Raw genomic sequence first — 230,686 nt, 5'->3', positions numbered from 1 at the left:
TGCGCGTAAAGCATCACCATGTAAGTTCTTCGCGACAATTTTCCCATTGGGATCGATAAGGACATTCTGCGGGATAGATTTTACCCCGTATAAGGTTCCGACATCATTTTGCCAACGTTTAAGATCCGAAACATGACGCCAGTGCAATTTATCTGCATGGATGGCTTTAATCCAAGAATTGCGATCCTTATCAAAGGATATACCCAATATTTCAAAGTTTTCACCTTTAAATTGTTGGTATGTTTTGACAAGATCCGGGCTTTCGACACGGCAATCGGGGCACCAAGATGCCCAAAAATCAAGAAGCACATATTTTCCTTTAAAGTCAGAAAGTTTTACAGGATTTCCAGTGGTGTCATTTTGCGTAAACGCTGGCGCTGTTTTTCCAATTTGAACCGTTTCCAAGGTATTTAAATAGTCTTGGAACTCTTTCCCTTCACTTGAATTCTTGACATTTTTACTCAACGTATTATAAAGCGCTTGAAGCTCGGCATAAACCGGGTCATATCCGCCAACTCTACGCAAATCAACTAATGTCGAAATAGAATCCGGAGCAGCCTTAACGCGGGCAATATACTCCTCTTTGGTAAGTTCCTTTTTTTGTGCAGAACCAATGAATGGCAGAATTAAAAAAAGTAGTGTGATGTATTTTATCATGTTATTATTCTTATATATATTTACAAATATAGGAAAATCCACTAATTTAGTAGATTAATAAAATGTCAAAAAATGAACTTTAACCTAACTTCTAAACTTCCACATGTCGGTACGACGATCTTTACCAAAATGACGATGCTTGCGAATGAGCAGCACGCTTTAAATCTGTCGCAAGGTTTTCCTGACTTTGAGACAGATCCGAAGTTGGTGGAATTGGTTTCTAAGGCAATGGAAACGGGACATAACCAATACGCGCCAATGATCGGAGCACAGACATTACGTGATACGATCTCCAAAAAATACCGGGAAGTTTATAACGTGGCGGTCGATGCAACGGCGGAGCTTACTGTGACATCAGGTGGTACCCCAGCAATTTTTACAGCTATTGCCGCAGTCGTTAGACCGCAAGATGAGGTTATTATTTTTGAACCGGCATACGATTGTTATGCGCCGACTATCGAATTGTTTGGCGGTAAAGTTGTTCCCGTGCGATTAATGGCACCTGATTTTCAGATTGACTGGGGTTACGTCGCTACGTTAATTAATTCCAGAACTCGTTTAATCATCATTAATAATCCGAATAATCCAACAGGCAAAGTGCTGGGTAAAGAAGAGTTAATTAAACTTGGGGACTTGTTGGCAGGTACCAACGCACTCTTATTGAGTGATGAAGTGTACGAGCATATCGTTTTCGATGGTGTCTCGCCCCAATCGGTATTGGAAATACCCTCCTTACGCGAGCGAAGTTTTGTTGTTGCTTCCTTTGGAAAGCTATTGCATACTACGGGTTGGAAGATAGGTTATTGCATTGCTCCGCCACAATTAACGCAGGAATTTAGAAAAGTGCATCAATTCAATGTATTTAGCGTAAATACACCCATGCAATTCGCTATCGCGGAATATTTGGAGGATATAAGCTATGTCAAAGGTCTATCGGAATTTTTTGAGCGAAAAAGAAACCTATTGAAAGACGGATTAAAGGGATCCCGGTTTAAGATTCTTCCCTGCGAGGGAACTTATTTCCTTAATATCGAGTACAGTGCTATCAGTCAGGAGAAGGAATTTGAATTTGCTTGCTCGTTAACCAGGGAGCACAAAATTGCAACCATCCCACTTTCAGCGTTCTATAAAGAAGCTACAAATCAACAAGTTTTGCGGGTTTGTTTTGCTAAAAAGGATGAAACGCTATTAAAAGCTGTCGAGATTCTGAATAAGGTATAGCTGTATTATTGAGGTAAAAGAATAGCTAAAAGGTTTTATTTAAAATATCGCTAAGAAAGAACCACTTTATTAAAATTTTACTTCAACTTGAGGTACTAATTTTATAAATTTGTAATTCACGTTTATCAACATACCCATAAAATGGCTAGATTAAATTTATTGGAAGAAACACGCTTCGAAAAAGTCCCTGTGAGCGTCTATCCAGATCAAAATTCAGCTTCGAAAAACGTTGCAAATCGTATTGCTGAAATTATTCGTGCAAAGCAAGAGAAAGGTGAGAAAGCTGTTCTGGGCCTTGCTACCGGTGCCACTCCGGTAAAAGTCTATCAAGAATTGATTCGTTTGCATAAAGAAGAAGGTTTAAGCTTTAAGAACGTGATTACCTTCAATCTTGACGAATACTACCCTATGCAACCTGATGCCGATCAGAGTTATGTGACCTTTATGAACAAAAACTTGTTCGATCACGTAGATATTGATGCGGCTAATGTAAATATTCCAGATGGTACCTTAGCTCCTGACCAAGTAAATGCATTCTGTGAGGCTTACGAACAGAAGATTACAGCAGCAGGAGGTTTAGATATTCAATTATTAGGTATTGGCCGTACCGGCCATATCGGTTTCAATGAGCCAGGTTCTGCACCTAACTCAGGTACACGTGTCGTAACGTTGGACGATTTGACTCGTCGCGATGCTTCCCGTGCTTTTGGTGGAAAAGAGAATGTACCAACAAAAGCGATTACCATGGGCGTAGGTACAATTTTCAAAGCGAGAGAAATTATTTTAATGGCTTGGACCGAGACAAAGGCCGAGATCATTAAAAAAGCAGTTGAAGGTGAAATCTCCGCAGAGATACCGGCAACTTATCTTCAGTTATCGGACAACGTTGAATTTATCCTTGATGAAGCGGCAGCTTCATTGTTGACACGTTTTGATCTTCCTTGGTTGGCAGAAGATGTTACCTGGACACCTTCGTTAATTAAAAAAGCAGTCGTTTGGTTGGCTTTAGAGATCAAAAAACCAATCCTGAAACTTACCGACGAGGATTATAATGCGCACGGGATGGCCAAGTTGGTTACAGAGACCGGTCCAGCATATAATATTAACATCCGTATATTTAACGAACTTCAACATACGATCACGGGATGGCCAGGAGGTAAACCCAATGTTGACGATTCTCAACGTCCTGAGCGTGCTAACCCAGCGAAGAAAAATGTAATTGTATTTTCTCCACATCCGGATGATGATGTCATCTCGATGGGCGGTACATTTATTCGCCTGGCAGATCAAGGACACAATGTCCATGTTGCTTACCAAACTTGTGGTAATACAGCAGTTTGGGATGATGATGTGGTACGTTATCTGGAGTTTGCTGAAGATCTTGCAAAACAAATTGGGGCAGAGGCAGAAGCTTCTCAGATCGGCCGCATTTATGATGAAGAAAGAGCAATTTTTGCAACAAAAAAACCAAATCAGATCGATACTGAACTTGTCCGTAAAATCAAAGCATTAATCCGTAAGGGTGAGGCGATCGCAGGAGCCCGTTTGGTTGGTTTGCCAGATGAGAATATCCATTTCCAGGATCTACCTTTCTATGATAGACAGAAGTTTTCAAAAAATGTATCTTTTGAAGATGATATTCAACAAACAATGGAATTGTTGCGCCACGTAAAACCACATCAGGTATTTGCTGCGGGTGACTTTGCAGATCCACATGGTACACACAAAGTATGTTTCGACATTCTGTTTGAAGCATTAAACAGATTGAGTAAAACGGATGAGTGGACCAAAGATTGTTGGTTATGGTTATACCGTGGAGCATGGCATGAATATCCTATCCACGAGATCCAAATGGCCGTTCCTTTATCGCCACAAGAAGTTTATCGCAAACGTTTAGCCATCTTCAAACACCAGTCTCAAAAAGATTTGCCTGTATTCCCTGGAGATGATCCACGTGAATTCTGGGTGCGTGCTGAAGATCGTACAAGCGAAACAGCAGCTTTATATGACCAATTAGGTTTGGCAAACTATGAAGCTATCGAAGCGTTCGTAAGATGGAAATTTGACTAAACTAATTGTCTAAATAAATAAAAAAGTCCTGAGCCTGAGTTGGTTCAGGACTTTTTTGTTTTTAATCATTCTAAATAGCTTATTTTTTATACCTTTGCGTTGTTATTTAGAATAATTAAAAATAATTACCCAAAATTATTAACATGGACAAACACTTACTAGCTCTTGCTTCTACATTTTTAATCGGAGGTGCAGTATATGGTCAAACTTCGGGAATCGTCAAAGGTAAAGTCGTCGATACACAAAATAATCCTTTAAGTTCAGTAACCGTTTCAATCGGAGATAAAAAAGTACGTACGGACCATAGAGGTCATTTTAGACTGCATGGCATCGACCAAAATACGGTGATTAAATTCACCTACATGGGCTACCAAACAACCGTTATCGATTATGTTTTTAGCACGAAAAGCCCTGAAGTGATTATTGATCCCATTACGCTAGTGAGCAATGAGCAGGCCATTGATGAGGTAGAAGTGTTTGGTGAACGTAACAAAAAGCCAAAAGGCTTGGAGATGATTACACGTATGCCATTAAAACCTTCGGATCAAATTCAGAGTATTTCTGTCATTTCCAATAAGGTAATTCAAGATCAGGGTATTCTTACTTTGACGGATGCTGTAAGAAATATTCCCGGTGTAACCTTGTTTGGTTCTTATGGGGGTGTTAAAGAATCTTTGTCAACCCGTGGGTTCAGAGGGGTACCTGTATTGAAGAATGGCGTGCGGATGGACTCCCAATTTCAGACTGCATCTGGAGTTGTTGATATGCAAGGTGTGGAGTCTATTCAAATGATTAAAGGGTCTGCTGCCGTTACACAGGGTGTTATTACCGATATTGGTAATGCCGGTGGTGTAATTAATGTGGTCACTAAAACCCCTAATTTCACGAATTCCGGTGAGGTGGGTGTTCGTGCAGGAAGTTGGGGACAATTCCGCCCAACCTTTGATTTCCAAACGGTACTGGATAAGAAACAGACTGTTGCTTTTCGAATGGATGGCGCGTATGAACGCAGTGATAGCTACCGTAAAAGTGTATTCTCTAACCGTGTTTATTTAAATCCATCGTTAGCTTGGAAACCAACGGATAAGACAACAATTACTTTGGAGGGTGATTATTTTAATGATAATCGCACGCCGGTTAATTCCGCTGTCAATTTAAATCCTTCACAGGGGGTGAATGCGCTATATGTTATCCCGAACAATAAGTTTTTGGGCTTCAATTCCGATAATAATAATACAGAGATGAAGAGCTTTATGGCGCAGATCAATCATGAACTGACTGATCGCTGGAGCATCCGAGCTTCTATTGCAACGTCATCTTATCAGGTTGATAACCAATCATCATCTTCCTCATTGATTAAAGATGATGCAAAACAATATAATACCTTCTCGCGCTCAATGAGTAAGAGCCTGCGCGATGACAAAAATAAAACTTTCCAGTTTGACTTGATCGGAAAAGATCTTTATACGGGTAAAGTAAAACATTTGGTTCAGGCAGGGGTGGACTATCGTATTGCTGATGCGACAACAACTTCTTTTGCCGGAAAATTAAGTCCACTGGAGAAAAATGTTCTTTTGAAAAAAGCCGATCAAAATAGCAATGTAATTGATATTATTGATATCCATGGTGATTGGGTGAATGATCTTTCGGAAGTGGTATACGTCGATTCGTTGGGTAACCAGCGGAAAGGAAAGCAAATTGCCTATACAGCAGGAACTTCTGTACGGAGTTATTATTCTTCTATAGGATTTATGGGGCAAGACGTTATTGAATTTAACAAATACATTAAGGCTGTATTAGGTTTACGTTATTCCGAAATTACAACAAAAGATTTTACATCAAACGGTAATAAAAGGGAGTCGGCTTGGAATCCAATGGCGGGAGTGATTGTTACGCCATTTGAGAATTTCAACGTATTTGGATCTTATACAAACTCAACGAATTTAAGAAATGCGGCAAATCCTTTAACAGATGGTACAGCGGCAGGTGCTTCTAAAACCGAACAATTTGAGGGTGGAATTAAATCCGATTGGCTGAATAATCGATTACGTTTCAATTTAACCTATTTCCATATTTATACCTCAAACTTGACGAATGCGGAGTATACACCAGGCACGAATGTCGCCACAGGATTATACTTTAAGGCCGGGGATTTGGTGCGCGACGGTATTGAGGCAGAGTTGAACGGCCGTGTATTGGAAAATTTGACTGTGATGTTGGGCTATGCGTATTTAGACGCTCGTTATAAAAATTCACCATCTTATATGGATGGATCGGCACCGATGAATGCGCCAAAACATACGGCAAATGCATGGATACAATATGTATTTAATCAAGGAGCTCTTCGGAACCTGAGCTTAAGTGCCGGAGTTTATTATGTTGGAGACCGACCTGTCAATGAATATAGCTTAACCCCAAATGGGCACGGCGAATATTATGGTACAGAACCTTTCAATATGCCAGCATATACCACATTAAATGCGCAGGTGGGATACAAATGGCGCAAATTTGATGCGAAAGTCTTCGTAAATAATATCACCAATGAGATCGGATTGAATTCATACTTCCGCGGTGGTTTTATTAATCAGATTGATCCAAGAAATGCTGCGGTTGCATTGAGTTATAAGTTTTAAAGATATAAGTCTATATAAACAGAAGGGCTGTCCAAAGAAGTTGGACAGCCCTATTTTTCTGCTATTTTCTTTTATCAGCTTAAGTATCCTTTCATCTAGTGGACGCTGGATCGACTGATGTTATTTTAGGCAGCTTTTTTTGGCGTTATCGACACCAATAGCGTTCACCATGATGAATCCCGATGAATTAATAGCTGATTACATCACCTGACCGTCCTTTGGCATCAAATACTTTAAATAAGTATTTTTTTCCGTTCTGGAAAGGTATCGGACCGTTAACCACTTTTGATTTCAATGTTGGCGTACTTCCATTATCGCTATAATAGACTTTGAAACCGGGATAATCGGTGTTGATAAGGAGTTGGCTGCCCTCTTTCTTGATCCCAATTTTTGGAAGTCGATAGGTATAGCCCCCATTTACCCTATCCAGTTTTCTCAATTCATCCTCACCTAATTTTTTGATAAAGGCGGTATACGATTTGCGATAAGTGGTCTCGTCAAAAGAATTTCCTTTTTCCCAGGTTTGTTCGGGCGCCCACGCGCGATCAGCAATCGCTATCAAACGTGGGAATATCATTTCCTCAAGACGTTGATCAGTGGATACCTTTTCTGCCCATAAAGCACCTTTAATACCAAGGAGATTTTTCTTCCCTTCGGCTGTAAGCTGTTCTTTATTGGTGTAAGCCTCTGGTTTAAGATCTTTTCCAGTATCATCCTTCCGTAGATTGATGAAGAAATTTTCAGGAGAGAACGAATAGGTTCTATTCAGATTAACCGTGCCTACCCAGCTGTGTCCTGGATCTGCAAAGTCACGGTCCCAAGACATATCGAGGTAGTTGTTTGCCGCACTCGTGTAAACAACTTTATAACCAGCATTTGCCAATCGATAAGCGAGGTCTTCCTGTCCTTGGCCAGGGAGATTGTTCCATACATTCAAATGGATGCCGGATTTTCCCAGATCGGCATTTACAACCATGCCTTTTCCTTTATTGCGCATACCCATTTCTTCCCATCCCGACATCGTCAATCCTTTTTCTTGAACAAGGGTATTAATTTTGGCAATATACAGTGGCCATACATCGAGTACATTGGCGATATTATTCTCCTTCATAAAGGCCAATACCTTGGGCGATTTCTCCCAAACACCACTTGGCGTCTCGTCGCCTCCCAGATCGATAATTTTCAACGGAACTCCAGCTTGATCATGTATTGCTTTGATTTCATCGATCACCTTGCTCAGGAAGTGATAGGTTGAAGGTAGGGCAGGGTTCATGACATTGTCATTCCAGTTTTGTGCAGAGTTGTAAACGGACTTGTCCTCAGCATCGTCCAGCAAGAACTCCTCTGCCTTCTGTTTATCGCCAAGTTTTGAATAATGCGCAAAACGCGCCCGCATTGCTTTAATCGCTGCACGCGCATGACCAGGAGTTTCTACTTCGGGTATGACATCGATATGTCTTGCCTGTGCATATTTTAAAATTTCAATATAGTCAGCAACACTGTAGAATTGATGCGATTTGGTGGTCGCTCCAGAACCATAAGCAGACTGTATCGCTTTTCCATCCTCAAAATTAGCCGAACGATTGGCTCCGATAGCCGTTAATTCAGGTAGCGAAGGAATTTCCAATCGCCAACCTTCGTCGTCAATGAAGTGGAAATGGAATTTGTTCAACTTGTAAGAAGCCATGAGATCCAATATTCTTAAAACCTCGGCTTTGCTATGGAAATTACGGGCAGCATCCAGCATAAATCCACGGTAGCCATAACGTGGACTATCTTCAATGTTACCGTATGGCAAAGCGATTGATTTTGTGGCTTTATTCCATTGATTGTGATTGATCAACGATTTTAAAGATTGTATGGCATAAAATGCACCGGCTTTATCGGAAGCTTCTATTCGTATACCTTTTGCACCAATCGTCAAGTGATAGGATTCTGGCTTTAAGTTATTTGCTTTGACAATCTCGATGCCACCCTGAGGGCTAGATGAAGCCGTTAGCTTAATCCCTGAATATGCTGAAAAAAAGTTTGTCAGAAAGTCCGATTCGCTCGCAAAATCCTTATCGACAAAAAGTTTTGTACCTGTCGATAGATTGAATTTCTCGTTAGTATTGATGCTGATATTACTTGGTAAAGGGATGACATGTTGTGCTGCTGTCCCCTCCACAAGCTTATTTTGGTCGTATTTATAAGCAAAGTAATCTGTTTTTTCAGCGTCCGACTGGGGAGCGATTTTAACAGCAGAATAATCCGAAATATTTGTTGCAAGCCCTGTCTTATTATTTTTTAGGTATAGACCAATTGGCCCATCCGTATAATTGACCAGTCCGGTTGTGATAAAATCAATGTGGATCGTATCTTGCGCATTTAATGAAAAGTTATTTTTCTTAAAGCTAACCTGAAAGAGATCTCCGTTTCGGTGGTCTATCGCAAAACGTTTGTCGACCTTATCGGGGTCGATAGATCGGATAAAATTAAACCAAAGGCTCCAGTCGTTGAGTTGAACAGCACTTTTTCCCTTGTTTTTTAAAATTAGGGTGGATACCGGATTTTTACGGATATTCTCTCCGTCTTTGACCTTCCAGGTGAGTTGCAGTTGATCTGCGATTGCACTCGATTTCTGAGCATAGGCTTCCTGGCTTAACAAAGCCAAGCCTAGTCCGGCATAGAGTAGCGGTTTTTTGATTTTTTTTAAATTAGTCATGTTGGTTACTTTTTCAATGACTTTAAATATAGCTATTTTAGAGGGTTTTATGATCTATTTCAAAAAAAATGAATAAAAAAAAGATAAAAATTTTGACAGATTTATAAATATTTCTATATTTGCACACCGAAACAGAAAACGGCCCGTTCGTCTAGGGGTTAGGACGCAAGATTTTCATTCTTGAAACAGGGGTTCGATTCCCCTACGGGCTACAGATCGAAAGATTAAAACTTAAAAAAGCTTGCAATTTATATTGCAAGCTTTTTTTGTCTTTGAGTATCTACAAAACCAATAGGAACTTTCAAGAAACGAAGTGGGCCACAGACAAAAGTTGTAGGGAATACAGGATTCGCTTAAAGCCTTAAGGCGGTTAATAACTCCAGGAATACTAATAAAATAAAAAAGAGCCTAAAAGAATTGAAAAAGGGAAATGACCGGGGCTCGTATGTACTCGAAAAAACAACCTTCATCAACGAAATCATAAATTTAACGAAAAAAAAATGACAACATTTCCTGTTATAGCATCTACTCTTTCTGCCAAACAATTAGGCGATTTTGTGATAAATAGATATGGCCTAGACGACAAATACCAATGTTCCTTATTCAGAACAGGAATGAATCACACGTATTTTCTTTCCAACACCGAAACGAAATACGTTTTGCGCGTTTATAGTCATAATTGGCGGTCAAAATCCGAAATTATTGAAGAACTTGAACTTTTGAAATCATTGAAGAAGAATAATTTAAGTGTTTCTTTTCCAATTGAAGATAAAGACGGAGGGTTCATTCAAGAAATAAATGCGCCTGAAGGAATCAGATACGTTGTACTTTTTTCCTTTGCTCAAGGGGAGAAAATTCGATTTATGGACATCGAAACGTGCTTTCGGATAGGTTCTCTAATGGCAAATATCCACAACCATACCGAAAACAAGAATATTAACCGTGTGACTTACAATAAGAAGTCTCTTATAGAATTACCTTATGCGTATTTAAAACAGTTCTTTTCAGACAAGTTGCCAGAAATGGAATTCATCAAGGAGTTTGGCAGAAATTTTCAAAATTCAGATTTTGATAATACAAAAACCGGAATTATACATATGGATATCTGGTATGATAATATGGCCGTTACAGACGAGCATGAGATTACCATTTTTGACTTTGACTTTTGTGGAAATGGATGGCAAATTTTAGACGTTGGATATTTCTGCAAACAGCTGTTTTTCATAGAATCAGATAAAGAGCAGTATGAATTAAAAATCCAAAGTTTCCTGCGTGGATACCAAAGTAATAGACCTTTATCTGAAAAAGAGCTCAGGCTAATACCAAAAGCTGGCGCTTCTATTTTTATTTTTTATCTTGGAGTACAGGTACAAAGATTTGATTGGTCCAACATATTTTTGACAGAAAATTATCTTAAAATGTTTGTCGGAAGAATTAAAGCTTGGATGGATTATTACACAAACAACGAAGTCACTGGGGTTATGTAGGCTATTACACGTATTTTGTCTTGTTGGTAATATAAATGTAACGTATTAATTTTACCTTTAATATTCCAAATAATATAATTTTATGAAGGCACATACGTACGAAACACAATCAACAATTACACCGCAGAAGGCACTGGACTTTTTGAAAGAAGGAAACCAGCGTTTTGTTAATAACCTGAAAGCTAACCGCGATCTACTCGAACAGGTGAACGCTACGCGTGAAGGGCAGTGGCCATTTGCGGTAGTGCTAAGCTGCATCGATAGCCGCACCTCAGCGGAGCTTATATTTGATCAGGGATTGGGTGATATCTTCAGTATCCGGATTGCCGGAAATTTTGTCAATCAAGATATTTTGGGTTCGATGGAGTTTGGTTGCAATGTGGCCGGTTCTAAGCTTGTTGTCGTTTTGGGGCATACCAAATGTGGGGCATTAAAAGGAGGATTGGATGCTGCGCAGATCGAAGGCATGGGAATGGACAACCTAAATCATTTGATTAATCATTTCGATCCGATCATCAATGAAGTGATCGAGCAGGGGGAAGAACGTTCTTCTAAAAATAGTGTACTGCTTGAAAAACTAAATCAACAGAATATTAAACATGCAATCCGTGACATTCGCAGACAGAGTTCAACGCTCCGTAAACTTGAGGAAGAGGGTAAAATTAAGATTGTCGGCGCGAACTATGACGTCGAGACCGGTAGCGTAAGTTGGTTGTAAGTTGTAGAAACTGACGCACATGTTTTTTCGGTTATAAAAGACTGAGGACCGTAGCTGACTTTAGGTAAGATGAGGTACAGACGCATCCTACGATTCGTTGATCTCGAGCAGAAATGGAATGTGCATCCGCTTGTAAAAATAGAAAAAGTAAGCGCGGACCTAACCTAAATGAAAGTTAGATCCGCGCTTGTTTTATTTAGGCTACTAGAGTTTAAAGCACGAAACATTTCCGGCGAAATCAGCCACATACATCAAATTTCCATCCACTGTGATGTCCGAAAATATAGGGGCACCCAAGTTGAATTTGGATAGGAGTTTACCCGCTTTATTAAGGACATAGACATAGCCATCTGAAGCACCAAACACTAACTTGTCTTTGACTTCAATAACTGCCGATTCAACTGTACCGACCGGCTTACGGTTATCAGGACTACTGTATGCAGAAGAATAGACCAGCGCTTCTCCAGTGGGAAAATGCCACTTCTCTTCCAAAGTCTGCAGATCATAGGCCTTGATTCCGTTGGTGGACGTTGGCATAACCAAAAGGTTGTCACCGATTTTTGGCGCAGTCATCACCTTAAAATCGTCGGTTTTAATGCTCTTTTGTATGATTTCTCCTGTTTTTAGATCAATCTTAAAGATGCCGTTGAGGCCAGTCGTGTAGATGTAATCATTTTGAGCGGTTACCCCACCAGTTCTAAAACGTAAACCATCTTCTTGACGCTTCCAAAGGAGTTTTCCGGTATGGATATCATAAGCACAGAGTGCATTCCAGTTGTATCCAGCTAAAAGAACCTGACCGACAATCGATAGCTCTGCCGGAGTAGCTTCTCCCCCTGAAGGTTCTACACCTTCCCATAACGGTTTACCCGTATGGATATCAATCGCAGACATGCGTTTTCCTAGTCCGGTATAATAAATGTCCTTGTCAAGAGCGGCACCAGAAACAAAGGTCGGGAGACTTGGAGCCGAAGGTTTCTTTGTCCAGAGGACTTTGCCTGTATTTGCATCAATGGCATAAACATTAGTTTCAACATCCGTAGCCAATAATATGCCGTCGCTGAAACGCAATCTATGCTTAATAGAATTTATCGTTGGCAGAGACCACAATACTTTCCCGCTACGTTTATCCAGGGCTTTGATCGCGTGATTGGTTCCTAAAGCATCATCCATTGTGGCCATAAAAAGTTTGTCGCCAACAACCAGTGGACTTGTTTTCCAGATATTTCCATTGACTGATGCGGACCACTGTAGTTTAATCTTATCATTTTCTGCTGGCGCAAGGTTAAACGTTTCTTTCTTTAAGGTCTGTTCACCATTCTCGTAGCGAACGGTGATAAGTGCATCGTATTGTCCCTTTTGATTTTGTTTTTTGAAAGGGACATTTGCTTGCCATGTCCAATCTCCGGCAGTTTTCAACGGAATCGAGCTTATGCGATTTCCGGTCTCATGCGCGTATACCGTGAGGTCTACACCCAGTATTTGTCGCTCACTATCATAGGCGTTGACCAGTATAGGCAGTGTTTGGTCTGCATTTAACGGCTGATTGCTCACGGGCCGTACCAACTGGACGTGGTCACGTAAGTTTGTGTAGATCGGCTTGATATTCTTGATTCCTTGTTTGTCAATATCGACGACAACAAACTGTGCGGCAGAATTATCGATACCACCTTTGTTGGGGGCATTGGAACAAACGACATAGACACCATTTTGTTTGAAGACAAAATTGTTGTGCCAGTGTCCATAGAACCAGGCCTTAAGGTTATATTGTTTTAAATCAATCTGTTCTTTTTCTCCTTTAAGTACAAAGTCAGGCCCGACAAAGAAGTCATGGTTTATAAAGATCAACGGCTTGGACTTATCCATGGCAGCTAGGTCTTTTTTGAGCCAGGCGATGATCTGATCAGCAGTGTAACTGGGTTTATAATCTCCATTTGGCATTGGCGTAACGACGAAGTGGGCCGGTCCAGCATCAAATGAGTAATAGGTCGGTCCAAAAAGATCTTCAAATAGCTTCTCACCATATTCACCTTTGACAAGGTCATGATTACCGACCGTATAATAAGTCGGTCTGCCCATGAGTTCACTGTTCACCTGTTTTGCATGAAAAAGCATGCCTGGTTCATAGCAGATATCCCCTGTATGCATGATCAGACTTGCACGCTGTTGTTTGGCGTAGTTTCTGACATTATCAATCCAAGGGCCGTATAGAGGTGTTTCTGTGTCGGTGATTTGGATAAACCGTAGAAAATCATTTTGTTGGACCACATCTTTAACTAAAGCGAAGTCCAAATTTTTGACATCCGCGCGCAAAGGGATGTAATGTGTTTTGGTAGCCTTGTAACCACTAGGTATAGTGACAGACAAAAAGCGGGCATTAGGATTATGGGGCAGCGTATACGTTCCGTCGCTATTGGTTTTTACCACGTCATAGCCATCGGATACTACTACTCCACCGATCAGCTTCTCGTTCTGTTCGAACAGGTTATTCGCATGCTGATCTTCAAAAACCCGACCGACGCGTTGCTGTGCAAAAAGGGCGGGAATTGGCAAAAGACAGCAGGCAAGTAATTGGAATAATTTCATGTTGTTTAAATAAAAAAGCTAGCTCCGGTTTCAGAGCTAGCAAAAAGTGAATAAGGTTATTAACTATTTATCCCATCCAAAGACTTGTTTTAGATTAGGATTCAATGTTATTTGTCCCAATGGGATTGGTTTGTAATAGTATTTTGGCGAGACAAATGACCGCTTATTTTTTTGGTCAACAGTCATCATAATATATCCCGAAGTACCATTGCTGAGGTAAAATGCGCCCCCATCGAGGTAATATTTTACGAGTTTGGTTTTTACAGCATCTGGTAACTGGTCGATTGGACCTGTTGCTTTCTCATTTTCAAGAATGGCAATATCCGGGTTTCCATCACCGGTAACGTCCATGGCACCTAATGCAGGTACGTAGATTCCATGCGGAGCAACGGCAAGTAGGTCGCCAGTTTTCCAACGGAGCACATCGTTGAAACGGAAACCTTCACAGGCAAGCTCTACACGGCGCTCACGACGGATCTCTAACAAGGCTCCTTTATTGGCCCCTTGAGCGTTCGGATAGCGTGCCGCAAGAACAGGATCTACCTGTGCATTGGCTGTTGCTAACTGTAACGCTGGTACACCGACGCGCCCACGTAAAACATTCACGGTTGCATCCAAATCAGCTTGTGTAAGCGTGCCCAATTCGGCTTTAGCTTCGGCATTGATAAGCAATACTTCGGCATAACGCATAATAGGAAGATCGGTGTAGTTTGCTACCCAACCACCGCGAAGAGCAGGATCTCTAGGGTAGAACTTAATCTGTAGATATCCGCCAAAACTAGGTTTTATTAAATAAGGCGTAGGATTATTCGGATCCGTTTTAAACCCGGCAGGCATGATGGTTTCAGCCAGGCGAGGATCCCTGTTCTGAAATATTTGCGTAAAGGTTTTCGTTTTGTAATCCGGAGTTGATGTAAAGGATTTCCCGTCAGCTGTTAGAAATTCTTCCATTAATTCTCCGCTTAACGCCCATTGCCAGTCCAATACGGTGTGTGAATTGTTTGCAATACCCAGTGAACGGTCATTCTTTTGGATAAAAATCGCTTCTGCATTCGACGATAGATTGTTGCTGCTGAACAATGTTCTAAAGTCAACTTCTTTGGCGCCGGTGTTATGAATTTTATATTTCCCAGAATTGATAACTTCTTGGGATGCTGAAACGGCTCTCTTTAGGAACTCATCTGCTGTAGCTTGTAAATTCAACTCCTCGTGGTATTTACGGAATGTTCCTTCGTGCAAGGCAATGCGAGCTAACAGTGTTAATGCAGCGCCTTGTGTTACACGTTCTTTGAAATTACCGGCCACTTTATCTTCTCTGATATTGGCTGCGGCAAATTCAAGATCCTCCATCATATGTTTAACAACAACCTCGCGCGAATCCTGGTCCTTGTACATCGCTTCGTCCTCAGCACCCAAAGCCGTGTCATACCAAGGAACATTGTTGTAATCGCGCACTAAATTAAAGTAGATGTAGGCACGAAAGAAACGGGCGATGCCAACATAATGGTCTATTTGTGCCTGATCGCCGGTTACAGTACCAAGGTGATCCATCATATAGTTGATGCGGCGTAAATTTTTCCATTCATCGGTCCAGCCAGATGCGTTGCCTTGTGTTAGCGTACCACGGAGCATATTGTTGGTTGAGCTGCTTCCTGTGAATCCACCAATATTATCTGAGAAGATGTCGTCATATGATGCGCCCATAAATCGATAAAAGCCATTGGTATAGGTTTTGAGATCTTCCGGCGTTTTAAAGAAATTTTGGTCTGTCACAGCAGTCTTGTTGCTACGATCCAAAAAGTCTTTATTACAGCTTATTGTCAGTAGTGACAAAGACAATGCTAGTGTAGTATAGTGAAATATTTTCATGAATATGCGTATTAAAACTTAACATTTAATCCAAATGCATAAGTGCGTTGGAAAGGATATACTCGTGTGCTTCCTAGAGCTTCTGGGTCTATGCTTACTTTAAGCCCTGAGCGTTCAAATAGATTCTCGCCACTTACATAGAAGCGCACGGCCTGTAATCCAATTCTTTTTGTAAAATTCTGCGAAAGGCTATAGCCGAAAGTGATGTTTTTTACCCTTAAATAAGCTGCATTCTGCAAGTAACGTGTATTCGGCATGCCGAGTTCTTCCCCCGTATCTTCTGCACTGTACGATTTTATCCGTGGAAAATACCCATCTCTATTGTCTGGAGTCCAATGGTCTAAGTTTTGCTTGGTCACATTCGTCCAGGGTTGTGCATAAATTCCCCAGAAATAGATTTGGCTGCCCGGTGGATACCAGTCTCTTTTTCCGACACCTTGAAGAAATACGCGTAGGTCAAAACCTTTCCATGACCCTGATAGGTCAAAGCTATATGGATATTGAACTTCCGAGTTGCCTAGAATCTTGAGGTCACCATGGTCAGCAAGCGTTTGTTTTCCTTTCGTGATCTTTCCGTCAGGCCCTCCATCTGGCCCTCCCGCGATATCCTTGAACTTAATGTCTCCAACGTAGAATTTATATTGTTGATCGTCCGTTCCCACGTCGGTTTGGTTCAGTTTAGCTAGCTCATCCTCATTTTGGAAGAAACCATCTGCTTGAAGGCCCCATATCTCACCGATGCGCTGTCCGGCATAATGTTGTCTGATATCGCCCGTTGGATTATCAAATTTGGTAATGGTAGCTTTGCTGTTTGCCAGTGTAAATGTAGCGTTGTAATGGAATGGCGATCCAGCCAGGTCGAACTTATCTTTCCAGCTAATGCGTAAATCCCAACCATTTGTCTTCATGTCGGCCGCATTGAAGTTCGGCGCGTCAGCTCCAAAAGCCCCGGGAAGCGTTCTTCCTGGGATTAACATCCCCTCGTTGGTACGTTTGTAAATATCAAATGTCGTACTCAGGCGGTTGTTGAGTACATTCAGGTCAATACCGCCGTTGATTGTTGAAATACGTTCCCAGGTTAAGGACTTGGCCACGACTAATGGTGGGTTAAGGGATATCGGACGATTACCTTCAATAACGCGAGGAATACCATTATCGACTGCCATAGATGGCAAATAAGGGTAACTTAGTGGATTCATAGCCTGGTCATAGACGGTTTGGTTACCCAATTGACCGTAAGAACCCCGAAGTTTTAAGAAGTTGATCGCAGATTTGAGCGGGCTAAAGAATTGCTCTTCAGAAAGTACCCATCCCGCTGATACCGACGGGAAAAATCCCCAGCGGTCACCCTTTGGAAAGCGCGAAGAACCGTCCAGACGGCCATTTGATTCAATAAGGTAACGCCCTTTATAATCATAGTTCAGGCGATAAAATACCCCTTGCAGTGCATAATCGTCGATACTATGGGTAACTGTTGTCGCTCCACTACCTAAACCGATGGATGGTATATCAGCCGAATAAAGACCATTTTTAAGCGCGTAATTCTTTTCGGTATTCCGATATTCTTGGTTATAACCGACTAGGGCGCTGACATGGTGGTCATTAAACTGTTGTGTATATTGTGTATACACGTTGATTACATCATATCGGGTGTTTTCCTGCTGTTTGTATGCGGAAGGTACAGTTCCACCAGCATATTGAGGCGTAGCATTCGGCCCCGTCTTGTACTGTACAGGACGATTATAACCATCGATTACACCAAAGGAACGACGGAAAGTAACATCTGCATTGGCTGTCCATATGTTTTTGATCAGATCTGCTTTGGCATTGAATGTCGTTTGGAACTCGTTGATGTTTTCTTTTCTTCGTCCTCCTTCTTGTAATAGTCCTAATAAACTAGCCCCTGATTGGGTCCAGCTACCGTCCGGATTTTTAGGAACATCCAAAGACGGGGTGCGGTTCACATTCCAGAAGAAATCTCCGCTCATAAAAACAGGCGCTTCATATTGTCGGCTTGTTAATATCGTATTATTTCCGAAGTTCAACCAAGGAGTGACTTGCATATCCATTTTATTGCGGACATTATAACGGTTAAGTTTGTCATTCCCATATTTTAGGGCACCGTCGAGCTTATAGTATTCACCAGAAAATAAGTAGCTTAATTTGTCCGTTCTTTTACCCAAGCTCAAGTTGAGCGTATTGGTTGGAGCCAATTTTTTATAGGCTTCCTTCATCCAGTCAGTTTGACCATAGTAAGCCCATTTCTCTGGGTTTGTAGGGTCTAGGATCGTGTTCGGTAAACTAGGGTCCTGCTGAAGCTTTTTCGCATATTCACGTACGGCATCCGGATACAAATCATACAGCGGGTAAGCTGCATCGTGTTTATATTGCATCACGGTAAGTGGATCTGTGACAATCTCAGGCAATTTACCTGTGGTGCGCCATTGCGTACTCATCCCCACGTTCACTTGAAGTTTTTCGGACTTGGCAGATTTGGTTGTTACAAGAACTACACCGAATGCGCCACGGGCGCCATAGATAGCAGCCGAGGCCGCATCTTTTAACACCGATACATTTTCAAAATCATTTGGATTGAGTCTTGCGAGCTCATCGCCAGTAACAGGAATGTTGTCTACTAATATAAGCGGCTCACCGCCATTGATTGAAGTAATACCCCGAATATTGAATTTTGCACTTTGCGAAGGGTTACCACTGGCGTTGGTGATGTTCAAGTTGGGAATCAATCCCTGCAAGGCAGCACCTAAATTGGTAACAGGTCGATTTTCAATTTCTTTGGCAGAAATCTGGTCAACAGCGCCCGTTAAATTGATTTTTCGTTGTGTACCATAACCCACGACCACCACCTCATCTAATTGTGAGGTGCTCGTTTGTAAAGTCACATTCAATGTGCGTTGATTTCCCACCTGTATACGCTCTGTTGTGTAGCCCATATACTGAAATGTCAGCACCGCTTTCTCGGGTATACGGAGCGAAAAATGTCCGTTGGCATCTGTTTTTGTAGATAATGCGGAATTTCCCTCCACAGATACCGTTACACCGGCAAGTGCTGATTGCGCATCGCGAACTGTACCTGTAATTTCGATATCTGTACGTTGTTTTTCGGAAATTACGATGGTGTTGTTGAGAATCTGAAAGCTTAGATTCTGTCCTTTCAGTGCTTTGGACAGCACTTGCGAAATGGAAGCGTGATTTGCGTCCACACTGATGGGCTGCAGATTATCCAGCAGTTTTTCATCATAAAAAAATCGTAAGTCGGTTTGCTTAGAAATTTCTTGTAAGACTTTCTCAACCTTTACCTTCTTTAAGGAGAGATTGACTGTTTGTGCAGTTCCCGAAGCATGTGCTCCCAAAGCAAGGGAAAGCAAAGAAAGAGTGCTTAACTTTATCATACATAAAGTTTTAAAGGCTGGAGGCACCCGGAATTCCCGTGTTTTCTCCTGCCTTTTCATTGGAGAAAAAAAATTCATAAATTAGAATGATTTTTGAGGTTTTAAATTTCTGTTGGTAATCAGTAAAATAAGCCTTGGATTTAACTGGGGATGCGTCAACATCCCCTTCTTTTGTTATTGCCAGGCGATAAGTCGAGGTTTATGCCATAGATAAATTTTTAAGGTAGATAATCAATTTCATTGTACTATTACTTTCCTTCCGTTAATGTCGAATTTTCGCCCTGTCGCTAAAGCCAGGATTTCTAAAACTTCCGAAAGCTTACTGTTTCTGCTAATGGAACCTCTGTACGTAGAAGGGGTATTGATGGCTTCGATATTTATAAATTCAACATTATACCATCGTGCAATTTGCTGCGTGATATCGTTGAAATTGTTGCCGTCGAAATAAAATTCTTCGCGCTGCCATGCGGTATTTTTTGCTAGATCACTTACTTTGACCTGAATATCATTTGCCAATGTTGTCGCTTGCTCACCGGGTTTAATAATGGTCTGCTTACCCTCTTTAAGGACTTTTACACTTCCCTCTACGAGTGAGGTGGACACTTCATTTTGATAAGCGTTGACATTGAATGTGGTTCCCAGGACCTCGATCGTTGTGCCATTGGCATGGATGCGGAAAGGTCGGCTGGCATCCTTCGCGACTTTAAAATAAGCTTCTCCCGTTAATGTAACTTGACGTTGATCTGCTTCAAAATGTGTCGGGTAAGAAAGCTGTGTGAGCGAATTGAGCCATACTTTTGTACCATCTTCTAAAATGACCATATAGGTACCGGCCTTTGGCACATCAACCCGGAAGTTTTTACCCGCTATTTCTGTCGTCGAATTATGCTGCTGAACAAATGGATCTGCCAGCTGCTGCTCTTTTCCTGTCGGTGTTATTAGTTTTGCATAATGCCCCCCTGGAAGGATATCATTGTGAAAAGTCTTATTGTGGGAACGCACCTCAGCCGCTAATGTAAGCGGTATCTCGGCTTTTGAAGATAATTTTTGATAGAACCAGAAGCTAAATCCCGAAATGGCGATAAGCATAGCAGCAACCATCCATTTGGATCGTATCCAGCTCAGTCGTTTGATAGGGGTTTGCTCATCAAATAGCCGGGCGTCTAATCTAGCATTGATGCGCGACGCTAGGTGGGGCGGAATTTCGTCCGCTGGCCGCTCTTCCTGAGATTGCTCTTTATCGGATTGATCCAATGTATAGAACCAACGGAGTACCTGTTGTTCTTCCGCAGCTGTACATTGGCCTTCCAAGTATTTTTTAAGCAAGGCTTTGGCTTGATCTGATGATTCTTGTTCCTTCATACAAACCTATAATCTCTTTATGCGAAGAGAAGTACCGAAGAAAAATCAAAAAAAATATAAGTTATTGTATTCCAGTTGATTTAAATGATGAGACTATTGGAAAAATGAGACTACATGAGAGAAGTTCATATAGCGTTGCCACTATTTAAATCGAAGCTTGAGCCAGCCTAGAGCCAATGATATATTGTTTTTCACGGTTTGTTCTGATAGAGCAAGCTCTGTAGCGATATCTTTAATAGACATGGATTCTTTTCTGCTAAGCGAGAAAGCAGACCGCATCGTTGAAGGCATCTTGTCAACTTCTTGCTCGATAAGTACAGCAAGTTCCTTTGCTAATAGTTCTTCTTCAGATGTCGTAGTTAAAGCTTGTGTTTGGAAGGTCTGGGTGAGGTTTTCTGCACGGGCAACTTTCCTTTGTTCATGAATAGTCCAGTCAATGATTTTGTATTTGGCTGTTTTAAAAAGATACGGATAAAGCGAATATTCAATGCTGATTTTGTGTCTATTGTTCCAAAGGGCAACAAATACCTCCTGCAGGATATCTTCACAGTCTTCAACACAGGAAACACGGCGTTGTATAAATCGAAAAAGTATAGCAGAATAGCGATTGACTAATTCCGAAAAAGCATGACGGTCATTGGCTTGTATCCCAACGAATAGCACGGTGTCATCTAACTGTTCCATAATTACCGCAATTTGTGTACTCCCTTAGTTTAATTAGGCCAAATTTATAATTGTGGTGTTAAGTTAGTATTAAAAACAAAACATTTGATAATGTTTTTTTAAATCAAACGATTGCGCAAGATGCTAGGTAACAAAAAATCTTGATCTACTTGCTGGGAATTTAAGTAGATCAAGATCTGAGAAAGTATTCAATATAATTAAAACCAATCGCTACAAGCGGGCATCTACTAATTTTCTGTCGAGTATGCCCTTGATATCAAAAACAACGGATGGGTTCTTTTTTAAATTATTGAGATCTAAATGTAAGAACTCTCTGTGTCCCACAGCTAGAATAACACTGTCATAATCTGCAGATTCGGGAAGATCCGATAATAGTTTTAAATTAAAATGTGATTTCACTTCATCTCTATTGACCCATGGATCATAAATGTCGACTTTTAGACCAAATTCTTGAAGATCCTGAATCATATCTATAACTTTACTATTTCTGATATCAGGACAGTTTTCTTTGAAGGTGATGCCCAATACTAACGCTTTTGCCCCTTCAAATTTGATGTTTTTCTGAATCATCAATTTCACCACTTTTGATGCGATGAAGGAGGCGATGTGATCATTCACCTCTCTTCCTGAGAGAATAACATGCGGGTGATAACCAAGCTGTGTTGCTTTTTGAGCGAGGTAGTAGGGGTCTACAGAAATACAATGACCGCCCACTAGCCCTGGTTTAAAACGTAGAAAATTATATTTTGTGCCCGCAGCATCTAACACATCCTGTGTATCTATTCCTACACGGTCGAAGATTAGCGCGAGCTCATTCATAAAGGAGATATTTACATCGCGCTGCGCATTTTCGATCACCTTGGCAGCTTCGGCAACTTTGATTGAGGGCGCCAAATGTGTCCCGGCTTCAATAATATTCTTATAAAGTCCATCTACCACCAATCCTGCCTCAGGTGTACTTCCAGAAGTCACTTTCATGACCTTTTGAAGTGAATTTACTTTATCGCCTGGATTAATACGTTCTGGTGAATAACCAACAAAAAAATCTTGGTTAAATTTTAATCCCGAGCAACTTTCCAAAACAGGTATACACTCTTCTTCAGTACAACCAGGATAGACGGTAGATTCATAGATCACCAGATCACCTACTGTTAAAAGTTCGCCAATCATTTTGGAAGCCTTCAACAAGGGTGACAAGTCTGGTGAATTATAACGGTCTATCGGAGTTGGAACAGTGACGATATACACATTTGCATCCGCAATATCAGCGGTAGAATTACTTGCATCATAACCTTTGCTTCGGTTAGACATATGGAATAATTCTCGCGCTCGTTTCAACTCCTTTTGATCCGTTTCTAAGGTGCGGTCCAGCCCCTGCTTAAGTTCTTCAATTCGTATTTTATTTATGTCAAATCCAATCACCGGAAAAAAATCGGAAAATGCTATTGCTAATGGTAATCCCACATACCCTTGACCAATGATGGCAATCTTTTTTACCTTAAAATCTCTCATATATAGCTGTAAATATACGTTCTTTGCGTTAATTTTAACCCCTTGTCAACCAACCTCTGCGTCCAGCTGTCGCTATAGCATACGGTGTAATCCAGAATAAGCTGAAAGCATAAAATATACTGTAACTATAAGCCCAGAAAGCTTCTTTGGCATCCGAGTTTTTGGAAGCAAAGAAATAGGCCTGGACGCTGGAAAATATTAAGATACCGACCAATGTTGAGCTTAAGAACATCAGTGGATAATGAAATACGGTCCATAGCATCAGCAACATCATCGGATAAGACAATAACACTTTTTTCCATTGCATAAGCAATAAGATACGTGCTCCCCATTTAGGTCCCTGACGGAAATTTTTAAAGGCAAATTGACTCATCGCAATGTTTTCACGCACGTTGCTTCGTTCCCAACGGATAAACATCTTGTACAGATTTTTGTAACGTACAGGTGTGTCGGTATAAACGTATGCGTTGGATTGAAATAAAACATGATACCCCTGTTTCAGGATCATATTGGTCATCGCGCGATCTTCACCGATATCAGACGGTTGTCCCATAAAAGTCTGGTTAATCCAATCTTCCAAACAGTTCATGACAGCCTCTTTACGATAGCCAGATAATGCTCCTGGTGTACACATTACCGTACCCAACATACTTTGTGCAGAACGTACAAACTCAAAGCTGAATACGAAGCTCACATTTAACATACGCGGTATAATCGCTTTTTTAGTATTCAATACACGCACATTACCCGCAACTGCCCCACATTCCTTGTTTGTTACAAATGGACTCGCCATATTACGTATGGTATCCTTTTTAACAATAGAGTCACTATCAACCGTGATGAAAATCTCTCCCGTACCTAACTTAAATCCACGGTACAAGGCATGTCTCTTACCCATATTCTTGGGCTGCTGATAAATTTCAACACGATCGCCCAATTCCATTTTGGCACGTTGTATCCAAGCAAAGGTATTATCTTTACTACCGTCGTCGATTGCAATAATCTGCAATTTCTTCTCCGGATAATCGCTGCTAGCCAAACTATGTAAGGTATCATAAACTAATTGTCCTTCGTTATAAGCTGGGACGATAATCGTACAAGTCGGTAGCTCATCGTCCGATACTGAAGCAATGGGTTTATATTTACGATGCAGTACAATCAAAAAAATCAAAAAGCTGATAGCAACAACAGCTAGAAATATTCCCAACGCAATTAAAAATGTTCCGCCGATGCTGTCTAAACGTTGGAAACGTAATGCATCAAAATCTGGTTGAAGCATGTATACGCCAAAAACTGACGCAAATAGTATAAAAAAAGTGGCTCCAAAAATACCATATTCTTTTGGACCAAAGTTGCTTTCCTCGTTTTTGCTCACTGTATGATCAGATCGCTTTTCTCCTGCATTTACATCATATACCGCAGGCTTCCATTGTTTGGCCATCTGCTTGGATACGATCGAGTTGTCTTTCATGTAATTCATAACCGTTCTATTTTAGATATACATTCTTTCGTTCAATGTTTAAAGAGATACCGCTGTCGGTATCTTTTGTAATGAAAATATTACGATTCCATAAACGCAAAAGACATGCCTTTATTTCATGCCAAAAATACGCAATCCCTTCTGATTGTAACGTTCTTGATACAAATAATAAGTAATTAATCTGTTGATTTGTAGTGTTTTGTGATTTTATTGTAACAGAATTATGCCAAAATATAACGACGATCGATTCAATAGACTTTTAAGGTTTTTTAACATTTGCATGCAGATTGTTAAAAGAAATTGACAGTTTTTGTGACAAACTGTGTAGGAAAGGGGGCAATGTGCAGGTTGAAGAAATTCAGCTTAAGCCAAATAAAAAAAGCAAAGGATAATACAAAAAAAAAGACGCCTCCAAAGTGGGACGTCTTCAATATCATCAAGTTTCGGAATAGTCTTTATCCACCAAATTCCATTAGATAATTTTTTAGAAAATCATTTAGATCACCGTCCAGGACAGCTTGTGTATTGGAGGTTTCGTAATTGGTCCGTAAATCTTTAATTAACTTGTAAGGATGGAGGACATAATTTCGAATTTGGGATCCCCATTCGATTTTCTTTTTGTTTCCTTCAATAGCAGCGGTAGCTTCCTGGCGTTTACGCATTTCAATCTCATATAACTGTGATTTCAATAAGCGCATCGCATTTTCTTTGTTTTGTAATTGCGATCTGGATTCCTGATTTTTAATAATAATGCCCGTAGGTTTGTGGTGTAATCGAACAGCTGTTTCCACTTTATTGACATTCTGACCTCCTGCACCACCTGAGCGGAAAGTATCCCATTCGATTTCTGAATCCTTAACATCAATCTCAATATTATCATCAATCAAAGGATAGACATAAACAGAAGCAAACGAGGTATGGCGTTTTGCATTGGAATCAAATGGAGAAATCCGAACGAGCCTGTGTACACCATTTTCGCCCTTCAGGTAGCCATAAGCAAAATCTCCGGATATCTGTAACGTTACACTCTTGATACCTGCAACATCACCTTCCTGCGAATCTTGTTCCGTCACCCTATACCCATTTTTCTCGCCCCACATAATATACATCCGCATCAGCATGGCTGCCCAGTCACAGCTTTCAGTTCCTCCGGCGCCAGCTGTAATCTGTAAGATTGCATCCAGTTGATCTTCTTCGGCACTGAGCATGTTTTTGAACTCGAGCTCCTCGACTTTCTCTAAAGCTACTCTATATTGATCGTCCACTTCCTTTTCACTCGCGTCGCCAGATTGGAAGAATTCATACATGACATAAGCGTCTTCAACCGCCGCTGCAACTTCGTCGAAGTGGTCTGTCCATACCTTTTGGTTTTTTATGGCCAAGAGTATTTTTTCTGCAGCTTTGGAATCATCCCAAAAGCTTGCTTCAAGCGTAATAGCTTGATCTCTTTCTATTTCTTCTTTGCGTGCATCGATGTCAAAGATGCCTCCTCAGGGAAGTAACACGATCCCTCAAGTCTTGAATTTGTTCTTTTGTCATATCCGCTAAAGTAGAAATTTTAATTAATAAATTCGCGCTTCTATCTTAATAACTTCGCGTCCTATAGATGGTCAAATAGAGATAATTTGACCTTTTTTTTTTAGTTTTGGTATTGTCAACAGAATAAACCTTCATTTAAGGATCTACACGATGTGTAACAATGAAATACGGAAGGCTCTTATTGATGTTTAAAACAACTAATTTCAGTAAAAACAGTATGTTCCCAAAAATTAATTTTACAAAGACTGAGGCCTATAAGAATCTAGCACAGCATTTTGGTTCTTTATCAGGTCTATCTAACAATAGCGAAAAAAATGATCTACGCACACTTTTCGCCGCAGATCCCGCACGTTTTGAGAAGTTCTCGATCGCTTTCGAAGATATACTTTTGGATTACTCCAAAAATCGGATCACTGCAGAGACAAAAGCGCTCTTGGTACAGCTGGCTAAAGAATGTGGTCTTGAAGAAGCGATAGCGGCTATGTTCTCTGGCGAGCGGATCAACGTGACCGAGAATAGACCGGTGTTACATACTGCTTTGAGAAACCAATCCGATCAACCCGTGTATGTGGATGGAAAGGACGTCATGCCTGATGTTAAACGAGTGTTGGCACACATGAGAACTTTCACCGAAGAGATTCTATCTGGTCAGTGGAAAGGATATACAGGAAAAGAAATTACCGATGTGGTTAATATCGGTATCGGAGGTTCAGATCTCGGTCCTGTAATGGTAACAGAAGCATTAAAGGCTTATAAGACACGTTTAAATGTCCATTTTGTTTCTAATGTAGACGGTACGCACATTGCTGAAACATTGAAAGCTGTGGATCCTGAAACAACGTTGTTTTTGATTGCATCAAAAACTTTCACAACACAGGAAACGATGGCCAATGCCCATACCGCTAAAGATTGGTTTCTGGCCAGTGGTGCCCTTCAGGAAGATGTCGCTAAGCATTTTGCTGCATTGAGCACCAATACAGAAGCAGTACGTGCCTTTGGAATAGATACCCAGAATATGTTTGAGTTTTGGGACTGGGTGGGCGGACGTTATTCCCTGTGGTCTGCAATAGGTCTTTCAATCAGTTTGGCAATAGGCTTCGATAATTTCGAGGAACTGTTGAAAGGTGCCTATGAAGCGGATGTTCATTTTAAGGAAACCTCCTTTGAATCCAATATTCCCGTGATATTGGCTTTGCTTGGTGTATGGTACAATAATTTTTTCCAAGCGGAAAGTCACGCAATTCTTCCTTACGATCAATACCTACACCGTTTTGCCGCTTATTTCCAACAAGGGGATATGGAAAGTAACGGTAAGTATATTGATCGCAATGGTCAACAGGTGGATTATCAGACTGGACCGATTATCTGGGGTGAACCTGGTACGAACGGGCAGCACGCCTTCTATCAGTTGATTCACCAGGGCACCAAGTTGATTCCTTGTGATTTCATTGCACCTGCCAATAGTCTTAATCCGATCGGAAACCACCACCAATTGCTGTTGTCTAACTTTTTTGCGCAGACTGAGGCTTTGATGAATGGCAAAACGGAGGCCGAAGTGGTTGCTGAATTTAAGAAAGCCGGAAAGTCGGACCAGGAAATTGAAGCACTGAAAGCCTATAAAGTTTTTGAAGGTAATCGCCCAACGAATTCCATCCTGTTCAAAAAAATGACGCCACGCACTTTAGGACGACTTATCGCATTGTATGAGCATAAGATTTTTGTCCAGGGTGTGATCTGGAATATTTATAGTTTTGATCAATGGGGTGTCGAGCTCGGTAAACAATTGGCCAATCAAATCCTCCCGGAATTAAGCGACGCCAATCCGGTTACAAGTCATGATTCTTCGACAAATGGATTGATCAATGCGTACAAAGCTTGGCGGGATTAAAATTGCTCTTTGTGATCTAAATTAGATCGGGGATGAAAAATAAGAAACGGGGCTGTTCAACTTTTGGACAGCCCCGCTTTTATTCAATTTTAGGGATATTCTACTACTTCTGATATCCGATTTTTACAGGTGTTGGCCAGATTTCTTGGGTATCTTCTATTTTAGACTTTTTTCTGCTGGATTCGAATGGCATTTAAAATAGCCAAAAGTGCTACCCCAACATCGGCGATAACGGCTTCCCAGAGCGTTGCAACACCACCGGCACCAAGAACCAATACAATGATTTTGATCCCCATTGCGAGAATGACGTTCTGCCAAACAATGCTTCGGGTAATTTTACCGATTTTGATCGCAGACAGGATCTTGTGGGGTTCATCGTTCTGGATCACCACATCAGCCGTTTCGATGGTTGCATCGGCTCCGAGTCCACCCATGGCAATGCCGACCTGCGCCAAAGCTACTACAGGTGCGTCATTTACGCCATCACCTGCAAAGGCAACACGGCGACCTTGATCGATCAGTTGTTGTACATGATTTACCTTATCTTCCGGAAGGAGGTCCCCATAAGCTTTGTCTAGCCCAAGTTCTTTGGCAACTTCATTTACTACCGCTGTTTTATCCCCAGATAGCATGACGGTATATAGACCTTGAGCACGCATGGTTTGGATCACTTCCTTGGCATCGGGCTTAATCCGGTCCGCCACAGTGATATAACCCGCATATTGATCTTCGATGGCAAGCAATACAATGGAGTAGGCCACTTGCCTTAGCTCTGCAGGATAGCTGATATTGAATTTGTCCAGTAACTTGCTGTTACCTGCGAGTGTACGTTTTCCGTTAACAGTGGCGAGGAGTCCGTGGCCTGCTATTTCCTGGGTTTTCTCAGCTTGCAATGCGGGCCTGCCGGGATGATAACTGGCGATCGCCTTTGCGATGGGATGTGTTGAATGTGCCTCGACAGCCTTAGCGTAACTCAGTAATTCCGTTGGATCTCCATGGACAGCAAAAACTTCCGTTATTTCAAATACACCCGCTGTAAGTGTACCCGTTTTATCCATGACAATGGTATCGACTGCGGTGATGGCATCGAGGAAGTTCCCGCCCTTAAATAGTATGCCATTTCGGGAGGCTAAACCTATACCACCAAAGTACCCCAAGGGAATCGAAACAACCAGGGCACAGGGACAGCTGATCACCAAGAAGACCAAACTCCGGTAGAACCATTCTTTAAAACTATAGTCCTGAACAAAAAACAGGGGTAAAATAAGAACCAAAAGCGCGAGGCCGAAAATAATAGGAACATATATTTTGGCAAATCTGGCAATAAACAATTGTGTTTTGGACTTCCGTGCGGTAGCATCCTGTACCATTTCGAGAATTTTGCTCAATTTGCTATCCTCAAATGTACTGGAAACCTCGATCTCAACAACCGTTTCCAGATTAATCATGCCTGCAAAAACAGCTTCGCCCTTATATTTTGTATCGGGTTTACTCTCTCCAGTCAATGCTGCGGTATTAAATGCAGCTTTCTCCGTTTTCAATTTACCATCCAGCGCCACTTTTTCTCCTGCTTTTACAAGGATAATTTCGCCAATTGTGACGGTTTTTGGATTTACCTGCTGCTGTTGCCCGTTGCGCAGCACCGTTACTTTATCGGGACGGATATCCAATAGCGATTTAATTGATTTCTTGGCGTTATCGACGGCAGTATCCTGAAACCACTCTCCGATTTGGTAGAATACCATTACCGCGACACCCTCTTCAAATTCTCCAATGGCGAAAGCACCCAAGGTTGCAACGGTCATTAAAAAAAATTCATTAAAAATATCACCACGGCTTGCCTTGCGAAATGCCATTTGAATAACGGGGATTCCCGCAAGAAGGTAGGCAACGCTATTTAAGGTCAAGCTGATGCCAAAGGGAAGGCTGATCTTAAACGCATATTTCAATAGGAGTAAAGTAAGTAAGATGACGAGAGCCATGACGAGCTTACGCTGGGTAATCCACCAAGGCTGTTCCTTTGTTGTAAGACCGTGCTCCGGTGTGGCATGGCTATGCTCGTGGTTGTGTTCGCACATATATCAGCGGTTCTTTATGAGAATTAAATTTAGCGAATTCTGCTGTAAAAAGCGAGGGAAATGGGGATAAACTCATCCATAAAGACGACTATTTTAAAGGAATCGGACCGGTAAAAAATATATTTCAACTGATAGGTTATATCAGTGGAGGAATGTGAAAAAGGGCTATCCAATTTTTTGGACAGCCCCTTATGCTATGTAATGAATGTATTCTTAATCTTTTGACATACTGCCAATAATCATTTCCAATATGGCAACGACAATGGCAAACAGCGCTGCGGTCCAAAATCCATGTACATCAAATTTGGAACCAAGTAGTGAATCGGTCAACAAGACCATTAATACGGTAATAATAAAGGAAACTAGACCAAGGGTAAGCCAATTCAATGGGAAAGTAAATAACCTTAAAATCGATCCCACAGTGGCGTTGACAAATCCAATGACAAGTCCCGTAACGATAGCCCAACCGAAACCAGCAACTTCAGCACCAGGAACAACCCAGCAAGCAATTGCGACTACCAGACCAGTAAGTAAAAGACTAATAATAAATTTCATAATATGTGCTAATTTATAAAGAGTAAATAAAGTAATAATATAATACTTATCGTACAAACCCGATGCCAAACTTTGTTTAGATCATCGCTTTTAAATCTTTGAAGTAGATGGATGGATGGATGGATGGACCGTTAACTGGTATTAGTAAGCGGGAGCTGTTTGATAAATAGCAATACTGGAATAAAAAATATATGCAAGCATAGTAAATATTTTGTATATTTATTCAGAAGCTATGCATGCTATAGCCGTATGGTCATCAACGATTATGCGTGTTATGTATGACGATTGCCGATGGTGGAAAAGAATTGAACGACGTACTTACGTCGTTTAAACAAGCGATCGGATCGCCAATAGCGGGGAAAATTGAAAGAATTAAGTTCATAAAATAATAGACCCATGAAGAAAATTATGATGTCATTCATAATGCTGCTTACTACAGTGGCATTATTTGCGCAGACCGATCCCATCATCGGAAAGTGGGAAAACCCAAGCGGCGAAGGTCGTGTTGAAATTTACAAGAAAGGCGATAAGTTTTTTGGAAAACTCTATTGGCTGAAATTTCCAAATAATGAAGCCGGTCAGCCTAAGAAAGATATAAAAAACCCAGATAAAGCATTGCAGGGCAGAAATGTGCAAGGACTCGAAATCTTGACCAATTTTGATAAAGATGGCAATACCTATGTTGACGGCAAGATCTACGATCCGAAATCGGGCAAAACGTATAGCTGCAAAATGACCTTAAAAGGAGATAAGCTTGATATCAGGGGCTATGTTGGTGTGAGCTTGCTTGGACGCACCGAGACATGGAAAAGAATTAATTAAGACAGAAAATGGCCACAAAATCAACATAATCCGCTTGCATGGATAGGTCAGATTCCATCCAAAAGGCAATTTATTTCTTGGAAGTAAATTGCCTTTTTGGTTTTGTGCTGGAATTACAGTATTTTCATCCCTACAAATTATAAATACCAGCTCTATGGCCGTAAAAATGTCTTATGTTGAAAATGTCAAGCTTGCACTACAGTCCATTGTAGGGAATAAGCTGCGGACATTTTTAACAGCACTGATCATTGCCATAGGGATGATGGCATTAATAGGAGTATTGACCTCGATCGATGCCATGAAAAACTCACTGACAGATTCCTTTTCATCCATGGGATCAAATTCCTTCAACATACGCAACCGGGGATTAAATGTCCGGATCGGTAATGAAGGGACTCGCTCAAAAGTCTTTGCTAATATTACCTATGCACAATCTGCAAGATTCAGACAGGATTTTCACTTTAATGCGCTGACATCGATCAGTGCCAATGTAAGCTGGAATACGACCGCAAAATATCAATCCAAAAAAACAAACCCCAATATCGGCCTGATCGGGACAGATGAAAATTATCTGCAGACATCAGGGTATGTTGTTAGCGAAGGCCGTAATTTTTCTACGCGGGAGGTTGAAACAGGTAGTGGCGTGATTATCATCGGTAGTGAAGTGAGTAAAATGCTATTCAACGAAATTATTGATCCAATAGGGCAGTTTATTACGGTTAACAATATCCGCTATTTGGTGATAGGAGTCTTAAAAAGTAAAGGTTCTTCTGCCGGGATGGGCGGGGATAGGGCCTGCTTTATTCCACTGATCAAGGCCCGGGCAGTGATGCAGGGTACCGAGCCCTCCTATGTGATAACTGTTTCTTCCAATGATCCCATGCGATTGGAAGCCGCAATCGGCGAAGCTACCATCGTCTTTAGAAATATCCGCGGATTGGCATCACGGCAGTCCAATGATTTCGAAATCACCAAATCAGATGCGGTTGCCCAGATGCTGATGCAAAATATGGCTATGGTTACTTTGGGAGCGGTCGTGATTGCTTTTATAACCCTTGTGGGAGCTTCAATCGGATTGATGAACATTATGCTAGTCTCGGTTACTGAACGTACCCGGGAGATCGGCATACGCAAGGCGATCGGTGCAACACCGAGTGTTATACGGAAACAATTTTTGATGGAAGCCATCGTGATCTGTATGATCGGAGGTGTGGCCGGAATCTTTATTGGTATCCTGATCGGTAATATCCTGGCGCTACAGCTCGGTACATCCTTTATTATACCTTGGGGAGCGATAATTTTAGGTTTCGCGGTATGTGGACTCGTCGGTATGTTATCGGGCTATTACCCGGCTTCAAAAGCATCTAAACTGGATCCAGTCGACGCGCTTCGTTACGAGTAATTCACATTGGCCCCCCTATCGCTCTATTTTTACGAAATTTTTGTAGATAAGACTTTTTTTATGCGATAGCCTAAATCGGCTAGCTTTCACTTCTATTTGCTTGCAAAATTGCGGCATTTTTCATCTAAAATGCGAGCGACCAAAGTCGATATAAGATTATACCAACTTCGGATTGCAAGTACAATGAGTCCACGTTGAGTCTACATTGAGTCCACCTTTTATAAGTGGAGTTACTATAGAGACAAGGTACATTCACCCTGCTTGCAGCCCGAAGATGTCTCGCGGTTGTCTCCCTGTTGGTCGCTATCAAAGCAAGAGGAAAAGTAGGGCGATTGAAAAAAGGAATTTTATGCAATCGGTTTAATGTTACCAAATCATTGATTTGGGGTGAATTCTCCGTGAATAGCCCTTTTCTCGAAAGGTAAAGCAACTTATTCCAATGAAAAAACTGTAATATTGTATAAAAAAAATAAAATCGAATTATGTACAATACATTACAACCAGTTTTAGAAAAGGAATTGGAAGCAATCAAAGAAGCGGGATTGTATAAGCAAGAGCGTGTAATCGTTACGCCTCAAGGAGCAGACATCAAAGTGAGTACAGGACAGGAAGTTGTCAATTTTTGTGCGAACAATTATTTGGGTCTGTCTTCGCACCCCAAAGTAATCGAAGCAGCTAAGAAAGCGATTGATACACATGGTTATGGAATGTCATCCGTACGTTTCATCTGTGGAACCCAAGATGTGCATAAAGAATTAGAAGCAAAAATTTCAAAGTTCCTCGGAACAGAAGATACTATTTTATATGCGGCAGCATTCGACGCGAATGGTGGTGTATTCGAACCCTTATTTGGTGCTGAAGATGCCATCATTTCTGACGAATTGAATCACGCCTCTATCATTGACGGTGTTCGTTTGTGTAAAGCACAACGTTTCCGTTATAAAAATGCAGATATGGCTGATTTGGAAGCACAATTGCAGGCTGCATCTGGTGCTAGACATAAAATCATTGTTACAGATGGCGCATTTTCGATGGATGGATCTGTAGCTCCATTGGATCAGATCTGTGATCTAGCAGACAAATACCAGGCGCTAGTGATGATCGATGAGTCGCACTGTACTGGATTTATCGGTGCAACGGGACGTGGTACACACGAGCTTTTCAATGTTATCGATCGTGTAGACATTATTACGGGCACTTTGGGCAAAGCCTTAGGCGGTGCTTCTGGTGGTTTCACTTCCGGTAAAAAAGAAATCATCGATTTGTTACGTCAGCGTTCACGTCCATACCTATTTTCTAATACCCTGGCACCAGCAATTGCAGGAGCTTCTGTAGCGGTTTTAGATATGCTGAGTGAGACAACTGCATTGCGCGATAAATTGGAGTCAAATACAACTTATTTCCGTGAAAAAATGACGGCTGCTGGATTTGATATCAAACCAGGTTTCCACCCAATCGTGCCTGTAATGCTTTATGACGCGAAATTAGCGCAAGAATTCGCATCCAAGATGTTGGACGAGGGAATTTATGTGATTGGTTTCTACTATCCTGTTGTACCTCAGGGAAAAGCCCGTATCCGTGTGCAGATTTCGGCAGGACACGAAGTTGCTCACCTGGATAAAGCAATCGCCGCCTTTACCAAAGTAGGTAAAGAATTAGGTGTAATTAAATAAAATACACATAGTTATAAATTTTATGGTGCAAAATGTTTATCTTTGCACCCTAAAATTTTATAAAAATATTCTTGCTCAATGCAAAACATTAGAAACATTGCGATCATCGCTCACGTCGACCACGGTAAAACTACGCTTGTAGACAAAATTTTATATTTTACCAATCAATTCAGAGAAAATGAAAATGCTGGTGAATTAATCCTAGACAATAATGATTTAGAGCGTGAGCGCGGGATCACTATTGTATCTAAGAACGTATCAGTAACATATAAAGGTGTTAAAATCAACATCATCGATACCCCAGGTCACGCCGATTTCGGTGGTGAAGTAGAGCGCGTATTGAAGATGGCTGATGGAGTAGTGCTATTGGTCGATGCTTTCGAAGGACCAATGCCTCAAACACGTTTCGTTACAGGTAAAGCTTTGGGATTAGGTATCAAACCTATCGTCGTTGTCAATAAAGTCGATAAAGAAAACTGTCGTCCTGAAGAAGTATACGAACATGTTTTTGACCTATTCTTCAACTTAGGTGCTACTGAAGAGCAATTGGACTTCCCAGTATTGTACGGTTCTTCAAAACAAGGATGGATGTCTACAGATTGGAAAAATCGTACTGAAGACTTCACGGACTTGTTGGAAGCCATCATCAAATATATCCCTGCACCAGAAGTATCTGAAGGTACTTTGCAAATGCAGGTAACATCATTGGATTATTCGACGTTCGTAGGACGTATCGCTATCGGTCGTGTTGCGCGTGGTACGATCAAGGAAAACCAACCGGTTTCTTTGGTGAAACGCGATGGAAAAGTTGTGAAATCACGTGTAAAAGAACTACAGGTATTTGAAGGCCTTGGCCGCATCAAAGTGCCTGAAGTAAGTGCCGGTGATATCTGTGCCGTCGTTGGTATCGAAGGTTTCGATATCGGTGATACCATTGCAGATTTTGAAAATCCAGAGCAATTGGAAGTTATCAGCATTGATGAACCAACAATGAACATGTTGTTTACCATCAATAACTCTCCTTTCTTCGGTAAAGAAGGTAAATTGGTAACATCACGTAACATCTACGATCGTTTACAAAAAGAGTTGGAGAAAAACTTAGCACTACGTGTCGTTCCTACAGAGTCTCCAGATGCTTGGTTGGTATACGGACGTGGTATCCTTCACTTGTCGGTATTGATCGAAACAATGCGTCGTGAAGGTTATGAATTGCAGGTAGGCCAGCCACAAGTTATCATCAAAGAAATTGATGGTCAAAAATGTGAGCCAATCGAAGAGCTTGTTGTTGACGTTCCTTCTGATGTGTCAGGAAAAGTAATTGAGTTGGTGACCCAACGTAAAGGTGAGTTGTTGATTATGGAAGCTAGAGGAGATATGCAACATCTTGAGTTCTCTATCCCTTCTCGCGGTATCATCGGTTTACGTAACAACGTGTTGACAGCAACAGCTGGTGAAGCTGTTATGGCACACCGTTTGAAAGGTTACGAGCCTTGGAAAGGTACAATTCCTGGTCGTTTGGCTGGTGTATTGATCTCTTTGGATACAGGTTCAACAACAGCATACTCCATCGATAAGTTACAAGACCGTGGTCGTTTCTTCGTAGATCCAGGTGTGGATGTATATGAAGGACAAATTTTAGGTGAACATATCCGTGACAATGATTTAACGATCAACGTTACCAAAGGAAAACAGTTGACAAATATGCGTGCTTCTGGTTCTGACGACAACGTACGTATTGCACCAGCAATCAAATTCTCCTTGGAAGAATGTATGGAGTATATTCAAGCTGACGAGTATATTGAGGTGACACCGCAATCAATGCGTCTGCGTAAAATCTATTTGACTGAAAACGAGCGTAAAGTAAACGCGAAGAAATTTCAATAGTCCATAGCGAAAAGCGATAATAAAAAAGCCTTCGAACATTGTTCGAAGGCTTTTTTATTTGCCTGTTATTTGTTTTCTGCGCCAAATAGCGCTTACAATTTTACTTTTTTGTTCTTACCTCTGCTGCACGGTACGTGTCACCGTCCGTTGTGTAGATTTTGAACTGCACATCATAAGCTTCCGGTACATAAATCACAATCGGCATTCTGCCATTGTAACGTACAGTCTCCGGTTGTGCCGAAACAAAAAGGTTTCTTTTTTCTTTGTCTGGACAAGCCATCATGGTGCTGGCAACATTGCCATTTGTTTTGAATACATAATAGTCATAACCCCAGCCTTGAAGATCCTTTTTCTCCAACGTGCCCGATAGGTTAAAGGAGTTACATCCATCTACTTCCATCCATTTACCTACCGAAAATTCTATTTTTTTGTTTTTATCGCTTTCTGAATAGGGAACTTCAATCACCATTTTCTTATATCCTTTTTCGGGGCTCGGAAAAATGCTTAAGTCTATTTTGTCGATAACCATTTGCGCTTTACTAATAGTTGTTGAGGATACTAATGCAATTACTAATAGCATCATTACTTGAAATACATTTTTTTTCATATCACTGTTATTTGATTTTTAAAGACATATTTGCTATTCATCTGTTTTGTGTTTTTCAATCAATAATATCAAATATGCCTTAATTAATTTGTTGTTTAAACGCTGTGTCTATAAAAAATGCTACATTTTGTAGAAGATTAACACCTATAGGACTATATTGTTTTCGAAAGGATTAATTGTAAATCGAAAAATAATTGTCTGGGAAACTAAATGAAATATCATGTTTTCCTTTATAACAGATTTTAATATTAGTGATTCGCCAGGATGAATCCTTTTGGTGAATTTTAGCCAAGTTTAGAACAGCAGCTCTTTTTTTGAAATTCAGGTGATAGAAAACCGAATTGCTTTTTAATTCGCAGGAATATAATCAGCCAAGAATACGTAACTTTGTGTGAGATAAGGATTATTATGAGTAAACAGGTGGAGCACACTCCAAAAGAATATATTCAGATAAAGGGTGCAAGAGTTAATAACTTAAAGAATATTGACGTTGATATCCCAAAAAATAAATTAGTTGTTATCACTGGAATGTCGGGCTCAGGAAAATCATCCTTAGCTTTTGATACGCTCTACGCCGAAGGACAACGACGTTATGTCGAGAGTCTTTCTTCGTACGCAAGACAGTTTATGGGACGGATGAATAAACCGGAGGTGGATTACATCAAAGGTATTGCTCCTGCGATTGCCATAGAACAACGCGTCATTACGTCCAACCCTCGTTCGACGGTGGGGACATCCACTGAGATCTATGATTATCTGAAATTGTTGTATGCCCGGATAGGCAAGACAATTTCTCCTGTATCAGGCCGCGAGGTGACCAAAGACAGTGTGAGTTCAGTGGTGGATTTTGCGTTGAATTTAGAAGAGGGGACAACGGTGACACTTCTTGCTCCGCTTATACCTTCCCATGGGCGTAAACTTAAGGAAGAACTGTCGCTCCTGTTACAGAAAGGTTTTGTGCGTGTCTTCTATGGTGATAGTATGCAGAAAATCGAAACTATTATCGATGATAAGTCCATCGCCAACAAAGACCTCCAGGATGGTGAAGTACTTATTGTCGTCGACCGGGTTCGCATTGAACAGGACGATGATACTGTCAATCGACTTTCTGACTCGGTCCAAACAGGTTTTTTCGAGGGTAAAGGCGAGCTCTATATGGAGGAAAATGGTCAGCGACATCATTTCTCCCATAAATTTGAACTTGATGGCATAACCTTTGAAGAACCTACACCAAATTTCTTCAGCTTCAATAACCCGTATGGTGCCTGTCGTCGATGTGAAGGTTATGGAAAGATCATTGGTATTGATCCCGATCTTGTTATTCCAGACAAGAGCCGATCGGTTTACGATGGCGCGATTGCACCCTGGCGAGGAGAGAAAATGGGCGAGTGGCTACAGAAACTTGTTAAAAGTTCACTGAAATTTGATTTCCCGATACATCGTGCATACATGGACCTGACGACCGCGCAGAAAGAGCTGCTGTGGACGGGAAATCAATATTTTGAAGGCCTTACCCAGTTCTTCGAAGAACTTGAAGCCCAAACCTATAAAATTCAATACCGTGTGATGTTATCGCGCTACCGTGGGAAGACAGATTGCCCGGATTGCCGCGGTACCCGATTGCGAAAAGATGCTACCTACGTGAAAGTAGGGGGCAAGTCTATCACCGATATCGTATTGATGCCACTTGAAGAAGCCTTGGAGTTTTTTAAAACTTTACCGCTGGTCGGTAATGAGTTGGTCATTGCCAAAAGACTTCTTGCTGAAATTAATAACAGGTTGCAATTTTTGTGCGATGTTGGATTAAGTTATCTGACGCTGAACCGGCTGTCGAATACCCTTTCAGGCGGTGAGTCGCAGCGGATCAACCTGGCTACTTCATTAGGGAGTTCGCTCGTAGGTTCTATCTATGTGTTGGACGAACCCAGTATCGGGCTCCATCCACGTGATACACAGCGCCTGATTTCTGTGCTGAAATCCCTCCGCGATGTTGGCAATACGGTTGTAGTGGTCGAGCATGAGCAGGAAATGATGGAAGCTGCCGATTACCTGATCGATATCGGACCGGAAGCGGGAATCAATGGCGGCGAGATGGTCTTTGCGGGTACATATCAGCAGATTCTGAAAGACCCAAAAAGTCTTACGGGTCAATACCTCAGCGGCAAAAGCCAGATTGAGGTACCCCAAAAACGCCGTCCATGGTCCAATAGTGTGACCATTAAAGGGGCACATGAGAATAACCTCAAAGGGATTGATGTACAATTCCCATTGAATACCTTTACTGTGGTAACGGGTGTTTCGGGATCAGGTAAGACTTCGTTGGTCAAACGTATCCTTTACCCAGCACTGCAGAAGTCGATCGGCAATTACTCCGGCGAGCAGACCGGCGTCTATGATGCGATTGAGGGGGATATTACCCAGGTTGAACAGGTTGAAATGGTCGATCAAAATCCAATCGGTCGTTCTTCGCGATCCAACCCTGTGACTTACGTGAAAGCCTGGGATGAAATCAGGGCCTTGTATGCCAATCAGGCGCCAGCCAAAGCTGCTGGATTGAAACCTGCTGCATTTTCATTTAATGTTGAAGGTGGACGTTGTGATGTTTGTCAGGGCGAAGGTGAAGTTAAAATTGAAATGCAATTTATGGCCGATATCGTTTTACCATGTGAGGCCTGCGGAGGGAAACGATTTAAACAATTTGTGCTTGATGTACATTACAAGAACAAGTCTGTCGCAGATGTTCTCGAGCTGAGTGTTGATGAAGCGATTGTATTCTTTGAAGACCAGCCTAAAATATTGGCTAAATTGCAGCCTTTACAGGACGTTGGATTAGGCTACGTTAAGCTCGGGCAATCGTCAAGTACATTGTCTGGCGGTGAAGCACAGCGGATTAAACTGGCCTCTTTCCTTATTAAGGGTAATAACAGCAAGAAAACACTTTTTATCTTTGATGAGCCAACAACAGGCTTACACTTTCAGGATATTAAAAAGTTATTGAAATCATTTGATGCACTGATTGCCCTAGGCAACAGTATATTGGTGATCGAGCACAATATGGATATGATCAAATCGGCAGATTGGGTGATCGATATTGGTCCTGAGGGTGGAAATAAAGGCGGAAAGCTAGTCTTTGCGGGTCTTCCGGAAGAACTTATCCATTGTAAAGATTCTTATACAGGTCAATTTTTAAAAGCACATTTAAAAGATTAAACCCTACTTTAGCGAAGTGAAGTAATCGATATCAGGAGACCTGGGCTGCCAATATGTTACGATTTATTGTTCCTTTTTTAAGGCCTGATGGAATACTTTACACTAAATAAAAAACTAATATTTTAATACTTAATACAATTATGATTAAAAGATTTTTTTTAAGTGTCGTCCTTGGAATAGCAGCGCTTTCGTCCATGGCGCAGCAACCGGAAAGACCAAAATTGGTTGTCGGCCTGATGGTGGACCAAATGCGTTGGGATTATTTATATCGTTTTGCGGATCGATATGGAAATGATGGTTTCAAACGACTTTTGAAAGAAGGATTTTCCTGTGAAAATACATTGATTAACTATATTCCGACATACACAGCCATTGGGCACAGTTCGGTATATACAGGCTCAGTTCCCTCCATACATGGTATTGCAGGTAATGACTGGATCGAAGAACAGACGGGTAAGAATATGTACTGTACGCAGGACGATAATGTTGTTGGTGTAGGGACTACCGCCAAGGAAGGGCAGCAGTCTCCACGTAATTTGCTTGCGTCGACTGTAACGGATCAATTGAAACTCGCTTCTAACTTTAAATCCAAAGTGATCGGTATCGCGATTAAAGACCGTGGTGGTATTCTGCCTGCGGGGCATTTCGCTGATGCAGCGTATTGGTTCGAAGCTAAATCAGGTGATTGGATCACCTCTAATTTCTACATGGATAAACTGCCAAAATGGGTGGTAGACTTCAACAAGAAAAAATTGGCTGAGAAATACCTGAAAGGCGACTGGAAGCCCATGTATGATATTAGTACCTATGCTGCCAACAGCATTGCAGATGATAATATTTACGAAGGTAAATACCCTGGCGAAGAAAAACCGACTTTGCCGCGCGCAACTTCTAAGCTAATGAAAGACGAAGGCTATGAGCTGATCAAAACCACACCAATGGGAAATCAGTTTACCTTGGACCTGGCAATGGAAGCAATCAAAAATGAGCAGATGGGAAATAATCCGACCAAAAATACCGACTTCCTTTGTGTGAGCCTTTCAGCAACAGACTACGTCGGACACCGCTATTCATTGACAGCAGTGGAGATTGAAGATATTTATCTTCAGCTTGATAAACAACTTGCCGATTTCTTCAACTACCTGGATAAGACCGTGGGTAAGGGAAACTATACCTTCTTCCTGACTGCAGATCATGGTGCTTCTTATAACTCTCGGTTCTTTATGGATATGAAAGGAAATGGTGGTTATTTCTATTCACGTCAGATTATCGCAGGACTTAACAAAACCCTTAAAGAGAAATTTGGGCAAGAGAAGCTTGTGAAAAGCATGATGAACTATCAGGTACATTTAAACAATCAATTGATTGATTCGTTGAATTTGGATCGCGATAAAATAAAAGAGACTATCATTCGTGAGCTTCGCCATACAGAAGGTGTCGCATATGTGGCTGATATGGAAAAAGGCGAAAGTCTGATGATTCCGGCGCCTATTCGCGAAAAAATGATCAATGGTTACAACTTTAAACGTAGTGGTGCAATTCAGATTGTTTGTGAACCACAATGGTATGACGGTACGCCGCGCTCGACCGGTACAACACATGGTACCTGGTCTGGCTATGATTCCCATATTCCGCTGGTATTTATGGGCTGGGGAATTAAACCAGGTGTATCTAATACAGAGGTGCATATTGTGGATATTGCACCGACAATCTCTTCGCTATTGCATATTACTGAGCCCAATGGTAGCATCGGCAAACCGATCACAGCGGTATTGGGTCAATAAGGAGACTGTTGGTACCTGCTAAATCTGGCAGGTTTTATTCTATTGAATAAAAAACGTAAATTTGCAATTCAACAGGGGGTAAACAAACTATGCTTTCCAAAAAAACAAAATATGCAATAAAAGCACTGATGGTGCTTGGTCGTAATTACGGTAATGAGCCTATGCAAATCGTGAAGATTGCGCAGGAGGAGAATATTCCAAAAAAATTCTTGGAACAAATTCTGCTTGAAATGCGAAATGCCGGAATTCTCTATAGCAAAAAAGGAGCTGGTGGCGGTTACAGCCTCAATAAGGCTCCTGAAGATGTTTTCTTATCCCAGGTGATGCGCCTGATCGATGGACCCATAGCCTTGCTACCCTGCGTGAGCTTAAACTTCTACCGCTCGTGTGAAGAGTGTACACAGGAGCATGCCTGTGGCATACGCGATACGTTTGTAGAGGTGAGAAATGCCATGTTGCAGATTTTAAACGATACAAGTATTGCCCATTTAATCAATAAGGAAAAAGAATTGAACCTGAATGTAGATTAAAGGAAATAAAATATATTTTTCTATTTATACTGGAGGCGTAACAAATAAGTTACGCCTCTTTTTGTGTGCGGTAAAATAATTGGTATAGAGTGTATTATCGTGTTTTATTTGAAGGAGTCAAGTCTATTTTATTAATTGCATAATTATTTAACATTATTTTACGAATTTTCCGTAGCAACATTTATATATTTACCCCGACAATATATAAACGAAAATTTATGAAACTAACCTATTCCCTAGTTTTGTTTCTTTTATTTTCTGTCCTGGGTTCCAAGTCCTATGCACAACATAAACTTGTGGGATCGGTGGCAGATATCAAAGATCTTGCAAAACTACATCAAGCTTCAATCGCGCTGCTCAGTCCCAAAGATTCGATTTTGGTTAAATTTGGCCGGACGAAGGAAAATGGAACATTCCAAATTGCTAATCTAGACACAGGTACCTATAAAATGGTGGTTTCCTATCCACAGTATGCTGACTTGGTAAAGGATATCCATGTGGCTGCCCAAGACTTAGATATCGGTATTGTAAAGCTATCCAAAGCAGCTCTACTGCTGGAAGAGGTTCAGGTAAATGGTAAAATTCCGGTGGTGATCAAAGGCGATACGATAGAATATGATGCAGGTAGTTTTAAAGTAGAGAAGGATGCTAAAGTGGAAGACCTGCTAAAGGTATTACCGGGTATTACAATGGATGGATCAGGCAAGATCATCGCGCAGGGGAAGGAAGTGAAAAAGGTGTTGCTTGATGGTGAAGAGTTTTTTGGCGATGACCCAACGCTGATTACCAAAAACATCCGGTCAGATATGGTCAGCAAAGTACAGGTCTATGAAAAGAAATCGGATCTTGCCGTACGTACCGGCGTGGATGACGGAGAACGTACACAGACAATTGATATCAAGCTCAAAGAAGATAAGAAAAAGGGAATGTTCGGTCAGGCTGTTGCGGGAGCTGGTACAGATCAATATTATGGCGGAAAAGTCATGCTCAATAAGTTTAAGGGCTCGCAGAAAATTGCTGCTTATGGTATTCTGGCCAATGATGGAATGGTCGGATTGGGGTTTGAAGATAGCCAAAAATATGGTGTGGGCGGAAGTAGCAATGTGCAGATGATGGAGGGCGGAGGCATTATGATTTCCTCTGGTGGTGATGGTTCTGATGGGGGATGGGACGGTAAATACTATGGCGGTGGCGTGCCTAAGGCTGTCAACATGGGAGCAAGCTATTCGGATAAGTCCAAAGATGATAAGCATAAGATCAATGTCAACTTCAAGCGGAATCAGATCAATGTCAACAATACAAGTATATACAACGCACAGAATAACCTTCCTGAACGCGCACAGGTAGATAATAATGTGACCACATCTGAAACAGAAACACAGGCAAATATTGCAAATCTACGGTATGACTATAAGCTTGATTCGCTTGCTGACCTTACTGTCACCATGGGCTTTACCAAATCTAGCCGCGACAATTTATCCAATTCCGAAGCAGATCAACGTAAATTGGATGGCACATTGATTACACGGACTTCATCCAGGACAGATTTAAATAACGATCAGGATCGATTTAATATAAATGCGATGCTTACACGTCGTTTCAAAAAGGACCGCCGCTCCATTACTTTCAATGTCAATGCGAATGCAGATCAAAATCGCAACAAAACACAGTATTTTTCGGAAAACTTCTTCCAAAGTTCCGGAGATACAACCTTGATCGATCAATATAAAAATGATAAGCTGGCGAACAATACCTACGGAGCTTCAGTAACCTATTCGGAGCCGCTTTCTAAAAGGCTGACCGCTGCAATAGGTTATGCATTCAATCAAAATAAATCGGAAACACTCAATCAGTCATTTGATAAAGATCCGGCTACAGGAAAATATACGGTATTGGACCAAAACCTGCTCAACGATTTTGATTTTAACAGTTTAAAAAATGGTGTCAACGCCTCCTTGAATTACAAGTCGAATACATTAACAGTAAATTTGAGCAATCGAGTTGATTTTGAGCAGGTCAAGAGAACCTATAACAACCTGAATACAATACTGCAGCGGAACCAGACATCTGTTGCTCCAAATCTTTCCATCAACTACAAAATCTCGAAAAGCAAAAATGTAAGCTTCCGCTACAGCGGCCGCACGAGCCAACCTTCGTTGACACAAATAGAGCCGTTGAAACAAAATTCCCAGCCACTCGTCGAGTATTTGGATAATCCAGATCTGAAAGCGGGCTTTGATAACTCCTATTCAGTTAATTTCAATAACTACAAGCAGTTAAAGGATCAGAGCATCTATTTTTATGTGAGTGCAGATCAAGGAAAGAAAAGTATCAACAATAGCGTGCGCTATGATCTAGATAAAGGTACGCAGCAAATTTCCTACGTCAATATTGATAAAGACAATTGGCGTATGTATGGTGGTGGTGGATACAGTTTTGTATTGAAGAAAAAATGGGGATTAAAAATGAATCTTGGCATGAATGCGCAGTATAACAGCCAATTTAGCTACTTATCCTCCTTCAATGAAGAGCCAAAGCTCAATAGAAATCAGACATGGAGTGTAGCACCAAGTATTGGTTTTAGCCGATATAAAGCAAATAAGATGGATTTTTACATCTCCATGAGTCCTGGTGCGGAGCAGATGAATTCCTATCTGCAGCCTGAGTTGAATCGGACGACTTTTAAATTCAGGACGTTCTCGGAGATTACCTATTATTTACCAAAAGACTTTAAAATTTCCCTGTCGACAAACCAGAATTATCAGGCCGCTACAAAAACGCTTGAATCCATTAATATCATTAATATGAATGGTTATGTTTCCAAGAAATTATTGAAAGATAAGTCCTTGGAGGTACAGGTATTTGTCAATGATATTTTGAACAAAAATAATGGAGTGTATCGTTATCAGAATGGAACTTCATTTATCCAGACCAGCAACGACGTATTGCGCCGGTATGGAATGCTAAAAGTAATCTACAATTTTACAACAATGAAAGGAGATGCCAAATGAGTAAGTATATCAAGTTGATGGTTTGGGTATTATTGCTGTGTGCGGGTACAGCCCACGCACAACATGCTTATTTTCCGAGCAGCGGAACGGTCACCTATGAACGGAAGTTCCATGTGCAGAATTTCTTAAAGCGTAATTATCTCAGCAAGCCCGATTTAGATACCTGGGATAAGCTGATGGTCGACAATGCCGTGAAAAATGGGCCTGCCGAGGTAGTGACCCACCATATTTTGAAGTTTTACGATAATGAAACCCTGTTTGAAACCGTGCAGGAGGATTATCCTGCGAATTATCGTAATGTGACTTACTATAATTCTATTCTTCCCGATTCAAAAACCTATATTAATTTCCAGAATCAGGAGTTTTTAAAGTTGCTCCCTTTTGGAGATGAGCAGTTGTTGCTCAAAGATTCTTTGCCTGCGGTTAAATGGAAATATACGGATGAATACCGAAATATTGCGGGATATGATTGTCGGAGAGCCAATGGAATTATTCAAGATTCGGTCTATGTAGTAGCCTTTTTTGCGGGACAAATACCAATCTCTGGTGGGCCTGAGCTTATCCATGGGCTCCCAGGTCTGGTAATGGGGATATCTATCCCGAGCATGAATGTCAATATGTTTGCCACAAAGGTGGAGATTACCAATACAGCATTTTCCAATGTGCTGACCAAAAAGAAAAAGGTGGTTGCGGAATCCAGAACGGAGATCATAAAGAAGCTGAAAGATACCGTCTATGACTATATGGATGAGAAGGCCTTTAAAAAACGACTGCAGAGTATACTCTTTTAGGGATTAATCTTATACCGTTCTTGTCCCGTCGAGATGAAAAAAAAGCCTGTTCATACGAACAGGCTTTTTGTATAAAAGAAATGCCGGTTTTATATTAACGTACCGTACTTCCTACTTTAATTGTTGTATCCGGTTTGACAAAATCCAATCGACCGTCAGCATCTTCTGCCATCAGGATCATTCCTTGTGACATAATTCCTTTGATTTCACGAGGTTCAAGGTTGACCAAAATAGATACCTGACGGCCTACGATTTCCTCAGGACTGAAGAACTCTGCGATACCCGAAACGACTGTGCGTGTATCTAAGCCGGTGTCTATCGTCAATTTTAACAATTTCTTGGTTTTGGCAACTTTTTCAGCGGCTGCAATAGTTCCAACGCGGATATCCATTTTAACAAAATCATCGAAGCTAATGTTTTCTTTCGCAGGAGCAACTTTTGTATTATCAGCTAGATTTTTTGCTTTTGCTTCAGCAAGTTTGTTTAGTTGGAAGTCGACTTGTTCATCGGTTATTTTGTCAAATAACAATTGTACTTCACCCAGTTGGTGTCCAGTTTTGATCAAAGCATCTGAACCTGCGTCGTTCCAGTTTCCTTGAGGGAAATTGAGCATTTCAAATAGTTTGATAGCTGTTTTTGGTAAAAACGGTTGCGCAAGAACGGCAAGATTGGCAACGATTTGAGCCGCTACATTTAGGATTGTTTTGACACGCTCCTCATCTGTTTTAATGATTTTCCATGGTTCCTCATCGGCAAGATATTTGTTGCCCAGACGCGCTACATTCATAAATTCTGCCAATGCCTCACGGAAGCGGAATTGCTCCAAAGACGATTTGATAGAAGTAGGGTATGCTTTTAGTTCATCCAGTACTGCTTGATCTACAGCTGTCAGTGGCGAGCCGTTCAATACTTTGCCATCGAAATATTTGTGAGAAAGTACCAAGACGCGGTTGACAAAGTTTCCAAAAATGGCAACCAGCTCATTGTTGATCCGAGCTTGGAAATCTTTCCAGGTAAACTCCGCATCTGAAGTTTCAGGTAAGATGGATGTCAATACATAACGCAATTCATCCTGTTTATCCGGGAATTCCTGTAGGTATTCATGTAACCAAACCGCATGGTTTCGAGAAGTGGACAGCTTATCGCCCTCCAGGTTCAGGAATTCGTTGGCTGGAATATTTTCTGGTAAAATATAGTCGCCGTGTGCATGAAGAATCGCCGGGAAAATAATGCAGTGGAAAACAATATTATCTTTTCCAATAAAGTGGATCAGCGTAGAATCGTCTGCTGGGTTTTCATGGGTTTTCCAATAGTCTTCCCAGTTTTTACCATGATCCAAAGCCCATTGTTTTGTTGCTGAGATATAACCGATAGGCGCATCTAACCAAACATAGAGTTTTTTACCCTCTGCTTCAGCCAAAGGTACATCAACGCCCCAATCCAGATCTCTTGTCATTGAACGCGGCTGTAAACCGGATTTAAGCCACGATTGACATTGACCAAAAACGTTGGACTTCAGGATATTTTTCTTTCCTTCGATTAGCCATTTTTCAAGCCAAGGCTGGTATTTGTCCAATGGAAGATACCAATGTTTTGTTTCTTTCAAAACCGGTGTCTTTCCGCTCAATGTTGAAATCGGGTTGATCAGATCTGTTGGGCTAAGTGATGTTCCACATTTCTCACATTGGTCACCATAGGCACCTTCGGATTTACAATTTGGACAAGTTCCCGTAATGTAGCGGTCAGCCAAAAACTGATGGTATTCCTCATCGTAATACTGCTCCGAAAATTTCTCGACAAATTCACCTTTGTTGTAAAGGTTCAAGAAGAAATCCTGCGATAACTGGTGATGTATGGGCTCCGATGTACGGTGATAGATATCGAAAGAGATACCAAACTCTTCAAAGCTTTCTTTGATTTGTTTGTTGTATTTGTCAATGATTTGCTGTGGGGTGATGCCCTCTTTTTTTGCACGGATGGTAATCGCCGCACCATGCTCATCTGAACCACATACATAGACTACATCTTTTTGATTTAGACGCAGATAACGGACAAAGATATCCCCTGGGATATAAGCTCCGGCAAGGTGTCCAATATGTAAAGGACCATTGGCATAAGGTAATGCCGATGTGATGGTATAACGTTTTTTATCTAGAATACTCAATGCTTGAAAGTATATTAAAGTGTGTACTTGTTTTCTTTGGCAAACTTAGATAAATTGCTGTTTATATGCAATATAAATGCATGTCATATCGAACAATTTATTCTTGAATTCTTGTTTTGGCTGATTTCTACGATTACGGCAACTTGATTAAAATACGCTGCTATTTAACCTCTTGTTATCGTAGAAATATTATTCAACATAGCGGTAGAAAACTTAGATAAATTTACGTTTATTTGTACATATAAGCACCATATATCAAGTATATTTCTAATCGGACTTTGCAATGTAGAGGTCCTTTTTTTCGAAAGTGTTTGATGTTATTGGCCAGAAAGATTCTTCAGTTCGCTTGCATAGCTGTTGGTGTCTTCGAAGCCATGAAGGTTTTGTTTGATCATTAGTGATAAAAAAATATGTCCAAAATTCCTGATTTTCTGAAAGAAGGCGATAAAGTCGCTATTGTTTGTCCTGCGAGTTTTATACGTGGATCTATTGATGTTGGCATAAAAACATTAGAGAGTTGGGGGCTGGAGGTTGTCATTGGGAAGACTGTTGGGGCATCGTTTCATCAGTTTGCCGGAGATGACAATTTACGCACCGCCGATCTGCAGTGGGCGCTGGATGACCCGTCGATTAAAGCTGTTTTTGCGGCGCGTGGAGGTTACGGCTGTGTTCGTATTGTCGACGAAATCGATTTTTCAAACTTTGAAAAAAATCCCAAGTGGTTGGTGGGTTTTAGTGATATAACCGTATTGCATAGCCATATCCAACGCAATTATAAAATTGCTACAATACATGGACAGATGCCCAAGTCTTTTGAAACGGGGACAACAGCTTCTTTGGAAACCTTGAAAAATGCATTGTTTGGCCATAATATGGACTTTGCCTACGAACAGACGTTTTTCCCCAATCGTGCGGGTACAGGCGAAGGCAAATTGATCGGTGGAAATTTAGCCATCTTGCTTTCGGTACTTGCTTCCGATTCGGATGTCAATTACAAGAATAAAATTTTATTTATAGAGGACGTAGGGGAAGCCTATTACTCCATCGACAGAATGCTATGGGCATTGAAGCGTGCTGGGAAACTCAAAAAATTGAATGGTCTCCTAGTAGGTGGCTTTTCTGCCATGAAAGACAATGATCCAGCTTTTGGGCAAAGTATAGCGGAAATTGTATGGGATAAAGTGAAAGAATATGATTTTCCGGTAGCATTTGGTTACCCCGCAGGGCATATTGATGACAATCACGCCCTCATGTTTGGGCGAAAAGTAACATTGGAGACGACAGAAAATTCTGTTCAGTTAACCTATTTGTAGGGATAACCGAACAGCATCTGGCTGCATCATTTATCTGCAGATTATCCCGAATGTACGGGGATGACCATCATAGCAGCCTGACTCTTCCAGGCCATTTTTTGCGCAATACTCGTATTGAAAATTCGGCTTAATAGACCCTTGTCCCGATGGAAAGTGACCATCATGTCGATATGGTTTTCGTTGATGTATTGGTTGATCCCTGAAGCAATGTCCGCATGGAGGATATAGCTATAGATGGGATGATAAGGAGCCAATAAGTCCTGCATGATCGTTATTTCGGCATTTACCGCTTTATTTGCAGGATCTTCTTTGGTCACATGGACGACATAGACCTCACTTTTACGTAATACTTCCGACGCATTCACCAGGAGACGGTTTAATTTTAGTTTGACTTCTTTGAGATTGGTGGCGATCAACATCTTTTTGGGTACCCTAAACTCTGCCCGTGCGGGGACAACCAGTAATGGCGTGTGACAATTTTCGATCAGCTTGAGGGTATTACTTCCAAGAAGCAGTTTCTTTAAGCCACTTTTACCTGCAGTTCCGACGATGACAAGGTCAATGTCCTCCTCAGCACAGGTCCGGTTTACACCATAGCTAAGTTCATATTCTTCAAGAACGGACTTCCAGGCAATACCCTCAGGGAAAAGCAACATTAGTTCCTGCTGCCAGGTATTAAGATCCTTTTGTTTTTCTTCCAGGATTTCCGAATTGCTTATGACAACAGGTTCGGTACCTACGGTGGGGATTACTTCGTATGTATGGTATAGGACAACCTTTTCAATACCCCAGAGTGGAGCTAATTGTGCGGCATAGCGGGCAGCAGCATAGGCATTGTCCGAAAAGTCTGTTAACAAGAGTAGGTTTTTCATCCTTATTAGTTATTTGTTTATCCGTAATCCGTGGCTAAGGATTTTTACGCTGTCTTAGACATTCCAAAGCATCATAATCGGGTCTATAGCTATTAAATTACGCATTAAGTATTATAAATGCAATAGCTTTATTTATAGGATGGGTGCTGGGAGACGTTCAATCTAAATAATTTCACTAATTTAGAGTGATTGGTAATTTAAGTTTTAATAATTTAACCGTTTTTTATGGCAATTTGGAATTCATTGGGTAAATATCGCGATACAGGACTGTTGATATTACGAGTCGGACTGGGAGTGATGATGATCATGCACGGTCTTCCTAAGTTACAGGGCGGCCCTGAGCTCTGGGCAGGGGTTGGTAAATCAATGGGTAATATCGGTATTCATTTTATGCCAACTTTTTGGGGCTTTATGGCTGCTGCGACCGAAACTGTTGGTGGTCTATTTTTACTGCTGGGACTCTTTTTCAGACCAGCGGCATTATTGCTCGCATTTACGATGGTCATTGCTGGATTAATGCATCTTTCTAAAGGAGATGGTATCTCTGGTGCTTCACATGCGATTGAGCTTTGCTTTGTGTTTTTAGGACTTATCCTTATTGGTCCGGGTAAACATTCGGTTGATAAGAAATAATAGAATCCCAAAGGAAAGACTTCCCGGGGGAAGAACTATACGACAAAAGCCGCAATTTAAGCTAGATTGCGGCTTTGTTATTTTTTCTCTTACGACCTATCCATCGGAATAACCAGTAAGTTGGCGGCGCCATTCCAGGCAATCTTTTTAGATATGCTTGTTTTGAATAGGCTCGCTAATAGGCCTTGCTTTTTATGAAATGACAGTATGAGGTCTATGTGTTTCTCTTTGGCATATTCTTCAATACCTAGTGTAATATCATCATGGCTGATATAGTCGTAAATCGGATGATATTTGTCTAAGCGCTCATGGAGATGCTTTAACTCCTGTGCCAAGTCGGCGGCCGAACCTTCTTTTTTAGCAACATTCAACACATACAATTGTGCATTGAAGGTATCTAAAACCTGATCTAAGTTGAATAAATCCAATTTTCGGTCTACCTCTTTCAGGTCGGTGGTGGCCAATACATTTTTGGGGACGGCCGGATTTACTTTATGGGAAACAATAAGCATGGGCTTATTGCAGATGTCCATCAGCGTAATGGCATTACTTCCGACCAGGATCTTTGCAAAACCTGTTTGTCCGGTGATACCCAATGCGACAAGGTCAATGTCGTGCGATTTGCACATGTCGTTGACTCCTATCGGCAAATCAACATCTTCCATCTGATGCGTTAGTTCCACTTGGGGTGGGAACAACAGTCTGATTTGGTCAAACCATGCTGTCAGTTCTTTCTCTTTGGTTTCTTTAACCTCATCATTGACAATGACAATAGGTTCGTTATTGACAATGGTAACACTATTGTAAGTATGGTAGACAATAACCTTTTGCGTTTTCCAGGCTTCTGTACACAGCGCAACTTGTTTTGCTGCCAGAAGAGCATTTTCTGAAAAGTCAGTTAACAGGAGGATACGTTTCATGATGTTCTTTTTTATACGTTTAACTTCTATAACCTGGTTGGTGCATTCTGTCCTGCCAAATCTTTAGCGTATGAGCTAAGGGAATCATTCGGACTTCAAGCAGTACCGGTATATTACTAAAACAATGAATGTAGCGATAAGTTACAAAGAAAACGTGAATTTAATGTTAAACTCTCCCTATTGTGATGAGGGTCATAAAACCTTCATGACTTCGTAAGGCACGAACGGCGATAAAAGCGAACTGAAGGTTCTTTCTGGCCAATAAGATCAGACACTTTCAGAAAAAAAAAGGCAACCGCAGTTACGGTTGCCTTTCATTTTCTAGCTTTTGAAACGTTGAAATTACAACGGTTTTTTTGTTCCAAAGTTGATGATATAATCGGTCATCACTTTGGCACTTTCATCTTTCACAAAATCAAGATCAATTTTCGGTTGGGATTTTCCTTCTTCCCACGCCGGTTTGCCCTGCAATTTCAACAAAGCGTTGATGCGGTCTCTATTTTTCTTGAGGTTGTCATCTTTCTCTTTCTTGAATTTGTTCAGCTCCAATGGAATTTTCACATCCTCATCTTTTTGAGCTTCTTCAATATCCTCTTTCAGATACTTATATTCCAATGAGTTTTTAATGCGTGCCTCGTGCATTGTTTCTAATTTCTTGTCAACGCCACTTAGGTCAGCTACTTTTTTGAAGTTGCTCGATTGGATTTGATCCCAAGGAAGTGCTGATTTTTCTGAGCTCTCGCCAAATTTCTCTGCAGAAAACTGAGAAGGGAATACGATATCCGGTGTAACCCCTTTATGTTGCGTACTGCTACCGTTTACACGATAGAATTTACCCAATGTGATATTGATTTGTCCATATTGAGGAGCACCTTCTGGGGTATCCGGATCTTTTTCACCGGAGGCCTTTAGGAGTAAACGGCTAGTCGGGCTGATGACGCGTGACATATCGATCGCCGACTGCACCGTTCCTTTACCATAACTTTGAGATCCTAAGATAATACCTCTTCCATAATCCTGGATAGCTCCGGCAAAGATTTCAGAAGCCGAAGCTGAGAAACGGTTGATCATGATGCCCAATGGACCATCCCAGGATACGCCCGCGTTTTTATCTTCTTCGACGTCGATGTTATTCTTTGTGTCTCTTACTTGTACAACAGGACCTTTATCGATAAATAAACCTGTTAAATCAATGGCTTCCGGTAAGGATCCACCACCATTGAATCGCAAGTCGATAACCACAGCATCTACTTTTTCTTGTTTCAACGTGTCTAAGATTAACCTAACGTCTCTGGTTGTGCTCTTATAGTTTGGATCGCGTCTTCTGTAAGCTTCAAAATCCATGTAGAACTTCGGAATATTGATGATACCCACTTTGTACATTTTTCCATCGGCACCTTTGACGTTCATGATCTCTTTCTTCGCAGATTCTTCTTCAACGACGATTTTCTCACGTACTAAAGATACAATGCGCGGATGAGAGTTCATGGGCTGACCAGCAGGTATAATTTTCAGGCGGACAATCGTTCCTTTTGGACCTTTGATTTTTGCTACAGCAGCATCAAGTCTCCAGCCAATAATATCTTCGAATTCACCATCTTTACCTTGGGCTACAGCAATAATCTTATCATTGACGTGAATGCTCTTGTCTTTGAATATCGGTCCACCCGGGATAATTTCGAAGATGCTTACGGCCTCATTGTCGACGACAAGTCTTGCTCCGATACCTTCAAACGTATTAGCCATTCCTTCATTGAAGGCCTGTGCAAAGGATGGGTTAAAATAAGATGTATGTGGATCAACAGCATCTGTCAATGCTTGCATGACCACCTGAAAAGCATCGTTGGCATTGGTTTTCTTTGCCTGCGAGATCAAATTAACATAGCGTTTTTTTAGCGTTTCCACCTGTTTGGTCCTCGCGCTATCAGTAGATTTACCACTCGCGGTTTCCAAGTTAAGCAGATCGTATTTTACACGCTTACGCCATTGGTCGTTGGCTTCATCTGCTGTTTTGAACCAGCCTAATTTTTCGCGGTTAGGTTGGTAATACTCATCCTTTGTATAATCCTGTTTCTTGTCGATTTCTGAAAGCGCATATTGCATTCTGTCCAGGTATCTCTTGGAATAGACATTAAAAATATGGAATGCGGCAGAAAGATCTCCATTTTTGATATCCTGCGCAAGATTGTTTCTGTACGCTTGAAATTCATCGATATCCGATTGAAGTAAGTAATTTTTTCCTTGATCCAAAGTTTTGATCAGATTATCGTATATGATACCCGATATCGAATCATTCATTTTGACCTTTTTGTAGCTCGCATTTTCCAATAATCCAGAGACTTCTTTAGCGATAATTTGATGTTGTGTGCTTGGTTTAAGCCCTCCATCATCAGGAAGCGCTACCCGTGGTTTTGAACCACAAGAAACAATGGATACAACAAAAAGTGCAAATATGAGTTTCCTAAACATATTTTCGACGGTTTTAATAATCATTCTTTTTAAAAAATATTCAGCTCCTATTGATGAGCGTGCTAAATTTAGTGAAATTCATAGCACATTACCGCAGAATCTAAAAATTTATTTGATTTATCCTTTAATATTTACAAAAAGCTTAAAATCTTTTTGTCGACGGCTCTTTCAACAGACCACTGGATGGGGTAGATTGTTTTAAATGTTTCAATTATACAGTTCATTTTTTAACTGCGTATAGGCCTTGTAGGTCTGATCAGCAGATGGATAATCTTTTAGCACAAGATACACCTCACCGAGTTTGTCCAATATCGCGAGTGAGAGCTGTTTGTTATTTTCATCCGAAGCCAGTTCAGCAGCCTGCACAAATTCTTTGATCGCTACCTTATAATTACCATCTTTTTGCTTGGATGAGGCCAACAGGTATTCAATCTCAGCGAGCTCGCTACTTAGTTTTTTGGCATTGGCCAAATCGCGGGCCTGTAGCAGAAACCACTGTGCCTCGGTAAATTTATTTTGCTTAAAATAAATCTCGGCAAGCATTTCCCAGGCAAAAATTTTCCCTTCATAGGCTTTGGCCTTATTGAATAGGGGGATTGCACTGCGGATAATATTATTTTCCGCCGCTTTATAATTTCCCTGACCGGCTCGAGCCATGGCAATTAACAGCCAGGCATTGGCTTGCTCCGCATAGCTTTTGCTCGTCATGGCATAGGTATGATAATTTTGTGCACTTTCTTCTGCACGGACAAAGTCGCCACGATACAACTGGAAATTACTGATGTTCATATTGATGGTGGCTATATCATCCTTGTTATCGGTACGATTTGCCAAAGAAAGTGCTTGATATAAAAACTTTGACGCATTGCTGCTATCGTTATTTTTAATTGAAAATAAGGCGGCTTCATTCGATAAGGCATAGCTTGAGATCCAATTTTGAGCGTTCTTTTGTGCCTCAATCGCGTCATTCCAGACATTCGCTGTAGCTGGCATCGGATTCATTAAATATTGAAAATGCCCCAGGTTATTGGTGCTCCGCAGTTGCAATAATAGTCGCTGTAGCAGGAGCTGTCTTGCGATTTCTTTGCTGAAAGACTTCTTGTCCGCATAGTTCTCTGCTAGTATTTCATTGGCCGTTTTTGGAGGCGGTAAAAAATAGACCTCAGGACCGATACCCTTAAAGGAAGCATCGTATTGTTTGATCGCGCCCGTATAATCTTTGGCGGCATCCTGTGCGATTACCTGACATGTTATATTCATGAATGCAGTCAAAGCGGTAAATATAGAAATCCAGTATTTTGTCATTCTCATAAAATATTACGTTATCATTAACGCCTACATAAATTTAGCTAAAGGGCATATTTGAGCAATCTACTCCTTGATTCGATAAACCTGTACGTTCGATTATGCTCTGCCAAAAGCAATTTACATATATAATAGAGCAAATATGACGAAAAATTGTGTGAAAAAATGTTAAAGTACTATCGGGCGGTGAATGCTGACCATTAGAATTATGCTGATGAAAGCTTGAGGCTTATCGCTTTACTGTACTCTTCGTCGAAGAGACTGGATGATTAAAGCTAAAATATTTAGTCGCTGTGCCGTTTAATTTTTAACTTTGTGTTATGGCGACACGAATTCCATTAGCAGAACGACTTAGACCGCGGCAATTGAGCGATTATGTGGGACAACAACATATTGTGGGCCCAGATGCAGTACTCTACCATGCGATCCAGCAAAAAAATATACCATCCATGATTCTGTGGGGCCCTCCGGGGGTCGGAAAAACAAGTTTGGCCTTGCTGATCGCAAGAGAACTCGACAGGCCGTTCTTTTCATTAAGTGCAATTCAGGCCGGGGTGAAAGATATTCGTGAAGTGATTGAAAAAGCTGAACGGCTGATGAATTTCAATCAAGATCAACCCATTTTGTTTATTGATGAGATTCACCGTTTTTCCAAGTCGCAGCAAGATTCACTTTTAGGGGCTGTTGAACGTGGGCTGGTGACACTTATTGGTGCAACAACAGAAAACCCCTCGTTTGAAGTTATCTCCGCATTGCTCTCGCGTTGCCAAGTCTATGTATTGGAACATCTTTCGGAAGAAGATCTTATTGGATTGATCCAAAAAGCATTACATGAAGACGAATATTTACAGAAACAGGCAATTGTTGTCGAAGAATATGAGGCCTTGTTGCGGCTGTCTGGTGGCGACGCACGTAAATTGTTAAATGTACTCGAGCTGGTTGTCAATGCGGCAGTATTGCACAAAGAGCCAATTACAAATGCCTTTGTCCTGAAACAGGTACAGCAAAATATGGCCATTTATGATAAAGCTGGTGAACAGCATTACGATATTATTTCGGCTTTTATTAAATCCATCCGTGGGTCTGATCCGAATGCCGCAGTCTATTGGCTTGCACGGATGATCGAAGGCGGGGAGGATCCGTCCTTTATTGCCCGGAGGTTGTTGATTTTGGCTTCTGAGGATATTGGCAATGCCAACCCCAATGCCCTGTTATTGGCAAACAATTGTTTTCAGGCAGTCAATGTTATTGGATGGCCCGAATCACGTATCATTCTGTCGCAAACGGTGATCTATCTGGCGACTTCGGTTAAAAGCAATGCTTCCTATGAAGCGATCAATAAGGCGCAGGCCTTGGTGAAACAAACCGGAGATCTGTCTGTACCGCTGCATATCCGTAATGCGCCGACCAAATTGATGAAGGACTTAAATTACGGTGCCGAATACAAATATGCACATGCCTATCCTGGGAATTTTGTTGTTCAGGAATTTCTGCCCAAAGAAATCAGCGGGGTCAAATTGTATGAACCCGGGCAAAATTCGCAGGAGGAAAAACTAAGACAAAGTTTACGGGACAAATGGAAGGAAAAATATAAGTATTAAATCAATATGTCATTAAGTATTAAATCAATATGTTTGAAAAAATAGGCTTGGCAGGTATTTTTTGATTTTGTTAAAACTATCTTATGCCTTTGCTTGTTCTCCTAACGTTTTTCAATAGGTAGTAAACACGCTGGCGCTCCCCATGGTCAGCGTGTTTTTTTTATTGCGGATCAACTTAAATTATTTATGTTTGTTTTACAAATGTTTCAACTATGAACTTAGAGCCTTTAAAACAAACAGGACGTTTGGCCACCATAGCACTGACTGGACTTTTTGTCTTTTCTTGCAAAAAGGATACCCCTAAACCTGAACCCGAGCCCGAACCAGTCGAGCGCACCGAAGCACAGTTGATTAAGGATGATATCTATAAGTATTATAAGCTATATTCACTTTGGGACAAATCCATCCCTGATTATACTAGTGATCCTTCTCAATTCACGGATAAATATGGTTCAGCAGATATGGTGCTCGATGCGCTGAAGAAGCTGACACCAGCACATGCGGCTTATCCAAACGGGGTCTTTGACCGATTTTCCTATATGCTGGGACTAGATGGTTATAATACCGGAACAACGGCTTCAGGCAGGCTTAAAATGGATACGAACGACGGGTATGGCATCTATGTTCAATTGGGGACAGAAGACGAAAAAACGGCACAGCCCATTATCTATTTTGTAGAAGGTGGATCACCGGCGCAAAAGGCGGGTTTTAAGCGTTCCGATTTTATTACGGCAGTCAACGGTGATTCCGATTATTCGATCGCCGTCACCTGTACGACGACAGGCTGTACGATTAATGATGCAAGTGCCCGGGATAAAATGATGAATAAACTGAACGCTGCCCTGGACGCTGGTACACTTAAGTTGCAAGTGAAACATCAGGACGGGACAACAACGACCAAAGATCTTACTTATGCCAATGGCTATACCATTGACCCGATTTATAAAGATTCCGTCTATACCTATAATGGAAACAACGTAGGCTATCTTGCCCTATCGTCTTTTGAAGAGATTGAAAATAATAACGTCAATCAACAAAAGATCGATGCCGCTTTTGAAAAATTCCAGACCCAGCAGATTAAAAGTTTAATTGTTGATTTACGCTACAATGGAGGGGGATATGTAGATGCGTCTGCTTATGTCGCCGATAAAATTGGTGGAGCCATTACCAAAGGAAAGCTGATGCTCACCTATGAGGTGAACGATTATATCAAAGCGACGCCGAGCATCAATAAGATGTTTCAGGATACAAAGTTTGAAGGCAAGAGCAATTTGAACTTGAGTAAAGTCTATTTTCTGGTGAGTGACCGCACAGCATCCGCAGCGGAAATGATTATTAATGTGCTCAAGCCCTATCTGCAGGTGCAGATCATCGCCTCTGGTACACGTACATACGGTAAACCTGTAGGTTTCTTTGAGCAGGTTGTCCAAAAGAAGGTGTCTTTCTGGCCAGTTTCCTTTCTTTTGAAGAATTCTGCGAATTTTTCAGACTATTGGGATGGCTTGGTTCCCGATAAAAGCAATATAACAGATTATGTATTTGTTGATGTGGGTGACAAGAAAGAAACGATGTTGGCGACAGCCTTGAACGATGCTGCACCGGGTATTACCACCAAAGCTTCTATCAATACCATAAGCCGGAAGGGGTATCGTACGCTTAACCAAGGCGAGGTCAATATACGGCCAGACCGCGGTATGATCAAGAAACGTTAGTTTCGCCTTGTGTTCGTACCTCGTTCGCACAGCGTTCGGGCGCGAACAAAGGCTGTACAGTCTTTGTACAGATCCTGACCAGATAATATCTGTTCGGGATCTGGTCAAGGTCTGTTGCATATTGGGTCAACATCTGTCCACGGTCGAAGCAAGTCCGAAGCAGGTACGAATCAGGTCCCTTTTATTCGTTCGAAAAAAGATAAGAATGGCATAGTTCTGCCGCGGCAGCATCCGGTAGGCATTTTAAGTAGCCGACAGGAACCTGAGCGATGATCTTTTCCAAAATGGTATTCATGTTGGAAAATAATTCCTTGTTCCACCGGATAGAAGTACAGCTGGGCAATACCGCGATAAAGCCTTTTAGGCCTTTCTGCCATTCAAATTCGTTCATTGGAGCCTGTTGTAAGCGAACGAATCCCTGCAAGGGCAGTTGTTCATTTTTATAACAAGGCGTCTTTCCGCTCCACGGTGTTCCATAAATTAATACGCCTTCATCGGTTATTCGAATGGCTGGATTATCGTCGTTGAGTAAAACGGTGTTTGGAATATGTTGTAACCAAAGTCGACTATGTGTGCTCTTACCGGTACCGCTCTTGCCTAAGAAAGCGACACCTCTGCCGTTGTGGTTCGCTACAGAAGCATGGATCATGATTGTATTGTGTAAAAGACTCGCCTGCCCAAAGATCATCATGGCCATCCAGGTAATAACACCGCCCTGTTCATCCGCTGAGCTTGTTGGGACATAAAGTGTTGAATGTTCAAAGTTGCGGTCGCTTTGGAGGTACCAAAGCCCGTTGCCCTGTTCGTTGCTGATTGTTGTGATGAACGTATCTTCTTTTTCATAAAAGCGAAATCGATCTCCCCATGCAATAGATTCGTCTGTCCGAAGTGTGCCCATATCCTCAGGTATTGGTGCTTTTGCTAAACTGACTGTGATGCTGATATCTGTTTTGTCGCTGGAGTCTAGCCATTGGAAGTCCCGAAACGAAGGAAGGAGCTGTGCTAGCGGATAATTTACGGGATGATTAAACTCCAGTATTAATTCCGCGATGCGGTAGCGTGTCTGGGATAGTTCGGATGATGTCGTCAAATTCATGTTAAATATTATTTCGTGGGTGGCCAATGCCCGTTTTTTCTTTTAAAAATTTGTTCGAAAATCAGGCTTAAGTATTTGCCGGTTCTTTTTATTTCATGGCTGTTGTCAGCTACTTCTTTTCATTTGTCTATTGTGCCGTTATGCGTCTTATTGATCCGCTATGTTGCTCGAATAATGCTTAGTCGAGATAAATACGTTGCTGGCATTTTTCGGCCAGGTGCAAATCATGAGTTACAAACAAGCAGATTTTGTGCTTTCCATGTTCCAATAGTCGTTGAATTAACGTATCCGATGTCGTCTTATCCAATGCGGAAGTAACCTCATCGAAGAGCCATATATCACCGTCGTGCATCAGTGCGCGGGCAATCGCAACGCGCTGCGCCTGCCCTTCCGATAGGCCGATGCCAGATTCACCGACGACGGTATCGATGCCGTCGGGTAGCTCAAATACAAATTCCGCACAAGCAAGCCAAAGCGCTTTTTGCATATCCATTGTTCCTTCGTCTTTGACATGAAGCAGTAAATTCTCACGAATGGTACCGCTGAATAGTGAATTTCCCTGCGGAATGTAAGCGAGATTGATTCGATGGCTGGCCGTTAACTCCCTTTCACCATCCTTATCTAACAGTGTAATCTGTCCTTTTTCAGCTTTTAGTAGTGCCAGCAGCAAACGGATCAAAGTTGTCTTTCCTTTTCCGCTGGGCCCGATGATAGCGGTGGGCTCACCAGCCTTTAAGGAAAGGTTTAAATTTTGTAACACCCATTTATCTTCATAGCGGAAGGAGAGATCATTGATCCGAAGCTCCTGAGTCTCATGGAGACGCTGTTGTGTTACCTGAGGTTCGATTTCTCCTGCCTGCAATTCCAATAGCCGATCTGCAGATACACGGAACCGCACAAAGCCGGGGATATAAGCAATCAGTGCGAGGATAGGCGATTGAATCCGTGCAACCAGTTGTAGGAAAGCGGTCATGGTACCAAATGAAATCTGACCGGATTGCAACCGATAGATCCCCCAGATAAAAGCAACTAAATAACCGGCGTTCATGGCCACTTTCATGGCGCCTTGCGTATAGGTGGAAAAGTTGAGCTGGCGTATTTTCAACAAAAGCAGTTGATGCTGGCTCGCTAAGAGCTTCTCTCTTCTCTTGGGGAAGATGCCCATTGCCCGAATGAGCAGCCGAAAACGTAGATTTTCCTGCAGCACTTTGGAAAAATTGCTTTCCTCCTCCTTGACTTCCTTGCTGAGCTTGCGCATCTTGCGGAAGTATAATTTTGAGAATACAAAAAGGGGCGAGATGGCCAGTATCATCAGCGCTAGCATCGGGTCCATGTACCAAAGGAAACCGACCGATGCCAATAGCTGGATTGTGGTCAATATAAAAGATAGGAATGTATTGGCGATGGTATTGGCGACTTCCTCACAGTCCGTCTGAATGCGGATCTGAATATCACCCGTATGCCAGTTCTTGACTAATTGCCATATGGAGAGCATCTGTGCGTCGAGCATCGTCCGTTGGAGCTGGAGTGTAAGCTTCAATTTGATCTGCTCCATCATGCGACCCGAATAGCCCTTGATTCCTACATTTAGAGCAATACTTCCAACGATACCAATCAGCAGCCATTTCAATGGCAGATCTCCGTGGGATGTGGCGGTATCAACAGCTTTTTTGGATAAAAACACAAAAGCGAGGGAAAGGCCAATGCATATCAGTTCCAGTATGAAATAGAGGAACAGTTTGCTTCGGTATCCCTGGGTGATTGACCAAGCCCAACGCAGGTGTTGCTTCAAGCTATTGTTGTTCATTTCATTTTTCCAACAAACCCTGTTTTTGAAAATCCTGAAGGAGGATTTCCGCATCAGATTTTGCCTGATCAATGTCTACTTCGTAGTTTTCGCAAAGCAAGTCGACAATGGTGTCACTTGTGAATTCTTTTCCTTTGAGCTGCTCCCATAGCCATGCTGCAGAGCTATTTAAGGTGTATACTGTCGATAGATCAACCATATCCTGGCTCGGGTCCACGATCAAATGATCTGAACCGATTGTTCTCAAAACTAAATCCGATCTTAATTTCATATAATATGTTTTTTATTGACATTAGGAGTACCAAGGTAATACAGTATGTTCAACCTGTCAAGATAAATGCTCCATCTGTAAATGTATCCATAAAGTAAAGCATATTCTTTCAATTATATAAACGAATTCGTATGCTTTTTTTGGTTCTTTTAAGCCAAAGTTAACGTTTTTTTTCTTGGCGCTTCAATTTTACAGCAATACGGCGCAGCAAACGGATATGGTACCAGCCGAGTCCGCGTAATCTTGGCCAGTGGCGATTGATGTCGACGGCCTCTCCTCCGGTTTGCGGGTAATGCATATAAGCAATAGCGATGATGTCTGTTGCTTCTACATATTCACGAAGTACAAGATTTCCATCTCCAGCCAATATATATAGATTATTTTTCTTGCCGACATAGCGATGAAAGACAAATTTATCCTTGTCTTTGGCGAGTACATTGCAGCCTAAGGCCAAGCGTTCACCCTGATAAGCCCGTAGAAGCACAGCATCTCCATCCTGTATAAATGGAAGCATACTGTTTCCTTTTATTCTGATGCGGACTTCCTTACCTTCAGCAAGGATACGTTGTACCTCGGCAAAATAGTCTTCATTTGAAATAACCCGTGCTTTGCTGTCGTTTGTGTTTTCAGGCATCAGTTAGGGATTGGTTTTAACAAAATAGGCAATTACTTGCTGCAAATAGGTGTCTTTTAATAATACCTTTTTATTTTCATCCAGGAGATAAATCGTTGGTGAAGCTTTGAGATCGTATAAGTTGAAAGACAATATTTTGCTCTCAGCATCAAAACCGTTGATCCATTGTTCGGACAGTTGTGATTGGTAGTTTTTCCACTTCGTGCGATCCCCCCAGGGGTCGATCGCGAGTACCTGCACCTGAAGTTGAGTAAAGAGTTGTACCAATTGAGGTGTATCACGGAGCTGATGGATGGTTTCTTTGCAATGTGAGCAATCCGGATCGTAGAAAATTAAGAAGGTATATTTAGCTTTGGTATCCGATAGTTTTTGTTTTTTGCCATTTGCCAATTCATATGTAAAGTCTTCGGCAGTTTTTCCCTCTTTATTTCGAAGCACCAATTTATATGTAGGTCTGTAGGCTTCTTTTTCAAGGTCTGAAAGCAAATCTGTTTTAATCAGATAACGTAATACCGATTCGTACACGATGTCATTCCGCATGGGCGAATTACCATCGTATAAATAATGTTCGTATTGTTTAATGAAATAATCAAAGCTTATCCGATTGGGTTTTGCTTTGTCCAACATCAGGTCAACTGCTTTATCCCTTGTGGATGAATCAGGATTTTGTGACAGTAGCTGAATAAAATCAGCAAGCTGTTGTTCGCCTTTTTCCGGGTTTTTAACTTGCGCAGTATCCTGCATATCAAATTTATCCCAAAAATGGAATAAAGTGCTATCAGCAGCACTTAAAGGTTTTTTGCCTTGTTGGGCAGTGTCGCTTTTTTGTTTTCCTTTCGAATTGTCCTTACAGGAATAACAAAACAGGGCTATTAGACATATGGATAGCCAAAGACTAAAGATTGGACTTTTCATTTAATTTATGCTTAACTTTACGAAGTTAATAAAACTTTCAGGATTCTACTTGAACGAATCTATTCCTATTCTGTAAGTTTTTATTGACGGTAAGAATAATAGGGAAGAATAGCTCGACGCTTTCGAAGGACTCATAATTTGTTAGTAGGCATAATAAAGGACGTGTACATATATAAATACTCATTTAGGAACTGGAAGTAGCGAATACCGATGTAATCACGTTATGAGATCAAGATAAAGCCTCCTGCCGATCAGGGTACAGGGTGTCAAAAAGATGAATAGTGGCCTCGTTGGGTAAATTTTTAAACCATTTAATTAAATAGTTTTACTAATTTTGCGGCAAAATGCCGACGTATCGAATGAAAAGAATAATATTATGGTTATGTATAGCAGGATTTGTGAGCACTGTACAGGCACAGACTAACCCTGCGAATATAAAAGTTGATAATCTTAGTGATGCTCAGATCGAGCAATATATGAAGCAGGCGGCATTAATGGGCTACGATGAAAGCCAACTGGATGGTTTTGCACGAGCACAGGGTGTATCTGCTGTTGAGGTTCAGAAGCTTAAAGAACGTGTGTCCAGAATTAAACGTAAGAAACAACAACCTGAGCAATCAAAAGGAGGGGCAGGTAACCCTGGAAATAACCGTAATAATGGACGTCAGGTGGACGGTTATTCCAATACAGATTCGTTACAGCGCAAGCAATTAAATAAACGTGATTCTATCGAAAATGAAGAAGGAAAGCTGAAAATATTCGGCTCCGATCTTTTTAGAAATAATGCGATTACCTTTGAGCCTAACTTACGAATGGCAACACCTAGTTCGTATATTATCGGTCCTGATGATGAAATCTTGTTAGATATTACAGGAGATAATGAAGCATCCTACAAACTTCCGGTAAGTCCGGATGGAACCATTAAAGTGGAATATGTGGGCCAGATCAATGTGGCCGGATTATCCATTGCAGCGGCAAAAAGTAAGATTGAGCAACGTTTGAGCGGGACTTATCCAGCGTTACGCTCAGGAAGAACCCAAGTGAGCGTCAACATCGGTAATATTCGCACCATTCGTGTGACTTTGACAGGGGCTGTTACTAAGCCGGGAACTTACAGCCTGCCTTCCTTGGCGACTGTATTCAATGCATTGTATGCCGCTGGCGGGCCGAATAAAAACGGAACTTATCGTAAAATTCAGGTGATCCGAGGTAATCGTGTAGTAAGCACGATTGATGTCTATGATTTCTTGGCGAATGGCATACAACAAGGAAATATCCGTCTGCAGGACCAAGATATTATTCATATTCCCGTTTATGGAGCCAGAGTGCAGTTCGAAGGCGAAGTTAAGCGTCCGGCAATTTTTGAAACGGTGCCTGGAGAATCGCTATCGGATATCTTGCGTTATGCTGGTGACTTTACCGAAAATGCCTATAGCGCCAAAGTTAAAGTTCTTCAAACAACAGGTCGGGAGCGTAGTGTACAAGATATCTATGCCGATCAGTTTGCAAACTACACTCCGAAAAGCGGCGATCAATATATCGTAGAACCCATATTGGAGCGTTTTGCGAATCGCGTCAGTGTATTAGGGGCGGTCTTCCGTCCTGGAATATTTGGTTTACAGCCCGGTATGACTCTAAAACAGGTGTTAGCAATGGCTGATGGTGTACGTGAAGATGCTTTCTTAGAACGAGGTATGATCAATCGCTTGAAAGCCGATAATACTTCTGAGTTGATCAATTTCAATGTACGTGATATCCTAGCCGGCACTGCGGCAGATATTCCCCTTAAAAGGGAGGATAAGATTGAGATTTCGTCTATTTTCGATTTAAGAGATGAATATAAATTTACTGTTCAGGGAGAGGTACGTTTTCCTGGGGATTTTCCCTTCGCGAGCAACGCCACTTTAGGCGATGTTATCCAAAAGGCTGGCGGGCTTACCGAAGCTGCAAAAAATGCACGTGTAGAAATTGCCCGTCGGATCCAGAACCTCGATGTTACTGACCATCGATCTTCGAAAACCATTTTGGTGGATATTAAAGATGGTGTGCTCACAGATCCCAATATGACGTTGCAACCCTACGATGTTATCTCCATATTAGGCGATGCAGGTTTCCGTACCCAACGTCAGGTCAAAATTGAAGGTGAGGTACTATATCCCGGTTTCTACACGATTGCACGTGAAGATGAACGTATTTCGGATATTATTAAACGTGCGGGTGGCCTTACGCCGTATGCGTATACCGAAGGAGCTTCCCTGAAACGTACCGGTATGTCTAAATTGAAAGCCGAAGAGAAAAAAGAGAAGGAGCGTTTGAAAAAAGAACTGGAAAAAGATAGCATCGATGAAAACGGCAATTCGAAAGATTCTAGCTTAGATAAAGATGCTGACAAGGATAATGACGGTTCCAAAGCAAAAAGTTCCGCTTTGGCGAAGGTTTCACAACAGGGGATGTCTGCTTCAGATATTGAGCCGAGTGACCTAGTAGGGATTGAATTGAATAAAATTTTGGAGAAGCCCTATGAAAAGGGAGACCTTTTGGTTCTAGACGGCGATATTATCAATGTGCCAAAGGAACTGGAGACTGTTAAAGTTGTGGGTGAAGTTTTGAATCCAAACAATGTGGTTTATGTCAAGGGCAAGAGCCTTAAATACTACGTAAACCAGGCCGGAGGATTTACCGACAATGCTTTAAAGAAACGTGTCTTTGTTCAATATGCAAATGGTGCTGTAAAGGGCAAAGATGGAGGTTACCCAGAAGTGAAGCCGGGAGCTGAAATTGTAGTTCCTAAGCGCGCTCCGAGAGAGCGTATGAGTGCGCAAGGCTGGGTAGGATTAGGAACTGGAATTGCTTCTTTAGCAGCTATTATCGTTAGTTTGCTAAGATAATTGTAAAAAATTGCGATCGTATACAAGAGCTATTTCACGCATTTCTTTAGCTCACTAAAATTTACGACAGAATATTAAATTTTGTTATATTCTAGTTATTGTGTTATTGATATGTTAGTAGGTTATGTTGAGGGGTATTAAGATTGGAAAAATATGGATTCATTTAAACTAATTAATTTACCTAAAATATTAGATAAACGAGGGAACCTTTCTTTTTTTGAGAACAGTAATCAAATTCCCTTTGAGATCAGGAGAACGTATTGGATCTATGATGTGCCCGGTGGTGAAACCCGAGGTAGTCATGCGTTTAAAGAGCAGCAAGAGTTTATTGTAGCCTTGTCAGGTAGTTTTGATGTTGTATTGAACGACGGGCAGGAGGAAAAAACGATCTCATTAAATAGATCATATTATGGACTATACATACCAAAGATGTATTGGCGAAAATTAGAAAACTTTTCTACCAATTCTTTGGCGCTCATTGTTTCAGATAAGACATTTGATGCCCAGGATTACATCAGAGATTTTGAAGAGTTTAAAAAGCTAAAAAATGATAGATAAAATTTCGGTTTTTGACTGTAGTATTATTGATTTAGATAAGATTAGTTTTGATGAAGGAAATTTAACTGTTGTTGAAAATGATTCGGATTTTCCATTTGCTGTTAAGCGGGTATTTTATTTATATGATATTGCCGGTGGAGAGAGCCGAGGGGCGCATGCGCACCGCGAGTGCCACCAATTTTTAATAGCAGCAAGTGGGAGCTTTGAGGTTCAGCTTGACGATGGAAAGTATAAAAGACAGGTTTTTTTGAATCGACCGAATATAGGATTACATATCCCTCCAGGTATTTGGGCTAGTGAAGTTAATTTTTCGTCCGGAGCGATATGTTTGGTGTTGGCATCACATACTTATGACGAAAATGATTACATACGCGCTTACAGCGAATATATAGAAGGACGTAAAAATGGTTAAGGGTAAAGTACTTTGTATTGCTGGTAAGAATAATATAGCAATAGAAATCTTGGATGAAGTAAAACGTAAGTGGCCGGATGTTGAAATATTAGCTTGTTGTAATAGCACAGACACTGGAGATAATGGTTTTCAGAGATCTTATAGATCTTACTGTGAATTGAATAAAGTCAAAATTGTTGAGCTAAATGAGATTTATGAGATTAAAGGACTCCTATTTTTGAGCCTTGAGTTTGATAAGTTGATCCGTCCGTCGAGATTTGCTTCTGATAAACTCTATAATATACATTTTTCGTTATTACCTGCATATAAAGGTATGTTTACCTCTGCTTTACCATTATTGCGCGGTGAGCAGTATAGTGGAGTAACTCTGCATAAGATTGATGCTGGTATCGATACGGGTGACATTATTGATCAGACACATGTTATGTTGGGGGAGGATATGACTGCCGAACAGTTATATTTAGCGTATATCAATTATGGAACTCAGCTTGTATCTAAAAATTTAGAGCATATAATTTACGATAGCGTTAAAAGTGAAAAACAAAAAACAGATGGTGCTTCATATTTCTCTAAAAAGTCAATTGATTATTCAAATTTGAAGATTGATCTTTTTAAAACTGCATTTGAGATTAAACGTCAGATACAGGCGTTTTACTTCCCTTTTTATCAATTGCCTGTTGTTCATGAATATAAAGTTTATAAAGCTGCAGTTTTGCAAAGTAGGAGTTTCGTAAAGTGTGGTACAATTCTGAATGATAGCGAATTTTATTTCGACATCGCAACAATCGATAATGATTTACGCTTATATAAAGATCAGCGTGAGGGATTGTTTGCATCGGCTCAAGAGGGTAATGTAGCTTTGTTGGAAAAATTTATATTAAATGGCTATGATATAGCGCAGCGAAGCAAGGAGGGATGGGATATTGCTATTATCTCGGCCTACAATGGAAAGTTTGAATATCTTGAGTATTTGTTAGATAAACTGCAGTGGAATATAAATACCAAAAATAATAATGGAACTACATTATTAATGTATTTGATGACATACTCCTCTAATCATGATTGTCTAGACTTTCTAGAGAAATTTATAAAATGCTATAAAACTGATTTATATGCTAAAGATTATTTTGATAACGACATAATGTTCTATGCTGAGAAGTATGGTAATCAGCGAATTGTAAATTTTTTTAAGTTAAATACATGATTAAATTTTTAGACTTACAGGGAATAAATCTACAATACCAATCTGAAATTGAAGCGACTCTTTTGAGGGTTTTTCGCAGTGGTTGGTATTTGTTAGGAAATGAAGTTAAAGCGTTTGAGAAGAATTTATCCGCATATATTGGAGCGCCGAATGCTATTGGTGTTGCAAATGGACTAGATGCATTGCGGTTAATATTTAGAGCATATATTGAATTAGGAATCATGCGGCCAGGCGATGAGGTCATTGTGCCGTCAAATACCTATATAGCATCTATATTGGCAATTTCGGACAATGGATTAGTTCCTGTGCTCTGTGAACCAAGCTTAGATTCTTATAACATTAATGTTGATAATATTGAAAAATTAATCACATCAAAGACCAAGGCAATTCTTATTGTACATTTATATGGAAGAGCTGTGTTTTCGGAAGAATTGGCTCTTTTGGCAAAAAAGTATGAGTTAAAAATTGTTGAAGATAATGCCCAGGCAATTGGCGCAGCATGGAAAGGAAGAAAAACAGGTGATTTGGGGGATGCTGCTGGCTTTAGCTTTTATCCTGGGAAGAATTTAGGTGCTTTGGGTGATGGAGGCGCTGTTACCTGTCAGGATGATTTGCTAGCAAATACAATTCGGGCTTTAGCCAATTACGGTTCTAATCAGAAGTACGTCAATATTTACCAAGGTTTAAATTCCAGATTAGATGAAATCCAGGCGGCTGTACTCGATGTTAAATTAAAATATTTAGATAAGGAAAACGAAATTAGAAGAGCTATTGCAGCGCGATATATTCGAGAGATAGATAACGATAAAATTATACTGCCTCAAATTCCTGATGATAAAACTGAGCATGTTTGGCATGTTTTTGTTGTCCGTTGTCTTGAACGCGATTCACTACAGCAATTTTTGATGGATAAAGGTGTTCAATCATTGATACATTATCCTATTCCTCCTCATAAACAAAGCGCGTATAAATCTTGGAACGATGATAGCTTTCCCTTAAGTGAGGAAATTCACAATCAAGTATTAAGTCTCCCTATCAGTCCAATTTTAACTGAGGACGAGGTTGGTGAGGTGATTCATATTGTCAACCAGTTTTAATGAAATTAATTAAGACAACCCTTTATTCGGGCTTTATTTCTTTTATTAGAATTATTTCGGGCTTTATATCAGTTAAAGTCGTTGCTTCAATCATTGGTCCTGCTGGTATTGCCGCTGTTGGAGCATTTTCAAACTTTTTAAGTATTATACTGACCTTTTCGAATGGGGCAATTAGTTCTGGGATTGTAAAATATACGGCTGAATTTGCTCATGATGAGGATAAAAAGAAACTGTTATTTTCGACAGCAACTCGTATTACTATTTTTTGTTCTTTATCTTGTGGTATTGTCGTTATAGCGCTTTCAACATATATTTCCAAAGTGCTATTTGGTAATGAATTATACTATGATGTCATTGTTCTACTCGGAATTTCATTACTGTTTTATTCTCTAAATTCAGTGCTGACATCCATATTAAACGGATTGGGTAAAATAGGCAATTACACGATTGTCAACACTGTGGGAGCTGTATTTGGATTGGCATTAACGATATTACTGGCAAAATTTTGGGGAGTTAAGGGAGCCTTATATGCGCTTATACTATCTCAGACTCTTGTATTTTTTACCTCGCTTTTACTATTATTAAAGGAGTATTGGTTAAAAAAAGAATATCTATTCGGGACTGTCAATAAAGAAATCAGTAAGAACTTATTTAAATTTTCAAGTATGGCAATAGTCACTGCGCTCACCATACCCGTTTCTCAGATTCTAGTTAGAAATTTTATCATTGGAAAGTTCGGTATTACTGATGCAGGTATTTGGCAGGGTATGATGCGTTTATCGGATGCCTATCTGACCTTTATTAATATGGCATTAGTCACGTATTATTTACCGAAATTATCGGCTATTTCTGATACCCATCTATTACGAAAAGAAATATTTAGGGGGTATAAATTGTTGGTGCCATTTACAGCAGTACTATGTTTAAGCGTCTATCTCATGCGTACTTTTATTATAGAACTATTGTTTACCAAGGATTTTTTGCCCATGGAACATTTGTTCAAATGGCAGATGCTGGGCGATTTTTTTAAGATATGTTCTTACGTATTGGCCTTCCTGATGGTTGCTAAAGCAAGAACTAAGTTTTATATTTTTACGGAGATTTTAATTTCAGTCTCTTATGTATTATTAAGTATGTTATTTACGCAGTGGTTTGGGTTGGAGGGAGCGGCTTTAGCATTTTGTGTAAATTATTTTGGATATCTCTGTTTAATGGTTATTTATTTTAGAAAGTTAGTGTTTCAAGGGAGGGAGATGACAACATGATTGATGATCGATTTAAAATAATTACTTTTTATTATCCAAGTAAAATAATTGGAGGAGCCGAACTGCTTTTCCTTAGATTGGCTATCAATTTAAGCCGGTCTGCTGAGATTGTAGTACAATATGTTGATTTTCCGGATGGTTTTGTGGCTAAAGAGATAGAAAACAATCAGTATAATATCAGCATTATACCTTTTGACTTCGACAGGAGGATTATGTTAGGAGAGGATAGTTTGCTAGTAGCGCCCTTATCATCTATATTTCAGGTCTCCCGTGTTTTCAATAAGAACGTGCATGTTATGTTGTGGTCTATTCATCCTATGGGGCTGAAGGATACAATAGATTCGTTACCATCTTATATTTCTTCCCTTCCCTATCATCGTTATGGCGTTGATTTGACCAAATTTATCGCTAAAAATGGTGTATTCTTCATGGATAGGCCCAATTTTAATATTCAGAAGGAGATCTTTGCGATTGGACAATCTCAAGTGGACTATTTGCCCATATTTTCATCTGTTCTGGGGCGCCATAAGCAATATGGTTCAAATGATTCTGGCGAGCTACGTTTAGGTTGGTTGGGCCGGCTTTGTATAGAAAAGGTTAATCCATTGGTGAATGTGATTGCTCATTGTAATGCATATTTACTGTCAAATCCGAAAGAAAACATTGTTTTCTCTATTATAGGAGACGGTGATAAAAGATTTATGATTGAGGATCTTGAACTTCATCCAAATCTTGAATTAAAATTTCTAGGAACTTTAAGCGGGGAGCGACTACACAACCTCATGATCGAGGATATCGATCTCATGTTTGCGATGGGTACATCTGCGTTGGAGGCTGGTTTGTTGCATATTGCGACAGTGTTAGTTGATTTATCGTTCAAAGACATGGCAGCAAATAACCGTTTTCGGTTTTTATATGAATCAGAAGGTTATTCGGTTGCAGATGAATATGATGAAGAAAACAATTATGCACATGAGTTGGATACTATCTTAGGTCGGGTAAAGAGCGGGGAGATTTCGCTAGATGCCGATAAGTGTTATGAATATTCATTATCTCATCATTCGGAAGAGAGTGCTGTTAAGAAATTTTGTGCTGTTACATCTAAAATAGAGCTCCAACTGTCAGCTGTGAATCAATCTCACTTTGGTAAATACAGACAGCTATTTTTCCTAAAATCTATTTATTTTAAACTAAGAAGATGGTTCGGAATTTAATAATTTTTGGCACTAGGCCAGAAGCCATAAAAATGGCTCCTCTTGTAAAGGCTTTTAAAAAGAAGGAGCACTATCAAACGAAAGTATGCGTTACTGCTCAGCATAGAGAGATGCTAGATCAAGTGTTATCGTTTTTTGATATCATACCAGATTATGATTTAAATCTAATGAGGCCTAATCAAAGTTTGTACAGTTTGACGGCCGCTATTATAGCAGATTTACAGGTTGTCATGGAAAGCTTTAAGCCAGATTTTGTCTATGTTCACGGCGATACGACAACTTCTATGGCGGCGAGTTTGGCCGCGTTTTATGCGGGAGCAACCGTTTGTCATGTGGAGGCAGGGTTACGGACATTCGATAAGTATTCCCCATTTCCCGAAGAATTGAACCGACAACTAACTAGTAAAATAGCGGATTTCCATTTCGCACCTACTTTAACCGCAAAGAACAATTTGGTAAAAGAAGGTATCGATGAGCATTCAATATATATAACAGGAAATACAGTTATTGATGCCTTATTGTATAGTGTCGAACGCGTAAAGGCATTAGATAATCAAGAAATAGCGTTTTTAAAGTCCATTATTGAAGATGACAAGAAAATAATTCTAGTTACGGGACACCGTCGGGAAAATCATGGACAAGGGTTTTTAAATATCTGTAATGCATTGAAGCGTATCGCAGAAGGCAATGATAATGTTCAGATAATTTATCCAGTTCATCTAAATCCGAACGTTCAAAAACCTGTTTATGAGTTATTGGATGGTATTGATAATATTAAATTAATTACACCGCTATCTTACCCTGCTTTTGTCTGGTTAATGAACAGATCCTATTTAATTATAACGGATTCTGGAGGAATACAGGAAGAGGCTCCTAGTTTAGGCAAACCCGTTCTCGTTTTGAGAGAGAGTACCGAAAGGCCAGAAGCTGTGGAGATAGGTACTGTACTTCTTGTTGGAACGGATCCAGAAAAAATTATTACCGAGACCAATGCATTACTTAATGACTACGGTTATTACCAGCGAATGAGTGCTTTGGAGAATCCTTATGGCGATGGGCTGTCTTCCGAAAAGATTGTTGCTATTATCGATGATTGCCGTAAATAAGATTTTTTCAATATTTGATTGATTCTGATTTCTGAATTTCTTTTAACTGGTTGATTTTTAGTTGTTTATTTTTTATTAAATGCGATTAAGGCAAATTCACAATACTTAAAAAAAATAATTTTTTTAAGTGTAGCATTTTAAATACTGATAACGTTTGTTAAATAGAACTTAATATTATTATATTTGCACAGCTTTATTTGACTTACTAATTATATTTTATGCATTATATTTTTACTATTGTTTTCCTCTTCATAGCTATAATTTTTTATCTAAAGATTGCCAATAAGTTTAATATAATTGATAAACCTAATGATCGGTCTTCACATAGCATGATTACTATTCGGGGTGCCGGCATAATTTTTTATGTCGCATCGGTTACATATTTCATTACCAGTGACTTTCAGTATCCCTGGTTCTTTTTGGGTCTGACGTTATTAACTTATATTTCATTTTTGGATGACATTCGGGGCGTGAATCCTCCGGCAAGGCTTAGTGTACATTTAGTGTCGGTGTTATTAATGGCATATGAGTTTGGTATATTTAATTTTCCGTGGTATTTTCTTGTCTTGTCGTTTGTTTTTATTGTCGGTGTTATTAATGCCTACAATTTTATGGACGGAATCAACGGCATGACGGCCTTTTGCACATTAATTATGGGTGGGCTTTTAGCGTATGTTAATACGAAAGTAAACTACATTGAGCAAGATTTCTTAATCTATACATTATTAGGTGTGGTCGTTTTTGGATTTTTTAACTTTCGGAAAAAGGCCGTATGTTTTGCAGGAGATGTGGGTCCAGCTGTACTTTCATTTATGTTAGTGTTTGCGTTGGGTAAATTGATCCTAAAAACAGGGGATTTTACGTATATCCTTTTTCTTGGTGTATATGGCATTGAAATTGGTTGGTCTGTGGCCCGTCGTGTTTATCAAGGATATCATATTTTCGAACCGCATCGTACGTTTTTGCTTCACATGTTAAGCAATGAAGTTGGTTACAGTAGCTTGCTGGTCTCTTTGGGCTATGGTCTTTTTCAGTTGATTCTTGGCGCTTCAGTAATCTATATTGTCCAATTTGGCGCTATGGCGCAATGGTCTTTTGCCATTATTACTCTTTCCGGTATGAGTGCATTCTATCTGCTATTGAAACAATATATTTTTAATCATTATTATATCAAAGGTGAGGAGCGTTATGCTATCCGATATCGTCGTATCCGTATGATGCGGGCTCGTCGAAATAAGAAGGCATATCTTGTTCCAGAAGTCAAAATGGTTAAGGAAACAAAAATTATTGAAATGCCTCACAAAGAGAATCGGGAGTCCTTATTGCATAGTGGAGCCGGATCGTAATTTGGGAGGTATCCCTATTATAGGGTTCTCATACCCGTGATTTAGCGAACAAGTTTGGGTAGAATAAAAAAAGTATTAATTTTACCGCAACTTTTAGGAGGAGCGATGATGCAATCAGGATTAAGTTTTACAGCAATAGATTTCGAGACGGCTACTGCCAATCAAAATTCCGCGTGTGCCATTGGGCTGGTCGTTGTTGAACAGGGGATTATTGTAGAAGAATTTTATTCGTTGATTCAACCGCCTCAAAACCAATATATGTGGCAGACCACTCGTGTGCATGGTATTAAACCTAAAGATACAGCTCAGGCTCCCACATTCAAAGAATTGTTTCCTCGCATCTATCCTCTCATCAATAATCGGATCATGGTGGCTCACAATGAATTATTTGATCGTGGCGTTCTTCGTAAAACAATGGGGTATTATAACTTACCCTATGATCATTTGGGACTGATGGAAAAATGGGAGTGTACATTTAAGATTTATCAAGGGAAAGGCTTTAAGCCCGCACGACTAAATGCCTGCTGTGAAGTCTTGGGCATTGAACTAAACCATCATGAGGCCCTTTCAGATGCTCGTGCTTGTGCGCAGCTGTATCTGCGGCATGAAGGCATCCCTTCTTTGGCATAATATTTTACTTAAATATTAAGAACTAAATAGGACCGTAGCTTGTTATATTTATAAATTTTATCTTTGATAGATGAATGTAATTTCTCTATTCTTTTAAATTCAATTTGATTATGATAAATTTACCTGCTAGAGGTATGCGTGTTGGTATCACATTTAGTGCATTTGATTTACTACACGCAGGACATATCAAGATGCTTGAGGATGCTAAACGACAGTGCGATTATTTGATTTGTGGGCTACAGACAGATCCGACACTGGACCGGCCAGAGAAAAATAAACCTACCCAGACTGTTGTTGAACGCTATATTCAGCTGAAAGGTTGTAAATATGTCGATCAGATTGTTCCTTATGCTACCGAGCAGGACCTGGAGGATATTCTTCGGTCTTTTAAAATTGACGTTCGTATAGTCGGGGATGAGTATCGTGAGAAAAGTTTTACCGGTAGGCTTTACTGTGAAGAGAAAGGGATTGAATTATATTTTAATAGCCGGGATCATCGTTTTTCCAGCTCTGGCTTACGGAAGATTGTTGCCGAAGCGAATTTAGAAGATATTGCAAACTCTCATCAGCTAATAAAAAATAGATAATTGGATGAAAATAGGAATCACATTTGGCGTTTTTGATTTATTGCATGCCGGACATATTATGATGTTAGAGGAGGCAAAGAGACACTGTGATTATTTGATTGTAGGACTTAATACAGATCCTTCGGAGGTTTTTCCCGAAAAAGCGAAGCCAACACAGACTATTGTCGAACGTTATATTCAACTGGAGGGTTGTCGTTATGTCGATGAAATCATACCCTACGAAACCGAGCAAGATCTGATTGATATGATAAAAGCTTTGCCTATTCATATACGTATAATTGGAGAAGAATATCGGGATACAGATTTTTCAGGTCGTTCCTATTGCGTGGAGGAAAATATAGATATTTATTATAACAAACGTACACATCGCTTTTCGAGTGCAGGGTTGCGTAAAGTTGTTGCCGATAAAGAGGCGGAGAAAAAGTAATTTTATATGAGCAATATTATACATGTCGTTTTGACTGGGGGGGTGGGTAGTCGCTTATGGCCACTTTCACGTAAGAGTTACCCCAAGCAATATCTTTCCTTATTTAAAGAAGGATCTCTTTTTGAAATGACGATCAAGCGCAATCAATCGTTGTGCGGACAAGTTATTGTTGTCGGAAATCGTGACAATCATAGTCTGAGCAGGGAGGTAATGGAGAACAATAAGATAGACTATATTGATATTGTCGAAGCGACACCCCGGAACACGGCTGCGGCGATCGCATTTGCTGCTTTTGCAGCTCAGCCCGATGATATATTGATTGTGACACCTTCTGATCATGTGATTGTTGGGGATGACGCTTATGCGGCAGCAATTAAGGCTGGTATAGAAAAGGCGAACAAGGGGTATATTGTTACATTTGGTATACATCCGACGCGCCCAGAGACGGGATACGGTTATATTGAACATAAAGATGATAAGGTATTGTCGTTCCGTGAGAAACCGAATCAGGATACGGCTGAAGATTTTATTGAACGCGGCAACTTCCTTTGGAATTCGGGTATGTTCTGTTTTCGAGCGGATACATTTTTGACTGAATTGCAGACGTTCGAGCCTAAGGTATATGCGACGGCTTTCAATGCATGGCAGCATCGTCGGGATGGGGAGCTGGATTTAACGTTGTCCAAAGAGATCCCTTCGATTTCGATCGATTATGCTGTAATGGAGCGATCAAAAAAAATTCGCGTCGTGGCCACAAGTTTCCAATGGTCGGATTTAGGCTCCTTTGAATCGATGTATGACTATTTAAAACAAACGGGGCATCCTGTGGATGAAAATGGGAATATGGTTATAGGTACAGACATCTATACTGCGTTTGTCGGCCTACGTGATAGCATCCTCGTACATACTAAAGATGCCATTTTGATCTTGCAGAAAGAGAAATCGCAAGACGTCAAAAAGATATATAATACCCTTGAACGTCATCAATCCAAATTGATTGACTAAAAAAATTATTCAGGGAGCGGGCTAATTTTGCGCTCCCTATTCATATTCCCTTAACCTAAAATCATCTTTTTGTTAATTTCTTTTTCAGAAGAACTATTTGTTAACAATAAAATAATGAATGCTATTTTGTTGATTAGTAGGTTTTTATGAAATGTCCCTTGTTTGTCCCTAATGAACATTGGGGTATAATAGGTTCTCCTTTCTATATTTGGATATGGTTGATAATATAGTATTAACCGATGTATAAAAGCCATTTTTAATTTAATCAATATTTTATGACATCCGCCATAGCCATATCCATTTTACTTGTATTCGCACTTTATTTTTTTATGCGGAAGAAACAGTTAGAGCAACGATTCAACCGTAGCGTAGAGATGACCGTTAACTATATGTTTCAGGATCGTCCTGGGCAATACAGTGGTGACCGAAATGTTCGAAGCGGTGTATTTGTCTTTAAGGCCGAAAGGAATGATGATAAATTAAAAAATATTGTAATCCGTAAAGTAAAGCCGCTGAACTCGGCTTTAGGCGTTAATCTTGAGCAGATTTTGGTTATTCCATTTGAACAAAAAGATACACCCAATTCAGCTGTTTCGGTCCGATTTAAAGTTGTCAAGCGTGGAGCGCGGGTTGAAGATCTAAAAGGGGGGCGGGTAAGTATTTCGGGGGTGATGAACTTTGAACAGAGTCGATCCGAACCTTTTAGCGCAACCTTGCCTATTACAGATTTATACCAGGGTGTGAGTGTTTAATGAAATTGAACTCTTTGTTTTTACGTATTATAGGTGGGCACTTTGTTAAAGAATGCCCACTTTTTAATTAAATAAACAATGTTCCACGTGGATTTATTAAGTTCAAAGGGCTATATATGTTTGTGTATAACCGAGTTTAGGACCTATATTTCTCAAATTAAGATATCTTCGATATTAAATAACAATTTCTTAATTTGCATTAATTACTTGTATTGAGTACTTTTGTTACTCGATTTGTGCTAAACCATGCTGGAATCTTTAATTACATCTAAAACGCGATTAAAGTTGCTGATCAAATTTTTTGTGTCGGCAAGTAATCAGTCTCATTTGCGGGGGTTGGCTGACGAATTTCAGGAGTCTACGAATGCTATTCGAAAAGAACTAAATCAATTGTCAGAAGCGGGTTATTTAGAAAAGAGTACAGACAAAAACAAAATCCTATACCGAGCCAATACCAAACATTCCTTATTTAAACCAATACAAAAATTAATTCATACCTATTTGGGTATCGATGAAATTGTAGATAATATACTACAGCAGGCTGGAGATATCCAGGAGGTTAGCTTGATTGGAGACCATGCCGCAGGGGTGGATTCAGGAAAGATCGATGTGTTAATTTTGGGCGAAAATTTAAATCAGGCATATTTATTGCTGTTAGCGGACAAAGTTGGGGAGAAGCTAAAAAGGGAAATAGGAATTTGCTTCAATAGTTTGGATAAAAAACGAAAGATAGTTCTATTTGAAAGTAGTGAAAAACAAAAGGATAACATGCTTTGATTTTAATAACGCAATTTGCAAAAGCTTAGTCTGTAATCTATCTATTAATATATGAAGAAGAATTTAATTGTATTCGGTACCAGGCCAGAAGCTATAAAAATGGCTCCATTGGTAAAAGAGTTTCAAAAGGACAAATCTTTTGAAACAAAAGTATGTGTTACCGCACAACATCGTGAAATGTTGGATCAGGTTTTGGAATTTTTTGATATTACGCCTGATTATGATTTGAACTTAATGAAACCAAATCAGGATCTCTATTCATTGACAGCGGATATTATCACTGAGATGAAAGCGGTTTTGGAAGATTTTAAACCCGACTATGTTTATGTGCATGGGGATACAACGACGACTATGGCGTCTAGTATCGCAGCTTTCTATGCTGGGGCGCAGGTTTGCCATGTTGAAGCTGGGCTTCGTACGCACAATAAGCGCTCGCCATTCCCTGAGGAAATCAACAGACAGGTTGCCGGACGTATATGCGATTTTCACTTTGCTCCTACGGAGGCGTCACGTCAAAACTTATTACGTGAAAATATTCAGGATGTGGATATTTTAGTCACTGGTAATACAGTTATTGATGCTTTATTTGAAAGCTCAAATCGTGTAAAGGATTTGGAAAATAATGAAATTAATCGGTTGAAAGAGTTGGTTGACCCTGCGAAGAAATTGATTTTAGTGACAGGACACAGACGTGAAAACCACGGGCAGGGTTTTATTAATATTTGTCAAGCTTTAAAGGAAATTGCATTATTAAATACCGATGTACAGATTATTTACCCCGTGCATTTGAATCCAAACGTGAAGAAGCCTGTGTATGAGATTTTATCTGAGGTGAATAATATTCATTTGATTGATCCTTTAGCATATCCAGCATTTGTATGGTTAATGAATGAGTCTTACTTGATTATTACGGATTCAGGTGGTGTACAAGAAGAAGCGCCAAGCCTTGGTAAACCTGTGTTAGTTATGCGCGACACAACAGAGCGACCAGAGGCAGTTGATGCAGGTACAGTTATTCTTGTTGGTACTGATACTGACAAGATTGTTAAAGAAGCACAAGACCTTTTGAGTAATGTTGATCGATATCAACAAATGAGCGGATTACATAATCCTTACGGTGATGGTAAGGCATGTGAAAGAATTGTTAACTTTATTAAAAACTTAAAATAATCATATCAATGCAAGCAAAAGTAGTAACCGTTGGTTTAGGATATATTGGACTGCCTACTTCAGCATTAATCGCAAATAGTGGCATCGCTGTGCATGGAGTAGATATCTCTCAACATGTTGTTGACACAATCAATGCGGGAAAAATTCATATCGTCGAGCCTGACCTTGACAAGGCCGTAGCAGAAGCGGTTAGTAGAGGGTTTTTAAAAGCTGGAACTAAACCTGTTGAAGCAGATACTTACTTAATTGTAGTACCAACCCCATTCAAAGGAGATCACCAGCCTGATATTTCTTATGTTCAGGCAGCTACAGAAGGTATTATTCCTTTGTTGAAAGAAGGAGATTTATATGTGATTGAATCAACTTCCCCAGTCGGAACTACGGAAAAGATGATGGCTTTAATTTTTTCAAAACGTCCTGAATTGGAAGGTAAAATTTCGCTTGCTTACTGTCCTGAACGTGTTCTTCCTGGAAACGTAATGTACGAATTGGTGCATAATGACCGTGTTATTGGCGGAGTAAATGAGGCTTCCACTCAAAAAGCATTGGCATTTTATGGTCAGTTTGTAAAAGGAGAGTTGCATCCAACCAACGCGCGTACTGCCGAGATGTGTAAATTGACTGAAAATGCATCACGAGATTCTCAAATTGCGTTTGCAAATGAGCTTTCTTTGATCTGTGACAAAGCTGATATTAATGTATGGGATCTGATTCGTTTAGCGAATAAACACCCTCGCGTCAATATTTTGCAGCCAGGATGTGGTGTTGGTGGGCATTGTATTGCTGTCGATCCTTATTTCTTAACTGCGGATTTCCCAATGGAATCACGAATGATTGCTCAGGCTAGAGAAACAAATAATTATAAGTCTTTCTGGTGTGCTGAGAAAGTGAAAACTGCGCGTTTAGAGTTTGAAATTAAAAATGGCCGCCAGCCTTCTATCGCAATTATGGGCTTGGCCTTTAAGCCAAATATTGATGATTTAAGAGAATCGCCTGCAATCCATATTGCAGAACGAGTTCTACAAGACTCGGGGGATGCAGATATGTATATTGTTGAACCCAATGTACATGAGCATAAGGTTTTTAAGTTAACAGATTTTAAGGAGGCTATTGATAAGGCTGACATCGTTGTGTTTTTAGTAGCACATAATGAATTTAAAGCTTTGAAAATTTCGAAAGAAAAAGTTGTACTTGATTTTTGTGGAGTTACAAAATAAAATAATGTCAGTAGTATCGCGGATAAATAACCTTTCTGATATCAATAAAACAATATTAAAGTCGGGTTTTTGGATTCTATTTGGTACCATCATCTCCAAAGTATTGTTATTAGCTGCATCAATTATCATGGTGAAATTTGTTAATAAGAATATTTATGGAGAGTTTGGTATTGTTAAGTCTACTATAAATATGTTTACTGTTTTCGCTGGTATGGGATTAGGATTAACAACCACTAAATTTATAGCGCAATATAAATCAAGTGATACTCAAAAAACAGCGAGAATTATAGGACTGTCAAACCTGTTTTCAATAACATTGTGTATCTTGATGGGGGCACTCTTTATTATTTTCTCTAAAGATTTAGCATTGCAAATTAATGCGCCACATCTCAAAGATAGTCTAAAGATCGGTGCTATAATATTAGTTTTTAGTGGTTTGAATGGAGTTCAAAATGGAATACTAGGAGGGTTTGAAAAATTTAAGATCATTTCAGTAAACTCAATTATTGCATCAATATTTTCAACGATTTTACAAGTTGTAGGGGCTATTTTCTGGGGGTTAAATGGAATTATTGTAGGGTTCGGAATAAACTTTTTAATACTCTTTTTATTGAATCAATTAAGTATATTGAAAATTGTTCAGAATGGGTATAGATACAAAATTTTTGATAAAAGAAATTTTGAAGAGCTACCTTTAATTTGGCGTTTTAGTGTTCCTGCTGTGTTGTCTGGGCTTATGGTGAGCCCAGTGGTGTGGGTTACTAACAACTTCTTGGTAAATTCTCCAGACGGATATCATGGTATGGCAGATTTTGATATCGCGAGTCAATGGCGTGCGACTGTTCTATTTATTCCAACGGCATTGTCGCAAATTGTCTTACCTATGCTTTCTTCTTCGAAAAAGCAGGACTTTAATATTATATTGAAGAAGAATTTATTATTGAATTTTGCTGTATCGTCTATTGTTGTTATAGGACTTAGTTTATTTTTGCCTATTTTAATTAAATTGTACGGAAATGGTTATGACACAGCTAGATATCCTATTTTTATTATGCTAATAACAACAATATTTATAGCAGTAAATAATATTGTAGGAAATGCAATTGCTAGCATGGACAAAATGTGGCTTGGCTTTTTTACAAATTTTGTTTGGGCGATAGTTCTAATTTCTGCTAGTTATTATTTGGTTTCTTATAAAGGCTTTGGAGCAATAGGATTATCATATGCGTATTTAATTTCATATGTTTCACATTCTATTGTTCAGTTTCTTATCTTTAAAATATATCTTTCCAGTAATTTGAAAGCAAATTAGGTTGTCATCTCGCGAATACGTAAACCTAATTATAAAATATTATTAAACATTTTTTTATTTAAACGCTAGTCAATTTAAGAAATTTCTAAATGTATGGCAAAGAAAGTACTTTTTATAGCACCAAGCTCATTTCCTGTTAATTCCCCCGAAGCGATAGTAAACATTAAATTGTTAGAATTGCTAAGTAATAATGGCTATGAAATAGATTTGATATCTAAAAAAATTAAATGGAGTAATTATCCATCAGATCAGTCTTTAGATGAGTTAAATGTAAAAGTCAGAAAAAATATCGTTGTTGAGGTTGATAATACTTTGAACTTAAGAACGCTATGGCAACATTTTTATGTGTATTTAGTTTTTGGGATTGTTTTTAAGGGTGCACACTGGGCTCTTGAAGTGTTAAAAAATAAGTCTTTTTTTGAAAATACAGAATATGAATATGTGATTACAAAAGACTCACCAAGCTTTCTATTAGGTTATTATTTGAAAAAGAAATATGGATTAAAATGGATTGCTACTTGGAATGATCCTTATCCTTCTGTTAAATATCCCTTTCCTTACGGACAAGGTTTGAATGGTAAGTTACCATTTTATAGTAATCGGATTATTAAATTAATGAAGCAGGCGGATAAGCATATTTTTCCTAATTTAAGGTTGAAGAACTATATGTTGAAGTATTTAAATGTTGACGAAGGGAAAACTTTGGTAATTCCGCATCTCGCTTCGGCAAAAACAAATGTTAAAAAATCTTCAAGTAATGATTTGAGATTTGTACATTCGGGCAATGTACGCTCTCCTAGAGACCCAAAACCAATTGTAAAAGCATTTCTCCAATTTGTATCAGAAGGAAGTTGTAGAGGTGATGTTCGTCTTGATTTTATTGGAGTATTCGATGACGAGCTCAAAAAAATGGTCCTAGAACTTGATCACAATAATCAAATCAATTTGTTAGCGCCTGTTGATTATAAGAAAAGCCTAGATATGCTAAGAGATTACGATGTTGCACTTATAATAGAAGCGCCATGTGAAGAAGGAATTTTTTTACCAACCAAAGTCGGTGATTATATGTCCAATAATACACCGATTTTTAGCATAAGCCCTTCAGTAGGTATTTTGAAAGACCTATACGATAAAAACTATGTTCAGTATTTCGCAGATGTTGGTAATTCTGATGAGATCTTTAACGAATTTAGTAAAATATATGATGATTTTAAAAAGGGAAAGTTGTTTAAAAGTAATTTCTTGGAGGAATATAATGGGGAGAATATTTTAAAATTATATAATTTATTGTAATAATGTTAATATATCTTGTAACATTCATTCTTTGTATCCTAATGGATTATTTACCCACAAGGCAATTTTTCTTGTTGAAACGGGTATTTCTAATATGGCTATATATATTTTTATGTTTTGGTTACACAGTAGGAACTGATTGGCGAAATTACGAAAATTTATATAATGATTCCTTTGACCAAGAATTACTTGATAGAAATTTTGAGCAAGCTTCATATTATCTTATATATATAGCAAGAAAAATTATTCCGGATTTCTGGTTATATTTAGGTTTAGTTAAGTGTATTTATCTTTATTCCATTCTAAAATTTATCAAAAGATTTACCGTAAATCAGTTTTTAAGTATAGCTGTATTATTGAATTATAACCTCTTGTTTATGTTGGTTGATAATCCTTTGAGGTTTATGCAAGGATCAATCATTTTGGTTTGGTGCACAGGATATCTTTTGGATAAGAAATACACGAAATTCTTGCTGTTTTCTCTATTATCTTTGCTATTTCATATTTCATTGGTAGTTCCGGTTCTCCTATCCTTGTTAGTCCTTTTTAAGGATAAAATTATTCATAAATCAAATGTAACTTTATCCTTTTGGTATCTGATAGCCTTTGTGTTCAGCTTCTTTCCGAATATTTTGAACGAATTTTCTGTTTTTTTTGCAAATCAATTTCCTGCATTAGCTTACAAATTGCTAAATGCGTACGCTGTTGAATCAAATGAAGGTGCATTTACGATAGGCTCCTTTGTAATGATTATATTGTTTTTCGTATTACTTTATCACAGAAAAACTATTTTAGCGAATAAAAATGGTGATATTCTTTTCTTCTATTCTTTATTTTATCTCTATCTATCTCGTGTACTTTTGATTTTTCCAACTGGCTTTAGGCTTAGTTTATATTTTGGGCTCTTTTTTGCAATTTGTTTAGTTGTTATTATAACATCAGGGAGTTTAAAAGTTAAATATGCATTATTTATTTTAATTGGGTTAACAATTTCTAAAACATTGTGGAGCAGTTTTCAATATCTTCCATATACAAACAGTATCTATTACATTTTGACTTCGGAACATTTACCGAGAAGTTATAGAGATAACTTAAACAAAGAAGAGTATTATAGGCGAACTGGAGAGCAAGTTAAAAGTAGGGCGGGGATTGATTAATAATTTTGAAATTTATATAAATATGATGAAGTGTTTAAAGAAGTTTGTTTTTTTAGTACTTTTCTTGCAGGTCTTTTTTTCTTTTGATGTCCTCTCTCAAACGAAAACACCAGTGTACATTGGAATGGCTGGATTGAATAATCTTCAAGAGAGATATATCCAGCAAAATAGTCTAAAAAAAATTTTTGTTTTTTATCAAAAAGATGTGTCAAAAAATGGTATGACTCTCGATAGTGATCTTTTTCAAAAGAATATTTTGAATAGAATTTCTTCAGGGCAAAAAGGAATAGCAATTATTGATTGGGAAGGATTGGCTTTCGATGCGTTAACAAGTTCTGATGAAAGAAAAGCAAGCGCAATTGTAAGCGAATTTATTAAGGCTCTCGAATTAGCGAAACAACTTCGGCCTAATTTACAATGGGGATTCTACGGCCTCCCAATCAGAACATTTAAAGGCGATAATAGGAACTGGAGAAACATTAATACTCGATTGGCGCCAATATTTAGAAGATCTGATATAATTGCACCATCGTTATATATGTATAATTCAAATCCTAAAGTATATAATCTTAATTCACCCCAAGCAGAGAAGGGAACTGGTGACTATCTTTATTTAAACCTCGATTATGCTTTGGAACTAGGAAGTACTTATAATAAAGACGTTTATCCATTTATATGGCACAAGAGAAATTCAGGAGATCGACAAGAAGCATTGTCACTTATTCCTATTGATACTTTTGGAACATATGTTAAAATGATTAATTCTCGTTCGGCTTTTGGTAAGAAGATTAAGGGAGTGATTTGGTGGGATAATGCAAAGTATTATTATTTAAATAGGAATAAATATCCCGTTGTATTGAAAGAATATTCCAATGTGAAAAATGTGGAGCAATATAATCTTGATATTTTTAAAAAATATTATAACGCAATAAAGTAAAAGATTAAAATGCTTGATTTTGTGTAAATATCATAATAGAGTAAAAATGAAAAAAAAAGTTTTAATAATTTATAATAAAGTCTGGTCTTACAGGGAAAGAATTTTTGAATTAATAAATGAGGAATTTGATTTAACGGTCGGATATTCTGATGAAAAATTCTTGGGGAAAGAGTATTCTTTCAAAACGATTTTTCTACCAGTAAAAAAAAGAGGACCTTTTGAATTTCATAAAGATAATTTAGCTGAACTTTCTTCAAAATACGATGTTGTGATTGGAATATCGAACCTACGATGGTTGAATTTGGCTTTGTTATGCTTGAAAAGAAACAGGAAATTTCGAATAGGTTATTGGGGGATAGGTGTCACTGCGTCGTATGAAAATGCTTTCGATTCAAAAAGTACTTGGGACAAATTCAGATTTTTTGTTTCAAAAAAATCCGACTTTACCATATTCTACAGTTCTTACCCACTCGATAGATATTTGAGAGCAGGAATATCTAAAGATAAACTATTTGTTGCACATAATACTACTCAGATTGAACATTCGTCAATGCCAGATAGTACCAATAAGAACGATTTTCTTTTTGTCGGAACACTGTATCCGCAAAAAGGTATTCAAGAGTTATTAAATGCCTATTATGAGCTGTACCTTAGTAGGAAAGATAGTCCGAAATTGTTGATAGTGGGAGATGGTCCAGAAAGAAAGAAAATCGAAGATTTTGTGAAGGAAAAACAATTAATTGATCGGATCGTTCTATTCGGAAGTATATATGATCCGAAAGAACTTTCTCAAATATTTAACCAATCTTTGGCATGTATCTCCCCAAATCAAGCTGGGCTTTCCGTTTTAAATGCTATGGGGAATGGAACTTCCTTTGTGACGCGTGAGGACGCAATTACAGGCGGAGAAATTTTCAATATCGAAGACAAACATAACGGCATTATATATAAACAGAACGAAAGTTTAACTGACGTAATGAAATGGATAATAGATCATAAACAGGAAGTTCAAAAAATGAACGAAAGAGCTTATGATCATTATATAAATAATAGGACTCCAGAAATGATGGCAGGGGAGATAAAAAAGGCAATTTATCAATCGTTAAAGTAAATAAGAAAATGAAATCGTTAGTTCGTGCGTTATATCGAAGGGTTAAAATGTTTTTTTTTAGGAACCTCTATGGACTAAAGGGTGTTCATAAAACTTTTTATATGGGGGGAAAGTCTACCTTAGCTAAGGATCTTATAGCGGATGAATATTCTTTTATTGGCCCTGGTTGTGTAATTTATTCGAAAGTAAAAATAGGCAAATATTCTATGTTGGCACCTGAAGTAAAAATCGTAGGTGGTGATCATTTCTATAAAAATCCCAAAAAGCCAATAATCTTCTCGGGAAGAGAGAAGGAGTTAGAAACAATAATTGGAGAAGACGTTTGGATTGGATATGGTGCTTTTATAAATAGAGGGGTGAAAATAGGAAATGGAGCAATTGTTGCTGCATACTCTGTTGTTACAAAAGATGTTGAGGCATATACAATAGTTGGTGGTGCACCAGCTAAGTTTATTAAAAATAGATTCAATGAACAGGAAATAGAACAGCATAAACAAATGTTACAAGAAACTTTGAAAATAACTATTAACGATTATACAAGATAATGCAACAAATAAAAAATAAGATACTTCTAATTACCGGAGGTACAGGTTCTTTTGGAACAGCTGTTTTAAATCGCTTTTTGGAAACGGACCATTTTAAGGAGATACGTATTTTTTCTCGCGATGAAAAAAAACAAGATGACATGCGCAATCTATATAGGAATGATAAGATCAAGTATTATATAGGGGATGTAAGAGAATATACTTCAGTTGAGCCTGCCACACGAGGTGTGGATTATATTTTCCATGCAGCGGCATTAAAGCAAGTTCCATCATGTGAGTTCTTCCCAATGCAAGCTGTTAAGACAAATGTGGAAGGTACCCAAAATGTGATTCGCGCAGCATCCTCCAATGGGGTGAAAAAAGTAATCTGCCTAAGTACAGATAAAGCGGCCTACCCAATTAATGCCATGGGTATCTCCAAGGCAATGATGGAGAAAGTAGCTGTAGCTGAGGCTCGTAATTTGACGGATACCGTTGTATGTTTAACACGCTACGGGAATGTAATGGCTTCTAGAGGTTCTGTAATTCCTTTATTCTTAAATCAGATCCAAAAGGGAGAGCCTATTACAATCACTGATCCAAATATGTCTCGTTTCTTCATGTCTCTTGAAGATGCCGTAGATTTAGTATTATTTGCATTTGAACATGCTAATCCTGGTGACTTATTCGTAAACAAAGCTCCTGCTGGCTCCATTGGTGATTTGGCAAAAGCTTTAATTGAATTGACGGGCAAAGAAGTGCCAATTAAAATTATCGGTACGCGTCATGGAGAAAAGCTTTACGAAACGCTTTGTACACGAGAAGAGATGTTGAAAGCAGAGGACATGGGGGATTTTTATCGTGTGCCAGCAGATAATCGTGACCTAAACTATGCAAAGTATTTCTCCGAAGGAGAGGAAGATGTATCCAAGATTGAAGATTATCACTCGCATAATACCGAGCAGCAAGGGGTTGAAGGCTTGAAAGCGCTTGTGTCAAAATTACCTTTGATTCGTAAGGAAGTGTTCGGTGAAGATGTAATGCAATATCCTTATTAGTTTTTATTATGATTAATTTTATTCAAGGAGGCATTGCTAAAGACCATCGGGGTCAGATTCGTTTTGTGAATGATTTCGATATGTCGTTGGTAAAACGTTTCTACATAATTAAAAATACTGATCTTGATTTGATTCGAGGTTGGCGCGCTCACCGAATGGAACAGCGTTGGTTTTATGTGCTATCGGGTAAGTTTTCGGTTGATGTTGTCAAAATAGATGACTGGAATCAAGCATCTACTGATCTTTCTGTGGAAAAAATTATACTCGAATCTGTAGAAAATCGTGTATTGCACTTATCGCCGGGTTATGGAACAGCCTTTCAGGCATTGGAACCAAATTCTGAATTATTGGTTTTTGCGGATTATGGTATTGAAAATGCTCAAAATGACGACTTTACATATCCATTGGAATATTTTATAAATAGAAAATAACTTGTTTTAATATGAAGATTGGGATAACAGGCCAGAATGGATTTGTAGGCCGCCATCTGTACAATACAATCGGACTGCACGATACAGAATTTGAGCGAATAGACTTTGACAAAAGTTTCTTTGAAAGCGACGCTGAACTGGATAAATTTGTAGCACAGTGTGACGTAATTGTCCATTTGGCAGCAATGAACAGACATGAAAGCGAGCAAGTCATCTATGAAACGAATGTTGGTTTGGTAAACAAACTGGTGGGATCATTAGAAAGAACAGGTTCAAAGGCTCATGTATTGATTTCATCTTCTACACAAGAAGAACGCGATAATCTTTATGGGCGTTCCAAACGAGAGGGGCGTGAGACATTAATGTCTTGGGCAGAAAAAAATGGGGCTAAATTGACAGGATTATTGATTCCAAATGTCTTTGGTTCTTTCGGTAAACCTTTTTATAACTCTTTTATAGCAACATTTTGCCATCAGCTCACACACGGAGAAACTCCTACCATCGCTACTGATGGTCAGGTGGGTTTGATCTATGTTCAAGAACTGGTCGATTTTATCGTTGAACAAATTCGAAAAGCAACGCACAACCCTTTGTGTATCGTTGAACCAACCTCAACAAAAAAGGTTTCGGAAGTGTTGGGAATTCTTGAAAATTATAGAAATTTGTATCTGTTAAAAGGAGAAATTCCTGTGTTGAATGATCGTTTCGAACTCAATTTATTTAATACATATCGGTCATTCATAGATCATCGTGCAATTTATCCGCGCAAATTCCAGTTACATACAGATCCGAGAGGTACATTCGTGGAAATAATTCGCATGGGTATAGGCGGGCAGTCGTCCTACTCAACCACTGTCCCTGGGATTACAAGAGGTAACCATTTCCATACGCGTAAAATAGAGCGTTTTGCTGTAATACAGGGAAAAGCGCGGATCCAATTACGTAAAATGGACAGTGATGAGGTGATGGACTTTTACCTGGATGGGACTGAACCTTCTTATGTAGATATGCCAATTTGGTACACACATAATATAACAAATATTGGTGATGAGGAACTGATTACCATGTTTTGGATTAATGAACCTTATGATCCAGCAGATCCGGATACCTATTTTTTAGAAGTATAATTAAATAAAAGCCTTTGAGCTAAATTAAATATGAAAAAACTAAAAGTAATGACGGTCGTTGGCACACGACCAGAGATTATTCGATTATCGAGAGTATTGGCAGCATTGGACGCTTCAGATGCGGTAGATCACATTATCGTACATACAGGACAAAACTATGATTACGAATTAAACCAGATCTTCTTTGAGGACTTGGGACTACGTAAACCGGACCATTTCTTGGAGGCTGCTGGAAAAACAGCGACAGAAACAGTCGGAAATATATTGATCAAAATAGATCCTTTGTTGGAAGAGTTACAGCCTGATGCATTTTTAGTATTGGGGGATACAAACTCTTGTCTATGTGCGATCCCAGCGAAAAAACGCCATATACCTATTTTTCACATGGAGGCGGGTAATCGTTGTTTTGATCAACGGGTGCCAGAAGAGACCAACCGTAAAATTGTTGATCACACGGCTGACGTTAATTTGACTTATTCGGATATTGCAAGGGAGTATTTATTGCGTGAAGGTTTGCCTGCCGACCGCATTATAAAAACAGGATCCCCAATGTACGAAGTGTTGAATCATTACTTGCCGGAGATTGAAGCATCGGATGTATTGTTAAAATTAGGCTTAGAGGAACGTAAATTTTTTGTTGTGTCTTCACATCGCGAAGAAAATATCAACAATGAGAAAAATTTTAGAGGCTTAATGGAGTCTTTGAATACAATCGCCGAACAATACGGTTACCCTGTGATTGTGTCAACCCATCCGCGTACACGTAATATGCTTGACAAGATGCAGATCGAAATGCGTCCTGAAATACAGTTCTTGAAACCGTTGGGATTTCATGATTACAACGCTTTGCAGATGCGCTCATATGCCGTATTATCGGATTCAGGAACAATTTCAGAGGAATCTTCCATCCTAAATTTCCGTGCATTAAATATCCGTCAAGCACATGAAAGACCTGAGGCAATGGAAGAAGCATCTGTGATGATGGTCGGATTATCTCCTGAACGTGTATTGCAAGGACTGACACAAGTTTTAAGACAAGAGGTGGGTGAGAAGCGTAACTTCCGTCAAGTGGCGGACTATTCAATGCCAAATGTGTCCGAAAAGATGGTTCGCATTATACTTTCCTATACCGATTACATTAGAAGAGTCGTTTGGTCTGAGCAGATTTAATCGGATGAAAAAGATTGTCGTAATATCGGAACTCTTTTATCCAAACAAGACATCGACTGCATTTATCATGACTGAGATTGCCCGGTATCTGGCCAAGAAGAATAAAGTAATGGCTATTTGTTCGGATATCGCATACGATGCAAATATTGAAGAACAGGACAATAGCTATCTTGGTGCGGTAGAGTTGGTAAAGGCAAAGGCTCCTAAAGTTGATAAAAATAAAACATTCAGTCGTTTGTGGGGAAGTCTATTTACGACTCTTTCCTTTGGAAAATTAGTTATTCAAAAAGTAAAGAAAGGGGATACGGTGTTTGCTGTTACAAACCCCTTTCTCCTTGTGTTAACGATGGCTTTAATCAGAATTTTTAAAAATTTTGATTATGTGCTTTTAGTGCATGATGTTTTTCCCGAAAATGCTGTTCCCGCTGGATTAACAAATCCGAACGGACTTGTTTATAAACTTTCAAAACGTATTTATGACTGGGCCTATTCCAAAGCTGATCGGTTAATTGTACTGGGGCGGGACATGAAGGAACTGGTTGATGCCAAGGTCAAAGGTGAAAAAGAAAGTGTGGTAGTGGAGAATTGGTTTGATGAAGATCTAACTTTTAACCATACGGCTGACAGAGATCAATACCTGGGCATTGATACGACCAATAAGATTGTTATTGGCTTTGCCGGAAATATTGGTCGGGTACAGAATCTTGAAGAATTTCTAGAAGTATTTTCTACCGTTAACACAGATAGAATAATTTTGGTATTGATTGGTGAAGGTGCTAAAAAAGAAGCTTTAGAACATATCATTCAGACCAAAAAACTTCAAAATGTACTGTTGCTTGGCAACAAACCTAGATCTGAGCAGTCTACTTTTTTGTCTTGTTTTGATATCGGATTAATTACGTTATCCCGTGGTATGTATGGGTTAGGGGTTCCGTCAAAAACATATAATTTATTGGCTTTTGGAAAACCAGTTCTGTATATCGGAGATCAGGGGTCTGAATTAGACCGTTTAGTCACTGAATCGTCTGTAGGCTGGTCATTTAACTGGGAAAAGCCTGACGAAATTCGTACGTTTTTAAGTACATTAGAAAATTTGGACGGAAGCTTTGGGCAGAATGCAAAGACATTAGCTCAAACACAATATAGTGCAGAAGTCATACTGTCCAAATTGGAAAGAAACATTTTAAATGAAAACTAGCATTTTAGGAGCCTCAGGGTTCATAGGTCAGCACCTATTGAAAAAAATAACCCAATCACATGCAGTCTCCTTGAGAGACGAAAGTTGGCGAGATCAATTGGTAGAGAGTGAGATCCTGGTTAATCTCATTGGTAAAGCCCATGATCATCAGGGAACTGCTACCGAAGCGGATTATTGGAATGCAAACGTGAAATTAACACAAGAAATTTATCATGCTTTTGTGGCATCTAACGCAAAACTACTTATTCATGTAAGCTCTTTGGCCGCATTAGAAGAGTTTGACTCGGATGTACCTTTGACTGAAAAAGAGCCATGTCGCCCCGTCTCTTGGTATGGAAAATCCAAAAGGGAAGCTGAGGAATGGCTTTTGGACCAGCAGCTACCGATAGGTAAGAAAGTTCTGATTATTCGGCCACCTATGGTTCATGGGGAGGGAGATAAAGGAAATTTAGGCTTGCTTTATAAGTTAATTTCTAAAGGTATTCCTTATCCACTATCTTCTTTTGATAACAGTAGATCATTTATTTCCATTGAAAATTTTTGTTTTTTCATCGAGAAGATGATCGTTGGAAACGAAGAAATGAAAGCAGGTATCTATCATGTTGCTGATGATGAGGCGCTTTCGACCAAAGAAATTATTCACATTATTCAGCGTGTTACTGGTCGAAAAACCATTAATCTTGCATTACCCAAAGCTTTAGTGCAATTTGTGGCTAGATTAGGCGATAGCATTCCTATTCCATTAAATACAAAACGTCTTAAGAAGCTGACAGGGAATTTATTGCTTAGCAATGCTAAAATAAAATCGGCTTTAGCGATTACTAATTTACCCTGCTCTGCTGCGGAAGGATTGGAAAAGACCATCCGCTCTTTTAATGTTAATATTAAACATCAGTAAAATATGAGTTATTTATTTGTCTTCATTCTGTTATTTATACTTGAGCTAATTTACTTTAGAATAGCAGATCGCTTTAATATTATCGATAAGCCAAATGAAAGATCTTCGCATTCTTCGATTACATTGCGGGGTGGGGGGATAATCTTTTATTTCGGATCATTGATCTATTTCGTGACATCGGGCTTTCAATATCCATGGTTTTTCTTGGGGTTAACCATGATGACCCTAATTTCTTTTTTGGATGATATTTTTACATTATCCAATAAAATCCGACTACTGATCCATTTTTCGTCCGTGTTACTGATGGCCTATCAACTGGAGTTATTCGGTATGCCCTGGTATTATTTGCTCATTGGCTTTATAGTCGTCGTCGGCGTGATAAACGCCTATAACTTTATGGACGGAATTAATGGTATTACTGCGTGTTATAGCTTGGCAGTCGGCGGATTACTGCTTTTGGCTAATTATAAGCTTCATTTTATTGCACAGGATCTACTTATCTATACATTATTGGGGGTTTTGGTGTTTACCTTCTTTAATTTTAGAGCTAAAGCCAAATGCTTTGCTGGTGATGTTGGGGCCGTAGCTATAGCATACACATTACTGTTTGGGTTGGGGACATTAATTCTCTCAACGGGAAATCTAATTTATATTTTATTTCTAGTCGTTTATGGGGTAGATGCAGTATGGACTATTGTGCGACGTTTATACCGCAAAGAAAATATTTTTGAAGCGCACCGCTCGCATTTATATCAATTTTTGGGCAATGAAGCTGGCGTAAATAAATTGTTGATCTCATTTTTATATGGCTTGGTTCAGTTCGGGATCGGTTTTTTTGTTATCCAATTAGCCAGCAAAGATTTGCCAACGCAGCTCTTATTTTCTTTCGCTATTGTATTGGGGCTAAGTCTTGTTTATTTGGTGCTCAAAACATATGTCATTAAGAAGTTCGTATCCCAGCAATCTTAATCTTTATCTTTCCCGACAAATCTAGAATAGGTTTGAACAATTGGGAAAAAGAAAGCCTCCTGTGGAGCATATTTGAAATAACGTTTAAAACTAGACCATAATCGATATGCTCCATCGGGCTGTGCGGAAAGCGCAGTAATTTTTCCATCCTCAAAGCGCGGATCATAAAATCCAAAATTGCCTGAAAACCAAATTTCATTCAACATCCATTCTGGGTCTAATTCTTTTGGGTAAGGAAATGGGAGAGCCGTTGATGGAAGACTTAGGTATTTAACCAATAGGGCATGGAGAACGTGTACCCAGTTCAGAACACCTGTATCCGAATATATTTTTTTTAAGGCTTCGGAGTCAATCTGGGATGTATAAGTATAATAAAGGCGTGCTGAATCACAAAGCTGGCGCAAACCTATGCCAAAAGCAAGAAGATGTTTTAAGATATGGATATTAACCTGAAATAGCTGTAACTCTGGAGCGAGCAATTTGATAGGTGTATCCATGACGGATAGCGTTTGATATTTATCTTTATATTTTTGTTTTAATCTGTTTAGATAAGAAGCCTTAAATGGATTTTGTATATCAAACAATTTTTTGTGATGCTCAATATGTACATTATCCCAATCGTAGTCTAAACTAAAACCTGCTAGATCTGTGTATATAATATTTTTTTCCTTTAAAAAATTTCTAGCATGTTCATAGCCTTTATCTTCAAAATACCAATCAATATCGCCGCTCATACGCCGTAGTGGATTTAAATAACAACTTGCTACACCTTGACCTTTTTGTAATATTGGTTGGAGACCTTTTGAACTAAAAAAATGATATTGATCAGCAATAACTGAATTCATCTGCTGGTTAAATCGTTCGATTTTGTCAACACGCACTGTCCATTTGAGGCGTAAGGAATAAGGTGGAAGCTGCTCTTCTTCTAGAAATGAGAAACTATCATAGATCACACCTTCTACGGTATGGTTTATCGCGTACTTATGCAACTGTAACCATTCTTGCTCAGATAGAGGATAGTCAAGTTTTAATTTCCCTTCTCCCCATAATCCAATACGTAATAACTGTAAAAAAATTTCTCTGAGTGGTTTTTCCATTAATTTGTCAATATATCCAAATATAGTAAATAATGAATTATACTATATAAACTACGCTGTTTTATCTTAAAGTGATGTTTGGCAAAAACTGATTAAGTAAGATAGTATGTTTAAGAAATGATTTTATTGGTAATTATTTGGTAACTAGTTTTTTGTAAAAATATCTATTGTGGATGAACGCAAAAAGTAAATTTAGGCATAAAACTTGCTAGGGAGAGAGCATTCTCAATAACGCCATATAAATATGGTATATTTAGAATATTGTGGAGAAAAAAATATATTTTTGTCTCAAATCAATGAAATCAATTTATAATTTAAAAAGCGCATGCGTTTAGTTTCGAAATATGGTTTATTATTAGGCCTTTTTATAATGGTGCTAATTATGTTTAGCTCCTGCGGCTCCCGGAAAAATATGGTTTATTTACAACCTGATTCAGTTCAAATTAACACTATTTATGAGCAATATGTGCCGAAAATTCAACCCAGTGATATTTTAACTGTTGTTGTTTCGGCGGCTGATCCGAAAGTAACGGCTCCATTTAATCCGCTAAGTACTATGGCTACGAGTAATTTGACTCAACAGGTTGATTTAGCTTTACGTCCGACTTATACGGTTGATGATAAAGGTGATATTGTTTTGCCTATGTTAGGAAGAGTTCATGTAGCAGGACTAACACGTATTGAAGCTATCGAAAAAATACGTGCTGATTTGGGGCAATATATTAAAGATCCGGGTGTAAATATTAATTTTAATAACTTTAGAGTCTCTGTTTTGGGGGAAGTGGCGAGGCCAGGATCTTTTATAATGCCAACCGAGCGTGTGACTGTTCTGGAGGCCCTAGGCATGGCGGGGGATCTAACAATTCGTGGGGTTCGTGAAAATGTGATGTTAATTCGAGAGATAAACGGGGTTAAAACCGTTCATAGATTGGATTTAACACAGCAAAATACATTGAATTCTCCATACTATTACTTAGCACAAAATGATGTTATCTATGTTGAACCAAACAAATCCCAAATTAATAATTCCAAATTAGGTAGCAATACGAATGTTATAATCTCGATTGCGGGCCTATTAATCACGGTAATTTCGGTACTGACTCGTTAAAATAATTCATGGAACAGAGAACGATACAAACAAAAGATAATCAAAACGAAGAAGATGTTAATTTAAGACAACTATTTGAACAATATATTTATTATTGGAAGTGGTTCGTCATTGCGATTGTTTTAGCCCTAGGCTTGGCTCTTCTATATTTGAGGTATGCGCAAAAAACCTATAATACAACAGCAAAAATTTTGTTGAAGGATGAAAAGAGTGCTTCTGCAGGAGAGCTTGCTGGTATTGCCGAGCTGACAAGTAGTTTAGGATTTGGGGGGACACGAGCAGCTTTTGTCACAGATCAAATTGAAGTTCTTTCTTCGAGAAGGCTAATGCGTAAAGTTGTTGACCAGCACCATCTTAATATCATTTATTCCGTTAGAGGTAAAATACGGGCATCTGAATTCTTAGAAAACGAAATGCCGTTTGTTTTACAACTTCAAGGTGAACAAGATAGTATATTGGCAAATTTACGTGTTGGTATGGCTGATGGGAGGCAATTAAAAGTAACCGACCCGAAATCTGGAAAAAAGCAATCGATAAATTTTGACACACTTTTTAAAATTGGAAACATTCATGGAATATTTCGTCGCAATATTTCGAGTAAATTAGATTTGAATTCAGATTATGAAATTACTATTATTCCGAAAAATAGAGCAGTCGATGCTAATTTAGCTGCACTGAACATTTCCCCAAGTAAAGAGATGCAATCGTACATCGTTAATTTTGCGATGACATCAACTATGAGGAAGAAAGCAGAGCTAATTATTAATACCTTGATTGATGTATATAATTCCGATTTGACAAATGATAAATCCAGAACCACGAAAGCCACATCAGATTTCATCAATAAACGTTTATTGATAATCTCCAAGGATTTATCAGGGGCAGACGAGGAAGCAGCTGAATTTAAATCTTCGAATGCTATGGTCGATATGGCTGCCGAGGCGGGTGTTTTCTTGAATACTGCATCTGATAATGATAAAAAAGTACTAGAGTATAGAACTCAGCTACAGCTAGTTGATCATATGAATGATTATTTGAAAAACCAAGCTGTGGGTAAGCTTTTGCCGTCAAATATAGGGCTGCAAGACGTTTCAATCGGTACTGCGATTACAGAATATAACAAATTAGTATTGGAACGTGATGATTTATTAAAATCAGCATCAGATCAAAATCCGGCTGTCGTAGCATTAAATGAAAATATCACTGAGAGCGATAAAAATATACGGCAATCGCTTAAGAACTATCAAAAAGTTACACAGTTAGCTTTAAATAGTATACAGCAAAAATCCAATGAAATTAAGAGTAGAATAAGTTCAATTCCAAGCCAAGAGCAGGGCTTCAAGAAAATTTCAAGACAACAGCAAATTGTTGAATCTCTCTACCTTTTATTGCTACAAAAACGTGAAGAAAGTGAAGTTAAGGCGGCGGCTACCCCTGATAATTTAAAAATTATTGATGCTGCGTATGGTAACGGAATTCCAGTTTCGCCTAGGAAACTTGTAGTTATACTTGGAGCATTGATTATTGGGTTTTTAATTCCATTTGCTATCTTATATTTGAAATTTTTATTGGATAATAAAATTCATTCTCGAAAAGATATTGAAGATATCGTTAAAGTGCCTGTTCTTGGGGAGATTCCTACAGCGGAGGATACTATTGTCCATTTAAATGATCGTTCTTCTCTTGCTGAAGCTTTTCGGATTTTGCGTACCAATATGAATTTTATGTTTGGCGTTGATAAAAAGGATGCCTCAAAGGTTGTGTTTGTTACATCAACAATATCTGGTGAAGGGAAGTCTTTTGTGACTACTAACCTGGCGCAAATTTTATCCATGTCTGGAAAAAGGGTCGTGCTAATAGGTGCGGATATAAGAAGTCCGAAAGTGTTAGATTATTTAGGCCTATCTCATCTTCAGCACACTAATGTGGGGATTACTCAATTCTTGATCAATCCAGATATGGATGTTGATAATATTATTATTAAGAAACCGGGGAACTATGATTTTGACGTGATTTATTCTGGATATATCGCACCCAATCCTGCTGAATTATTGATGAATGGTCATTTTGATGATGTGATTAAATATGCACGTGAACATTATGACTACATTCTAGTGGATACAGCCCCAGTTAGTTTAGTAACAGATACGCTATTAATTGCGCATAATGCTGATTTAACATTATATGTTTCCCGTGTAAACTATCTGGATAAACGTTTGTTGCAGGTGCCGCGCGAGTTGTACGTCGATGGTAAGTTGAAAAACTTAGCAGCGGTAGTAAATGATGTAGATTTTGCTCGTGGTTATGGTTATGGTTATGGCTACGGTTATGGTTATGGTGACAAAGGGAAAAAGAAAACAGGTTTTGCAAAAGTATGGCAAGACCTCAAAGATCGCTTAAATATAAAATAAAAGAGCTTTATAAAGTATTTTGGCCTTATTGTTGTAGAATCCCAAATCGATGAGTCGGTTTGGGATTCTTATTTTTATAATATTTATCAATGAAAGGCGTTTTGTTTTATAGACGTAATACTAATCAATTTCAATGAGCAAACTAAGGGTAACCCGAATAAAGGAACTCATGTGGACTGAACAAATAAGCTCTATTAATATATATATATCGATGAAAAAACAATTTTTATCTGCTGTAGTAGGACTATTCTTTTTAGCGACAGGATCTGTGTCAGCACAATTTTCTCGTCCCATTAGTGTTGGTGCCGGTGCCGGAACTTCATTTAATCTGACCGACTTGGGTAATGTGGAAGCCAAGTTTGCATTCTATGGCGAGGTGGATTACTTAGTTACGCCGTATATCTCAGTTGGATTACACGGTGAGAAGGGTACATTAGCGGGAAATGGTTACGAAAGTGATTTTAAAAATAGATATTTTGCAGGAAATGTCAATGGAAAAGTCCGATTGGGGCAGTTTCTTGATAATGCACATAATTATAGTTACTATACTTTAGAAGCGAGCACCTTTTCACGTATACTTTCTAATATTTATATTGGTGCCGGTGCTGGCTTAGTAAAAAATAGGATCTCAACACATTTATCTCCTGAATATCGTGAAGCAATTACAAATCAAGGGGGAGAGTTTTCGGATAAAGTTGGCCAAGTTCACTTTGTTCTCCCTTTAAATGTAGGCTTGGATATACCATTCGGTAGAACCTTGTATGGACCTCAATTTGCCATTAATGTAAACTATCAGCATACATTGACATTCAATGATAATCTTGATGGGATCATCAATAAAAATAATGATCAATACGGCCTTATTTCAGTGGGTGTAAAATATGGATTATTTAACCGTAAATAAGCAAAGCAAATTTTAATAAAACGAAATGATGAATATATTAAAAAGGTTCTATGGCAATCGCTTACTTGGGCTTCTTTCGCTGGCTATTTTAATTGGTTTTGCTGCCTGTAAGTCTAATTCTGCAATGTATAAAGCCCCAAAGGTAAATGCCTTTCGAGGCGGAAAATTACCCGCGCCCCCGGGGATGGTTTATATTCCCTCCGGCACTATTCTTTTTAAAGGTTCTTTAGATAGTGGCAATGTAGGGAAAAATGTGAGTGTTAGCGCCTTCTTTATTGATGAAGCCGAAGTCACTAATAAACAATACCGCGAATTTGTAAACTGGGTAGCTGATTCAGTTGCTGTAACGGATTATCTCAATGATGATCAATACTTCCTGGAGATTGCCGGCGAACAGGTAGGTCAAAAGCGCATCAATTGGGCCAAGGTGAAAAAGATATCGCCAATATGGAAAAGCAACGATCCAAGTATTCAGGAGCGCCTAGCGCCAATGCTTGAAATGCACGGCAACAGGCGTGCACTAAATCCCGAGGTAATTAAATATCGGTTCTCTTACCTACAGTCTAAAGGTAATGTAAAGAAGAAATATGTTACTGATACCGTTGCTGTAATGCCTGTGGAAGATATTTGGACAAAAGACTTTCCGAATGCTCAACTTGCATCTTTGGATGCCAATTACTTTACGCATCCTTCCTTTGATTATTATCCAGTAATCGGTGTTACCTGGAGACAAGCTAGGGCATTTACAGATTGGAGAGCAAATGAGATGGCGGCAACAATACTAAAAAATTCTTATCTGAATGGATATCAATTGAGTTTGAGCTTGCCTACCGAAGCGCAGTGGCAATATGCAGCTTCTGGGAAGTTGGATCCTCAGGATACTATAGCTGGTTCTAGAATGACCATCGATGGTACGGAGGGCAAAAAGAAACTGGCGGTTAATTTTAAACAAGGCGAAGGAACTTATTCACGTGATGGCGCTACGTTCACACTACCCGTAAAATCATATATGCCGAATGCTTTTGGTGTCTACAATATGGCTGGAAATGTTTCAGAATGGACTTTGGATGCTTATAGCCCTTCTGCCGTCGTATTTGTCAACGACTTGAATCCTGCGTTGCTGTATGATGCGGATGCGAAAGATGGTGACGCCTTGAAACGTAAAGTGGTACGTGGCGGATCCTGGAAAGACAATGGTGAACAATTGAATAGCGAGACGCGTAATTATTCGGTAGACTATGAACCGCATTCTTATATCGGTTTCCGCTGTGTCATGTCGGCTTTTGAAATGCCTACTGTACAGAGCAAAACACGTAAGTACTAACCCGCTGTTTTAAAACCCCAAAATCGATAATAATGAAAACAAATATAGTATTGATAGCTGCGATGACTTTTGGAGTTGGGTCATTGTTTGCTCAGCAAGAGACAACGATAGATACCGTCCCTAAAAATCAGAACATTTTAAATAATGTCAATTCGGGAGCCTCTGGAGAAGTCATTCAAGATACAATTCCGTTAACCGATGGATTTTATCAGGCCAATAATATGGAGGATGCTGTTCCCTTTGCTTATCCTGAAGTGAATAAGAAGAATATTCGTTTTTACAAACGTGTATGGCGTGATATTGATCTGAAAGATGAAAAGAATAACATACTTGCAATCCCGGGTAATTCCCTGATCGAAGTGGTCATGAAAGCCATTGAAAAAGGCAAACTTTCACTCTATAGTCCGGATGATGATTCTTTTAAAGGCCGACTGAGTGCCCAAGAGGGGATGGCCCGTTTCGCAGATAGTGTGCTTGTGCCAATTTTTGATGGTGAAGGCAATCAGATTGATTCCAAAATGGCCCTGAATGAATTTGACCCGGCACGTGTGACCAAATTTAGAATTAAGGAAGATATCTTCTTCGATAAGCAGCGGAGCCGATTGGAAACACGGATTATCGGTGTAGCTCCCTTAATGAATATTACAACTTCCGCAGAGCTTGCGGAATCTGTCGGTGCGACACCTGCATTCTGGTTATATTTCCCACAGTTGCGATATAGTCTTATCCAAGTGGATATTTCTGATCCGGATAAGGGGCTTTATGACATGACCATGGATGATTTTTTTGTACAAAACAAATTTGCCAGTACCATCGTTCGTGAATCTTCTCCTGGTATGTTGCAGAATCTAAAAGAAACTGAAACCGGTGGACAGCAATTGGACGGAAAAAAAGTGGAAGAGAAACTGGATGCTTACAAGAAGAAATTATGGAGTAATCCGAAAGGGGTAAAAGCCGAAGAACTGGAAGGGAATCAGTCCAGTGACAGTAAAACTTCACAGAGCCAAAACCAGCAAAAGGAAACGGAACAGAAATTGTAATAAAATATAATCTGTTTTGTACAAAGCGAGTTTTTCTATAAAATCGAAAAGCTCGCTTTTGTTTAATAATTCATTATTTAATAATGTAGAAATTATGAAACTGGTACCAATATTGCTAATGGTTGCAGACGCACGATAAAAATCACATTTGAATAGGAATGAACAATAGCATTGAGAATATACAAAAGCCCATTTTAGTAATCTTGGCCGCTGGTATGGCGAGCCGTTATGGGTCGGCTAAGCAAGTGGAAAGCTTTGGGCCATTTGGTGAAAAAATAATTGATTACTCGATTTATGACGCCATTCGGGCTGGATTCGGAAAGATCGTTTTTGTCATCCGGGAAGAATTCTTAGAAATCATGAAAACAAATGTGGGAGCCAAACTTCCTGAATCTGTCGAGGTTGCGTATGCCTACCAGAATTTCGACCTTAAAAAGTATGGTATTGATAGAGTTGTGGAACGCCAAAAACCTTGGGGTACCGGTCATGCCGTGATGAGTGCCGAGCATGAAGTGGATAGACCGTTTTGTGTGATTAATGCAGACGATTTCTATGGTTATGATGCTTTTCAAAAGATGGCTGATTTTCTAACCCAAAGAGCAGATGATCAGGAGATGGCGCTGGTCGGTTTTGAAGTTGGTAATACCCTTTCCGACTTTGGCTATGTCTCGCGCGGCGTATGTGAAGTGAATGGAACAAATCATTTGCAGAGTGTGACCGAAAGAACTAACATCTATCGTAAAGGCCATGATATTGTCTATGCGCAGGATGAAAAAGAAACTGTGCTGTCTGGGGATACTCGAGTTTCCATGAATTTCTGGGGATTTACACCCAAAATATTTGAGATTGCCCGTAGCTTGTTTCCTGATTTTGTAGAGAAAAATCATGAGAATCCCAAATCCGAATTTTTTATTCCTGATTTACCGGACTATATGGTCAAGCAAGGTATTGCCAATTTTTCGGTACTGCCTACCGATGCGAAATGGTTTGGTGTTACCTATAAAGAGGATAAGGAAGAGGTGCAGCACAGTATCCATCGATTAGTTGAAGAAGGTCATTATCCGAAACGATTATGGCCAGAAAAAAAGGTCGTGGATGAAAGTATTTATTTGGATTTTTAAAAATTACTATTTCTTTTAATATACGCCGTAAAAGTTCTCCAATATCACTGGGGAACTTTTACCGTATTTATACCAATTTATTTGGTAAATTTGCAGCAACTTAAACTATCGAAGGGAAATTTAATAGATTTTAGATGAGTAATTTATGGAGGGAAGGTTTGTCCATCAACAAGCCACGTTGGATCATTCTATTATTAGATATGATGATAGTTGTTGTCGCTTTCTTTGCCAGCTATGTGCTAATCTTTAAACACAGGGGCTCGATAGCGATTGATGCAATGCAACAGCAGGGCCTCCTGGTGTCTGTCCTATACCTGGTTTGGTTCTGTATACTAGGTACATTCAAAGGCGTAGTTCATAAGACAGGTATCCGCGAACTGCAACGTATTGTGATGGCTATTGTGCTGGCTTACTTTTCTACGGTACTAGTTTCAAAAATATTAGAATGGTTGCAGCCTGACTTTTTAAAAACAATATTTCCTTTTTCAGATACACAACTGCTTTTCCACGCCTTGATTGCGGGTTTCGGAATGACCTTTAGCCGTGTGCTTTACCGAGCGCTATATCATGAACTCATGTGGGGGAATAAAGACAACCGCATTCCGGTTATTTTATTTGGTGCAGGGAATATGGGTAATACTACCTTTCATTTTATTCATACCACATCGCGCAACAAATATCGGATTGTAGCCATTATGGATGATAATCCGCACCGTATCGGAAATCGAATCCAGGGTTTTAAGATTCATGATATCAGTGAACTCAATAAAGCATTTGTTCAACGGCATGGCAATGCGGCTGAGCTTATCGTTGCAATAGATAATAGGGCTCCCGAACGATTAAGCAGAATTTTTAAGTTGGCCGAGCCGATTCCTTTAATCGTTAAAATTATTCCAGATACGGCTCGTTTGATGGCCGGGGAGGTGGCGACCAGACAAATACGCAGTTTGCGCATAGAGGATCTACTGGGACGTAAAGCAATCGACCTGGATAATCCTGCTATTGCTGCAGAGATGAAGGGACAGATCGTATTAGTGACAGGGGGAGCTGGTTCTATTGGCGGTGAACTGGTGCGCCAGCTCGCGCATACGGATTTAAAGCAGCTTATTGTGGTAGACCAAGCAGAATCCTCCTTGTATGATATTCAACAGGAGTTGAGCTCCTCCGCAAATTTTGGTCGTTGTGTATTTATGGTGGGCAATGTCCGGGATGCCGTATTTATGGATACACTGTTTCAGTTCTACCGACCGACATACGTCTTTCATGCAGCAGCTTATAAACATGTGCCTTTGATGGAAGCCAATCCATACGAATCTATTCTAACGAATGTATGGGGGTCCTACAATGTCGCTTTGCTGGCCGATAAATATAATGTAGCTAAATTTGTTATGGTCTCCACGGACAAGGCAGTGAACCCGACCAATGTAATGGGGGCTACCAAACGTGTCGCGGAGATTGCTATATCTACGGTTAACATAAACTCCAAAACCAATTTTATCGTCACGCGTTTTGGCAATGTATTGGGCTCCAATGGTTCGGTAATTCCTCTTTTTGAAAAGCAGATGCTAAAAGGTGGTCCTTTAACGATTACCGATCCGAATATTACCCGTTATTTTATGACCATCCCTGAAGCCTGCCAATTGGTACAGGAAGCCGCAGTGATGGGTAAAGGCGGTGAAATATTTGTCTTCGATATGGGCGAACCCGTTAAGATTATGGATCTCGCCAAACAGATGATCCGCTTAAAAGGCTACAATTATCCCGAAGATATTGACATTAAAGTCGTAGGTCTCCGACCGGGTGAAAAGATATTTGAAGAGCTTCTGGCGAATGGGGAGAATACCGAAAAGACGTATCATGAGAAGATTATGATTGCAAAGGTCAACACCCCAGACTTAGCACTGCAAAAAGCGCGAATTGAGCAACTTTGTGCACTCGCCAAGACTGCTGATCCGAATGATGATAAAATGAAACTAGTGCAATTAGTTAAAGATATCGTACCGGAATTCCGCTCCCAAAATTCTGTTTTTATAGCATTGGACAAGTAAGTCTATTACAAAAAAAGCCAACCTGCGTGAGCAATCGCAGGCTGGCTTTTTTTATTGTCAATTTTAATATCCCGGATTCTGTGCCAGGCTGCTGTTACCTGCAATAGCTTGATTAGGTACTGGAAAACGATTCAGATGCGTGGATGTACTAGGATTATGATCCCACCACTTTTCTGTCGTGAAAGCTTTCCATCGGATCAGATCCGTACGTCGTCGACCTTCTCCTAAAAACTCAATACTCCATTCATCCAGAATACGGTATTTGTCCATATTGGCGCTAGTCACGGGATTGGGATCGGCAGCATTGACAAAGTTCCGTTTCCGGACAGTATTGAATAGTTCTGCTGCCTTTTCCTTATTTCCTAATCTATAATCACATTCGGCAAGCATATAGTAAATCTCCGCCAATCGGATAATCGGCATATCGGCTCCCCAGCGTAAAGTATTGTTGGCGAGATTCGGGATGGGTACCTTCACCAGGCGTATGCCTGTGTTTTCCTCGCCTTCGGACATTTTAGAAGGTAACTGGTCGATGGAACTGTATTTTTTTCCTGGCCCAACTTCTGAAAAGCGACCGACCTGATCGACAAAGTTCAGGGGCTTGTCCTTATATTCCTCACCGCCGAGAATAGCCTCGCCGCTCGGTGTTTTATGGGGACCAACAATAAACATGCCCTCATATTGGTCCGAGCCACGGTAAATGTAAGGTGCTTTGCGTAGATCGCCTTGGTCAAAGGTTTCAAAAGGTGAACCTAACTTGAAGTCTTCAGTATAAAGTGAGCCGTTGGGTTTCTTCGACGGCGTCAGGTGGGCTCCATTATTCCCGCCCATGTCCTGTGCAAAGAACTGTTTCGTGTTGTAATGATAGAAGTCGGCATAAAACCAATTATACTCCAGCATCTTGAATTCCGAAGGCATAGACCAAATAATCTCGGGCGATTCATTGTTTTTAAACCCATGGACTCCGTTCCATTTGGCATCTAGGGCATAATCGCCATAAACCTTATTGACAATATCCTGTGCCAATTTTTGGCTCTCAGCATACATCGCTTTACCGATATAGGCCTCTGCATTGAAGTAGAGCTGTGCCAGCATGGCTGCTGCCGCAGCTTTTCGGATCGCACCTTCTTCCTTGTCGCCGGTCTTCTTTGCCGGAAGATTTTCAATAGCAGCTTTGAGCAGCTTTTCGATATGCGCAAAAAGTTCCTGATCGCTATTGCGCGGTAGGGACTCTTGGTCTAGGGATTCGAAAATAGGCATACCGCCAAAATAATCTAATCCACGTAGATAAAAGTAGGCGATCAAAGCATCCAATTGAGCAAGATCTGCTGCTTTCCGCTCGTCGCTCAAGGCAAATTTGCCGTAGTCCAATTTGCTGAGGTCGCTCTTTGTATCCAGTGCGAGGGCAACCCCCATCAGGGTGCCGCGCCAGCTTCCCCAAATCCAATTGTCATCCGCCGTCCAACGGTGGTAATGATAGCGCTCATTCTCGCCACCATTATACCAGTGGCGTCCCTTGGTGGTAATGGCAAAATTGTCTGCCGTATATTCCTGTAGGCGCCAGCGGTCTTCGCCCATATACCATTTGGCATGGGTAAATGGTCTAAACAAGGCCGCCTTGATATCTTTCTCACTTTTGAAAAAGGTGTCCGGCGTGACCGAACTATAAAATTCCTGATCCAATTTGGTGCATCCTGATAGCAATAATGCTACGGATAATGTTGCTATGGAAATGTATTTTTTCATGTTTGTTCAGTTTAAAAATTTACTTGTAACCCCATCATAAAGGTCCTGGTCTTTGGATAGACATTGCGCTCCTCAAATCCCGGTTCGAGGCCATTGATATTGACTTCGGGATCCAGGCCACTATAATTTGTAAACACAAAAAGGTCGCGTGCAGTGGCATAGACACGCATTGATTTTAGTGGTTTGATCCAATTTTGGTTAAAACGATAACCGATGTTCAGCGCGTCAACCTTCAGAAAAGTGCCTTTTTCCAGCCAGTAATCGCTCAACTCTTTCTCTCCCTTGATATTTTTATGTTTGTCATAGGCCTCTTCCAATACATTCTGTCCTTTTACATTGGGGAGGCTATAGTACATATTGATCATATTGAATACATCGTGGCCTATCCAGCTACGCATATAGATACTTGCATCCCAGTTTTTATAGGTAAATTGGTTGTTCCAGGATAGTTGTAAGGTCGGGATCGCATTGCCTACAAAAGACTTGTCGCCAACGGTCTTGTTGCGGTCGCGCACATCAAAGGCATTTCCATCCTTGTCATAGAGTTTCCAATAGCCGTCATCTGTAAATCCGGCAAATTTCCAGAGGAAAAACTGGCCAATATCCTGCCCTGGGTACAACCTGACCGCCGAGCCTGGTGAACCGGGTGCCGGGAAGTCTTTCCGGTCGGTAAAGGTCTGACTGCCCCATAAGGTATTGAGCCTACTTTTGTTATGCGAGGCGACAATGCTGGTGGTATAACTGAAATGCTCATTATCTACGGCTTTAAAGTTCAGTTCAAATTCATATCCCGTATTTTGCATGCTACCCACATTCATAGTGGTTTTATCGTGGATCGCCGGCGGCTGGGATACGCTGATGTCGTAAATCAGATCGTCGATCTTGCGTTTGTAAATATCAAAGCGACCGTTTAAACGGTTGTTCAGTACGGTGAAATCTAAACCGAGGTTGTATTCTTTTTTGACCTCCCATTTGATATTTGGATTTTGATTGTGCATCACGCCATAAGTCCTAAACCATTTTCCATCCTGCAAAAACCAGGTGTCGGCGCTATACATCCGCGTGGCAACTTTTGCATCAAAACCTTCATTGCCCGTTTCTCCATAGCCTGCGCGTAATTTTAAGTCATTGATAAATTTGACATCCCGTAGGAAAGGTTCCTGGGAAACACGCCAGCCTGCAGAAAGTCCCGGAAAGAATCCCCATCTGTTTTTAGGCGCAAATTTGCTGGATCCTTCGTAACGTGCTGTTGCGGTCAGGATATAGCGGTCCAGATACGAGTAGTTGACACGCCCGAAAAAGGCGGCAAGCTTCACCCAAGGGTTTTTCCAGGAGCCAATGCCTGCACGTCCGTCAGGTAAATAAGTTCCTGTGCCCATATCGTTTTCGCCAATACCATCAACGGGGAAATTAGAGTTTTCGGCCGAAAATCCTTGTCCATTAAAATCCTGGTAACTATAACCTGCCACAGCATTCAAGGAATGTTCGGCCCAACGGTTTGTATAGTTTGCGGTCCATTCAAAGACGCGGTCATTGAACCGGCTATAATATTGCTTGGCAAATCCATCCACATTATTCTCCCGTGAAATGCGATGTTGTGCCGATCGGTAATAGTTGCCATGTTCGCTGTTGTTCTTTATCCCGATGGTTGCGCTTGTGGTCAGATGTTCCGTGAGGTTTAACTTTAAGGTTGCATTGGCCAAAAGGTATTTGAATTGCTTTTCATCGCTGCGCAGGCGGGCTTCAGCCACAGGATTCCAGGTATCATAACCACCTTCCAGTACATTATATCCACTGACATCATTGGCATCATAAGGCGTTTCTGTAGGATTCATCACCAGGGCCATATTAAAAATGTCATTGTTGTTGAAGATGTCACCATTGGAGCCATAGGCTTTCACCTGGTTGTAGCTTACATTGGTATTCAGCTCCGCAAAGCCATCGAAAAATTTGAAGGCACTATTGATCCGTCCACCGATTTCATCCCGCTTGGAGGTGATCGCCATTCCTTTGGCGTCGCGTTTGGTAAAGGTGGTATAGACATTGGCATTTTCGGAACCGCCACTGATGTTTGCGACCTGTCGATGGCTAAATGGATTATTGTTGGTAACCTCATCATACCAGTCGGTGCGATGTCCCAGATCTTCACCGAGGCCATATTCCAAAAATTTCTCTGCCGATAGGACCTTTGGCCGTTTTCGGATGGATTCTACAAAGTATTCGGAGGTAAAATTCACTTGTGCTTTTCCGACCTGCGGTCGTTTTGTGGTGATCAGGATCACACCGCCAGAGGCACGTGTTCCATAGATTGCGGCAGCAGAGGCGTCGCGCAGCACGTTAATGGATTCAATATCTTCCTTCGCTACGGAGTTGATATCGCCGCCAGGAACGCCGTCAATAACCACGAGGGGTCCCTGTGAGGCGTTTACTGAATTTACACCGCGCAATTGCAAGGAGATACCGGCATTAGGGTCGGTTCCATTGGTAGAGATGACACTGAGTCCTGGAACTTTTCCTTGAATTGCCAAAAGGGGAGAGACAGCACCTGCGACCATGTCTTTCTGTTTGATGCTCGAAACGGCACTGGTCAATTCTTTCTTGTCAAGGGAACCATAACCGACAACAACAGCCTCCTCGAGCTGCTGCGTGTCAGATACCAGTTGTACATTCAAACTGGAGCCACCCGTATACGTGATTTCCCTGGCGCTATAGCCGATCATTCGAACGACGAGGACAGCATTTCGCTCCACGTTGGTCAGTGTGAATGTACCAGTGGCGTCGGTGGAGGTGCTGCTATTGCTTCCCTTTACAGACACCGTGGCTCCGGCTAGGGGATTGCCTTGCTCGTCTTTTACACTGCCCTTGACTGTAGTTTGGGCCTGCTGCATATAGGGTGCATGGGGTAGGGCGTTAGCTGCTCCAGCAAAAAAACTGCTGCTGAATAGCAATAATTTAGTAGCCACTTTAAAACTGTTGATTTTAAAATTCATGTGCTAATGTTTATTAAAAAATATTGGTTGTTTACGATAAAAGGTATTGACAAGCTCTTTGTGGAATGGTCGATGTCAGCTGTCGGCTCCAGATCAAATGGATATGTTCAAATTCAAGATACTGCATATAATTGGTGTGATATGAACACTAAATGTACGGCATTAGCCTTATAGGCGGGATCACTTGAGACAATATGAGGATATTTTGAGACGATTTGTAAGGTCAGCTTTGGCTTGAAATAATGTCGGTATTTGGGAACAGATATTTACTCGAATTTTAAGCTTAGACTTATTCAGTGTAAGTCGAAACTTCTGAAACAAAAAAAGAGCTGATAAAATTTTTATCAGCTCTTTTTTTCGAATTTTTATATTACGTGCGCACGTTAATGGCAGGCCGCCGGCTCAGGGTAATCAGCTGTAGCCATTCCTTTGACCAATTGGCCACAATGGCGCATCGAGGCTGCGTAAGGATTTTCAATTGCCTTGTCGTAACTTAACCAATACCCTTTTTCCATCGGACAGTACTGTAGGTAAACGGCCTCATCTGTACATTTCATCGTTTCCATAATGGTAAATAGGGATTGTGTGACAGCAGAAAAAGATAGCTTCATCGACTTCATATCCTGTGCAGATTTTAGGCTGGCAGCATCGGTCTTCATGGTCTGGCTCACCTTCTTTAGGCGCATCATGTCATCGAGCTGTAGACCCTTCAACCGGAAGTTCTGAACTTCCTTTTCGAACTGAACCACATGTTCCTTACTGCCGACATAGTTTTCGTCCATGATGTCTTTTTTTACTTCCATATAGGTTTTAAACAACCGGTCGCGTTGTTGTTGGGCAACATCCTGCCCATGGCTTGATTGACATGAAATCATCATGAAACAGATCAAGCATATTGTATAAATTCCTTTTAAGTTATTTTTCATTAGTCTTTGTTTATTTGGTTTTGAATACGTTTAATTTCGAGCAGCATGAGATCTAAATGCTGTTTATTTAGGGAGTCTACCTGTTTTGTGGACAGTTGATTGATTGCTGGAACTAAAGCACTCAGGTAATTTCTGACATAGAGCTGTACATCGCTACGCTGTGCCTGTGAAATGATATCTGATCCTTGTGCAATTTTGGGATTGATGATCTGATTTACCTTTTCCAAGAAAAAGCGCTGTTGTCCACGTTTGAAAACATTTACGCGAGGGTCACCACCGGGCAGGGTCCATATCGTTCCCCCGATATCGTTTAGATATTCATCAAGTCTGTAGGGATTTTCATTCGTCAGGGATTTCATATAGACATTATAGAGCATTCCCGGGCTCATCAACATATTCAGCATCTGTTCCTGTTGATCGGTGATTTCCTTATTTGCATCTTTTCCGATCAGCTCCTGAATGTTCTTCGGATACAACCATAAGGGCGGCGTCAATACATGATCATTTACATACTGCATCGCAGCTTTGACCTTTTCCCTCGGAATAGCCGCATAGACAGTGCCTTGTTGACCCCGTACCTTTTTTGTGATCTCCTGACTACCGATATTTTTCAAGACATGGTAAAGATAACGGTCGAACTGTGCGCGCACCGCTTTATGCATATCTTTTAGATTACTATAATCATCTCCAGTTTCGGCAGTCCATGCTATCAAATTGGAAACGACTCTTTTCAGATTTTTGATACCATAGCTACTGGCCAACATCGAATCATCGCCGAGATCTTCCTTCTGACTGCGTGGATCCTCTTCGTTTCCTTCACCGCCAAACCACAACTTGGGATTCGCCGTCAGGCTGTCCGTCACTTGTTTCGATAGATAAACTCGTTCGTCTTCGTCATTTGAAAATTGTGGAAGATACTGATAGCCCCATTGAATGGCCCATTTATCGTAGCTGCCGATGCGCGGATATATTCCCGCTAGCCCCACTTGGTCTTCGGGCTGCGCTACATAATTGAAACGTGCATAGTCCATAATAGATACCGTATGGCCATTTTTTTCGACCCATTGCTTGTCGCGCAATTTCTCCACCGGAGTTTGGCTACTTGCTCCCATATTGTGACGAAGACCCAGGCTATGTCCCACTTCGTGCGACGAAACAAACCGTATTAATTGCCCCATCACCTCGTCATCCAACTGCATTTTTTGTGCAGCCTTGTTTAGCGGTCCCACTTGCACCATAAACCATTGCTGAACGAGTTTCATCACATTATGATACCAGCCCACATGTGCTTCGATAATCTCGCCGCTTCTGGGATCTGAAATACGGGGACCATAGGCATTCGCTTTTTCAGACGCAAAATAACGGATCACGGAGAAACGGGCATCCTCCAGGCTCATCGTGGTATCCTGCTCGGGCCATTCTTTGCCCACAATGGCATTTTTAAATCCAGCTTGTTCAAATGCCTTATTCCAGTCATTGATGCCCGCAATCAAATAGGGACGCCATTTTTTTGGCGTTGCTGGATCGATATAGTAGACAATCTGCTTTTGAGGCTCTACCAGCTCACCTTTTAAATAGCGTTTTACATCTTTCGCTTTGGGTTCAAGGCGATAGCGCTGTATAAAATTAAGCGTTTGGGACCGTTGATCTTTATCGGTGAAGAGGATATACTTGTTGGCAAAGTAGCCTACCCGGTCATCGTATATCCGTTTTTTCATCGGCTCTTTTGGCAACAGCACCATGGAAGTGTTGGTTGTAAAAGTTAAGGTTCCTGTCAACATAGCTGCAGGAGTACCTGATGTTGAGGAATATGTTTTTGTCGTTTTTACTTCCAGGTTGATCGGAAATACCTTCATATCCGTAATGAAAGACCGGTCGTCCGCCAACGATGAAAGCTTATTTTCGCTTTTTATCTTGCTGTCAAAGGAAAGTGCGGCGTTGTCTTTCCGAAAAAGATCGGTTACCTCGACCAAATAACTGTTGCCTCCGGCCTGTAGTCCTTTGATATCCAAAATAGCGACAATTGGGTCCTCCTGCGACTGCATTAACGCTGTACGAATGGCATCGTTTTCCGGAGCGTCCTGTTTATAAATTGCTGCTCGCAGCTGTATCCGGTCACCAAGGCCTTTTTCAAAGTAGAGTGTCTGCTCATTCAGCTTTTCTCCTCCGTACATCGGAAATCCCTGTGGGGCTGAAACCAAGCGGGTTACGGTGAGGAAATACCGGTTCAACAAACTGTCAGGGATCTCCAGATACCACTTCTTTTCCGACTCGATGACGTTGAAAACGCCTGAGCGAGCAATTTTTTGCTTATTTACAATTTTGTTATAAGCTTCATGGAGGTCATTTTTTGATTTTAGAGTATCTGTTTTAGCCGCTGTCTTATTCGGGGTCTGCTGTGCTTGAACCATAGCTCCAGACAAAAGAAAGGCGAGGGTACTAAAGATAATTTTGTTTTTCATGTGTTTGTTATAGCATCTATTAAAACGGTACAGCTTCGTCTGTATTTAACCGCAAGTTTGGGTTTAACTTCATGACATCCAATGGAAATGGAATAATGTACATTCTGGAGTTTGGTGCCAGTGTGTAGGTCTTTTGTTCGACAGTCTTATTGACAATCGGGAATACACGGACAAGTGTTTTCGCATATTCCTTTTCAAGATTCAAACGTTTCAGATCAAAGAAACGATGGAATCCGATAGGTAGCTCCCGACGGCGTTCGTTAATAACCAGATCCATGGTTTCCTTTCGCGTCGTTGGAACAGCTAGGGTCGCTTTTTCTCCTTCGATCCGGGTTTTACGCAAGGCATTCAACATGTTAATAGCCTTCGCAAACTGATCCTGACGTGCATAACATTCGGCCAACATCAGGTAGATCTCCGGTGTTTTCAGCCCCACAGTAGGAAAGAAAAAAGAAGTGTATTTCACGTTGTAGTAACTTGCTCCAGCGCCAATATCCAGAAAACTGGCATTTGAGGTCGTATAGAATAGACTAAAACGCTTGTCTTCCTTATCAAACATGCTCGTCAATTCTGGACTTAAGATATAGCTGTAACCAAAGTTCATTTCCGTGTAGCCGTTCACATACATATAGCTTAATACCTCGGGGTTGTTTTCGGCGATGATAGGAGTTTTGCTTGGCCCGCCTAACTTTTCATACTGCACCAGGTCAATGAGCTGCCCATTCAGCTGCATAGCTTTTTCTGCAGCGGCTTGTGCTTCTGTAATTTCTCTTTTGAAGAGATGTACCTTTGCCTTCAGGGCATATGCAAAAGCCAAGGAGGGATGATAGGGGTTGGTGGGTTTTTCCTGCAGATGAGGTATAGCGTCGTCTATATCTTTTTGGATAAAATCGTATACCTGCTGCACGGTTGATTTTGTTGGTTTGGCCTCCAGGTCATATTTATCCATGATACAGATACCCCCGTCCTGGGCTGCTGTACTGGCATCATAAGCTTTTGCATAGACATTGATCAGGTGGAAATAATCAAAGGCCCGAAACATCTTGGCTTCCGCCTTGGCGAGCGTCTTTAATTCATTGTCCCCTGTACTTTCATCAACCAAGGAAATAATCATATTCCACTGTGCAATGTATTTATAGCACTGATTGTAAAAGCTTGATGCGGAGAGTTGGCTTACCCGATCTTCCTGTTCCTGAAATAGAAAGTTGATGGTATTGATATTGGGCGTCAAACCAATGACATTGGATTCTTTGAGGTATTGGTCATCGACCAGATACTGAAAGTTGTTGATCGGATAGCCTCTATTTGGATAGGCGACCAAATCGTAATAATCTTGAGTTGTACGCACCAATTGTGAGCCTTTGGGTGTTATATCAAGGTATTTATCGCAGGCAGTAAAGACCACTAGAGTCGCACATGCTGCCATTAGGATTTTTATAGTCATCGTAGATTCGGGTTAAAAAGTGAGTGAAAGTCCCATCAGGAATGATTTGGCCAAGGGCAGATAGCGCGTTCCGCTATTGAGCGAATAGGATTCTGGATCGATATCATTGCCGGCGGCGCTCCAAGTCCATAAATTATTCATCTGCAGGGTTAGTTTAACGTTTTGCATCCCAGCTTTATGGGCCAATTGTTTGGGCAATTGATAACCTACGGCTATGTTCCGAAGCTTGATATAATCAGCCGACAGAATCTGCTGATCACTATAGCGCCATAAAGTGGATAAGGTTCCTGCGGAAGAACGTAGGTTGTCTGGATAATCGACCAGTAAACGGGGATAATCGTTATTGGCTCCTTCTGCCCATCGGTTCACCAAGCCGGCGTTTGTGAGTTCATCGCTTGCCAGATCGATGGCATCTTTACGTAATTTATGTCCGCCAGAGAAGACAAACATGGCCGAAAGATCGAATGCTTTAAAGCGTAAGCGCTGATTGATAGACCCTGTGTATTTTGGGAATAGCGTGCCCATGTCGACCAACGCATCGGGCGAATTGATCGTATTAATTTTTGTAGGGGTACCGTTTTCATTAAAAACAACATTGGATTCGCCGTTTTGATCCAAAAAGTAAGGGTAGCCGTTCACCATTCCGCCATAGCGATAAGCCAGGACAGCGTTGTAGCTTCTTCCTTGGAAGAAATAATTCGTAGGTGAGCCAACATAGGACTGTGCGGTCGCAGTTAAGCCGTTGACTTTCTCGACCTTGTTTTTATTAAAGGAAAATACCAGTTGGGTGCTTGCTGTTAAATCTTTCTTTTTGAGCCATACGCCATTGATGTTAAACTCAATTCCTTTGTTGCGTAATGCACCATTGTTGATCACGCGTGAATTGGCACCTACGGTTGGGTCAAGAACAGCACCGATCAACAAATCGGAGCTATAGCGATTATAGGCATCAATACTAGCGGACAGGCGGTTGTCGAAAATCGAAAAATCTACACCGAGGTTTGTCGTTGTTGTTTTTTCCCAGCGCAGCATGGGGTTTGGTAATGATTTTTGTTCCAGATATTGCAGGTAGGGGAAAAGTTTATCGGATTTCCAGGTAGCCGTACCATAGCTTGAACTTTCTTGGTCCACGTTACCGGTAATACCGTATGTTGCCCGTAGTTTGAGGGAATTCAACCAGTCTTTATTTTTCATAAATTCTTCGTTGCTGACATTCCAGCCTGCTCCGACAGACCATAACGGACGGTACTTAAACTTCGGATCTACCCCAAAGAGATCTGCCTGATCCACCCGTATGCTTCCCGTGAGGTTGTATTTGTTGCTGTAGGTATATCCGGCATTGGCGTAAAGCGAGGTGAAGCGGTGTAAGGTTTCCTTTTGTGCGACGCCATTCAGGTCGCTCAAGCGGACATTCCCCCCATAGATATAGCTGGTGATACCAGATTTACTCAATGTGGCCCAGTCGATGGTGGTGGAGGTCAATGTGACGGGATTGTACCCCACAAGTAATTGTTGGATAGGGCGCGGTACATGCGACTGACGCATCTCGAAGCCGGCCAGGGCGGTTAGCTGATGTTGGCCATATCGGCCAAAGGTATTATCATAATTAAATTGATTCCGGAAGGTATAGTTGTACCGTTTGGATTCGAATTGATAGTAGCGGCCTCCTGCTGGCAGGTTTTTCGTGTATACTCCTGTGGCATTATTGTAGCTTACCATCGCGTTTGAGGCAACACGCATCATGTAGCTATCTTCGTCGTAGAAACTTTCACGGGATGCTTGCCCCAATTCATAGGAAAACTGCGTTTGAAAAGAGAGGCCTTTGTAAATAGTGGCCCGCAACGATGTGAATGCGCGAAGATTTAAACTCTTGTTGCTCTCGATGCCTTCGCCTAAGGCTTCAAGGACATTAAAGGATGTACTTTTTAAATTTCCGTTGGCAGCGATCTGTTCTGCTGTCTCGCCGTTGATGGCCGATCCAGGCCCGATAGAACTTGAAAGATCCACGTAAGGCGCATATACTAGGTTGCCATTTTCATCTTTAATGCGTGTATAACGAGGCTGTAAGAACAGATCATTGTAAATGCCATCTGTTTCTTTATTTACTGAATATGTGCCGTTCAATCCGACTGTTGCATTCAACCATTTGGTTATATTAAAGGCCGATTTTAGATACAGGTTAAATTTCTCATTTTTTTCGTTGATAACCTGTCCTTTTCCTTTGTCGTAGTTGAAGGATACAAAGGTGTTGCTTTTGGACGAATTCTGGGAAATACTTGCATTATATCTTTGGCGTGTTTCATTTTGCCAAACATTATCAGTAAACTCCTCGATGTAATCGTTGTTCCGCCAGGTATTTATTGTTGCATCCCGTTCTTGCTGAGTAATTGTCCCGATGGACTCTTTACGAAATAGATCGTACAGCGGTGAATAGTATTTTAAGCTTCCACTACCCAACTTTCCATAGTAATTGAACAAAGATGCGGTATTCGCATAGCGCGAACGCTCTTTGTTGTAAACATCAATTTCGTAGTCGATCAGATCGGACGTACTGGCATAATGCATATTGGCGATATCCGGTTTCTGCGTAATGAATTGATCGACATTAAAGTTAACAGAAACGCCTTGCCCTTTTCCTTTTTTTGTGGTTACGACAATAACTCCATTGGCTGCCCTGGCTCCGTAAATCGATGCAGCTGTTGCGTCTTTCAGGACGGTCACAGACTCGACGTCATAGGGGTTGATATCGTTTAAGGTGAGCTCGGTGGGTAAGTCGTCAATGACGATGAGCGGATTGGTGGTCACGTCACTGGAATAGGTGCCGATTCCGCGAAGTACGGGATTGTCTGCAGCAGCGCGCGCGGGGTTTTTGATATAGGTCAACCCAGCTACTTGGCCTTCCAGGGCGGAAGCCAAATCGACATTAATCTGTTTGTTTAACTGGTCATTGTTGATCATGGAATAGGCTCCAGGACTACGTTCTTTGCTGATTCGTTGGTAACCTGTTATCATAATTTCGTTGAGCATAGATTCCTTTGCACTCAACATCACACGGACCGGTCTTGTTACTTGTTCAGGACTGAAACGCATGAGTTTTTCATTAAAAGAGACATGTCTAAACGACAATTGGATCTCCGGGCTGGTCACGTTTAGCTCAAAATCACCATCGCCCGAACTCATCGCCTGGCTATTGTCCTGCAGATTATGAATCGAAACACCGGCAATGGTATTGCCCAGACTGTCGATTACTTTTCCGCGTACGAGCTGACTATTGGTCGATACAGTTTTACGATAGAGAATAATCCGTTTATTCTCTAGGCGGTAGCTGAAAGGTTGATCCTTAAACAAAATGGATAAGGCATCTTCAACGCTTGATAGTTTGAGGTTAACGCTGATGGGGCGGGCCGATTTTAATAGGCTGCCGTCAAAGACAAATTCATAGCCGTAGCGGTCCGATAGGCTCGTAATCACCTCTTTGACATTGGCATTTTTAAAATTTAACTGTACCTGCTGGGCATGTAGTTCGTAGGGGTCAATCATGCTCATCAAGGCAATTCCAGCGACCAAACTCAGGTATTTCCGCAAAAATACCGGTCGCTTTTGGGTTAGGTAGGACATGGTAGATGAAGGTTAATGTACTATTTAGTTGTTATTTTTTATACGTAGTTTTTAATATGATTTTTTTATTGTTCAATTGAAAGTCTAGGCCGCTTGCTTCATTTAAAAGGTGTAGCATTTCCTGTAATGGGATATTTTTTCGGACCTTCATATAGATCGATTGATCCCTAGGCAACGCGATGGTATCGACATCGACGCCATACCATCTGGACAAATCAGATAAGATCACACGGAGCGACTGGTCCCGATAGTCAAAGTAGCCAACTGTCCAGGCGACGGCCTGCTTTGGAGTTAAATGTTCGATATGTATTCCTTTTTGATCAGTTACAGCTGTTTCCCCTGGACGAAGTATCATCCTCTCAGCTGTGCCCGATTTGCTTAAAGCGATCCGTCCGGACAGCAGGGATGTTGTAACAAGTCCGTCGCTTGCATAATTTCGTACGTTAAAGACCGTTCCCAGCACTTCAACTTTTGTGGTACCAGCAGTTACAGTAAAGGGCCTCTGCGCATCATGAGCAACCTCAAAGTATCCTTCTCCTTCTAAGAAAACCTCTCTTCTGGCTACATCAAAAGGAATCTGAAACCGTAGGGTAGATGCGGAATTCATGGTAATCTTGGTCCCATCTTCCAAAACGAGCCTAAAGTCCGAATTGGGGGTATAGATCGTTTGCAAGCTTGGATTTTTGCCTATCGCTATTACTTTTACAGTTTGACTGTCGATACGGGAAAATGCAATGTCTCCTATTTGCCATACAGAATCAGTCTTGGGTAAAATGGCGATTTCCTTTCCGGACTTATCTTTAACATATAACGTGGGTGCTGAAGGCGCAGTGACATCGGTAGGTTTTGGACCTTGTCCCAAATAAAACCACGTCGCCAATCCAGCGACAAGTAGGATGGAAGCGGCGGCCCACCATTGTTGTTGTCGTCTTAAACGAATAGATTTGTTCTTCGATTCGTTTAATTTATCTTCCAACCGTCCTTTAATTATTTCGATATGCGAAGCAAAGGATTGGTCGGTTTGATCCTCCTCAAAATCATTCGATGCCAGCGAAGAAAGAGCTTCCAGCTCCGCGTCGCTTGCTTGATCGAAATAGTGTAGCAACCTATCGAGATCAACGCGATGGATACTTCCATTTAAATAGCTCTTGTAAATATTTTCTATTTTTTTTGCCATAGCTATAAGTTAATACGCAACTTATTAGCAAAAACACTATCGTAATCTTGATTTTTTTAAAAAAAATAGAATGTAACAAGAATTAACAAAATCTCATCATAATGGTCCTGTACAAATTGGCGGATATGTTGATTGGATTTGACCATCGCGTTGCTTACCGTGGATACAGAAATATTCAATTTTTGGGCCACTTCTTCGTAGCTTTTCTGCTCTAATTTACATAAGACAAATATTTCTTTTCTACGCTCGCTTAAGGTATTGAGTGCTCTTTCTAATAATTCCGCTTGCTTTTCATGCATATCGCTTTCTGTTTCCATGAGGTAGAGCTGCTCGAAATGGTGGTATAAGTTTTCCTGCATCGCGGTTTCTTTCGCTAATTTTCTATACCAAGAAATAACATCATTTTTAGCTATGGTAAAAATCCACGATTTAAAGCTTCGGTTTGGATCGATGCTGGCTCTTTTTTGCCAGACTTTCAGGAATACATCTTGCACGATCTCTTCACTGACCTGCTTATCTTTAACCATTCGCAAAATAGTGGAAAATAAGGTATGGCTATACTCGTCATATAAAGCAAAAAAAGACTGTTCGTTTCCATTGGAGAGCGAAATCAATAGCTTATTTTCTGCAGTAGCATCCATTGTAGAATTTTCAAAAGGGCAGATAGTATGCTGGTTAAACAGCTAATCAGCGATCAAATTTACAAATTTCAACTTAATATTAAGGGCGATAGCTTTCATACAGGTATTTATATGCAGTTAGCGTTTTAAGATTAAAATGGTATACGATATGAATGCCTGTGTAGAGAATCCACCCCAAGCTTCTGATCAAGCACGAAGGGAGTTTGGGAATAAGGGGGAAGTTTTAATCCTTATACAGCTGACCATAGAGATCGATAACTTTTTTCTGAAGCTGGATTATTTCCTCTTCCCGTTCTTTCAGCTTTTGCTGAATTGAAGTTATTCCGTCAACATAATCATTTAACTGATCTGTTTCTGAAAAAGATAAAAGCTGCACCGCTGTCAAATTAAATAACTTGCCGATCTGGATTAATCTGGAGAGATTAAGATCGGTAATGCCGGTTTCTATTTTTGAAAATGCGGGAATGGAAATCCCCAGTTTGTTTGCCACATCTTGTTGGCTCCAACCTTTTTGGTGGCGAAGTAACCTGATTTTTTTTCCTACTTTATTCATTTTAAACTTTCTTAAAGGTTAAGATACGAAAAAAGGCCTGAAAGAATGGCATCATTTCTGTTGCATTAATTTTTTAGAGTTCTCCTATATTTATTCATTCACGATTGCTAAATTTCTTTCTGTATGCCTTTTGATGAGCTCTTTTTGCTGTCGGTTCTGGAACGGTCTCCTTTAGCTACGGCTATTTATGATAGTGAGGACCTCAATATTGCCTTTGCCAACAAAGCAATGCTGGATACATGGCATGCAAGCAGCTCAATTTTAGGACATACTTTGTGTGCCTGTTTTCCCAGCTTTGAAAAAGAGGGGTTTTCATCTATTTTGAAAAATGTGTGGAAGACAGGGATTACCTATCGTGCCAAGGATACTCCGGCAGATATCGTATCCGGGAGAAATATTATCAAACGGTACTTTGATTTCGAGTACAAAGCATTATTGGACGAAAGGGGGAATACTTATGCTATTTTACATTCCTCATGGGATGTGACGGAACGAAAACTTGCCTATGATAAAGCTGAAAGCCAAAAAGAGCAAATATCTTTTAATAGAAAGCTGGATCTATTGTCCAATACGCTTTCACATGATTTAAAAAACCCATTATCCATTCTGAAGATGGGAAATGATATGCTGCGTAAAAATATAAGTCTGCCTAAAGATGTTCAGCAAAAATGGTTCGACAATATGCAAGCTGCCATAGAGAACATTCAGTCTATTATCAACCAAACCCTGCAGCTAAATAAAATAAGAGCTGTCAATCCGGTCAGGGAATGTTTAGATATGGATAAAAAGATCGCGGAATGGATAGATGAGGTAAAGCTTCTTTATCCAGCATCACAGTTGGAGTTTAGATTGGGAAATCTCTACAAGCTTGAGGTAGACTGTAGTGTCGCTTATCAGATTTTTTTTAATCTGATTTCCAATGCTGTGAAATATGCTAAAGATACCGAGCAGGATTATCTTGCGATCTATAGTGAAAAGACAAGCAAAGGGATTGTATACTATTTGGAAGATAATGGGATCGGTATTCCAGATGTAGACTTAGATGTTGTATTTAAAGCCCATGAGCGCGCAAAAAATGCGCTTGCAGCACAAGGCTCAGGGATAGGACTCTCCTTAGTCAAAGAGTTGATGGAACGTCTGGACGGGAATGTTAATCTCTCCAGTAAGTTGGGTAAGGGAACGATTATTCGCTTGTTCTTTCCGAATAATTAGGTATTGTTTCGTTATTGTCCGTTAAAAGGCAGTTTGCTAATATAAATGATTGCTGTATCTGTGGAAGTTGGATAAGTACGCTCATTCCCTTTAACAGACCACTCAAAACGAGTTCCTTCAGCGCCAATATAAAGTCGGTTTTTCTTATCGTGGTAAATATAGTTCAGTTGTCGGCGGAAAGGAAAATCAAGCAGCTGTTCACCTTTATCAGTAACCCTTACTAATTTGTCGGGCTGCATTAACGGACGTCCATATTCTTTGTCGATGATTTCTTTGGGCTGAGGGACGATTTTGTAAGATTCGTTTTCACTGATCTTTGTTTCTTTTCGATTGACCTGTATTTTATCATAGACTTCATACCCATATTTGCCCTTTCTGCTCCAATTTTTACCCTGGTCCAACGAGAATAAAGTCGGACTTGTCGAATGGTCTTGGAAATTACTTAAAGCCATCAGTTCTCCCTGATACATACTGAAACTTGGTATGCCAAATCCAGCATCGTTGACCATTTGCCACGAAACTCCTTTATCCGTAGTCATATAAATCTTGTACATGGTAGCGACAACCAGGGTGTCGTCGATATTGCCGTAAATAGCCGATGTGCCTCTAAGCTGTCCTGGGATACTCAATTTTGTCCAGGCAGCATCTCTTGTTTCAATATCGATACGACCCTTTGGATTAGAAGGGTCGTCCTTTTGGCAAGAGCTGAACAACAGGTTTAGGGCGCAGACAAAAAGTAGGGATCGTAGAGTCATTTTAAATTGCATGTTTTTTGCGATTTGAGTAAACAAGCTGTGTGATTATTAAGCTTTATATAATTTTAAAGATAGTTATAATAACTGAAAGTTATTGTATGGTTCAAATTTTATTTCTCTAGCAGTTAGCATATTATATGGGGCCGCTCAAAAGTCTTCCAATCGGACATTTATCTAATTGGATGTAAGTAATAAATCTATTGTACTTATTCAAAAATTGGTTTATACCTATGGGAAGGGAAATTTCAATTATAAACCATTTTATTCGTTGTTGTCTAAGTGAATTGATTAACTTTATGGAAACCAATAGCCTAGTTATGAAGTTATCATTACTTTCTTTATTTACTTTCTTCGTATTATCATTTGCTACAGCGCAATCATCCGTTGAAAAATCGCTTAAAATCGTTCCAAATGACTGGATAAAGGAAAATCTGGCGCATGCTAAAGTGAAAAAAAATCTAGTGTCGTATAAAGACAATTTTTTCCAATTTGATACGGTACGTCTAATTGGATTTATCGAAAATTATAGTCCTGCATTGGGATTTACAAGTGGTATTATTTATAGCAGCAATGAGCTGACCCGTGAAGATTACCCGACTACCGTACAAGTTTATCCAGATGGCCGTTTTGAGGTCAGATTCTTGGCCACGAATCCGAAAACTAGTTACATTATTTTTAAAAATAACCAATTTAAATTTTATATCGAACCGGGACAGACGCTAGCCTTGCGATTAAGAGTTACAGCAGATCAAAATTTAGCTCTAATAGGTTTCGAAGGCCCCCTTGCTGCCGAGAATAAGCAATTCAGTGGCTTTGATTGGGAAAATAATCAACGAGCCTTTTATCAGGGCATGGAAAGGCGTTTGAAAGAGCAACCAATTTCAGCAATCAAAAAGGAGGTCTTAGCAACCTGGGATTCGGTGCAAAATGAAGTAAGCGGACGGTTAAAGAAATCAGATTTTTCACCAAAAATAAAAAATCTGGTCCATAAGCAAGTTGCGCTCATGTATGCGGTACAATTAATGGATCTGCAAATGTATCGAAAGAATTATCTAAGTAGCAATCCTACAAATGCCTACCTAAAAGAACCGCTGCCCGATGATTATTTTAATTTTATAGCTCGCTTAGACCTCAATGATCCAGCTATTTTGGTGCAAAATGAATTTTCGACCTTTATCAACCGATTCGAGTATTCGACGCTATTTAGCCTGGATGCCTATTACGGAGCCTTAAATAGTCAACGTAAAGGGAATCTATATTTGGTATTGGATTCGGCAAATCGAAAATCTAATCCTACGATCGCTAATACATTGGTTTCTGAGGTTGCGAAACTGCGTACCTTGCAGTTTGCATTAAATGGTGCGGCTGATACAGTTGGGATAACAAAAACTACAGAACAATTATTGGCCGTGTTAAAAAATAGAGATTTAAGGTATGAAGCGCTCCAACTGGCCGAACGTGTGAAGAAGTCCAAAAACGGCTATTTGCTACCCCATACAACTGCTGCAACTATTTTTAAGAGCATGACAGATAAATACCATGGTAAAGTCGTTGTTGTGGATTTTTGGGCGCAGTGGTGCGGTCCCTGCCGTTCCGGTATTGAATCATCGCAAGGGAAGCGCTTAAAACTGAAGGATAATCCGAATTTGGTGTTTGTTTTTGTGACGGACGTCGATGGAACTCCAGATATGGAGTTTTATAAAGATTATACTGTTAAAAATAGCATGTTTGAATCCTATCGGGTTTCTGCCGATGAATATAGGGCTTTACGCGAATTATTTAAATTTAACGGAATTCCGAGGTATGTACTGATGGATCCTGATGGTAGAATTAGAAGTGATAATTTTCAAATGCATAATCTGACAACTGAACTTCCAAAAAATTATCCACAGCTGTTTACGTATCAACAGATGCAAGGGATCAACTAATTTGGTCTACAATAATGACATTACTTTTTAAACTAAAATACTAATTTAATTAGTATTTTGCTTGGGTATTTCCTATCTTTGTCTTGTTACCCAGTTGATTGGCGGATCTTTTGGTCAAGGCCTTTTTGCGGGATGGCACTGAAAAATGGATTTTGGTGCACACGGAAATAGAGGGCGGCAATGATCCGGGATTTTCACATCGGATATTTCAGTACCATTATCGTCTATTGGACCGATATCGAGTTCCAGTAGAGACAATAGCTGTTTTTACGGGATAAAGAAATAAATAGTAAATTTGACAAGTACATTTATCAAGTGACAGGAGGCACAATTGAAATGGGAGTTATCGAAACAATAAAAAGACAGGAACGAGAAAAAGGGGTTCAGAAAGGTAAGATTGAAGGTAAGATTGAAATGCTTAGGGAGTTAGGTTTTACTATTGCTGAAATTTGCCAAAAGCTCAGTTTGGCCAAGCCTGAGGTTGAAAAGTATTTCAAAGGAGTATAAAAGCTGTAATTTTGAAATGGGAGTAATTGAAACAATAAAAAAGCAGGAACGGGAAAAAGGTCTTAAGACTGGCATTGAAAAAGGAAAGCGGGAAGAAGCTATTGCCATTGCAATGGAGTTCAAGAAAATGGGTTTACCTATTGCTGATATTGCTAAAGGAACCGGTCTTTCTATCGAAGAAATCGAAAAACTGTAATCAAATACTTTAAAGTTTATAGATATTTATTTTGAGCCATTTCCGAAAGGGAGTGGCTTTTTCAATGCTCTGATTTATATTGGGGTTTTTAAAATTCATTCCCTTCTAATGAAGACTCATTATCTTCTTGATTAGCTGTTGTTAAGTCGGATATCATGTGAAATCAATATTAGGATATAAAAATACGGTTAAAATATTGGAAAACAAGTTATTGTATCATTTGGTTGGGGGATGTCTCCGACATCTGTGTCGGGGACATCAGTGTTTTTTAGTGTAAGATGCTTATTGGCAGTTGATTAGTTGGAGCGTAGTAACACTTCTATTCTTTTCCTAATGTGTATTTCGGCCAGCTAAAATGATATAGGAACAGTTTGCTGAAATTGAAAAGTTAAAAATAACTTTTTTTGTTGTTTGAGTTTGCTTGAACTGCCAATTGGTCCATATCCGAGAATGATATTTTGTAGTTCATCTTTAATATCCTTTATTTATATCTACATCAAAGATTCGAATTTATATTCAAATTTGGGTTTGTTTCTATATGCCCCCTTCTAACGTAATCATTGGATGCTCACCTTTCCCGTAAGGGGAGATGGCTGGAAAGGATTTTAGAAACCTTTACTAGAGCATATAAGATATTGCTAAAAGCTCCAGGTTTCATCAATATTAGGATTAAACCGTCAAACAAAATGCTAATTTAATTAGTATTTTGTTTGACGGTTTCCTATCTTTGTACTGTTAACCAGTTGATAAATAATTATGAGTCCAAGAAGAAGGCGTGTAGACGATCCTTTATGGAAATCTATCTTAGAGCAAACATTTTCGCATTTTTTACGATTTATCTTTCCGGAAGCAGATGCTGTTTTTGATTTGAGTAGACCCTTTGATTATCTTGACAAAGAGTTTGAGCAATTATTTCCCCCGGAAAGCAATGGAAAGGGAGTCCGTTACGTGGACAAGCTTGTGAAGGTCTTTCTACGAGATGGGAGCGAGCAGTTTGTCCTCTGCCATGTAGAGATACAGAGCAACAAAGGCAGGGGCGATTTAGCTGAGCGCATGTTTCGTTATTTTTATAGAATATGGGACCGTTACAAGGTTCCAATTACAGCGATTGCGATCCTGGCAGATGAAAATAAAGGCTATCATCCTATGGTCTATAGCCAGCAATTTATGGGGACATCATTGCGCTATGATTTTAATAGCTATAAGATCTTGGATCAGGACGAGTTGATATTGCGTGCTAATGAGAATCCATTTTCTGTGATTGTCCTTACCGCACTTTTGGCGATAGTAAACAAGAAAGTGACCGATGAGGGACTGAAAGAAATAAAACATGATCTCTATGATGAGATGATGAAAAGAGAAATGGATAAGGGTACACGTCAAGGGCTCTATGATTTTTTAACTTATTACGTAAGTTTTGATAATGAGGAAGTTTTGAGTATATTTGAAGAAGAAATTAAAACAAAAATAGGAAGGAGCGATACTATGGGCACTCAAGAATATTTATTAGATAAAGCTGAAAAAAAAGGAATTCAGAAAGGTAAGATTGAAGGTAAAATTGAAGGTAAGCGCGAGGAAGCTATTGCCATTGCACTAGAGTTTAAGAAAATGGGTTTACCTATTGCTGATATTGCTAAAGGAACCGGTCTTTCTATCGAAGAAATCGAAAAGCTGTAATCAAATACTTTTAAAGTTTATAGATATTTATTTTAAGCCATTTCTGGAAGGGAGTGGCTTTTTTATTTTAAGGATGACCCAATATATTTTTTAACCCCATTTAGTTTAATATTGCTTTCAAATTTAGCTTTCCAAATCGCCATAATTTAAACATCAACTTGATTCTTTATGACTTTGTAAATTAAATCAGGATCTAGATCACATAGATCTGCCATCTTAAATATATGGGCAAAAGTAAATTTTTGGGGATTGCCTAATTTATCAAGGTATGAATTATATTGAAGGCCTAAAGCCTTGGCCATCTTAGTAGGCCCTTGTTTTTCTAATAACTTCATGGATTTTATGATGCCCGATTCAAATAAGGATTTTATTGCAAGGAAATCAGGATCAGTATTGTTAGATTTAGTTGAAGCATTCATTTTAAAAATATTTAGTTATTAAATGTTACTTTTTATTCATTAAATGAATCTTTTTATTTATTATTCGTAAATAATAATTTTGTTTTTTTAAATTTTGATTTTTATCTTTGATCTAGTATTCAAGATTAATAAGGTATTAAACTAAAGAGTCTCGACAGCAAATTCCGACAATTTGATTTAGAACGAGACGATAGGATAATGCCTATGATAGCTTTATTTGTACATTTGTACAGCTATAGCGTCATGGGCCCTATCGTAAACCGTTTCTAAAAGGCGTCGGAACCTTGCTGTACGGTGATAGGGCCTGCTATAGCCCTTTTCCCGAATAAGACTCACAATTATAAACGTGAGCATGAACCACAAAAAACAGACAACAAAAAATCTTATTACCGCTCCCGAGTAGCTCGGGTAGCTAAGTCAAATATAATTTGACCCTACACTGCTATGGATTGCATCACGCCAATATATAACCTTTGTGATTAACCATTCAAATGCGATCTAGCTCCTTAATTAAATTATTGTTTACCTGATCTAAGCAATCTTAGATTCCCGCAAAAAGCTGATTTCGGTTGGATAGGGAGAGCTATGCGCTATGGTCACAGCTAAAAACTAAACACATGAAAGCCATTTATGAAGATCTCCTGCATCTTGACAGGCCATTCTACGAGATCCATGAAGACAGTTACAATCCATTGGAATGTATCGAAAGCTTTTGGGGTAATTATCCGCTATCCACCATACGCGAGTACCTCTACGCATTTGATTTGAAATGTAAAACACTTGGGACAGCCTCCGAAAGCAAATTAGAAGCTGTACAGCAAACGCTCTTCTTAGCCGATATCCTGCGTGCTTTGATGGCGTATTTCCTGACGCATAGCCGTCATTTAGATACAAGCCAAGTAAAACTGTCAACATTGGAAGCCAATCTGGAGGAAATACAGTTGACCAAAAAAATCAACGATTTTTTTCAATCCATTAACCAACCAAAACCTTAAGATGATGAAAACAATACTATATAATTTACACAAGGCTTTTAAGAGCAAACGAGCATTAGCGATACTGCTGTGTTTGGTTTCTATGTTTAGTTTATCTGCTCAGACGCCCCGCAAGGACAGCGGGGCGGATGGGCTTCCTGTAGTAGAAGCTATCAATGTAGGCGATCGAGTTCCCGAAGATTTCTATACCCGACAGTATAAAGTTTTCACGAATGACAAGGCTATCACTACAGATCTAAAACATTTGAAAGGTAAGCTGGTCATCTTGGACTTCTGGGCCTCATGGTGCGGGATGTGTCTAACCCAAATGCCCAAAGGGGAGAAACTGAGCCAACATTATACAGATACGCTGGCTATGGTCCTTGTCAATACGAAACATCGCCGGGATGATCTCCAAAAAATTAAAAAGACCTACATCGAAACCTTATCTCGGATAGGAGGAAGCTCGCTCCCTACTGTGTATGATGATGAATACTTGATACGCTTGTTCCCTCATGCTTCAATTCCGAGATATGTATGGATCTCGCCACGTGGTACCGTGCTGGCAATTACAGGTCATACATTCGTAAATAAAGAACAGATTGATAATGTAATTGACTTGTTGAGGGGGCAAGGTAATTATGAATAGATGGTTAATTTACGCGCTGTTCATTACATTATGCTTCATGCAGATGGAATTAAGAGCGCAGCACAACTATACTGGAATAGTAGTAGATGAGTCAGCCCACCCAATTGCCGGCGCAAGCATTACGCTGTTAAAAACGAAAACGCAAACCAGGACAGATGGCGAAGGAAAGTTTCACGTTTCGGCGACTGATCTTAGTGAACGGCTATCTGTCAGCTACATGGGGTATGAAACGCGCGTACTGGCGCTTGCTGAATCTAAAAATAGGAACTTTTGGATCGTTCTTACCAAGAAAACAAATCAGCTTGAGGAGGTGATGGTCGAAACAGGCTATCAGCGCATTCCCAAAGATCGGGCTACAGGGGCTTTTGCACAGGTAGATGATAAGATCATAACGCAGAGACTGTCATCGGCCAACATTCTGGACCGCTTGGAGGGGAATTTTTCGGCCTTGCAGATGGATCGGCGCGATGGTACCAATCAGATCAATATCCGGGGTATCAATACGCTTTCCAGTGCGCTCATGGGACCACTAATTGTTGTCAATGATCTGCCTTTTGAGGGTGATATCAACGCGATTAATCCGAATGATGTGGAGAGCGTTACGCTACTTAAGGATGCTGCAGCGACATCGGTCTGGGGGGCACGGGCCGGAAATGGTGTTATCGTGATCAAACTCAAAAATCGCAATAAACAGGAGGGAACAGCGGTGGACTTTTCGTCTAATCTGACCATAACCGCAAAACCTGACCTGATGTATTTACCTAAAATGTCTTCGGCAGAGTTTATCGATGTGGAAAAAATGCTTTTTGATAAAGGATTTTACAATACCATATTAAACGGTACTAATTCGAATAGGGGTATTGTTTCTCCAGTTGTAGACGTCCTGTATGATCTTTCCAAAGGACTGGTCACACAAGAGGAGATGGATGCGCGTATCGAAAAATATAAGACACAGGATTATCGAAAAGACCTGCTCCGATACCTCTATCGCAATGGTGTCTTAAGCCAAAATAATATTGCACTGTCTGGTCGTGCTGAACAGAGTGGTTACCGGGTAGGGATCGGCTACGATAGAAATGCGCTCAGCAAAAGGGAAAGTAGTAATCAGCGGCTGGTGATCAATGGAACTTATCAGCTGAATTTCTGGAAACGCTTTAGGCTGGAGAGCAACCTGCTTTATTCCAATATGAAGAATAGTTATAATCCGGACCTCATTGATTATCCGATAGGTGTCGGCGGAGGTAGGACAAATCTATATCCTTACGCACAGTTGATGGATGATGCCGGAAATCCGCTGGCGATTCCATCACAATATAATTTTAGGTATATGGAGTCTGTAGCTACGCGCAATGAGGGACTGCTGGACTGGTTTTACCGGCCTTTGAATGAATTTGGTGTTTCCAAAGCCAATAACAATACCAATTATTGGAATGCAGGGCTTAAGCTGTCGGTCAAACTGTGGAATAGTCTGGAGATTACCGGCCAATATGGTTTTGAAGGGCAATTGGGGGCGAATCGGACCTTACGCGGACAGGAGTCTTTCTTTACGCGTGATCTGATCAACCGTTTTACGCAGATCGATAATGGGACGGTAAAACGCATTGTACCGCTGGGAGGGATACTGACCAATGGGAACAATAATTTCACCAGCCATAAGGGACGAGTGCAGCTCAATTTTGCGAAAAAATGGAGTAACCTGCATGAACTGAATTTCTTTGGGGGCTCTGAAGTGTCGGCACGTACGGAAGAAAGCAGCCAGTTTACAACCTATGGTTTTGATGAAGATCTGTACAATAGCCAACTGATAGATCCGATAAGTGCCTATCCGATCTATAATGGTCTGAGCGGATTGAGCCGTATTCCCTATACAAACGGGTTTGATAAAAGAATGCGTCGATATGTATCGCTATTTGGGAACGCTTCCTATACCCATCGGGGAAGGTATATCTTTTCGGTGAGCGGCCGGAAAGATGCCTCTAACTTGTTCGGCGTAAATGCCAACAACAAATGGAATCCACTGTGGTCGTCCGGCCTGGCATGGAAGCTGTCGGATGAAGCTTTCTTCCCGAAGAGTAAAATGGTTAATAGCTTGAAGCTGCGGTCTACATTAGGACATAGTGGTAATTCGGGTGGTATGACAACCAGTTTGCCTATTATCAGTTATATGTCGGGACTAAATACGGATGTCAGCACTTTTCCACGTGCCATCGTCTCCTTGCTGCCCAATCCATCGCTCCGTTGGGAAGATGTCCGCATGTTTAATGTAGCGTTGGACGCTACCTTGTTCAATAATCGGATTGTACTTTCCGCCGATGCATATTTTAAAAAGTCGACAGACCTTTTCGCCTCGGATCCCATCGACCCGACTTATGGTTTTAGTACCGTGCGAAGGAATGTGGCTATTGCTTCGGGGAGGGGTTTTGATATTGATCTCAATGCAAAAATATTGGATGGCAGCTTTAAATGGAATGCGAAGGTGCTGTTTACAATCAATAAGGATAAAGTGGACAAATATTATGGCGGTACCTGGCGTGCTTTGACTTTTACCTCTTATGCGGGGCAAAGTATTTCTCCAGTCGAAGGTAAGGCACTCTATCCTGTATTCTCTTACCGCTTTATGGGTCTTGATCCTGAAAATGGCGATCCGCAGGGATCGCTGCAAGGCGCTATCTCTAAGGATTATACTAAAATATTGGCAGACTCCATCCAAAATCTGGTGTACCACGGTCCTGGAATCCCGCCATATTACGGATCGTTCAACCAGACTTTCAGCTGGAAATCCTGGCTCTTGAGTGTCAATATCGCCTACAAGTTTGGCCACTTCTTCCAGAAGGAAACCATCCGGTACCTTGATCTTTTCAATGGTTGGCGCACCCATGGAGATTATGCCAAACGGTGGCAGCATCCGGGAGATGAATCGCAAACAACCGTTCCATCGATGACTTATCCGGCCAATTCAAACCGCGATGATTTCTATGCTTACTCGGAAGCCAATATTGGTAAGGGGGATATTATACGCTTACAGGATATTCGTTTGCAATATCAATGGCTGCTCATGCGTAAGTTTCCCGTACAGATTTATGCTTCGGCCAACAATGTAGCGCTGCTATGGAAAGCCAACAAATGGGGCATAGACCCCGATTTTAACAATATGCCTCCTGCTCGAAATTACAGCTTGGGGTTATCAATTCATTTTTAAAAGAAAGGAAGAAATTATGATGAAAAATATGATTTGGATAGGCATCTTCCTATGGAGCCTTTTCTGCCAGTCCTGTACTAAATTTTTGGACGAAAAGCCGCAGTTGTCTGCGGCTACTCCCGACAAGGAAGAGGACTTAAGAGCACTTTTGGACTTTGAGTCTCAGATCAATCTCTATTATCCAGGACTGATTGAATTGGGAACAGATGATTATTACCTGAACAATGATACCTACAGCAATATGCTGGCCAGTTTTCAGGAGGCTTATCGATGGGACAAGGAGATGATTACAACGGATGTCGCCTATTGGAGAGCATGTTATAATACCATTATGATCGCCAATATCGTGCTGGAGGGGGTGGATCGTCTGCAACCGATCAAAAATAAGGACATTGAGGGCGAAGCCCTATTTGTCCGGGGGCTGGCACACTTCTATGCGGCTCAGCTATATTGCCCGCTCTATGATAAGGCTGCGGATAGCCCTTTTGGGCTGCCGATACGGTTGACTTCTGATTTTAATGTGCCTGTTACACGTGCTACCGTACATGACACCTACAGACAGATTATTGATGATATCAAAGGGGCAATCCCATATTTGAGGGATCAGGCCGCTGAGATCAATAGACCGGGCAAACGAGCAGCGTATGCAGCATTGGCAAGAATATATCTGAGTATTGGAGACTATGAGCAAGCACGGTATTATGCCAATGAATGCCTGAGAATAAATGCAGATTTGATGGATTTTAATACCATCGATGCTAAGCTCAATTACCCCATCACGCCTAAAAACGTTGAGATGATCTACTATGGCTCGACTATTTCAGGAAGCGCTGCACTGAACAGTAGTCGGGCCAGAATACCTATGGCAGTATATAACCTATTTGATGCTAATGATCTCCGCAAACTCATTTATTTTAGATCCGTGAATGCAACAGAATATGCTTTCAAAGGTTATTACTCTGGACGTTCGGCTACTTATTTTGCGGGTTTTGCCAACGATGAGCTTTTTCTGATCCGGGCAGAATGCAATGCCCGTTTAGGAGCTACTGAGGCGGCCTTGGTCGATATCAATAAACTGTTGGAAAATCGGATCCGAAAGGGCTCATTTGCCGCATTGAAATTATCTGATCCGGAAGATTTATTGCGCTTGATCCTAAATGAGCGACGTAAGGAAATGTTATTTCGGGGTGTAAGGTGGTCGGATCTGAAGCGATTAAACCTCGAACCCAATCATGCCGTAAATTTAGTACGGGAGGTTATAACTAATGGAGAGACAAAACGATATGAGCTACCGGCTAACGATGCCCGTTACCTATATCCCATTCCCGCCGAAGTGATTAGTCAAAGTAATATTGAACAAAATCCGAGGTAAGAAACGGAAGCAGACTTCCGATGAGGGAAGCCTGCTTTTTTGTCTACTGGTTGGAGCGAAATGCTTGCACAGTAGTGTTGGTGTTAGAACTGGATACTGCATCTTCAATCTGATCCTCAACTGTCACGCCGGGTGATACTTGATGCGACATATCGGGCTGACCCGAACCGTTGTCTGGTGCTTTGATGGAACAGATCTCCTGGTCATCATCACCACACTCAAATTTAGGTGTCAACGCATAATTCGCTGGATTGGTTGGATCTGAATTGACCAGCTCATTATTGTACCAAGTCTGATCATCAAGTGATCTTGATACTGTTTTCTCAATTTTCACCTCTTCCTTTTCGGTGAAACTTTGGGCTCCATAAGCGAGACCCAATCCTAATACGGTTAATGCACCGGCGCGTAGCCAGCTGTTTCTTTTTGTAAGCATAAGCTTAAAGTTTAGTTTATAAAATGTTTATCAAAGTCAGCAATTTCGCTGGCTCCTGATACAAAGTTGCATGCAAAATAAGTCTGATATAGGCCTGTACCATAGGAGCTATTTTTGAGCATATTTTCCCGTCAGCAAGAAGTATTGGGCCTGCTGTACCGTGTGGCGCGAGATGCCGAGCAGATCTGCCTGCTCAATTTGAGTGGTCGCAGCTTTGATTTCGGGCAACAGCCTGGCAAAGTTGAGGTAGCGGTCAAAAGGTGAGTAGCCCAAGGTGGCCTGCCTAAGCAGAACCAGCTGCCTTTTCTTTTTATTGCCCAATACGTCAATCAATGTATCGATGGATTTTTCCTGTTCCTGAAACTGTCGTAGCACATGGTGTGGAATCGCAATAATAATTCCCGAACGGAGTGCCACTATATGCCCGCTGTGTAGATGATGTGTATAGAGGTGATTGGTCGTCATCAAAGCCATGTTTGGAATAGCCAGGCTCATAATCCTGCGCTTGCCGGTTTCAGTGCTCTCTTCGACCCGCGCCAGGAGGCCTTTCGCGACAAAATAGGTCATCTCCAAATGACGGTCAGCTGGACTGAGTTGCTCGCCTCGTTTGACTATCTTGACTTTGAGGTTGTCCTTTACCCACTGATAGTGAAAATGATCTATCGTGTGGTATTTCCCCCAAAAATCGAATAGTAGTTTGAATCCCGCCTTGGGATTATGCTTAATTGACATAATAACTTATTTTTTTGGTTTATCTGGCTTACTGTCAGTAATATATGTTGAACTAACAAAACTACGACGATTGAAAATCATTGACGAAACTACCCCTATAAAGCCTTTTGCCTCTAGAAAAACCCCTTTTGCCCCCGAAATTATCTGCAAAATGGAAAGTTTAGGAACCAAATGGTAGATGAAGGCGATGTCCTTTGACTCTCCAATTATTAGTTGAATTTTTACTCCCGATCGATCCACAGTCTTCAGTGCCTGAAGCCGTCAAGCTGTTGCGAGAACAGCCTATGGTTTATTTTTTACGAGATACAGCGTGGAAATAACAACACTATTGGCCCAATTTGGACTATACAATCCACATCCTCTGACCATCACTGACCTAATGTTAGGTATTGATGAAGAGGACGATGGAGGGAAATGCAACATCGTTTTCCCTTAAGAGCATGATGATAACTGAATATGCTGTGCCTTATCCTGAGGCATAGCATATTCCCAATATTAACCCTAAAATATTTTATATGCAATTTACTTGGAGAGCCGCAATGCAGGCTTATACCGAAAAGGACTGGCGGGACTTTGTTTTTTTCTCGGCCAATGTGCAGCATCTTTTGGGTATCTATCAGCTCGATATCCAGCAAAATCTACACCGTGCGGCGATCAATTTCTCAAGACGGCAGGCAGAAACGGATGCCACTAAATTTCAGTTCAAAGACGAAACCAATTTGATTTTACCTGAGCGTGCTCAATTTATCCTAAGTTTTCATTTTGGCTACTATCGGGCTGTTCCTGCCTTTCTGGTTCAGCGCGGCTATAAACTTTGTATTCCTGTGGCTAAAGATGTTATGTTGCAGCAGTCACAGCATTACGCAACTTTGCTCGGTGATCGTTGGCAAAAACAAGTTGTATTTCTGGAAGCCGAGGATCCTTATCTTTTCTTTAAGTTACGGCAGCAGATGGATCTTGGTTATCACATATTCTGCTACCTTGATGGCGGGGTAAGTGCCGCAAAAGATTTCCAGGCGCAAAAATTAAGCGAAATCCCTTTTCTAAATGGCAGCATTAAAATAAAGCATGGGATTCTACATATGGCTTTTTTGCTTCAAAAAAATATAACCGTTTTGATTGCCAAAATAAGGGCAGAAAATGAGCCCATTACAATTTGTGCATTGAGTCATTGGTATAAAAACTGGTTTCCAAGCGCGGGGCAGTTTGCGGACTATTTTAGCCGCATCATCTATCAGGATTTTGAAGAGATCCTATTGGAATATCCGGAGGCTTGGGAAGCCTGGTTTTACCTGCACAAAATCATGTCACCAAGCTCGGATGTAGCAACCTGGTCGGCAACTAATCGTATAATTTCATTTAGCATGAAAGAGAAACAGCTGCTGCTTGATAAGTTTACTTACCTGAGTTATCGCTTGCCTGGAACTATTTTTTGAAAAACTGATCTAGATACTTGTTTAAACATGATGTTATAATTATCTTTAGGTTATCAATATAAACCAATAATATGAATAGGTTCTTTAAAGGAAAGTGGTTGTTGCACTGCTGTTTCTGGATAGGATATAGTTTTTATTTTTTCGTGGTAAATGCACTGGGCAATTCCAGACTGAATCTGGGAGCTTCCTTCATCACCGTGTTTTATTGTGCGATTATCTTCTATGCGTTGTATCTGATCTTGAAGTATGTTTACGATCGGGGGCATATACTGGGAACTATAGTGTTGATGATAGGCTTTTATTTACTCTCCGCCCTGATCGTGTACTATGAATTATATGGAAGATTTGGACTGGAGATTATAAATAATAGGTATGTCATAAATAAACACGCTTTTAGCTGGGCGAAGTATATCCAGACCTTTCTCGTCATGCACAGTAATTATACGGTCATGGCGGTGGGCTATTATTACTATAAGAGTAAGCTTCGCGAATCAAATGATAAACTTGAAGCTGTAAATGCACGTCTCGCCGCAGAATCAACGATGAAATCCTTTCAATATACAACCTTATCTGCGCAGGTGCATCCGCATATGATGGCGAATATCTTTAGCCATTTAAAAAATAAGGTAGACCCTTATGATGTTGAATTGGGTATGCAGCTTTCGGAAATTTATCGCTTAATGAAATTCTATATGGAGGCTCATCACGTGGAGGGGGCAACCCATATTTTATTAGCGGATGAAGTGACAGCACTGAAGCAGTATCTGTCCATACAGGAGAAAGTCGAACCAAATCCTTTTTACATAAAACTTTCCTGCTCGGGTAACCTGATGCGATTTAGTATTGCACCAACAGTATTGCAGACGCTCGCTGGTAACTTATTTAAGCATGCGGACTTGTGGGATAAGGATCAGCCAGCCCGAATCGACATCCTTGTCGGCCATGCCGGTTATCGGATCACTGTTAGAAATAGAAAACGATGTGGTCCTCAAATCCTACCAAGTCACGATGTGGGACTTCGGAATGTACGAACACGCATGGATTACCTCTTTGGAACTGACTTTTCGATGGAAGAAAAGCAGGACGATGAGCATTATGAACTCACGTTATGCGTGCAGCGCTACAACTAATTAAAGGAACAAAAAATGACGGAAAATATGAATAGAATATGGATAGGAATCATCATTGATGACCAAAAGTCGCATATCGACCATCTGCTTGAGATGGTCGAAGAGATTGGCTATGTGCAGATTGCCAAAACATTTAGTGATCCACAGGAAGCCCGGATTTTTCTGCGTGCCAACAAAGTGGACTTTATGATCCTCGACGTGGAGCTTGGAAGGATTAACGCTTTCGATTTTTTAAGAACCTTGCCTAGCTCAAATCTAAAAACGATACTTTATACGGCACACCGCCAATACGAAGATCCTGGATATGATCTCGGTGTAGTTGATGTGCTGCTCAAAGACGTGTCTAAAAGTCGTTTCTATGCGGCACTGCGCCGAGTGGATGAAGCGCTCGCTAAATTGATCCCACTATCTGATCATGATTCACTGGAAAATTATACCTATTATTTTATGATCAAAGGGCCGGTGCGTTATCAGCGTACGGAGGTCCGTATGAAAGAACTCGTGTATGTCGAAAGTGCCAATGGCCAGGTTAAATTTCACATGATCGGGGGTAAAACACTTAGCTGCAGCAGTACCATGCGGGAAGTACTGGGGGGACTGCCGGTTAAGTGGTTTAAGCAATGCCATCAGAGTATTGTAATTAATATCAATTTTTTTTACAGCTATGGAGTCGGCGGTGTCTTGATGACCGAAGGGACGAAAAAAACACTTCCTGTAGGTGATAAGAAACTGTATGCAGACTTCTTTGGCTTCATTAACTCCAATATCCTTGGTGGATAAGCATATTTGTCATTATAAACAATTAAAAATATGAGAAAAGATTCGTTTAACAATATCGGCCGCAAGACAGATGCGCATCTCTTGCAGGCTTTACATATACTTTTTACAGAAATACAAATATTAAAAAGAGTAATTCAGGATAGCTTTCAGACAGCGGATACCACTGTCGAACTTCGTGATACAGCATTTGTCAAAGACACCATAGGCGTATCGGACCGTACGTTGCTGCGGTATCAAAACTTAGGCCTTATTCGGGTGTACCAGCGCGAAAAAGGAGGCAAAAAGTATTTTAAGCTTGATGACGTGCTCCGGCTCAAACGTTACTTAAATGGCTAGGCGCCTCGTACCTGCTTATGCCTTTATTCACTCCTTCCATAGCCTTTGTTCGCTGATATCCCTAGTCTGCACCTAGTTTAGACCTAGTGTTTACCTACTAAACTAGGTGGGAACTAGGGGCTCCGCCGGTAGCTGATAGGTTAACCTCAGACGCAGGTCATAAGCAGCCCTGTCGATGGTCTGTGCAGCGGCTTTGGCGATGGATACTGGCGGTCGTCGGACAATTAGTAGGCAACCTTCGGACAAGCGTCGGACAATCTGCTCTGTCCTGTATTTTTCTGTTTATGAATGCCTTATGTTTGTTCTGTCAAGCAAAAATACCGGTATAAAAATCTTGGCGATTTATTTTTTAATCCTTAAAATTTTTAAAAATGGGAACAATAGTAAACGGAGCAAACGGGGGCTTTAGTGGTAAGGCCGGCTCAGTGATCGGTGCCAGCTGGAAGAGCATCAACTACATCAGAGGACTCGCTAAAAAGAGCAACAAACCTTATACGGAGGCGCAGCTCATCGTGCAGGCAAGATTTAAGACACTGATGCGCTTTCTGCTGCCAATCAATAATTTTCTAAAAATCGGTTTTGGCCAGAAGAAGGCAGACCGTATCACGCCACTTAACTATGCTTTTCAGCTGAATCAGGAACTGGCTATTCAGGGTGTTTATCCTGCACTAAATTTGGATTATAGCAAGATCAGAATTGCCGATGGAATCTATGGCGGTGGTGGAACAGTAGAAGCGGGGTTCGATGCAGATGCCCTAACAGTGGTCTGGTCGACGGCTAATAATGATGTCTACGAAACAAAGGGTGACGATCTATTTTATTTAATCTGTTATCATCCGGTGAAAGATGAATTCATGACTTCGCCGACCGTGGCGAAAAGGCAAGACGGAGAGGTCACATTTGGGGTACCTGAGCATCTGCTGGGTGATGCTGTGCATATCTGGTATTTTATGTCCGATCGGACAAAGACCAAAATCAGTAGAAGCAGTTATCTCGGTGAAATAATGCTCGCATAAGCTGGATCAATTGCCAGGGGATCATTTGCCCCTGGCAGATTTTGGAAAGGAAATTTGAACGTTATCGTTAGTACAGTTTCAGATGAAAAAAAGAAAACAAAATAAGACAATTGGGATGCTGCTGACGCAGCAGAAGTTTTACCTGGCGAGCCAATATCTGCTGCCATTGGCATCAATTATTAAGGATGGGTTTGCGCAGCGTGTACAGCGCGAAAAGGCAAAGCAACTGTCTGCACGCAATCTAGCGATGGCGCATGCTGTAAAATATGCTGTCAAGGGTGAGTATCCTGAGCTATATGTTGATCCGGCTCTTATCATGCTATCCGATGGCCCCGTGCAGGACGTAAGCGTCGAAAATATTACGCTGGAAAATAATGCCTTGCGGCTGAGTTTTGACGGTGGTGAGATTACAGCCTTGAACCACGATGACGAGTTGCTATTAGTGGTTTATGATCCGATAGCCGGGGTTGCGATCCGTAATGAGACGCTAGTAAGGCGCTCGGAATCAGGATTAATGCTCCAACTTCCTGATTACATGCAAAATGTCGGTCTCGATGTCTTTATCTTGGTGCGCGACCGGAATCGAAACCGCTATTCGCGCAGTCAATATGTAGGTAAGGTATAACTCGTTTTTATCATTAAATTATATCTCTATGAACAGTTTAGAAATGAAAGGACCATGGTATGGTCTAACACAAAAACTGCCGATTGAGCCCAAGTATCTGCTCGGTATGGCAAGTATATTTCTGGTAATTATTTTCCTATTTGTTGGGAGTATATTACAATTTTTCGACCCGGCATCAGCTGCGCTCGATCTGGGGGTACTGTCCCTGCTTTATTTTGGGCTAATGGCCGGACTGGTCTTTATATGTTGCTGCATCTGGTTGCTGGAATACCTATGGAGACCCTTCAAATATTATAGACAGGATATTTATTACCATTTTAATCAATTGAACTCATGGCAACAATCTATTCTTTATTTCTCGGTATTCTTTCTATTGCTCTTTGCATTTCTACTGCTACTGGAAATGCTGTTTTAGAGGAAACGTATAGCAATGCTAGTGTACGAAACACCAATCTGCTTAGGCAGCAGATCTATGAAATTGCAGCAAATGAAATTGGGGTAAGGGAGATCGGAGGCGATAATAAGGGGCCAGAGATTTCTAAGTACCTGGTCTATGTAGGCTTAGATGATGGTTATGAATGGTGTGCCGCATTTGCCTGCTGGTGTTATGGGCAGGCTGGTCTTTCAATACCGCGCAGTGCCTGGAGTCCTGCGCTCTTTCCGAAAGCACGTCGTCGTCCACAAAGCCAAATCGATAACGGATATGTCAAGCAGGCTGATCTATTTGCGATCTATAGCAGCCAATTGAAACGGATTCGTCATGTCGGTCTGGTTAAAGCGCTGCATGGTCCATTATTGATCTCGGTAGAAGGCAATAGCCATGACCGGGTAGAATCGCGGCGGCGTCCACTTGCTACTATTTATGCTATCGCAGACTGGATCGATTGAGGAGGGCGAGTCATGAATAAATACACAATTTCAGTTGCTGGGAGCCCAGTGTTTTGTCTCTTGGTGATAAGCGTTGCTGTAGTCACCGGCTGTAGCGTCTTCCGGGGAAAAAAACAGCTGGAAGAGAAATCCACTAAGATCCATAATCAATATGAGCAGCAGAATTTGCAATTTCATCAGAAGCAGCAGGATAGTTTGTCTTCCTATTGGTATTTTAGTACGGATAGTGCATTCTGGTTTCACCCGGATAGTGGAATATGGGCTAAGCGCGGGAAAATTTTTACCCATCAATCGAACATAAAACGTGCCGAAGAGAATTGGCAGTTGCGGCAGGCAAACAGCGAGGCGGCAAGCGTTTCGGATTCGCGTGTGGAGTGGGAAAAGGAGTGGTTAACCTCCATTTCGATCTTCGTTGTACTGATGGGTATTTTGGTAGGGCTGAGCTATTTGGTTTGGAAAAGGATAAGAAAGTAGGCCTTCTATTTTTGACAAAAGCCCCTGTTTCTATGCAGGGGCTTTTGCTTGTTATGTAGTAGATGTAGGTCGGTTACATTAATTTGCCGTCAAAGCAACTGCATTGAGCTGTCTTGAGGTTCCATCAGGACCTACAGCAACGATATTGTCGAAGATCACACGTGTGCCCGGGACAATGCCATTAAGGGCTGAAGACATGGCTGAACTCAGCTGTCCTCCAGATGTCGATAATACGATGGCATCAGCTCGTGGCTTGGCAATGATCATCGTAAATTTGGTGACTCTAAAAGTAGCATCAAAGTCAAAGTTATCCAGTTTTGCAAAAAGAGCATTTTGTGCCTTAAGTGCAACGGTAGCCATTGATCCTCCTGTTTTACCCGCAAACTTGGCAATAGGGTCCGGAATACGTTTCACACGGAATTCTGTCGAACTCAAGGTTTGTGTTTTTCCTGGCGCGACCTCAGCCGAAACCGAAATATGTGCAGTACCCGGAGAACTTACTTTCACATTATACTTACCACCACCAGCACTGGAAATACTACCGCCACTCATGCTTACACGGATTTTATCGGTAGATGTACCGGGAGCTGATACCGATATCGGGTTGTTTACACCAATATACAGTACATTCATTTTGTCTGGTGATACCACTGCCGAAGGACGCGCAACCTGATAAGTCTGTACAGGGGTACGGTATTCTTTATACGATCCGTCTGTCTGTTTTACTTTGATCACACCTGTCCAGGTATAGATACCTTCACGACTGGTATTGACCGAATAAACACCTTTTCCATCCACCACCTGAAGCGATGATCCATTCACCGAAATGGCCGGTTCAGATTTGGAATCGGATGCCGTTAGAAATACCTCGGCTTTGTAAGGTTGACCTTGTACCAAGTAAGAAGTCGGAGCTACAGCAACTGCCGCAAATTTGTCCAGGTTCACGACAGCTTGATCCATTTTACCTAAAATAAGCTTAACCACATCAGACTCGGCGTTTTGTGCGTCGGTCTGTATTTTGGTCAAAATCGTCATGGCTGCGGTCAAAGGGGTACCACTGCCAAAATTGATCTCTTCCCAAGACTTTTTGCCATTGACAGCCTTCTCCGGATCTTTCGCCTCCAAAGAGAACGAAACCATTTTTTGTTCTTCAGGTGTCAGTAGGGCCAGTAGTTTGGTACGCGTGGTATTGATCTTGTCTTTTAAGAGAGTCCCCTTCTTCTCGTTGATCATCAGATTGGGGGAGATGTCCTCGTTTTCACGTTGAGCAAGATCGCCCTTTTCTTCATCGTAGCCACCACCTTGTTTAACGAACTCTTCTTTTAAGGAAGCGATATATTGATTGAGTTCCCCTATAATAGCCTGTGCTTTTTTAGCCTTGTCATAAATGGGCTTGGCACGTGCGGGCTCTTCCTTTAATTTGGTGTTTTCGAATGCGGTGAATAGCTGCTGAACGGCCGTGCTGACATTCGACTTGGATGTTTCGAGACTGTTGTTGATATTTTTGAATGCATCCAAGATGGAATCCGGTACATTGAGCGCCAATAAGGCGAGCAAGACCAGATAGAGGATGCCAATCATCCTTTGTCTTGGAGTTTCTCTTCCTAATGCCATTGTTTTTGATTTAAGTAATACAAGAATTAATTACACACGCGGTTGATTCATCGCGCTCAACATGTTGCCATAGATGGCATTCAAGGCATTGAGGTTTTTCGCAAGCTTGCCCACTTCATCTTTAAAGGCTTTCGAATCATCCAGCGATTCGTTGAAGTTCTGCATGGTAAAGCTCAGGTTCTCATAAAACTTGTTCATCGATTGTAAATGTGATGCCGAATCGCGTAACTCACGTTCATACATCGCATTTAATTGACTTAGATTGGTCGTCAGACTTTTTACCTGCTCGTGGTAGTTGGATGTATCACCTGAGGTGTTCGACATGGCGACTAGGTTTTGGGAAGCTTTTTCGAAAGCGAGACTCAGGTTGTCAAATTTGGAAGTTGCTGTTCTGAGCTTATTCGTAAATTCCTCTGTTGCTAATGAAACATCAGATAGTTTATTGATAGCTGATACCTTTTCACTGAAATCACGTAAGCCACGACCTAGATTTTCAATGCTTGCCGGTTCAATGTTGGCATCGGCGAACATTTTATCTAAAACTGCAGTTGCCGATGGCCCTGCCGGCTGGGCAACAACCGTTTTTCCTCTTTGTGGAAGCTCGCCATTAAAATTGTCATCCAATTCGGGATAAACGCGGGTCCAGTCCGGTTCTGGTGCAGGTGGATTGAAACCCATTAAAAAGAAAAGGAAGGCTTCTACACCTAAACCGATTCCGATCATATAGTTGGCTGTGGTGCCACCGATATGTAGAATCTTAAATAGTACCCCGATGATGACGATACTCGCTCCCCAGGATATGGCCACATTCAGCCATCTAGAATTGTCTTTTTTCTTGCTCATTGTTAATCTATTATGTTTTGGTTTAATTTTCTTGGAAAGCTTATGCGCTCATCTATATCCGTTTTAATAAACGGTCAATGTTGTTTCTATAGTATACATCTGATAAATCACATATTTAATTAGTTGTCTGCAATTGGCTCTGTAGACTCAAAAAACATACCAAAAGAGGTTTGCGTTTCCTGCAAATTCTAAAAAAACGGTAGTCCACAGCAGTCAAAATTCGTTCTTTCCAATCGATCTTTCTCAAAATAAAACAAACGTTAGGCCTTCTTAGCAGTTATACTTTAATACGATATAAGTCATAAACACAAATAAAGAACAATATGATGAACGAAACATTAATTCAACTTTCACAGACCTGGCCCGCTTGGCTCTGGAATATTGCATTAATCCTCTTTTCATTTTTAATAGGTTTTCTGATCAAACTGATTTTTATACCACTTTTGCGCAGACAGGCCATTCAGCAGGAGTCTTATAGTTTATTTCGTTCTTTTGTAAGACGTTTTAACCGTGTGCTAAGTATTTTTATACCATTGATTGTTTTCAATAGTCTGCTGCCCTTTGCCCAATTTAACGAACGGACACTCCGCGTGGTCAGCAAAACCAACGAGCTTTTGCTCGTCAGTTTCTTTGCGGTTGCGCTGATACAAGGGATCAAGGTTTTTGAAGATTATCTCTACCATCGTTTTGATATCAATAAGGAAAATAATCTGCGGGAACGCAAGATCAGGACACAAATTGTCTTTATTCGAAAAGTAGTGGTCACCCTCATCATCGTAATTTCTTTGGCGATTATCCTGTTAAGCTTTGACAGCATGCAAAAAATTGGCGCTGGCCTACTTACCGGTGTGGGAGTTGGCGGTATCATTATCGGTTTTGCTGCGCAGAAGTCTCTTGGAAATTTGCTTGCTGGTTTTCAGATCGCTTTTACGCAGCCCATTCGCATGGACGACGTCCTGGTGGTCGAAGGGGAATGGGGCCGTGTGGAGGAAATCAACTTGACCTACGTCGTCGTTAATATCTGGGACAAAAGGCGTTTAGTATTACCCATTACCTATTTTATTGAAAAACCATTTCAAAATTGGACACGCACAACTTCAGAGATCTTAGGAACTGTATTTATCTATACAGATTTTACCGTACCCGTAGGGCTACTACGTGAGAAACTGACGGCCTTACTCACCGGGCATCCGCTTTGGGATGGTAAAGTCAATGTGCTTCAGGTGACCGATTTTAAAGAACGTACCATGGAGATCCGGTGTCTAATGAGCTGCCGCAATTCAGGCCAGGCTTTTGATCTACGCTGTTTTATCCGTGAACAGATGATTGCCTATATCCACACAAATTTCCCGCATGCATTAGCCAGAACACGGGTAGATTATCAGGAGAGTACGCAAAAGGGGCTGTAATGGCTAAGTAGCGATCGAGAAATGATAATCTGTTGAAAAATAAGTGTAATTTATTTAAGTTTGTTTAAAATGTTAGCGTTAGCGATATGTTGATTTTCTACGTTGTATTCTCGGGAATATTAATTCTACTGAGTGTATTACCTTTCATCCAGAGCCAACATTGGATCTTTCGGGTCGCCGAATTTGTCAAGCTGCAGCTGCTGGTATTTCAGGTGCCCGCATTGGCGATGGGTTTTTATCTTGTGGGGGAAGACTCATGGATATGGTGGTTGCAGGTAGTACAGTTGGCGCTGATCGTATACCATGCCTATATATTGATACGCTACACCAAATTTTGGCGTCGTGAAAAATATGAAAAGGGCAAAGATGCATCGGATAGTATTAAAGTGATCTCCTGTAATGTGCTGCAATTCAATACGGCGTATAACCGCTTCATTGACCTGATTCAGAAAGAAAAGCCGCAAATTTTTTTGACCATGGAAAGCGATGCGGCATGGGAAAAAGCCTTACATGTGCTGGAAAGTGATTATCCTAATTTTGAGAAAGTAACCTTGGACAATACCTATGGTATGCATTTTTATACCAATCTCAAGATCAACAAATGTCAGGTGCATTATTTTGTGGCGGATGATATTCCGAGTATTGAAGCCGAACTGGAAACCGCCGATGGACATCGTTTTATCTTTTTTGCCGTACATCCACCACCGCCGAGTCCGACCGAGGAGGAAACTTCAAAAGAAAGAGATGGCGATCTGCTCAGTGTGGCCAAGCGGGTTCGGGATTATAAAATGCCCGTGGTTGTTACAGGGGATTTTAATAATGTCGCTTGGGCCAAATCTTCGCTCTTGTTCAAAAAAACCAGCAAATTGATCGATGCACGTATTGGTCGGGGTATTCTTTCCACCTTTCATGCCAATTATTGGTTTTTCAGAGTCCCTTTGGACCTGTTGTTTCATAGCCCGACCGTATTTATCGATAAATTGTTTATTTATCCTTCTGTTGGATCGGATCATTTTCCAATGGGCTGTACCTTTTTTATCGACCGCTACTCCGAAGAGCAGGCGGAGGATATTGAGCACCTGGAGGAAGGTGATATGACTGAAGTCAATGAAATGATTGCTGATGGAAAAGAGGAAGAAAGTGACAATCGGAATTAATAGGCAGGAGTCAGCTTTTGACTATTAAAATAAGGTGTCTTTTGTGTAAAAACTGTTCAATAGGGATTTGGATCAAGTGGTTATTAATCAGTAATTTTAATGTGTTTATATTTAAATAACTGTTCAATAATATCGACAGAAATATGTAAATTAACAGGCACTAATCATTTTCTCTAAATCTAAGAATGGATAAAGAATATCATAGTAAACAGGCGGATGAACAGCTGTTGTCCAAGACCATCGATTTTCTGCGTTTCCCACTAATTGTTGGCGTGGTATTTATCCATACCGATTTCTCTGATGTAGTTATTAAAGGCGTTAAAAGCATCAATTTGGCTAACTATCCCATTTTCACACACGTTTTTTTTCTATTCTCAAAGGTCATATTCGAGGTCTGCGTACCGCTCTTTTTTTTAATTTCTGGCTTTTTGTTCTTTTACAAAACGGAAAATTTTTCATTTAAAGTTTACGTGAAAAAATTAAAAGGACGTTTCCGTTCGTTGTTCATCCCTTATATCTTTTGGAATATTGTGGTGCTCCTCTTCTTTTTTCTCGCACAGACCTTTCTTTCGGGAAGCCTGATGTCGGGAAGAAATAAATTAGTAACAGATTATAGTTTGATGGATTGGATCTGGTCTTTTTGGGATACATCGCATATTAACCCGCATGTTGAAAAGACGCTTCCCGTCAATTCTCCATTTTGGTTTATACGTGATCTGATGGTGGTGGTGCTCACATCCCCCTTGCTTTATTTCCTCATTAAAAAGCTAAAAGTTTATGCCGTTATACTCTTAGGTATAGTCTGGGTCATCAACCCTTATTTTTACCAGCCGGGACTAAGCACCGTGTCGTTCTTTTTCTTTGCTGCGGGAGCCTATTTCAGTATCAATAAAAAGAATTTTGTTGGAATAATGAGACCATTACTGTATCAATCAGGAGTACTGTATCTGTTTTTGGTGATTGCCCAATTTCATTTCTTAGGTATCAACTGGTGGAGCTATCTGTATTGTGCTGGAATTATGGCGGGTCTTGTGTTCGCTGTGGCATTGTCCGCGCATTTTATTGAAAAAGAAAAATGGCGAATAGGTCCCTTTTGGACGAATGGTAGTTTTTTCGTTTTTGCGTATCATCGTTTACCCTTGGTATTCGTGATCAAATTCTTATTTACATTAGTGCGGCCACATTCCGATGTAGCCTTGGTATTTTTATATTTTGCTTGTCCTGCGGTTATTATAATATTCGGATTGCTAGGCTACAGCATCATGCGTTCCTTTTTGCCCAAATTTACAGCTATCATTTGTGGAGGACGATAATGGATTTTATGAAAAAATATAAGTGGATTATTGGTTTGTTGATATTGGTCTGTCTCTCACTGTTGGTGAGATATGGACTAAAATTCTACAACAAAAGCCTGCAGAAGCGAATTAAATCTGAGTTTGATTTTACAGACCTGATCAATTTGGGTTGCACTTCGGTCAAAAATCAGGGCGCCTCAAATACCTGCTGGTCCTATACGGGCAATTCTTTCCTGGAATCTGAAATGATTCGAATGGGCAAAAAACCAATTGAGATTTCACAGATATATACGGCACGCCAGGCCTATCTGGAGAAGGCCCGTACCTTTGTGCGGCTGCATGGCGGGCTGTCAATGAAAGAAGGTGGGCAGTTGCACGATGTATTGAATACCTACCGTAAATATGGTGCAATGCCCAGGTCGGCGTATTCGGGACTCCGCGGCAAGGCAACTTACAATGATTTTCGCGAACTGACGCCGGCTCTGAATACCATGCTTAAGGTATTGGTCAAAAACAAACGACTGACATCAAATTGGGAGCGGGCATATATCGCGACAATGGATGCCTACTTAGGGGAGTTGCCGGCTCAATTCAATTATGAAGGTAAGATGTATACCCCTCGCACATTTGCGGATCAGTTTATTGGGATAAATCCAGATGATTATGTGGGTTTAGCTTCGGTAACTGACCAATCCTATTACAAGCCATTTGTGTTATTGGTGCCCGACAACTGGTCCTTCGACCGGTTTTATAACGTACAGATGGAGGATCTGACCACTGTTATTGATCAGGCATTAGAAAAGGGTTTTACTGTGGCCTGGACAACCGATATCTCAGATCCTGGATTTTCCTGGAACTATGGTATTGCCTATGTTCCCGAAAAATCGATTGATCAGATGACGGCTAAGGAAAAGGATGCCATGTTCGTTAAACCTCAACGGGAAAAAAAGGTGTCGGCAGCGGAAAGGCAAGCAGCCTTTGACAATTGGGAAACAACCGATGACCATGCGATGCACATTGTTGGGCTTGCAAAAGATCAGCAGGGAAAGGAATATTATCGCGTTAAAAATTCTTGGGGGAAATCCAATGAATATCGTGGATATCTGTATGTGTCCAAAGAATTTGTCCGTTTTAAAACCCTGACATTAATTTTGCATAAAGCAGCGTTGAGCCCCGATTTTAGATTGAAGCTAGGCCTTTCCTGATTCCCAATTCTTTCCATATTTCAGACGGAAGTTTGTACTATGGAAAACACTAAACTTACTTCTCAATGCCTGCGTGCATGTTTATTTATAGGTGCAATAACTTCTTCGGTTGTCGCTCTCGCCCAAGAAAATAAATACCTGCCCGATAAAGTGCATCATGCCGAACCTTTATATAATGATCTTGTCCGGGATCTTGGTGCGCGTAAAGGGGAGAAGGAATTTAATATCGGCGCTGATATTAAAAGAACGCATTCGGCTGATGAATTTGGCTACCTTATGGAATATGAATTTGCACCTATAGATCGATTAGGACTGGAAGCGGAGACAGATTTTGCATATTCAAAAAGCCGCATGGCCAATGTGTCATCCAGTAATCAATTGGAAAGGTTGCGTCTATCGTCGCAGTATTCCTTTTATGTTTCTAAAAAAAATGCAACAACCTTGGCTGTTGGGTATACACAGATCTTTGATTTTGTGGATGGTGGTACCGTGTTTAATCCATTTTTTATAGCCGCCAAAAACTGGTATAGCAATTGGCATGCATTGATTTATACGGGGCCAGAATTCGCCTATCGTTATGGTTCATCGGGTATGGATATGACATGGCAGATGAATACCTCATTTCATTATACCATACCGCAGACAGATCACTTTATCGGTATTGAGGTCAATCAGGAAATTTCTTCGGATGGGATACAGACGACATTGCATCCCCAAATTAAGCTAGGACTGAGCAACAAAATAGCCGTTGGTATGGCTGTGGGCTTGCCAGTTAGTGGCAAAGAAAAAGTGCTTAGTGGCTTTTGGAGGCTGATCTATCAATTATAGGATATAAAGCATAGCCGTATATCTTTAGAACAGTTAGATCAGACGTGTTTACTCCTTTTGAATATGGAAATTCTTGTCCGCTTCTTTCTTTTCTGTTCCGTTTATTTTGGTGATAACATTAAGGGTTAAACTGGAATTTTGATTGAAGAGTTTGTTGGGAGGAGGGCAAATTATACAGCTAAAATATGCTCATAAGTCGTCAATAAAAATAAATGGGGCGAACGCCTTCGCCCCATTATATCCATTAATATTATCAAGTCGAACGCAAAAAAAATGACTTGACGAGCCAAAAGTAAAAAATTAATATGGAATTTTCTCGGTAAAAGAAGGCACAATTATGTAAAATTTGTTTAGGTGGAGATTACGCCACAAATATTGTTAAAGCAAATAGGGCGAAAAAGTAAGAGCCGTTCTATGGAGCGGCTCTTACTTTATTAAGTCGTTTAACTATTTAGTTACACGAAGGATGATTGTATAAATATTAGTTCGGATAAACTGGCATTGGTTCATAATCCGCTGCAGCGCTTTTTGCTGCCCATGTTGCATCACGTACACAACGGATATTCATTAATGGAGAGTTGATGACACTTACTGCTCCAAGAAGACCTGCACTTAAAATACTTGTCGTTCTGTAAGCTTTATAGTTTCCACCGGTAGTATGTCCTAATTGATATTTTACTCCAAGATTGATCACAGGTGATCCAATTAAGTTTTCACTGGTCCAAAATGCGTTATAGCTGCCGTAAGTATTTCCCAAATTAAGAGTGATCAAGTTATTTATTGCCCCTAATGTGTTCATATAACCATTGTAGTTGAAGCGCAATCTGTTTACTGATGAGGTAGCTGCCCCGTAGGCAGCGTTGTTTCCTGCTGTAGGTGTAAATTCTGAATAGGTAGTTGCCGCCGTTGAGTTCGGTACCCTAGCAGCTAATAAATCCTGAGCAGCAACTAAAAGATCGATTCCTGCGACGTTTGTTAATCCAAGATCACCCAATAATCCACCAAGTGAAGCCGGAGAAATAACATTGCCTAATTGAGCAGCAGTAGGTGTTTTCCAAAGGCCTGCTGGATAAACGAGTGCACAAGCATCTACAGCAGCATTTGCACTTGCCAATACGCGTGGAAGATGTGCTCCGAACGAGAAGTAGCTGTTAGGATCGTTTGTCTGTGGATTGGTGTGGTAAAAGCGGTATGGTGTAGGATCACCTGGTTTATAGTATAAATTTGATCTAGACCATTGCGCTAAACCAGTTCCTGAACCAAACGTTAATGCAGATTCCGTAATACCCACTAAGAAGCGATGGTTTTTGCCACGTACTGGAGTAATCGCTTTGTTTTGTGTAAGCGTCGTGGTGCCAAAATTCCGTTCAGTGCTATTATCAAGCTGAATTTTTAGATTCGTTACAGAAACGGATAAGTTTTGAGCGGTTTCATCTGCTGTATAATAGTAGGCAATTTTTCTGGCTGCATTGCCATCTAGATTAGTGAAATTTACCTCTGTTAGTGCCGGTGTGCCTCCAGTTGCCGCTACTGTCAGTGCGCCGGTTGCTAGATTAATGGTTGCTGCTTTTGCGCTTTGTCCGGTAACTGCTATAGTCGCCGAGTTTATCGGTGCAAACATACCTAACGTGTTAACTTCGATAGCAATACGTGCATACAGACGGTTAAAAGTAATGTTTAAGGGAGCTGTATTGCTGTTAATGGTGATGTCTGTTGCACCTGACGTTGCGTAAAGCACATCTTTGTTTTGTGGCAATACAAGATTATTCGATGCATCTCCATCTGGTATTGGATCTGTGTTGTTGTAAGATAAAGCTACCCATTTGTAAGATCCGTTAGGTACCTGAATTGGTGCTTCTGATCCAGGAGTAAATTGCACAGATTTTGTGAAGGTATAGGTACCGCCATTGTTTTTGTATAAATATAAGCGATATGTGGTCGTAGATCCTAGAGGTGTAGCAGCCTTTAATCCGCTTGATGCTCTTAATGCAGCTTGAGAAAATGCGGAAGCATCATTGGAAGGTACGTTGTTGTCTACTGCGACGATGGCATCGAAGCCATTGGATTGAACCAGTTCGATTGAATTGCTATTAGATTTGCCTGTAGATGTACTTGCTTTTTTGACCGTGCTTTCGCCGTCACTAATGCCAGCGATACGAACGACTAGTTGACTTTGATCGGATGGGACTTCCTGACCATTCTGATTTTTATCTTTGTTACAACTTGTCACCGCCAAGGTACCAAGTGCTAAGAATGCCGCAAGAGCAAACTTGCTTGCTAAATTGTTATTGGTTGTTTTCATAATTGAATTGTTTGACTAAGGTAATTGATTAAAAGCCGTCGGTGTTCCAACCAGAACCACCAGTTCCTTCTTCTTCATTAAGCGATGGTGAACTACCTGGTGATGCAGTTCCTGATCCAGCAGCAATTCCTTGCTCCAATTCAACTACGTGCTCCTTGATGGACGGAGCTACGTACATTTTTTTTGCGTTCTTATTCATGATAATATTATTTGGATAATCCACGCTGTTGTCAGCGTGGGGTTTAAATTTAATGGACAATTCTAAACCTTTGTTCATGTTAAAAATACAATCGTTACCAAACAGCTTTGTCTTTGCGTATAGACAAGTGATGCTGTTCTCACGAACGTATTTTAAATTTATTTGTCTGTTTGTGTGTTTCTAATTTAATTGTTAATACTATACTAATGTCGGTTAGCAATACTTTTCCGAATTGAATTGTAATATTACGACTTAATATCAACTTGTGCAAAAAAAAATTGTAAACTTTTTTTAATTCTAAATTGGTTTACCAATAAAAGTAATTTCTCATTTGTAAAATAATAGCCCTAATTTTTCTGAATCAATACGATTTATAGCAAAAATTGGCTCTTTTCGTAATTTTTTTGGTTTCTATATATGTTGTTTAACATAGCTTTAACAAGTGTGTTTATATTTTGTTTTAGCTGTTTTAAAATATTTTAAGGCTATTTGTTGTTTTATAATTAATATGTTTAAACAGATATGGTTTTTGCGTAGTGTTGGCTATTTATATGGTGGTATTCATTGGCGTATTTAAAATATTTATTGTTTTTGATATCTTGATAATCATTCTTCTGTTAATCATTTTGTTTCCTAAATATAACGATAATTCCGATTTATTTTATTGTTTTTCGGTAATTTAATGATTTTTTTATTGTTTTATGATTAAAAATTGTTGAAAAAATAAAAATTACAGGCGACTTCTTAATTTTTCATTTATTTCATATTAAGTAAATTGTATTGACAACTGTTTTAACCGAATGCGATACCATATTTGGTTTCGGTTAGTGAATAAAATGGGTTGATTTCTCCATTTTTGAAGTGGTACGGACATTTTGGTTCGGGGTTCAAATAAAAAAGACAATTCGTTGATTTGGTTAACAATTTAACTTTACTGGGCGGTTTCATCTGTTTTTGTTAGGTAATGACGTTTATGGTATTGTTTGTAACTACCTGTATTGCTTTGTTAACTAAAGGAAACAGTGTTCAAACATCAAGTTATGGGTATCTTGTTTTAAGCGATAACTCTTACCTTTTCTGAGCTAATTATAAGGGGATATCAATAGGTAATGTCATGGAATTGTCTCTGTAATTGCTTGTTTGTAGCGGCTTCGCTACAATAAAATAAACATCGGTTAAAATCTTATTTCAAAATCCAAATATTATCTACTTTCGTGCAACTTCTGAAAAAGGAGAGCCATATTGTTTGATTTTAATCAATTTGTTATCAGTAATATATGCTTTTTATAGTTGTGTTATTTAATTGAATGATTAAATCGAAGTTGATATATTTTAAAATATAAAAAAATGAAAATGAACAAAGAAAACTCTGCTATTTCAAATAGCAAATTGGTTTATGAGGCACCTCGCCTACATGCGCAGAAAGTTGAATTGGAATATGGTATTGCTGCTGCTTCGGTAGACCCTTCAGCAAGGCAGCAATGGGAAAGTACAGAGACACAATCCCATGAAGTGGGTAACGATTTTTGGGACTAGAATTTATTTTTCAATCGAATTAATTAGTTATGAAACTAAAAAATACTAAAACTTTATTATCGCTCATCATAGCGGTGACCATATTTATCTTTTCTTGTAAGAAAGAAAATAGTACAACGGAATTATCAACAGAAAATGCAATTGTCAACGTTAAAATGAATGGTATAGCTCCCGAAGTTGGTTCGAAATTGGCAAAAGCATCCATTGGTGGTTCCAGTGCTGCAACGGCTGCAGTACAGCAGGTCACAGTTCCATTTGGAGAAGACCTCGTTGTAAGAGCTACTTTGACTGAAGTGAAAGCTTCTCAAGGGACGGCACTACGTGCTTCTGCAGCTAAAGCTGCTACAACTTTAACAGGTGCTGGAGAAATTGTCGCTTTTAATGGTGACTATAAAATCTATATTTATAAAGATGGTAGTTCAACATTAGAAAAAACAGTTGATGGAAAAAGTGCGGTAGTTAATAAATTTGAGCTTGCACCTGGAAAATATAAATTTGTTGTGTCTGCTTATGGAAATCCTGCTGGAACTGGAGCCGATAAGGATCCATTAGCTGTTGAGATTTTTCAAACTGTAACTGCAGGCAACAACAATCTTGACGTCGTGCTTAAACATAAATTGACAGAGATTACAGTAAAATTTGATGCAGGTAGCGGGCGTAGGATTAATGCAATCAGCAATGGTACAGTTAAACCAAATTATAATTATACATTTGACGAAACGACTGGATTAGTAACATTTGGATCTGAACTTGCAGCAAAAGGCTTTACTTTCCCAACTCAGGCAGAAGGCCAAGTATGGACTAGCAGTCCGGTTATGATTGCTGTAGATAATTCAAATGGTACCGGTGAAGTTAAGTTGGCTAATGTAACGATCAATAATAAACCAGGAAATGTATCGCTGCCTGGATTGACTTTGAAAAAAGGTGTTCAGTATGTATTGGAATTGAATCTAGGAGCTAAGCAAGTTATTGAAATTGGTGGAAGTAACTGGGCAGTCGGAAATTTAACTTATGATGCTTCGACAGGAAAATATGGTTTTGCAGAAGCAAATAAAGGTATTGGAAATTACTTTTTCCCAAATTATGTTATTCCAAAAGTTGTGCCTGGTCCAGGGACTCCGAATGCATGGGAATATCAGACACCTACACGCGCTCGAAATGGTGCAGCAGGCGACCCATGTGCTCTTATCGACGGTAATGCTTGGAGGCTCCCAACGGAAGTTGAAATCTCAACTTTAATTCAGCGTACAAATGTAGGAGGGGCTGATGCTAATCCCCAACGCACGGATGCTGTTGCTAGATTTGTTGATACTTATGACAGTAGTGCTGCAGGAAAAATGGGGATGTTTTTTGGGATTTATAATCATCCTGGAAGTAACATTGGGCAATATTTGTTTATGTTATTTGGAGGAGAATATAATTATAACAACTCAATTGGGGGTGAAAACAATAAAGCTTACTATTTAATTTCAGCAACTAACGGTGGCTTCAAAAAATTTGAGATGGGGGGTACAAAAGGTTCTTATGGTTCAGATTGCACTATAAGTGGCATCACGGAAGGTACGGCAGTTCAGGTTCGCTGTGTAAAGAAATAAACTATATGTAGATATAGTTTATTAGAAAATAAATATAATGGAGGCGCATTCCCTAATTTGGGAATGCGTTTTTTGTGTTCAAGATTTATTTACTAAATTGCTCCCTGTCTAAGCATTATAAAATGTTATTTGGGTATTATTGCGGTAAATAATTATTATGGAATTTGGAGTTCATCGGGTTATTGGTGTAACGCAGGAGTATTCGGAAATTAAGGATGCAACAGCTAAAGAGAATTATGTCGTTCTTTTTGTGTCAAGTGGCGGCTGTAGCATGCAGATTAATAAACAGATCACCGATATTGAGGAATATAGTCTGGTTTTGATCCCGCGCGGGATACAAATCGAAGCCAACCCAAATGAACAGCGTGCCTTTTTAATTATCTATTTTTCGGAAAGTTTTTTTGCGCGTACGGAGGTCGATACGGCCTTCCTCCGAAACTTCAAGTCCTTTAATAAAAGCGAATATACTTATCGGACACTCAGTGTGCCCAAAGAATACGCGACCTACTATGAATTTGTCGGCATGCAATTGAAGCTGTCCAAGCAAAATTATAATCAGGCAATTTATCGGGACTTGGCACATAATATCGTGAAGCAGATCGTGCTTCTGGCTGCTATCTATGCAGAAGATCGTCAATCGGGCGAGCTGCTGGGGCAGCGGACAGATGTGGCCTTGGTAAGGAGTTTTCAGGATCTGGTTGAAAAACATGTAAAAAAGGAAAAACAGGTCGCTTTCTACGCGGATCAATTAAATATAGGAAGTAAAAAACTAACCAATCTCACCAAAGAGACCTTGGGTACCACACCTAAAGAACTTATCACCAAAGAATTACTTCGTGTCAGTAAGAAGCTTCTTGTGGAAACTTCACTCAGTATCAAACAAGTAGCTTGGGAATTGGGGTACACAGACGTGAATAACTTTAGTACCTTTTTTCTGAAAGAAACGGCCCTCACACCAACAGAATACCGTAAGCGCTGGCAGCAATAACCGTTCTGTATTAAAAATAATACATCTTTTCCTATTAAAAAGAATTGTTCTTATTCTTTCGTTTTTTTTATAAAAGGTATATTTATAGTAGAACAACGAAAGCGTATGAAATATCCACAAGTGAAAATTCATATTCTTTTGGCGTCAAAATTGCTAAAGATTCAATAAGAAATGAGGCTGTAAGACAGATTATCAGAATATCATGGATGGTTTATACGATTGTTGAAAGGATAAGATAGTAGGCTATGAAAAAGGGAATATTGTTTTTGGGATTGGTTCTTTTAGGAGGCACAGCCTTCGCACAGACAGGCATTCGATTGAATATTGAGCTCCACGATGTGCAGCATCTTGTTATTAATCCAGATCAATCGACCGTTACCTTGGCCTACCATACCTTAGCAGATTATCAAAATGGCGTTGAGTCTGTCCAAAAAGCACATCTTTCGGTATTTAGTACGTCAGGCTATGAAGTAAAGGTCAAAATGGCCAATCAAGACTTTATAAAACTCGGTCAGGCACAGACAGAAAAAATTCCAGCACCATTGATTCGTGTTAAAGCTACTGCCACGCATATAGGGCAAGCCGTAAATACAGCGAGTGGCGTCCTGTCTACCAATAAGGAAACGATCATTTCTTCAGATTCACCTACCCTCAATGGACTGTTCGATGTTACCTACACCGGTCCAGGAGCTGACGGCTTAATGCAATATGTAGAAAAAAATAATACGGTTACTTTTACAAACGATGTGCTGTATAGCATCGAAACAAGATAATATTCCCCTAAAGTCAATTCTTTTGTCATAGACACCTCGCGCTGTAGTGATCACGCTACAAGTTTTTGTAGCTGTACAGCTACAACATTTTACACACTCCCTTTTTTATACTTTTTGGGGTCAAATTCATACTTTTTGCCTCATTTCCTGCTGTACTTTTGTTTTGTCCAAAGAGGATAAATAATAACGAATAAGTCATATTAAATTATAAAAACTACAAAAATGAAAAAAATTATTTTCTTCGCAGCAGCGATCATCGGTTCAGTAACTGCAGTAAATGCACAATCACAAGCAAAAGTAAAAGTGAATGTTGAATTGAATCCTTTTCAATCGATCGAAATTGGTAGCGGTGCTGGGCAAGATGGCGCGCCGACTTCCGGTTATGATGACGAAGTAACCTTGAAATACGAAAAGGCAGCTGACTATACAAATGGGGTAAGTAAATCGATTACAAAACAATTGAAAGTGTCTTCGGTAGGTTCTGGTTACAAAGTAAAAGCAACCTTGTCTTCTAATGGTCAGTTCAATAAAGTAGCTGGAAATGGTGCGAACACATACGATGCTAAAAAATTAATTGAAATTCAAGTAGATGGTAAAACTGCTTCTACAGATGTAAACATGGAGTTTGGTCCTTTTGGAAGCACAAGTACAGCGGAATCCTCTGTATTGAACAAAGAATTGGATGTAAAATACATTGGTAAGCCACTTAATGAAGCAACTGTAAAAGAATTGTTGGGTAATGGTGGTAAAGATACAAAAGCAAAATATACCATCGATGTGGTATACACCATCGCAGCAAACTAGTAGGTCCTATACTACGCTATGAAAATCATATAGATGCAGGTATCGGAAGATACCTGCTTTTTTATGTATTTTTATGCCAAATTGTATTATTATGAAGAACCTGATTGCCTCATTTTTCTTGCTTTTTACAGCTACAATAGCTTTTGCTCAAACGGGATTGACAGTCGGTCCGCCCAGATTGTATTTTGTGGGCGATGCCGGTCAGGCGCAGACGCAATATGTAGATGTGACAAATCCGAGCAAAGATTATACACTCGAATTGGGAGTGTCTTTTGAAGATTGGTCTTATTCAGCCGTTGGTGATAATGAGCTGAGCCCAAAAGGGACACTGCCAACGAGCTGCGCAAACTGGCTGTCGGTATCGGAATCGTATTTCTCGCTGAAACCCGGTGAATCAAAACGATTGCAACTGAATATGCAGGTGCCTAAGGATGCAAAATTCACGGCCGAAGTACCCGTTCATACAGCAATGCTATTTGTAACGCAGTTGAACCCTAGGGCAAGAGAAAAAAAAGAAGGGGCTAATATCCGTTTGGCCGTACGTTCAGGTGTAAAGGTCTATCATCGTTTCAATGGAAGGGAAACGCCCGATCTTGAAATTACGAACCTGGTTTATAAAGATGTGGATTCTGTTGGGCAGTTTCTCGAGGTCAGTTACGATGTGACCGGAAATATCTGGCTGGAAGGAAGATTGCGTGCCGAGTTTTTAAATCAAGAAACAGGTGAAAAGGAAGTGGTGGACAACCTTAATTTTTACTGCTTGCCCGGAGATAAGCGTAAACAATATATTGCAATTCCCAAATCGTTGAAATCTGGGAATTACCTCGTTTCAGTATTGGCATTTTATGGCGATCAGGATGTGGTGAAGATCGCGGAATTGGAATTTAAACATGTGGCAAAGAACTAAAATAGGAATACTCTTGATTTGGGGCTTGTTTTCAGCCTTACCTCTTGTTGCGCAATTACGTTTTTCAGTATGGTCCGATAATTATTTCGAAGTGACATCATACTTAGGTAAAACGACGCCGGATCGATTCAATGTGTTTCAATTTGACCTGAATGGTCTCAACGTAAACGAGAAAAATTGGTCTCTCGCCGTGCGCCTACTAGCTCCAATACGGACCATTGCCGGTGGGAAGAACCGCAGTGGCAATACATTTCCTGTCGACAAGATTAGTCTGCGCTGGACCGGAGACAACAATGAAGTGAATTTTCGTCTCGATGGTATTGGCGCAAGCCGCACGCCGATTATTTTGCAAAATAGTAACGACGTGCTGCTGATTAACCGGGCGAAACAACCCATTAGCTCCAATGGAAACTATTACCAGCAATATCAACTCTATAGTGCGCTGACCATTGCTCAAGGCAAGTATCTGGATGATTATCTGAGTCCTGATCAATATACCTACCTGAAGTACCGCATTCCCTTGTTGTTTACGCTGTATAGTGAAAGCGGAAAAGTGCTGGGGACACAGGAGATTAATTATGAAATGCAGTTGCCGCCACGTCTGACGGACGGTGGGATGGTCGATATGGAGCCTGACTATAGCTTGGAGATTGCCGCGGATGCCGCTAATGCCACCTTGCAGTTTTCGACACAAAAAGATTATATGCAGGGAGTGAGTTCGTTGATTGCAAATGCAATCCGCGTGAACTCAATAACGGACTACGAGCTTCGTGTTAAGTCGGTCGATAGTGAGCTTGTGCGCAATGGTGGCGGAACACTTCCGCTATCGACACTGTCACTTCAATTAACTGCGGGAACGGGGATAAACAGAATAAGATCCAACCCCAAAGTAATTTTAACGACGCAAGAGCAAGTTGCTGTGTCAGCGGCTTCGGTGGATAAAAAGCAAGCGCAGACGTTCAATGTGGAGTATAAAGCGAATCTGACGGCTGATCAGGTGTCGGCTTCTAAATCTGGAAGCTATAGCGTGTCTCTCCTTTATTTATTGATTCCACAATAGTTCGATCCCATAGCGTGTTTAAATGCTCTTCTCATAAGATTAGGTTTACAGTCTTCGCGCTGTTATTGCTGCTGGTCAAGTTCGTTTGGGCACAGCAGGAAACGTCGGTGCAGCTCGTTTTGCCGGAGCACCTTCGTTTGGAAGCTGGTCTCAATAGTATTGATCTACAGCTGATCAACAACAGCAAACAGGATTTTACAGGCGAGCTCAAGTTGCTGTTGCCGCAGGGTTTGCGTGCCCTGGGTTCGGATCGATTAACATTTACGGTACCTGCTGGGAAAAAAAGATTTATTACCCAACGTCTACAAGTGCAGGCACCCGCTCAGCTTAGGGGAAAAACTGTTGGTGTTCAGCTGCGGGATACACAGGGGCATCTGGTCGACAACAAGACAATGGTTATTGATGTGCCACCCAAAAAGGCAGTGATCTTGCAGGATGTTTCGGAACAGCAGTATTTGAAACACGTGGGTGACTCTATCTTTATCCGGACACGGGTGATAAATAATGGTACAACGGACGAGCAGATTAAAATCCTGTTTTCCTCCCCCGATCGAATCGGAAATACCAAATTTAAGGAACAGAATCTTTTCCTTCCAGCCGGGCGTGATACGCTTTTCATACTCCGTTTTGCTGTGGAGAAATATATGTTAAACCGAGCGCAGTACACGGTTAATGTCACCGGTTTATACGAGAATGGCGATGTATTTGGGAATCTAGCGGTGCTCTTGTCCAATATTGCAGCCTATCGAAATTACCAGCAATTATTTGATAATCGGGGTAATTTGGCCGCATACTCACGTAATTTTTTTGATTTGCAGCTCGATAACCTGCTCGGTGAACAAAAATCCTTTTATTTACGGTCGGAGGGAGAATACCGCCTGGCCAATGGGCAGATTCGATACAGTGCTTATCTGACTAAAACTGGCGGAATGGACCGGCCCACACTGAGCAATACTTTTGCTAGCTTCCAGAAGGGGAACAATATCTACACGGTCGGAAATTTGCAGGAAAGTATGGAGGCTTCGGCCTTCGGAAGAGGCGTCAAATTTGATCATATCGATACGGCAAGGGCCGCCAATTTTACAGTAGGCCTGTTGCAGCGCGCTGTGGACTTGCTGGATTACAGCTCTTCCAGTGATCCCGGTTATACAGCTTTTGGAAAGGTGGTGTTGGGGGAAAATAAGCCTGAGCACCGACGTTACGAAGGTCAGCTTTTTTACGATCGCAATGGTTTAGATAGTACAACGAGCCTGCTATGGGCAAATTCTTTTGACTTTCTGAAACAAAAATATGCAGGTAACACCGTGCTGCGCGGTTTTGTCGCCGCTGGACTTCAAAGCCAAAACGGCCGACAAGTAGGACGGGATTCATCCATGCCTTCATGGGCATTGGGTATGCGAATGGACCAGCGTTTTGCCAAATGGAGTTTTAGCTCCGATAATTTTTATAGTTCTCCTTATTACACAGGTAACCGTCGGGGTTCTTTGCAGTTTGTCGAACGTTTAAATCGAAATTGGGGTAAGTTATCAGCGGCGCTAAGTTATACCTTTTACCGCTATAACCCAAGCTACCTGAATACACGTTTTCTCAATTACGCAAGCCAATCTTCCCGTTGGGATTTAAGTATGTATACCCCCTTGAGTTCATTTGTAACACTATCCGTATTGCCAAACTATAATCGGGAGGTTGGAACCTATATGCTTGCCACAGGCAGCCGTGAGCTGAAGTCAACCTCATGGCGTCTATTGTCAACGGTGAATGTGCGCTCGCGTAACCTGCAGCACAACTTGAATGTAACCACCGAGGCCGGGCTTGTATCAATGACTGATCAGGCTACAGGGCTTTTTGCAGTACGGACAGATTTAAATTACAACTACAAAAGTTTGGGACTTTCAGCTTCTTACCAGCAGGGCGCTTTTCAAATTTCAGATCTGGTGAGTGCACTATTAATAGGACGTTCGTTTGGAAACCGTTTTTCTTTAGGACCCCGTGTAAGTGGTACCCTATTGCAGGAGAGATTACAGTGGGTGGCCAATGCCCGGGCGAATCTGAGTAGCAGTTACGGGAATAGTTTTGGGGGGAACGCGAGCATAAATTACCGTGTGCTGAAAAATACCTTGCTTACCGGTCTTTTTCAATACAATTACAGTGTCATGAAAACCGGATATGACTATGATTTCAATAATTTACGTATTGGTGTTCGGCAAAACTTAAAAGGATCAAATCTTGATCGTCCAGCAATCAAGACAGGGAATGCGCGTTTTTTCTGTTTTCAGGATAAAAATTTTAATGGCATATTTGATAAAGGCGATATTCCGATGGTTGACCATAGCTTTACGATAAAAGGGATCCTTTTTGTAACAGATAAAGCGGGATACGCTTCCTTTAAAAAGCTACCGTATGGATCATACTTGTTTTTTTCGCCAAAGCAGGGACAGTATATGGCGGTTTCGAAAGAGATCGTGATAGAGCATTCAAATTTAGAAGTCCAGATTCCTCTTCAGCGTGGGGGGATGGTACAGGGAGCTGTTCGTGTAGAGTATACCCAAGGGCTCAGCTTGGAGACTGATCTGAATTTGGATATTTACAAAGTGTTGGCAAAAGACAGGAATGGAAAGGTTATCGAAATGCGTACCGATAAGGATGGACATGTTGAGTTTGGACTTCCAGAGGGCACCTATAGTTTCTATTTGGATAATGCGAGCTTCCCGGTAAATGTATTTACCGATCAAGAGGCACAATCGGGAACGGTGAAACTTAATGCAGACTTGGTCCTTGAGCCTTTTGTATTAAAAGTGAAGTCAAAAAAGGTCAATGTCAAACGCTTTGGACAATAAATTCCTATCCGGCGATATGCTGAGATTTGACATCGCTGATATGATCTAATAGAGACTGGTTCAAAATGGGGGATGTTTTCAGCATTTCTCGTACGGGATATTTTTCAGCAATATCCGTAAGTGCTTTGAGGTGTTTTTCATGGTGAAGGTCAGTGCCTACAAAATCATACATACCCGATTTCAGTAAAGTCATAGCAATTGCTTTTACATCAACTCCGTAATAACGGCTGATGGACAGCAGGTTCAGCTGTAGCAGGCAACCGGCATCTTTAATTTGCTTATACATGTTAAAATTACCATGATAATAATTATACCTTTCGGGATGTGCAAGAATGGGTTTGTAGTCTAATTTTTGGATATCACGGATCGTATGAAACAGCGCTTTCGACTCGGATAAATAGGACATCTCAATGAGTACATAGCCTCCAGGTATAACACAAAGCTCATTATCTCGAACAAGATCCGAAAGGCCATCGTCAATCATATGTTCAGCAGCGGTATAAATCTCCACCTTGCTGCCGATATTCTTAAGGCCACTTTCAAGACTAATCTGTGCTTCCTCGATACTTGATTTGGTATTGGGATGAACGCCAGCCATAATATGCGGTGTGCAGATAAATTTCTTCAATCCCAGGCGTTGCAATCCTTCAATATAAGCGAGCGAATTTTGTACCGAACTGCTGCCATCATCGATTCCCGGTAGCAGGTGATTGTGCATGTCGACTTCCAGAAATTCCAGCTGTGCCAAGGGTCTAATGGATGATTTTTTATTGGTACCAAACAAATTGCTAAAAAAGCCCATAATGATAGTTTTAAAAATGCTAAGTTAAATTGGGATACATACTATTTTGATGGTTATACAATATATGATCGTGCTGGCAATTAGTTTCTTTGTCGTATCCAGCGAAGAACTTTACAAACAATATGCCAGTTTTTTTGTTTATAAGGCTGAAAGCTACAATTGAGAAAACGCTTTTTGAAATGGAACAAGCTTCTAATTGCTTTTGTTTATGTTTTTTACAATTTAATTTGCGTTTGTAACAGTTTCGGTATAATACTTGCTTGTCCCCCCATGGTGGACAAATAACAAAGAATAGGTTTTGTTGTTGATATTTTAGGAGATTGTTTAATTGCTTGTTAAATTTTGAGTATCTTGGCGTTCTCTTTAAAATATTGTAAAAGCCATATATGTAGGGTTTAGACAAAAGCCTAAGACAGTATTATAAAAAATAAAAATAAAAAGGGAAATTTATGATGGGTTCTCTGGGAGATATAAAAAGGCGTCTTCGTAAGGACAATCCACGATGGGTTATTTTATTAATCGATATGTGGTTTGTGTTTGGAAGTTATGTGTTTTCAAACTACGTGGTCAATAACTTTAAAGGGGTATTCGATGTCGCTTTAATGTTGAAGAAACTTGTTGTGGTATTGCCGGTGTTTTTTATCACGTTTCTCTGCTATAACACCTATAAAGGTATTGTTAGGCAAACGGGAATTCGTGATACAATCAAAATATTTAAAACAGTAGCTTCAGCCTATCTTACGCTCATGTTATTGACCCTTTTGATCAAAGCTGTTTTTGATAAAGGGACCATAGCCGGAGATTACCTTCGCCTATCCTATGGGGTCCTGACCATGCAAGCCTGTATTCTATTGGTGATTATGGTCGGCGCGCGCGTCGTTTATCGTACAATTTATGAGTATCTCTTTTTACCGGCGCGAAAAGGCGAGAACGTGCTGATTTTTGGCGCTTCACGTCCAGGCTTGGTTTCGTATTCCTTATTAAAAGAGGATCAACGGATCAAATATCAGGTTGTCGCTTTTGTCGAAGATAAGATTTCGCGTATCGGTAAGCGCCTTGCGGGATTGAAAATTCGTGATATTACCGAAATATCAAAAGAATTTGTTGAAAAAAATCAGATTTCGCAGGTCATCATTGCTGTTGAAAATAATGACCCCGAGCGTTTGGAATATGTATCAGACTGGTTCCAAAATATTGGACTCGAATTGAAGATCATGCCTCCGGCACGAATCTTACTTAATTCTGGGGCCAAGCGTGAGATCAGGCCGTTAAAAATTGAAGATTTATTGGGACGTAAACCGATCAAATTGGATCATCCGGAAATTGAAGAAGAGATGCAAGGGAAGGTGATTTTGGTGACTGGTGCAGCCGGATCCATCGGTTCGGAATTGGCCCGTCAGATCGCCAGACGTTGCTATAAAACCTTGATTCTATTGGATCAAGCCGAGTCGGCGCTATATGATATCCAACAATCGATCAGGGCTACGCAGCCTGAGCAGATGCACTGCGTGGTAGGTGATGTGCGTAATTATGCCTTTATGCAAAAGATATTTGCGCAATACAAACCCGATTTGGTCTTTCATGCAGCGGCTTATAAACATGTGCCATTAATGGAGGCGAATCCCTACGAGTCTATTCAGACCAATGTATTGGGAAGCAAAAATGTGGCTGATCTTTGTATGCAATATGGCACTAAAAAGATGGTCATGGTATCGACGGATAAAGCTGTTAATCCAACGAATGTCATGGGGGCAACAAAACGCATGGCTGAGATCTATGTGAGTAGCTGCAGTGGTAAATCAACTACCAGTTTTATCATTACACGTTTTGGAAATGTATTGGGTTCAAACGGTTCGGTTATTCCACTCTTTGAGAAGCAAATGGCAGAGGGTGGCCCCCTTACCCTGACGCATCCTGAAATCACGCGTTTCTTTATGACCATACCCGAAGCTTGTCAATTGGTGCAAGAGGCTGGCGTGATGGGTAAGGGAGGAGAGATCTTTGTGTTTGATATGGGTAAGTCTGTTAAAATTATTGATCTGGCAAAACGCATGATCAAATTGAAAGGTTATCGTTACCCAGAAGATATTGATATTAAAATTGTTGGGCTGCGTCCTGGCGAGAAAATTTATGAGGAATTGTTGGCAAATAATGAGAATACAGTAAAGACACACCATCCAAAAATCATGATCGCGAAAGTAAACCACGATGAATTGTCGCTTAAAGCAGAGCGTATTAATGCAATCTGCCGACAGATTCTGGATGCGGATACACAGTTGCCAGATTTTATGGAGCTTGTTGCCGGAATGAAGCAGGTCGTTCCGGAGTTTAAATCCCAAAATTCGGAATACGAAGTTTTGGATACCGTCGTGGAGGAGAAAGAGATCGAATTGATTCATGAATCAACAGCGGAGGTACCAGTATATTCGTTGGTAAAGAATGTATTGTAAAGCTGATATAAGACAGGTAAGTTTTAGATAATAACACGATAAAGAAGTGAAAAGCCCTCTGAATAGAAGGCTTTTTTTGTTTATTCCATTTACTCATGGATTAAAACTTGTCAATTAACAAAAATCATCCTAATTTTAGCGAACTATTTGGTGAACTCATCATTCGCAGACCAATGGTCTAAACATTCGAGAATCATTATATGAATAAAACAATTTTAATTACTGGAGGAGCAGGCTTTATAGGTTCACACGTTGTCCGTGAGTTTGTGTTGAAATACCCTGAATATCAAATTATAAATTTGGATGCTTTGACCTATGCGGGTAATCTGGAAAATTTAAAAGATATAGAGCATCTGCCTAATTATACCTTTGTAAAGGCTGATATTATCGATCAGCAGGCTGTCTCGGCTATTTTCCAAGAGTATAATCCAGATGGTATTATCCATTTGGCGGCGGAGTCCCATGTCGATCGTTCTATTGTCGATCCGATGGCTTTTGTGATGACAAACGTCATTGGAACGGTGAATTTATTGAACGCGGCCCGAGAAATCTGGAAGGATAATCAGGACGGAAAACGTTTTCATCATGTGTCAACGGATGAAGTATTTGGCGCGCTCGGTGATACGGGCTTTTTTACGGAAGAAACAAAGTATGATCCGCATTCACCCTATTCAGCTTCCAAAGCGAGTTCAGATCATTTTGTGCGGGCTTATCATGATACCTACGGCTTGCCTATTGTTTTAACGAACTGCTCCAATAATTATGGCCCGAATCATTTCCCGGAGAAATTGATTCCCTTGTGCATTCATAATATTTTGAATCATAAATCACTTCCTGTTTATGGTGATGGAAAATATACCCGCGATTGGCTATATGTCATTGATCATGCTAAGGCGATCGATTTGGTTTTTCATGAAGGGAAAAATGGAGATTCTTATAATGTCGGTGGATTTAATGAGTGGCAAAATATAGACCTGATCAAGGAGCTGTGCAAACAAATGGATGAGAAACTGGGCCGTGCTGCAGGTACCTCAGCACAGTTGATTACCTTTGTGAAAGACAGACCAGGTCATGATTTGCGCTACGCCATTGATGCCACAAAGATTAATCAGGAATTGGGATGGAAACCTTCGGTAACTTTCGAAGAAGGTTTATCTCGGACGATAGACTGGTTCTTAGCTAATCAGGAGTGGTTGGATCACGTGACTTCTGGTGATTATCAAAAATATTACGACAACCAATACAAAGACGCATAAGAATGACGTATACGGAAACAAAATTGAAAGGCTGTTTTATACTTGAACCGACTGTTTTTGAGGATGAAAGGGGTTATTTTTTTGAATCATTTAATGAAACGAAATTAACCGCCATACTCGGTTATACACCACACTTTGTGCAGGACAATCAATCCAAATCACAGTTTGGTGTAGTGCGAGGTCTACACTTGCAGGGCGGTGAACATGCGCAGGCGAAATTGGTCCGTGTTGTGGAAGGTAAAGTATTGGATGTCGTTGTCGATGTGCGTCCAGGATCGCCCACATTTGGACAACATATTGGCGTAGAACTCACGGCTGAAAATAAAAAACAATTGTTTGTACCTAGAGGTTTTTTGCATGGCTTTTCTGTATTGTCCGAACATGCGGTCTTTTTCTATAAATGTGATAACAATTATCATAAAGAGTCGGAAGACGGTGTAAATCCATTGGATACGGAACTTTCGATAGACTGGCAAATTCCTGGCGAACGAATGATTCTCTCTCAAAAAGATCAGGAGGCACAATCCTTTGAAGGGTTACGTTTGAAACTAATACAATAGGGCATGCGCATTGTTATCACCGGAGCTTCGGGGCAACTTGGCTCAGAGCTAAAAGATCTTTTGCAGGATAATACCCAAAGGGAGTGTTATTTTTTGGATCGGAAACAATTACCATTGGATCAAATTCCCATCATACAGCAAATTTTGGCAATGTATGAGCCAGACCTTATTATCCACGCGGGAGCTTATACGGCTGTGGATAAGGCTGAGGAGGATCAGGTAACGGCTGATTTGGTCAATCACGTAGCTTGCGAAGAGATCGCACAATACTGCCATCTGCATGGTACACGCTTAATCGCTATTTCGACAGATTATGTTTTTGATGGGTCTTCTGCTTCTGCTTTAACAGAAACTGCCGAAACCGCCCCCATCAATGTATATGGACAAACAAAACTGGCCGGGGAACAGGCAATCCAAAAATGGTGCCCTGATGCAATTATCGTACGGACCTCTTGGGTATATTCCACTTACGGCAAAAATTTTGTTAAAACCATGTGTCGTTTAATGGATGAGCGTGATGTAGTAGGTGTCATTAACGATCAAATTGGAAGCCCGACCTATGCGAAGGATCTAGCCTCGGCAGTAGTAAAAATAGTAGATTCCTCCGAATGGGAAGGTGGTATCTATCATTATAGTAACGAAGGTGAAATTTCTTGGTACGACTTTGCTGTAGCGATACGTGATTTCCGTTCGTTCGATTGTCAGGTAAAGCCGATTCCGACAAGTGCATACCCTACACCTGCTCGCAGGCCAAAGTACTCGTTACTTGATAAATCGAAGATCAAGGCTGTTTTTGCAGTTGAGGTACCCCATTGGGAAATAAGTCTGGCTAAAATGCTGGACGAAGAATTTAAAAATTAAATGAAATCAAGGATTATTTGCTTTGCTCTTCATCCTTATTTTCAAATCTAAATACAGACTATGAAAGGAATTATATTGGCAGGAGGTTCAGGAACACGACTACATCCACTTACGCTGGCGGTAAGCAAACAATTGATGCCTGTATACGATAAGCCGATGATATATTATCCTCTGTCGACGTTGATGCTGGCCGGGATAAGGGAGATTTTGATTATATCGACGCCACAGGACCTTCCGAATTTTAGAAAATTATTAGGCGATGGTACACAATTAGGCTGTCGGTTTGAGTATAAGGAGCAACCTAGCCCCGATGGATTGGCGCAAGCTTTCTTATTGGGCGAGGAATTTATTGGTAACGATAAGGTGGCCCTTATTCTTGGAGACAATATTTTCTATGGATCGGGATTATCGAAGCTTTTACAGTCTTGTGCTGATCCCGACGGAGGTGTTGTTTTTGCCTATCCCGTTCAAGATCCTGAGCGTTATGGGGTAGTGGAATTTGACGCGGAGAAAAATGTTGTTTCTATTGAGGAAAAGCCTGAAGAACCCAAGTCAAATTATGCAGTTCCAGGTGTTTATTTTTACGATAACGACGTAGTTGCAATTGCTAAAAGTATAAAGCCTTCCGCAAGAGGTGAATTGGAAATTACCGATGTTAATAAAGAATACCTCCGTCAAGGCAAATTAAAAGTGGGCGTTTTCGATCGCGGAACGGCCTGGTTAGATACGGGAACTATACAATCGTTAATGCAAGCTGCACAATTTGTCCAAGTGATTGAGGAACGGCAAGGAATGAAAATAGGTGCTATAGAAGAGGTTGCGTACCGTATGGGGTATATCGATCGGCAACAACTGCTAAAAATAGCAGCACCACTGAGCAAATCGGGATATGGTGAGTATTTAAATCGTTTAGTGAAGTAATTTCTTATTTATAAGAAAATAGGGCAAATTTAAGTAACAATGCAACAAGAAGAACAAATTAAGGCGGTGTCGAAGGAGACTGTTTCGTTAAAGATGCTAGTATTTAAAATAAAGACTTGGATAACGTATCTCTTTTCCAAATGGTATGTTTTTTTAGGAGCTGTTCTTCTCGGTGGAGTTTTGGGCTTTTTCTATGCTAAGTCAAAATTACCCACGTTTACGGCAACCACCACATTTGTTTTGGAATCAACGAATTCTGGTAGTGGTTTATCACAGTATGCTGGCGTCGCTTCTATGATTGGGGTAGATCTCGGAGGTGCTAGTGAAGGAATCTTTCAGGGAGAAAATCTAATGGAATTCTACAAATCGCGGAAAATGCTGGAAGCTTCTCTACTAACACAATCAGTCAGCGACTCCTCAAAGCTATTAATTGACTATTATTTTGAAATGGATAGCAAAAAGGATGATCGTTCTAAAACTGTTAAATTAGATTTTAAGCGAAACTACCTCGGAAAGGAATTACGGATACGAGATAGTGTTATGCAGCGGGTTATCGAATCTTTGGCGAAAAATAATGTCAAAGTTGAAAAATTGGATAAGAAATTGTCTATTTTAAAAGTCGATGTGACTGCGGAGGATGAAGTGTTTGCAAAAGAATTTAATGAAGCATTAGTGAAAGAAGTCAACGATTTTTATATAAAAACCAAGACTAAAAAAACACTTGAAAATATTGCGATTCTTCAACGAAAAACGGATTCTGTTCGGGCGGTAATGAATGGAAATATAGCATCAGCGGCTATAATAGTAGATGCAACGCCTAATTTAAATCCCACGAGGCAGGCGCAAAGAGCTATTCCTACGCAACGGTCTCAATTTTCAGCGGAAACAAATAGGGCAATTTTATCTCAGTTGGTTCAGAATCTAGAACTGTCCAAAATGGCGCTACTGAAAGAAGCTCCACTAATTCTTCCTATTGATGAGCCGACGCTGCCGTTATTGAAGAAAAAATTCTCAGCAGTTAAAGGAGTTGTGATAGGAATTTTTATTACTTTTTTTATTGCCTTATTTTCTCTTAGTCTAAGGAAGATATACAAGGATATTTTGGAGGACTAAGCATTTGTCTTACTCCTATAATTCAACAAAAACACCCTTTTATCCGCTGTGGTTGCTATATGCTGAAAATCTTATTCGTTTCTAATGTAACATTTTTAGGTTGAGATATAGTTACATGGAGGAACCTTTAAGAAGGGAATTATTTATTTAAAGACGAATTAGATATGATTGTATTTATTGCAAAATATCCGAGTGATGATGAACGCAAAGAAGGAATGGCACAACGTGTATATGCCGTTGATAAATTCTTTGAACAAGACCAAAGAATTTATCTTAATGTTAGTTTTTTCCAAAATCGACATTTACAAAAATCTATTATATCAGATTTTTGTTCAATTTATAACTGTAATATTTTTCTGCATTTTTTTGAGATATCAAATCTCCTAAAACAGGCAAATGTTTTGTATATACATTCAATTATAAATTTTTTACGAATCTTTCTCGGCTTTTGGATAGTACCTAAAAAGTGTAATGTAGTTCTAGATGCACATGGTTTAGTACCTGAGGAGACAAGTTTTCAGGGAAAGAAGACTTTGGCCTTTTGTTATAATTTCACGGAAAGAATTCTTTTTAAACGCGTGGATACAGTCATTTGTGTCACACATGCGATGAGTAGATTTTATAAACGTAAATATCCAAATATCTCTCCCATCTATATACGATACAGTATATTGCCCGCTCATATTCGGGAAGGAAGTTACGTGCCAGATTTTGCAGAAAAAAGTGAGCAAATTAATATTGTATATTGTGGAAATCTTCAAAAATGGCAAAATGTTGATTTAATTTTAGCTATTATTAAAGCTTATCTAGCGAACGACAAGATTCAATTTTTCATATTGACAAATGAAGTGGCTAAATTCAATGAATTGCTGGAGGTCAGCCAAATACCATTAGGTAATATTGTTGTTAAAACGGTTGATCCTTATGAGTTGGAGGATTACTATAAAATGGCTCATTTTGGCATAATATTACGCGATGACATCGCATTAAATAGAGCTTCCTGTCCAACTAAAATAATCGAATATTTATATTATGGGATTACACCTGTTGTCAAACTTAAGGAGATCGGTGATTTTTGTGATATGGGATATGAGTTTGTAGATTATAATGATGATCTAGGCATAATATCAACTCGAAAATCAATGCAAAACCATCAAATTGTGATGAAGCTTATTCAAGAAAATGAGCAGGTCGATTTGAGAAAAATCATGTTATCGTGATCATGAAAAAAATATCAATTGTGTTGGCTACTTATAATGGAGCGAAATATGTGGCAGCTCAACTGGATTCAATTCTTTGCCAAACGGTTATGCCGCATGAGATCATCATAGTGGATGATTGCTCAAAAGATGATACTTGGGAGCTCTTGAACAGTTATAATTTTTTGAAAATCGAGGTTGTTTTATTAAAAAATCCAGAAAACTTAGGTGTTATTGAAACTTTCAAACGGGGGATTAGTTATGCTACAGGGGATTTTGTCGCGCTTTGTGATCAAGATGACATTTGGCTATCCAATAAGCTACAAACCCAATTAGATAGTTTTGAAATGCTGGATAGTGAACAGTTAATCAAACCAATTGTTGTATTATCGGACCTTCAGTTAATGGGAAGTGATGGTAAGGATCTCAATAGGACATTTTGGAAGGCGCACAATATGCAACCCTTGAAAACTGATTTCAGCAAATCATTAGTTTTTAATGAGGCTGTAGGCTGCAGTATGTTGTTAAATAGAAGTATGGTGTCTCTAATCGAAAAAATGCCTAGCGAAATCTTAATGCATGATCATTGGATATATATGATTGGTAAATCATTTGGATTATGTTTGGTTGTAGATGTTCCATTGATTCGATATCGATCCCATGAGGAGAGTGTAACCGCAAAAATAAAGCCGTCTCTGGTTAATCGTATATTTAATACAATTGGAAATCTTTTTAGTAAAAACTATTTAGAACGAAATATCAAACAGGCTATTTTATTTCGTACACAATACGAAGTTAATCTGACAAAAGAGCAAAGAGAAATTTTGGATCGGTTAATTAGCTTAAAAAGAAAGAGCTACATATTGAAAAAAATAAAAACCTCAATTATTTGCAAATAGGATGGAGCAGGAGGTAAAATATGCAAAGATAATTAATGTATTATTCATACTATGTACGTTCATTCTAACGAGACAATTCCCATTAATGCTGTTGTCCCCGCTGATGAATGTCTGTGTGGTGATGCTAGTTGTATTTTCCCTGGCAAATAATAGCTATACAGTAAAAGATCTAAGATTGATTGCTGTATTGGTGTTTTTACCACTTGCTATCAATTTTTTATATAGCATTTTTGTTGAACACAATTCAATCGGAAATGCAAGTCGATTTTTTTTAATTTTAGTTTTTATTGCCTTCGCTTATGGTATTAGGGTGAATATAAACGCGGTTAGAGCATTCGTTATATTACATGTCATCCAAGTATTTGTGCTATTGGGGGTCTTTTTGGTTGTCAGCCTTTTTTTAGGATTTGAAGGGTATTTACCGCTAAGAGCTTTCTTTTTAGAAAAGGGATGGGGAGATGTCTATTCCTATACTGGTTACCTCTATAAAATACAATTAAAAGGAAACGCATTAATATTGTTTTCTTTCTTTATAGCAAGTGAGTTTCCATTATTTAAGCGAACAAAATTAATTGTTGCTATTCTATTGCTAGGTGTATTTCTTTCAGGAAATTTCACGTTTATATGTATTGCCTTCGCCTATCTGTTATTTCGTTTTTTGAATTGGAACAATTTTACGAATGTTAATAAATATTTGCTTTGCGTGCTAGCTGTTGTTATGGTTTTGGTTTTTTCATCTCCATTTATCGTTGATTATGTGTTGGAGACATTAGAAATGAAAAGCGATGAGTCTTTAGCTACTCGGGGAGATCAAATAAATGTGCTCCTTCAAGATTGGGGTAAGGATTTGGGAACGATGTTGTTAGGTGGCGGTCTTGGCAATACAATGAATGAAGTTACGGCTTATCGTGACTATAGAGGCGAAGTTTATTTTGAATTGCAGTCAATTTATGTTTTCAATCAACTTGGACTCCTCTTTTCCCTACCATACTTTTTCTATAATATAATGATCGTTTTCAAGAGATGGTCAAGCCAGGGCTATATTGTTTTGATTTATATCCTGTATCTGATATATGCTTTTTCTAATCCCTATTTACTTGATACTAACCAGTTTTTGGTCATTATTGTTTTGAATTCTATTTATGTATGGCGAGAAAAAAATATACTGGCAGGAACGTCAGTTCACTGAGTATTAATTAGCTACAGAGAATTGTTTAATTGGAGTGGGTTTGTAAGATAATACTTATCTTTGTAAAGACAGAGTTAATATCCTAACTTGGTTTTTATTAACCCGTTTTTGAGGAGTAGGGCTATTAATCTTTAAAATGTTTTATGAATAGAAGTATTTGTGGAGTCGTAATATTATATAATCCAGAGAAGGAAAGTGTCGGTATTAATTTAAGGTTGATTGCTAATCAGGTAGATAGTTTAATTTTAATAGATAATTCTCCTGTCGAAATTGGTTCGCATTTTTTTTCGGATCAAGCGGAAAAAACTTTTGAGTATATCTATAATAATAATAAAGGTGGAATTGCGGGAGCTCAGAATATTGGAATAAAACGTGCTGAGGCTTTGGGAAGCTCACATATTATTCTTTTTGACCAGGATAGCGTTCCAAACGAAACAATGGTTTCCACCTTGATTTCTGATCTGGACTATTTGTGTCAGGAAGGCGAGAAGGTGGCCGTAATAGGACCTCAGGCAATTAATAATCAAACAAAAAAGGCTTACAAGCCTCGAATAAAGAAGGATACTCTTTATGCAAACAACCCAACGTTGGAAATTCAGAAACAGATTATTAGTTCGGGGAGTTTATTCCCGATTGCTATCTTTAAAGTTGTAGGTTATATGGATGAGTCTCTTTTTATTGACGGCGTGGATCATGAATGGTGTTGGAGAGCCAAGGTAAAAGGATATCGTTCTTTTATATCAACAAACACAGTTATGCTTCATATGCTTGGGGAGGGGGACCGCAAATTTTTAGGAATTAATGTAGCAGTTACTTCTTCTTTTCGTTTGTTTTATCAATATAGAAACTATATTGTCTTGTTTAAAAGATCGTATGTTCCATTGTATTGGAAAGTCAACAATGGTGTGAAATATTTTGTAAAATTGTTTTTTTACGGAATGGTTGTGAAACCTCGGTTGACAAACTTACGTAACATCACGAAAGGAATTATTGCGGGATTTAAAGTTAGAAGATGAGTGAAGAAATTTCGGTACTGATTTCAGTATATTATAGGGAACTCCCCGAAAACTTGCATAGAGCTTTGGATAGTATTGTTAATCAGACTCTTATGCCGCTAGAGGTTGTTTTGATGAAAGATGGTCCATTAACGCCTGAATTGGATGACATTATTGATTCTTTTGACAAAAAATATCCCAATTTATTTAGAATAATTTCCTTAGAGGTTAATCAGGGGCTTGGGGAGGCACTTCGTTTGGGTGCTTTAAATTGTCACGGTAATTTTATTGCGCGTATGGATTCGGATGATATTTCTAGACCTGATAGGTTCAGAAAACAAATGAATTATCTGACAAAATATCAAGAGATTGATGTTATCGGTTGCAATATTGAGGAATTTAATAATGAGCCTGGGGATCTTAAGAGATTTAAGAAAAATCCAGAAAGTCATCAAGAGTTGATAAAGAGAATTTCTATGAGAAGTCCTTTCAACCATCCGTCGATTATCGTTAGAAAAGATGCACTATTAAAAGCTGGCAATTATAATAACGATTTTTTGCTTTTTGAAGATTACTCGTTGTTTTTACGATTGTGGAAAACAGGTGCAAGATTTTATAATATACAAGAGGTGCTCTTAGATTTTAGAGTAGGTGATGGTTTGGAAACTATTCGTAGGAGAAGTGGCGTTCATTATGTAAAAAAAGAAATTAGATTTCTTAAACATGCTCGGGAGATTCATGCTTTTAGCAAATTTCAAACATTTAAGTATGCTTTTTTAAGGTTGCCAATTCGATTGTTGCCCCCGCCGGTGGTTTTAAGAATATATAATCTTTTTTTACGAGATAAATAGATCGGGTTTTTCATTTATCTCTTTTGGCAACCAAAAGCCATAATTTAGCATAATTGATAAATACAAAAAAATGGATAGCAAAGCTATCCATTTTTTTGTATTTGAATATAGAATGTGCTTCCAAAGCCAATCGTGCTTTCGATGGAAATTGTACAATTGATTCGCTTCGCAAATTCATGACATAATAGAAGTCCGATTCCAGTGCCTTTCTCATGAAAAGTTCCTTCGAAACTCTTTTGAAATCCCTTATCCTGCAGTGATCGGATGGTAGTTTCGTCCATGCCCAAACCTTCGTCTCGAATAGAAATAATAATGCCTTCGGAGCTTTCCTGCTGACCAATAAGAACAGATTTCCCGCTGAGACTGAATTTGATGGCATTGCTAATGATATTCCGGACGATAAACTCAAACCGTTTTAAATCTGTCTGGATGGTCAGCTCGGAAGGAATATCGATCAGGACATTTAATTTCTTTAAATGAATTCTATCCGCAAACAACTGCTGACATTCTTCGACAACCTGCAATGGATATACCGGTTGGATGTCGAGCTTCTCATCGGCCATCTGCTGCGAGGACCAAATCAAAAGATCGTCCAACATCTTTGCCGCAACCTCTACCTGATAACCAATACCAAGCAGCATTTCTTTGATTTCATTGGCTGGCAAATCCGCGATTTTCGATACTGCGAGTAAGGTTTGAAAAGTCGCCATCGGGCTACGTAGATCATGTGATACAACGGAAAAGATGCTCGACCGAAATCGATCTGCCTGGATGAGCTCTCCATGTTGATGCCTGATCTCAGCGGCTTGCTGATCTACCTTCCGTTTTTCTTCACGTAATAAGCTATTCTTTTTGACGAGTAAAAGAACCATAACCAGAAATATCAGGAGCACAAAAAAGGTTAATAATCCGATCAACTTTATCCAATGGGCTTCTCGTTCTACATGCGCGTTTTTTAAGAGTAGGTTTTTGTTTTCAAGCTCCTTTTTCTCACTTTCATATTTTTCGCGAAGTTCTTCCCTGATCCGCACACGAAGCGTCGCAGCATCCTCATGAAACTTGCGATCCAAGCTATCCTGGTCGCTGAGAATGACGTGTTGGTTTTGATCTTTGATCGCTTTTGCTATTTTATCGAAATCTCCCTGTAGATCTTCTGTTAGATTGGTAAAGCCGCTTTTGGCAATGATGCCCTTGATGAGAGCGACTTCTTTTGCGGCAAGATCAAAGCGCTTTTCTTTAACATAGATATTAGCCCGGTTGATACGCGCATAACTTTCGCCAACAGGATCTTTTTTCTTGGAGGTGATGTCTATCGCTAGATCGGTATAATAGGTGCTCCATTCGAGTTTATCTGCCTTGAGATAGAGATAGCTCAATAAAATGTAGGTGTTGAAAAGATCAACATCCGGCGCATTGACTTTACAGAACTCAACCGTTTTTACTAAATAATCGATGGCATGCGCGACATCCGCTTTCTTCTCTCCGTTTAATGCGTTTTGGGCATATATATTCCCAATATTGGTCGATATATTGGCACGATTCCTCGTGTCGCGCAGTTCCTTTGCAAGGTCTAGTGCGCGTTGGTAGTATTTTAAAGCTTGATCGGGATCATAACTCTTATTAAATACATTTCCTATGTTAAGGTAAGAAAGCATCACCCCTTTCTTATCGTTACGTTCTTCCCGCTTTTTGAGTACGTTAAAATGGGTTTTTACACTTTCATCGAAGTTATTTAGCTTCAGGTATATAACTCCCTGTAAATTTAATAAATCAATTTGCAGCGCCTCAAATCTTTTGTTGGTAGCGAGCCCTAATCCTCTGGAAACGATCTCTTGCGCCTCCTTGGGATTGCTGCGGTAGATTTCAGACGCTACTTTGTAATAAGCCAATATCCGGGTCGAATCGTTACTTGCCTCCGATAGCTGCTTATCCAACTTGTCCCAACCACTGTTTTGGGCCTGTGCCTGAAAGTTACAAATCACAATTAGGATTACAATAAATAGGAAAGATAGATGGCGCATCGGTATTTTTTCTCAAATATAATTAAGTTTCTGTTCATAAAAGGATCGCAGCTTCTATGGGTGGTCATGAGTGATGATGTTGTAACATTTAATTTTCTATCGAAGAAATGTGTATTTCTAAATAATAAAAATTATATTTATATAAATCGTTTTTAGCCTATTTATTGGTTTGTATATAAATTATTGTGAAATTCATTTCTAACGTGATTAATTTCACTTTGTTTAAATTTTTTGTTGATTATTTTTTTTCTTTAGAAACAATTTTAAGAATAGGTTTGTCTTTACTACAATAGGTTGATCAGACTGGGATGAATATAGCGTGAGAATTAGTTAAGCTTATAGTTTTCAATTTAATAAAATGTGAAATATCATGATTACAGTTGGAATAATTGACATAGATGAGAAAGAGCGGATACAAACAAAGGAAAACATATCCAAAAACGATAAATCTGGATCAACAATACCGATTCATGTACTGTTTGATCAGGATACACTTGCTTCTTCCCGTCGCAACCAAATCCCTGATGTGATGATTATCGATATTGATCATCAAGATAGCTTAATTGTTGAACGGGTTAAGAGCCTGTTTCCACGTGCCGAAATATTAGTGCTGACCAATAATTGCGATGTAAAGGTGGTGCGTAGTTGCTTTAGACAAGGCGCTGTGGGCTATATGCTGAAGAAGACATGTCTGCAATCGTTAAAAAACGCGATAACAATGACCTTGGGAAATGGTTCTTTCATTAGTCCTTCTGTCAATCGTGCTTTGATTGAGCAGGCGTTCAGCGCCAAGCAATCCGAAAATCTACTGACTGCAAGGGAGTTGCAGATTGCTAATGGCATTATTGAGGGGCTTAGTTATAAAATGATTGCCCAAAAATATGCGATTTCCTTGGATACCGTCCGTATTTATATCAAGCGAATTTATAGAAAGTTTCAGATCAATAGTAAAGGTGAACTGATCGCCCAATTGACCGCTTAATAATTCGTTACATGAATATGTGACTGCCTAAATTTCGATCTCTTTAAATTTAGCCTGATTTTTATGGATACTTGAATGATATGCGATGCCAATAAGAAGCCTTTTAATTTTTGTGTTTCTTTTCTGCTATACTGCGCTTTTCTTATCCCTAGCGAAAAGTCAGCAACGATACGATATTGCCTATCATTTCGAATACGATTCCGTTCGGATCACGCCATCACAGACATTCTCAAACAAATTAATTATTGTTAACTGCACGGATCGAACAATTGAACTAAGCCCTGAGTCCAACGATACCAAGGCATTGCAGGGATTGATCAAACTGCCACCATTAATACAGCTGAAGGCACATGAAACGAAAAGCTTTCCCTTGAAATATATGACCGATCGGCGGACGATCTCGGATGCAATACAAAAATTTAGTATTGGGCTGCGTTCGAAAGAGGCTGCTGTCAATATACAGCCCCCGCAAATTTTTTATACAAAAATGGATGTTCAGGCAGCGCTATTGATTCAATCTGAACAACCGGAGTATTTTATAGATCAATCTACAGGGCAGGCACAGTTTCTGGTGCGTACTGTCAATACGGGATTGGTACCACTGACATTTCAGCTTCAGTTTGCAAATGTTCCTTCTGAACTTGAAATCATCGGGGAAACTTTACCAACCACCTTGGCGGCAGGGGGACAATCTGTTTTGCGATTTACAGCCCATATGCGAGCCAAGAAAGTGGCCACAGATGTCGACCTGTCGATGGTGGCGATCGGGGCTGGCGGCAAGCAACTGGCCGCCAATCGGGTCCGCATTATGACCGTCGGGAGTGTGAAACGTTTTGGATCCGATATGAACTTACAGAATCAGCCCTACAGCAATATGGCTGCCTTACGTTATCTGAGTATGGGGCAGGATATCCATGTTTATCAACTTCAGGGCTATGGAAATCTTAAATTGAATAAGGGAACTTCGTTGAGCTATCGCATGAATATGGATTATTTTCAAGACCAGCATGCTTTTACGATGTACGATAGTTACCTCGATTATCAAACTGAAAGATGGGGGCTGAAGGCTGGTAATATTTACGAAAACCTAGATCAATATTTAAACGGCCGAGGTGTGCGGGCAAGTTATAAATTTGATAAGTCCCGATCCATTAGTGTATATGCTGTGCAAAATAATTATTTCCTATGGAATCAGCTGAATACGTTTTCCCCCGGCGGCGGCGTGCTGGGACTAAAGTATGCGTTTAAATCAGAGAAAAACCAGGAAAGTAGCCTGGCATATTTACACAGTAAAGACAATTACCGCAATGTCCGAAGTGATTTGCTCAGTGGAAAAGGATACAAAGACTGGTCGGAGAATCAAAGTCTTACCTGGGAAGCAGGTGCAAACATTGAAAAGGTCGATATTGGTGGTCAAAAGGTGGGGTTAGCTGCTGGCATAAATTATAATGGGATTTTTGAGCAGTTCCAGATTTCAAGTTCCAATTATTATAGCTCACCTTATTATGTAGGGCTTAGGCGAGGGCTGCTGCAGTCGGATTCACGTATTGTTATTCCATTGGATGACATCAAAAGTCTCTCGGCCAGAATAAGCTTTATGGATAATCGGCCCAAGTATCAAATTGGCGATCGGAATTACTTTTTTAACAATAGTAATCGTATTGAAATTTATGAGCTCGGTTACCGTACGGCGCTTGGGCGACTGAATATTGATCTGCGGCCTTATTGGATGAAGCAAGGTGCTGATTATCACAGCTGGTTAGGACTGGGAAGTAATGCCGTAAACTGGAAGTCGAGTTCAGTAAGAACCGTTGTCGATCTCAATTTTTTTACGCAAACCCATCGTTTCTCACTTCAGACCGACTATGGTTATACCTACAGAAATACCGCAGAAAAGCCGATAGCTCCTTTTCACTCCCTGCGGGTATCGGGTAACTATGACCATGCACTGGTTGGCTTTAATGCATTTGTTCAGATCAATCCTTATTATTTGAGTGATCTTTTGGCTACCTATACCAATTCGAACTATAGCATGTATTCGCTAGGACCTAATACACACTTTGAGGCATTCGGTCATAATTTGCAGGTACAGGTTGCGACCATGTACAGTTATTATGGCTTTTCGCGGAGTAATAATTTGTCCATCAATGGAAATGCGCGTTGGCGAATGAAAGACAACTGGAGTCTCACTGCAGATATTTTTTATACGTTTATCAGAGGGAAATTACTGTTTATGACAGATCCAATAAATCCGCCACAACCGCAGCCGCTAGATCGCTATTCGTTTAACAACAGGCAGATCAGAGTGGGGATAGAAAAGAGTTTTGGACGGACAGGTAGTGATAAAGGCTATAGCTTAACGTTGACTTGTTTTGACGATAAGAACAACAATGGAATCCGGGATGATGATGAGCCGCTTGTAGAATCTGTGTTGATTCGAATCGGAAAAGAAGCTGCCATCACAGATGCGAAGGGACGTGTTAAATTTGTTGAAATGGAAGCGGGTTCTTTTTCAATTCAAGCGGAGAACAATCAAGGCTGGATTTCGCAGGGACCGTCGACCGTTGTGCTAACCAAGAACAAGTCTGTGGATATACCCCTTATCAAAACTAAATCTGCCAGGGGCAAAATACAGTTAATTGCCACTAAATACCTGGAGTCTAAGCCTGATCTGAGTGGTATCCGCATCACCGCCATTGACCGTTGGGGAAAGAAATACAATACATTGACCAACGAGGACGGCGCATATATTTTCTATTTGCCTGTAGGCTTTTATAAGTTGACGGTTGATTCGGAAGGGATGCCTTTTGTTATTGAAAATTCGAATTGCGAAGCAGAAGTGAAAGCCGAGGGACTGAATGAGCTTCCATCCTTGCGTTATCGGGATCAACGGCGCAAAGTTGGCATTACAAGATTTTAAGGAGCTACAAAGCTATAGATGATATTCGCGGTATAAGTACCTGCCGGTTTACCCAGCAGATTGCTGGTCTGCGAAGCGGGAATGCTGTACTGCATATTGAGTGTGCGATCGATGACGGGATCGGCATTTTGGATGAGCTGCTGGGCCGTTGTGGACAGGGTAACTGTGTTTACTCCAGTTTGGCCAGTCATTGGACCGATACGCAAAACACTAAGTGGAATACTATTGACCCCAGAGGTAAAACTGGAAGTAGTGGCACGAACATATACGTTGTAGGGCGTTGTCTTACTCAGTTTTAAATGGCTGGGCATATTTGTACTGACTCCGTTAACATAATTACTGGTCGTCGTAAAAGGAAGGTTAACGGTTTGCTGATTTGCGACGATTTCTCCGAGGTCGCTGACCACAATAGTTAAATTCCCACTGGCCTGCGCCTGTACCGGTGTTGTAGGATAGGTGGCCGAGGACGACTTGTTCCAGGTATAAGTGAGAGGGACAGTGTAGGTGCCGGCCTGTATAAAATTGCTTTTTAAGGATGCGGCGCTAATTGTGTATGTATGTGTGATCGAACTGCTGTTGTTGGTAGGGACAGCTATTCCTGCAGCGCTTGTCAATGTTTGATCACTGGTCGACAAAATGGCCGAGGTTGCTGTGCCGACTCCAGTTAGTGTGGCGCTCACTGTGGAGACAGGTGAAACAGGCAATGTATTGTAGGGAAGGCCAGTACTAAAACTAAACTGAGCGCTGCTTGTTCGGATACTTGGGACGTAAGGTAATGTGCTTGATACGGGTATAATCTGATTGGCGCTGATTCCATTGGCAGAACGGTAAAAACTAAGATCGTTTACAGCTATATTCGTTGTTCCTATACTGTTTGGGGGACTGATAAATCCGGGGATGGTGATGGATAGCGTGAAGCTTGCTGGAGAGATAGACCCCGCCAATACTCCTTGCGTGTAAAAGCTGACATCATTTGTAAATACCCCTGCAGTCCAAGTCTGGCTCGCTGTAGCAATGCGTGCATTGGCGGTTACCGCGCCCGAAGCGACACTAGCTACAGCCGCATAGAGTACACCGCCACCAGTTGATAGGGCGACTTCATTATTTGTGCCCAACCCAAGTAATACAAGACTGCCAATACTCGAAAGTTTCATATGCACTAAACTGGCCGGAAAACTTCCACTGGTTGTGCTGGTAAAAGTCGCTGCAGTTGATTTTACTGAAAAAGAAGGAAGTAAGGTGATTACACTTGTATAGTTGCCCGCGTTAATAGCCGTATTATAGTCGGTTCTCGCCTGTATATTGGCTTGCGGTAAGGTGATGGACGTCGTTTGTGCATGAATATGATGCCCAGAGAAGCTAAAGAAGCCCAGGAAACAAACCGCAACATTGCGCTTAATATGTAATTTCTTTTTCTGCAATTTTTAAATCATATTGGCTGCCCGCATCTAATATGGCGACGGCAAGATAGCGCCCTGCAGCAAGTTTCTCCGGAAGGTCGATTTGCACCCATTGATCCGAGCTCGGGAGCATCGCGATAGCGACGGCCTTAATAGGGATTTCCTCTCCCGTTTCTGTATTGGTTAGCTCAAAACGTACATAAGCATCCTTATTAATCTGTCCTGTATTTTTAACATGTACATCCATCCGGCGCACAGATTGCCCCGTCTGACTTGGAATAATATGCCTATCCTCAAAAGCAAGGAATTCCAGATCTCCAGGATTTAATCCGGAAGGAGTATGATAAACCTGAATGCCTACCTCAATAAGCACGTTCATACTAAGGCCATGTTGAACAGCTGCTTTTTGTTCTTTAACTTGTGTGAAAAAAAGCATCGTGTTGCTTAGCTGGTTCGGAGCTGGATCTTTGGGGATCGTCATAGAAAGATTCACCGATTTGGTCTCTCCCGGAGCCAGGCGCACCGTGTTTTCTGAGAGCGTAAGCCATGCCGCATTGGATTGCTGTTTTTGCCCTGGAGAATAATATTTTTTGACCCCAATCGAATCGCGATCCCAATCTTTCAGATTGGCGACAAAATTGAGCTCCGCGTTCGAGGTGTTGCTAAACGTAATGACCTGAGAAACGGTCTGTCCTGGCTCGCCGGTAAAAAAAATGCGGGATGGAGATATTGAAATACCCTGTCCATAGACCAGGGTATTACAAATATAAAGGACGAATAGTGTTAAATAATATCGCACGGATAAAATTATCTTTCTAGTTAGAGTTGTGTCGCTGTATAAGTGACTGTTGTACTATAGGCCGATGCGCCAAGATTCAAAAGCGATGCTGGATTGGCTATGGTATAATCTACGGTATAACTTGCCCCTGTAGAAGCTGTTGAATTGGTCACCAGCGATGCCGCTGTTGTACTTAACGGTACATTTGCCACAGGACTACCTCCATTTGCGCTCCCTGACGGTACATTAACTGTTACAATATTTAGCGCAGGTCCTCCAGCAGGCGTAAATGCAGCCGTGGCAGCGACAGTAAGATTATACGGTTTATTACTCACTACAGTAAAATGGCCCGCTTTTTCAACAGTTTTTGATGCGGTATAATCTGCCGCAGTGGTATATGTAAAATTAACTGTCGGGGTTGCACCCAATGTAATCGAAATGGCATCTGTCAAGTTGATATTGACTGTGACAGGTTGGGAGGTCGCCGTCACTTGGGCTTTGGCTTGATTTCCAAAACATAGGGCTGCAAGTGCAATGAGGGGTATAAATAGGTTCTTTTTCATAATTTCCTCTATTTTATGGGATTAAACTCTAGTAAAGTTACTTAGCAACGGTGCTAAATACAATGTAAACAAGTCACATAATGATGTTATAAAGTTGAGTGAGAGGGGGTGATATGGCATCTGTTGTATGGCGTGTGTTCGCTCCTGAAAATTGTCGAAAAACAGCGTATATTTGCAGCCAAATGTCTGAGTCCAAAAGAATTTACCAAATCGATCTGTTTCGTTTTATCGCAGCATCTGCCGTCGTATTATATCATTATTTATATCGGGGGTATGCTGCCGGAAATATGTCGCTATTGGTTTTCGATGGCCTCGGAGAATATTTTAAATATGGCTACCTGGGCGTAGACTTATTTTTTATCATCAGTGGTTTTGTGATCGCTTTTTCCATCAAGCATCTTTCGTTGCGTAAGTTCTGCTATTCCCGTTTCAAGCGTTTGTATCCGATGTATTGGATTTGTTTGCTTTTGACTTTTACCGTTTCTTATTTTTGGGGCGCACCACGTTATCATGTCACATTTACACAGCTATTGGCCAATCTAACCATGGTCCAAAAACTATGGGGACAGGGGGATGTCGATGGCGCTTATTGGTCGCTCTATGTAGAGTTGAAATTTTACCTGATCATCGCCTTATTCCTTATTCTGAATCAATTTAAAAAAATAAGTTTAGATTACCTGGTGTATTTTTGGCTGCTATTGTCCAGCTTGCGCTTTTTTGTTGGGCCTTCGGAAATTTATGACGCACTCCACGAGTTCTTTTTGCTCGATTGGAGCGCCTACTTTATTGCTGGAATTATATTTTGTCAGCTGTTTTTACATGGGGCCAAAGTCCAGCATTTTGTGGCTTTACCTTGGTGTTTGTATATTTCCATCGATGGTGCCGTGGGGCGCATTCATTGGCTGGAACGGACTTTCCACAGCGACTTTTCTTCTTATATTATTGGAGCGACCATCGTTGTGTTTTACCTGCTTATGTTGCTGGTTTCCTGTAAAAAGCTCCAGGCGATCAATTCGCCGAAATTCGTTAAAATTGGCATGTTGACCTATCCGCTGTATTTGATCCATCAACACATCGGCTTTATCATTTTTAACCATCTGCACCCCTATTTAAACAAATACCTGTTGCTTTCGGCTGTTATTGGTTTTACGCTTGTGGTTGCTCATCTGCTAAGCGACCGGATTGAACCATGGATTATAAAGCGGTTTAAAGCATAAATAAAAGGTCCGAAGGTAATGATTACCCCGAACCTTTCTGGTTTTCATAGGAGATATAGTTTTTTAGCTGGGTTGTTTTGGCAACCAAGCTGAAGTCATGAATCGTTTACGGCTTTGTCTTAGGGCTAGAAAACTAGATTTCCTTGATAGATAAGTGATTTTACGGGCGATATTCTTGAAATAGCTTCTGCCGAACAACTCGCATCAAGGAAGGCAATATCTGCACTGTCGCCGACCTTTGGCCATTGCATATTGCCTTTGTCATCCAATGGAGTAGGGCCCGCGGTAGCAAGTTTCAGCATACGGGATAGCGCAAATTCGGTAGCCTGGCCGTATACCTGAGCTGCAAGATTAGCTTTTTGTAGTACACTGCCTGTCCCGAAAGTATTCCAATGGTCTACAATGCTGTCATTGCCCGTCATGACCTTAACGTGGTTTTCCATAAGCGTTGGAATAGGCATAATTAAGCCACCGAATGGGATCGTAGACACGATACCGATTTGTGCAGCACCAAGTTTCTCGGCCATTTCCTGTTGTTTGGCTTTTTCCAGTCGACCGAGCACGAAACAATGGCTGAGGTAGGTCTTGCCTTTGAGAACCGGATTCTCGTTTACTTTATTAATTAAGTATTCTACAGTTTTCAAACCCGATTCTCCAGATTCATGTAAGTGAATGTCAATTCCTTTGTTGTTATCTAAAGCCAGTTGAACCGTAAAATCCATTGTTTTTTCAATAGCGCCATCAATGGAAAAGGGATCGACCCCACCGATAAAATCAATATTGGTTTTCGCTGCTTCCTTCAGATAAGGCACCGAATCGGTATAGAAGACACCGTGTTGTGGAAAAGCAACTAATTCAGCGCCAAATCCATTTTTCTTATTTTCAAGCGCCAGCTGTAGATGATGTAAAGAATCTAGTTTGGACGTGGGTTCAATATTGACATGGCTACGTGCAAAGGCGGTGCCCTTGGATTGTAGCAGTTCGATTAGTTTTTCTGCTTTATGGGTGGAGTTTTTAAGCAGTTCGGGCAAAATTTTCTGTTCGAGAGCAATCATGCCCTTTACCCCCCCCGGGCCACGTCTTACGGCCTGCCATTTGTCGCCATAATAGGTTTTGTCCAAATGGATATGCATATCTTTAAAAGAAGGTAGCATCAAAAGCCCTTTTGCATCGATCGCATCGGCACTGTTGCTGTTGGCACTGATATTTTTGATTTTCCCGTTTGTGATCTGAACGGAAAAAAGACCGGTCTTTGTTGCGGTTTCATTACCATCACCATCGTACTCAAATCCGGTTTCCAATAGCACGTTTTTCAACGTATAGCTTTTTTTACCTTGGTAGCCACTCAAAAGTCCTTGATGAGCCATATGATGTCGATTTTCTGCAAATAGCATTCCCGGGATGAATGTAGCACCCGCAAGTGCTAGCGCAGAGTTTCTGATAAATTCCTTGCGAGAAAGGGCCGTTGATTTCATTTTATTTCCTATTATGTTATTTTGTGACCGGAATAAAAAGTCTACCAGTCTTTTACAAAGTTACATAGCCGGTATCCCATTTTTGCTGGGATATTTCTGCCATTCTTTGTGTGATTTATCTTTTTTTGATTTTGCTTTCAAGGAACTTAGGTGCTCCCTCCACATGAATATTTTCTCTAAAGTCGCTCGGACTTGCTCCGGTTTGCTGTTTAAAAAAGTTCGAAAAATAAGCTTGATCTGCAAAACCCAATTCAAAGGCAATTTCTTTGATGGATCGCTCTGTGCTTTGTAAAAGACGTTTGGCTTCAATGCTGATCCGTTGGTGAATAAGTTGTGTGGCTGATATTTTCAGATTTTTTTTGCACAGTATATTGAGGTAATTGGGCGAAATATGAAGCTTTTCGGCATAAAAAGCCACGAGCTTTTGCTCCCTAAAGAATTCATCAATGAGCATATTGAACTTCGCCAGTCGTGGAACAGATTGATAGACTTTGAATTCGGTGAAGGCAGACTCCGCCTCGCGGCTTACAATCGCAGCAATGACTCCCGCTCGGGCGGTTATCAATGGAATAAGTGAATTTTCTCTTTTTAACTCCTGCTTCACAGATTCGAATTCATAATGCAATTGTGCAAAAGCATCTGCAGTGAGGTCAATGACGGGATGGTTTTGGTAATTGGTAAATGAAAAGCGGAAAAATGGAGCAAAGTGTTCAAAAAAAGATCGTTCAATCATGAGTTGATAGCCTACAGTACCCGCATAGACGTGCCATTTGTGCATTTGCCCGGGAAAGAGCACATGAACCTGATGATCTTTGATGACATGGTCAATCGAATCGATGGTATGAACCCCCGATGCTTTATCGAACAGATTTATGATAAAAAAGTCATGTTTATGCGGTTTGTCGATAAGCCGTTCGCCATGCAGTTCATTAAATAGGAGTTCGTCGCGCCCTGCAGTCTGTTCCTTGCGGAAACCATCCAGACTGATTACTGGTGCCCAAATTTTTGAATTTCGTTTATCCATAGTAGATCATATCGAATCTAAAATACAAAATACCACGGAGTAATCGGTCATAGCACGCTGAGTTTGCATAGGTTTGTATGGGCATAGTATAGTGGTGGTGTTACATCGACTTAGTATGGGGATAGTAAAGTGACTTTTTACATCCGCTTAGTTTGTGCATAGCAAGTGGCATTTTTACCTCTGCGAGGGAACGGTGGGATTTTTGGGCCCGTGGACGACAGTAGACGCGACGGACGGTAGTTAAAATCTGGAGAATATCGGCTAAAATAAACCTATGTTTAATGATGTAGAGTCATTAATTTTATAAATGTCAAATAGACAGCAATACAAAACATATTCTTCGACTTTGGAGGCTTAATAGGCCGCTTTTTATCTTGTTTGTCATCTTTTGACGACAATATAAGGAAAGGATACGGTGACAGCGTTCATCCAGCTAGAAGGTGATCATTAAACATTAAATCATTAGCGAATAATAAATAGCGATATGAAAAGATATACGATATATTTTGCAGCAATTCTTACGATTTTTATCAAAACGACAGCTATAGCTGTGGCACAGAGTGGAGATCAGATCTTGGATGGTATTGGTGAGACAGGCATGGTGGCCCGTTATGTCTTTGATGGGGATTTTAAGGATTGGTCGCGCAATGGATTACACGGTAAATTTCAGGGCACAAAAGCTTCGTTTGTGCCAGATAAGCAATTTATAAAGGTGCTGTCTCTGGCAGGAGGAAAGGATGATTTTGTCGTACTTCCACCGCAAGTGCTCAATGATCTCGAGTCGATCAGTATAACAGGCTGGATGTACTTACGTGCCGCGCAGTCTGGGCAATATTTATTCGATTTTGGACAAGACATCGCCCGGCATTTTGCTGGAACACCAACAGGGACAGCGCAGCAAAATGGCTACATGGGGATAATCGCCCCAAAGAAGGCCGACGTAAAAAATGCCGTCTCTTCGGCTGTGCCATTAAACAAATGGGTGCATCTGGCCATTGTGGTTGACATAGCTTCAGGGGCTATGCAAACTTATTTGGATGGTATGCCTGCTGGAGAGGTTAAAAATATCCCACAGGAGTTGGCTGAAGTTTTTGGACAGACGGGTAGTAAGAGGACTTTATACATCGGAAAATCCCTGTTGGGGGGCAGTGTAAGTTTAAATGCACTGTTGCATGATTTTCGCATTTATCGTGTGCCACTGAATCGAAACCAGATCGGCATGGTATACAGAAATGCATTGAAGGGTGTTCGTGAAGATATTACTTCTACGGGTAAGGCTGAGGATGACTTACCGCGATTTCCAATGAACAAAGCAGAGCTTTATAATGCCTTTTTAACGGGGGTAACAGACGTGACCGTGGAAACGGAGGTTGGTGAGCTGCCCCGATTGCCGAGTTATGTCACCGGAACCTATAAAGACGGTATGGTAGGACCGAAAGTGCGTGTGTTGTGGCCTGCACCAACCGACAATAGTGCCGTCTCGCAGCAAACAGCTTACACTGTCACGGGGCGTGTTCCCGGGACTGATCTGAAACCGAAAGCCATCATTACAGTTAAAGGGAAGGTAAAGTCCAACCTGCCTAACTTAAAATTGGAAGCATTTCATTTGGATCAGGTTTCCCTTAATACGGATGTAAAGCATCATCAAACGAAGTTTATTGAAAATCGGAATAAATTCATTGATACATTGGCAAAATCGGATCCCAATTCATTCCTTTATATGTTTCGTCATGCGTTTGGGCAGAAGCAACCGGCAGGTGCGCGGCCCTTGGAAGTGTGGGACAGCAAGGATATCAAACTGCGGGGACATGCTACAGGACATTACCTGACGGCAATTGCACAAGCTTATGCGAGCACAGGGTATGATAAAGCGCTCCAGTCAAAATTTATGGGAAAGATGGATACCATGGTCAACGTGCTTTATGCCTTGTCAAAGTTGTCGGGCGCACCGAGGTTAGAGAAAGAAGCGGGGCAGGCTTATGTCGCAGATCCTGCTGCGGTACCTTATGGTCCCGGTAAATCGACTTATGATTCTGACCTGAGTGACGAAGGAATCCGTAAAGATTATTGGAACTGGGGGCTAGGTTTTATCAGTGCCTATCCCCCGGATCAGTTTATTATGCTCGAGCATGGCGCAAAATATGGCGGGCAGAAGAACCAAATTTGGGCTCCTTATTATACCCTGCATAAGATCTTGGCCGGCCTGCTGGATGTTTATGAAGTAAGTGGAAATAAAAAAGCATTAGAGATCGCTCAGGGAATGGGCAACTGGGTGTATACACGTTTAAATCAAGTCCCGACCGACACACTGATCAAAATGTGGAACACCTATATCGCCGGTGAATTTGGCGGGATGAATGAAGTGATGGCAAGGTTATATCGTATAACGGGTGAAGAGAACTATTTAAAAACCGCCCGTTTATTTGACAATATTGATATGTTCTACGGCAATGCAGCGCATGCACATGGACTGGCCAAAAATGTAGATACTTTTAGAGGGCTACATGCCAATCAGCATATACCTCAAATTGTGGGCAGTATGGAGCTATATCGGGTGTCCAATGAGCCTCAATATTATAAAATAGCGGACAACTTTTGGTATAAGGCCACCAACGATTATATGTATAGTATCGGTGGTGTGGCTGGGGCAAGAAATCCGGCCAATGCCGAATGTTTTATTAGCGAGCCGGCGACATTATATGAAAATGGATTTTCTGCAGGTGGGCAGAACGAAACCTGCGCAACCTATAACATGTTGAAATTGACAAGTGACCTGTTTATGTTCGATCAGCGCGCAGAGTTGATGGATTATTATGAACGTGGATTATACAATCACATCTTAGCGTCTGTTGCAGAAAATAGTCCAGCAAATACGTATCATGTGCCTTTACGCGCGGGATCTATCAAGCAGTTTGGAAATGCTGATATGAAAGGCTTTACCTGCTGCAACGGTACGGCTATTGAGAGCAGTACCAAATTGCAGAATACGATCTATTTTAGGAGCAAGGATGATCAGGCGCTGTATGTCAATCTGTATATTCCTTCTACTTTACATTGGACAGAACGCGGAATCAGCGTCGAGCAACAAACAAGTTTCCCGAAAGCGGATCAAACATCGCTTAAGATAAAGGGGAATGGCAAATTTGAACTTCATGTGCGGGTGCCAAGCTGGGCAACGAAGGGATTTTTTGTTGCAATCAATGGTGTCAATCAAAAAATCAAGGCTGAGCCGGGAACTTACCTGACCTTAAACCGTAGCTGGAAAGATGGCGATGTGATCGCTCTTAAAATGCCATTTCAGTTTCATCTGGAGCCAGTTATGGATCAGCCCAATATTGCCAGCCTATTTTATGGGCCGATCTTATTGGCAGCCCAGGAACCTGCAGCAAGAAAAGACTGGCGTAAAGTAACCTTAAACGCCAACGATATTGCTACGTCGATTAAAGGGAATCCCGAAACATTGGAATTTTACATTGACGATGTGCTTTATAAACCGTTTTATGATACCTACGGACGTCATTCGGTTTACCTGGATGTCAGTTTAAAATAGGAGGCCAGCAGTGTATTCCTAAATCTTTCCCAAATTCAAGGTATCTTTGTCAGAAACAATTGTGTGTGTGAATTGTCATTTATAGTTGGCATATCGATGCTGTTTACAAAGGTTCTCATTGCGTTAAAGAAGGTAAGATGAAAGTACTCCTAATTGAAGATGAAGAAGATTTAAGGGAAATAGTCAAAGCGTCATTAATCAAAGAAGAATATACGGTAGAAACCGCGGGAGATTACCGGGCAGCGCTTGAAAAGGTTGCGGTATATGACTACGATTGTATATTGCTCGACATCATGCTGCCTGGAGGAAATGGTCTGCAGATCCTCGATCAGCTCAAAAATGAAGGTAAGTCCGATAATGTAATTATTATCTCGGCAAAGGATTCTTTGGATGATAAGCTAAAGGGACTCGAGCTTGGAGCCGATGACTATTTGACAAAACCCTTTCACATTGCGGAGCTGAACGCACGGATTAAAGCTGTGCTGCGAAGGAAACAACGGGAAGGTAAGCATACGTTGGAAATGGGCAACATCGTGTTGGACCTCAATGAACGCTGCTTATTCATTGGGCAGGAGCCTGTACCTTTAAATAGGAAGGAATTTGATATGCTCAATTACTTCTTATTGAACAAAAATAGACTGGTCAGCAAAAGTGCACTGGCAGAACATGTATGGGGTGATAATACGGACCAGGCGGATAATCTTGATTTCATCTATTCACAAATAAAAAACTTACGCAAAAAATTCTTGGCTAATCATGCTGATGTGGATTTCGAAGCGGTGTACGGAATCGGTTATAAACTTGTCGAAAAATGAAATTAGCCAACCAAACACTAAAGTATCTTTCGATCTCTGTGCTGGTTGTCATCGCGCTCTGGTCAACCCTGTTTTATTTATTTATGCTGGAGGTGATCCACGATAATATCGACGAGGAACTCGAAAACCAAAAACGGCTCATTATCCAGGAGCTTTCCAGCAATCCCACTGTAGCTCCAGATTTGGAGTTTGGGGTAAATAACTATAAGGTGCGGCAGATCTCCGAAGAACAAGCTCTCAAGATGCAAAACGTTTATAAGGACACCATGTTGTATATGCAGGACGATGATGATCCCGAACCGGAACTGGAACCCGTCCGAATGTTGACGACAGCATTCGAACATCAAGGACATTATTATGAACTTTCGATCATCAACTCGATGATCGAAGAAAGTGATCTGATCAAGAATCTCTTTTATTCCGTTGTTATTTTATTTGTTCTGTTGGTCATCAGTATCGTATCCATCAATAAAGTCGTAATACAACGTTTATGGGGACCATTATATACTTTCTTGGATCAGTTGACACGATTCCGTTTGGGCAAAACCAAGGAGAAGCCTGCTATGGATACGCAGATCCAGGAATTTAAAGATCTCGAGCTAGCTGTGTCTACTTTAATTCGCCATAACGAAGAAAGCTATGAACAGCAAAAACAGTTCATTGGCAATGCTTCGCATGAATTACAGACACCGTTGGCCATTATGATCAACAAATTGGAAATCATGGCGGAGACGGAGGGGCTAAACCAGAAACAGGCGGAGACTGTGGCAGCAGTATTAGCAACTGCCGAGCGGCTTGTTCGCCTCAATAAATCCTTGTTGCTGCTGAGTAAAATTGAGAATAAACAATTTTTGCACAACGCGGATCTTCCGTTCAATGCCCTTGTGCTGAATATTGTGGCGGAGTTGGAGGCTATTGCTGCGTTTAAAAAGGTAAGCATAAATGTTGTTCAAGAAGATCAGCTGAGCGTGCAAATGGACAGTGCTTTAGCCAACATCGTTGTGTCAAATCTCCTGCGGAATGCGTTGTTCCACAATAAACTGGGGGGTGAGGTGAATATCCGTATAACGAACGAAGGACTGACCGTGTCCAATACGAGTACACATGCCGCCTTGGATGCTAACCTCGTATTTTCCCGTTTTTATAAGTCAGAAGCAGCATCCAAAGGTACTGGCTTGGGGCTGGCCATTGTGCAGGCCATCTGTCACCTCTATGGTTTTGTAATCGTCTACCAGTATGAAAATAACCAGCATAGCTTTCAGGTAAATATGTTCCCTTAGAAAATATTTCTGGATCAGGCAAGTGTTCCCAAATCTTTACAGATTCGCTTTTTTCCTTTGTAGTATACTAAAAAATAGAATCATGAATTGTAAATTAATCTGGAGTGCATTCGTGCTTGCACTGACGACAACAGGAGCTATTGCGCAAGATATACCACAAAGTCAAGTGCCCGCTGTGGTGGTGAACAGTTTCCAACAGAAATTTCCACAAGCCAAAAAAGTGGAGTGGGAGGTGAAGGGTAACGTGTATGAAGTGGAATTTGAAACGGGCTTATTTGGTACAGACCAGGAAGCTTGGTTTCAGCATAACGGAAAAGTTTTGCGGTATAAAACTGAAATCAACAAAAAAGATTTGCCGAAGAGTGTGCTGGACCGGGTGAAGAGAGATTTTCCGGGCTATCGCATTGAAGACGCAAAAAAGATTACCGCTGAGCAGAAAGTGAGTTATGCGTTTGAAGTGAAAAATGGCAAAGAGGAGTGGAAGCTGGTACTCGATCCACAGGGAAATGTGCTTACGAAGGTAAGGGACTAAGCCAATTGCTGTAAAAAATAACGCTTTGATGATTTTGCCAACTGCGGACGTCGGGAAAATGACCTGTGTAAAACCACCTTGCCAACAAATTGTGAATAGCAAGGCGGTTTTTTGTTTTGGGACTAATCTTCTCCTTCCTCTGCATGAAGTTCAAAAGATAGCTTTATGAGATCCTGACCAGCAAACTTAGCGACATAATCCGAAGAGTTCCAATCAGCACGGGTAACTTTTGCTTTTGTGGTTGCATCGTTAAATTTGCGAAGTACAAAGACTACATTTTTTTCGCCTTCATTATCTTTTCCTGCTGTAAAGTACGTGATGATTCCTGTGGTCTCCGTTGCTCCGTTGACTGCAGTGCCATCACCGTAGGTCGCCTCTTTCGTTTGAAAGATTGCTCCGCTTCCTGTACTGCTATTCGGATTTAAAACAAAAGAACCACCTGTAAGGAATGCCTTATAGTAGTCTGCTGTTGCTTTATTGACAATATATTGCCCCTGGATTTCTTTTGAAGAAGCATCAAATTGTTTTAATTCAACTTTATAGATACCTGCGGGATGGAGGTGAGCATGTCCTCCAGCCAATGCTGTTCCCTTCTCATCAAAGCTGATAACAATTGGTTCTACCTTTTCTTTGTCGGCAAGATCATGGAAATGGTCGCCATGGGCTTCGCCGGCTACTTCCGTAAATATAAGCTTATAGGCAACTTTGGCATCTGTACCTTGTATGGTTAATGGCGATTCTATTGTAGTTGTATTTCCGGCTTTGTCGGTTACTGTAAAATGAAAATGATAAGCTCCTGCGGGTGCATCTGCCGGAACATCGATGTGTTCATGAAATGTCGCATTTTTTACACCCATGTATTTCCCATCCGTATAGGCTTTTGTGAACTTATATTGACCACCACCTTCCTGATGAACCTCTATTTCGATCTTAGCAATGAGTGCTTCGGCAAGAATATCACCTTCAAGATGAAGGTCTGATCCTGCCTGAACAGTTTTGTTATTGCCACTGCCGATTTCGAGTGCGCTGATCTGGGGCTTTGCAAGTGCTGGAATTTCCTCGTTATCTTTCTTACAGGATGATAAAAAACCGAAAAGAATTGTACTTAACAGGAAGAAGAAGCGAATGTTTCTAGTTTTCATGTAAAATGGATTTAATTAAATTGAGTTGATAAATATGTATGGTATTATTCGAGTATACGGATGCTGATTCCTTTTTGGCTGCTCCATCCCGCCAGGTCGGTCACCTGGATCATAAAATGATAATTGCCGGGATCGATATCGGCTGGTACATCAATCTTTAATTCGGCATCGTATTGCTGAGGTTGCCCCGGAATAGTGACGGTCTTGACTAAAGTAAAGGGTTTGATAGGCGTTTTGATAGGTTCTATAGTACACTCTCCGATTTCTGTGCTATGCGAATGATGGTCAAAATTGTGGTGTACATCAATACTATAGCTTCCGAGCGCTACATTGTCGGATAGCTTACTGCGGAAAGTAAAGCTCGTACCCCGTTTAATGGTGCTGCACTGTTTTGGAAAGGCTGTTTCGGAATCGATGGCGATGACCGGTTTTTCGGTGTCGATACTTTCCTTATCTTTCTTACAGGCAACGGCCGTCGTAAGTAACACCGCGATAAGTGTATATTTTTGGACTGTTTTCATAGGAGATCCTTTCATTTTTAAATTTTTATTCATTCGTATATCTTTTATTGTTAGCATGCCTGTGTGATGTTCGGTTATTCAGGTGTCTTCGTTACAAAATTGTATAAGAGTTTACTGTACGCTTCGATTCACGTAATTCATTGCGATCAAAGGCTTATTTAAAGCGGTTGTCTTTCGGTAGATGTTATTTTTATTCTTCGTTCACGGTGATTCATGTTATGATCTGGACTGTTTTCCAAAGGGAACTCCAACGGATAGCATAAAATTCCTCCCCTGTTCAGGCAATGAGATCAGCCGATAAAAGCTGGTATGATCCATATACTTCTTATCAAATAGATTTTGAACCTGTAAGCGTAATTGGAGGGCAGATCCCGAAAACCGAAGCTGTGTTCCTGCTCGAAAGTTGAAGACCTGATAAGCTGCTGTGGACTCTTCTGGCGGAACAATATGATGCTGCGCAGCTGTCCATTTGCAATCGACGGAAAGGTAGGTCTCTTTAAAATGTTTGCTATTTTTTGCTGTCCAGCTGATGTCCATCAACGCTGAAGGCGCCGGAGAAAACGGAAGTGTATAGCCTTTCTTTGCACCCGATAGTTGTTCTGATCGGACAAATTCGCCCAATAGTTCTACTTTCCATTGTTTCAAAGGCTGATAGCTGAGCTTCAATTCAGCTCCATAGCGGCGAACACGGCTTTCCATATATTCAAAGATTTGATTGCCAGCACCATAATATTGATCGTAGCGCGACGTGGGGTTGAGGTAGATATAATTGGAAAAGTAATTAAAGAACGGCGTAAAGGCGACAAAGACTTTTTTGGGACTCCAGGTCAATGATAAATCCAGCTGGTAGGATTGTTCGGGGGACAAGGATTGATTGCCTTTTTCATAACTGAAGTAGTGATAGTTGACACCATTAGCACCGAGCTCCTGTGCAATAGGAGCCCTGAAACTCTTTCCTACATTGATTTTTGTTTCCAGATCTCCGAATTGATGTGCCGCTCCTAAAGACCAAACCAGGCTATTGAAACGGCGACTGAGCGCTGAAGCCCGAACTATTCTTCCCGACTGATTGTCTTCCAGCTGTGATTCGAACCAATCCCGATAAGGTGACGTCTGAATATGGCTGTAATCGTAACGCAACGCCCCGTACAGCATCGTTTGGTCCGCGAGCTTGTATTGATCGAATACGAATAGGCCCATTGCTTTTTGGTTAAATGAGGGGATGAGGAAGCCCCAGCCATCGATCCGATTGTCCTGATACTCTCCATTTGCACCTAGGGTAAGTCGATGTCTGGCCAACTCAAATTGGTCTTTTACAGTGATACTATAGACCCGTTTGTCATACAACCTTTCCAAATTGATCGGGACAGTCATATCGTTTGGATAAACGGGAGGCATATAACCATGCGCGTTGTAATTGTTGTACTCTTGGCGGTAGTTTTTCTGATAACCCAGGTCTATCCAAAGCTTATGCTTATCCAGATCGATAAAGTTGCGGTTAATAATCTTCAGGTGATTGACCGTCTGGCTAGGGAAACCAATGTCACGACTGGATTTGTCATAAAGAGCTGTATCTACGCCCCGCGGTTCCAAGCCATGCGCATTGGCAAAGAAGCCAAGCTTTGTATGATAATTACTCAGGTAGAAAATCGAAGAAAAACGATCCGATAGATATCCACCACGTAGTTGAAAATGTGTTTCTCGTCCTGCTGTGTTGCGAACATGCCGATCTTTCAGGCGTACCGCATAATTGTAGACATAGACAGTATCTGTGGGCACTCGGTAATCGCCATATTCCAGGTGCGTGAATCCGCCTCCAAATACCCAATTCCCCTTTCTACCCTGTGCTTGTAGCGATCCGCCAAAAGTCGCGTTGTTTGACTTTGTCAATAGGTTAAACTGCCCTTTAAAACCTGTCTTCTGTAGTTCCGCTGGCGGTGCTAACCGAACCACACCCCCAATAGCATCTGAGCCATAGAGAAATGAGCTGGCCCCCTTAAGTACCTCGGCACTTCCCACACTGAATTGATCGATTTCCAGTCCATGATCCAATCCCCACTGCTGGCCTTCATGTTTAATGCCATTTTCTACCGTGGCCACACGATTAAATCCGAGCCCTCTAATTTGCGGTTTAGATTGATTGGCACCTATGCCGATGGCGCTGACACCGGGAAGTCGGCTTAATGTCTGCATTAAACTCCCGCCTTGGTATTTTTGTATAGAGTCGGCAGTCAACAGCTGGATCGATAATGCGCCCTCTGCTGCGCGGTGATAACGTCGCCCGCCTACTTTAACTTCTTCAAGCTCGATGCTCTTCTCCTGTCCATAGCAAGGAAAAAATAGTTGTTGTGCTGCGATAATTGAAAAAATAATATACCTATTCATCTATGTGGATTCGATTCGTAAAGCGTAAGTCGTGCAATCCATATGTATTCCAACTTGTATGTATTGCAATTAAGTTGCAACAAATATAGAGAAAAGATTTTAAAAGCAATATAGTTGCATTATAATAGGCGGAATTGACTGTACGATACAGTGGCAAAGTTTTTGTTGCTTTTTGGCGCCTGAAGAGTATAAAAAGCATGTTTTACAAGTAGTACATACGATCATATATGAAGTTAAGTGAAGAATATTCTATTAAAGTTGCCGCATTGCAATCGGCTGAACATCAATTGACAGTTGACCTTTCGAAACGCATTACGCCCGATATATGGCTTGATGTCCTGATTTATTTTGAGCACAACTTGCAGCAACCCAGTGCGGCTGCACTTTATGATGCATTATTTGAAAAAGGAACTGATTTTGTAGCAAACGTATATCTGAACGAAGAGGATTATTCCTTTTTTATTGATAAAATACGGACAATATTGGAGCGCTATGCTGCGATCAATCCTCATGCATGGGTGGAGCTTGGCTTACAGCATATTTTATGCCGCCGACATGTGGTGGATAAAGAAAAAGCTTCCCTGTATTTGAAGAGAGGCATCGATGTGGGTGTTGAATGGGCAAGACCGCTTTATTTATATTACAACTATTTAGGCATGCTGGCTGCTATCGACCGCGATAGCGCCAAGGCCGAACTGGATGAGCTCGCGTTGGGCGGAGATCGCTGGGGAATAGCTTATGCTGCCCATATCGATGTCTGGACCGATAAATACGAAGAAATCATTGACCGTATACAGGTGCTCAAGCAGTCTCCGGAGAGGAAACTACTGCGCCATTATTATGAGGCGCTCCAATTTTACTATGCGCGTAAAGAGGACAAGGAAAAACGCCTGCAAACACTGGAAGAGGGTATTGCGATGGCTGAATCTCGTTACTGCAGATTTGTGCTGAATGAAATAAAACGTGCGGAGGCGGCTTCCTTAATTGAACAGGAGCTTCTTATACCGGAATATCAAGAGTTATTTGAGTACGGAATGATGGATGCTGCGGTGCAAATAGCACTTATCAAACTTCAGGTATTAGGCAATGAAAATAGGGAAAAACAGGATTTCGAAGAACCGCTGTGGTATCTCCAGAAAGCATACGATTATAATAACAATTATGCAGGCTATCGTCTTGCTTGTCTCTATCTCTATCAGAACGCGCTGCAGGACATCAAAAAGGGATTATCTTTATTGCATCTGCTCGACGAGAGAGATAATTATGTGGAAGCACAGGTTGAACTTGCTGAAATCCTCCTCGAAGGTCAGTTCCTTCCTAGGAATGAAACATCAGCATTCCAGCGCTTCAGCGCAATGGCAGAAAAAAATATTGCTTACGCCAAGTTGCGTCTAGGCAATATGCTCGAATCTGGTTACGAGGGTTTGGCTCCGGATTACAAAGCCGCCTTTGATTATTATCAGGATGCCGCAAAAGATAAACTGCCACAAGCTTTATATCAAGTCGGCAGATTCTTAAAGTATGGAATCCATAATGATGCGCCTGATCTGGCAGCTGCATTGCCTTACTTCGAGGAAGCGGCAGTATATAATAACGCTACTGCGCTGACTGAAATGGGTTTAGCTGCTGAATTAAAATCCGAACCGGATTATAAATTGGCCTTTGATTATTTCTCGCGTGCGGCAGATCTTGGCTATCCCTATGCCTATTATTTAAAAGGTATTTATTTGGAAAATGATTATCACCAGTCCGGAGCTCCCCAACCGAAAGCAGCTTTTACTGCCTTTGAAACCGGAGCCGGGATGCAGGAGCTAAATAGTATATATGAACTGGCGCGATGTTACCGGGGGGGCATAGGTACGGAGATAAATCTGGACCGGATGATTGCTTTATACCAACAGGCTGCTGAACGAAATCATGTACAGGCTTTGACTGATCTGGGGCTCTGTTATGAGTATGGTTACGGATTGAACCAAGATACATTTAAAGCACAGGAAAATATTAAGAAAGCTGCTGATCTGGGGTTCCCTTATGCAATTTACGTATTGGGACGATATTATTTGACCGGTTTGGTGCAACAGAATGTAGCGCATGGTCTTCAGCTTTTGGAAGAGGCAGCACAAAAAAATGTAGCTGAGGCACTCGTGCTGCTTGGCGACTACTTTTTCTTCGACTATGATCAGCGGGAAGAATACGACAAAGGTTTTGATTACTACATGCGTGCCGAAAAACTTGGCTATCTGACGGAGGGAATTGGCATGTGTTATGAGTTTGGTATCGGCGTGGAAGCACAGCCAGCAAAAGCTTTTGGATATTATACACAAGCTGCGGAGCGAGGAAATCAGCAGGCGAGCTACCGATTGGCCCGTTGTTATTATTTTGGAATAGGTACCGAGATCGATAAAGCAGCCGCCTATGGGTATTTTATGGAAGTAGCGCAGCAAGGGAATGTGTATGCCACTTACTTTGTTGCGGTGCAACTGCTGGAAGGAGATGGCGTACCGATGGACCTTCAAGACGGTGTCGAATGGCTTATGAAGGCCGCCGAAGCCGATCATGCTGACGCACAATATAAACTGGCCAACTGTTATCTCATGGGGGACGGGGTAGAAGAAAATGAAGATCTTGCCCTGGAGTGGTTTGAACGGGCGGCAGACAATGGACATGATGATGCTATTCGATTGACAAAGAAAACGAGAAAGTAAGAAAAACATGCAAGAAGAAAAATCCTATTCCTTTCAGGTCAATCTGAAAGGAATGATCGCACTGCTCTCAGAACACCTGTATAGCGATCCCAATACATTTATTCGGGAACTGCTTCAAAACGGCGTGGATGCAATTACAGCATTGAAACACTTGGATGAACAGCATCAAGGAAAAATAACGATTGAGCTGCCAAGCACTGAACAACCGAAGTTTCTGTTCAGCGATAATGGAATAGGCCTAAAAAAGGCCGATATTCATCAATTTTTGTCGGTTATCGGGGAGAGTTCAAAGAGTAAGGACATCAAGGATGCCCAGGACTTTATCGGTAAGTTTGGTATTGGATTGCTTTCTTGTTTTGTGGTCAGCGATGAGATTATTGTTGAAACAAAGTCCGCTCTAGAACAACTGCCTCTACGTTGGACGGCCAGAGCTGAAGGGGACTATAAAATCGAGCGTCTGACAGAAGATATTCCTGTCGGGACACGGGTTATCCTAAACCCTAAAAAGCAGTTCAACTATATTTTTGAAGGGGATTATTTTGAAAAGAAAATCAAGTTTTATGGAGATGCGCTGCGAGAAACTATTTCTATCGTGGTGGGAGGTGCCGAAAAGATCATCCATAAAGAAGAACCCAAATGGCTTGCTCCATCGATTTCGAAGACGGAATTGCTTGCTATAGGCAAAGAACTCTTTCATGTCAACTTTTTGGATGCAATTCCATTTGAAACGACGGCGGGTAAGGCAAAGGGTGTGTTGTATATTTTACCTTTCCGTACGCAGTTTAGCAGTAAGCAGCGTCACCGAATTTACTTGAAGCGCATGTTTCTTGCCGAAGAAGATCAGTCTATTTTGCCAAATTGGGCATTTTTTGTCCGGATGCTTGTCAATACAGAGGAACTTAGTGCTACTGCCTCACGAGAGTCTCTGATGAAAAATGATCTATTGCGGCAGGCGCGAAAAGAAATTGCAGCTGTGCTCAAAACGTACCTGCAACAAGTGAAGAAGATAGACTTCGATATTTATATACGTATTATCCAGACACATTATCTCCATTTAAAAGCTTTTGCGCTCGAAGATCCCGACTTCCTGGCTATTTTTTTAGCTGATATCCCGTTTGAAACCAATCGCGGACAGCGGAGTTTCCAAAATATCATCGATCAGCAACAGCAGCTCTATTACTGCGCTGATTTTGAGGATTTCAAACAGATTGACCGTATGGCCGATACACAGGGAATGATTCTTGTGAATGCTTCTTATACCTTTGATACGGAGTTGCTCCGCAAGATCAAACAACGATACCCCGACTATAAGATAACAGAGATGTCGCCAAATCAGCTCCTGGAAACATTTCAGCCGATTCATGAGGATGAGCAAAATCAATATGTTTCTTTTCAGAAAGAAGCGCAGCGCATTTTGGACGATTACAGCTGTATCCTGGAAATTAGGCGGTTTAAACCGATTGATACACCAGCTATTTTTACAAAAATGGACCAAAATAGTGTAGAGAGTACGATTAGCCAATTAAAGGAAAATGCAAATCCTTTTGCGCAGGTCCTCAAGACATCCAGGCCGAATAAGATCCAGAATACCTTATGTTTAAATGCGGATAATCAGCTGATCAGCACCCTAATGGATATTAAAGATGCCTACATGCTGCGTTCAGTCATTGAAGTACTTTACGTGCAGGCACTCATTTTGGGCAAGTACCCTGTCCAGGAACGGGAAATGAAGGTCATGAACGAAGCCCTAAAGAGCCTCATTGTAATGGGGCTGGATAATTTTGTGAATCTTTAACGCGGTGGAGGGATTTCTACACTAGGTCAGAATTTCCCTTTACCTTTTAGAGAGCTTATTTAAAAAGGAAATATTTCATTAAAAGAAGAGAATAAGAAGATGTATACACTTAAAATTCAGAAACTGCGCAATCAGGTTGCACGCGTAGACAATACCTTGGAGAAGGTTAATCTATTGACACAGGCTATACGGATTGCAGATGAAAACCAAGATATTGAATGGGGATATGACCTTCGTTTAGATTTAATCAGTGAAGAGATAGACCTCGCTTTTTCAACCGAGTCGTTACCCGCATTTGCGTGGATATTACAAGCTTACGATGAAAATCCGGAACTCTTTAATGAAGAAGATTTCTTATGGCAATACAAATGGATGATGTCCGAATTATACGATAATCCTGCTGTCAGCCGTGAGCAGATTGAAGCAGCTTTGGGCGACTTTGAAAAACGCTTGATTCGTAACGGTTATGGAAAGCGTGCCATACACAATGAAGAGTTAAGTGATGCCCTTGCGCAAAAAGATATAGCCGCTGTCGAGCGCGCATTGAAGAACGTAAATGCTGTGCAGAGAGATGACATGAGCGACTGTGAAGCCTGTGAAATGGACGCCGAAGTATCAGCAACACTATTACAGTATGGATATGCTCCTGCAGCCGAGAAAGCCTTGCCCTTAATTGAAGGGCAGTTTACCTGTTCACATGTCCCTTTGCGTACGGCCGTGAACCTGGCTTATGAAGGTCTTAAGCAAGGTGATGCCGAACAAGCGGATAAAATGGCGCTGCTGGCAGAAAAGGAGGTTTTTAAGAAAGAAAAGGATTCCGCAATTTTGATCTCGACAATTAAACTAGCAACCTATTTTTCCTATACCGATAGTGGTAAAGCCAAGGAATGGATCGAACGTTTTTTACCTTGGGCCGATGGTCCCGAAAATAGATCCATGTTCCAATTGGCCTGCTACATCGCCGAAGCCATGAAGAACTTCGGTCCCGACGAACCTTTTATACTTGAGCTCGGCAATCAGCATAATCTTTTTCAAGGGAAAAATACCTACACCGCAAGTGAACTGGCGACCCATTATGGGAAACTAGCGGATCAACTTGCAGACCGTTTTGATCAACGCAATGGGAATCACAACTTTCGCAATCAGTTAATGTCCCTTTAGCTTGAATGGCCCCGGAAATCCCTGATTTCCGTGATGAAATCCCGATGATTTGAAGACTATCTTTGTGTAAATGAGCATTTAATGCTGAATTATAAAGAAAAAATAGATCAACAATGATTAAACAAATTATTACAGGCATGGTGACCGTAGCGGTATTGACTATGTCAAGTTGTAGTTCGGGAGAAAAAGATCCTGCAGCATACAACAATTCGATCATTACTGTTATCAACAGTAGTGAAACACATGTGACGGAGATGAATGCCGCAATGAATGGTTCCGATTATACGAAAGCCGAACAGGTACGTGCAGATTGGGAAAAATCTCTGAATGATGATATCAAGAAAGTAGAAGATCTGGGAGATTTCAAAGGCGATGCGACATTCCAAAAAGCAGTGCTTGATGGCTTAAATGGGTATAAGAAAATCGTTACGGAGGATTATCCCAAATTGATTGAGCTCCGAAAAAATAAAACACCAGATGCGACCAAAGAGTCTGCATTGCTTGACAATATCAATAAAGCGTTTGAAAATATGAGCAATGGTGTCAATAAAGCATCTACAGCATTTGAAAGTAAATATAAAAGTTAAAATCATTGCATGCGCAGTTCGGTAAGCCACATCAGCAAAAATGATGTGGCTTTGTTTTTTGCCGTGCAGCTATTGTCGCTTGTGAAACACGGGGTCCTAAAATCTTTGGCGCAGTATTGTAGGACAGCACCTCGCAAAACAAAATGCTAACAAACGTTAAAACCCCTAAGGCTGAACTTGAATTTCATATTTTTATGTAGTTTTACGTGAAGCTTGGCGGAGAGTGCCAAGTATAAGTGAATACAGTCAAAAGAGTTTATGCGATCAAAAGCTATTGACAAAAACAGATTTCAATGAAAGCCATATCAATTTTAACTGCTGTGATTTTGTCTTCCTGCGCCAGTATACTAATGACAGCCAGTGCCCAGGAAGCCACAAAAAAATTGGATTACGTAGTGCTTATGAACGCTGATACCCTTTATGGAAAAATCTCCTCCATCAAGGATCACAAGCTCAAATTTGAAAATCAACAGAAAGAGAAACTAACTTTTACCCCAGATCAGGTATTTCGTGCTTACTGGGAATCAAAAAGAAAAGTCTATGCACCCTCTTATGTCGAAAATGGCTTGGAACCTGTTCAGGGAACTTCTCCACAAGTATTTCAAATAGGTCGATATTATACAGAGGAGCCAACTTTTGCTGAAGTGCTGGTTGATGGAGAAATAATGGTTTATTATGTGTCTAATTTGAATCTCGGTGGTGGCGGCGGAATGATGTTTGGTACAGGCGGTGGTGGTACGATGTTATCCATTGGAGTCAGTAAGTCTAAATATGCCTATGCATTAAAAAAGTCAACCGGTGAGGTGATTGAAATAAATAGCAATACGAATGGACTTTTTAGCAACAGCAAAAAGAAGCGGACAATTGCTTTGGGGCGTTTGATCAATGACGAACCGGAGCTATTTGCTGAGTTTGAAAATGAAAAGAAATACGATTATGATCTTTTTATAAAGTACGTTATGCGCTACAATGAGCTTCAACTTTCAAAAACCTCATCCGAGGAGAGAAAGAAACTTATTATTTATTGATATTTTTTTAATTACTGATTCTGCAATTAAACGAATTTATGATACTTACAATCTTTATTGTACTGACTATAGTTGCCGCTTACGGCTTTTGGTTGCTATTTGAAAAAGCAGGACGCAAAGGCTGGGAGGGAGTTGTGCCCGTCTATAGTCAGTGGATCCAATCACGTATCCTAGGCAAGAAGACCTGGCAGCTGATCCTTTTGCTGGTTCCGATCGTTAATATTTTTGTATTTTATAATCTCTACCTCGATTTTATTCATTGTTTTGGTAAAAGAAGATTTTGGGAAAACTGCGCCGCAGTACTGGTCCCTTTCATCGTTCTGCCACTTTGGGGCAAAGATAAAAATGTGCAATTTCTAAATGGGCTATACACCAAAAATCTGAAAGCAGCGCATGCCGAAGGTCGCGGGGCGACAAAGGAAGCTGAGTTGGAGATCGCACATCAATCTTATATGGATTATAAGAAGAAATATCCCTATAAAAAATCAATGGTGCGTGAATGGGCCGACGCGATTGTGTTTGCAACTGTCGCTGCAACGCTAATTCGTGGATTTCTATTGGAAGCATTTATGATTCCATCGGGTTCTATGCAGCAGTCTCTACTCATTGGCGATTATCTTTTTGTGAGTAAACTAAATTACGGTCCCCGCATCCCCAATACACCAATAGCCTTTCCTTTTGCACATCATACGATGCCATTAATAGGAGGGAAAGCCTTTTCTGAACTCATTAAAATTCCTTACAAACGATTGCCCGGATTTCAAGAGATCAAGCGGAATGATGTAATCGTTTTTAATGCACCTGCCGGTGATACGGTTGCTGTGGAAAATCAGGACTCGCCCTATTATGATTTGGTGCGTAGTATGGGACGTGAAGCCGTACACCAACAATTTACGATTCAGACCCGCCCAGTAGACAAACGTGAACATTTGATTAAGCGATGTGTGGGAATGCCGGGAGATAAAATCGGTATGAAAGAAGGGGTACTGTTTGTAAACGACAAACCAGGTTTTGTCGCCCCGGAAAGTCAGATGGATTATACCGTGATCACCGATGAGACTGGTCTGGACGAACAGCGCTTGAAAGATATGGGAATAGAAGTCTCTCTCATTCAGCCCGGCGCTTATCTCATCTTTTTAACCCAAGAACAGGCGGCAATGGTGAAATCCTGGTCCAATGTCAAATCCATGCAAATGAACTTGGAAAAACCGGGAGTTGCACAAGCAAACACCTTTCCAAACGATCCGCAATACAAATGGAACTACGATAATTTTGGCCCCTTTGTCATTCCTAAGAAAGGAATGACTATTCCATTAAACGCACAGGCCTTTCCACTATACGAACGAGCTATCCGTGTGTATGAAAAGAACCAATTGGAAAAGAAATCGGATGGGTTTTATATCAATGGAAACCGAACAGATTCCTACACCTTTAAAATGGATTATTATTGGATGATGGGCGACAATAGGCACAATTCGCTCGATGCGCGGGATTGGGGGTTTGTTCCGGAAGATCATATTGTCGGAAAAGCATTATTTACCTGGATGAGCTGGAATGCAGATGGTAATGGACTTTCCAAAGTACGGTGGAATAGAATTTTTAAAGGTATCCATTAGGGTAACAGCAGCCTAAAAAGAAAAAGGGGAAATGATAAACAGCATCATTTCCCCTTTTTTCTTTTTCATTAGCCCCATTGCTCCGTGTGGATCGCTGTACAGCAGAAAAAATCTGCAAAAAAAATCTTGCTGATTAACCGTATTAAAACCTCCAGTCATTACGGCAGATAGACTTTGTCATTCAATCAGTTACTTGTTGAAGTACTTGAGATTTAAGTGTATTACATATTTTTGTAACTATCTAATTTATAGATTGTTATGTTTTATTTTAATTGTTTTTTTGATTCAATCGAATTAATTTAGCTCCCATAAATAACCCAATTAACAATTATTTGAACGCTAAATTCCCATAAATTATGGCCAAAAAATTAACGCTCTTGATTTCAAGTGTAATTGCATGCACTTATATGGCAAATGCACAAAATCGGACAGTCAGCGGTACAGTGGTAGATAGGCAGGGGAAGCCAATTCCACAGGTATCCATTAAACTAAAAAATCGTTCCGGGGGAACGACAACAGATGATCAGGGGCGGTTTTCTCTACCCGTTTATCCCAAATCAGTCATTGTGCTTTCAAGCGTAGGTTTTCTAAACAAAGAACAGGATGTTGACGGACAGACATCCTTAAATATAACGCTGGAGCCCGGCAATACCGAGTTGACCGAAGTGGTGGTGATCGGCTATGGAACAGCCTCCCGAAAGGATGTCACTGGATCTATCGCAAGTGTAAAGGCCGAGCAATTGGAAAACGAGAATCCACAGAGTGTTTCGGATCTACTGAAAGGCAACATTGCTGGTTTGAGCGTTTCACAAAATACTTCTGCGAAAGGAGGCGGAGATCTGTTGGTAAGGGGTAAGACGACATTAAGTGCATCAACCTCACCTTTGATCGTGTTGGACGGAATCATCTACAATGGACAGCTTGCTGATATTAATCCCAACGATATACAGACCATAGACGTGTTGAAGGATGCCAGTTCATTGGCCGTCTACGGAGCGAAAGCTGCTACGGGTGTTGTTGCCATTACGACCAAGAAAGGAACGAGCGATAAACCTCTGCTAACAGCTAATACCAATTGGGGATTAGCAACACTTGCACAGAACCAGCGCGTGTATAAGGGACCTGATTTCCTACAATGGCGGGCGGATGTAGGCCGCGCTGGAGGAACCAAACCTGCCTATTTTTATGACGATCCACGAAACCTCCCCGCTGATGTAACTTTTGAGCAATGGCTTTCGGGGGGAAATAAAGATTTAGACCCTGTCGATATCTGGTTAGATAGACTTGGTCTTGTCGCGAATGAAAAAGCCAATTACATGGCCGGTAAGACGATTGATTGGTACGATGAGATCTTCAGAACCGGGATCCGTCAGGATCATACCGTCAGTATGAGCGGAAGAAAAGAAGATGTCAATTACTACATGTCAGTCGGCTATAATAAAAATCAAAATCTGATTGAAGGAGGTGAGTTCAGTACATTTCGCGCCCGCTTGAATCTCGAGGGAAAAGTGACGAACTTCTTACGCATGGGTGCTAATGTACAATATGCTGACCGCGATGAGGGGGCAATTGAAGCCGATTGGGCCCAGTTGACAAATTTATCCCCCTATGGTGATAAATATAACGCCGATGGTACATTGAGAAGAATACCGACAGACGATAGTGGATTGAATGCGCGTAACCCCTTCTTGAATATGACGTACAATGAACGGATGAACAAGCAGAATACCCTTTTTGCAAGTCTTTTTGCTAAGGTTAATCTGCCTTTTGGCATTAGCTATCAGTTTAATTTTAGCCCTGGAGTCGATATGTATCGTACGTTTAACCATAACTCCTCCGCCAATCCCAATGTGACCATTGTGGGTGGTTCGGCAAGCCGCGATCAGGAAACACGCTACAACTGGCAGATCGATAACCTGTTGAAATGGAACCGAAAGTTTGCTGAAGTCCATAACGTAGACGTGACACTTTTGGCCAATTCCGAGAAATACCAGACCTGGTGGACGCAGGCGGCTAATCAGGGATTTGTGCCTGGAGACTACCTTGGCTACCATAATCTTGCCAGTGGAAATCTGCCGACTGTCAATAGTGAAGACAAGGTATATACCGGCGATGCACTGATGGCCCGCGTTAATTATAGCCTTATGGATCGCTATAATTTAACATTATCGGTGCGTCGAGACGGATACTCGGTATTTGGGGTGAACAGTAAAAGAGCGACCTTCCCAGCGGTGGCTGGAGCATGGACCTTCACGGAGGAGTCCTTCATGAAAAATATTTCATGGCTCAACTACGGTAAATTGCGTCTCTCCTATGGTATCAACGGGAATAGAGATCTACGTAATCCAGATAATGGAACTGTAGATCCCTATGCTGCATTATCGCAACTGACGGTCAATAAATATCAGACAGTGGATGCCAACGGTACTCCTGCCGAGGTCAATACCGTAGTGATCGGTTCACGAATGGGCAATGAAAACCTCAAATGGGAACAAACAACTTCACTCAATGCAGGCTTGGATTTCTCGATCTTAAAAGATCGGATCAGTGGATCGGTCGATGTATATAGCAAAAAGACAAATGATCTTCTGGTCAAACAGACGCTTTCCAGTGTGTCTGGCTACCAATTTGTTTATTCCAACTTGGCCGAAGTGAAAAATAAAGGACTCGAACTCAGTTTGACCAGTCGAAATATTGTCGATGGGAACGTCAAATGGAATTCTAATTTTATTCTTTCCTTAAATCGCAATAAGATTTCTCGCCTGGCAACAGCCAATGATGATCCGGGGAATGGCTGGTTTATTGGGCAAGATATTGATGTGATATGGGATTACAAAGTCTTAGGGGTATGGCAGGAAAATGAGGTTGAGGAGGCGAAAAAGTATACGAAGGCGAGCATTCGCCCGGGAGATTTCAAGCTCGAGGATGTCAACGGTGATTATGTGTACAATGACGATGATAAACAATTTATCGGTTATCGCTCGCCCCGCTTTACATGGTCGCTTCGCAATGAGTTCAATATCTTCAAAAATATAGACTTCTCCTTTCAGCTGATTTCCAATTGGGGGCAGAAAAAACAATTCAACCAGGCAAAGAACAACCCCGGAAGTGTTGGTTTTATGCGTTCCACATCTTACATTCAACCCTATTGGACACCGGAAAATCCGACAAATGACTATGCACGTTTGGGTAGCGGTGCCAACGGAACCAGCTTTAATGTTTATTGGAAAAACAGTTTTATTCGGTTGAATAATGTGTCCCTCGCTTACTCTTTGCCAAAAGCGCTTTCCGAACGCATGAAAGTAAGAAATCTTAAAGTATATGTCAATGTAAACAATGCGGCGGTATATGCACCAGTTTGGAACTATTGGGATCCGCAGAATGATGGACCTACACCACGCTATTATACACTAGGCTTGAATGTATCCCTTTAATCAAATCAAGAACATGAAGAAAATAACTATAAAAGTAGCGGCCGTTGTCGCATCAATATCATTGTTGGCGACAAATGGATGTAAAAAGAGTTTTCTCGACTCCGATCAGCTATCACAATATTCTCCAGATAACCTAAACAACGTCGATGCCCTTAAAGGAGTCTTGAATGCTTTGGGAAAAGCAGCGCGGGGCGAATTCTTTGGTGACGCTGCTCCCATGTTGTCTGAATCTATATTTTCAGATGTCGCTGTGGAAGGAACGACTGATAAGGCTACACCGGCGCAGAATTTGGTCTCTTTGATTACTCCCGATGCCAATCTCAATAGTGATGACTTTAATAAAATAGGTTGGTATTGGACAAACTTTTTCGCTGCGGTCCGTTCGGCAAATACCATTATTAGCAACATCGACCGCCCAACCTACAGCTCGGACGCTCAAAAAAATGAAATCCTGGGAGCAGCCTATTTTTATCGCGCTTATTTTTATTACAGATTAGTGCACGAATTTGGCGATGTGCCCCTGCAGCTGAAAGATCTTTCGGCACCGAAATACGATTTCTATTCGACCAAAAGAGAGGTCATTCTGAAAAAGATGAAAGAGGATTTGGAATTTGCGCAACTATGGGTGAAAGATGGCGGCAATAAGGGGGATGTGACCAATGGTGCAGTAAACCATCTGTTAGCAAAAATAGATCTGGCATTAGGTGACTTCGATGGTGCTATAGTTGCGAGCAGTAGAGTGATTGATGGGGGTAAATATGCTTTAATGAAGAGCCGTTTCGGCAGTACCGCTGCAGACCTGACAAAAAATGTCGTTTGGGATCTGCATCGCATGGATAATAAAGCGATACCAGCCAATAAAGAAGCGCTATTTTTGGTAATCGACCGTCAGACATTGCAGGGGCGTACGGACCTGGGGTCTCAGTTGATGCGGAATACTGTTCCGGCTTGGCATTTTGCAAATTTGAAAATCCCACAGGGAGGTCTCCAGGCGATTGTCGACGCCGTGAATGCAGAGATCCCACTGACACGAATGTACGGCCGTGGTATTGGCCGCTACCGGGGTACGTACTACAGCACCAAAGAAATATGGACAGATAATACAGATTACCGGCATGCAAAGGGGATGTGGATGGATATGACCGATCTGGTGTATAACAATCCAGCCATCAAGGCCTCGAAAGATCCTGCAATTAGTAGCCTTTATGGGAAACCCATCCAACAGTTTACGAGCCAAAATATCGATAAGGTATTTACCAACGGTTCGTTGGATACCATTCGGCACTGGTTTGGCTGGCCGCATTACAAGGTCTTTATCAATTCGACCAATCCATATGCCGAAGATCCAAATTGGAATCCACCGCGCGGAACAAACACGGACTGGTATGTATTCAGGTTGGCAGAAACGTATTTATTACGCGCAGAAGCTTACATCTGGAAAGGTCAACAGGCGCAGGCTATGGCAGATATCAATGCCGTTCGTGGGCGCGCAAATGCTCAACTCTTACAAAATGCAGCAAAAGTGAATATTGGTACCGTACTGGATGAACGGGCAAGAGAGTTATTTTGGGAGGAAGCGCGTAAAACCGAGCTGACACGTATCGCCTATATTTTTGCGCAGACCGGTATTCCAGCTTATAATGGCAAAACATATAGCATGGCCAATTTCTCGCAAAAAAATTTCTTTTACGACCGTATTATTGAAAAAAATTCCTTTTATCGCAACAAGGTTCCCACGGTGCAGGGTGTACATTATGAAATTGCGCCATACCATGTGCTATGGCCTGTGCCCGCATCCGCGCAACGGTTTAATACCAACGGGATGATCAATCAAAACCAAGGCTATGCGGGAGCAGAGAACAATGTGCCGCCGCTCGATAAGATTGTTGATTAAGAGTGATGGTCGGCTTGTAAATGAGCACTAGATGCTTTCTGATAATTTTGTTATTTTGATCTTCTAAAACCGGATAGGATGCGTTTCCGAATACGAATGCCTATCCGGTTATAAATAACCAAAGAAAGAGGCGAGACGAGCTATGTATACTGTAAGAAGAATGAAAATACGGGGATTTGCGCTATTGATATTGTTTTTTCAAATGGCATTGCTATTTGGCCAAAACCCTATTACGCTGTTGCCCGGTACAGCCGAACATATTTTTAAAACCGCAGAAGTATACTACCTTGAAGATAGCAGCAACGCCCTGTCGTTTGCAGCAATACGATCACCGGAACAGGCGCAACAATTTAAACCTAATGAGCGATACTATCCCAAAAATTTCAATCGATCCTCAACCTATTGGTTTAGGGTGCGAATGTCTTTTGATCAACATATAACCCGCGACCGGGTTATTGAATTATTCGATCAAACTGCCGATATCGTGGAGGCATTTATTCCTAATGGAACTGGCGGTTTTGTCCATTATCAGGCCGGCGCTTCGATCGATTTCGAGAATAGGGAATTTATGCACAAGAATTTTGAATTTCTAATTCCTGCATTGCCAAAAGGTACTTACGAGGCTTATTTTAAGGTGCGATCGCGACAGATGGTCAACGTAATTTTGGTCTATCGTACCCTAGATCGTTTTGTTCAATATACGCTGACTGAATATTTTACGTTCGGCCTGTTCTATGGGATGATCATTCTGTTTAGTTTCAATAATTTACTCATGTATTTTGCTGTTAGAGGACGCCAATATCTATATTATGTCCTCTATATATTGTGCGTAGGGTTATATGAGATGTCTTCGGACGGTATCGCTTTTCAGTACCTATGGCCCGAAAATCCTTGGTTCAATCAATACGCAACAGCAGTTTTTGTCTGCTGTGTCAGTGTGTTTGCCTTGTTATTTACGAAATCCCTGCTTCATGTAAAGCAAAAAGAACCCAAATTAAATCGTTTGTTGGATCTGGTCATTATGTTGAGAATAGCATTCTTTCTCTACTGTTTAGGTTTTAATCAGAACTGGTTTATCTACAAATTTGTTGAGGTCGTTCCCTTGTCAGTTGCCTTTTTTTCTGGGATATGGCTTTGGAAGAAAAACTATCGTCCAGCCCGGTATTTCGTGCTCGCTTATACGTTTCTTTTCCTGGGCTTTGTGTTGAAAGTAGTCTATGTATTGGGCTATGCGCGTTTTATACCCAGTTCGATCGGGCATTATAGCATCACATTTGGTTTTGTGTTGGAGATGACTTTTCTCTCATTCGCGATTCATGATAAAGTTCGGCTCCTGAAAAGCAAGAAAGAACGGGCACAAAAGAGAGTCATCGAACAGATGCAGATCAACGAGAAACTCCAGGAGAAGCACAACAGGGACCTCGAACGGAAAGTGCAGGAGCGCACGCTGGAGGTGATGCAGAAATCAAAAGAACTGCTTGAGAAATCCGAAATTATTAATGATCAGAATCGCGAACTGAAAGAGATGAATAGCCTATTATGGGCTCAGTCGGAAGAAATTGGCCGCATGAACCAGTTGTTGACCAAGGATAATAAAAACTTGCAGACCAATATTGAGCGGATTACCGATGACCGGGTGCTTTCCAAGGAAATGAATTTTGAAGAATTTGGCGTAAAATATCCGGATAAGGAGACCTGTTATAAGGTTTTGTCCGATTTGAAATGGAAAAAAGAATATCGTTGTATAAAGTGTGGTTACGATAACTATTGCGCTGGTAAAACACCCTATAGCCGAAGATGCACCAAGTGTACCTATGAAGAATCTGTGTTGAACAATACGATTTTTGAAAACGTACGTATTCCAATTAATAAAGCTTTTTATCTGGTTTATCTCGTCCATTTCCATCAGGGTGACATCTCTTCCTATAAGCTTTCGCAGAAATTGGGTATTCGGCAGAGTACCTGCTGGAATTATGCCAGCAAGGTAAAAGATATCTTGACAACAAGTGGTAAAAGACATAAAAAAAATGAAAAATCAGGTTGGACGAGATTGGTGCTGCAGGCACTGGATCGACCAACATAAATGCTATACATGAATATTTTATTTAAACAACTTATCAACCTATGCGCTATAGGCTGTCTATTTTTATCGTGGAACGTACATGCGCAAACCGTATTGGAGGGAAGAGTTTCAGTTGATTTCTCGTCAAACTGGAAATTCAGGAAAGACGATGATTCCCTGGACCGGATAGCGAAGCAAAAGCAACAAACCGTGAACCTTCCGCACAGCTGGAATATTGCTGATGTCATGGACGATACGCCGGGCTATTATCGCGGTGCCACACAATACCAAAATACCTTAGATTGGAAAACGAGCTGGCAAAATAAACGAATTGTACTTCATGTGGGGGCAGCCAACCAGGAAGCACTGCTATTGGTCAATGGAAAGGAAGTAAAAGCCCATCGTGGAGGCTATACGGCTTTCAATGTAGATATTACCGATTATCTGCATCGAAAAGAAAATGCACGGAATACCATCGCTATTCAAGTCAACAACCGTTTCAACCAAGATATTGCACCATTAAGTGGCGATTTTACGTTTTTTGGTGGCATATACCGAAAGGTATCTTTGCTCCTCTTGGATCAAATTCATTTTGCTGATCCGCAGTACGGAAGTAGCGGTTTGCGCCTAACAGCAAAACTTGATGCCAGACAAAATGCAACAATTAATCTTGATGGAGCTATTCAGAATGCTTCAACATTACAACAAGCGGTTTTGATTGAAACTACGCTTGTTGATGCCGATGGGGTGACGGTAAAAAAAGTGCAGCAGAAAGAAAAGCTGAAACCCCATTCACACAGCAATTTCCAATTGAACATGGTTCAAATTGAGCAGCCAAAATTGTGGTCGCCAGAGCTGCCGTACTTGTATCGTTTGATAACGCGGATTTATGATTTCAAGGGGCGGCAGCTGGACCGCCTGGATAACTCCGTTGGCTTCCGCTGGTTTTCGTTCGATCCCCAGAAAGGCTTTTTTTTAAACGGGAAACCACTGAAACTAATCGGTGCAAGTCGGCATCAGGATTTTAAAGGGATGGGCAATGCTGTTCCCGATAGCCTGCAAGTACAGGATCTTGTGAAGTTAAAAGCAATGGGCGGAAACATCTTGCGAGTGGCACATTATCCGCAGGATCCTGCCGTGCTGAAAGCCTGTGACAGTTTGGGGCTGTTGGCATCGGTAGAAATTCCACTTGTGAATGAGATTTCGGAAAGTCCTGCTTTTGCCGATCACAGCTTTCAGATGCAGAAAGAGATGATCAGGCAATATTTTAACCATCCAAGCATTATTATCTGGGGCTATATGAATGAAATCTTTCTTCGGCCCCATTTTCCAAAAGATAAAGACCGTCAGGAAAAATATTTTAAATCGGTGGTTTCATTGGCCCAGCAATTGGAAACACTCACTCGTAACGAAGATTCAACCCGCTATACCATGATTGCCAACCATGGCAATTTTGAGCTCTATCATCGGACAGGACTGACCAAAATCCCGATGCTTGTGGGCTGGAACCTGTATCCGGGCTGGTACGGAGGTAAAATTGCTGATTTTGGGAGACAGCTAGAACATATTCATCAGCAGTTGCCCGACAAGCCGCTCCTGGTTACCGAATATGGCGCGGATGCGGATTATCGCATACATGCCGATAAACCGATACGTTTTGACAAAAGTGTGGAGTATGCAGTCCGGTATCACCAGGGCTATCTCAACGAATTAATCAAGAAACCCTTTGTCGCTGGTGGAGTGGCCTGGAATCTATCCGATTTTAATTCCGAAACCCGCGAAGAAAGTATGCCGCATATCAATACCAAAGGTCTGTTGACTTGGGATAGGAAAGAAAAAAACACCTATTTCCTTTATCAGGCTTATCTAAGACCCGAACCTTTTATTAAGATAGGTGTCACGCACGGGAAAAAATGGGGCGTGCGGACTGATGCTGACTCTGCCTTGCTAGGCTCCGGATGGCTGCAGCTACCCATATTCAGTAATGCTGATTCCGTGGAGCTCCTGCTGGATGGTGTGTCGTTAGGCGCAAGAAAGCCTGTGGATCGGATGATCATATGGCCTGTAAACCTAAGCCGTGGCTCACATACTGTGAAAACACGGGCTTTCCATAACGGAAAATTAAGCGGTATGGATGAATCAATGTTGGATTGTGAGGTATTGCCCTATGATCTTAAGAGGGATAGAGACTGGCAGGAACTCCGCATCAATGTTGGTGACAATCGGGAATACATTGACTCGTTAGGAAACCGGTGGTTCCCGGATCAGCCTTATGAAAGAGGAAGCTGGGGGTATGTAAAAAGCGAAAAGTATCGTCTGAAAAATACAGGACGGGAAAACCTGGGGACCGATGTAAATATTAGAGGTACAGGAGATGATCCGCTCTTCCAAACACAATTGCATGGACTGGAATCTTACCGATTTGATCTGCCTAATGGCGATTACGAGATCGAATTGTTCTTTGCCGAATTGGACGGCCCGAATGATAAGGAGAATCTCTTGTATGATCTCGAGCAACGGGAGAAGAAACAGGATCAAAAGGGAATAGATCGCGTTTTTGACATCCGTATTGGCGACCGTGCTCTTGCTACCGATGTCAATGTCCAGCGTGAAGTCGGGGCATTTAGGGTGCTTCGTCGAAAATTTCCTCTGAAAGTGAACGACGAAGGCAACTTGGCGATTTCTTTTATTCGTAAGAAAGGTGAGCCGATGCTGAATGCGATCCGACTAAAAAAGATAAACCAGTCAGTCAACCCATAAAAATTGAAACTTATGCAGCCATTTAGAAACTATATTAAGCCTGTTGTAGCGGTGTTGATGATACAGCCTGCTCTTGCAAAAACAAGCGCTAATCTAAGTAAAGCAACCTATGCCGGGGAGCATAGAACTACAGCAACTGCCGTCGTGGCACATGAGCCTGATCTAAGTGAACTCGCGGAAAGTCCACATAGCCTAGGTGAAATAGCTGCGGCGAAAGGCAGGTCGCAAGCCGCTACTGTGAAAGATAAATCCCAAGCAGGCAGTCCAGAAGTCTTCATCCAAAAAGGACGAATAGGCCTTAACTTCAGTAAACGGCTGATCGATAAGAAGATGAAAGGGCCCTTTCTGATCCGGCGGAGCTTGGGCAGGCTGGGCGATTATCAAACTATTGCCAAAGTCACGCAGACCAAATTTATGGATCAAGTGCTTGAAGGTAGTCCATACGACTACTATTATGAAATCCAGACGGTAAAAGGAGAGTTTGTTGCACGATTGAGTTTAGAACTCCAGCTTTTTGGTGAAAATACGTTGATTTATAGTCCAAAAGATCATCAGGAGCGTGTCGGCAGAGAAGTCAATCAGCTGCATGAGCAGATGTTCGGACAGGAATTCAGTCCCAATCGTTATGCCATACTTTTCAAGTCGGGAGACTACAAGTCGGCAGGACTATTTAAGATTCCTTTTTATGTTCAGATTGCTGGATTGGGCAAAGTGCCTTATGATGTTGCGGTTTCAAATATACATACGCCGCCTCATCTTGCTGATGGGAATGGGACATGTACATTCTGGCGTGCTGCCGAGAATCTTTCTGTTATTGGTCCCGAGAGCTACGAGGAAGAGGAAACATTTAAATGGGCGGTTTCCCAAGCGGCCCCGCTACGTCGTATTTATTCCACACGAGTGGTGCGCAATCAATGGGCAAATGGATGGGTTAGTGGAGGTTATACTGCGGACTGCTATTTTGAAGCGGCAGCAGGTTCCAAAAATCAGCAGCAGTGGTATACACGAAACTCATTTCTAAACAAAGGAAGAGGGAAGTTTGAGGAAATTAAATACAACTATTGCTTTCAGGGAGTCGATTTTGGGCCTTCTGTCGATAAAAATAGCTATCAAAATAATTGGGCAGCAGGCGGGAATGTGACAGTGATTTCAACAACACCTATAATTCGCGAGAAGCCTTTTTTATTTTTTGATGAGGATGGGTGTTATAAGGTTTTTCGCCCGGCATTACAACATAATCATAAAGGTGTATCCTATACGCGGAACAATATGGGGGCGGGAGATATTATTGATGTGGAGAAGGATTTTTATGTTGTTAAGCCCGGCGATTCAGCAGCGGAAATGAACCGACAGTTGCGGCGCGGCAAGCATTTGCTGATTACGCCGGGGATGTATGAGTTATCCGAACCTCTTCATGTCAGCAAGGCCAATACCATCATACTTGGACTTGGGTTGGCTACCTTGATACCTGGTTCAGCAAATCCGCATACGGCAATTGATGTTGATGATGTCGCGGGTGTTACTGTTGCTTCATTGATGTTTGATGCACATTATAGCTCCCATAGTTTGATCCAGGTGGGTCAGAAAAAGAGCGGGATAAGACATGACAGTAACCCAACCTTGCTGGCTGATCTATTTCTGCGTATTGGCGGATTTCGAGCCGACAAAGTTCATGTCGATCAATCGGTTATTATCAATAGTAATGATGTGATCGGTGATCACTTTTGGATATGGCGTGCCGATCATGGGGTGAAGGGCAGTGTTGGCTGGGATATCAATACGACACGCAATGGTTTGGTGGTTAATGGAGACTATATGACCATGTATGCCTTGTTCAATGAACATTTTCAGGAATATCAAACCTATTGGACCGGTAATTATGGCCGTACTTATTTCTTTCAATGTGAAAGCCCCTATGATGCGCCGAATCAGGCGGCCTATCGAAGTGAGGCGGGGACACGCGACGGCTTTGCAGCTTATAAAGTTGCCGATGAAGTGGTGCAGCATGAGGCTTATGCATTTGGAATATATGATGTGCTGGTCAATCCGATACGCATCGAAAGTTCGGTGGAAGTTCCGGTAAAACCCGGTGTAAGGCTCAAACATATCTGCAACAACAGCTTATCCAATGGTCCCAATCGTGGCTACGGCTATGTTATCAATCAAGTTGGAAAAAGTACGTACAATACTTTTCGGGATAACCGGACGTATGTGGTGGAGTTTCCCTGATGAGCTTTTCCAATCAACTTGTTGTTCTAAAAATAGCGCTTACGATAGTATGGCGCTATTTTTAGTTTAATAGGCCCTTTGTCTTCTTTTGTGGGTGATTCTTTGATAACGAAATGGACTCAACGTAAAATAAGAACCTAATTTGACCTCTTAGCCAATAGACATGCTGTTTTATATTAGTTGGATTAATTAAGTCATCGAAAAGTTCGTAGATGTTTTGATTTGTATTGATTAATTTTTGAAAAGAATGGGTATTTAAAGTCATTATCAGTATTAACTAATAGGATATATTGGTATAATCTAGAATTATGTGCTGTTTGTTAATATTTGTGAAGCGTTTTTACAGCGTTGATCTGGAGATGACTTTTAAATAGCTCCAATGCGAATTGTTTGATACAAATTCAGCTTTTTGTAAAATTTACTCAAACGATTGCGTAAAAGTAGCGCAATCGTTTGACTGTGTTATTTCGAAACTTAATGTTTTAATAGTTATTTATTTGTAGTTGCTTTTTTGTGCTGTCAAGATTTTTGATCTACCTTCACTCCACTAACACTAAATTAATATGAAGAGAATTCTACCGATTATTATTCTCGTGGTGATGTCCTATTTTCATGTTTTCGGTCAAACAATCCCCGTGGAAGGGACTGTTCGAGATGCAAATGGGCAGCCGTTGGCGGGCATGACCGTCACAGAGCGAGGAACAACGAATCAAGCGTCTACAAATCAGCAAGGTTCATTCACTTTGGCCGTAAAAAGCCTTCCCGTAACATTGGTTTTTTCTGGTGTCGGCTTTAAAAGGCAGGAAGTCCATGTGACAACAAAACAGGCACCAGTTGTGACCCTTCAGAGCGACGCTTCGTCTTTGGATGAGGTCGTAGTCGTTGGATACCAGAGGCAATCTGTCAAGAAAACCACCAGTGCAGTTCAGGTTATTTCTGGAAAAACTATTCAGGATCTTCCAGCACCAAGTTTTGAAAGTTTGCTGCAAGGAAGGGTCGCAGGGGTTAACATTCAAAATTTTACCGGGGAACCTGGAGCTAGGAATACATTCACTGTACGTGGTAATACGACAATATCTCCAGATTTGAATAATGAAGTTGACCTAGCAAATACCATGAGTTCGCCTTTATACATCATTGATGGAATGCCTTTGTCTATTACAGATTTGGCAAGCTCAACAGCCACTGGAACAAATTATATTGCCGGCATCAATATCAACGATATCGAAAGTATTGTTGTCCAAAAGGATGCATCTGCTACTGCGGTTTGGGGTTCGCGTGGTGCAAACGGGGTTATCGTGATTAAAACTAAAACGGGAAATGTGGGCAAGCCTCAGGTACGTGTTTCGTATTATAAAGGGGTAACGGAAAGACCGCAGTTGCAACGGACGCTAGGAGGAGTGGCGGAAAGAAGAGCTAAGATGGGTATTATATCCCAATATGCTAGTTGGGTACAAATGGGGAACATCACACAGCCATTGACCGACAGTTTAAATAACAGCTATAACAATGCAACGGACTGGCAAGATTTATTCTACACAACTGGAAACATTGATAATGCTGACGCAAGTATTTCCGGTGGAAACGATGGCGTAAACTACCGTTTGTCCGCTGGTTATTACAATGAGGGTGGTGTTGTTCGCAATACTGGCTTTAAACGCTACTCATTACGAGGGAACTTTGGTTTTAAATTGGCTCCTATTATACGCTCAGATTTTATGTTTTCAACGGCACGTATCAATAGAAAACGTGGTCTTGGGCGTGGAATTGATGAGGTAGTGCCGATCAATCAGGGGACCATGCCTTCATCTTTTGTTGGTATTGGGAAGTCTGATTTAGATTTCTATTTAGGTCAGTATGACAAGTTAAAAGACGATAACCAGACAGACAATATCAATCTCTTTTCAAAAACTTATGTCGATATTATCAAAGGGCTACAATATTCACTTGAGGCCTCAGCACAGATAAATCTGGATGCACGTGATCAATTCCAGCCAAAAGAGCTGAATAATGACGTTTCCTTTGCAGAATCCAATCACCGTAATGCATATACCTACAATGTGGCCAACGTGCTGAACTACGGTAAAACATTCCAGGATAACCATACCATTGCAATTACAGCGATGCAATCATTTCAATATGACAAACAAACTTCAAATTACTTGTTGGGGTACAATATTCCAACGGATGATATTAAAGTGATTCAGGGGGTTGCGTCTAGAGATCTTCGTGGTAATACAGATTTTAAAGAAGCGGGGCTGTTGTCTTATATGGGCCAATTTTCTTATGATTTCAAATCAAAGTATATTTTTAATGCTTCTTGGCGTGCCGATGCTTCTTCACGCTTTGGAAAGGATACCAAATGGGGATATTTTCCGGCGCTTTCTGGTGCTTGGGTCGTCTCGGATGAACCTTTCATGAGTAAATTCAAGTGGGTGGATTTATTTAAACTACGTGGTAGCTGGGGAAAATCTGGAGTTTTGCCATCCGATTTCTATGCACCTTACAACGTATGGGAACTTTCTTCCAACGCTTATGATGGAACGACCTTCGCTGTTCCTTCCTTTAAAAAGCCATTGACATTGACCAATTTGACCTGGAACAAGTCGGAGCAGACTAATATAGGTTTCGATTTGTATACCTTGAACAACAGGTTGAATATTACATTCGACACGTATCGGAAAATTACAAAAGACCCGATTATGTCATTCCCGTTCCCATACTATACGGGGTATACAAGTCTTTCTTACAACGTTCCAATGACGATTTATAACGAGGGGTTTGACTTGACAATAGCGACACGTAATTTATCAAAAACTAGTGCATTGCAATGGAATACCAATTTAAATGTTACCTATAACAGAAATAGAATTGGTGCACTACCTTATGATAACCGGAGTTTCTATGCGGATTCAAGAGGTTATAATGAGCAATTATTATATCGTGTGGGCAGTCCAATCTACCAATGGGCGCAGATGATTTACCAGGGTGTTTACAATCATCAGGAGCAAATTCCCGGAAATCCAATTACCGGAAAACCGCTCACCTATTTTAAAGGAAATAATCCTGTCAAACCAGGTTATCCAAACTGGTTGGATGTCAATAACGACTGGGATGTGTGGAGCGACGAAGATAAAGGCGCTGCGGACGGTGATTTGGTACCAACCGGTAACCCGAACCCGAAATTTACAGGAGGTCTATATAATGAGTTTACTTATAAAAATTTCTCCTTCAGTATCTTAAATACATTTACGTTTGGGCGTGATATCATTAACACGTTAAAGAGCAATCAATTTAACGAAATAGGAGGAAACATTTATAAGTTTACAAACAACCGTCTTCCCGATTTACAGGATGTAGATTATTGGACACCTGAAAAGGCGAAAGATTCAAATTATCAAGCCGGATTTCCAGCGATCAACCCAATGGGTGGATATTTCTACCAGTTCCTACCGTTTAGTACGATGTTTAATGAAAAAGGCGATTATTTTAAAATCAAGACCATTACTGTAGGCTATCTTGTTCCAAGAGCGGTGGTTGATCGTTTAAAAATTGGAGCGCGATTAATCCGTTTTTATGCAATGCTTGATAATGTTCATACGTTTCAGCGGTCACATGTGCCTGACGCAGAGCTGGTTTCTCCTCAGGGGGAGTATAGCGGTGGAGCTTATCCTTTGCCAAAGAAATATACAATTGGTCTAGAGGTGAATTTTTAATAGGAAAGAAGATGAAATTAAAAACAATTGGAAAATATATCGGGATTGCAAGCATCATGATGCTTGGAACATCCTGTTCAAAATATCTTAACTTAGAACCTGAAAATAGCACCTATGATGCTGTTTTTTGGAAAGATGGGAGCAATGTCAATAGAGCAAAGCTTGGAGCTTATTCGTTGCTACGTGATGCGCTTCGTGATGGGAGATCCTTTTTTATATTTGGAGATTTGGCCGCAGGAAATTTTCAGGTTGGGAGTGATTACTGGAATTATGCCAGTCTGATTAAATCCGGAGGATTTAGGTTTAGTTATGCACCCTATTTGGAGGGATCTTTGTGGAATTGGACCCGGTTTTATAAGATTATCAATCAATGTAACTTAATCATCGAGCATACAGAGGAGATGAACAGCAGTCTATTTGACGGTGGAGATGCTGAAAAAACACAAGCAATTGCAGAAGCACGTTTTTTGCGAGCCTATACTTTTTTCTATATGCAACGTGTTTGGGGTGATGTGCTATTAACAAAAAAAGTGTTTAGCGATCCACAGAACATCCCAGATATGGCTCGAACTCCCGAAAAGGAGACTTTAGATTTTTGTACGGAAGATCTAAAATATGCAGTTGATAATCTTGATGAAGGGATTACCAAAAGATTCGCCTCGAAGGCTGCGGCTCAAGCACTGTTGGCTCATCTCTATGCTTGGCGCCATGACTACGCTAATGCTGAGAAAATGGCTACTGCAGTGATTCAAGGTAATTTTGATCTAGTTGATATCAAAGATTATAAGAGTATTTGGGCTGGAGATTCAGAAGAAACTATTTTTGAGCTGCCAATGACCTATTCGGACAGTGGAAACGAATTTAGCAAAGACTTCTTCAACGCATTTTTGGCGGATCCCACGATAAAAGGCAAGGGCATAAATTCAGCCTGGACGATCGACTTGGATTTATTAAATATATCTTTTCGTGTGCAAGATCCAATTGTGCAGGATAAACGTCCTGCGGCTGTTTTTAGAAAAGTGTCGACCAATGTTTGGTTGTTGCAGAAATATGATGTCATAAAGCGTTATGACGATGATGAGAGTCATTATGCGGTGAGCAATAATTTGGTGCTCTTACGCTTAGCTGATATTTATCTTTTACGTGCCGAAGCTTATGCGAAGACTGGACGGGAGAGTTTGGCATTGGACGACCTCAATCGAATTAGAGAACGAGCAGGTCTATCAGCTATTAGTGTGAGCGGCACTGGACTGATTGAGGAGGTTTTTAATGAGCGTCGTCGTGAACTAATAGGTGAGGGATCCACGCAGTTTGATTTGATTCGCATGGGGCTTTTAAATGTATTGCCTGAATATTCTGGCTATTACACGGCGGATCGTGTTGCAAATCAAGGATATTATTGGCCGCTAAATATGCGCGATTTATTGCCGCAGAATGAAATGTTGACTCAGAACCCATGGTGGAAAAATCATTAATGAATAACACAATGAAAAGAATTATATATAGTATACTCACAATGATCGTCCTTGGGACGATGATGTATTCCTGTAAAAAGGACGGCTATTTTGTTGGTGGGGATTTGCATAATCCCAAGATAAATATGACGACCTACGATTGGTTAAAAAGTAATAAGGACGGTGTGTTTGATACGGTGATTATGTTGATTGATAAAGCGGGGATTAAGGATAAAATTAACAAGCAGGGAATCACATTTTTTGCGCCCACAGATTATGATGTGTACAATTATGTACAGTTGAGAACAGCTCAAATTCAGCGTATTGACCCTGATAAAAAGTGGACTGTAGATTCGATGATCAAATATGAATTACCTCGCTTTGCAGATTCTATTGATATGTATGTTGTCAATCAACAATTAACAAATGATATGTTTAATGAGAAAGGAACAACATACAAAAATGCAAAAGGGAACAATGTGGTCGTTTCTTATGAAGAGACATCAGACCCAAATCTTGGATATAATAGCGCTTCTTCGATAAAGCCTCGAATTGTATACTTTTCGTATCTCTTCCAGACCTTAGGGAACAATGTGCCGGCCTCAGGAATCACACTTCCTGTTGGGGTCAGAACGCGTGTACAGACATCAAATGCGCAAACGACCACAGGTGTCGTTCATGTGCTGAATAATAGTCATACTTTATTCTTTTATCGATAGCAGCTATGAAAAAGACATTATATTATTTAATGATAGGAAGTTTGGGGACAATCTTCGGATGTAAAAAAATTGCTGATGGTAATTTAAGTGATATTATCCGTTATGAACAGCAACCAATGAATATTCCACAAGGTCGGCCAACGGTCACTGATGCGATTAACCCCGCCGGATCAACAAAGCCAATTGCCTTAAAATTGGTTAAAGTTTATAAAAGTGAAACGGGCGAAGACGTGACCAATCTATTCTTTCAAAAATATCAGCAAAAGGTGTGGAAAAGACCTTATGACCCTAAAACCGATACAACGCAGGCTTTAATTGATGCGAAACAAGTGGATTCTATGGTGTATCCGATCAGTTTAAATTCGGTTTCTGGTCAATTAGAGGCGAATTACAATACGGTTCATCTTCCTTTAGGACTGTATAAGTTTGATTTGGAGGTTAGTAATATAACTGGTTCAAAGCTTTTTCCTGGCATCGGTGAATTTAAAATTACACCGGCTCTCTCTTATGAGATCCCAGCAGTGCGGTCTACTGCTGCAATTATGGTGGGTGATGAAACAAAATCAAAATCGATTCCGAGCAATGCTGATCATATTAAGGTTACGCAATTATCAAAGCAGGGAAATAAAATTACGGTCCGTTTTCTAGATAAAAACGGTGCCATATTTAATCCGAAAAAAGGTGAAATTACCCGACGTCCGCAAAGTGGAACTGCTGGCGGTTACTTACAGACTATGCAAGATTATGCTGTTGGTACCGTATTGTATGATGATCGGATTGAATTTACCTACGGTGTGGTGCCATTTCCATTGGTGTCCCTCGGTAACGGATGGAACTATTATTATCGAATTCCAACAAAATATGTTCATTTTGACGATGCATTAGGGATTAAGGATGATACTTATACATGTAATGCACGCTTCTCTTTTCAAACATTTGAAAGCGGAAATTTTCAAATTGATGTGATTGTGCCACAAGTCACGAGAAGAGTATATAACTAATTTTAAAATCAAAGGTTGGATACTTCGGTATTCAACCTTTTTTGTTTCCTATTTAATTACGGCTTTAGGTATGTTGATCATACTATGCCGTAATCTAATTATAGTAATTATGAGAAAGAAACTAATCGTATTACTTGGGCTGGGGCTTCTGGCGAGCGCCAATCTGAAAGCTCAAACAGCTCAGGATTTTAAACAAACCTATGCCGATCTTGCTGTATTCGAAGATCCTTTGGCGTTAACACTAAAAAAGGGAATTAAGAAAAAACAGCTCAGTCAGATTGCTGATACAACACTACGCCGGGTCGCGCAGTCCCTACTTGATGGCAACTATAATAAGGAGTATAAATATGCAACCTATTATGCCTTGTTGAATCCGACAACTTTAGGGCATCAATTAAGTATTGGGGACGGTTATAGTAAATATGAAAATATGACCGGTGTGTATCTTCCCAAAGGGAAACATATTGTTATCGTGGACGGCATTGCAGCTGGTAAAGAGGTAAACCTTGTTGTGCCCAATTGGTTGCGAAAAGCTCCCAATCCGCAGGAACCTACAAAAGACCCGAAAGGTTGGGGACTGGAAAAACAGGAGTTTAGATTACAGAATGGCGTGAATATTATCCAGCTCGATGATTACGGGAGTTTAGCTTATATCGATTATTTCTCAGAGGAGCCTGAAAAGGAAAACCCGATTACAGTTCATTTTCCGACAGGACAGGTAAACGGTTACTTTGATCTTAAAAAACAGGGAAATAAGGAGTGGAATAGTCTGATCGATCATGCTGTATTTCCAATTATGGACGCAAAAGGTGAGCATATTCAGACGGCTTATCCAATAGAGGCATTGAAGCAGTATGCTTATGGAAAAGGCGTCGAGCTAATTCGTAATTACGATTCACTGGTGTATAGACAACATCGCTTAATGGGACTGGAGAAGTATAATAAAGTACCTAAAAATCGTATTCTCGCGCGGGTGAACTATAATTATTACATGTTTCGTGATGGTGATGGGGTTGCCTATATGGGCGATAAAGTTGGTTACGCGATGAAGATGGTGGTAACGCCGGAATCGGTAATTAAAGGTGATCCTTGCTGGGGTTTCAGTCATGAGGTGGGCCACGTACACCAGACACGTCCAATGTTTAATTGGGGTGGCTTGGGTGAGGTGAGCAACAACCTGTTCTCCTTATATGTAACACGTTCGTTTGGTAATAAAACTCGGGTTTCAGAACAGAACAATTTTGAGAAAGCGAAGACCAATATTATTGAAAAACGAATTTCTTATTTGTCCGATCCGGATGTATTCGATCGTTTGATTCCTTTTTGGCAGTTACAGCTCTATTTTGAGGGTGAGGGAAAACGCCCCGATTTTTATGCTGATCTATTTGAGGCTTTCCGTCAGCAGAATATGAGTAAACCAAGAAGACAGCGTTCAGATTGGAGTTCAGATCGCATGATGGGTGAGCGTAATCCTGCCGTCCATCAGCTGAATTTTGTTAAAACAGCCTGCGAAGTGGCCAAATTGGATTTGACGGATTTCTTTGATAAATACGGATTCTTTTTCGTTGGTACCTTGGAATACGACGATTATGGAAAGTATACCTATACCATGACGCAGGAAATGGTTGACGCCTGTCGTCTGGCAATTAAAAACATGAACCTACCCAAGCCTAAGGCTGATCTTACAGCATTAAGAGATAATTAATAATATAATTGTAAAACTCCGGATGACTATTGTCGTTCGGAGTTTTACTTTTTTTTGTTCATCTTCATTAAAAGATGAAGTGGGGGCAGTCGCGGGATGAATCTATATTTTGCATAGTGATTCAGGGTCTAACTCTGAACAGTACTTGAACCACAGCCGAAAAAAGGCTTAACAGTCGGACTTGCTGTCTGGAAACACATTTTTTAAGCAATTTTGATATGAATCTGGTTAGAGTACTATTGTTGTTCTATTGAATGTATTAGGACATTCGATGAATTTGTCGTTACATAAAATACCAGGTTGAACGGTATAGGTGGTGCCAGATTCTAAATTGTTTATGATATAAAATGTTTTTATGTCTCCGTTTTGTAATTGAGTTCCTGCACAGGTAAATGGTGCTGTATAACTCCAGTCTTCAGCGGAATATTGTTTCTTATACCTCAAAACAATTTTTACGCCTAACTGTGCATCCGTAGGAAAAAGAATTAAAAGCTCTCCATCTCCTTGATATAAAGTTTCTCCAGCTCCGGATGCGTAAGGTATTGATTCTGGAAATGATGGAGTTGATAACGAGCTTGGATAGGTACAGCTAGTGGTTGGGCTATTAGGAGATAATGAAATAAAGCGAACTGTAGTTACTCTTACACTTCCTATTAGCATTTGTCCTGTAAACGTATAACTTACCCCCGCAGTACCATTGAAGGTAAAACTTCCACCTCCCGGGCCAAGTGTTTGACTAGTCATAAATCCGTCGGAACCGCTTATACCAACTTCTACTGAAGGAGGGGTTGTGCTGATGTAGCCAGAGGTTGTTACATTGACTGTTATACTCGTACCATTTTTAGATAATTGAATTTCGATTTTTGGTGAGCTAAAGGTTGATCCTGCTTTTTTTTGTGGTTTTCCTTCCAAGTTTTGAGAAGGGTATGTTTCATTTTTTTTGCATGCAAAGATCCATATCCCCAAAAAGATAAATATTAATAATTTGACTTTCATAATTGAATTGGTTTAATATCTTAAATATACTTATTTAAGTTTAAATCATAGGAAAGTTTTGATTTTTTGTATTGGTTTTGTTTTTGCTTTTTAATTTTGATTTGTAGTAAAATATTACAAATCAGCGGACTATATACAGGCTAAGTGTAGGGATTTATGACTTTTGGCGTTTTTTAAATTTAAAATCGTACAATAGAAGGAAAACATGTTAGACTGGGTATTCTCGAAATAGGATGGTGACGTTTTGGCTTCATTTGGAGCAGTTCTTTGTTTTTTTGTGTTAAATATTCTAGATGTTTTTTGTCGTAAAACGAACTGCGGAATACTTAATTTTTATTCTGGATATGGATCTTAAGCTTTTCTATTAAACCTAAAATCACAGGACTGACCCGTTTGCTCTATTGCCACTTCTTTTCATAAAATCTTCATTATTAACTAGCAATAAGTTAGATTTAAGTTAGCTCTAGCTAATCGTTGAGATTTGTTGTTGTGCTTCTTATATTCAAATTGTATACTGATTGTCTATTAACACTCTGTTATCCCCTTGTAAAACCCCTATTAATTATTAACAAAAGTTGAACGAAATTGGTAATAGATCAGCCATCCCAGCCTTCCGATCACCTGTTTTACAAAAAGAATCTCGCACCCTTACAGGTAGTTAAGGGCAAAATGAAATAAATAAGAACAAAAGGCTTGGAAGTTTG

Annotated in this window: 173 protein-coding genes, 1 tRNA gene and 1 pseudogene (1 of these 175 cut by a window edge); 122 read left to right on the top strand and 53 right to left on the bottom strand. The window is 40.6% G+C overall.

Annotated features, from left to right (window positions below):
• Nucleotides 1-657 carry the 5' portion of a peroxiredoxin family protein gene (locus B3600_RS19755; RefSeq protein WP_286754157.1) on the bottom strand. 27 nt of this gene lie to the left of the window's left edge, so the window shows 657 of its 684 coding nt (coding positions 1-657); it begins with the start codon at nt 655-657; its stop codon lies beyond the left edge, outside the window.
• 72 nt (nt 658-729) lie between these two features.
• Here B3600_RS19755 and B3600_RS19750 point away from each other — a divergent pair, with 72 nt between their 5' ends.
• From B3600_RS19750 to B3600_RS19740, 3 genes are all read left to right on the top strand, one after another.
• Nucleotides 730-1,878 (top strand): methionine aminotransferase, encoded by a 1,149-nt coding sequence (locus tag B3600_RS19750; protein WP_286754156.1) that lies wholly within the window; start codon nt 730-732, stop codon nt 1,876-1,878.
• A gap of 141 nt (nt 1,879-2,019) precedes the next feature.
• The gene (gene nagB / locus B3600_RS19745) at nt 2,020-3,948 is read left to right on the top strand and encodes a glucosamine-6-phosphate deaminase (protein ID WP_046672626.1); all 1,929 of its coding nucleotides are present in this window, start codon (nt 2,020-2,022) and stop codon (nt 3,946-3,948) included.
• A gap of 143 nt (nt 3,949-4,091) precedes the next feature.
• Nucleotides 4,092-6,581, top strand: coding sequence for a TonB-dependent receptor (locus B3600_RS19740; RefSeq protein ID WP_286754155.1), 2,490 nt, complete (start codon nt 4,092-4,094; stop codon nt 6,579-6,581).
• Nucleotides 6,582-6,768: 187 nt separating this feature from the next.
• Here the strand turns inward: B3600_RS19740 and B3600_RS19735 are convergent, their stop codons facing one another.
• Nucleotides 6,769-9,285, bottom strand: coding sequence for a family 20 glycosylhydrolase (locus tag B3600_RS19735; RefSeq protein WP_286754154.1), 2,517 nt, complete (start codon nt 9,283-9,285; stop codon nt 6,769-6,771).
• 140 nt (nt 9,286-9,425) lie between these two features.
• On the opposite strand from B3600_RS19735, the gene B3600_RS19730 reads away from it, so the two are divergent.
• The 3 genes from B3600_RS19730 to B3600_RS19720 all read left to right on the top strand — a co-directional run bounded on the left by B3600_RS19730 (nt 9,426) and on the right by B3600_RS19720 (nt 11,490).
• Nucleotides 9,426-9,497, top strand: a tRNA-Glu gene (locus B3600_RS19730).
• Between the two features lie 288 nt (nt 9,498-9,785).
• Nucleotides 9,786-10,772 (top strand): phosphotransferase, encoded by a 987-nt coding sequence (locus tag B3600_RS19725; RefSeq protein ID WP_349676823.1) that lies wholly within the window; start codon nt 9,786-9,788, stop codon nt 10,770-10,772.
• An 82-nt stretch (nt 10,773-10,854) separates the two neighbouring features.
• Nucleotides 10,855-11,490, top strand: a complete 636-nt coding sequence (locus B3600_RS19720) for a carbonic anhydrase family protein (RefSeq protein WP_046672629.1) — start codon at nt 10,855-10,857, stop codon at nt 11,488-11,490.
• A 204-nt stretch (nt 11,491-11,694) separates the two neighbouring features.
• Here B3600_RS19720 and B3600_RS19715 read toward each other — a convergent pair whose 3' ends face one another.
• The 8 genes from B3600_RS19715 to prfB form a co-directional block, all read right to left on the bottom strand.
• Nucleotides 11,695-14,076, bottom strand: a complete 2,382-nt coding sequence (locus B3600_RS19715; protein ID WP_286754153.1) for a PQQ-binding-like beta-propeller repeat protein — start codon at nt 14,074-14,076, stop codon at nt 11,695-11,697.
• Nucleotides 14,077-14,139: 63 nt separating this feature from the next.
• Nucleotides 14,140-15,945, bottom strand: coding sequence for a RagB/SusD family nutrient uptake outer membrane protein (locus tag B3600_RS19710; protein WP_286754152.1), 1,806 nt, complete (start codon nt 15,943-15,945; stop codon nt 14,140-14,142).
• Nucleotides 15,946-15,956: 11 nt separating this feature from the next.
• Complete coding sequence (locus B3600_RS19705) at nt 15,957-19,355, bottom strand: TonB-dependent receptor (protein WP_286754151.1); 3,399 nt, start codon at nt 19,353-19,355, stop codon at nt 15,957-15,959.
• Between the two features lie 237 nt (nt 19,356-19,592).
• Complete coding sequence (locus B3600_RS19700) at nt 19,593-20,717, bottom strand: FecR family protein (protein ID WP_286754150.1); 1,125 nt, start codon at nt 20,715-20,717, stop codon at nt 19,593-19,595.
• Nucleotides 20,718-20,858: 141 nt separating this feature from the next.
• Nucleotides 20,859-21,401, bottom strand: a complete 543-nt coding sequence (locus B3600_RS19695; RefSeq protein WP_286754149.1) for an RNA polymerase sigma factor — start codon at nt 21,399-21,401, stop codon at nt 20,859-20,861.
• A gap of 210 nt (nt 21,402-21,611) precedes the next feature.
• A complete protein-coding gene (locus tag B3600_RS19690; protein WP_286754148.1) occupies nt 21,612-22,913 on the bottom strand; it encodes a nucleotide sugar dehydrogenase in 1,302 nt (433 codons plus the stop codon).
• Nucleotides 22,914-22,947: 34 nt separating this feature from the next.
• Nucleotides 22,948-24,393, bottom strand: coding sequence for a glycosyltransferase (locus tag B3600_RS19685; protein ID WP_201303443.1), 1,446 nt, complete (start codon nt 24,391-24,393; stop codon nt 22,948-22,950).
• Between the two features lie 455 nt (nt 24,394-24,848).
• Nucleotides 24,849-25,932 (bottom strand): peptide chain release factor 2 gene (gene prfB / locus B3600_RS19680; RefSeq protein WP_112375267.1). Its coding sequence is split into 2 segments (ribosomal slippage): nt 24,849-25,871 and nt 25,873-25,932, totalling 1,083 coding nucleotides; the frame shifts between segments, so codons are not numbered across the junction.
• Between the two features lie 217 nt (nt 25,933-26,149).
• Between prfB and pgi the strand changes: the two genes are divergently transcribed.
• A complete protein-coding gene (gene pgi, locus B3600_RS19675) occupies nt 26,150-27,820 on the top strand; it encodes a glucose-6-phosphate isomerase (RefSeq protein WP_286754257.1) in 1,671 nt (556 codons plus the stop codon).
• 161 nt (nt 27,821-27,981) lie between these two features.
• On the opposite strand, the gene B3600_RS19670 is transcribed toward pgi, so the two are convergent.
• Nucleotides 27,982-29,898, bottom strand: coding sequence for a heavy metal translocating P-type ATPase (locus B3600_RS19670; protein ID WP_286754147.1), 1,917 nt, complete (start codon nt 29,896-29,898; stop codon nt 27,982-27,984).
• A gap of 213 nt (nt 29,899-30,111) precedes the next feature.
• Nucleotides 30,112-30,453 (bottom strand): phage holin family protein, encoded by a 342-nt coding sequence (locus tag B3600_RS19665; RefSeq protein ID WP_046672635.1) that lies wholly within the window; start codon nt 30,451-30,453, stop codon nt 30,112-30,114.
• Between the two features lie 396 nt (nt 30,454-30,849).
• Between B3600_RS19665 and B3600_RS19660 the strand changes: the two genes are divergently transcribed.
• From B3600_RS19660 to typA, 4 genes are all read left to right on the top strand, one after another.
• Nucleotides 30,850-31,275: a DUF2147 domain-containing protein gene (locus tag B3600_RS19660; RefSeq protein WP_070565860.1), complete on the top strand. Its 426-nt coding sequence runs from the start codon at nt 30,850-30,852 to the stop codon at nt 31,273-31,275.
• Between the two features lie 154 nt (nt 31,276-31,429).
• Nucleotides 31,430-32,677 (top strand): ABC transporter permease, encoded by a 1,248-nt coding sequence (locus B3600_RS19655; RefSeq protein WP_088159803.1) that lies wholly within the window; start codon nt 31,430-31,432, stop codon nt 32,675-32,677.
• A gap of 482 nt (nt 32,678-33,159) precedes the next feature.
• On the top strand, nt 33,160-34,350 hold the full coding sequence (gene kbl / locus B3600_RS19650) for a glycine C-acetyltransferase (protein ID WP_046673761.1): 1,191 nt from the start codon (nt 33,160-33,162) through the stop codon (nt 34,348-34,350).
• Nucleotides 34,351-34,428: 78 nt separating this feature from the next.
• Nucleotides 34,429-36,234, top strand: coding sequence for a translational GTPase TypA (gene typA / locus B3600_RS19645; RefSeq protein WP_112375271.1), 1,806 nt, complete (start codon nt 34,429-34,431; stop codon nt 36,232-36,234).
• Between the two features lie 100 nt (nt 36,235-36,334).
• Here the strand turns inward: typA and B3600_RS19640 are convergent, their stop codons facing one another.
• On the bottom strand, nt 36,335-36,841 hold the full coding sequence (locus B3600_RS19640; protein ID WP_286754146.1) for an ecotin: 507 nt from the start codon (nt 36,839-36,841) through the stop codon (nt 36,335-36,337).
• Between the two features lie 408 nt (nt 36,842-37,249).
• Here B3600_RS19640 and uvrA point away from each other — a divergent pair, with 408 nt between their 5' ends.
• The 5 genes from uvrA (at nt 37,250) to B3600_RS19615 (ending at nt 46,167) form a co-directional block, all read left to right on the top strand.
• Complete coding sequence (uvrA, locus tag B3600_RS19635) at nt 37,250-40,051, top strand: excinuclease ABC subunit UvrA (RefSeq protein ID WP_286754145.1); 2,802 nt, start codon at nt 37,250-37,252, stop codon at nt 40,049-40,051.
• A gap of 140 nt (nt 40,052-40,191) precedes the next feature.
• Complete coding sequence (pafA, locus tag B3600_RS19630) at nt 40,192-41,835, top strand: alkaline phosphatase PafA (protein WP_286754144.1); 1,644 nt, start codon at nt 40,192-40,194, stop codon at nt 41,833-41,835.
• 89 nt (nt 41,836-41,924) lie between these two features.
• Nucleotides 41,925-42,365 carry an RrF2 family transcriptional regulator gene (locus tag B3600_RS19625; RefSeq protein WP_046673766.1) on the top strand — a complete coding sequence of 147 codons (441 nt, stop codon included), beginning with the start codon at nt 41,925-41,927 and terminating at the stop codon, nt 42,363-42,365.
• Between the two features lie 218 nt (nt 42,366-42,583).
• Entirely contained in the window at nt 42,584-45,376 is a 2,793-nt protein-coding gene (locus B3600_RS19620) for an outer membrane beta-barrel protein (RefSeq protein ID WP_286754143.1), read from the top strand.
• The gene (locus B3600_RS19615; RefSeq protein WP_286754142.1) at nt 45,373-46,167 is read left to right on the top strand and encodes a GLPGLI family protein; all 795 of its coding nucleotides are present in this window, start codon (nt 45,373-45,375) and stop codon (nt 46,165-46,167) included. Before B3600_RS19620 ends, B3600_RS19615 begins: the two co-directional genes overlap by 4 nt.
• A 94-nt stretch (nt 46,168-46,261) precedes the next feature.
• On the opposite strand, the gene metG is transcribed toward B3600_RS19615, so the two are convergent.
• Nucleotides 46,262-48,331 (bottom strand): methionine--tRNA ligase, encoded by a 2,070-nt coding sequence (metG, locus tag B3600_RS19610; protein ID WP_286754141.1) that lies wholly within the window; start codon nt 48,329-48,331, stop codon nt 46,262-46,264.
• A 410-nt stretch (nt 48,332-48,741) separates the two neighbouring features.
• Between metG and B3600_RS19605 the strand changes: the two genes are divergently transcribed.
• Nucleotides 48,742-49,644 carry a S66 peptidase family protein gene (locus B3600_RS19605; protein ID WP_286754140.1) on the top strand — a complete coding sequence of 301 codons (903 nt, stop codon included), beginning with the start codon at nt 48,742-48,744 and terminating at the stop codon, nt 49,642-49,644.
• A 41-nt stretch (nt 49,645-49,685) separates the two neighbouring features.
• On the opposite strand, the gene B3600_RS19600 is transcribed toward B3600_RS19605, so the two are convergent.
• Nucleotides 49,686-50,516, bottom strand: coding sequence for a universal stress protein (locus tag B3600_RS19600; protein ID WP_286754139.1), 831 nt, complete (start codon nt 50,514-50,516; stop codon nt 49,686-49,688).
• Nucleotides 50,517-50,741: 225 nt separating this feature from the next.
• Here B3600_RS19600 and B3600_RS19595 point away from each other — a divergent pair, with 225 nt between their 5' ends.
• Entirely contained in the window at nt 50,742-51,149 is a 408-nt protein-coding gene (locus tag B3600_RS19595; RefSeq protein ID WP_046673771.1) for a DoxX family protein, read from the top strand.
• Between the two features lie 89 nt (nt 51,150-51,238).
• Here the strand turns inward: B3600_RS19595 and B3600_RS19590 are convergent, their stop codons facing one another.
• The 3 genes from B3600_RS19590 to B3600_RS19580 all read right to left on the bottom strand — a co-directional run bounded on the left by B3600_RS19590 (nt 51,239) and on the right by B3600_RS19580 (nt 55,798).
• Complete coding sequence (locus B3600_RS19590) at nt 51,239-52,069, bottom strand: universal stress protein (protein ID WP_046673772.1); 831 nt, start codon at nt 52,067-52,069, stop codon at nt 51,239-51,241.
• Nucleotides 52,070-52,411: 342 nt separating this feature from the next.
• Nucleotides 52,412-54,538 (bottom strand): carboxy terminal-processing peptidase, encoded by a 2,127-nt coding sequence (locus B3600_RS19585; RefSeq protein ID WP_286754138.1) that lies wholly within the window; start codon nt 54,536-54,538, stop codon nt 52,412-52,414.
• Between the two features lie 207 nt (nt 54,539-54,745).
• Nucleotides 54,746-55,798, bottom strand: a complete 1,053-nt coding sequence (locus B3600_RS19580; RefSeq protein ID WP_286754137.1) for a tetratricopeptide repeat protein — start codon at nt 55,796-55,798, stop codon at nt 54,746-54,748.
• Between the two features lie 365 nt (nt 55,799-56,163).
• Here B3600_RS19580 and B3600_RS19575 point away from each other — a divergent pair, with 365 nt between their 5' ends.
• On the top strand, nt 56,164-57,444 hold the full coding sequence (locus B3600_RS19575; protein WP_046673775.1) for a replication-associated recombination protein A: 1,281 nt from the start codon (nt 56,164-56,166) through the stop codon (nt 57,442-57,444).
• A 212-nt stretch (nt 57,445-57,656) separates the two neighbouring features.
• Nucleotides 57,657-59,156, top strand: a complete 1,500-nt coding sequence (locus B3600_RS19570) for a S41 family peptidase (RefSeq protein WP_286754136.1) — start codon at nt 57,657-57,659, stop codon at nt 59,154-59,156.
• Between the two features lie 181 nt (nt 59,157-59,337).
• Here the strand turns inward: B3600_RS19570 and B3600_RS19565 are convergent, their stop codons facing one another.
• The 5 genes from B3600_RS19565 to B3600_RS19545 all read right to left on the bottom strand — a co-directional run bounded on the left by B3600_RS19565 (nt 59,338) and on the right by B3600_RS19545 (nt 63,879).
• Nucleotides 59,338-60,252 carry a hypothetical protein gene (locus B3600_RS19565; protein WP_286754135.1) on the bottom strand — a complete coding sequence of 305 codons (915 nt, stop codon included), beginning with the start codon at nt 60,250-60,252 and terminating at the stop codon, nt 59,338-59,340.
• Nucleotides 60,253-60,430: 178 nt separating this feature from the next.
• Nucleotides 60,431-62,059, bottom strand: a complete 1,629-nt coding sequence (locus B3600_RS19560; protein ID WP_286754134.1) for an ABC transporter ATP-binding protein — start codon at nt 62,057-62,059, stop codon at nt 60,431-60,433.
• Nucleotide 62,060: 1 nt separating this feature from the next.
• Entirely contained in the window at nt 62,061-62,330 is a 270-nt protein-coding gene (locus B3600_RS19555) for a PqqD family protein (RefSeq protein ID WP_286754133.1), read from the bottom strand.
• A gap of 160 nt (nt 62,331-62,490) precedes the next feature.
• Entirely contained in the window at nt 62,491-62,964 is a 474-nt protein-coding gene (locus B3600_RS19550; protein ID WP_286754132.1) for a S24 family peptidase, read from the bottom strand.
• Between the two features lie 3 nt (nt 62,965-62,967).
• A complete protein-coding gene (locus B3600_RS19545) occupies nt 62,968-63,879 on the bottom strand; it encodes a DUF5106 domain-containing protein (protein WP_286754131.1) in 912 nt (303 codons plus the stop codon).
• A 359-nt stretch (nt 63,880-64,238) separates the two neighbouring features.
• Here B3600_RS19545 and B3600_RS19540 point away from each other — a divergent pair, with 359 nt between their 5' ends.
• The 30 genes and pseudogenes from B3600_RS19540 (at nt 64,239) to B3600_RS19395 (ending at nt 94,719) form a co-directional block, all read left to right on the top strand.
• Entirely contained in the window at nt 64,239-66,767 is a 2,529-nt protein-coding gene (locus B3600_RS19540) for an SLBB domain-containing protein (protein WP_286754130.1), read from the top strand.
• A gap of 153 nt (nt 66,768-66,920) precedes the next feature.
• Nucleotides 66,921-67,325 carry a sugar 3,4-ketoisomerase gene (locus tag B3600_RS19535; RefSeq protein ID WP_286754129.1) on the top strand — a complete coding sequence of 135 codons (405 nt, stop codon included), beginning with the start codon at nt 66,921-66,923 and terminating at the stop codon, nt 67,323-67,325.
• Nucleotides 67,315-67,737, top strand: a complete 423-nt coding sequence (locus B3600_RS19530; protein ID WP_286754128.1) for a sugar 3,4-ketoisomerase — start codon at nt 67,315-67,317, stop codon at nt 67,735-67,737. The genes B3600_RS19535 and B3600_RS19530 overlap by 11 nt, the downstream gene beginning before the upstream one ends.
• Nucleotides 67,730-68,941: a formyltransferase family protein gene (locus B3600_RS19525; RefSeq protein ID WP_286754127.1), complete on the top strand. Its 1,212-nt coding sequence runs from the start codon at nt 67,730-67,732 to the stop codon at nt 68,939-68,941. Before B3600_RS19530 ends, B3600_RS19525 begins: the two co-directional genes overlap by 8 nt.
• On the top strand, nt 68,938-70,038 hold the full coding sequence (locus B3600_RS19520; RefSeq protein ID WP_286754126.1) for a DegT/DnrJ/EryC1/StrS family aminotransferase: 1,101 nt from the start codon (nt 68,938-68,940) through the stop codon (nt 70,036-70,038). Before B3600_RS19525 ends, B3600_RS19520 begins: the two co-directional genes overlap by 4 nt.
• Nucleotides 70,038-71,303, top strand: a complete 1,266-nt coding sequence (locus tag B3600_RS19515) for an O-antigen translocase (RefSeq protein ID WP_286754125.1) — start codon at nt 70,038-70,040, stop codon at nt 71,301-71,303. Before B3600_RS19520 ends, B3600_RS19515 begins: the two co-directional genes overlap by 1 nt.
• A complete protein-coding gene (locus tag B3600_RS19510; protein WP_286754124.1) occupies nt 71,300-72,517 on the top strand; it encodes a hypothetical protein in 1,218 nt (405 codons plus the stop codon). Before B3600_RS19515 ends, B3600_RS19510 begins: the two co-directional genes overlap by 4 nt.
• Nucleotides 72,502-73,623, top strand: coding sequence for a non-hydrolyzing UDP-N-acetylglucosamine 2-epimerase (wecB, locus tag B3600_RS19505; protein ID WP_286754123.1), 1,122 nt, complete (start codon nt 72,502-72,504; stop codon nt 73,621-73,623). The genes B3600_RS19510 and wecB (B3600_RS19505) overlap by 16 nt, the downstream gene beginning before the upstream one ends.
• Nucleotides 73,624-73,952: 329 nt before the next feature.
• Entirely contained in the window at nt 73,953-74,969 is a 1,017-nt protein-coding gene (locus B3600_RS19500) for a UDP-GlcNAc--UDP-phosphate GlcNAc-1-phosphate transferase (RefSeq protein ID WP_286754122.1), read from the top strand.
• A 105-nt stretch (nt 74,970-75,074) separates the two neighbouring features.
• Nucleotides 75,075-75,599: a 3'-5' exonuclease gene (locus tag B3600_RS19495; protein WP_286754121.1), complete on the top strand. Its 525-nt coding sequence runs from the start codon at nt 75,075-75,077 to the stop codon at nt 75,597-75,599.
• Nucleotides 75,600-75,709: 110 nt separating this feature from the next.
• Nucleotides 75,710-76,186, top strand: a complete 477-nt coding sequence (locus tag B3600_RS19490; RefSeq protein ID WP_286754120.1) for an adenylyltransferase/cytidyltransferase family protein — start codon at nt 75,710-75,712, stop codon at nt 76,184-76,186.
• 4 nt (nt 76,187-76,190) lie between these two features.
• Nucleotides 76,191-76,613, top strand: coding sequence for an adenylyltransferase/cytidyltransferase family protein (locus tag B3600_RS19485; protein WP_286754119.1), 423 nt, complete (start codon nt 76,191-76,193; stop codon nt 76,611-76,613).
• A 6-nt stretch (nt 76,614-76,619) separates the two neighbouring features.
• A complete protein-coding gene (locus B3600_RS19480; RefSeq protein WP_286754118.1) occupies nt 76,620-77,618 on the top strand; it encodes a mannose-1-phosphate guanylyltransferase in 999 nt (332 codons plus the stop codon).
• A 275-nt stretch (nt 77,619-77,893) separates the two neighbouring features.
• Nucleotides 77,894-78,370, top strand: coding sequence for a hypothetical protein (locus tag B3600_RS19475; RefSeq protein WP_286754117.1), 477 nt, complete (start codon nt 77,894-77,896; stop codon nt 78,368-78,370).
• A gap of 246 nt (nt 78,371-78,616) precedes the next feature.
• A complete protein-coding gene (locus B3600_RS19470; RefSeq protein ID WP_286754116.1) occupies nt 78,617-79,147 on the top strand; it encodes an ArsR family transcriptional regulator in 531 nt (176 codons plus the stop codon).
• Nucleotides 79,148-79,198: 51 nt separating this feature from the next.
• A complete protein-coding gene (gene wecB / locus B3600_RS19465; RefSeq protein WP_286754115.1) occupies nt 79,199-80,317 on the top strand; it encodes a non-hydrolyzing UDP-N-acetylglucosamine 2-epimerase in 1,119 nt (372 codons plus the stop codon).
• An 8-nt stretch (nt 80,318-80,325) separates the two neighbouring features.
• On the top strand, nt 80,326-81,534 hold the full coding sequence (gene wecC, locus B3600_RS19460) for a UDP-N-acetyl-D-mannosamine dehydrogenase (RefSeq protein ID WP_286754114.1): 1,209 nt from the start codon (nt 80,326-80,328) through the stop codon (nt 81,532-81,534).
• A 4-nt stretch (nt 81,535-81,538) separates the two neighbouring features.
• Nucleotides 81,539-82,846, top strand: a complete 1,308-nt coding sequence (locus B3600_RS19455; protein WP_286754113.1) for an oligosaccharide flippase family protein — start codon at nt 81,539-81,541, stop codon at nt 82,844-82,846.
• A gap of 93 nt (nt 82,847-82,939) precedes the next feature.
• The gene (locus tag B3600_RS19450) at nt 82,940-84,139 is read left to right on the top strand and encodes a hypothetical protein (protein WP_286754112.1); all 1,200 of its coding nucleotides are present in this window, start codon (nt 82,940-82,942) and stop codon (nt 84,137-84,139) included.
• Between the two features lie 41 nt (nt 84,140-84,180).
• Nucleotides 84,181-85,296 carry an EpsG family protein gene (locus tag B3600_RS19445; protein ID WP_286754111.1) on the top strand — a complete coding sequence of 372 codons (1,116 nt, stop codon included), beginning with the start codon at nt 84,181-84,183 and terminating at the stop codon, nt 85,294-85,296.
• A 22-nt stretch (nt 85,297-85,318) separates the two neighbouring features.
• Nucleotides 85,319-86,233, top strand: a complete 915-nt coding sequence (locus tag B3600_RS19440; protein WP_286754110.1) for a hypothetical protein — start codon at nt 85,319-85,321, stop codon at nt 86,231-86,233.
• Nucleotides 86,234-86,279: 46 nt separating this feature from the next.
• The gene (locus B3600_RS19435; RefSeq protein WP_286754109.1) at nt 86,280-87,344 is read left to right on the top strand and encodes a glycosyltransferase family 4 protein; all 1,065 of its coding nucleotides are present in this window, start codon (nt 86,280-86,282) and stop codon (nt 87,342-87,344) included.
• A gap of 299 nt (nt 87,345-87,643) precedes the next feature.
• Nucleotides 87,644-87,826 (top strand): annotated as a pseudogene (locus B3600_RS25640) (DapH/DapD/GlmU-related protein); the annotation flags it as partial.
• Between the two features lie 62 nt (nt 87,827-87,888).
• Nucleotides 87,889-88,926, top strand: a complete 1,038-nt coding sequence (locus B3600_RS19425) for a polysaccharide biosynthesis protein (RefSeq protein ID WP_286754107.1) — start codon at nt 87,889-87,891, stop codon at nt 88,924-88,926.
• A gap of 8 nt (nt 88,927-88,934) precedes the next feature.
• A complete protein-coding gene (locus B3600_RS19420) occupies nt 88,935-89,357 on the top strand; it encodes a WxcM-like domain-containing protein (protein WP_286754106.1) in 423 nt (140 codons plus the stop codon).
• 11 nt (nt 89,358-89,368) lie between these two features.
• Entirely contained in the window at nt 89,369-90,484 is a 1,116-nt protein-coding gene (locus B3600_RS19415) for an NAD-dependent epimerase/dehydratase family protein (RefSeq protein WP_286754105.1), read from the top strand.
• Nucleotides 90,485-90,514: 30 nt separating this feature from the next.
• Nucleotides 90,515-91,654 carry a non-hydrolyzing UDP-N-acetylglucosamine 2-epimerase gene (gene wecB, locus B3600_RS19410; protein ID WP_286754104.1) on the top strand — a complete coding sequence of 380 codons (1,140 nt, stop codon included), beginning with the start codon at nt 90,515-90,517 and terminating at the stop codon, nt 91,652-91,654.
• A gap of 4 nt (nt 91,655-91,658) precedes the next feature.
• Nucleotides 91,659-92,852 carry a glycosyltransferase family 4 protein gene (locus B3600_RS19405; protein WP_286754103.1) on the top strand — a complete coding sequence of 398 codons (1,194 nt, stop codon included), beginning with the start codon at nt 91,659-91,661 and terminating at the stop codon, nt 92,850-92,852.
• Nucleotides 92,842-93,750: an NAD-dependent epimerase/dehydratase family protein gene (locus B3600_RS19400; protein WP_286754102.1), complete on the top strand. Its 909-nt coding sequence runs from the start codon at nt 92,842-92,844 to the stop codon at nt 93,748-93,750. Before B3600_RS19405 ends, B3600_RS19400 begins: the two co-directional genes overlap by 11 nt.
• Before the next feature lie 3 nt (nt 93,751-93,753).
• On the top strand, nt 93,754-94,719 hold the full coding sequence (locus tag B3600_RS19395) for a UDP-GlcNAc--UDP-phosphate GlcNAc-1-phosphate transferase (RefSeq protein WP_286754101.1): 966 nt from the start codon (nt 93,754-93,756) through the stop codon (nt 94,717-94,719).
• Here B3600_RS19395 and B3600_RS19390 read toward each other — a convergent pair.
• Nucleotides 94,716-95,816 carry a nucleotidyltransferase family protein gene (locus B3600_RS19390; protein ID WP_286754100.1) on the bottom strand — a complete coding sequence of 367 codons (1,101 nt, stop codon included), beginning with the start codon at nt 95,814-95,816 and terminating at the stop codon, nt 94,716-94,718. The two genes, B3600_RS19395 and B3600_RS19390, sit on opposite strands and share 4 nt — an antisense overlap.
• Nucleotides 95,817-96,141: 325 nt before the next feature.
• On the opposite strand from B3600_RS19390, the gene B3600_RS19385 reads away from it, so the two are divergent.
• The 7 genes from B3600_RS19385 (at nt 96,142) to B3600_RS19355 (ending at nt 105,772) form a co-directional block, all read left to right on the top strand.
• Complete coding sequence (locus tag B3600_RS19385; RefSeq protein ID WP_286754099.1) at nt 96,142-96,924, top strand: polysaccharide biosynthesis/export family protein; 783 nt, start codon at nt 96,142-96,144, stop codon at nt 96,922-96,924.
• A gap of 8 nt (nt 96,925-96,932) precedes the next feature.
• Entirely contained in the window at nt 96,933-99,335 is a 2,403-nt protein-coding gene (locus tag B3600_RS19380; protein WP_286754098.1) for a GumC family protein, read from the top strand.
• 211 nt (nt 99,336-99,546) lie between these two features.
• On the top strand, nt 99,547-100,239 hold the full coding sequence (locus tag B3600_RS19375; RefSeq protein ID WP_286754097.1) for a hypothetical protein: 693 nt from the start codon (nt 99,547-99,549) through the stop codon (nt 100,237-100,239).
• 25 nt (nt 100,240-100,264) lie between these two features.
• Nucleotides 100,265-101,563: an SUMF1/EgtB/PvdO family nonheme iron enzyme gene (locus tag B3600_RS19370; RefSeq protein WP_286754096.1), complete on the top strand. Its 1,299-nt coding sequence runs from the start codon at nt 100,265-100,267 to the stop codon at nt 101,561-101,563.
• Between the two features lie 32 nt (nt 101,564-101,595).
• Nucleotides 101,596-102,603: a gliding motility protein GldN gene (gldN, locus tag B3600_RS19365; RefSeq protein ID WP_286754095.1), complete on the top strand. Its 1,008-nt coding sequence runs from the start codon at nt 101,596-101,598 to the stop codon at nt 102,601-102,603.
• 158 nt (nt 102,604-102,761) lie between these two features.
• On the top strand, nt 102,762-103,724 hold the full coding sequence (locus B3600_RS19360) for a nucleotidyltransferase family protein (RefSeq protein ID WP_286754094.1): 963 nt from the start codon (nt 102,762-102,764) through the stop codon (nt 103,722-103,724).
• Nucleotides 103,725-103,858: 134 nt separating this feature from the next.
• Nucleotides 103,859-105,772, top strand: a complete 1,914-nt coding sequence (locus B3600_RS19355) for a polysaccharide biosynthesis protein (protein WP_286754093.1) — start codon at nt 103,859-103,861, stop codon at nt 105,770-105,772.
• A 63-nt stretch (nt 105,773-105,835) separates the two neighbouring features.
• On the opposite strand, the gene B3600_RS19350 is transcribed toward B3600_RS19355, so the two are convergent.
• From B3600_RS19350 to B3600_RS19310, 9 genes are all read right to left on the bottom strand, one after another.
• The gene (locus B3600_RS19350; protein ID WP_286754092.1) at nt 105,836-107,518 is read right to left on the bottom strand and encodes a RagB/SusD family nutrient uptake outer membrane protein; all 1,683 of its coding nucleotides are present in this window, start codon (nt 107,516-107,518) and stop codon (nt 105,836-105,838) included.
• 11 nt (nt 107,519-107,529) lie between these two features.
• Complete coding sequence (locus B3600_RS19345; RefSeq protein ID WP_286754091.1) at nt 107,530-110,508, bottom strand: SusC/RagA family TonB-linked outer membrane protein; 2,979 nt, start codon at nt 110,506-110,508, stop codon at nt 107,530-107,532.
• A gap of 383 nt (nt 110,509-110,891) precedes the next feature.
• The gene (locus B3600_RS19340; RefSeq protein WP_286754090.1) at nt 110,892-111,434 is read right to left on the bottom strand and encodes a hypothetical protein; all 543 of its coding nucleotides are present in this window, start codon (nt 111,432-111,434) and stop codon (nt 110,892-110,894) included.
• Complete coding sequence (locus B3600_RS19335) at nt 111,434-113,896, bottom strand: zinc-dependent metalloprotease (protein ID WP_286754089.1); 2,463 nt, start codon at nt 113,894-113,896, stop codon at nt 111,434-111,436. Before B3600_RS19335 ends, B3600_RS19340 begins: the two co-directional genes overlap by 1 nt.
• A gap of 19 nt (nt 113,897-113,915) precedes the next feature.
• On the bottom strand, nt 113,916-115,340 hold the full coding sequence (locus B3600_RS19330; RefSeq protein WP_286754088.1) for a RagB/SusD family nutrient uptake outer membrane protein: 1,425 nt from the start codon (nt 115,338-115,340) through the stop codon (nt 113,916-113,918).
• Nucleotides 115,341-115,352: 12 nt separating this feature from the next.
• Nucleotides 115,353-118,958, bottom strand: coding sequence for a SusC/RagA family TonB-linked outer membrane protein (locus B3600_RS19325; RefSeq protein ID WP_286754087.1), 3,606 nt, complete (start codon nt 118,956-118,958; stop codon nt 115,353-115,355).
• A gap of 31 nt (nt 118,959-118,989) precedes the next feature.
• Complete coding sequence (locus tag B3600_RS19320) at nt 118,990-120,135, bottom strand: FecR family protein (protein WP_286754086.1); 1,146 nt, start codon at nt 120,133-120,135, stop codon at nt 118,990-118,992.
• 56 nt (nt 120,136-120,191) lie between these two features.
• Nucleotides 120,192-120,776, bottom strand: coding sequence for an RNA polymerase sigma factor (locus B3600_RS19315; protein ID WP_286754085.1), 585 nt, complete (start codon nt 120,774-120,776; stop codon nt 120,192-120,194).
• Nucleotides 120,777-120,999: 223 nt separating this feature from the next.
• Nucleotides 121,000-121,329, bottom strand: coding sequence for a helix-turn-helix domain-containing protein (locus B3600_RS19310; protein ID WP_286754084.1), 330 nt, complete (start codon nt 121,327-121,329; stop codon nt 121,000-121,002).
• 123 nt (nt 121,330-121,452) lie between these two features.
• On the opposite strand from B3600_RS19310, the gene B3600_RS19305 reads away from it, so the two are divergent.
• Entirely contained in the window at nt 121,453-122,541 is a 1,089-nt protein-coding gene (locus B3600_RS19305) for a PAS domain-containing sensor histidine kinase (RefSeq protein ID WP_286754083.1), read from the top strand.
• A gap of 11 nt (nt 122,542-122,552) precedes the next feature.
• Here B3600_RS19305 and B3600_RS19300 read toward each other — a convergent pair whose 3' ends face one another.
• Entirely contained in the window at nt 122,553-123,296 is a 744-nt protein-coding gene (locus B3600_RS19300; RefSeq protein ID WP_286754082.1) for a hypothetical protein, read from the bottom strand.
• Nucleotides 123,297-123,613: 317 nt separating this feature from the next.
• On the opposite strand from B3600_RS19300, the gene B3600_RS19295 reads away from it, so the two are divergent.
• The 4 genes from B3600_RS19295 (at nt 123,614) to B3600_RS19280 (ending at nt 127,604) form a co-directional block, all read left to right on the top strand.
• Entirely contained in the window at nt 123,614-125,224 is a 1,611-nt protein-coding gene (locus tag B3600_RS19295) for a TlpA family protein disulfide reductase (protein WP_286754081.1), read from the top strand.
• A gap of 336 nt (nt 125,225-125,560) precedes the next feature.
• A complete protein-coding gene (locus B3600_RS19290; protein ID WP_286754080.1) occupies nt 125,561-125,731 on the top strand; it encodes a hypothetical protein in 171 nt (56 codons plus the stop codon).
• Between the two features lie 16 nt (nt 125,732-125,747).
• Nucleotides 125,748-125,927 carry a hypothetical protein gene (locus B3600_RS19285; protein WP_286754079.1) on the top strand — a complete coding sequence of 60 codons (180 nt, stop codon included), beginning with the start codon at nt 125,748-125,750 and terminating at the stop codon, nt 125,925-125,927.
• A gap of 756 nt (nt 125,928-126,683) precedes the next feature.
• Nucleotides 126,684-127,604, top strand: coding sequence for a hypothetical protein (locus B3600_RS19280; protein ID WP_286754078.1), 921 nt, complete (start codon nt 126,684-126,686; stop codon nt 127,602-127,604).
• Nucleotides 127,605-127,750: 146 nt separating this feature from the next.
• On the opposite strand, the gene B3600_RS19275 is transcribed toward B3600_RS19280, so the two are convergent.
• Complete coding sequence (locus B3600_RS19275; RefSeq protein WP_205400162.1) at nt 127,751-128,023, bottom strand: hypothetical protein; 273 nt, start codon at nt 128,021-128,023, stop codon at nt 127,751-127,753.
• 617 nt (nt 128,024-128,640) lie between these two features.
• On the opposite strand from B3600_RS19275, the gene B3600_RS19270 reads away from it, so the two are divergent.
• Genes B3600_RS19270 through B3600_RS19255 form a run of 4 tightly spaced genes read left to right on the top strand, consistent with a single transcriptional unit; the run spans nt 128,641 to nt 134,217 of the window.
• Nucleotides 128,641-129,018: a hypothetical protein gene (locus B3600_RS19270; protein WP_286754077.1), complete on the top strand. Its 378-nt coding sequence runs from the start codon at nt 128,641-128,643 to the stop codon at nt 129,016-129,018.
• 4 nt (nt 129,019-129,022) lie between these two features.
• A complete protein-coding gene (locus tag B3600_RS19265; protein ID WP_286754076.1) occupies nt 129,023-129,646 on the top strand; it encodes a TlpA family protein disulfide reductase in 624 nt (207 codons plus the stop codon).
• A gap of 43 nt (nt 129,647-129,689) precedes the next feature.
• Nucleotides 129,690-132,845, top strand: coding sequence for a SusC/RagA family TonB-linked outer membrane protein (locus tag B3600_RS19260; RefSeq protein ID WP_286754075.1), 3,156 nt, complete (start codon nt 129,690-129,692; stop codon nt 132,843-132,845).
• Between the two features lie 16 nt (nt 132,846-132,861).
• A complete protein-coding gene (locus tag B3600_RS19255; RefSeq protein ID WP_286754074.1) occupies nt 132,862-134,217 on the top strand; it encodes a RagB/SusD family nutrient uptake outer membrane protein in 1,356 nt (451 codons plus the stop codon).
• 43 nt (nt 134,218-134,260) lie between these two features.
• Here B3600_RS19255 and B3600_RS19250 read toward each other — a convergent pair whose 3' ends face one another.
• A complete protein-coding gene (locus B3600_RS19250) occupies nt 134,261-134,650 on the bottom strand; it encodes a hypothetical protein (protein ID WP_286754073.1) in 390 nt (129 codons plus the stop codon).
• Between the two features lie 108 nt (nt 134,651-134,758).
• Entirely contained in the window at nt 134,759-135,382 is a 624-nt protein-coding gene (locus B3600_RS19245) for a hypothetical protein (RefSeq protein WP_286754072.1), read from the bottom strand.
• 515 nt (nt 135,383-135,897) lie between these two features.
• On the opposite strand from B3600_RS19245, the gene B3600_RS19240 reads away from it, so the two are divergent.
• From B3600_RS19240 to B3600_RS19220, 5 genes are all read left to right on the top strand, one after another.
• The gene (locus B3600_RS19240) at nt 135,898-136,818 is read left to right on the top strand and encodes a hypothetical protein (protein ID WP_286754071.1); all 921 of its coding nucleotides are present in this window, start codon (nt 135,898-135,900) and stop codon (nt 136,816-136,818) included.
• Nucleotides 136,819-136,889: 71 nt separating this feature from the next.
• Entirely contained in the window at nt 136,890-137,948 is a 1,059-nt protein-coding gene (locus B3600_RS19235; protein ID WP_286754070.1) for a histidine kinase, read from the top strand.
• Nucleotides 137,949-137,975: 27 nt separating this feature from the next.
• A complete protein-coding gene (locus B3600_RS19230) occupies nt 137,976-138,728 on the top strand; it encodes a LytR/AlgR family response regulator transcription factor (protein WP_286754069.1) in 753 nt (250 codons plus the stop codon).
• 30 nt (nt 138,729-138,758) lie between these two features.
• On the top strand, nt 138,759-139,064 hold the full coding sequence (locus B3600_RS19225) for a hypothetical protein (RefSeq protein WP_286754068.1): 306 nt from the start codon (nt 138,759-138,761) through the stop codon (nt 139,062-139,064).
• 371 nt (nt 139,065-139,435) lie between these two features.
• On the top strand, nt 139,436-140,080 hold the full coding sequence (locus tag B3600_RS19220; RefSeq protein WP_182983102.1) for a DUF6266 family protein: 645 nt from the start codon (nt 139,436-139,438) through the stop codon (nt 140,078-140,080).
• On the opposite strand, the gene B3600_RS19215 is transcribed toward B3600_RS19220, so the two are convergent.
• A complete protein-coding gene (locus tag B3600_RS19215; protein WP_286754259.1) occupies nt 140,053-140,247 on the bottom strand; it encodes a hypothetical protein in 195 nt (64 codons plus the stop codon). The genes B3600_RS19220 and B3600_RS19215 overlap by 28 nt on opposite strands.
• Between B3600_RS19215 and B3600_RS19210 the strand changes: the two genes are divergently transcribed.
• Genes B3600_RS19210 through B3600_RS19195 form a run of 4 tightly spaced genes read left to right on the top strand, consistent with a single transcriptional unit; the run spans nt 140,163 to nt 142,067 of the window.
• Nucleotides 140,163-140,705: a DUF6266 family protein gene (locus B3600_RS19210; protein WP_349676822.1), complete on the top strand. Its 543-nt coding sequence runs from the start codon at nt 140,163-140,165 to the stop codon at nt 140,703-140,705. The genes B3600_RS19215 and B3600_RS19210 overlap by 85 nt on opposite strands.
• A 28-nt stretch (nt 140,706-140,733) precedes the next feature.
• Nucleotides 140,734-141,120 carry a hypothetical protein gene (locus tag B3600_RS19205; protein ID WP_286754067.1) on the top strand — a complete coding sequence of 129 codons (387 nt, stop codon included), beginning with the start codon at nt 140,734-140,736 and terminating at the stop codon, nt 141,118-141,120.
• Complete coding sequence (locus tag B3600_RS19200; RefSeq protein WP_286754066.1) at nt 141,039-141,593, top strand: peptidoglycan-binding protein; 555 nt, start codon at nt 141,039-141,041, stop codon at nt 141,591-141,593. Before B3600_RS19205 ends, B3600_RS19200 begins: the two co-directional genes overlap by 82 nt.
• A 12-nt stretch (nt 141,594-141,605) precedes the next feature.
• The gene (locus B3600_RS19195; protein WP_286754065.1) at nt 141,606-142,067 is read left to right on the top strand and encodes a hypothetical protein; all 462 of its coding nucleotides are present in this window, start codon (nt 141,606-141,608) and stop codon (nt 142,065-142,067) included.
• Nucleotides 142,068-142,145: 78 nt separating this feature from the next.
• Here the strand turns inward: B3600_RS19195 and gldM are convergent, their stop codons facing one another.
• Both gldM and gldL read right to left on the bottom strand, forming a co-directional pair.
• Nucleotides 142,146-143,681, bottom strand: a complete 1,536-nt coding sequence (gene gldM, locus B3600_RS19190; RefSeq protein WP_286754064.1) for a gliding motility protein GldM — start codon at nt 143,679-143,681, stop codon at nt 142,146-142,148.
• 30 nt (nt 143,682-143,711) lie between these two features.
• Complete coding sequence (gldL, locus tag B3600_RS19185; RefSeq protein WP_286754063.1) at nt 143,712-144,524, bottom strand: gliding motility protein GldL; 813 nt, start codon at nt 144,522-144,524, stop codon at nt 143,712-143,714.
• A gap of 323 nt (nt 144,525-144,847) precedes the next feature.
• On the opposite strand from gldL, the gene B3600_RS19180 reads away from it, so the two are divergent.
• From B3600_RS19180 to B3600_RS19160, 5 genes are all read left to right on the top strand, one after another.
• Nucleotides 144,848-145,933: a mechanosensitive ion channel family protein gene (locus B3600_RS19180; protein WP_286754062.1), complete on the top strand. Its 1,086-nt coding sequence runs from the start codon at nt 144,848-144,850 to the stop codon at nt 145,931-145,933.
• Nucleotides 145,934-146,019: 86 nt separating this feature from the next.
• Entirely contained in the window at nt 146,020-147,090 is a 1,071-nt protein-coding gene (locus B3600_RS19175) for an endonuclease/exonuclease/phosphatase family protein (RefSeq protein WP_286754061.1), read from the top strand.
• Nucleotides 147,091-147,275: 185 nt separating this feature from the next.
• Nucleotides 147,276-148,403, top strand: a complete 1,128-nt coding sequence (locus tag B3600_RS19170; RefSeq protein ID WP_286754060.1) for an acyltransferase family protein — start codon at nt 147,276-147,278, stop codon at nt 148,401-148,403.
• A gap of 8 nt (nt 148,404-148,411) precedes the next feature.
• Entirely contained in the window at nt 148,412-149,590 is a 1,179-nt protein-coding gene (locus B3600_RS19165) for an aminopeptidase C (protein ID WP_286754059.1), read from the top strand.
• Between the two features lie 39 nt (nt 149,591-149,629).
• The gene (locus tag B3600_RS19160) at nt 149,630-150,418 is read left to right on the top strand and encodes an HAEPLYID family protein (RefSeq protein WP_286754058.1); all 789 of its coding nucleotides are present in this window, start codon (nt 149,630-149,632) and stop codon (nt 150,416-150,418) included.
• A gap of 481 nt (nt 150,419-150,899) precedes the next feature.
• Here B3600_RS19160 and B3600_RS19155 read toward each other — a convergent pair whose 3' ends face one another.
• Nucleotides 150,900-152,720 carry a hypothetical protein gene (locus B3600_RS19155; protein WP_286754057.1) on the bottom strand — a complete coding sequence of 607 codons (1,821 nt, stop codon included), beginning with the start codon at nt 152,718-152,720 and terminating at the stop codon, nt 150,900-150,902.
• 28 nt (nt 152,721-152,748) lie between these two features.
• On the bottom strand, nt 152,749-152,919 hold the full coding sequence (locus tag B3600_RS19150) for a hypothetical protein (protein ID WP_183043996.1): 171 nt from the start codon (nt 152,917-152,919) through the stop codon (nt 152,749-152,751).
• A 1,347-nt stretch (nt 152,920-154,266) separates the two neighbouring features.
• Between B3600_RS19150 and B3600_RS19145 the strand changes: the two genes are divergently transcribed.
• The 8 genes from B3600_RS19145 (at nt 154,267) to B3600_RS19110 (ending at nt 163,419) form a co-directional block, all read left to right on the top strand.
• Nucleotides 154,267-154,455: a hypothetical protein gene (locus B3600_RS19145; RefSeq protein WP_286754056.1), complete on the top strand. Its 189-nt coding sequence runs from the start codon at nt 154,267-154,269 to the stop codon at nt 154,453-154,455.
• Between the two features lie 29 nt (nt 154,456-154,484).
• The gene (locus tag B3600_RS19140) at nt 154,485-156,050 is read left to right on the top strand and encodes a fimbrillin family protein (protein ID WP_286754055.1); all 1,566 of its coding nucleotides are present in this window, start codon (nt 154,485-154,487) and stop codon (nt 156,048-156,050) included.
• Between the two features lie 157 nt (nt 156,051-156,207).
• Nucleotides 156,208-157,038: a helix-turn-helix domain-containing protein gene (locus B3600_RS19135; protein ID WP_286754054.1), complete on the top strand. Its 831-nt coding sequence runs from the start codon at nt 156,208-156,210 to the stop codon at nt 157,036-157,038.
• Between the two features lie 245 nt (nt 157,039-157,283).
• Complete coding sequence (locus B3600_RS19130; protein WP_286754053.1) at nt 157,284-157,811, top strand: hypothetical protein; 528 nt, start codon at nt 157,284-157,286, stop codon at nt 157,809-157,811.
• A 222-nt stretch (nt 157,812-158,033) separates the two neighbouring features.
• Complete coding sequence (locus B3600_RS19125) at nt 158,034-158,615, top strand: hypothetical protein (RefSeq protein ID WP_286754052.1); 582 nt, start codon at nt 158,034-158,036, stop codon at nt 158,613-158,615.
• Between the two features lie 91 nt (nt 158,616-158,706).
• Complete coding sequence (locus B3600_RS19120) at nt 158,707-159,522, top strand: fimbrial biogenesis chaperone (RefSeq protein ID WP_286754051.1); 816 nt, start codon at nt 158,707-158,709, stop codon at nt 159,520-159,522.
• Nucleotides 159,506-160,582 (top strand): hypothetical protein, encoded by a 1,077-nt coding sequence (locus tag B3600_RS19115; RefSeq protein WP_286754050.1) that lies wholly within the window; start codon nt 159,506-159,508, stop codon nt 160,580-160,582. Before B3600_RS19120 ends, B3600_RS19115 begins: the two co-directional genes overlap by 17 nt.
• Before the next feature lie 14 nt (nt 160,583-160,596).
• Entirely contained in the window at nt 160,597-163,419 is a 2,823-nt protein-coding gene (locus B3600_RS19110; protein ID WP_286754049.1) for an MSCRAMM family protein, read from the top strand.
• 4 nt (nt 163,420-163,423) lie between these two features.
• On the opposite strand, the gene B3600_RS19105 is transcribed toward B3600_RS19110, so the two are convergent.
• Nucleotides 163,424-164,221, bottom strand: coding sequence for a tyrosine-protein phosphatase (locus B3600_RS19105; protein ID WP_286754048.1), 798 nt, complete (start codon nt 164,219-164,221; stop codon nt 163,424-163,426).
• Between the two features lie 449 nt (nt 164,222-164,670).
• Here B3600_RS19105 and B3600_RS19100 point away from each other — a divergent pair, with 449 nt between their 5' ends.
• The 11 genes from B3600_RS19100 to B3600_RS19050 all read left to right on the top strand — a co-directional run bounded on the left by B3600_RS19100 (nt 164,671) and on the right by B3600_RS19050 (nt 176,515).
• Nucleotides 164,671-166,671 (top strand): polysaccharide biosynthesis protein, encoded by a 2,001-nt coding sequence (locus B3600_RS19100; RefSeq protein ID WP_286754047.1) that lies wholly within the window; start codon nt 164,671-164,673, stop codon nt 166,669-166,671.
• Between the two features lie 200 nt (nt 166,672-166,871).
• Nucleotides 166,872-167,927 (top strand): dTDP-glucose 4,6-dehydratase, encoded by a 1,056-nt coding sequence (gene rfbB, locus B3600_RS19095; RefSeq protein WP_286754046.1) that lies wholly within the window; start codon nt 166,872-166,874, stop codon nt 167,925-167,927.
• A gap of 2 nt (nt 167,928-167,929) precedes the next feature.
• On the top strand, nt 167,930-168,487 hold the full coding sequence (gene rfbC / locus B3600_RS19090) for a dTDP-4-dehydrorhamnose 3,5-epimerase (RefSeq protein WP_286754045.1): 558 nt from the start codon (nt 167,930-167,932) through the stop codon (nt 168,485-168,487).
• Nucleotides 168,488-168,490: 3 nt separating this feature from the next.
• Nucleotides 168,491-169,348: a dTDP-4-dehydrorhamnose reductase gene (rfbD, locus tag B3600_RS19085; RefSeq protein ID WP_286754044.1), complete on the top strand. Its 858-nt coding sequence runs from the start codon at nt 168,491-168,493 to the stop codon at nt 169,346-169,348.
• Between the two features lie 60 nt (nt 169,349-169,408).
• Complete coding sequence (gene rfbA, locus B3600_RS19080) at nt 169,409-170,269, top strand: glucose-1-phosphate thymidylyltransferase RfbA (RefSeq protein ID WP_286754043.1); 861 nt, start codon at nt 169,409-169,411, stop codon at nt 170,267-170,269.
• A gap of 39 nt (nt 170,270-170,308) precedes the next feature.
• Nucleotides 170,309-171,382, top strand: coding sequence for a lipopolysaccharide biosynthesis protein (locus tag B3600_RS19075; RefSeq protein WP_286754042.1), 1,074 nt, complete (start codon nt 170,309-170,311; stop codon nt 171,380-171,382).
• Nucleotides 171,383-171,546: 164 nt separating this feature from the next.
• Nucleotides 171,547-172,602, top strand: coding sequence for a hypothetical protein (locus tag B3600_RS19070; protein ID WP_286754041.1), 1,056 nt, complete (start codon nt 171,547-171,549; stop codon nt 172,600-172,602).
• Nucleotides 172,603-172,604: 2 nt separating this feature from the next.
• Entirely contained in the window at nt 172,605-173,480 is an 876-nt protein-coding gene (locus B3600_RS19065) for a glycosyltransferase family 2 protein (protein ID WP_286754040.1), read from the top strand.
• Between the two features lies 1 nt (nt 173,481).
• Entirely contained in the window at nt 173,482-174,669 is a 1,188-nt protein-coding gene (locus B3600_RS19060) for a hypothetical protein (RefSeq protein ID WP_286754039.1), read from the top strand.
• 143 nt (nt 174,670-174,812) lie between these two features.
• Complete coding sequence (locus tag B3600_RS19055; RefSeq protein WP_286754038.1) at nt 174,813-175,685, top strand: glycosyltransferase family 2 protein; 873 nt, start codon at nt 174,813-174,815, stop codon at nt 175,683-175,685.
• Nucleotides 175,682-176,515, top strand: coding sequence for a glycosyltransferase (locus B3600_RS19050; RefSeq protein WP_286754037.1), 834 nt, complete (start codon nt 175,682-175,684; stop codon nt 176,513-176,515). The genes B3600_RS19055 and B3600_RS19050 overlap by 4 nt, the downstream gene beginning before the upstream one ends.
• Nucleotides 176,516-176,598: 83 nt before the next feature.
• Here the strand turns inward: B3600_RS19050 and B3600_RS19045 are convergent, their stop codons facing one another.
• Entirely contained in the window at nt 176,599-178,497 is a 1,899-nt protein-coding gene (locus B3600_RS19045) for a tetratricopeptide repeat-containing sensor histidine kinase (RefSeq protein ID WP_286754036.1), read from the bottom strand.
• Nucleotides 178,498-178,906: 409 nt separating this feature from the next.
• Between B3600_RS19045 and B3600_RS19040 the strand changes: the two genes are divergently transcribed.
• Both B3600_RS19040 and B3600_RS19035 read left to right on the top strand, forming a co-directional pair.
• On the top strand, nt 178,907-179,518 hold the full coding sequence (locus B3600_RS19040) for a LuxR C-terminal-related transcriptional regulator (protein ID WP_286754035.1): 612 nt from the start codon (nt 178,907-178,909) through the stop codon (nt 179,516-179,518).
• 85 nt (nt 179,519-179,603) lie between these two features.
• The gene (locus tag B3600_RS19035) at nt 179,604-182,438 is read left to right on the top strand and encodes an MSCRAMM family protein (RefSeq protein WP_286754034.1); all 2,835 of its coding nucleotides are present in this window, start codon (nt 179,604-179,606) and stop codon (nt 182,436-182,438) included.
• Here B3600_RS19035 and B3600_RS19030 read toward each other — a convergent pair.
• From B3600_RS19030 to B3600_RS19020, 3 genes are read right to left on the bottom strand one after another with little or no spacing between them, the layout of a single operon-like run.
• On the bottom strand, nt 182,435-183,859 hold the full coding sequence (locus B3600_RS19030) for a hypothetical protein (protein WP_286754033.1): 1,425 nt from the start codon (nt 183,857-183,859) through the stop codon (nt 182,435-182,437). The two genes, B3600_RS19035 and B3600_RS19030, sit on opposite strands and share 4 nt — an antisense overlap.
• On the bottom strand, nt 183,834-184,637 hold the full coding sequence (locus tag B3600_RS19025) for an Fn3-like domain-containing protein (RefSeq protein ID WP_286754032.1): 804 nt from the start codon (nt 184,635-184,637) through the stop codon (nt 183,834-183,836). The genes B3600_RS19030 and B3600_RS19025 overlap by 26 nt, the downstream gene beginning before the upstream one ends.
• Nucleotides 184,638-184,657: 20 nt before the next feature.
• Nucleotides 184,658-185,179, bottom strand: coding sequence for a hypothetical protein (locus B3600_RS19020; protein WP_286754031.1), 522 nt, complete (start codon nt 185,177-185,179; stop codon nt 184,658-184,660).
• A 182-nt stretch (nt 185,180-185,361) separates the two neighbouring features.
• On the opposite strand from B3600_RS19020, the gene B3600_RS19015 reads away from it, so the two are divergent.
• Nucleotides 185,362-186,396, top strand: a complete 1,035-nt coding sequence (locus B3600_RS19015) for an acyltransferase family protein (protein ID WP_286754030.1) — start codon at nt 185,362-185,364, stop codon at nt 186,394-186,396.
• A 125-nt stretch (nt 186,397-186,521) separates the two neighbouring features.
• On the opposite strand, the gene B3600_RS19010 is transcribed toward B3600_RS19015, so the two are convergent.
• Together B3600_RS19010 and B3600_RS19005 are read right to left on the bottom strand one after the other, a co-directional pair.
• Complete coding sequence (locus B3600_RS19010) at nt 186,522-187,871, bottom strand: amidohydrolase (RefSeq protein ID WP_286754029.1); 1,350 nt, start codon at nt 187,869-187,871, stop codon at nt 186,522-186,524.
• 115 nt (nt 187,872-187,986) lie between these two features.
• A complete protein-coding gene (locus tag B3600_RS19005) occupies nt 187,987-188,895 on the bottom strand; it encodes a helix-turn-helix domain-containing protein (RefSeq protein WP_286754028.1) in 909 nt (302 codons plus the stop codon).
• A gap of 484 nt (nt 188,896-189,379) precedes the next feature.
• On the opposite strand from B3600_RS19005, the gene B3600_RS19000 reads away from it, so the two are divergent.
• The 4 genes from B3600_RS19000 (at nt 189,380) to B3600_RS18985 (ending at nt 195,072) form a co-directional block, all read left to right on the top strand.
• Nucleotides 189,380-192,445 carry a beta-L-arabinofuranosidase domain-containing protein gene (locus B3600_RS19000; RefSeq protein WP_286754027.1) on the top strand — a complete coding sequence of 1,022 codons (3,066 nt, stop codon included), beginning with the start codon at nt 189,380-189,382 and terminating at the stop codon, nt 192,443-192,445.
• A 137-nt stretch (nt 192,446-192,582) separates the two neighbouring features.
• The gene (locus B3600_RS18995; RefSeq protein ID WP_286754026.1) at nt 192,583-193,260 is read left to right on the top strand and encodes a response regulator transcription factor; all 678 of its coding nucleotides are present in this window, start codon (nt 192,583-192,585) and stop codon (nt 193,258-193,260) included.
• Nucleotides 193,257-194,540: a sensor histidine kinase gene (locus B3600_RS18990; RefSeq protein ID WP_286754025.1), complete on the top strand. Its 1,284-nt coding sequence runs from the start codon at nt 193,257-193,259 to the stop codon at nt 194,538-194,540. Before B3600_RS18995 ends, B3600_RS18990 begins: the two co-directional genes overlap by 4 nt.
• Nucleotides 194,541-194,622: 82 nt before the next feature.
• Entirely contained in the window at nt 194,623-195,072 is a 450-nt protein-coding gene (locus B3600_RS18985; RefSeq protein ID WP_286754024.1) for a PepSY-like domain-containing protein, read from the top strand.
• 122 nt (nt 195,073-195,194) lie between these two features.
• On the opposite strand, the gene B3600_RS18980 is transcribed toward B3600_RS18985, so the two are convergent.
• The 3 genes from B3600_RS18980 to B3600_RS18970 form a co-directional block, all read right to left on the bottom strand.
• The gene (locus tag B3600_RS18980; protein WP_286754023.1) at nt 195,195-196,214 is read right to left on the bottom strand and encodes a DUF4625 domain-containing protein; all 1,020 of its coding nucleotides are present in this window, start codon (nt 196,212-196,214) and stop codon (nt 195,195-195,197) included.
• Nucleotides 196,215-196,258: 44 nt separating this feature from the next.
• Nucleotides 196,259-196,768, bottom strand: a complete 510-nt coding sequence (locus B3600_RS18975; protein ID WP_286754022.1) for a DUF4625 domain-containing protein — start codon at nt 196,766-196,768, stop codon at nt 196,259-196,261.
• A 183-nt stretch (nt 196,769-196,951) separates the two neighbouring features.
• Nucleotides 196,952-199,120, bottom strand: a complete 2,169-nt coding sequence (locus B3600_RS18970) for a TonB-dependent receptor (RefSeq protein WP_286754021.1) — start codon at nt 199,118-199,120, stop codon at nt 196,952-196,954.
• 227 nt (nt 199,121-199,347) lie between these two features.
• On the opposite strand from B3600_RS18970, the gene B3600_RS18965 reads away from it, so the two are divergent.
• The 16 genes from B3600_RS18965 to B3600_RS18890 all read left to right on the top strand — a co-directional run bounded on the left by B3600_RS18965 (nt 199,348) and on the right by B3600_RS18890 (nt 228,986).
• On the top strand, nt 199,348-201,825 hold the full coding sequence (locus B3600_RS18965; RefSeq protein ID WP_286754020.1) for a tetratricopeptide repeat protein: 2,478 nt from the start codon (nt 199,348-199,350) through the stop codon (nt 201,823-201,825).
• 7 nt (nt 201,826-201,832) lie between these two features.
• Nucleotides 201,833-203,620: an HSP90 family protein gene (locus tag B3600_RS18960; RefSeq protein ID WP_286754019.1), complete on the top strand. Its 1,788-nt coding sequence runs from the start codon at nt 201,833-201,835 to the stop codon at nt 203,618-203,620.
• Nucleotides 203,621-203,719: 99 nt separating this feature from the next.
• A complete protein-coding gene (locus B3600_RS18955) occupies nt 203,720-204,781 on the top strand; it encodes a hypothetical protein (RefSeq protein WP_286754018.1) in 1,062 nt (353 codons plus the stop codon).
• 113 nt (nt 204,782-204,894) lie between these two features.
• A complete protein-coding gene (locus B3600_RS18950) occupies nt 204,895-205,368 on the top strand; it encodes an LIC11966 family surface protein (protein WP_286754017.1) in 474 nt (157 codons plus the stop codon).
• Between the two features lie 293 nt (nt 205,369-205,661).
• Nucleotides 205,662-206,396, top strand: coding sequence for a hypothetical protein (locus tag B3600_RS18945; RefSeq protein ID WP_156167628.1), 735 nt, complete (start codon nt 205,662-205,664; stop codon nt 206,394-206,396).
• Between the two features lie 38 nt (nt 206,397-206,434).
• Nucleotides 206,435-208,012, top strand: coding sequence for a signal peptidase I (gene lepB, locus B3600_RS18940; protein ID WP_286754016.1), 1,578 nt, complete (start codon nt 206,435-206,437; stop codon nt 208,010-208,012).
• Between the two features lie 356 nt (nt 208,013-208,368).
• Nucleotides 208,369-211,446, top strand: coding sequence for a SusC/RagA family TonB-linked outer membrane protein (locus B3600_RS18935; RefSeq protein WP_286754015.1), 3,078 nt, complete (start codon nt 208,369-208,371; stop codon nt 211,444-211,446).
• Between the two features lie 13 nt (nt 211,447-211,459).
• Nucleotides 211,460-213,340 (top strand): RagB/SusD family nutrient uptake outer membrane protein, encoded by a 1,881-nt coding sequence (locus B3600_RS18930; RefSeq protein WP_286754014.1) that lies wholly within the window; start codon nt 211,460-211,462, stop codon nt 213,338-213,340.
• Nucleotides 213,341-213,500: 160 nt separating this feature from the next.
• Nucleotides 213,501-215,423 (top strand): 7TM diverse intracellular signaling domain-containing protein, encoded by a 1,923-nt coding sequence (locus B3600_RS18925; protein WP_286754013.1) that lies wholly within the window; start codon nt 213,501-213,503, stop codon nt 215,421-215,423.
• A 9-nt stretch (nt 215,424-215,432) separates the two neighbouring features.
• Entirely contained in the window at nt 215,433-218,162 is a 2,730-nt protein-coding gene (locus B3600_RS18920) for a glycoside hydrolase family 2 TIM barrel-domain containing protein (protein ID WP_286754012.1), read from the top strand.
• 12 nt (nt 218,163-218,174) lie between these two features.
• Entirely contained in the window at nt 218,175-220,391 is a 2,217-nt protein-coding gene (locus B3600_RS18915; RefSeq protein ID WP_286754011.1) for a coagulation factor 5/8 type domain-containing protein, read from the top strand.
• A 563-nt stretch (nt 220,392-220,954) separates the two neighbouring features.
• Nucleotides 220,955-224,107 (top strand): SusC/RagA family TonB-linked outer membrane protein, encoded by a 3,153-nt coding sequence (locus B3600_RS18910; RefSeq protein ID WP_286754010.1) that lies wholly within the window; start codon nt 220,955-220,957, stop codon nt 224,105-224,107.
• Between the two features lie 11 nt (nt 224,108-224,118).
• Entirely contained in the window at nt 224,119-225,582 is a 1,464-nt protein-coding gene (locus tag B3600_RS18905; RefSeq protein WP_286754009.1) for a RagB/SusD family nutrient uptake outer membrane protein, read from the top strand.
• A gap of 11 nt (nt 225,583-225,593) precedes the next feature.
• A complete protein-coding gene (locus B3600_RS18900) occupies nt 225,594-226,280 on the top strand; it encodes a fasciclin domain-containing protein (RefSeq protein ID WP_286754008.1) in 687 nt (228 codons plus the stop codon).
• A gap of 5 nt (nt 226,281-226,285) precedes the next feature.
• Entirely contained in the window at nt 226,286-227,281 is a 996-nt protein-coding gene (locus B3600_RS18895) for a hypothetical protein (protein WP_286754007.1), read from the top strand.
• A 109-nt stretch (nt 227,282-227,390) separates the two neighbouring features.
• A complete protein-coding gene (locus tag B3600_RS18890; RefSeq protein ID WP_286754006.1) occupies nt 227,391-228,986 on the top strand; it encodes a M60 family metallopeptidase in 1,596 nt (531 codons plus the stop codon).
• A gap of 228 nt (nt 228,987-229,214) precedes the next feature.
• Here the strand turns inward: B3600_RS18890 and B3600_RS18885 are convergent, their stop codons facing one another.
• On the bottom strand, nt 229,215-229,982 hold the full coding sequence (locus B3600_RS18885) for a hypothetical protein (protein WP_286754005.1): 768 nt from the start codon (nt 229,980-229,982) through the stop codon (nt 229,215-229,217).
• Nucleotides 229,983-230,686: the final 704 nt, after the last annotated feature.

The sequence above is a fragment of the Sphingobacterium sp. UBA2480 genome, from assembly GCF_002341965.1.
Lineage (GTDB): Bacteria > Bacteroidota > Bacteroidia > Sphingobacteriales > Sphingobacteriaceae > Sphingobacterium > Sphingobacterium multivorum.
This window is presented reverse-complemented; position numbering and strand designations above follow the sequence as displayed.

Coding starts and splice junctions, on each gene's coding strand:
- B3600_RS19750 (WP_286754156.1), top strand. CDS start 730: ATGAACTTTAACCTAACTTCTAAACTTCCACATGTCGGTACGACGATC.
- nagB (WP_046672626.1), top strand. CDS start 2,020: ATGGCTAGATTAAATTTATTGGAAGAAACACGCTTCGAAAAAGTCCCT.
- B3600_RS19740 (WP_286754155.1), top strand. CDS start 4,092: ATGGACAAACACTTACTAGCTCTTGCTTCTACATTTTTAATCGGAGGT.
- B3600_RS19735 (WP_286754154.1), bottom strand. CDS start 9,285: ATGACTAATTTAAAAAAAATCAAAAAACCGCTACTCTATGCCGGACTA.
- B3600_RS19725 (WP_349676823.1), top strand. CDS start 9,786: ATGACAACATTTCCTGTTATAGCATCTACTCTTTCTGCCAAACAATTA.
- B3600_RS19720 (WP_046672629.1), top strand. CDS start 10,855: ATGAAGGCACATACGTACGAAACACAATCAACAATTACACCGCAGAAG.
- B3600_RS19715 (WP_286754153.1), bottom strand. CDS start 14,076: ATGAAATTATTCCAATTACTTGCCTGCTGTCTTTTGCCAATTCCCGCC.
- B3600_RS19710 (WP_286754152.1), bottom strand. CDS start 15,945: ATGAAAATATTTCACTATACTACACTAGCATTGTCTTTGTCACTACTG.
- B3600_RS19705 (WP_286754151.1), bottom strand. CDS start 19,355: ATGATAAAGTTAAGCACTCTTTCTTTGCTTTCCCTTGCTTTGGGAGCA.
- B3600_RS19700 (WP_286754150.1), bottom strand. CDS start 20,717: ATGAAGGAACAAGAATCATCAGATCAAGCCAAAGCCTTGCTTAAAAAA.
- B3600_RS19695 (WP_286754149.1), bottom strand. CDS start 21,401: ATGGAACAGTTAGATGACACCGTGCTATTCGTTGGGATACAAGCCAAT.
- B3600_RS19690 (WP_286754148.1), bottom strand. CDS start 22,913: ATGAGAGATTTTAAGGTAAAAAAGATTGCCATCATTGGTCAAGGGTAT.
- B3600_RS19685 (WP_201303443.1), bottom strand. CDS start 24,393: ATGAATTACATGAAAGACAACTCGATCGTATCCAAGCAGATGGCCAAA.
- pgi (WP_286754257.1), top strand. CDS start 26,150: ATGTTCCCAAAAATTAATTTTACAAAGACTGAGGCCTATAAGAATCTA.
- B3600_RS19670 (WP_286754147.1), bottom strand. CDS start 29,898: ATGTGCGAACACAACCACGAGCATAGCCATGCCACACCGGAGCACGGT.
- B3600_RS19665 (WP_046672635.1), bottom strand. CDS start 30,453: ATGAAATTTATTATTAGTCTTTTACTTACTGGTCTGGTAGTCGCAATT.
- B3600_RS19660 (WP_070565860.1), top strand. CDS start 30,850: ATGAAGAAAATTATGATGTCATTCATAATGCTGCTTACTACAGTGGCA.
- B3600_RS19655 (WP_088159803.1), top strand. CDS start 31,430: ATGGCCGTAAAAATGTCTTATGTTGAAAATGTCAAGCTTGCACTACAG.
- kbl (WP_046673761.1), top strand. CDS start 33,160: ATGTACAATACATTACAACCAGTTTTAGAAAAGGAATTGGAAGCAATC.
- typA (WP_112375271.1), top strand. CDS start 34,429: ATGCAAAACATTAGAAACATTGCGATCATCGCTCACGTCGACCACGGT.
- B3600_RS19640 (WP_286754146.1), bottom strand. CDS start 36,841: ATGAAAAAAAATGTATTTCAAGTAATGATGCTATTAGTAATTGCATTA.
- uvrA (WP_286754145.1), top strand. CDS start 37,250: ATGAGTAAACAGGTGGAGCACACTCCAAAAGAATATATTCAGATAAAG.
- pafA (WP_286754144.1), top strand. CDS start 40,192: ATGATTAAAAGATTTTTTTTAAGTGTCGTCCTTGGAATAGCAGCGCTT.
- B3600_RS19625 (WP_046673766.1), top strand. CDS start 41,925: ATGCTTTCCAAAAAAACAAAATATGCAATAAAAGCACTGATGGTGCTT.
- B3600_RS19620 (WP_286754143.1), top strand. CDS start 42,584: ATGAAACTAACCTATTCCCTAGTTTTGTTTCTTTTATTTTCTGTCCTG.
- B3600_RS19615 (WP_286754142.1), top strand. CDS start 45,373: ATGAGTAAGTATATCAAGTTGATGGTTTGGGTATTATTGCTGTGTGCG.
- B3600_RS19605 (WP_286754140.1), top strand. CDS start 48,742: ATGTCCAAAATTCCTGATTTTCTGAAAGAAGGCGATAAAGTCGCTATT.
- B3600_RS19600 (WP_286754139.1), bottom strand. CDS start 50,516: ATGAAAAACCTACTCTTGTTAACAGACTTTTCGGACAATGCCTATGCT.
- B3600_RS19595 (WP_046673771.1), top strand. CDS start 50,742: ATGGCAATTTGGAATTCATTGGGTAAATATCGCGATACAGGACTGTTG.
- B3600_RS19590 (WP_046673772.1), bottom strand. CDS start 52,069: ATGAAACGTATCCTCCTGTTAACTGACTTTTCAGAAAATGCTCTTCTG.
- B3600_RS19585 (WP_286754138.1), bottom strand. CDS start 54,538: ATGTTTAGGAAACTCATATTTGCACTTTTTGTTGTATCCATTGTTTCT.
- B3600_RS19580 (WP_286754137.1), bottom strand. CDS start 55,798: ATGAATATAACATGTCAGGTAATCGCACAGGATGCCGCCAAAGATTAT.
- B3600_RS19575 (WP_046673775.1), top strand. CDS start 56,164: ATGGCGACACGAATTCCATTAGCAGAACGACTTAGACCGCGGCAATTG.
- B3600_RS19570 (WP_286754136.1), top strand. CDS start 57,657: ATGAACTTAGAGCCTTTAAAACAAACAGGACGTTTGGCCACCATAGCA.
- B3600_RS19565 (WP_286754135.1), bottom strand. CDS start 60,252: ATGAATTTGACGACATCATCCGAACTATCCCAGACACGCTACCGCATC.
- B3600_RS19560 (WP_286754134.1), bottom strand. CDS start 62,059: ATGAACAACAATAGCTTGAAGCAACACCTGCGTTGGGCTTGGTCAATC.
- B3600_RS19555 (WP_286754133.1), bottom strand. CDS start 62,330: ATGAAATTAAGATCGGATTTAGTTTTGAGAACAATCGGTTCAGATCAT.
- B3600_RS19550 (WP_286754132.1), bottom strand. CDS start 62,964: ATGCCTGAAAACACAAACGACAGCAAAGCACGGGTTATTTCAAATGAA.
- B3600_RS19545 (WP_286754131.1), bottom strand. CDS start 63,879: ATGAAAAGTCCAATCTTTAGTCTTTGGCTATCCATATGTCTAATAGCC.
- B3600_RS19540 (WP_286754130.1), top strand. CDS start 64,239: ATGAAAAGAATAATATTATGGTTATGTATAGCAGGATTTGTGAGCACT.
- B3600_RS19535 (WP_286754129.1), top strand. CDS start 66,921: ATGGATTCATTTAAACTAATTAATTTACCTAAAATATTAGATAAACGA.
- B3600_RS19530 (WP_286754128.1), top strand. CDS start 67,315: ATGATAGATAAAATTTCGGTTTTTGACTGTAGTATTATTGATTTAGAT.
- B3600_RS19525 (WP_286754127.1), top strand. CDS start 67,730: ATGGTTAAGGGTAAAGTACTTTGTATTGCTGGTAAGAATAATATAGCA.
- B3600_RS19520 (WP_286754126.1), top strand. CDS start 68,938: ATGATTAAATTTTTAGACTTACAGGGAATAAATCTACAATACCAATCT.
- B3600_RS19515 (WP_286754125.1), top strand. CDS start 70,038: ATGAAATTAATTAAGACAACCCTTTATTCGGGCTTTATTTCTTTTATT.
- B3600_RS19510 (WP_286754124.1), top strand. CDS start 71,300: ATGATTGATGATCGATTTAAAATAATTACTTTTTATTATCCAAGTAAA.
- wecB (WP_286754123.1), top strand. CDS start 72,502: ATGGTTCGGAATTTAATAATTTTTGGCACTAGGCCAGAAGCCATAAAA.
- B3600_RS19500 (WP_286754122.1), top strand. CDS start 73,953: ATGATTACTATTCGGGGTGCCGGCATAATTTTTTATGTCGCATCGGTT.
- B3600_RS19495 (WP_286754121.1), top strand. CDS start 75,075: ATGATGCAATCAGGATTAAGTTTTACAGCAATAGATTTCGAGACGGCT.
- B3600_RS19490 (WP_286754120.1), top strand. CDS start 75,710: ATGATAAATTTACCTGCTAGAGGTATGCGTGTTGGTATCACATTTAGT.
- B3600_RS19485 (WP_286754119.1), top strand. CDS start 76,191: ATGAAAATAGGAATCACATTTGGCGTTTTTGATTTATTGCATGCCGGA.
- B3600_RS19480 (WP_286754118.1), top strand. CDS start 76,620: ATGAGCAATATTATACATGTCGTTTTGACTGGGGGGGTGGGTAGTCGC.
- B3600_RS19475 (WP_286754117.1), top strand. CDS start 77,894: ATGACATCCGCCATAGCCATATCCATTTTACTTGTATTCGCACTTTAT.
- B3600_RS19470 (WP_286754116.1), top strand. CDS start 78,617: ATGCTGGAATCTTTAATTACATCTAAAACGCGATTAAAGTTGCTGATC.
- wecB (WP_286754115.1), top strand. CDS start 79,199: ATGAAGAAGAATTTAATTGTATTCGGTACCAGGCCAGAAGCTATAAAA.
- wecC (WP_286754114.1), top strand. CDS start 80,326: ATGCAAGCAAAAGTAGTAACCGTTGGTTTAGGATATATTGGACTGCCT.
- B3600_RS19455 (WP_286754113.1), top strand. CDS start 81,539: ATGTCAGTAGTATCGCGGATAAATAACCTTTCTGATATCAATAAAACA.
- B3600_RS19450 (WP_286754112.1), top strand. CDS start 82,940: ATGGCAAAGAAAGTACTTTTTATAGCACCAAGCTCATTTCCTGTTAAT.
- B3600_RS19445 (WP_286754111.1), top strand. CDS start 84,181: ATGGATTATTTACCCACAAGGCAATTTTTCTTGTTGAAACGGGTATTT.
- B3600_RS19440 (WP_286754110.1), top strand. CDS start 85,319: ATGATGAAGTGTTTAAAGAAGTTTGTTTTTTTAGTACTTTTCTTGCAG.
- B3600_RS19435 (WP_286754109.1), top strand. CDS start 86,280: ATGAAAAAAAAAGTTTTAATAATTTATAATAAAGTCTGGTCTTACAGG.
- B3600_RS19425 (WP_286754107.1), top strand. CDS start 87,889: ATGCAACAAATAAAAAATAAGATACTTCTAATTACCGGAGGTACAGGT.
- B3600_RS19420 (WP_286754106.1), top strand. CDS start 88,935: ATGATTAATTTTATTCAAGGAGGCATTGCTAAAGACCATCGGGGTCAG.
- B3600_RS19415 (WP_286754105.1), top strand. CDS start 89,369: ATGAAGATTGGGATAACAGGCCAGAATGGATTTGTAGGCCGCCATCTG.
- wecB (WP_286754104.1), top strand. CDS start 90,515: ATGAAAAAACTAAAAGTAATGACGGTCGTTGGCACACGACCAGAGATT.
- B3600_RS19405 (WP_286754103.1), top strand. CDS start 91,659: ATGAAAAAGATTGTCGTAATATCGGAACTCTTTTATCCAAACAAGACA.
- B3600_RS19400 (WP_286754102.1), top strand. CDS start 92,842: ATGAAAACTAGCATTTTAGGAGCCTCAGGGTTCATAGGTCAGCACCTA.
- B3600_RS19395 (WP_286754101.1), top strand. CDS start 93,754: ATGAGTTATTTATTTGTCTTCATTCTGTTATTTATACTTGAGCTAATT.
- B3600_RS19390 (WP_286754100.1), bottom strand. CDS start 95,816: ATGGAAAAACCACTCAGAGAAATTTTTTTACAGTTATTACGTATTGGA.
- B3600_RS19385 (WP_286754099.1), top strand. CDS start 96,142: ATGCGTTTAGTTTCGAAATATGGTTTATTATTAGGCCTTTTTATAATG.
- B3600_RS19380 (WP_286754098.1), top strand. CDS start 96,933: ATGGAACAGAGAACGATACAAACAAAAGATAATCAAAACGAAGAAGAT.
- B3600_RS19375 (WP_286754097.1), top strand. CDS start 99,547: ATGAAAAAACAATTTTTATCTGCTGTAGTAGGACTATTCTTTTTAGCG.
- B3600_RS19370 (WP_286754096.1), top strand. CDS start 100,265: ATGATGAATATATTAAAAAGGTTCTATGGCAATCGCTTACTTGGGCTT.
- gldN (WP_286754095.1), top strand. CDS start 101,596: ATGAAAACAAATATAGTATTGATAGCTGCGATGACTTTTGGAGTTGGG.
- B3600_RS19360 (WP_286754094.1), top strand. CDS start 102,762: ATGAACAATAGCATTGAGAATATACAAAAGCCCATTTTAGTAATCTTG.
- B3600_RS19355 (WP_286754093.1), top strand. CDS start 103,859: ATGAGTAATTTATGGAGGGAAGGTTTGTCCATCAACAAGCCACGTTGG.
- B3600_RS19350 (WP_286754092.1), bottom strand. CDS start 107,518: ATGAAAAAATACATTTCCATAGCAACATTATCCGTAGCATTATTGCTA.
- B3600_RS19345 (WP_286754091.1), bottom strand. CDS start 110,508: ATGAATTTTAAAATCAACAGTTTTAAAGTGGCTACTAAATTATTGCTA.
- B3600_RS19340 (WP_286754090.1), bottom strand. CDS start 111,434: ATGAAAAATAACTTAAAAGGAATTTATACAATATGCTTGATCTGTTTC.
- B3600_RS19335 (WP_286754089.1), bottom strand. CDS start 113,896: ATGAAAAACAAAATTATCTTTAGTACCCTCGCCTTTCTTTTGTCTGGA.
- B3600_RS19330 (WP_286754088.1), bottom strand. CDS start 115,340: ATGACTATAAAAATCCTAATGGCAGCATGTGCGACTCTAGTGGTCTTT.
- B3600_RS19325 (WP_286754087.1), bottom strand. CDS start 118,958: ATGTCCTACCTAACCCAAAAGCGACCGGTATTTTTGCGGAAATACCTG.
- B3600_RS19320 (WP_286754086.1), bottom strand. CDS start 120,135: ATGGCAAAAAAAATAGAAAATATTTACAAGAGCTATTTAAATGGAAGT.
- B3600_RS19315 (WP_286754085.1), bottom strand. CDS start 120,776: ATGGATGCTACTGCAGAAAATAAGCTATTGATTTCGCTCTCCAATGGA.
- B3600_RS19310 (WP_286754084.1), bottom strand. CDS start 121,329: ATGAATAAAGTAGGAAAAAAAATCAGGTTACTTCGCCACCAAAAAGGT.
- B3600_RS19305 (WP_286754083.1), top strand. CDS start 121,453: ATGCCTTTTGATGAGCTCTTTTTGCTGTCGGTTCTGGAACGGTCTCCT.
- B3600_RS19300 (WP_286754082.1), bottom strand. CDS start 123,296: ATGACTCTACGATCCCTACTTTTTGTCTGCGCCCTAAACCTGTTGTTC.
- B3600_RS19295 (WP_286754081.1), top strand. CDS start 123,614: ATGAAGTTATCATTACTTTCTTTATTTACTTTCTTCGTATTATCATTT.
- B3600_RS19290 (WP_286754080.1), top strand. CDS start 125,561: ATGGGAGTTATCGAAACAATAAAAAGACAGGAACGAGAAAAAGGGGTT.
- B3600_RS19285 (WP_286754079.1), top strand. CDS start 125,748: ATGGGAGTAATTGAAACAATAAAAAAGCAGGAACGGGAAAAAGGTCTT.
- B3600_RS19280 (WP_286754078.1), top strand. CDS start 126,684: ATGAGTCCAAGAAGAAGGCGTGTAGACGATCCTTTATGGAAATCTATC.
- B3600_RS19275 (WP_205400162.1), bottom strand. CDS start 128,023: ATGAATGCTTCAACTAAATCTAACAATACTGATCCTGATTTCCTTGCA.
- B3600_RS19270 (WP_286754077.1), top strand. CDS start 128,641: ATGAAAGCCATTTATGAAGATCTCCTGCATCTTGACAGGCCATTCTAC.
- B3600_RS19265 (WP_286754076.1), top strand. CDS start 129,023: ATGAAAACAATACTATATAATTTACACAAGGCTTTTAAGAGCAAACGA.
- B3600_RS19260 (WP_286754075.1), top strand. CDS start 129,690: ATGGAATTAAGAGCGCAGCACAACTATACTGGAATAGTAGTAGATGAG.
- B3600_RS19255 (WP_286754074.1), top strand. CDS start 132,862: ATGATGAAAAATATGATTTGGATAGGCATCTTCCTATGGAGCCTTTTC.
- B3600_RS19250 (WP_286754073.1), bottom strand. CDS start 134,650: ATGCTTACAAAAAGAAACAGCTGGCTACGCGCCGGTGCATTAACCGTA.
- B3600_RS19245 (WP_286754072.1), bottom strand. CDS start 135,382: ATGTCAATTAAGCATAATCCCAAGGCGGGATTCAAACTACTATTCGAT.
- B3600_RS19240 (WP_286754071.1), top strand. CDS start 135,898: ATGCAATTTACTTGGAGAGCCGCAATGCAGGCTTATACCGAAAAGGAC.
- B3600_RS19235 (WP_286754070.1), top strand. CDS start 136,890: ATGAATAGGTTCTTTAAAGGAAAGTGGTTGTTGCACTGCTGTTTCTGG.
- B3600_RS19230 (WP_286754069.1), top strand. CDS start 137,976: ATGAATAGAATATGGATAGGAATCATCATTGATGACCAAAAGTCGCAT.
- B3600_RS19225 (WP_286754068.1), top strand. CDS start 138,759: ATGAGAAAAGATTCGTTTAACAATATCGGCCGCAAGACAGATGCGCAT.
- B3600_RS19220 (WP_182983102.1), top strand. CDS start 139,436: ATGGGAACAATAGTAAACGGAGCAAACGGGGGCTTTAGTGGTAAGGCC.
- B3600_RS19210 (WP_349676822.1), top strand. CDS start 140,163: ATGAAAAAAAGAAAACAAAATAAGACAATTGGGATGCTGCTGACGCAG.
- B3600_RS19215 (WP_286754259.1), bottom strand. CDS start 140,247: ATGGCAGCAGATATTGGCTCGCCAGGTAAAACTTCTGCTGCGTCAGCA.
- B3600_RS19205 (WP_286754067.1), top strand. CDS start 140,734: ATGAACAGTTTAGAAATGAAAGGACCATGGTATGGTCTAACACAAAAA.
- B3600_RS19200 (WP_286754066.1), top strand. CDS start 141,039: ATGGCAACAATCTATTCTTTATTTCTCGGTATTCTTTCTATTGCTCTT.
- B3600_RS19195 (WP_286754065.1), top strand. CDS start 141,606: ATGAATAAATACACAATTTCAGTTGCTGGGAGCCCAGTGTTTTGTCTC.
- gldM (WP_286754064.1), bottom strand. CDS start 143,681: ATGGCATTAGGAAGAGAAACTCCAAGACAAAGGATGATTGGCATCCTC.
- gldL (WP_286754063.1), bottom strand. CDS start 144,524: ATGAGCAAGAAAAAAGACAATTCTAGATGGCTGAATGTGGCCATATCC.
- B3600_RS19180 (WP_286754062.1), top strand. CDS start 144,848: ATGATGAACGAAACATTAATTCAACTTTCACAGACCTGGCCCGCTTGG.
- B3600_RS19175 (WP_286754061.1), top strand. CDS start 146,020: ATGTTGATTTTCTACGTTGTATTCTCGGGAATATTAATTCTACTGAGT.
- B3600_RS19170 (WP_286754060.1), top strand. CDS start 147,276: ATGGATAAAGAATATCATAGTAAACAGGCGGATGAACAGCTGTTGTCC.
- B3600_RS19165 (WP_286754059.1), top strand. CDS start 148,412: ATGAAAAAATATAAGTGGATTATTGGTTTGTTGATATTGGTCTGTCTC.
- B3600_RS19160 (WP_286754058.1), top strand. CDS start 149,630: ATGGAAAACACTAAACTTACTTCTCAATGCCTGCGTGCATGTTTATTT.
- B3600_RS19155 (WP_286754057.1), bottom strand. CDS start 152,720: ATGAAAACAACCAATAACAATTTAGCAAGCAAGTTTGCTCTTGCGGCA.
- B3600_RS19150 (WP_183043996.1), bottom strand. CDS start 152,919: ATGAATAAGAACGCAAAAAAAATGTACGTAGCTCCGTCCATCAAGGAG.
- B3600_RS19145 (WP_286754056.1), top strand. CDS start 154,267: ATGAAAATGAACAAAGAAAACTCTGCTATTTCAAATAGCAAATTGGTT.
- B3600_RS19140 (WP_286754055.1), top strand. CDS start 154,485: ATGAAACTAAAAAATACTAAAACTTTATTATCGCTCATCATAGCGGTG.
- B3600_RS19135 (WP_286754054.1), top strand. CDS start 156,208: ATGGAATTTGGAGTTCATCGGGTTATTGGTGTAACGCAGGAGTATTCG.
- B3600_RS19130 (WP_286754053.1), top strand. CDS start 157,284: ATGAAAAAGGGAATATTGTTTTTGGGATTGGTTCTTTTAGGAGGCACA.
- B3600_RS19125 (WP_286754052.1), top strand. CDS start 158,034: ATGAAAAAAATTATTTTCTTCGCAGCAGCGATCATCGGTTCAGTAACT.
- B3600_RS19120 (WP_286754051.1), top strand. CDS start 158,707: ATGAAGAACCTGATTGCCTCATTTTTCTTGCTTTTTACAGCTACAATA.
- B3600_RS19115 (WP_286754050.1), top strand. CDS start 159,506: ATGTGGCAAAGAACTAAAATAGGAATACTCTTGATTTGGGGCTTGTTT.
- B3600_RS19105 (WP_286754048.1), bottom strand. CDS start 164,221: ATGGGCTTTTTTAGCAATTTGTTTGGTACCAATAAAAAATCATCCATT.
- B3600_RS19100 (WP_286754047.1), top strand. CDS start 164,671: ATGATGGGTTCTCTGGGAGATATAAAAAGGCGTCTTCGTAAGGACAAT.
- rfbB (WP_286754046.1), top strand. CDS start 166,872: ATGAATAAAACAATTTTAATTACTGGAGGAGCAGGCTTTATAGGTTCA.
- rfbC (WP_286754045.1), top strand. CDS start 167,930: ATGACGTATACGGAAACAAAATTGAAAGGCTGTTTTATACTTGAACCG.
- rfbD (WP_286754044.1), top strand. CDS start 168,491: ATGCGCATTGTTATCACCGGAGCTTCGGGGCAACTTGGCTCAGAGCTA.
- rfbA (WP_286754043.1), top strand. CDS start 169,409: ATGAAAGGAATTATATTGGCAGGAGGTTCAGGAACACGACTACATCCA.
- B3600_RS19075 (WP_286754042.1), top strand. CDS start 170,309: ATGCAACAAGAAGAACAAATTAAGGCGGTGTCGAAGGAGACTGTTTCG.
- B3600_RS19070 (WP_286754041.1), top strand. CDS start 171,547: ATGATTGTATTTATTGCAAAATATCCGAGTGATGATGAACGCAAAGAA.
- B3600_RS19065 (WP_286754040.1), top strand. CDS start 172,605: ATGAAAAAAATATCAATTGTGTTGGCTACTTATAATGGAGCGAAATAT.
- B3600_RS19060 (WP_286754039.1), top strand. CDS start 173,482: ATGGAGCAGGAGGTAAAATATGCAAAGATAATTAATGTATTATTCATA.
- B3600_RS19055 (WP_286754038.1), top strand. CDS start 174,813: ATGAATAGAAGTATTTGTGGAGTCGTAATATTATATAATCCAGAGAAG.
- B3600_RS19050 (WP_286754037.1), top strand. CDS start 175,682: ATGAGTGAAGAAATTTCGGTACTGATTTCAGTATATTATAGGGAACTC.
- B3600_RS19040 (WP_286754035.1), top strand. CDS start 178,907: ATGATTACAGTTGGAATAATTGACATAGATGAGAAAGAGCGGATACAA.
- B3600_RS19035 (WP_286754034.1), top strand. CDS start 179,604: ATGCCAATAAGAAGCCTTTTAATTTTTGTGTTTCTTTTCTGCTATACT.
- B3600_RS19020 (WP_286754031.1), bottom strand. CDS start 185,179: ATGAAAAAGAACCTATTTATACCCCTCATTGCACTTGCAGCCCTATGT.
- B3600_RS19015 (WP_286754030.1), top strand. CDS start 185,362: ATGTCTGAGTCCAAAAGAATTTACCAAATCGATCTGTTTCGTTTTATC.
- B3600_RS19010 (WP_286754029.1), bottom strand. CDS start 187,871: ATGAAATCAACGGCCCTTTCTCGCAAGGAATTTATCAGAAACTCTGCG.
- B3600_RS19005 (WP_286754028.1), bottom strand. CDS start 188,895: ATGGATAAACGAAATTCAAAAATTTGGGCACCAGTAATCAGTCTGGAT.
- B3600_RS19000 (WP_286754027.1), top strand. CDS start 189,380: ATGAAAAGATATACGATATATTTTGCAGCAATTCTTACGATTTTTATC.
- B3600_RS18995 (WP_286754026.1), top strand. CDS start 192,583: ATGAAAGTACTCCTAATTGAAGATGAAGAAGATTTAAGGGAAATAGTC.
- B3600_RS18990 (WP_286754025.1), top strand. CDS start 193,257: ATGAAATTAGCCAACCAAACACTAAAGTATCTTTCGATCTCTGTGCTG.
- B3600_RS18985 (WP_286754024.1), top strand. CDS start 194,623: ATGAATTGTAAATTAATCTGGAGTGCATTCGTGCTTGCACTGACGACA.
- B3600_RS18980 (WP_286754023.1), bottom strand. CDS start 196,214: ATGAAAACTAGAAACATTCGCTTCTTCTTCCTGTTAAGTACAATTCTT.
- B3600_RS18975 (WP_286754022.1), bottom strand. CDS start 196,768: ATGAATAAAAATTTAAAAATGAAAGGATCTCCTATGAAAACAGTCCAA.
- B3600_RS18970 (WP_286754021.1), bottom strand. CDS start 199,120: ATGAATAGGTATATTATTTTTTCAATTATCGCAGCACAACAACTATTT.
- B3600_RS18965 (WP_286754020.1), top strand. CDS start 199,348: ATGAAGTTAAGTGAAGAATATTCTATTAAAGTTGCCGCATTGCAATCG.
- B3600_RS18960 (WP_286754019.1), top strand. CDS start 201,833: ATGCAAGAAGAAAAATCCTATTCCTTTCAGGTCAATCTGAAAGGAATG.
- B3600_RS18955 (WP_286754018.1), top strand. CDS start 203,720: ATGTATACACTTAAAATTCAGAAACTGCGCAATCAGGTTGCACGCGTA.
- B3600_RS18950 (WP_286754017.1), top strand. CDS start 204,895: ATGATTAAACAAATTATTACAGGCATGGTGACCGTAGCGGTATTGACT.
- B3600_RS18945 (WP_156167628.1), top strand. CDS start 205,662: ATGAAAGCCATATCAATTTTAACTGCTGTGATTTTGTCTTCCTGCGCC.
- lepB (WP_286754016.1), top strand. CDS start 206,435: ATGATACTTACAATCTTTATTGTACTGACTATAGTTGCCGCTTACGGC.
- B3600_RS18935 (WP_286754015.1), top strand. CDS start 208,369: ATGGCCAAAAAATTAACGCTCTTGATTTCAAGTGTAATTGCATGCACT.
- B3600_RS18930 (WP_286754014.1), top strand. CDS start 211,460: ATGAAGAAAATAACTATAAAAGTAGCGGCCGTTGTCGCATCAATATCA.
- B3600_RS18925 (WP_286754013.1), top strand. CDS start 213,501: ATGAAAATACGGGGATTTGCGCTATTGATATTGTTTTTTCAAATGGCA.
- B3600_RS18920 (WP_286754012.1), top strand. CDS start 215,433: ATGAATATTTTATTTAAACAACTTATCAACCTATGCGCTATAGGCTGT.
- B3600_RS18915 (WP_286754011.1), top strand. CDS start 218,175: ATGCAGCCATTTAGAAACTATATTAAGCCTGTTGTAGCGGTGTTGATG.
- B3600_RS18910 (WP_286754010.1), top strand. CDS start 220,955: ATGAAGAGAATTCTACCGATTATTATTCTCGTGGTGATGTCCTATTTT.
- B3600_RS18905 (WP_286754009.1), top strand. CDS start 224,119: ATGAAATTAAAAACAATTGGAAAATATATCGGGATTGCAAGCATCATG.
- B3600_RS18900 (WP_286754008.1), top strand. CDS start 225,594: ATGAAAAGAATTATATATAGTATACTCACAATGATCGTCCTTGGGACG.
- B3600_RS18895 (WP_286754007.1), top strand. CDS start 226,286: ATGAAAAAGACATTATATTATTTAATGATAGGAAGTTTGGGGACAATC.
- B3600_RS18890 (WP_286754006.1), top strand. CDS start 227,391: ATGAGAAAGAAACTAATCGTATTACTTGGGCTGGGGCTTCTGGCGAGC.
- B3600_RS18885 (WP_286754005.1), bottom strand. CDS start 229,982: ATGAAAGTCAAATTATTAATATTTATCTTTTTGGGGATATGGATCTTT.